The sequence below is a fragment of the Flavobacterium pectinovorum genome, from assembly GCF_900142715.1.
Classification (GTDB): Bacteria; Bacteroidota; Bacteroidia; order Flavobacteriales; family Flavobacteriaceae; genus Flavobacterium; species Flavobacterium pectinovorum.
Genome location: NZ_FRBX01000006.1, coordinates 173,015 through 403,700, shown reverse-complemented (window position 1 = coordinate 403,700; position 230,686 = coordinate 173,015). Strand labels below are relative to the sequence as shown.

Annotated in this window: 189 protein-coding genes, 2 tRNA genes and 1 pseudogene (2 of these 192 cut by a window edge); 87 read left to right on the top strand and 105 right to left on the bottom strand. The window is 33.1% G+C overall.

Annotation, left to right across the window (positions count from 1 at the left end):
- The 8 genes from BUE22_RS20410 to BUE22_RS20375 all read right to left on the bottom strand — a co-directional run.
- Nucleotides 1-333, bottom strand: the 5' portion of a protein-coding gene (locus tag BUE22_RS20410) for a 7-carboxy-7-deazaguanine synthase QueE (protein WP_042563696.1). It extends 300 nt beyond the left edge of the window; only the first 333 of its 633 coding nucleotides appear in the window; it begins with the start codon at nt 331-333; the stop codon falls past the left edge of the window.
- Between the two features lie 99 nt (nt 334-432).
- The gene (locus tag BUE22_RS20405) at nt 433-2,103 is read right to left on the bottom strand and encodes a tetratricopeptide repeat protein (RefSeq protein ID WP_073397822.1); all 1,671 of its coding nucleotides are present in this window, start codon (nt 2,101-2,103) and stop codon (nt 433-435) included.
- A 16-nt stretch (nt 2,104-2,119) separates the two neighbouring features.
- Nucleotides 2,120-3,040: a PstS family phosphate ABC transporter substrate-binding protein gene (locus tag BUE22_RS20400; protein ID WP_073397820.1), complete on the bottom strand. Its 921-nt coding sequence runs from the start codon at nt 3,038-3,040 to the stop codon at nt 2,120-2,122.
- Nucleotides 3,041-3,043: 3 nt separating this feature from the next.
- Nucleotides 3,044-3,274: a hypothetical protein gene (locus BUE22_RS23965; protein ID WP_026983456.1), complete on the bottom strand. Its 231-nt coding sequence runs from the start codon at nt 3,272-3,274 to the stop codon at nt 3,044-3,046.
- The gene (locus tag BUE22_RS20390) at nt 3,274-4,074 is read right to left on the bottom strand and encodes an energy transducer TonB (protein WP_042563693.1); all 801 of its coding nucleotides are present in this window, start codon (nt 4,072-4,074) and stop codon (nt 3,274-3,276) included. Before BUE22_RS20390 ends, BUE22_RS23965 begins: the two co-directional genes overlap by 1 nt.
- A 37-nt stretch (nt 4,075-4,111) precedes the next feature.
- On the bottom strand, nt 4,112-4,669 hold the full coding sequence (locus tag BUE22_RS20385; RefSeq protein ID WP_042563692.1) for an ExbD/TolR family protein: 558 nt from the start codon (nt 4,667-4,669) through the stop codon (nt 4,112-4,114).
- 19 nt (nt 4,670-4,688) lie between these two features.
- The gene (locus BUE22_RS20380; protein WP_042563691.1) at nt 4,689-5,315 is read right to left on the bottom strand and encodes an ExbD/TolR family protein; all 627 of its coding nucleotides are present in this window, start codon (nt 5,313-5,315) and stop codon (nt 4,689-4,691) included.
- Between the two features lie 51 nt (nt 5,316-5,366).
- On the bottom strand, nt 5,367-6,191 hold the full coding sequence (locus BUE22_RS20375; protein ID WP_042563690.1) for a MotA/TolQ/ExbB proton channel family protein: 825 nt from the start codon (nt 6,189-6,191) through the stop codon (nt 5,367-5,369).
- 381 nt (nt 6,192-6,572) lie between these two features.
- Between BUE22_RS20375 and BUE22_RS20370 the strand changes: the two genes are divergently transcribed.
- Nucleotides 6,573-8,090 (top strand): helicase HerA-like domain-containing protein, encoded by a 1,518-nt coding sequence (locus tag BUE22_RS20370; protein WP_073397818.1) that lies wholly within the window; start codon nt 6,573-6,575, stop codon nt 8,088-8,090.
- Nucleotides 8,091-8,178: 88 nt separating this feature from the next.
- On the opposite strand, the gene BUE22_RS20365 is transcribed toward BUE22_RS20370, so the two are convergent.
- The gene (locus BUE22_RS20365; protein ID WP_073397816.1) at nt 8,179-9,522 is read right to left on the bottom strand and encodes an FAD-dependent oxidoreductase; all 1,344 of its coding nucleotides are present in this window, start codon (nt 9,520-9,522) and stop codon (nt 8,179-8,181) included.
- A 290-nt stretch (nt 9,523-9,812) separates the two neighbouring features.
- Between BUE22_RS20365 and BUE22_RS20360 the strand changes: the two genes are divergently transcribed.
- The 8 genes from BUE22_RS20360 (at nt 9,813) to BUE22_RS20320 (ending at nt 17,533) form a co-directional block, all read left to right on the top strand.
- Nucleotides 9,813-10,406, top strand: a complete 594-nt coding sequence (locus BUE22_RS20360; protein WP_073397815.1) for a GNAT family N-acetyltransferase — start codon at nt 9,813-9,815, stop codon at nt 10,404-10,406.
- 553 nt (nt 10,407-10,959) lie between these two features.
- The gene (locus BUE22_RS20350) at nt 10,960-11,793 is read left to right on the top strand and encodes an alpha/beta fold hydrolase (protein ID WP_073397859.1); all 834 of its coding nucleotides are present in this window, start codon (nt 10,960-10,962) and stop codon (nt 11,791-11,793) included.
- A gap of 33 nt (nt 11,794-11,826) precedes the next feature.
- Nucleotides 11,827-12,636: a helix-turn-helix domain-containing protein gene (locus BUE22_RS20345; protein ID WP_073397811.1), complete on the top strand. Its 810-nt coding sequence runs from the start codon at nt 11,827-11,829 to the stop codon at nt 12,634-12,636.
- Nucleotides 12,637-12,711: 75 nt separating this feature from the next.
- The gene (locus BUE22_RS20340) at nt 12,712-14,241 is read left to right on the top strand and encodes a serine hydrolase domain-containing protein (RefSeq protein ID WP_073397809.1); all 1,530 of its coding nucleotides are present in this window, start codon (nt 12,712-12,714) and stop codon (nt 14,239-14,241) included.
- 10 nt (nt 14,242-14,251) lie between these two features.
- On the top strand, nt 14,252-14,728 hold the full coding sequence (locus BUE22_RS20335; RefSeq protein WP_073397807.1) for a nuclear transport factor 2 family protein: 477 nt from the start codon (nt 14,252-14,254) through the stop codon (nt 14,726-14,728).
- Nucleotides 14,729-14,888: 160 nt separating this feature from the next.
- Complete coding sequence (locus BUE22_RS20330; protein ID WP_073397805.1) at nt 14,889-16,340, top strand: serine hydrolase; 1,452 nt, start codon at nt 14,889-14,891, stop codon at nt 16,338-16,340.
- Nucleotides 16,341-16,458: 118 nt separating this feature from the next.
- Nucleotides 16,459-16,875: a DUF6157 family protein gene (locus BUE22_RS20325; RefSeq protein WP_073397803.1), complete on the top strand. Its 417-nt coding sequence runs from the start codon at nt 16,459-16,461 to the stop codon at nt 16,873-16,875.
- Nucleotides 16,876-17,089: 214 nt separating this feature from the next.
- The gene (locus BUE22_RS20320) at nt 17,090-17,533 is read left to right on the top strand and encodes a hypothetical protein (RefSeq protein WP_073397801.1); all 444 of its coding nucleotides are present in this window, start codon (nt 17,090-17,092) and stop codon (nt 17,531-17,533) included.
- Between the two features lie 79 nt (nt 17,534-17,612).
- Here BUE22_RS20320 and BUE22_RS20315 read toward each other — a convergent pair whose 3' ends face one another.
- A complete protein-coding gene (locus tag BUE22_RS20315) occupies nt 17,613-20,003 on the bottom strand; it encodes a penicillin acylase family protein (protein WP_073397858.1) in 2,391 nt (796 codons plus the stop codon).
- A 115-nt stretch (nt 20,004-20,118) separates the two neighbouring features.
- Between BUE22_RS20315 and BUE22_RS20310 the strand changes: the two genes are divergently transcribed.
- Together BUE22_RS20310 and BUE22_RS20305 are read left to right on the top strand one after the other, a co-directional pair.
- Nucleotides 20,119-21,675, top strand: coding sequence for a hypothetical protein (locus BUE22_RS20310; protein ID WP_073397799.1), 1,557 nt, complete (start codon nt 20,119-20,121; stop codon nt 21,673-21,675).
- A gap of 210 nt (nt 21,676-21,885) precedes the next feature.
- Nucleotides 21,886-23,697, top strand: a complete 1,812-nt coding sequence (locus tag BUE22_RS20305; protein WP_073397797.1) for a hypothetical protein — start codon at nt 21,886-21,888, stop codon at nt 23,695-23,697.
- Between the two features lie 57 nt (nt 23,698-23,754).
- Here the strand turns inward: BUE22_RS20305 and BUE22_RS20300 are convergent, their stop codons facing one another.
- From BUE22_RS20300 to BUE22_RS20215, 18 genes are all read right to left on the bottom strand, one after another.
- Nucleotides 23,755-24,183 carry a YMGG-like glycine zipper-containing protein gene (locus tag BUE22_RS20300; protein WP_073397795.1) on the bottom strand — a complete coding sequence of 143 codons (429 nt, stop codon included), beginning with the start codon at nt 24,181-24,183 and terminating at the stop codon, nt 23,755-23,757.
- A 277-nt stretch (nt 24,184-24,460) separates the two neighbouring features.
- On the bottom strand, nt 24,461-25,738 hold the full coding sequence (gene kynU, locus BUE22_RS20295; protein ID WP_073397793.1) for a kynureninase: 1,278 nt from the start codon (nt 25,736-25,738) through the stop codon (nt 24,461-24,463).
- A 183-nt stretch (nt 25,739-25,921) separates the two neighbouring features.
- Nucleotides 25,922-26,971: a tRNA preQ1(34) S-adenosylmethionine ribosyltransferase-isomerase QueA gene (gene queA, locus BUE22_RS20290; protein WP_073397792.1), complete on the bottom strand. Its 1,050-nt coding sequence runs from the start codon at nt 26,969-26,971 to the stop codon at nt 25,922-25,924.
- A 344-nt stretch (nt 26,972-27,315) separates the two neighbouring features.
- Nucleotides 27,316-28,545, bottom strand: coding sequence for a 3-phosphoshikimate 1-carboxyvinyltransferase (aroA, locus tag BUE22_RS20285; RefSeq protein ID WP_073397790.1), 1,230 nt, complete (start codon nt 28,543-28,545; stop codon nt 27,316-27,318).
- Between the two features lie 133 nt (nt 28,546-28,678).
- Nucleotides 28,679-29,005, bottom strand: a complete 327-nt coding sequence (locus BUE22_RS20280; RefSeq protein WP_012022600.1) for a nucleotide pyrophosphohydrolase — start codon at nt 29,003-29,005, stop codon at nt 28,679-28,681.
- Between the two features lie 43 nt (nt 29,006-29,048).
- Entirely contained in the window at nt 29,049-31,067 is a 2,019-nt protein-coding gene (locus BUE22_RS20275; RefSeq protein WP_073397788.1) for a DUF3857 domain-containing protein, read from the bottom strand.
- Between the two features lie 33 nt (nt 31,068-31,100).
- Nucleotides 31,101-33,008 carry a DUF3857 domain-containing protein gene (locus BUE22_RS20270; RefSeq protein WP_073397787.1) on the bottom strand — a complete coding sequence of 636 codons (1,908 nt, stop codon included), beginning with the start codon at nt 33,006-33,008 and terminating at the stop codon, nt 31,101-31,103.
- A gap of 63 nt (nt 33,009-33,071) precedes the next feature.
- Nucleotides 33,072-33,524 (bottom strand): D-aminoacyl-tRNA deacylase, encoded by a 453-nt coding sequence (gene dtd / locus BUE22_RS20265; protein ID WP_073397785.1) that lies wholly within the window; start codon nt 33,522-33,524, stop codon nt 33,072-33,074.
- Nucleotides 33,525-33,685: 161 nt separating this feature from the next.
- A complete protein-coding gene (rsgA, locus tag BUE22_RS20260) occupies nt 33,686-34,669 on the bottom strand; it encodes a ribosome small subunit-dependent GTPase A (RefSeq protein ID WP_073397783.1) in 984 nt (327 codons plus the stop codon).
- A 316-nt stretch (nt 34,670-34,985) separates the two neighbouring features.
- Entirely contained in the window at nt 34,986-36,068 is a 1,083-nt protein-coding gene (locus BUE22_RS20255) for a bifunctional 3-deoxy-7-phosphoheptulonate synthase/chorismate mutase type II (RefSeq protein WP_073397781.1), read from the bottom strand.
- A 12-nt stretch (nt 36,069-36,080) separates the two neighbouring features.
- Entirely contained in the window at nt 36,081-36,941 is an 861-nt protein-coding gene (locus BUE22_RS20250) for a prephenate dehydrogenase (protein ID WP_042563667.1), read from the bottom strand.
- A 149-nt stretch (nt 36,942-37,090) separates the two neighbouring features.
- Nucleotides 37,091-38,236, bottom strand: a complete 1,146-nt coding sequence (locus BUE22_RS20245; RefSeq protein ID WP_073397780.1) for a pyridoxal phosphate-dependent aminotransferase — start codon at nt 38,234-38,236, stop codon at nt 37,091-37,093.
- 69 nt (nt 38,237-38,305) lie between these two features.
- Complete coding sequence (locus tag BUE22_RS20240; protein WP_042563665.1) at nt 38,306-39,142, bottom strand: prephenate dehydratase; 837 nt, start codon at nt 39,140-39,142, stop codon at nt 38,306-38,308.
- 450 nt (nt 39,143-39,592) lie between these two features.
- Nucleotides 39,593-40,765: a DUF1501 domain-containing protein gene (locus BUE22_RS20235; RefSeq protein ID WP_073397778.1), complete on the bottom strand. Its 1,173-nt coding sequence runs from the start codon at nt 40,763-40,765 to the stop codon at nt 39,593-39,595.
- 11 nt (nt 40,766-40,776) lie between these two features.
- On the bottom strand, nt 40,777-42,171 hold the full coding sequence (locus tag BUE22_RS20230) for a DUF1800 family protein (RefSeq protein WP_073397776.1): 1,395 nt from the start codon (nt 42,169-42,171) through the stop codon (nt 40,777-40,779).
- A 382-nt stretch (nt 42,172-42,553) separates the two neighbouring features.
- The gene (locus BUE22_RS20225) at nt 42,554-44,944 is read right to left on the bottom strand and encodes a ribonucleoside-diphosphate reductase subunit alpha (RefSeq protein ID WP_073397774.1); all 2,391 of its coding nucleotides are present in this window, start codon (nt 44,942-44,944) and stop codon (nt 42,554-42,556) included.
- Nucleotides 44,945-45,209: 265 nt separating this feature from the next.
- Complete coding sequence (locus BUE22_RS20220) at nt 45,210-46,187, bottom strand: ribonucleotide-diphosphate reductase subunit beta (protein ID WP_042563659.1); 978 nt, start codon at nt 46,185-46,187, stop codon at nt 45,210-45,212.
- A 335-nt stretch (nt 46,188-46,522) separates the two neighbouring features.
- Nucleotides 46,523-47,092 carry a DUF3109 family protein gene (locus BUE22_RS20215; protein WP_042563658.1) on the bottom strand — a complete coding sequence of 190 codons (570 nt, stop codon included), beginning with the start codon at nt 47,090-47,092 and terminating at the stop codon, nt 46,523-46,525.
- A 461-nt stretch (nt 47,093-47,553) separates the two neighbouring features.
- Here BUE22_RS20215 and BUE22_RS20210 point away from each other — a divergent pair, with 461 nt between their 5' ends.
- The 3 genes from BUE22_RS20210 (at nt 47,554) to BUE22_RS20200 (ending at nt 49,046) form a co-directional block, all read left to right on the top strand.
- Nucleotides 47,554-48,132: a MarC family protein gene (locus tag BUE22_RS20210; protein WP_042563657.1), complete on the top strand. Its 579-nt coding sequence runs from the start codon at nt 47,554-47,556 to the stop codon at nt 48,130-48,132.
- Between the two features lie 106 nt (nt 48,133-48,238).
- Nucleotides 48,239-48,439, top strand: coding sequence for a hypothetical protein (locus BUE22_RS20205; protein ID WP_042563701.1), 201 nt, complete (start codon nt 48,239-48,241; stop codon nt 48,437-48,439).
- Nucleotide 48,440: 1 nt separating this feature from the next.
- The gene (locus BUE22_RS20200; protein WP_073397773.1) at nt 48,441-49,046 is read left to right on the top strand and encodes an FAD-dependent oxidoreductase; all 606 of its coding nucleotides are present in this window, start codon (nt 48,441-48,443) and stop codon (nt 49,044-49,046) included.
- Between the two features lie 196 nt (nt 49,047-49,242).
- Here the strand turns inward: BUE22_RS20200 and BUE22_RS20195 are convergent, their stop codons facing one another.
- The 5 genes from BUE22_RS20195 to BUE22_RS20175 all read right to left on the bottom strand — a co-directional run bounded on the left by BUE22_RS20195 (nt 49,243) and on the right by BUE22_RS20175 (nt 52,710).
- On the bottom strand, nt 49,243-49,557 hold the full coding sequence (locus tag BUE22_RS20195) for a hypothetical protein (RefSeq protein ID WP_042563655.1): 315 nt from the start codon (nt 49,555-49,557) through the stop codon (nt 49,243-49,245).
- Nucleotides 49,558-49,718: 161 nt separating this feature from the next.
- Nucleotides 49,719-50,084 (bottom strand): nuclear transport factor 2 family protein, encoded by a 366-nt coding sequence (locus tag BUE22_RS20190; RefSeq protein ID WP_073397771.1) that lies wholly within the window; start codon nt 50,082-50,084, stop codon nt 49,719-49,721.
- Nucleotides 50,085-50,100: 16 nt separating this feature from the next.
- Complete coding sequence (locus tag BUE22_RS20185) at nt 50,101-51,681, bottom strand: S41 family peptidase (protein WP_073397769.1); 1,581 nt, start codon at nt 51,679-51,681, stop codon at nt 50,101-50,103.
- Nucleotides 51,682-52,110 carry a deoxycytidylate deaminase gene (locus tag BUE22_RS20180; RefSeq protein WP_042563652.1) on the bottom strand — a complete coding sequence of 143 codons (429 nt, stop codon included), beginning with the start codon at nt 52,108-52,110 and terminating at the stop codon, nt 51,682-51,684.
- Between the two features lie 6 nt (nt 52,111-52,116).
- The gene (locus BUE22_RS20175; RefSeq protein ID WP_073397767.1) at nt 52,117-52,710 is read right to left on the bottom strand and encodes a HupE/UreJ family protein; all 594 of its coding nucleotides are present in this window, start codon (nt 52,708-52,710) and stop codon (nt 52,117-52,119) included.
- Nucleotides 52,711-52,882: 172 nt separating this feature from the next.
- On the opposite strand from BUE22_RS20175, the gene BUE22_RS20170 reads away from it, so the two are divergent.
- Nucleotides 52,883-53,314 (top strand): tellurite resistance TerB family protein, encoded by a 432-nt coding sequence (locus BUE22_RS20170; RefSeq protein ID WP_042563650.1) that lies wholly within the window; start codon nt 52,883-52,885, stop codon nt 53,312-53,314.
- Nucleotides 53,315-53,441: 127 nt separating this feature from the next.
- Here BUE22_RS20170 and fbp read toward each other — a convergent pair whose 3' ends face one another.
- Nucleotides 53,442-54,449 carry a class 1 fructose-bisphosphatase gene (gene fbp, locus BUE22_RS20165; protein ID WP_042563649.1) on the bottom strand — a complete coding sequence of 336 codons (1,008 nt, stop codon included), beginning with the start codon at nt 54,447-54,449 and terminating at the stop codon, nt 53,442-53,444.
- 170 nt (nt 54,450-54,619) lie between these two features.
- Between fbp and BUE22_RS20160 the strand changes: the two genes are divergently transcribed.
- Together BUE22_RS20160 and BUE22_RS20155 are read left to right on the top strand one after the other, a co-directional pair.
- Nucleotides 54,620-55,108: a GNAT family N-acetyltransferase gene (locus BUE22_RS20160; RefSeq protein WP_073397765.1), complete on the top strand. Its 489-nt coding sequence runs from the start codon at nt 54,620-54,622 to the stop codon at nt 55,106-55,108.
- 131 nt (nt 55,109-55,239) lie between these two features.
- Nucleotides 55,240-56,499: an aspartate kinase gene (locus BUE22_RS20155; RefSeq protein WP_073397763.1), complete on the top strand. Its 1,260-nt coding sequence runs from the start codon at nt 55,240-55,242 to the stop codon at nt 56,497-56,499.
- Nucleotides 56,500-56,657: 158 nt separating this feature from the next.
- On the opposite strand, the gene BUE22_RS20150 is transcribed toward BUE22_RS20155, so the two are convergent.
- From BUE22_RS20150 to BUE22_RS20140, 3 genes are all read right to left on the bottom strand, one after another.
- The gene (locus BUE22_RS20150; RefSeq protein WP_073397761.1) at nt 56,658-58,835 is read right to left on the bottom strand and encodes a TonB-dependent receptor domain-containing protein; all 2,178 of its coding nucleotides are present in this window, start codon (nt 58,833-58,835) and stop codon (nt 56,658-56,660) included.
- A gap of 115 nt (nt 58,836-58,950) precedes the next feature.
- On the bottom strand, nt 58,951-60,006 hold the full coding sequence (locus BUE22_RS20145; RefSeq protein WP_073397759.1) for a helix-turn-helix domain-containing protein: 1,056 nt from the start codon (nt 60,004-60,006) through the stop codon (nt 58,951-58,953).
- A gap of 3 nt (nt 60,007-60,009) precedes the next feature.
- Nucleotides 60,010-61,071, bottom strand: a complete 1,062-nt coding sequence (locus BUE22_RS20140; RefSeq protein ID WP_073397757.1) for a helix-turn-helix domain-containing protein — start codon at nt 61,069-61,071, stop codon at nt 60,010-60,012.
- Nucleotides 61,072-61,250: 179 nt separating this feature from the next.
- On the opposite strand from BUE22_RS20140, the gene BUE22_RS20135 reads away from it, so the two are divergent.
- The 4 genes from BUE22_RS20135 (at nt 61,251) to BUE22_RS20120 (ending at nt 66,881) form a co-directional block, all read left to right on the top strand.
- The gene (locus BUE22_RS20135) at nt 61,251-61,478 is read left to right on the top strand and encodes a hypothetical protein (protein WP_073397755.1); all 228 of its coding nucleotides are present in this window, start codon (nt 61,251-61,253) and stop codon (nt 61,476-61,478) included.
- Nucleotides 61,479-61,578: 100 nt separating this feature from the next.
- Nucleotides 61,579-65,013, top strand: a complete 3,435-nt coding sequence (locus BUE22_RS20130) for a hypothetical protein (protein ID WP_073397753.1) — start codon at nt 61,579-61,581, stop codon at nt 65,011-65,013.
- Nucleotides 65,014-65,076: 63 nt separating this feature from the next.
- The gene (locus BUE22_RS20125; protein ID WP_073397750.1) at nt 65,077-65,628 is read left to right on the top strand and encodes a hypothetical protein; all 552 of its coding nucleotides are present in this window, start codon (nt 65,077-65,079) and stop codon (nt 65,626-65,628) included.
- 176 nt (nt 65,629-65,804) lie between these two features.
- The gene (locus BUE22_RS20120; protein ID WP_073397749.1) at nt 65,805-66,881 is read left to right on the top strand and encodes a glycosyltransferase; all 1,077 of its coding nucleotides are present in this window, start codon (nt 65,805-65,807) and stop codon (nt 66,879-66,881) included.
- Here BUE22_RS20120 and BUE22_RS20115 read toward each other — a convergent pair.
- The 3 genes from BUE22_RS20115 to BUE22_RS20105 all read right to left on the bottom strand — a co-directional run bounded on the left by BUE22_RS20115 (nt 66,878) and on the right by BUE22_RS20105 (nt 70,328).
- Nucleotides 66,878-68,173 (bottom strand): porin, encoded by a 1,296-nt coding sequence (locus BUE22_RS20115; RefSeq protein WP_073397747.1) that lies wholly within the window; start codon nt 68,171-68,173, stop codon nt 66,878-66,880. The two genes, BUE22_RS20120 and BUE22_RS20115, sit on opposite strands and share 4 nt — an antisense overlap.
- A gap of 162 nt (nt 68,174-68,335) precedes the next feature.
- Nucleotides 68,336-69,421: a sensor histidine kinase gene (locus tag BUE22_RS20110; protein WP_042564702.1), complete on the bottom strand. Its 1,086-nt coding sequence runs from the start codon at nt 69,419-69,421 to the stop codon at nt 68,336-68,338.
- A gap of 223 nt (nt 69,422-69,644) precedes the next feature.
- Nucleotides 69,645-70,328: a response regulator transcription factor gene (locus BUE22_RS20105; protein ID WP_042564703.1), complete on the bottom strand. Its 684-nt coding sequence runs from the start codon at nt 70,326-70,328 to the stop codon at nt 69,645-69,647.
- Between the two features lie 230 nt (nt 70,329-70,558).
- Between BUE22_RS20105 and BUE22_RS20100 the strand changes: the two genes are divergently transcribed.
- From BUE22_RS20100 to BUE22_RS20085, 4 genes are all read left to right on the top strand, one after another.
- Nucleotides 70,559-73,336: a TonB-dependent receptor gene (locus tag BUE22_RS20100; RefSeq protein WP_073397744.1), complete on the top strand. Its 2,778-nt coding sequence runs from the start codon at nt 70,559-70,561 to the stop codon at nt 73,334-73,336.
- A gap of 204 nt (nt 73,337-73,540) precedes the next feature.
- Nucleotides 73,541-74,674 (top strand): hypothetical protein, encoded by a 1,134-nt coding sequence (locus tag BUE22_RS20095; protein ID WP_042564705.1) that lies wholly within the window; start codon nt 73,541-73,543, stop codon nt 74,672-74,674.
- Between the two features lie 129 nt (nt 74,675-74,803).
- Complete coding sequence (locus tag BUE22_RS20090) at nt 74,804-75,148, top strand: T9SS type A sorting domain-containing protein (protein ID WP_073397743.1); 345 nt, start codon at nt 74,804-74,806, stop codon at nt 75,146-75,148.
- Nucleotides 75,149-75,310: 162 nt separating this feature from the next.
- Entirely contained in the window at nt 75,311-76,291 is a 981-nt protein-coding gene (locus tag BUE22_RS20085; protein WP_073397741.1) for a LuxE/PaaK family acyltransferase, read from the top strand.
- 75 nt (nt 76,292-76,366) lie between these two features.
- Here the strand turns inward: BUE22_RS20085 and tyrS are convergent, their stop codons facing one another.
- Nucleotides 76,367-77,662 (bottom strand): tyrosine--tRNA ligase, encoded by a 1,296-nt coding sequence (gene tyrS / locus BUE22_RS20080; protein WP_073397739.1) that lies wholly within the window; start codon nt 77,660-77,662, stop codon nt 76,367-76,369.
- 152 nt (nt 77,663-77,814) lie between these two features.
- On the opposite strand from tyrS, the gene BUE22_RS20075 reads away from it, so the two are divergent.
- Nucleotides 77,815-78,816 (top strand): NAD-dependent epimerase/dehydratase family protein, encoded by a 1,002-nt coding sequence (locus BUE22_RS20075; protein ID WP_073397857.1) that lies wholly within the window; start codon nt 77,815-77,817, stop codon nt 78,814-78,816.
- Here BUE22_RS20075 and BUE22_RS20070 read toward each other — a convergent pair whose 3' ends face one another.
- Genes BUE22_RS20070 through BUE22_RS20060 form a run of 3 tightly spaced genes read right to left on the bottom strand, consistent with a single transcriptional unit; the run spans nt 78,817 to nt 81,388 of the window.
- The gene (locus BUE22_RS20070) at nt 78,817-79,302 is read right to left on the bottom strand and encodes a DUF4296 domain-containing protein (protein ID WP_073397737.1); all 486 of its coding nucleotides are present in this window, start codon (nt 79,300-79,302) and stop codon (nt 78,817-78,819) included.
- A 9-nt stretch (nt 79,303-79,311) separates the two neighbouring features.
- Nucleotides 79,312-80,652, bottom strand: coding sequence for a dihydroorotase (locus tag BUE22_RS20065; protein ID WP_073397735.1), 1,341 nt, complete (start codon nt 80,650-80,652; stop codon nt 79,312-79,314).
- A gap of 10 nt (nt 80,653-80,662) precedes the next feature.
- Nucleotides 80,663-81,388, bottom strand: a complete 726-nt coding sequence (locus tag BUE22_RS20060; protein WP_073397856.1) for a polyprenol monophosphomannose synthase — start codon at nt 81,386-81,388, stop codon at nt 80,663-80,665.
- A 105-nt stretch (nt 81,389-81,493) separates the two neighbouring features.
- Between BUE22_RS20060 and BUE22_RS20055 the strand changes: the two genes are divergently transcribed.
- The 3 genes from BUE22_RS20055 to BUE22_RS20045 all read left to right on the top strand — a co-directional run bounded on the left by BUE22_RS20055 (nt 81,494) and on the right by BUE22_RS20045 (nt 83,776).
- Nucleotides 81,494-82,162 (top strand): DUF4271 domain-containing protein, encoded by a 669-nt coding sequence (locus BUE22_RS20055; protein ID WP_073397733.1) that lies wholly within the window; start codon nt 81,494-81,496, stop codon nt 82,160-82,162.
- 14 nt (nt 82,163-82,176) lie between these two features.
- On the top strand, nt 82,177-82,926 hold the full coding sequence (locus BUE22_RS20050; protein WP_073397855.1) for a uroporphyrinogen-III synthase: 750 nt from the start codon (nt 82,177-82,179) through the stop codon (nt 82,924-82,926).
- Nucleotides 82,927-83,305: 379 nt separating this feature from the next.
- On the top strand, nt 83,306-83,776 hold the full coding sequence (locus tag BUE22_RS20045) for an Lrp/AsnC family transcriptional regulator (protein ID WP_035681816.1): 471 nt from the start codon (nt 83,306-83,308) through the stop codon (nt 83,774-83,776).
- Nucleotides 83,777-83,928: 152 nt separating this feature from the next.
- On the opposite strand, the gene BUE22_RS20040 is transcribed toward BUE22_RS20045, so the two are convergent.
- From BUE22_RS20040 to BUE22_RS20030, 3 genes are all read right to left on the bottom strand, one after another.
- Entirely contained in the window at nt 83,929-84,615 is a 687-nt protein-coding gene (locus tag BUE22_RS20040) for a zinc metallopeptidase (protein ID WP_042564714.1), read from the bottom strand.
- A 97-nt stretch (nt 84,616-84,712) separates the two neighbouring features.
- The gene (locus tag BUE22_RS20035; RefSeq protein ID WP_073397731.1) at nt 84,713-85,348 is read right to left on the bottom strand and encodes a response regulator; all 636 of its coding nucleotides are present in this window, start codon (nt 85,346-85,348) and stop codon (nt 84,713-84,715) included.
- Nucleotides 85,341-87,344: an ATP-binding protein gene (locus BUE22_RS20030; protein WP_073397854.1), complete on the bottom strand. Its 2,004-nt coding sequence runs from the start codon at nt 87,342-87,344 to the stop codon at nt 85,341-85,343. The genes BUE22_RS20035 and BUE22_RS20030 overlap by 8 nt, the downstream gene beginning before the upstream one ends.
- A gap of 167 nt (nt 87,345-87,511) precedes the next feature.
- Between BUE22_RS20030 and BUE22_RS20025 the strand changes: the two genes are divergently transcribed.
- Nucleotides 87,512-87,916, top strand: a complete 405-nt coding sequence (locus BUE22_RS20025) for a hypothetical protein (protein WP_073397729.1) — start codon at nt 87,512-87,514, stop codon at nt 87,914-87,916.
- Between the two features lie 73 nt (nt 87,917-87,989).
- Here BUE22_RS20025 and BUE22_RS20020 read toward each other — a convergent pair whose 3' ends face one another.
- The 3 genes from BUE22_RS20020 to BUE22_RS20005 all read right to left on the bottom strand — a co-directional run bounded on the left by BUE22_RS20020 (nt 87,990) and on the right by BUE22_RS20005 (nt 92,379).
- Nucleotides 87,990-88,583: a hypothetical protein gene (locus BUE22_RS20020; RefSeq protein WP_073397727.1), complete on the bottom strand. Its 594-nt coding sequence runs from the start codon at nt 88,581-88,583 to the stop codon at nt 87,990-87,992.
- A complete protein-coding gene (locus BUE22_RS20015) occupies nt 88,570-89,043 on the bottom strand; it encodes an RNA polymerase sigma factor (protein ID WP_073397725.1) in 474 nt (157 codons plus the stop codon). The genes BUE22_RS20020 and BUE22_RS20015 overlap by 14 nt, the downstream gene beginning before the upstream one ends.
- A gap of 351 nt (nt 89,044-89,394) precedes the next feature.
- Entirely contained in the window at nt 89,395-92,379 is a 2,985-nt protein-coding gene (locus BUE22_RS20005; RefSeq protein ID WP_073397707.1) for a leucine--tRNA ligase, read from the bottom strand.
- A 308-nt stretch (nt 92,380-92,687) separates the two neighbouring features.
- Between BUE22_RS20005 and BUE22_RS20000 the strand changes: the two genes are divergently transcribed.
- From BUE22_RS20000 to BUE22_RS19970, 7 genes are all read left to right on the top strand, one after another.
- Nucleotides 92,688-93,035 carry a winged helix-turn-helix domain-containing protein gene (locus BUE22_RS20000; protein ID WP_073397705.1) on the top strand — a complete coding sequence of 116 codons (348 nt, stop codon included), beginning with the start codon at nt 92,688-92,690 and terminating at the stop codon, nt 93,033-93,035.
- A 97-nt stretch (nt 93,036-93,132) separates the two neighbouring features.
- Nucleotides 93,133-95,688 carry a TonB-dependent receptor gene (locus BUE22_RS19995; RefSeq protein WP_073397704.1) on the top strand — a complete coding sequence of 852 codons (2,556 nt, stop codon included), beginning with the start codon at nt 93,133-93,135 and terminating at the stop codon, nt 95,686-95,688.
- A gap of 579 nt (nt 95,689-96,267) precedes the next feature.
- Entirely contained in the window at nt 96,268-97,143 is an 876-nt protein-coding gene (locus BUE22_RS19990; protein ID WP_042564723.1) for a cell division protein FtsX, read from the top strand.
- 92 nt (nt 97,144-97,235) lie between these two features.
- Complete coding sequence (locus BUE22_RS19985) at nt 97,236-97,490, top strand: DUF3098 domain-containing protein (protein ID WP_073397702.1); 255 nt, start codon at nt 97,236-97,238, stop codon at nt 97,488-97,490.
- A 94-nt stretch (nt 97,491-97,584) separates the two neighbouring features.
- The gene (locus BUE22_RS19980; RefSeq protein WP_073397700.1) at nt 97,585-98,382 is read left to right on the top strand and encodes an undecaprenyl-diphosphate phosphatase; all 798 of its coding nucleotides are present in this window, start codon (nt 97,585-97,587) and stop codon (nt 98,380-98,382) included.
- Complete coding sequence (truB, locus tag BUE22_RS19975; protein WP_073397698.1) at nt 98,382-99,077, top strand: tRNA pseudouridine(55) synthase TruB; 696 nt, start codon at nt 98,382-98,384, stop codon at nt 99,075-99,077. The genes BUE22_RS19980 and truB overlap by 1 nt, the downstream gene beginning before the upstream one ends.
- Nucleotides 99,078-99,088: 11 nt before the next feature.
- Nucleotides 99,089-99,628 (top strand): hypothetical protein, encoded by a 540-nt coding sequence (locus tag BUE22_RS19970; protein ID WP_243396808.1) that lies wholly within the window; start codon nt 99,089-99,091, stop codon nt 99,626-99,628.
- Between the two features lie 372 nt (nt 99,629-100,000).
- Here the strand turns inward: BUE22_RS19970 and BUE22_RS19965 are convergent, their stop codons facing one another.
- Entirely contained in the window at nt 100,001-100,618 is a 618-nt protein-coding gene (locus BUE22_RS19965; RefSeq protein WP_073397696.1) for a thioredoxin family protein, read from the bottom strand.
- A 183-nt stretch (nt 100,619-100,801) separates the two neighbouring features.
- On the opposite strand from BUE22_RS19965, the gene pyrH reads away from it, so the two are divergent.
- The 3 genes from pyrH to BUE22_RS19950 all read left to right on the top strand — a co-directional run bounded on the left by pyrH (nt 100,802) and on the right by BUE22_RS19950 (nt 104,836).
- The gene (pyrH, locus tag BUE22_RS19960; RefSeq protein WP_042564728.1) at nt 100,802-101,509 is read left to right on the top strand and encodes a UMP kinase; all 708 of its coding nucleotides are present in this window, start codon (nt 100,802-100,804) and stop codon (nt 101,507-101,509) included.
- 153 nt (nt 101,510-101,662) lie between these two features.
- A complete protein-coding gene (gene frr, locus BUE22_RS19955) occupies nt 101,663-102,226 on the top strand; it encodes a ribosome recycling factor (protein ID WP_042564729.1) in 564 nt (187 codons plus the stop codon).
- A gap of 117 nt (nt 102,227-102,343) precedes the next feature.
- Entirely contained in the window at nt 102,344-104,836 is a 2,493-nt protein-coding gene (locus BUE22_RS19950; RefSeq protein ID WP_073397694.1) for a DUF5686 family protein, read from the top strand.
- Nucleotides 104,837-105,003: 167 nt separating this feature from the next.
- Here BUE22_RS19950 and BUE22_RS19945 read toward each other — a convergent pair whose 3' ends face one another.
- The 4 genes from BUE22_RS19945 to BUE22_RS19930 form a co-directional block, all read right to left on the bottom strand.
- The gene (locus tag BUE22_RS19945; protein WP_042564732.1) at nt 105,004-107,274 is read right to left on the bottom strand and encodes a cation:proton antiporter; all 2,271 of its coding nucleotides are present in this window, start codon (nt 107,272-107,274) and stop codon (nt 105,004-105,006) included.
- A 113-nt stretch (nt 107,275-107,387) separates the two neighbouring features.
- Nucleotides 107,388-108,107, bottom strand: a complete 720-nt coding sequence (locus tag BUE22_RS19940; protein ID WP_073397692.1) for a LytR/AlgR family response regulator transcription factor — start codon at nt 108,105-108,107, stop codon at nt 107,388-107,390.
- Nucleotides 108,070-108,831 (bottom strand): sensor histidine kinase, encoded by a 762-nt coding sequence (locus BUE22_RS19935; RefSeq protein WP_073397690.1) that lies wholly within the window; start codon nt 108,829-108,831, stop codon nt 108,070-108,072. Before BUE22_RS19935 ends, BUE22_RS19940 begins: the two co-directional genes overlap by 38 nt.
- A 219-nt stretch (nt 108,832-109,050) precedes the next feature.
- Entirely contained in the window at nt 109,051-109,380 is a 330-nt protein-coding gene (locus tag BUE22_RS19930) for a DMT family transporter (RefSeq protein ID WP_042564735.1), read from the bottom strand.
- A gap of 179 nt (nt 109,381-109,559) precedes the next feature.
- Between BUE22_RS19930 and BUE22_RS19925 the strand changes: the two genes are divergently transcribed.
- The 3 genes from BUE22_RS19925 (at nt 109,560) to rpoN (ending at nt 115,288) form a co-directional block, all read left to right on the top strand.
- Entirely contained in the window at nt 109,560-111,944 is a 2,385-nt protein-coding gene (locus BUE22_RS19925) for an efflux RND transporter permease subunit (protein ID WP_073397688.1), read from the top strand.
- Between the two features lie 344 nt (nt 111,945-112,288).
- The gene (gene asnS, locus BUE22_RS19920; RefSeq protein WP_042564737.1) at nt 112,289-113,734 is read left to right on the top strand and encodes an asparagine--tRNA ligase; all 1,446 of its coding nucleotides are present in this window, start codon (nt 112,289-112,291) and stop codon (nt 113,732-113,734) included.
- Between the two features lie 93 nt (nt 113,735-113,827).
- Nucleotides 113,828-115,288, top strand: coding sequence for an RNA polymerase factor sigma-54 (gene rpoN / locus BUE22_RS19915; protein ID WP_042565607.1), 1,461 nt, complete (start codon nt 113,828-113,830; stop codon nt 115,286-115,288).
- A gap of 324 nt (nt 115,289-115,612) precedes the next feature.
- Here the strand turns inward: rpoN and BUE22_RS19910 are convergent, their stop codons facing one another.
- Nucleotides 115,613-116,059, bottom strand: a complete 447-nt coding sequence (locus tag BUE22_RS19910) for a hypothetical protein (RefSeq protein WP_073397686.1) — start codon at nt 116,057-116,059, stop codon at nt 115,613-115,615.
- 23 nt (nt 116,060-116,082) lie between these two features.
- Nucleotides 116,083-116,673: a thymidine kinase gene (locus tag BUE22_RS19905; RefSeq protein ID WP_042565610.1), complete on the bottom strand. Its 591-nt coding sequence runs from the start codon at nt 116,671-116,673 to the stop codon at nt 116,083-116,085.
- 239 nt (nt 116,674-116,912) lie between these two features.
- On the opposite strand from BUE22_RS19905, the gene BUE22_RS19900 reads away from it, so the two are divergent.
- From BUE22_RS19900 to BUE22_RS19865, 8 genes are all read left to right on the top strand, one after another.
- Nucleotides 116,913-117,932 carry a hypothetical protein gene (locus BUE22_RS19900; protein WP_073397684.1) on the top strand — a complete coding sequence of 340 codons (1,020 nt, stop codon included), beginning with the start codon at nt 116,913-116,915 and terminating at the stop codon, nt 117,930-117,932.
- A gap of 112 nt (nt 117,933-118,044) precedes the next feature.
- Nucleotides 118,045-118,764 carry a 16S rRNA (cytidine(1402)-2'-O)-methyltransferase gene (gene rsmI, locus BUE22_RS19895; protein ID WP_073397682.1) on the top strand — a complete coding sequence of 240 codons (720 nt, stop codon included), beginning with the start codon at nt 118,045-118,047 and terminating at the stop codon, nt 118,762-118,764.
- Between the two features lie 125 nt (nt 118,765-118,889).
- Nucleotides 118,890-119,234, top strand: a complete 345-nt coding sequence (locus tag BUE22_RS19890) for a HopJ type III effector protein (protein ID WP_073397680.1) — start codon at nt 118,890-118,892, stop codon at nt 119,232-119,234.
- 260 nt (nt 119,235-119,494) lie between these two features.
- The gene (gene recJ, locus BUE22_RS19885) at nt 119,495-121,195 is read left to right on the top strand and encodes a single-stranded-DNA-specific exonuclease RecJ (RefSeq protein ID WP_073397678.1); all 1,701 of its coding nucleotides are present in this window, start codon (nt 119,495-119,497) and stop codon (nt 121,193-121,195) included.
- Nucleotides 121,185-122,465, top strand: coding sequence for an MFS transporter (locus BUE22_RS19880; RefSeq protein ID WP_073397676.1), 1,281 nt, complete (start codon nt 121,185-121,187; stop codon nt 122,463-122,465). Before recJ ends, BUE22_RS19880 begins: the two co-directional genes overlap by 11 nt.
- On the top strand, nt 122,465-123,379 hold the full coding sequence (locus BUE22_RS19875) for an alpha/beta fold hydrolase (protein WP_073397674.1): 915 nt from the start codon (nt 122,465-122,467) through the stop codon (nt 123,377-123,379). Before BUE22_RS19880 ends, BUE22_RS19875 begins: the two co-directional genes overlap by 1 nt.
- Before the next feature lie 164 nt (nt 123,380-123,543).
- Entirely contained in the window at nt 123,544-123,900 is a 357-nt protein-coding gene (locus tag BUE22_RS19870) for a hypothetical protein (RefSeq protein ID WP_042565618.1), read from the top strand.
- Nucleotides 123,901-123,983: 83 nt separating this feature from the next.
- Nucleotides 123,984-125,195, top strand: a complete 1,212-nt coding sequence (locus BUE22_RS19865; protein ID WP_073397672.1) for a multiheme c-type cytochrome — start codon at nt 123,984-123,986, stop codon at nt 125,193-125,195.
- Here the strand turns inward: BUE22_RS19865 and BUE22_RS19860 are convergent, their stop codons facing one another.
- From BUE22_RS19860 to BUE22_RS19850, 3 genes are all read right to left on the bottom strand, one after another.
- Nucleotides 125,196-125,939, bottom strand: coding sequence for a UDP-2,3-diacylglucosamine diphosphatase (locus tag BUE22_RS19860; protein WP_042565620.1), 744 nt, complete (start codon nt 125,937-125,939; stop codon nt 125,196-125,198).
- 83 nt (nt 125,940-126,022) lie between these two features.
- On the bottom strand, nt 126,023-126,475 hold the full coding sequence (locus BUE22_RS19855; RefSeq protein WP_042565621.1) for a 6-pyruvoyl trahydropterin synthase family protein: 453 nt from the start codon (nt 126,473-126,475) through the stop codon (nt 126,023-126,025).
- Nucleotides 126,476-126,604: 129 nt separating this feature from the next.
- Complete coding sequence (locus BUE22_RS19850) at nt 126,605-127,369, bottom strand: enoyl-CoA hydratase/isomerase family protein (RefSeq protein ID WP_073397670.1); 765 nt, start codon at nt 127,367-127,369, stop codon at nt 126,605-126,607.
- Between the two features lie 276 nt (nt 127,370-127,645).
- Here BUE22_RS19850 and BUE22_RS19845 point away from each other — a divergent pair.
- The 11 genes from BUE22_RS19845 (at nt 127,646) to BUE22_RS19795 (ending at nt 160,645) form a co-directional block, all read left to right on the top strand.
- Nucleotides 127,646-127,719, top strand: a tRNA-Ala gene (locus BUE22_RS19845).
- A gap of 67 nt (nt 127,720-127,786) precedes the next feature.
- On the top strand, nt 127,787-128,035 hold the full coding sequence (locus BUE22_RS19840; RefSeq protein ID WP_073397668.1) for a GIY-YIG nuclease family protein: 249 nt from the start codon (nt 127,787-127,789) through the stop codon (nt 128,033-128,035).
- 541 nt (nt 128,036-128,576) lie between these two features.
- Nucleotides 128,577-129,083 (top strand): OmpH/Skp family outer membrane protein, encoded by a 507-nt coding sequence (locus BUE22_RS19835; protein ID WP_159438490.1) that lies wholly within the window; start codon nt 128,577-128,579, stop codon nt 129,081-129,083.
- A complete protein-coding gene (locus BUE22_RS19830) occupies nt 129,067-129,669 on the top strand; it encodes a hypothetical protein (RefSeq protein ID WP_073397666.1) in 603 nt (200 codons plus the stop codon). The genes BUE22_RS19835 and BUE22_RS19830 overlap by 17 nt, the downstream gene beginning before the upstream one ends.
- Nucleotides 129,666-135,293 carry a hypothetical protein gene (locus BUE22_RS19825; RefSeq protein WP_073397665.1) on the top strand — a complete coding sequence of 1,876 codons (5,628 nt, stop codon included), beginning with the start codon at nt 129,666-129,668 and terminating at the stop codon, nt 135,291-135,293. Before BUE22_RS19830 ends, BUE22_RS19825 begins: the two co-directional genes overlap by 4 nt.
- 11 nt (nt 135,294-135,304) lie before the next feature.
- On the top strand, nt 135,305-141,652 hold the full coding sequence (locus BUE22_RS19820) for a PKD domain-containing protein (protein ID WP_073397664.1): 6,348 nt from the start codon (nt 135,305-135,307) through the stop codon (nt 141,650-141,652).
- Nucleotides 141,653-141,751: 99 nt separating this feature from the next.
- Nucleotides 141,752-144,658 (top strand): hypothetical protein, encoded by a 2,907-nt coding sequence (locus BUE22_RS19815; protein ID WP_124020510.1) that lies wholly within the window; start codon nt 141,752-141,754, stop codon nt 144,656-144,658.
- A gap of 66 nt (nt 144,659-144,724) precedes the next feature.
- A complete protein-coding gene (locus BUE22_RS19810; protein ID WP_124020511.1) occupies nt 144,725-148,408 on the top strand; it encodes a PKD domain-containing protein in 3,684 nt (1,227 codons plus the stop codon).
- A gap of 4 nt (nt 148,409-148,412) precedes the next feature.
- Nucleotides 148,413-149,126: a LolA3 family protein gene (locus tag BUE22_RS19805; protein WP_124020512.1), complete on the top strand. Its 714-nt coding sequence runs from the start codon at nt 148,413-148,415 to the stop codon at nt 149,124-149,126.
- Between the two features lie 16 nt (nt 149,127-149,142).
- Nucleotides 149,143-160,194, top strand: a complete 11,052-nt coding sequence (locus BUE22_RS19800; protein WP_084540297.1) for a thrombospondin type 3 repeat-containing protein — start codon at nt 149,143-149,145, stop codon at nt 160,192-160,194.
- A complete protein-coding gene (locus tag BUE22_RS19795; RefSeq protein WP_073397659.1) occupies nt 160,160-160,645 on the top strand; it encodes a hypothetical protein in 486 nt (161 codons plus the stop codon). The genes BUE22_RS19800 and BUE22_RS19795 overlap by 35 nt, the downstream gene beginning before the upstream one ends.
- A gap of 131 nt (nt 160,646-160,776) precedes the next feature.
- Here the strand turns inward: BUE22_RS19795 and BUE22_RS19790 are convergent, their stop codons facing one another.
- The 4 genes and pseudogenes from BUE22_RS19790 to BUE22_RS24015 all read right to left on the bottom strand — a co-directional run.
- Nucleotides 160,777-161,823, bottom strand: coding sequence for a tyrosine-type recombinase/integrase (locus BUE22_RS19790; RefSeq protein WP_073397658.1), 1,047 nt, complete (start codon nt 161,821-161,823; stop codon nt 160,777-160,779).
- 182 nt (nt 161,824-162,005) lie between these two features.
- Nucleotides 162,006-162,554 (bottom strand): hypothetical protein, encoded by a 549-nt coding sequence (locus BUE22_RS19785; RefSeq protein ID WP_073397657.1) that lies wholly within the window; start codon nt 162,552-162,554, stop codon nt 162,006-162,008.
- A gap of 8 nt (nt 162,555-162,562) precedes the next feature.
- Entirely contained in the window at nt 162,563-163,366 is an 804-nt protein-coding gene (locus tag BUE22_RS23525; RefSeq protein ID WP_262489605.1) for a polymorphic toxin type 23 domain-containing protein, read from the bottom strand.
- A gap of 3 nt (nt 163,367-163,369) precedes the next feature.
- Nucleotides 163,370-163,597, bottom strand: a pseudogene (locus BUE22_RS24015) (RHS repeat-associated core domain-containing protein); the annotation flags it as partial.
- A gap of 269 nt (nt 163,598-163,866) precedes the next feature.
- On the opposite strand from BUE22_RS24015, the gene BUE22_RS19770 reads away from it, so the two are divergent.
- From BUE22_RS19770 to BUE22_RS19710, 13 genes are all read left to right on the top strand, one after another.
- A complete protein-coding gene (locus tag BUE22_RS19770) occupies nt 163,867-164,685 on the top strand; it encodes a toxin-antitoxin system YwqK family antitoxin (RefSeq protein WP_124020536.1) in 819 nt (272 codons plus the stop codon).
- A 4-nt stretch (nt 164,686-164,689) separates the two neighbouring features.
- Nucleotides 164,690-165,901, top strand: coding sequence for a hypothetical protein (locus tag BUE22_RS19765; RefSeq protein WP_073397655.1), 1,212 nt, complete (start codon nt 164,690-164,692; stop codon nt 165,899-165,901).
- Nucleotides 165,876-166,220: a hypothetical protein gene (locus tag BUE22_RS19760; RefSeq protein WP_073397654.1), complete on the top strand. Its 345-nt coding sequence runs from the start codon at nt 165,876-165,878 to the stop codon at nt 166,218-166,220. Before BUE22_RS19765 ends, BUE22_RS19760 begins: the two co-directional genes overlap by 26 nt.
- Entirely contained in the window at nt 166,201-166,701 is a 501-nt protein-coding gene (locus BUE22_RS19755; RefSeq protein ID WP_073397653.1) for a PulJ/GspJ family protein, read from the top strand. Before BUE22_RS19760 ends, BUE22_RS19755 begins: the two co-directional genes overlap by 20 nt.
- Nucleotides 166,701-167,828 (top strand): type II secretion system F family protein, encoded by a 1,128-nt coding sequence (locus BUE22_RS19750; protein ID WP_073397652.1) that lies wholly within the window; start codon nt 166,701-166,703, stop codon nt 167,826-167,828. Before BUE22_RS19755 ends, BUE22_RS19750 begins: the two co-directional genes overlap by 1 nt.
- 72 nt (nt 167,829-167,900) lie before the next feature.
- The gene (locus tag BUE22_RS19745; RefSeq protein WP_073397650.1) at nt 167,901-168,335 is read left to right on the top strand and encodes a type IV pilin protein; all 435 of its coding nucleotides are present in this window, start codon (nt 167,901-167,903) and stop codon (nt 168,333-168,335) included.
- A gap of 1 nt (nt 168,336) precedes the next feature.
- Nucleotides 168,337-168,816, top strand: coding sequence for a prepilin peptidase (locus BUE22_RS24080; RefSeq protein WP_124020535.1), 480 nt, complete (start codon nt 168,337-168,339; stop codon nt 168,814-168,816).
- 2 nt (nt 168,817-168,818) lie between these two features.
- Nucleotides 168,819-170,222: a GspE/PulE family protein gene (locus BUE22_RS19735; RefSeq protein WP_073397646.1), complete on the top strand. Its 1,404-nt coding sequence runs from the start codon at nt 168,819-168,821 to the stop codon at nt 170,220-170,222.
- A gap of 4 nt (nt 170,223-170,226) precedes the next feature.
- Nucleotides 170,227-172,131: a type II secretion system protein GspD gene (locus tag BUE22_RS19730; protein WP_073397644.1), complete on the top strand. Its 1,905-nt coding sequence runs from the start codon at nt 170,227-170,229 to the stop codon at nt 172,129-172,131.
- Entirely contained in the window at nt 172,131-173,318 is a 1,188-nt protein-coding gene (locus BUE22_RS19725; protein ID WP_073397642.1) for a PilN domain-containing protein, read from the top strand. Before BUE22_RS19730 ends, BUE22_RS19725 begins: the two co-directional genes overlap by 1 nt.
- A complete protein-coding gene (locus BUE22_RS19720) occupies nt 173,311-173,835 on the top strand; it encodes a hypothetical protein (protein ID WP_073397640.1) in 525 nt (174 codons plus the stop codon). Before BUE22_RS19725 ends, BUE22_RS19720 begins: the two co-directional genes overlap by 8 nt.
- Nucleotides 173,819-174,775, top strand: coding sequence for a hypothetical protein (locus BUE22_RS19715; RefSeq protein WP_073397638.1), 957 nt, complete (start codon nt 173,819-173,821; stop codon nt 174,773-174,775). The genes BUE22_RS19720 and BUE22_RS19715 overlap by 17 nt, the downstream gene beginning before the upstream one ends.
- A 6-nt stretch (nt 174,776-174,781) precedes the next feature.
- Nucleotides 174,782-175,285 carry a hypothetical protein gene (locus BUE22_RS19710; RefSeq protein ID WP_073397636.1) on the top strand — a complete coding sequence of 168 codons (504 nt, stop codon included), beginning with the start codon at nt 174,782-174,784 and terminating at the stop codon, nt 175,283-175,285.
- 31 nt (nt 175,286-175,316) lie between these two features.
- Here the strand turns inward: BUE22_RS19710 and BUE22_RS19705 are convergent, their stop codons facing one another.
- The 5 genes from BUE22_RS19705 to BUE22_RS19685 form a co-directional block, all read right to left on the bottom strand.
- Nucleotides 175,317-176,084, bottom strand: a complete 768-nt coding sequence (locus BUE22_RS19705; protein WP_243396853.1) for a toxin-antitoxin system YwqK family antitoxin — start codon at nt 176,082-176,084, stop codon at nt 175,317-175,319.
- Nucleotides 176,085-176,101: 17 nt separating this feature from the next.
- Entirely contained in the window at nt 176,102-176,779 is a 678-nt protein-coding gene (locus tag BUE22_RS19700) for a hypothetical protein (RefSeq protein WP_073397630.1), read from the bottom strand.
- Between the two features lie 207 nt (nt 176,780-176,986).
- Nucleotides 176,987-177,937: a lipid A deacylase LpxR family protein gene (locus tag BUE22_RS19695; RefSeq protein ID WP_073397628.1), complete on the bottom strand. Its 951-nt coding sequence runs from the start codon at nt 177,935-177,937 to the stop codon at nt 176,987-176,989.
- Nucleotides 177,924-178,697 (bottom strand): monofunctional biosynthetic peptidoglycan transglycosylase, encoded by a 774-nt coding sequence (gene mtgA / locus BUE22_RS19690; RefSeq protein WP_042565626.1) that lies wholly within the window; start codon nt 178,695-178,697, stop codon nt 177,924-177,926. The genes BUE22_RS19695 and mtgA overlap by 14 nt, the downstream gene beginning before the upstream one ends.
- The gene (locus tag BUE22_RS19685) at nt 178,697-179,809 is read right to left on the bottom strand and encodes an NAD(P)/FAD-dependent oxidoreductase (RefSeq protein ID WP_073397626.1); all 1,113 of its coding nucleotides are present in this window, start codon (nt 179,807-179,809) and stop codon (nt 178,697-178,699) included. Before BUE22_RS19685 ends, mtgA begins: the two co-directional genes overlap by 1 nt.
- Before the next feature lie 308 nt (nt 179,810-180,117).
- Between BUE22_RS19685 and BUE22_RS19680 the strand changes: the two genes are divergently transcribed.
- Nucleotides 180,118-182,019 carry a S9 family peptidase gene (locus BUE22_RS19680; RefSeq protein ID WP_073397624.1) on the top strand — a complete coding sequence of 634 codons (1,902 nt, stop codon included), beginning with the start codon at nt 180,118-180,120 and terminating at the stop codon, nt 182,017-182,019.
- A gap of 191 nt (nt 182,020-182,210) precedes the next feature.
- Nucleotides 182,211-184,649 (top strand): hybrid sensor histidine kinase/response regulator, encoded by a 2,439-nt coding sequence (locus BUE22_RS19675; protein WP_073397622.1) that lies wholly within the window; start codon nt 182,211-182,213, stop codon nt 184,647-184,649.
- On the opposite strand, the gene BUE22_RS19670 is transcribed toward BUE22_RS19675, so the two are convergent.
- The 13 genes from BUE22_RS19670 to pdxA form a co-directional block, all read right to left on the bottom strand.
- Nucleotides 184,646-185,995, bottom strand: coding sequence for a sigma-54-dependent transcriptional regulator (locus BUE22_RS19670; RefSeq protein ID WP_073397620.1), 1,350 nt, complete (start codon nt 185,993-185,995; stop codon nt 184,646-184,648). The genes BUE22_RS19675 and BUE22_RS19670 overlap by 4 nt on opposite strands.
- Before the next feature lie 128 nt (nt 185,996-186,123).
- A complete protein-coding gene (locus tag BUE22_RS19665) occupies nt 186,124-186,420 on the bottom strand; it encodes a PepSY-like domain-containing protein (RefSeq protein WP_073397618.1) in 297 nt (98 codons plus the stop codon).
- 5 nt (nt 186,421-186,425) lie between these two features.
- Nucleotides 186,426-186,725 (bottom strand): PepSY-like domain-containing protein, encoded by a 300-nt coding sequence (locus BUE22_RS19660; protein WP_042565568.1) that lies wholly within the window; start codon nt 186,723-186,725, stop codon nt 186,426-186,428.
- A 33-nt stretch (nt 186,726-186,758) separates the two neighbouring features.
- On the bottom strand, nt 186,759-187,049 hold the full coding sequence (locus BUE22_RS19655) for a hypothetical protein (protein WP_073397616.1): 291 nt from the start codon (nt 187,047-187,049) through the stop codon (nt 186,759-186,761).
- A 50-nt stretch (nt 187,050-187,099) separates the two neighbouring features.
- Entirely contained in the window at nt 187,100-187,396 is a 297-nt protein-coding gene (locus tag BUE22_RS19650; RefSeq protein WP_042565566.1) for a hypothetical protein, read from the bottom strand.
- Between the two features lie 61 nt (nt 187,397-187,457).
- Nucleotides 187,458-187,754, bottom strand: a complete 297-nt coding sequence (locus BUE22_RS19645; RefSeq protein ID WP_073397614.1) for a hypothetical protein — start codon at nt 187,752-187,754, stop codon at nt 187,458-187,460.
- Between the two features lie 72 nt (nt 187,755-187,826).
- Nucleotides 187,827-188,123, bottom strand: coding sequence for a hypothetical protein (locus tag BUE22_RS19640; RefSeq protein ID WP_042565565.1), 297 nt, complete (start codon nt 188,121-188,123; stop codon nt 187,827-187,829).
- A gap of 300 nt (nt 188,124-188,423) precedes the next feature.
- Complete coding sequence (accC, locus tag BUE22_RS19635; protein WP_042565563.1) at nt 188,424-189,773, bottom strand: acetyl-CoA carboxylase biotin carboxylase subunit; 1,350 nt, start codon at nt 189,771-189,773, stop codon at nt 188,424-188,426.
- Between the two features lie 110 nt (nt 189,774-189,883).
- Nucleotides 189,884-190,369, bottom strand: coding sequence for an acetyl-CoA carboxylase biotin carboxyl carrier protein (accB, locus tag BUE22_RS19630; protein WP_042565562.1), 486 nt, complete (start codon nt 190,367-190,369; stop codon nt 189,884-189,886).
- 23 nt (nt 190,370-190,392) lie between these two features.
- Nucleotides 190,393-191,391 (bottom strand): beta-ketoacyl-ACP synthase III, encoded by a 999-nt coding sequence (locus BUE22_RS19625; RefSeq protein ID WP_073397605.1) that lies wholly within the window; start codon nt 191,389-191,391, stop codon nt 190,393-190,395.
- A gap of 172 nt (nt 191,392-191,563) precedes the next feature.
- Nucleotides 191,564-191,758, bottom strand: a complete 195-nt coding sequence (rpmF, locus tag BUE22_RS19620) for a 50S ribosomal protein L32 (RefSeq protein WP_031455170.1) — start codon at nt 191,756-191,758, stop codon at nt 191,564-191,566.
- 9 nt (nt 191,759-191,767) lie between these two features.
- Nucleotides 191,768-192,310, bottom strand: a complete 543-nt coding sequence (locus tag BUE22_RS19615) for a YceD family protein (protein ID WP_042565560.1) — start codon at nt 192,308-192,310, stop codon at nt 191,768-191,770.
- Between the two features lie 104 nt (nt 192,311-192,414).
- On the bottom strand, nt 192,415-193,464 hold the full coding sequence (pdxA, locus tag BUE22_RS19610; protein ID WP_073397603.1) for a 4-hydroxythreonine-4-phosphate dehydrogenase PdxA: 1,050 nt from the start codon (nt 193,462-193,464) through the stop codon (nt 192,415-192,417).
- Between the two features lie 57 nt (nt 193,465-193,521).
- Between pdxA and BUE22_RS19605 the strand changes: the two genes are divergently transcribed.
- A complete protein-coding gene (locus BUE22_RS19605) occupies nt 193,522-194,112 on the top strand; it encodes a riboflavin synthase (RefSeq protein WP_073397602.1) in 591 nt (196 codons plus the stop codon).
- Nucleotides 194,113-194,147: 35 nt separating this feature from the next.
- Here BUE22_RS19605 and BUE22_RS19600 read toward each other — a convergent pair whose 3' ends face one another.
- The 21 genes from BUE22_RS19600 to BUE22_RS19505 all read right to left on the bottom strand — a co-directional run bounded on the left by BUE22_RS19600 (nt 194,148) and on the right by BUE22_RS19505 (nt 215,780).
- A complete protein-coding gene (locus BUE22_RS19600) occupies nt 194,148-194,378 on the bottom strand; it encodes a hypothetical protein (protein ID WP_073397600.1) in 231 nt (76 codons plus the stop codon).
- Nucleotides 194,379-194,858: 480 nt separating this feature from the next.
- Entirely contained in the window at nt 194,859-195,101 is a 243-nt protein-coding gene (locus BUE22_RS19595) for a hypothetical protein (RefSeq protein ID WP_073397598.1), read from the bottom strand.
- Entirely contained in the window at nt 195,101-196,369 is a 1,269-nt protein-coding gene (locus BUE22_RS23960) for an energy transducer TonB (RefSeq protein WP_073397596.1), read from the bottom strand. Before BUE22_RS23960 ends, BUE22_RS19595 begins: the two co-directional genes overlap by 1 nt.
- A gap of 170 nt (nt 196,370-196,539) precedes the next feature.
- The gene (locus BUE22_RS19585) at nt 196,540-196,731 is read right to left on the bottom strand and encodes a hypothetical protein (RefSeq protein WP_073397594.1); all 192 of its coding nucleotides are present in this window, start codon (nt 196,729-196,731) and stop codon (nt 196,540-196,542) included.
- 108 nt (nt 196,732-196,839) lie between these two features.
- Complete coding sequence (locus BUE22_RS19580; protein WP_073397592.1) at nt 196,840-197,589, bottom strand: hypothetical protein; 750 nt, start codon at nt 197,587-197,589, stop codon at nt 196,840-196,842.
- Nucleotides 197,590-197,591: 2 nt separating this feature from the next.
- Nucleotides 197,592-198,545, bottom strand: coding sequence for a hypothetical protein (locus BUE22_RS19575; protein ID WP_073397590.1), 954 nt, complete (start codon nt 198,543-198,545; stop codon nt 197,592-197,594).
- On the bottom strand, nt 198,542-201,391 hold the full coding sequence (locus BUE22_RS19570) for a hypothetical protein (RefSeq protein ID WP_073397588.1): 2,850 nt from the start codon (nt 201,389-201,391) through the stop codon (nt 198,542-198,544). Before BUE22_RS19570 ends, BUE22_RS19575 begins: the two co-directional genes overlap by 4 nt.
- 10 nt (nt 201,392-201,401) lie before the next feature.
- Nucleotides 201,402-201,890: a DUF4280 domain-containing protein gene (locus BUE22_RS19565; RefSeq protein ID WP_073397587.1), complete on the bottom strand. Its 489-nt coding sequence runs from the start codon at nt 201,888-201,890 to the stop codon at nt 201,402-201,404.
- Between the two features lie 30 nt (nt 201,891-201,920).
- Nucleotides 201,921-202,961: a hypothetical protein gene (locus BUE22_RS19560; RefSeq protein WP_073397585.1), complete on the bottom strand. Its 1,041-nt coding sequence runs from the start codon at nt 202,959-202,961 to the stop codon at nt 201,921-201,923.
- Between the two features lie 87 nt (nt 202,962-203,048).
- The gene (locus BUE22_RS19555; protein ID WP_073397583.1) at nt 203,049-203,351 is read right to left on the bottom strand and encodes a hypothetical protein; all 303 of its coding nucleotides are present in this window, start codon (nt 203,349-203,351) and stop codon (nt 203,049-203,051) included.
- 800 nt (nt 203,352-204,151) lie between these two features.
- Nucleotides 204,152-204,448, bottom strand: a complete 297-nt coding sequence (locus BUE22_RS19550; protein WP_073397582.1) for a hypothetical protein — start codon at nt 204,446-204,448, stop codon at nt 204,152-204,154.
- Between the two features lie 71 nt (nt 204,449-204,519).
- Nucleotides 204,520-205,539 carry a DUF2931 family protein gene (locus BUE22_RS19545; RefSeq protein WP_243396852.1) on the bottom strand — a complete coding sequence of 340 codons (1,020 nt, stop codon included), beginning with the start codon at nt 205,537-205,539 and terminating at the stop codon, nt 204,520-204,522.
- A 261-nt stretch (nt 205,540-205,800) separates the two neighbouring features.
- Nucleotides 205,801-207,183 carry a phospholipase effector Tle1 domain-containing protein gene (locus BUE22_RS19540; protein WP_073397578.1) on the bottom strand — a complete coding sequence of 461 codons (1,383 nt, stop codon included), beginning with the start codon at nt 207,181-207,183 and terminating at the stop codon, nt 205,801-205,803.
- Between the two features lie 7 nt (nt 207,184-207,190).
- Nucleotides 207,191-208,168, bottom strand: a complete 978-nt coding sequence (locus BUE22_RS19535) for a DUF2931 family protein (protein WP_243396851.1) — start codon at nt 208,166-208,168, stop codon at nt 207,191-207,193.
- A 136-nt stretch (nt 208,169-208,304) separates the two neighbouring features.
- Nucleotides 208,305-208,478 (bottom strand): hypothetical protein, encoded by a 174-nt coding sequence (locus tag BUE22_RS23770; protein WP_159438489.1) that lies wholly within the window; start codon nt 208,476-208,478, stop codon nt 208,305-208,307.
- A gap of 4 nt (nt 208,479-208,482) precedes the next feature.
- Nucleotides 208,483-210,348 (bottom strand): type VI secretion system Vgr family protein, encoded by a 1,866-nt coding sequence (locus BUE22_RS19530; RefSeq protein WP_084540294.1) that lies wholly within the window; start codon nt 210,346-210,348, stop codon nt 208,483-208,485.
- Between the two features lie 216 nt (nt 210,349-210,564).
- Nucleotides 210,565-210,960 (bottom strand): type VI secretion system tube protein TssD, encoded by a 396-nt coding sequence (gene tssD, locus BUE22_RS19525; RefSeq protein ID WP_042563897.1) that lies wholly within the window; start codon nt 210,958-210,960, stop codon nt 210,565-210,567.
- A gap of 867 nt (nt 210,961-211,827) precedes the next feature.
- A tRNA-Ile gene (locus tag BUE22_RS19520) sits at nt 211,828-211,901 on the bottom strand.
- 146 nt (nt 211,902-212,047) lie between these two features.
- Nucleotides 212,048-212,452: a methylmalonyl-CoA epimerase gene (gene mce / locus BUE22_RS19515; protein WP_073397574.1), complete on the bottom strand. Its 405-nt coding sequence runs from the start codon at nt 212,450-212,452 to the stop codon at nt 212,048-212,050.
- A 9-nt stretch (nt 212,453-212,461) separates the two neighbouring features.
- The gene (locus BUE22_RS19510) at nt 212,462-214,816 is read right to left on the bottom strand and encodes a hypothetical protein (protein WP_073397572.1); all 2,355 of its coding nucleotides are present in this window, start codon (nt 214,814-214,816) and stop codon (nt 212,462-212,464) included.
- Nucleotides 214,776-215,780, bottom strand: coding sequence for a hypothetical protein (locus tag BUE22_RS19505; RefSeq protein ID WP_243396850.1), 1,005 nt, complete (start codon nt 215,778-215,780; stop codon nt 214,776-214,778). The genes BUE22_RS19510 and BUE22_RS19505 overlap by 41 nt, the downstream gene beginning before the upstream one ends.
- Before the next feature lie 169 nt (nt 215,781-215,949).
- On the opposite strand from BUE22_RS19505, the gene BUE22_RS19500 reads away from it, so the two are divergent.
- A complete protein-coding gene (locus BUE22_RS19500) occupies nt 215,950-217,638 on the top strand; it encodes an Ig-like domain-containing domain (RefSeq protein ID WP_073397570.1) in 1,689 nt (562 codons plus the stop codon).
- 176 nt (nt 217,639-217,814) lie between these two features.
- On the opposite strand, the gene BUE22_RS19495 is transcribed toward BUE22_RS19500, so the two are convergent.
- Nucleotides 217,815-218,582, bottom strand: coding sequence for a nitrilase family protein (locus BUE22_RS19495; protein ID WP_073397568.1), 768 nt, complete (start codon nt 218,580-218,582; stop codon nt 217,815-217,817).
- Between the two features lie 235 nt (nt 218,583-218,817).
- Between BUE22_RS19495 and BUE22_RS19485 the strand changes: the two genes are divergently transcribed.
- The 8 genes from BUE22_RS19485 (at nt 218,818) to BUE22_RS19450 (ending at nt 229,772) form a co-directional block, all read left to right on the top strand.
- The gene (locus BUE22_RS19485) at nt 218,818-221,973 is read left to right on the top strand and encodes a SusC/RagA family TonB-linked outer membrane protein (RefSeq protein ID WP_073397564.1); all 3,156 of its coding nucleotides are present in this window, start codon (nt 218,818-218,820) and stop codon (nt 221,971-221,973) included.
- Between the two features lie 11 nt (nt 221,974-221,984).
- Nucleotides 221,985-223,514 (top strand): SusD/RagB family nutrient-binding outer membrane lipoprotein, encoded by a 1,530-nt coding sequence (locus BUE22_RS19480; protein WP_073397562.1) that lies wholly within the window; start codon nt 221,985-221,987, stop codon nt 223,512-223,514.
- Between the two features lie 283 nt (nt 223,515-223,797).
- The gene (locus BUE22_RS19475; RefSeq protein WP_073397561.1) at nt 223,798-225,117 is read left to right on the top strand and encodes a GntP family permease; all 1,320 of its coding nucleotides are present in this window, start codon (nt 223,798-223,800) and stop codon (nt 225,115-225,117) included.
- Nucleotides 225,118-225,121: 4 nt separating this feature from the next.
- Nucleotides 225,122-225,589: a RidA family protein gene (locus BUE22_RS19470; protein ID WP_042565550.1), complete on the top strand. Its 468-nt coding sequence runs from the start codon at nt 225,122-225,124 to the stop codon at nt 225,587-225,589.
- 169 nt (nt 225,590-225,758) lie between these two features.
- Entirely contained in the window at nt 225,759-226,790 is a 1,032-nt protein-coding gene (locus BUE22_RS19465) for a sugar kinase (RefSeq protein ID WP_073397559.1), read from the top strand.
- 16 nt (nt 226,791-226,806) lie between these two features.
- The gene (locus tag BUE22_RS19460) at nt 226,807-227,454 is read left to right on the top strand and encodes a beta/alpha barrel domain-containing protein (protein WP_073397557.1); all 648 of its coding nucleotides are present in this window, start codon (nt 226,807-226,809) and stop codon (nt 227,452-227,454) included.
- Between the two features lie 3 nt (nt 227,455-227,457).
- Entirely contained in the window at nt 227,458-228,573 is a 1,116-nt protein-coding gene (locus BUE22_RS19455) for a D-TA family PLP-dependent enzyme (RefSeq protein ID WP_084540293.1), read from the top strand.
- A 128-nt stretch (nt 228,574-228,701) separates the two neighbouring features.
- Nucleotides 228,702-229,772, top strand: coding sequence for a dipeptidase (locus BUE22_RS19450; protein WP_073397553.1), 1,071 nt, complete (start codon nt 228,702-228,704; stop codon nt 229,770-229,772).
- Between the two features lie 212 nt (nt 229,773-229,984).
- Here the strand turns inward: BUE22_RS19450 and BUE22_RS19445 are convergent, their stop codons facing one another.
- A protein-coding gene (locus BUE22_RS19445; protein ID WP_073397551.1) for a DeoR/GlpR family DNA-binding transcription regulator crosses the window boundary here: on the bottom strand, nt 229,985-230,686 show its 3' portion. The gene runs 75 nt beyond the window's last position; the window shows 702 of its 777 coding nt (coding positions 76-777); the start codon falls outside the window, past its right edge — the gene reads right to left on this strand; the stop codon is at nt 229,985-229,987.

Genomic DNA, 230,686 nt, shown 5'->3' with positions numbered 1-230,686 from the left:
GGTTTCTATATGAACTTTTAAATTTTTATTTTTTAATTCCTGAGTTAATAAAGTCATATCCCATGTTAATGGTTCTCCTCCTGTTATTACAACTGTATCAGCATAAGTTGCAGCGTTCTTTACAATTAAATCAACACTTGTTGGCGGATGTAATTCTGCATTCCAACTTTCTTTTACGTCACACCAATGGCAACCTACGTCACAACCTCCAATTCGTATAAAGTAAGCAGCTGTTCCTGTATGAAAACCTTCGCCCTGAATGGTATAAAATTCTTCCATCAAAGGCAACATCGCTCCTTTATTTACTTCTAATTGTATTTCTTTTGATAACATTATTTTATTTTAAAGTGCAAAGATAGTCAATTAAATACGGAACAAAAAAACCGATAGTCTTGCGAGCTATCGGTTTTGTATTTAATTAGAAAACTATAATTATTTTAAAGCTTTCACAGATTGTTGAGCATAAGTATTAGCCGGATCTAAAACTAAAGTTTTATTGAAATATTCAACCGCTTTAGCTTTATCTGTATTAGCATAACTAGCACCAATGCTATTGTAAGCTTCTACAATTTTCTTAACTGTCGCAGGTTTCGCTAATTCTTCAGCACCTTTTGCAGTTATTTTAGTAATATACTCTTCGTAGTTTTTGATAATTTGATCATCTTTCTCTAACAGGTTATTGATTCTGCCTTTGTATAAGTAAGCTTCATCATAAGTAGGAGAAGCAACCAAAACTCTGTCAAAAGCAGCATCAGCTTTACCTAAATCAGCAACAACTTCAGGAGCTGTAGCCGTTTTATTTACATTTGCATAATAAAGAGAGATTCCATAATACACATTATCAGTTAGGTAATTTTTTGATTCTGTATTACTAGAGCTCAATTCATAAAGAGCTGCAGCCTGAGCAAATTGTTTTTTACCAAATAATTCTTTACCAAAATCACCAAGCTCTTCAACAGCTAAAGGATCCATCGCAACTCCTTTTTTAATTTCGGCTAAACCAGCATTAAAAACTGCAGGATCAACAACACCTTCTGCATTAGTTCCTTTTTTAATCTTTGCGTAACCTAAATACAAATAATCTCTTCCGATAATTTTATTTGTTGGTACTTTAATATAATCTTCAATAGATTTAATAGCTACATCATAATTTCCATTTTCATAAGCAGCATATCCTAAATATCTAAAGATTCTTGGATTAACTTTATCTTCAGCAATCATTTTGTTTGCAACAACTTCAAGATTTTTATAATCTTTAACTAAGATTAGGAAATCTGCATGACGCATTTTTGAATCTAAAGAATAGTCTGTAAGGCTTAAATATTTCTCGTAATTCGTAATTGCTTTTTGCAAGTTAACAGTAGAAGTAGAAGGTTTATTTCTAGCCCATTTGTAATATGTTTCAGCTAATTCTCTGTAAACAGGTCCATAATTAGCATTTAAAGCAATAACTTCATTGAAAGATTTAATAGCTTCCTCATAAGATTTTGCTCCTTTTAACAAAACTCCCAATTGCATTTTAGCTCTCAAAAGTGTTGGATCTGCAGTAAATGCATCACGATATGCTTTGTAAGCGTCATTTTGATTATTTGCTCCATAATATGCATCACCAATTGCTAAAAGCGCCTGAGCATTTTGTGGTTCAATAGCTAAAGCTTTTTTCAAAGAGGCAACAGCATTTGTATAATCAGGATTTACTGAATTCATGTATGCTTTACCAATGTAAATAAATTCATCTACATCTTTACGTTTTATGTCTTTTGTTGCTAACCCAAAATTAGCAGTAGCTGAAGCAGTATTTTTATTATCAAGATCAATTTGAGCTAAACCTATATAGTTTAAGTGTTTCTTTTCAGATGCTTCTAATCCATTTAAGTAATAAATTTTAGCAGAATCAATAATAGATTGATTTAAGTAAACATTACCTAAAACAAAATTAGCTTCTCCATCAGATGGTTTTGCTTTAATGATTGATTTCAGCAATGATTTTGCTTTTTGAAATTGCTCTGCATCGATTGCTTTTTTAGCTTCTTTGATATCTTGCGCTTTTACTACAGAAGCTGAAGCAACTAAGGCAAGACTAAAAATTTTAAATTTATTCATCTTTATTGTAATTAATTTATTCTTTATCGTTTATAATTTGACTTCTAATTTGTAGTTTTCTTCCGGGAGTTCTAACAGGGAGCAATCCAGATTTTAAAACTATACGTTGTCCAATATCTCCGGCGATGAATGAAGCAAACCCCATTCCTAATCCAGAATATCCCTGACAATTTATAATAAACAAATCACGTGCCAAAGGATATTTTAATTCAGCAAGATCATTTTGTGTTGGATTATAATAGTTATTATCTTTTAATCCTTTTACGCTCAAAACATTAATTTTCTTTACAATGTCAACCATATTTGGAGAAGGCTGTGATAACCAATTTACGCCAACAACACCAATCATTCCATCATTCTCCGAAACAAATTTAATAACTTCATCATTTGTTTTGAAAGAAAAAACACCATTTGACGGAATTTCTTTAACCTTTGCCAAATCCTTCATATAGCGCACCGTACTTGAATTTGGATTATCAAAAACTAAACCTTTAATTCTTGTGTCTGATTTACCTTGCATAAAATCTATTACTGACTTCAACGCAATTAAAGTATCATTATTGCTTTTGTTTGAAATTAAAGCAATTGCATCAACTGCGAAAGGAGTTACTCTTGGATTAATTTTACTCTTTTCAAATTTTTGTAATTCCTCTTTAGTTAGATTACGAGCTGTCACTACTACTTTAGCTTTCTGACTTAACAAATCATTTATAAGCTCACCTTCTGACTTAGGTTTTACAGTAATTTTAGCATCGTAATACGTTCCTTCAAAAACAGCTACCTGGTCATCTACAATTGGTTTTATCGTTTCATCAGTAACAATATCAATTGATCCCTTTAAAATTGTTTCTTTCGATTCGTTTTTGCTTTTTTGGTTACACATGGCAAACAAAAAGACAAAAACTACTAAACCGAAAACTTTACCATATTTCAACATAATTTATTCTGCATTTGAATTAATTAACCTTAAAAAACGGATTGCCGAATAAACAATCAGTAAACCACCAAAAGCATATCTATACTTAGGTTCCATATCTAATGGAAGTTTCTTCCAGAACATAATCATTAAACCCAGTACAAGATATATTAAAAAAAAGAGTATTCCTAAAACAAGAAGAAATCGCTCTTTGAGCGATTTCTTCTGAATATTATTAAGCATATCTTTTAACATTATTCTGCAGATTGAATAGTAATAGGAAGAGAGTAAAGTACTCTGACTTTTTTACCATTTTGCTCGCCGGGAGTCCATTTTGGACATTTTTTAAGAACACGAATTGCTTCAGCTCCTGTACCGTAACCGATATCCCTTAAAACTTTAATGTCGGTTAATGAACCGTCTTTTTCAACTACAAAAGTAACATAAACTTTACCTTTTAAACCTTCTTCTTCTGGAGTCTTGTAATTATTTCCTACGAATTTGTAGAATTTTTCAATTCCTCCAGGGAAATCTGGTTTTACTTCGATACCAGCTGTGTTATACACATTGTTATCTTCTTCTACTACCTGAGAAACAGGACCTGTTCCTACTGGCTCATCTACAGTAAGTACTGCATTTGGATCTCCTTTGATAGTTTCAGAACCAACTTTCTTATCCTTAAGTTCCTCAATTTTTGGAGGATCTTCAGTAATTTCATTTGCTTTAGCCACAACCGGTTTCACAAACTTCACCTGATCCACTTTTGGTGGTGGTGGTGGTGGTGGTGGTTGGTTTGGCTTAATTTCCTCTTTTTTCGGAGGTAATTTTACAGTAGCAATCTTAATATCGTTATTTACATCTTCTTCTTGAGAGTCTGGTAAAAAACTTGCAATAAGAGGAGCTGCAACGGCAAAAGCAAAAATAACAGAACCTATGATAAGCGCTTTTATCGTAGTTTTACTGTTCGATTTTCTTAGCTCATATGCACCATATATCTTATTACGTCCTTCGAATACGATATCAAGCCACTGATTTTTTATAATATCTAATTTCATTTTTCTTGATTATTAGGAGGTTAAAACAAGATAACTCTTATTTTTTATCTATCAAATTTGTTTCCTCTGGTGTAAACTCAGGAACAATTGCATAAGTATCTACTCCCGCTATCGCCATCTCATCCAACATATCAACTAAGTTGCGATAAGTTGACTTTTTAGTTGGCTTAATAATAACGATGATACCATTTTTCGGTTTTCCTAGAGCAGCAGAATATTCTAAAACTGATTTTTTTCTTTTAAGAACTTCTCTACGTATACCATCTTTACCATATGTAATATCTTTAGGTCCAGCAATAGGAGACGCTAATAATCCCATATAATAAATCATTTTATTATTTTCCCCTAATATTACTGTCATCGTACGATTCTCATCTACCTTAATATCTTTATTTTTAGTAGGATCATCGTCTTTATCTGGCAATGACAAATCCATCGATTGAGGTTTTGACAACGATGTGGTTAACATAAAGAATGTGATCAATAAGAATGCCAAATCCACCATTGCCGTTAAATCGACTTTAGAATTTTGCTTTTTACTTCTTACTTTGCCACCTTTTCCGCCACCACCGTCGCCGGTATTTAATTCAGCCATTTTAGTGTATCTTTTTTAATTAAAAGTCTTTTCCTCTCATACCTGTAACTAAGTTAAAGGAATTGATTTTCTGATCTTGTAAAATATCCATAATCTTTTTGATTTGTGGATATTGTTCTTTAGCATCTCCTTTTATTGCAATCTGCAATTCTTTATCATCAATGTCAATTGAAGCTCTTCTTGCTACCAAAAGCCACTCTTTTAATTGATTATCTAAAGAATCGATTGGAATACCAGGTTGATTTGCTTTAACTCTATCAGACGCCTTCATATCAATGATTTGTTTCAAATTTGTTACCGGAACACCGAAGTCATCCATCAAAGCAAATTTAGTTTTATCATCTTCTGAAAAAGTCACACCGAATTTTGCACCCATTCCTTCAAGAGTTCTTTTACGAATCTCTCTCCCTTTAATGTCAAAAAACACTTTGCTTTTCCCGTCATCTCCTTTACCTATCGTAATAATTGCCAAATCAGAATCTGGTAATTTACTTTGAACAGTAGAAGAAGGCATATCTACAGGAAGTGCTTCTGGCACTTTAGCAGTAGCGGTCAAAATAAAGAACGTAAGCAAAAGGAACGCAACATCACACATGGCAGTCATATCTGTCGATGTTGACTTTTTTTTCATTTTTATTTTAGCCATTCTCTTTTATTTTTATTTTGATATAATTAATTGTAATTATTCAAAAATTAATTATTGTTTCAAACTTCCTCTGAATCTTCTGTAAGTATTCACGATTGTAGTACCAGCCTCATCGATAGAGTAAGTTAAATCGTCAATTTTAGCAGTAAAGAAGTTGTAAGAAACGATAGCCAAGATTGAAGTAGAGATACCTGTTGCAGTGTTGATAAGTGCTTCAGAGATACCTGTTGCAAGAGCAGCCTGATCTGGAGTTCCAGCAGAAGCTAACGCACCAAACGCTTTAATCATACCAGATACAGTTCCTAATAATCCTCCTAAAGTTCCTAATGATACTAAAGTAGAGATAATAGTCATATTTTTTTCTAACATTGGCATTTCTAATGAAGTTGCCTCTTCGATTTCTTTGTGGATTACTTCTGAAGCTTCTTCACTGTTGAAACCTTCTTTTTTAACGTCTTGATATTTAATCAAAGCAGATTTAATTGCATTTGCAACTGAACCTTGTTGTTTGTCACATGCAGCGATAGCAGCTTCGATGTTACCTTCTTTGATACTTCCCTGAACGCTTTTCATGAATTTGTCTAAGTTAGCTTTTCCAGCCGCTTTTCCAATAACGATAAATCTTTCAATAGAAAACACAACAACCATTAAAAACATACCTAATAATACAGGTACAATAAATCCTCCTTTATATACTTGACCTAATGTATTGATCGGGTGACCTGTTTCAGGATTACCTCCTTCGAAGTTAGCAGCATCTCCCATGATTACTTTCCAAATAAACACCCCAACCAAAATACACGCAACAATAATGATTCCAGTGATCATTCCTCCCCCATTCGAAGTGCTTTCTTTTTTAACTTTAACGTTTGCCATTTTTTTTAAATTTTAATAGTTTTAAATAATTTTTATTTTTTAGTTATATTTAACTTGTAGAGGAGCAAATTTATACGTTTAGTTTAAATAAAAAAACTTTTTTTAATTTTATTCAAGCAAATTTAACGTCAATTTAAAAAATATCTCATTAAATTGCGAACCTCAGGTTTTCGATAAAACAAAAAATAGCATGATTTCTGGGAAAATTACAACGTTTTAGTAAATATTCAAAGATTCCATTGATATCTTCTTAAAAAGTTGCGAAATAATTTTTTATTATATTTTTAACCCGAAAAAGCTTTTTCTTACTAAAAAAAAAGTAATCAAATTGTTAAAAAACAAAGCAATACTCTTATAATCATCTAAATTACAAACAAAAAAATGAATAAAAAAGACAATTTCATTCAAGATATAAACAATGGTTATTTATCTAAGGGTGACAGCATCATTCTTGGTGGTGCAATTCTTGACGGCGAGCCAATTGCGGAGGCACACGTAAAAATTCCGCTAAAAACTTTAAACCGTCACGGGTTAATTGCCGGAGCCACCGGAACGGGAAAAACTAAAACTATTCAGGTTTTTTCAGAGCAATTATCAAATGCCGGAATTCCCGTCCTGATGATGGACATAAAAGGTGATTTTAGTGGTATAGCCAAAGAAGGAAAAGAGGAAGGTTTTATTACAGAGCGTCATGCCAAAATAAACATACCTTATAATGTAACTGCATTTCCTGTTGAATTAATGTCTTTGTCTAAACAAAACGGAGTTCGCTTACGCGCCACGGTTTCTGAGTTTGGCCCTGTACTGTTTTCCAGAATTTTAGATTTAAATGATACGCAGGCCGGAGTTGTTGCGGTAATTTTTAAATATTGTGATGACAAACAAATGCCTTTACTGGATTTGAAAGACATTAAAAAGGTCATTAACTATATTACCGAAGAAGGAAAAGACGAAATCACACAAAGCTATGGCAAGATTTCGACTGCAACAACGGGAACAATTTTGAGAAAAATAATCGAATTAGAACAACAAGGCGGAGATTTGTTTTTTGGTGAATTATCTTTTGAAATTGATGATTTAATGCGAATTGATGAAAACGGAAAAGGATATGTAAACATTATCCGCTTGACCGATATTCAGGACAAACCCAAATTATTCTCGACTTTTATGTTGAGTTTATTGGCTGAAATTTACCAAAAGATGCCTGAAAAGGGAGATGCTGAACAACCGGAATTGGTTATTTTTATTGACGAAGCACATTTAATTTTTAACGAAGCCAGCAAAGCATTATTAGAACAAATTGAAACTATCGTAAAATTAATTCGTTCTAAAGGAATTGGCGTTTATTTCGTAACACAAAATCCAATGGATGTTCCGAGTGGTGTTTTGGCGCAATTAGGATTAAAGATTCAACATGCTCTTAGAGCTTTTACTGCAAATGACAGACAAGCAATTAAAAAAACAGCTGATAATTACCCAACATCCCAATATTACAAAACAGACGAATTGCTTACTAATTTAGGAATTGGGGAGGCTTTAGTAACAGCTTTGAATGAAAAAGGAGTTCCAACACCGCTTGTCGCTACTATGATGCGTGCACCAATGAGCCGAATGGATGTTTTGACTTCTGATGAAATCGAAGCTATCAACAGCAAATCTAAATTAGTAAAGAAATACAGTGAAGAAATTGACCGTGAGAGTGCTTACGAAATTCTAAATAAAAAAATTGAAGAAGCAACTCAGGCTGCGGCAGAGCAAGAAGAACAAGCCCCGACAAGATCTTCAAAATCTGAACCTAGTACAGCAAGTGTTGTTGGAAAATCTGTTTTGAAAGTCGTAACAAGTGCTACTTTTATCAGAGGGGTTTTTGGCGTTCTAACGAAAATCTTCAAAAAATAAAAATTTCCACCATATAAGTTATATAAGTTCACATAAAAACTTTGCGTAAAGATTAAATGAACTTATATAACTTATATGGTAGAAAAAATTATGCGTTTTGCAACAACTGCAAAATCTTGTTGTCAATTTCCGGAGTGTTCCAGATATTCTCGATGTTGTCTGTTTTTAGAATTTCTTCCATAATTCCGTTTTGGAAATCACCAATCGCCAAAGCCTCTGCGTATGGGCGATCGCTAAAAGTGACACGGCTGTACAGCGGAATCCATTTTTCAGGATATTTATCAGAAAAAGCTTTTTCGATTTTCTTTTGAAGCAAGAATTTCTCATCGGCTGTTTTTGTACTCATTTCCATAAAATTACGGTACGAAAGTTCTGCAATTGCATCGGCATTAGGTTTACGTGAAAGTTGATATTCAGAAAAAATCTTCTTCCAATCGTCACCGTATTCCTCAATCATTTCGTTTAAAACCGTAATGTCTTCAAAACCTGCATTCATTCCTTGTCCGTAAAACGGAACAATGGCATGACAGGCATCTCCAATTAATGCAATTTTATCTTCGTATGTCCATGGGAAACATTTCATGGTCACCAAAGTACTTGTTGGGTTTTTAAAGAAATCTTCGGCCAGTTTCGGAATCACTTCAATCGAATCGGGGAAATTTTTTGTAAAGAAATCTTCCACCATTTTTCGATCTGTAAGCGATGCAAATGAATTTTCTCCTTCAAAAGGCATGAATAAAGTACAAGTAAAACTTCCGTCCAGATTAGGTAGCGCAATCAACATATATTCGCCTCGAGGCCATATGTGAAAAGAATTTTTATCCAGTTTATGGGTAGCATCAGTATTTGCCGGAATATTCAATTCTTTATATCCCATATTTAAAAATTCCTGCGAATAATTAAACATACTTTGGCGCTGCATTCTGTGACGAATTCTTGAAAAAGCACCATCGGCACCAAAAACCATATCATATTTCTTCTCCTCCCACTCGCCTCTTTCGGTTTCACCAATGTGCAAAGTTGCATCGCTTAGTGTTACGTCCCATATTTTTTGGTCAAAAAGAAATTCAGCTCCAGCTTGTTCGGCAAGATCAATCATTTTCCGGTTTAAAGTTCCTCTCGAAATCGAATAGATCGACTCACCTTCCTGACCGTAATTCTGAAAATTGAGTTTATCCACCAGATGAATTGCCCTTTTGTCCATCGGAATCGCGATTTCACGAACCGAATCGCCAACGCCAACGCCATCAAGTGCTTTCCAGCCTCTATTTGACATCGCCAGATTGATGGAACGTCCAGAAAAATTTATTTTGCGAATATCAGGACTACGATCATAAACATGAACGGTGTGACCTGCTTTTTTAAGATAAATTGCCAATAATGATCCTACCAATCCAGAACCTACAACGGCAATTTTTAGTGAAGTTTGCATCAAGAAAAATCTAAATATAAGATCGTAAAAATAAGTAATAATTCTACAAGACCTTAAAAATAAAGGAAATATTTATGATTTATATAGTATGCAAATCCCGTTTTCATAACAAAATCCTGTTTTTATGGATTTATTAGAAATCCGAAAAGGATTATTTTCGCTGAAGAATAATCTCGCAAAGGCGCAAAGACGCAAAGTTTTTTCTCATTTATTGTCATTTCGAAATGACAAGATTGCGCAAAAACTTTGCGCCTTTGTGACTTCGTGGCAAACAATTAAAACAAAATCCTATGAAAAGCGAACTATTACAATCAAATATAATCTTAGAAAACGAACGCGTTTTATTACTTCCATTTGAAAATGAAAGAAACATCGAACTCAAAGAAATCATTTTTGATGACGAAATCTGGAAATATATGGGAATGTATGTTCGAACCGAAAATGACTTCGAAAACTACATCAAAAACACCTTAAAACAAAAAGCCGAAGGAATTTGTTATCCATTCTTAATTATAGACAAAGCAACCAACAAAGTCGCCGGAAGCACAAGATACGGTTATCTAAACCACGCTAGCCAAAAATGCGAAATTGGATGGACCTGGTATGGAAAACAATTTCAGGGAACCGGTTTAAACAAAGCCTGCAAATACGAATTACTGAATTTTGGTTTCGAAAACATTCAATTCAAAAGAATACAATTTAGTGCTGATTTGGAGAACACAAAATCTCAAAAAGCAATTGAGAAATTAGGTGCTGTAAAAGAAGGAATCTTTAGAAATAATTATGTGGATTCTGAAGGAAAAAGTAAAGATGATATTTATTATAGTATTATTTTGGAGGAATGGAAAAATACAAAACGAGAATATTTTTCTGAGTTCAAATAGAAATTTCCCTATTTTAGCTTCATAATAACACCAATTTAAAATGGAGATCGTAAGTTTGATAACAATTTCTATCGGGTTTGGATTTGTTTGGTTTGTAACTCTAGTACATCCTCCAACACACAGAATATTGCGAGAGAAAAAAACATATAATATACTTTTTTACTTTTCAATTTCATCTCCAATATTTTCTATTATTGCATATAATAATGAAATGTCACTAAAGAGAAAAGAAGCACTATTTATGTCTCTATACTTATTATTCTTTCTATTAATGTATAAATACTGTGATAATTACATCTTAAAAAAACATCAGCGTAATCTTTATTTTAAAAAAAAGTATAATTCTGTTTGGCATGATCAAGAATCTGATGAAGTTGAATCTATTGAAGAATGGTTTCAATTTGGATTAACTATTTTACCCCTAATATTATGTTACATTTTAAAATATTTAATAATTGATCTATTTCTCAATCAATATTGAAACAAAACCAAAATTATGACGTCTAATAAATTATTAGACGTCATAATCAATCAAAATCATCAATCAAATCAAATGAAAAAATCAATCATTCTATTTTCAATTCTCCTACTAACTTTTGGAACTCTTTCTGCGCAGACAGAAATCAAAATTCCATACGGAAACAATCCTGAAGCGGGACATTACAAACAAATTAACGGCATCAAAATGTATTATGAAGTTTACGGAAGCGGTCAGCCGCTGGTTTTACTTCATGGAAATGGCGGATCAATAAAAGGTCATACTCGCAGAATTGAATATTTTAAACAATACTTTCAGGTTATCGCAATTGACAGCAGAGGCCACGGAAAATCTGTAGATGATTCAAAAAAACAATTGAATTATGTGCAAATGGCAGATGATGTAAGCGTTTTATTAGATTCCCTTAAAATTAAAAATGCTAATATTTGGGGACAAAGCGATGGTGGAATTCTAGGTCTTTTGCTAGCTATAAATCATCCGGATAAAACTGCGAAAGTAGCCACTTTTGGTGCGAATATATTTCCGGGGAAAAAAGCCATTTTTAACGAAATTGATCAAATGGTTTTGGATACTTTAAAAGTAACCAAAGATCCTCGTACCAAAAATCTCTACACTTTATTAGCGCATCAGCCTAATATCACCGAGAAAGATTTGCAGAAAATTAAATGTCCCGTGCTAATTATGTCGGGCGATAGAGATGCTATACGATTAGAACATTCGATTAAAATTTTTGACAATATCGAAAACTCTAACTTTTTTGTAATGCCAGGCGCTACTCATTTTGGTGCTTACGAAAAACCGGAACTCTTTAATATGGTTTTATTGAGTTTCTTTAATGATCCGTTTAAAAAAACATCAAGTGTAGAATTATTTACAGGAAAAAAATAAATCTGAGACAATCAACAACATAATAATCTAAAAATGAACTTATATTCAGAATATTATGTGAGCGAAAATTGCGAAAGATTTGTCAATAAAATTTGGTGTCTCGATAACAGCATCGGCGAAAGCCTGATCGAAAACAAACTCGTTTTACCAAACGGCTGTTTTAATCTCGCCATTGTGAGTGGAAATTCTATCGAAGTTCATACAAGCAAACAAAAATATGAAATGCCAGAAGGTTTTTATTTTTGTTCGCAAATGACGAATAAAGTTTTGGTTCATATTCAGCCGAAAACAAAAGTCACCATAATTCAATTGCATACCTGGACACTTTCGATGTTTCCTAATTATGATTTAAGCAATTTTACCGATTCAATTATCAGGATTAATAAAAATGAATTACCATTTAAACACGAAATTAATTGTGGTTTAAATGGCAATATTTTAGTTTTACTCGATATAATCAATACGTATTTTGAAGGCTTAAATACTTCACATTCAAACAAAAATCTTGTCGAAAGAATCTGTGAAATCATTAAAATTCATAACGAAGAAATTACGGTTTCGGAAATTGGAAACATTTTAAATGTCTCTCAAAGATTATTGCAAATTAAATTTAAAACCGCAACCGGACTTACAATCAAAAAATACATTCAGATTCTGAAATTCAGGAAATCAATCGATCAAATGGTAAATATCGGTCTGGAAAAATTAAACCTGACAGAGATTGCCCTTTATAATAAATATTTTGACCAGTCACATTTTATAAAACAATTTAAAGATGTGATGAAAACAACTCCAAAAACATTTAATTCAAGTTCTTATTTTCTTTCTAAAAAAAGAGAATAATTCGCATTTGTACAATTTTAAAAATTTTCATTGTACTAATATTGCAAATCATCAATCAATCAAATCAATCATAAAATGAAAATCAATCCATCATTTTTCCCATTAAAAGCAATTTTAGTGGGGACATTCCTCTTTCAATTCCATTTTGGATATTCTCAGGAAGAAAAAACCTCAACATTATACAAAACCATCATGTCAAAAGACAGCCTTCTGTTTAATGTTGGCTTTAATACTTGCGATATTTCACAGTTTGAAAACCTTGTAAGTGATAATTTTGAATTTTATCACGACAAAGACAGTATTTCTGACAAGACTTTATTTCTGAAAAACCTTAAAAAAGGTCTTTGTGGTTCTATAAGTAAATTTCAATCCCGAAGATATCTAATCCCCAACAGTACCGAAATTTATCCTTTATACAAAAAAGGTGTTTTGTATGGCGCTATTCAAATAGGCATTCATCAATTTTATGAAAAGTTTGCAGAGAATAATGAATCTCTGGCGGCCGCTAAAGAAAATTTTGGCAGTACAGCCAAATTTACGCATCTGTGGATATTAGAAAACGGAATCTGGAAATTGCGCAGATCCCTCAGCTATGATCATCAGTCTTCTCAAATGGCCGAAACAAAGTCTGATATTTTTGATAATGATGAAGAAATTGAAAAATGGCTATCACAAAATAATGTTCCAACATTGGGAATTGGCGTAATTAACAACGGAAAACTGCAGCAAGTAAAAGTGTTTGGCGAACTTAAAAAAGGTATTTCAGCTCCTTATAATACCATTTGGAATGTCGCTTCATTGACAAAACCGGTAACGGCAATCGTAACGCTAAAACTCGTAAGTCAGGGAAAATGGAATCTTGACGAGCCACTGTATAAATATTGGACAGATCCGGATATCGCAAACGATCCAAATACAAAATTGCTGACGACAAGAATTATTCTGAGTCACCAAACCGGTTTTCCGAATTGGAGATTTATGAACGAATCCGGGAAATTAGATTTTAAGTTTAAACCGGGAACAAAATATCAATATTCCGGAGAAGGATTCGAATATTTGAGAAAAGCATTAGAAAAGAAATTTCATAAAACATTAGATCAACTAGCAAATGAATTGATTTTTGATCCGTTAAAAATGAGCGATACACAACTAATCTGGAATGATAAAATCGATCTTTCAAGATATGCTATTAATTATAGCAACAAAGGAGTTGCCTACGAACCAACCAAAAACAAAACCGTAAACGCTGCCGATGATTTATTAACTTCAATTGAAGATTACGGAACTTTTTTATGCAGCGTAATGAACAGCGATGATTTGAGCGAAAAAGTTTTTAACGACATGATTTCGCATCAAATTGAGACAAAGAAAAACAAATATTTCGGGTTGGGTTTTGAAATTTACGACTTAGGAAATAACAATTATGCACTTTCGCATGGTGGCGCAGACAAAGGCGTTCAGACGATTTTTTTATTGCTTCCAAAAACAAAACAGGGCTTACTTATTTTTACCAATGTTGATGACGGCTATAAGGTTTACGAAAAAATTGTCAACCATTATTTAGGCGAAAACGGAAGAAAAATAATTGAAATAGAAACCAAATAATATAGAAGCTATGACACGAATGATAAACACATTAGCCTTTTTTATATTGTTTTTAAACAGAGAAGCAAAGGCGCAAACCAACCATGAAGTTTCAAAAATGGATCTTCTGAAAACTGAAATCATCAAAATGGATAGTTTACTTTTTGATGTGGCATTTAATCAATGTGATGCCAGTCTTTTTAAAAAAATAATAGCCGAAGATGTCGAGTTTTACGACGATCGTTTCGGATTAAATACTTCTAAGGGAAACGAAATAAAATCGTTGGCCGAAAAATGCGCCGGAACTGAAAAACTGACCCGGAAATTAGATTCCACCACAATTGATAAGTTAGGCGATTTTGGCGCGGTACAATTGGGTGAACACACTTTTCTTGTGAATAATATTCCGGTTGGCACTGGGAAATTTATTCATATTTGGGAACGGAAAGATGAAAATTGGATATTGAAACGAATTGTTAGTTACGAGCATAAACCTATTAAAAAGTAATCCTGATTTTTGTGGTTTTTATAAGGTATTAAGACAAATACCAAAAAATTGATTGATATTTGAAACAAAATGAAAGAATAGTCGTCTAATAAATTAGAAGAGTTTCATTCATCATTTCATAATCAAAAACCACTCATTAACCCTAACTAATCAATCAAAAATGAAAAAACCAATCAAACTTATTGCAGTTTGTTTTCTTGTACTATCTGCTTTCAGCGTTTCTGCTCAGGACAAAGCAAAACAAATTGAACAATTATTAAACCAATACAATCAATACGGATTATTTAACGGCTCTGCACTTGTATCAGAAAACGGAAAAGTCATTCTGCAAAAAGGATACGGTTCTGCCAATATGGAATGGAATATTCCAAATCAGCCGGATACAAAATTTAGATTAGGTTCTATAAGTAAACAATTTACGGCTCTGTTAATTGTGAAATTGGCCGAAGAAGGCAAAATAAAATTAGATGTTCCAATCACAACTTATTTGTCGGATTATCCAAAAGAAACGGGTGACAAAATCACGATTCATCATTTATTGACCCATACATCCGGAATTCCAAATTATACCAGCGCACCCAACTTTATGAATGAAAAGGCCCGAAATGCATATTCGCCTGCAGATTTTGTGAAAACATTTTCGAATTTACCGCTTGAATTTAAGCCTGGTGAAAAATTCGCTTATAGTAACTCGGGTTATTTTTTATTGGGATATATTATTGAAAAAATTACTGGTAAAACTTATGAGCAATATTTACAGGAAACTATTTTTACTCCTTTAAAGATGGTCAATTCTGGTTACGATCACAGCGATGTTATATTAAAAAACAGAGCTGCTGGTTACGAAAAACAAGGTAAAAAAATCGTAAACTCTTCTTATATCGACATGAGTATTCCGTATGCTGCGGGTTCTTTATATTCTACTGTAGAAGATTTATATTTATGGGATCAGGCACTTTATACCAACAAATTGCTTTCAGAAAAATCAATGGAATCTTTGTTTAAGCCTTATATCGCACAAGGAGATGAGGCTTATGGTTACGGATGGTTTCTTAGAGATGTAACAAACGGAACTAAAGGAAAAGTAAAAATTATTGAACATGGCGGAGGAATTAATGGTTTTAATACCAATATCTCCCGCGTTCCATCTGACAAGATTCTTATTGTTTTATTAAATAATACAGGAAGAACTGTTTTGGGTGAAATGACAGAATCTATTAGAAATATTTTATACAATCAGCCTTTTAATCAGCCAAAAAAATCAATGGCATTTGAATTATTAGATGTATTAACAGAAAAAGGCGCAGCCACAGGAGCAGAAACTTATAAAAAACTAAAAGCAGATTCAACTTATGGCATTAAGGAAGATGATATGAATAATGTTGGATATCAATTATTAATGACCGGAAAAAAGAAAGAAGCTCTTGAAGTTTTTAAAATTAATGTAGAAGCTTTTCCTAAATCCGGAAATGCGTATGATAGTTTAGGCGAAGCTTATTTAGCCGATGGAGACACAAAATTAGCAATTGCGAATTACAAAAAATCGATAGAACTTGATCCTAAAAACGAACATGGAAAAGAAGTTTTAGCAGAAATTTTGAAAAAGAAATAATCAGAAACGAAGAATAAATTATTCAAATTAACTCTAATAATTCAGCTTAAAACTGGATTGTTGGAGTTTTTTTATTTGAAATGATTATTTTAGCTAAGCTATTTAATCAATAAATGACATGAAAATTCACACTACAAATTATCAAAATACTTTTATTGAAGTTGCAGAAGATTGTCCGGCAACTAATGGTGAAATCCCACAGCAAAAAGGCGACAAAAAAACCATTGCCAATATCGAGTTTGAAATCATCAGCAAAAATCCATACAAATATTCTTCTGATGATGTTTTGTTTCAGGTTTTTGCAGATAAAAATGATTTAACCAAATCAGAATATGAAAAATCCAGAGAACAGTTTTTCTCAAAAGGTCAGGCGTGTTTTCGCGCTTCGCCTTTAACCAAAAGATACGGTTGGGGAATTCATAATGATGAAAATGGGAAAATTGCCTTATACGGAATGGAAACTCCTGAATACCAAGAATTATCAAAAGATAAAAACCTAAAAGTCGTAAAAGCGATGCGAACTTCGAGAAAATAAAGGATTGAAAATGCTATTCTTCACTATTACTTTACAAATCTCCGACAGCAGAAATTTTAAAATTTGCTATCGGAGATTTTTTATTTAAAAGTCATTTTTTCCATTGAATATTCAGAACAAAAAAACTATTTTAGCCAAGCCCAAAAAATAATATTTAAAATCTAAATCAACCTGATCTACAGCTTAAAAACTGTAATCAATTTTAAGATAACCTATGAAAAAAAACTACTTTCTGTTTCTTGTATTATTGATGTTTGTTCCTGCTATTTGTATTTCTCAAACTTCGGTTGCTAAGGCTCCAATGCCAACCCAGCAAAATACTATTATTGTCAATAAAATTATTGATGTTACCAATTACAAAACCTATTTTGTTGATTATTGCTTAACCAAAATAAACGAAACGGCCTATAAAGAAAAATGGAACGAGCAAAAAACGGTTCAAATAACTGAAACCATCAACTTTAAAAACTTCAGAGATGCAGTTTATAATATGTTTGCCTTTTACAACGAAGTAGAATTAGAAACATTATTAAAAGAATATCAAAAAAATACGGCTTACCAAACTACAAACGCAATGACAACCAACAAAGTCCTGCTTAACAATCTGGATATTTATGCCAAAGATGTTGTTGAAGGGAAGTATTTATTGGCTAACTAAGGCACAAAGATTCAGAGTTGCAAAGGTTCAAAGGTTTTTTCTAACCTTTGAACTAACTTGAAACCTGAAACAAATCAAACTATTTTTTTTCTGGTTTGAAAACCAATTTTGTCGAAGTTTTTATAATTTCTTCTTTATTCAACTTCATTTTTCTGAATTTCCCGTGAACAAACATATCAGCCTGATCGTCGTAATGTTTGCTAAAAGGGTTTCCGGATTGTCCGGTTGGCAAAATGCTCCAGCTGTTTTCAATATCAGCAAAATCTACAATTCTTCTGGTCGAAGGTCCGCCTTTTACATAATATTTCCCTTCTTCATTATATCCAAAAAACTGATTGTTGATCACTTCATTGGATCCTGGATCTGCAAATGGACCAACATTAAATAATCCGCGTAAAGCAGCCACTTTTCCAAGCGGATGTTCGTGTTCTACCGTATGGACTTTCCCCCAATTCCAATCCGGAACATTATTTCCTAATTGTTTTTTCAGATCGGTAATAGCTTCGTGAAATGATTTTGATACGATTTCACTTCTGGTTTCTTTTACGTTTTTGGTTTTTATATTATCCCACCAAACCGAATTTTCATTTACAATCTGTCTGGCTATAATTTGTTTTCCTAAACTCACTCCAAGAAATAAATTAAAATTGTCAGATCCCATTTCGTCTTCAAAAGTATTTTTCAAATACAAATAAATCCATTTGTTGTAAATCGTTGGCGCAATATCTTCTAAATTATTAGTTCCTTTCCAGGCTTTTAAAACTCCAATTGCCTGTCTTTCTTCTATCGAAAGAGATTCCTTATTTAAACTCGAAATTAGATTTTGAGCAACGCCCGACGAAATATCAGAAGTATTATCATAAATCATTTTACTAATTTCTTCCTTATCCCAATTTGATTTTGCATCCATTAAGCCTGAAATTCTTTTTGCACGATCTTCAGGCAAATAATATCCCGGATATAAAAAGCCATCAATAGCTTCCGGCTGGTTATTGGCGGAATAAACATAACCCCATTTTGGATTTTCTGCCGATGGATTTTTGGAGAAATCCAGATATTCTGCAATATCATCTTTTCCGCTGGCACCGTCTAAAATAAAGTACGTACTCACGCCTTTATTATGTTTATATAATTTTCCCGTTGCCCACCAGGCTACATTTCCTTTAGCATCGCCGTACATTACGTTCAATCCCGGCCCGGCAACTAATTGTACTGCTTCTTTAAAATCATCTTTGCTTTTAGCGTGCGAAAGCCCATAAACAGCATCCAAAATCTGAATCGGCTGTTGGGTATAAGTCCACGTCATTGCAATTGGATTTTTACGATCTAAACGTTCCAGTAAATCATTCATAATAGGTCCGTGTCGACTTGATTTTACAGTTAAAACTACATCAGAACTATCTTTTACTTTAATTGTTTTTTTGATCAATTGATATTTTGCAAAACCATCAGGCGTTTGATATTGAGTTGAATCTCCGGCTTTATTTTTTTCCTGATAAAAATCAATGTCATCATTTTCAAACATTGTTAATCCGTAAGCATAATCGCGATTGTGCGCCAATAACGGAAACGGCGTTCCAGCTAAATAACAACCGTACAATTCATGATTTGGCGTTACCAAATGCGCTTCGTACCAGGTCCCTGGCTGCGAAAACCCAATATGCGGATCATTCGCAAAAATTACTTTCCCGCTTTTCGTTTTATTTGGTCCTGCAATCCAGCTGTTACTGCCCACAAATGGAGGAATGGGCGATTTATCCAGCAAAGCCGCAACCGACTTTGAAATTGCCGTATATTCTTCAATATTTTCTTTTGAACTTTTGATTTGTGTAGTATTAAATTCGCCTTCAATTCCTAAATCTTTCAAATAGGCAGAACCGTATTTATTTCTAATATCTGTCAATAGAGGATCTGTTTTTTGTGCCATTGCGAAACTAAAAGACATGTATCCAAAAATATTATAAACATCTTCTATCGTGAATTTTTTCTTTTTTACACCAACCAAAGTAAATTCAATTGGTGTTACGCCTTTCTCTAAATATTGATTAATTCCGTCTAAATACGCCATTGTTAATTGATAACTCTGGCTGTTTTTATCCAGTTTTGCTATGGCTTTCGCTGAAGCATCTTCGATACCAATTCCGGAGAAAAACATATCATTTTTAAGCGCAACAGATCCAAAAATCTCTGATAATTTCCCTGGAGCAATTCGGCGTAATAATTCCATTTGCCATAATCTTTCCTGCGCGTGTACATAACCTAAAGCTGTCATTGCATCTTTTTCAGAATTGGCATAAATATGGGGAACACCAAAATCATCAAAATAAACGATGGTTTCTTTTTGGATGTTTTTAAGTTCTAATTCACCTTCATATTTAGGCTTTAAATGAAAAATGTAAGCGCACAAACCTATTCCAATTACAACTATAAGTACGAATAAAACCAGCAGAAATTTTTTAAATCTTCTCATATTTTGAAATAAGTAAATAATAAGGTTTGTAAAATCATGTAACCAATAAAGAGAATAATGTAATAATCCTTTTTTTTTAAAGCCTAAATTTATGTATTTAAAACCAATCCTATAAATGTCAGTATATAAAAAAATAGCAATCGGTGTAATTTCCCTTTTTTTACTTGTGATTTTTGCCAATATTGGTCTGAATTACTGGATCAAAAAACAACTTCCGATTATTATTCACGAAAAAAACAATACGCCATATAACATTAATTACGAAAAAATTGAAGTATCGCTTTTTTCCAGAAATATCTACGCCGAGACATTATTAGTAAGCCCGAAAAATGAACCTAAAGACAGCAAAAACGGGCTTTTTTCGAAAATCGAATCTATTACCATTCAGCATTTTAATATTTGGGATTTGGCTTTTCGCGACGTTATTCAGGCCGAGAGCATTATCATCAATAAACCCAGAGTTATTTTATATAAAAAAGGCGAAAAACTTTTGAATAACAGCAAAAGCATTAAGAATGAAATTATCGCACCCTTTCGTAAAATAATTGCTGTTTCGAACATTTATTTAAATGACGCATCTGTGGATGTTGTTTCTTTAGATTCTCAAAAACCAATTTTCAGTATTAAAAAAATGATTTTAAAACTGGAAGGTATTTTAATTACCGATGCAACCTTAAACGAAAAAATTCCGCTTCGATATGAAAGTTACGCTTTAGTAATTGATAGCTTATTTTACAAACCAAGTGCTTTTTATCATATTAACATTGGCAAAATAAGTACCGAAAAAAACTTTATAAAAATCAATGATTTTTCTAATCTTCCTCAATTTAACCGACGAGATTTTATTAAGCATTTAGATAAGGAAAAGGATATTTATACGCTAAAATTCGATTCAGCCCAAGTAGCAAAAATGGATTGGGGTTTTAAAAATGATCGTTTTTTCTTTAAAGCAAATTCACTTGTAATCAATCATTTTGATGCCAATATTTATCGTGGCAAAATGCCAAAAGATGATTTAAGCAAAAAATATCTTTACAATCATTTATTACGAAATATTAAATTTCCGCTACAAATTGATACTTTGCAAGTCTTGAAATCAAAACTGGTTTACGAAGAAGAAATTGATTTTTCTAAAGGTCCGGGTGTTTTAAACTTTGATCATTTTAATCTTCAGGCAACAAATTTGAGAAGTGGTTTTGGGTTGAAAAAAATGGATGATGTAAAAATCAAAATTAACTGCGTGTTCATGAAAACTTCGCCATTAAATGTTAATTGGAATTTTAATGTTTTAGATAAAAAAGACAGTTTTCATATTCAGGGCGTTATTTCAAATTTTGATGTTGCTGCTATTGGCCGATTCAGCAAGCCTTATATGAATGCTTCGTTTACGGGAGTTTTTAACAAATACCGTTTTAATTTTTATGGAAATGATAATGTCTCCAAAGGAAATGCTTCTTTAGATTATGACGATCTGAAAGTGAAATTATTCAAAAAGAAAAACCCGGAAAAAGAAGCAAAATTAAAATCTGCAATCGTTAATTTATTAGTGAAAAACGACTCAAAAGACAAAGCAAAAACCGCCGAGGTTGAACTTGAAAGAATTCAGGAAAAATCATTCTACAATTTTTTATGGCGAAGCATTGCAGAATCTTTGAAGAAGATTTTGATTTAGTATTTTTTAGCCACGAATTACACGAATTTCCGCAAATTTTTTATTTGTTGACATAGCCAACGGTTTTAACCGTTGGAACACAATGTATTTTACGCCCCGTCTCCCACGGTTGAAACCGTGGGCTATGTAAAGAAACCTCGAACCTGATAATTATCAGGTTTTCAGTAATTATTTTTCTTCACATTTGTTTTTATTTTAATTTGAAAACAAATGACAAAAAGGCCTTTACATACCTTTCATATTCCGGTAATGGGACTCGCTTATACTATTGACAGCCCGATACGAGTGGCGCAATACGGGATTTCGTCTGTGATTTCTATAGCCGATGATGATTTAATTGAAAAGATGCGTGATTTTTACAGCACCAAATTCAATTTTCCATATGAAGAAATAAATCAGAAATTCCATGATTATCGCGCCGAAAGAATCACTTCGTATCTAAACTTAGTAGACAAAATCGTAAAACAGAAGTTTGAAAGTTTTAAAACAGAATTAGCTGAAAGTAAAACCGCTTTAGAGAATTTTATAGCAACATTACCCAATACCTCTGACATTAAAAAAGGTTTTCAAAATTTACTGGAAGATGGAATTTTATTCAAAGAAAACATTCAAAACTACATCGAATCCAATCTTTTTCCAGGTGAAATTGATGTAAATATCATGACGAAACTGGACAAAGATAATTTTGTCAAAAATGAACAGCTCCCTATTGAGTTTAATGACGCCCATGCTGCTTTAAGAGGTTTTGCAAACAGCAATCTTGAATCTTCAGTAGTACTTTCTGCGGGAATGAATCCAAGACTTTACAGCTATTTCGAGAATTTTTCAGACTTTTTTCCAAATCAAAAAAACGAACTCAAAAAGAAAATTATTCTAAAAGTTAGTGATTTTAGGTCTGCGATGATTCAGGGAAATTTTTTAGCTAAAAAAGGACTTTGGGTTTCTGAATATCGCATAGAATCAGGTTTAAACTGCGGCGGACACGCTTTTGCCACTGATGGGCTTTTATTAGGAACTATCTTGGAAGAATTTAAATTGAAAAAAGAACAATTAATTCAATCTGCTCATGAATTGATGGTAAAAGTGCTGCAACAAAAAAATGCACCTATTCCTGATCAGCCCCTGCCTTTAAAAATTACCGTTCAGGGCGGCGTTGGAACTACGGAAGAACATGAATTTTTATTAGAAAAATACGAGGTCGATTCTGTTGGCTGGGGCTCTCCTTTTTTATTAGTTCCCGAAGCAACATCTGTAGACCAGACAACCCGTAACTTATTGATAAATGCGAAAGAAAAAGATTTGTATTTGAGTCATATTTCACCTTTGGGAGTTCCTTTTAATACCGTGAGAGGCACATCAAATGAAATTTTAAAACAAAAACGAATCCACGAGAATAAAGCAGGAAGCTCTTGCCCTAAAAAATTTCTGGCGTTGAGTAAAGAATACGATCCTCACGGAATTTGTACAGCTTCAAAAAAATATCAGGACATAAAATTAGCCGAATTAGATAGTATCAAAAACACTCTTTCAATTAATGCTTTTGAGAATGCTAAAACTAAAATCACAGAAAAATCATGTTTGTGTGTTGGTTTAGCCAATTCCTCTTATTTAGAAAATGATATTAAAATAAAAGGACAGGCACAAGGTGTTGTTATTTGCCCTGGCCCTAATATGGCGTATTTTGATCAAGAAGTTTCACTTACTGATATGTTGCAGCATATTTATGGAAATAAATCTGTTTTAAGGGCTAAAAATCGTCCTAATTTATTTGTGAAAGAATTAAAGATGTATATCGATTATTTTAGAAACGAGATTGAAACTATTTCCGGCGAAGTTACTGCCAACCAACTTAAAAAATGGAACAGTTTTAAAGCTAATCTTCTGGAAGGTATTGATTATTATCAGAATTTATTTGAATCCGGTTTCTATTTTAGAAGCGATGCAGAAAAAATCAAATATCAGTTCGATTTTTATAAATTGGAATTAGCAGCAATAAAAATTCCAACACCAGAATTAGTATAAAAACAAAACCCCGATCTGGAAATCCAGATCGGGGTCTTATATATAGCGCTATTTAGCTTACTCTTTTTTATTTTTACTGTCAATAACAGCACCTGTTCCCGTTCCTAAAGCGGCGCCGGCCAGACCACCAATAATTGCACCCTCACCTTTTTTCTTACTTACAATTGCTCCGGTTGCAGCACCAACTCCGGCACCAATTACGGCACCTTTAGCAGTAGCACTCCAGCCTTTCTTTTTAGTTGTTGTAGTTGCAGTATTTCCGTTTGCTGCCTGTTGATGTACTACTACCACTTTTTGAGATTCTACTCGTTGCTCTTCTTTTATTTTTGCCATCTCCGTTTTCATCGAGTCCATTACTCTTTGTTGTTCAATTGCAACTTTCATGGAATCTATACTTGCCTGTTTCGCTTTTTTCATATCCGCATTTGATTGATTCTGACAAGAAACAATTGATAGGGCTACTAGTAATATATATACAGTTTTCATGATTGTAGTTTTAAGTTATTATACACTACAAATTAACGAAGATAGCTTTTGTTAAAGTTACAGGATTTTGTGGAAAGGTTATAGAATTTGAAGATTGCCCTGTAGATTAGAACGCGGATGACGCGGATTGCTAAAGCAAAACACTGATTAAAAACGGATTTTTTTATTTGTTAATTTTTTTTCACGCAGATTTGAAATGGATTTTAGCAGATTCTTTTTGAAAAATATTTTTAAATCTGCTTAAATCTGCGTGAAACAAAAACTTCGCAAGATTCTTTTATTTCTCTAAAATTCCCTTTTTCAGAATTTGTCCAAAATCATACATATCCTCATAAGAACAATACAGTGGAACTGGTGCGAGACGAATTACATTAGGTTCACGCCAATCTGTAATAACTCCGTTTTTCATTAAATAATCGAACAAACTTCTTCCTTCTCCGTGTAAAAAAACAGACAACTGAGAAGCTCTTTCTTCAGGGTTTGAAGGTGTAATGATTTCAAAATTACCTTTTACTTCCTTATCAATTTCATGCAGAATAAATTCTAAATAAGAAGTTATATGATCTCTTTTTACAATTAAAGCATCCATTCCAACCTCAGCAAACATTTCAACTGAAGCCAGGTAAGGCGCTAATGAAAGAACAGGTAAATTACTAATTTGCCATCCTCCTGCCCCATGAACGGGATCAAAAGTTGGTTCCATTTTAAAACGACGTTCTTTATTATGTCCCCACCAGCCTGCAAATCTTGGTAAATCAGCATCATTGTGATGTTTTTCATGTACAAAACATCCGGAAGCATTTCCCGGACCAGAGTTCATGTATTTGTAACTACACCATGCAGCAAAATCTACATTCCAATCGTGCAATTCAAGTTTGATATTTCCAGCAGCGTGTGCCAGATCCCAACCCACTTTTGCTCCAGCTTTGTGTCCTGCAGCGGTGATAGTTTTAATATCAAAAACTTGTCCTGTATAGTAATTTACTCCGCCAATTAAAACAAGAGCAAGTTCATCTCCAACTTCTTCAATTTTTGCCACAACATCTTCCAGACGAATATTATGTTCGCCCTCACGACGTTTGATTTCTACAATTGCATCTTCTGTTTTATATCCATGAAAATGAACCTGACTCTGAAACATATATTGATCTGATGGAAAAGCTTTTTCTTCGCAGATAATTTTATAACGTTTGCCTTTTGGCTGATAAAATGAAACCATCAACAAATGAAGATTTACTGTCAAAGTATTCATCACCGTAACTTCTGATGGCAAAGCGCCAACAATTTTACTCAATGGTTCTGCAAATCTTTCCTGATAATCCCACCATGGTTTTTGAGCATAAAAATGACCTTCAACGGCTAGTTCTGCCCAGTCATTCATTACTTCATCGATATAAGCTTTGGTGCGTTTTGGCTGTAAACCTAAAGAGTTTCCCGTAAAATAAATTACGCGTTTGTCATTTACTTTAGGAAATATAAATTGATCCTGATAATGATTTAAAGTATCTTGTGAGTCAAGTTGTTTCGCGAATTCGCGTGTATTTTGAAAAGTCATTGTGTAATTTTTGAAAGGTAAAAATAACAAAAAATGCTATAATAGTTAGTTAATTTTGTTTCAGGTTTCAAGTTTCAGGTTAGATCAACGATGCGTTCAGCTTGAAACCTGAAACCTGAAACTTTTAAACCATAAAAAAACCCGTCATTTCTGACAGGTTTTATATTTGATTTGACTTGCAAATTACAAAATCAACATTGCATCTCCGTAAGAATAAAATTTGTATCCTTCTTTAATTGCTTCTTCGTATGCTTTTTTCATTAAATCATGTCCACAGAAAGCAGAAATCATCATTAATAATGTTGATTTTGGTGTGTGGAAATTTGTAATCATACAGTTTGCAATACTAAAATCGTGAGGAGGAAAAATGAATTTATTTGTCCAACCTTCGTAAGGATTTAAAGTATTTTGAGATGAAACTGAACTTTCAATAGCACGCATTGAAGTTGTTCCAACAGCACAGATACGTTTTTTAGCCACTTTTGCAGCATTTACGATATCGCAAGCTTCTTGTTTAATGATCAATTCCTCAGAATCCATTTTGTGTTTTGATAAATCTTCAACCTCAACCGGATTAAAAGTTCCTAAACCTACGTGAAGTGTTACTTCTGCAAAGTTTACTCCTTTAATTTCCAGTTTTTTCAAAAGGTGTTTTGAGAAGTGTAAACCAGCAGTTGGTGCCGCTACAGCTCCTTCTTCTTTTGCATAGATTGTTTGGTATCTTTCAGCATCTTCAGCTGTTACTTCTCTGTTGATGTATTTAGGAATTGGAGTTTCTCCAAGTTCTGTCAATTTGTTTCTGAACTCTTCGTAAGAACCGTCATATAAAAAACGTAAAGTTCTACCACGAGAAGTCGTATTGTCAATTACCTCAGCAACTAACGAATCATCGTCACCAAAATAAAGTTTGTTACCGATACGGATTTTTCTAGCCGGATCTACCAAAACGTCCCAAAGACGTTGCTCTGAATTTAATTCTCTTAATAAGAAAACTTCAATTCTTGCTCCAGTTTTTTCTTTGTTTCCATACAAACGCGCAGGGAAAACTTTAGTATTGTTAAGAATTAAAACGTCTCCGTCATCAAAATAGTTGATAACATCTTTAAACATTTTATGTTCTATAGTTTGTTTTTGACGATCGATTACCATTAAACGAGACTCATCTCTGTTTTCTGCTGGAAATTCCGCTAAAAGTTCTTTTGGTAAGTTAAATTGAAAATGTGATAATTTCATATTGGCATTGTGATTTTTAGAGTGTAGATTTTAGATTTTTTATCTAAAATTATAAATCGTGTGCAAATATACGATTGTGAGATAGGCGTTGTCAAGTGTTTTGCTGTTTATTTTCAAAAGTCGTTGATTTAGTGGTGTTTCGAGTTGATTAAAAAAGATTTTTTTTAACATATAAGTCGTATAAGCTCATTTAATCCGGATTCTTGTAAAATGTCAATAATTTTATTTGGCTAAAGCCGAAAACAATAATCATAAAAAAAACCTCCAGTTAAAACTGGAGGCCATGTATTTTTTTGCCACGAATTCACGAATTATTATTTTAAATTCGTGGTGAATATTTTTATTTATAATTCTGATACTTCGAAATTTAATGCTTTAAGATCATTCCAGAAATCTGGATATGATTTTGAAACTACTTCGGCATCTTCGATAATAATTGGAACTTTTAGGGCTAAAGGAGCAAAAGCCATTGCCATACGGTGATCATTGTAAGTGCCGATTTTTACATTATGATTAATATTATGCGAAGGCACTAAAGTTAAAGAATCATTTGTAACAGAAATATTAGCTCCCAATTTTGTAAGTTCAATGTGAAGTGCTTCCAATCTGTCTGTTTCTTTAATTTTTAAAGTATGAAGACCTGTTAAATGACAGCCAATCCCCAGACCTAAACAAGTTACAACAATTGTTTGTGCGATATCCGGAGTATTATTTAATTCAAAATTTACATCTTCAAACTTAAAATTCTCTTGTTTTACCAAAGTCATTTTATTTTTTTCAAACGTAGTCTGAACACCCATTTTTTCATAAAGTGACACCAACTCTGAATCACCCTGCAAACTGTCTTTTTTATAACTGCTTAATGTAAGTGAAGCTGAATCAGACAAAGCAACCAGACTAAAAAAGTAAGATGCCGAACTCCAATCAGATTCTACAACCATTTCTTTAGCTGCAACTTCTGTTTTTGGATATACTTTAATAACATTTCCTTCAAAACTGGTTTGAATATCCAAATCATTTAGCAAAGCCAAAGTCATTTTGATGTACGGAATTGAAGTGATTTCTCCTTCTAATGTCAACTCTAAACCGTTGTCTAATTTTGAAGCAACTAGTAATAAAGCCGAAATATACTGACTGCTCACATTTGCAGCCAAAGTTACTTTTGAAGCTGTAACTTTTTTTCCTTTAATTCTTATTGGCGGATATCCTTCTTCTTTTTCATATGAGATCTCAACCCCTAATTGTGCCAAAGCCTCAACCAAAATTTTTATCGGACGTTCCTGCATTCTGCTTGAACCTGTCATTACTACTTCTCTGCCTTCGTTTACAGCAAAATAAGCTGTTAAAAAACGCATTGCAGTTCCTGCATGATGAATATCTACAATTTCGTCATTTCCAATTAAAGCTTTTTGCATTACTTCGCTATCATCAGAATTGGAGGTATTGGCTAATGTAATGTTTGGAAATAATGCTTTCAGTAATAATAAACGATTGGTTTCGCTTTTGGATCCGGTTATATTTAATTGAGAATTATCAATGGTGAATGGTGAATTCGTGCTTAATTTTAAATTCATTTTTTTTATTGTAAGTGGTGAATTTGAATTATGATGGATTAGAAACCTAATTCAGGCATGCAATTTACCACTCCCCATTCATAATTCAAAATTCAAAACTCATAATTCAAAGTTTATAACTGATATTTCACAATTATTTCAATTTATCGTTGTTTTTGTGACGATCTTTATCTCTAACCGATTTTAAATCCATTTTTTTGTCAAAAGCGGCCTGTAAATCTATTCCGGTTTGATTCGCTAAACATAAAACCACAAAAACAACATCGGCCAGTTCTTCGCCTAAATCTTTATTTTTATCGCTTTCTTTTTCTGACTGCTCGCCATATCTGCGGGCAATAATTCGGGCAACTTCACCAACTTCTTCGGTAAGCTGCGCCATATTTGTTAATTCATTAAAATAGCGAACTCCGTGTTCTTTTATCCAGGTATCAACGTCTAATTGTGCATTTTTCAAATCCATGATTATATTTTTAAAACAAAATTAACCTAATCTTTTGATGATGTTATATTCTTTTTAAAACTATTTTCTCTGTTTCTTTTGCAATCATTGCCTTGTAATATTCTTTTAGCATTTCATACTTGTCAGTTCCAACAATAGCTTCATTAATTTGATGCGCAACAACTAATTGTAAAGAATTTCCGCTCACTGCAATATTATATTTGAAAGTTCCTAAATTATCCTCCATTGTCATTACTGCAGGCGCCGGCAGACTCTCTACCGAAAAACCTTCCGGAATTTGAATGGTAATATTATACTTGTCTGCAAATGGAAAACCAAAATCAACCGGATATTCTCTAACTTCCTGCTTAAAAGGATTTTTTTCATTTGTAAAAAACAACATCGGATTAATATAGATTTTACCCCCAATTTGTTCGCATAAATTATTTCCTGTAAAAGAATAAGTTTCAACAATTGGCAATAAGATTTCCTTTTCGTTTGTTCTGGAATATTCGCTTATTTCTATTTTATTATTTTCATTCTCCAGTTTCTCCAGATATTCTTCTTCTTTCAAACCAGAAATATTATCCCTCGTTATCATTGCATTATAATCTGTACATTGTCTTCTGGTTTTTCCGGTAACTTTACCTTCGTTGTCAATAGTATAATTGATAAAAACATTATCACCTGATGGCTTTCTGGGCATTAAATCAACATCTTCTGATGTTCCGTCTTTTCTAATTAATCTTCCCTGCCAGTTTAGTGTTCTTAAAGGCAAGATATTGGGTGTCGAAAATTTATCGGTTGCATCCAGTAAAATATTTCCATTTGGAGTTTCAACTGCGGCAATAACATAATTAAAAGCTGTTCTGTTTGGGAACAAAGGAATTCCATTTGAACGTGTGCTCACCAAAACCGGATTTGCCGTTAAGCCCGCATAACGCAACATTGCGGTAAGCATTAAATTGATATCACCAATATTTCCTGATTTTTCTTTATATGATTTTCGTACTCCGTTATCGCAATCATAACCGTAATATCCATTCCATTTTACACTCGATTTTACATGATTTAAGATTGTCATAATTTTTTCTTCGTCAGAATTTTTATTGGCTAAAATCACTTTTAAATCATCTTCAAAATAACCGGTTCTATTTAATTCAGGTCCAAAAGTTTCATAATCGTAAATTGTTTTTACGACCGAATTCCAATCTGTTGAAAAAGGTTTTAAGGGCTCATTTGGAAATTTTACCATAGACAATTCATGCTGAATACTTGATGTGTAGTTATCAATGTTATTTACAAAAGCCTCATCTTTCATCGCTGGAAAATTTTCTCCAACATAAGTAGTTTTTGTTTCTATATAATCAAACTTGTCCTGAGAAAATTCTGTTCTTGTAGCTGTAAACCCTCCTGAATTAACCCTTTCTTTAGAAGATATAATTATCGACTTATTGTTTTTTTCAACAGTCATTTTAGGAAAAACATATCCTTTTTGCCTTGAATTAAAAGTATAATATTCTGGAACAAATGTTACAAATTCAGAATAATTTACAGGAATGCTGGTTTGAAAATCCCATTCTCTAATCATTCTGGCAGGACTTCTAATGGTATATTTAAATTCGACAATTGAGCCTTCTTTTACATTGGGCATTGTTATTTTTTTTTGGCCACTAAATTTATTGCGAACTTCATCAAATATTCCTTCGCTCTTTAACTTTGTTTTCTCGATTTTGCCATCTACTAAATTATAAGTAATCGCATCACTAAAAGAAACTTTCTCAGATATATTACTGTTGTTATAATACCAAACCTTATGAGTAACCCAGCTATAACCTTCTTTTTTATAGATTTTAATTCTGGTCTCAACATCAGTTACCGTAACAAATCCATCGTTTTGATTGTACTCGATTCTTGAACTTCCTTTTTTATATAATATCGCTGCTGCAGCTGCCGTATCTTTCGGATGCGCTTTCTCTTGCAATTCAGCAATAGACACTTTTCCTAATTTAAATTCCTGCGCATTTACATTTGAAATCAATAACAAAAGAATTGAAATACAAAAAGGTTTAATAAGTTTCATATTATGGTTGGTTTAGTTATTTCAGATATTTGGTTAGTTCTTGGCTAAAATAATTTTGGCATTATCGTTTTTGGACACTTGTTCCATAAAAAGCCTATATTCATCATATTCTTTATTCGAATATTTTCCCTTATTTAAAAACATCGAACGTTTGTAAACGAGTTTGTTATTTTCTTTTTTGATGATTTCGGTTTTGTATTCCCCAAATTTTCCTTTTAATTCATAGTTTGCAGGCAAAAATTCGATCGTAAAACCATTTGGTAAATTGATTTCTATTTCATCAGAATCTAAATATCCACGTTGAATTTGAAATGGATTTTTTCTGTTTCGAATTCGTTTAATTGTATTTGCATTTTGATTAAAAGCATCAACGGGAAAAATTAATTTGTTGGCAGCAATTACACCATAATTTATAGCACTTACCTGAATGTTTTCTGTAAACCGAATATTCTCTTTATCGTTAGTAAAAACTATTTTATCAAGTTTTAAATTATTGATATTGTCCCAATATTCTTTATAATATTTTTCTTTTTCTGTAGGCTGCAAATGTTCTATTCTTGATTTTGAACTGTATTGTGACCCTTCTGAAACAATTAAAAGTGATCCCGAAAAATTTCCATTTTCATCTATAGTGTAATTGCCTTTGTCTGTTTGCGTATTGCCTTTGTCATCATAGATTGTAGTACGAACGATTTCTCCTCCTTCGGGCTTAATGACCAAAACATCTCTGTCATCTGTAAAGGTTCCCTGATAACCAAAAGGATCATCCTGACTTGTGCATTCCAGCCATGTATAATGATTTCCGTTTGGGATACACAAAATCATGTGATTTCCCTGCATGGCAACAAAATCAGCTTCTATATTGGTTTTATAACTATCCCCATATAAAACTGTATTGTACGAAGGAACATCAACAGCTTGCAAAAGTGCTTTGGTATAATTTGTTAAAGCTTTACAATCACCGTAACCTAATCGATCGACATCTGTAGCCAACATAGGTTTCCAACCGCCAATTCCAACCTGAATACTAACATAGCGGGATTTTTTTTGTACAAAATCATAAACTAATTTTGCTTTTTTAATCGGATCTTTTTCATCTCCAACAAAAGCTTTAATTTTTGATTTTGTTTCTTCAGGTAAATCTGTTGTTCCGGATAATATTTTTTCAGAATACCACTTGCCAAAATCAACCCAATTTGTGGCTGTTCCATCAACACCTTCTAAGTGAAAATGCTCTAAACCCATCATTACTTTAGGAAATAAATCTCTGTACGACGGACTGTAATCTTCCTTTTTTTGAGCCAAAATATTGCTGGCATTATACGACAGTTGTGTATTGGTATCTGTTATTTTTTTTATATTAAATCCTAAAAACTGAATTTCTTTCTTTTTAAAGCCCAAATCTGCCGGGTAAATTACATTTAAAAAAGACTTTTCGATACTAACACCATAACTTCTCAAAGGCATCCATTTTGGAATAAAAGCTGTTGAAGAAGTTTGAACTTCACTATTAAACTCAATTGTAAAAGGATATGAAATCGGCGTATAATCCAGAAAAAGATAACGATTATCAGAAAAAAGCGTACCGCCGTCAGCAACACTTTGATCTTTGAAATCTTTTCTCCTGATTTTTTTTATTTCCTTGCCCGAAGCATCATAAATAATGGCTTCGATATTTTTGATTGAAGTTGATTTATCATAGAATTCGTAGGCACTAAGGCCATCAAAACCTTTTTTATTAAAAACCGTTACAACCCAATGGTTTTTGGTATTTAAACTACGTTGAGATAATATGATGATATCGGTCTGGTCTAATCGTACCACCGCATCGGCGTTTTCTTTAAGACTGTCAGAAATTGTAGTTATAGGATATTCACTCTTTTGAGCAGAAGAAATAAGTGTAAAAAGAAGAAAAAATAACGCAAAAACGGGGCTTTTCATCAGTAAGGAATTTCGCCAAATATATATTATTTTTAGAAATCCTTAACATTTGTTTATGATTTTTTACTCTCTGTTTTTACTATCTATCACAATAGTAACGGGACCATCATTTAACAAACTAACTTTCATATCTGCACCAAAAATTCCGGTTTGTACTTTTTTATTGAATTCTTTTTCTAAATATTTTACGAAATTCTCATACATTGGAATGGCAAACTCTGGTTTGGAAGCTTTTATGTACGAAGGTCGATTTCCTTTTTTTGTAGAAGCATGAAGTGTAAACTGACTAACCACAATAATCTCACCATCAATATCCTGAACAGAACAATTCATAACATCATTTTCATCACCAAAAATTCTCATTTTAATGATTTTGCCAACAAGCCAGTCAATATCTTCCTGAGTGTCGGAATCTTCAATTCCAACTAAAACCAATAATCCCTTTTGAATATCAGCAACAATTTTAGATTCGACAGTTACGGATGCTTGTGATACTCTCTGAAGAACTATTTTCATATTTTATCTAATGATGTGGTTTTTGCCACAGATTACACGGATTAAAAAGATTTAAATTCTAACGTTAGATGCACTGCAGTGCATCTCCACAATCAACCTTAATCTATATAATTTATTTAGGTTGGAATTTGGAATTTTCGATTTGGAATTTAAATTCACAATTACTTTTGATTTCTTGTTTCATCGCTAATTTTACGATCTTCATCATACGAATCTGTACGGTAATTTTCTTCATCACCTTCAAGGATCTTTAAGTAACTATTGTAGCGCGACCAAGCGATCTCGTCTCTTTCTAAAGCTGCTTTTATGGCGCAATGCGGTTCTTCTTTATGTAAACAATTGTTAAACTTACATTGATCTTTCAATTTGAAAAATTCAGGAAAATAACCACTGATTTCTTCTTTTTCCATATCAACGATTCCGAAACCTTTAATTCCCGGCGTATCGATGATTTTTGCATTAAAAGACAAATCATACATTTCGGCAAAAGTTGTTGTATGCTGACCTTGTTTACTAGCCTCAGAAATAGTCTTCGTTTTAAGATGTAAAGAAGGTTCCATAGCATTTACCAAAGTCGATTTTCCAACGCCTGAATGTCCGGAAAACATGCTTACTTTACCAATCATCATTTCTTTTAATTCATCAACACCTTTCATTTCGGTTGAAGAAACACGCAGGCATTTGTAACCAATTTGCTGATAAACATATTGCATATACAATTGATCTTCCAGCGTTGGCTCGTCAAAAGTGTCAATTTTATTAAAAACCAGAATTGTTTCAATATTATAAGCTTCGGCAGTTACCAAAAAACGATCTATAAAGTTGAATGTTGTTGGCGGATTATTAATCGTAATCAATAAAAAAACGCGATCAATATTCGACGCAATAATATGCATTTGATGCGAAAGGTTAACCGATTTACGAACGATGTAATTTTTTCTTTCGTGAATATTAAAAATCGTTCCCGTTACCGCATCCGAAGTTTCTTCGAGTTCATAATCGACAATATCGCCTACAGCAATAGGATTTGTACTTTTAATACCTTTCATCCTAAACTTCCCTTTCATACGGCATTCTATAAAATCGCCTTTTTCAGATTTTACGGTGTACCAACTTCCTGTAGATTTATATACGAGTCCTGTCATTCTTTAATTTTAGATTGTTGTCCCGAAACTTCGGGATTAGATTTCAGATTGAAAACCTAAATCTCTGCAAAGATAAATGAATAATTTTAAACATAGTCCACGGTTTCAATCCTGGCGATAAAGATTATGATTATCGATACGTTCCCACGGTTGAAACCGTGGGCTATGTAATAAAAAGCAAAAAATCTCCAAATCTTCTTTCGAAGAAATGGAGACTTAAAAAACAATTTAATCTTAATTATGATATAAGAAAATTTAAATTAATGAAAACAAAAAGCTTAAAAAACTTATATCACTTATATGGTTTAAAAAAATATTATGCGTTGAATATTTTTTCCTGGTGACCAATACTTTCCTGGTGAATTGCTTTGAACATTCTCAAAACAAACTCTTCAGTAAGACCTTTTTTCTCACCTTCTAAAATCATTTTCCCTAAGATTTCATTCCAACGATTGTTTTGAAGAATCGCAACGTTTGCATCTTTTTTCACCTGACCAATTTCGTCAGCTACTTTCATACGTTTACCTAACAACTCTAATAAGTTAGCATCAAGAACGTCGATGTTCGCTCTTAATTTTGTCATTTTTTGAGTGTACTGATCTGTAGTATCATCCGTTTTTCTGATAGTCAAATCTTTAATGATTTGTTTCAAAGTGTCTGGAGTAACTTGTTGAGCAGCATCAGACCAAGCGTTATCCGGATCGTAGTGCGTTTCGATAATCATACCATCGTAATTCAAATCTAAAGCCTCTTGTGTTACTTCGAAAATCATTTTACGATCTCCGGTAATGTGAGACGGATCGATGATTAAAGGTAAATCAGGGAATTTATTTTGCAATTCGATAGCAATTTGCCACTCCGGGATATTTCTGTATTTTGTTTTTTCGTAAGTCGAGAAACCTCTGTGAATAACTCCTAATTTCTCGATTCCGGCCATGTGTAAACGCTCAACACCACCTAACCATAAAGCTAAATCTGGGTTTACAGGGTTTTTAACCAAAACGATTTTATCAGTTCCTTTCAATGTATCAGCAATTTCCTGAACAGCAAAAGGGTTTGCAGTTGTACGAGCACCAACCCATAAAACGTCAATATCATGTTCTAAAGCAAGTTTACAATGTGCTGCAGTCGCAACTTCAGTACCCATTAATAAACCCGTTTCTTTTTTAGCTTTTTGCAACCATTTTAAACCAATTTCTCCAACACCTTCAAATCCTCCCGGACGCGTTCTTGGTTTCCAGATTCCTGCTCTGAATACACTAACTTTTGAATCTTTTAATTCGTGAGCAATTTTCAATACTTGATCTTCTGTTTCTGCACTACATGGTCCAGCTATCACAAGTGGGTGATTTAAATTGAAATCTTCTAACCACTTTCTCATTTCTTTCTTATTTTCCATCTTAATTCTAATTTACTTTTTAGTTGTTGTTAATCCGTTTAGTATTTCTTTTATTTTATTCGTGCTTTCCATTTCTTCAAAAATGGCATTGTAATTTTCTTCTTTTAACAAATCCCTAAACCGACTCAGGTTTGAGATATATTCTTCCAATGTTTCAATAACATGTTCTTTGTTTTGCTTAAAAATTGGTGTCCACATTGCGGGAGAACTTTTTGCTAAACGAACGGTACTTTCAAATCCACTTCCCGCCATGTCAAAAATATCCTGTTCGTCTTTTTCTTTGTTCATTACTGTTTTTCCGAGCATAAACGAACTAATGTGCGACAAATGCGAAACGTAAGCAATGTGTTTGTCGTGCGAAATCGGGTCCATATATCGAATTCTCATTCCTATTTCTGCAAAAAGCTTCAAAGCCTTTTCCTGCAATTTAAAAGTGGTTTTTTCCACCTCGCAAATAATATTCGTTTTTCCCTGAAACAAACCTTTTATTGCCGCCGAAGGTCCTGAAAACTCTGTTCCTGCAATAGGATGTGTTGCTATAAAGTTTCTTCTTTTCGGATGACTTGCTACTGCTTCACAAATTGGCTTTTTAGTCGATCCCACTTCAAAAACAATTGTTTTATCTCCAACCAAATCCAGTACTTTAGGTAAAACCGTCAGCGCGACATCAACAGGAACTGAAACAATTACAAAATCGGCTTCAGCCAAATCTTCAAAACTTCCTGCTTTCTCGATAACACCCAAATCAATTGCTTCCTGTAAATGTTTTTCGTTATTATCTATTCCAAAAATAGTTGCGTTTGGATGTTTTTCTTTGATGTCCAGCACCATCGAACCGCCAATTAGCCCTATTCCTATTACGTATACTTTCATAATTATTTTTATTTGAAGCAAAGGTTTCAAACTTCAATTTTTAAAATTCCAAATTCCAACTGCGATGGGCTTCTCCCGAAGCCTCGGGATCGCTCAGCCTGACAAACTATGTCAAAAAATCTTGCTTCTTGCTTCTAAAATCTTAATACTTAAAATCTATCTATCGCTTCTTGTACTTTTTCCTCTTTTACACACAATGAGAATCTAATATATCCTTCACCATTGCTTCCGAAGATCGTTCCCGGTGTTATGAAAATATGTTTCTCGTATAATATCTCGTCAATGAACTTTTCTGCTGATTCGATTCCTTCCGGCAATTTTGCCCAAACAAAAAGCCCAACTCCTTCTTTATAAACTTTGCAACCTAATTTTTCTGCTAGTTTTTCTGTTAATTCTCTGCGGCGTCTGTAAATTTTGTTTTGATCTTCGAACCAGGATTTATCACAATTTAAAGCTGCAATAGCTCCTTTCTGAATTCCGTAATACATTCCGCTGTCCATATTGCTTTTTACTTTTAAGACTGCGTCGATAATTTCAGGATTCCCTAAAACCATACCCACTCTCCAGCCTGCCATGTTGAATGTTTTGCTTAATGAATTTAATTCCAGAGCCACATCTTTCGCTCCTTCAATTTGCAATAAACTCATCGGATTATCATTCAAAACAAAACTATACGGATTATCATTAACCAATAATATGTTGTGTTTTTTAGCAAAAGCAACCAATTTTTCAAATAACGCTAAACTTCCTCTCGCTCCTGTTGGCATGTGCGGATATCCCAGCCACATAATTTTTACTTTCGAAAGATCTAATTTTTCCAAAGCTTCAAAATCCGGTTCCCACGCATTCGCTTCTTTCAAATCATAATAAACAGGAACAGCTCCTACCAAATTAGTTACCGAAGTATACGTTGGATAACCCGGATTTGGAATTAAAACATGATCGCCTTCATTTAAAAATGCTAACGAAATATGCATGATTCCTTCTTTCGAACCCATCAAAGGCAAAATCTCATTATTGGGATTTAATTCAACACCAAATTGATTCTGATAAAAATCTGCCATTCCTTTTCTCAATTCCGGTAATCCCTGATAGCTCTGATAACCATGCCCATTCTCATCTTGAATTGCTGCGGCAACCGCTTCAATTACTGCTTTCGACGGACTCAAATCAGGGCTTCCGATTCCCATATTGATGATAGATTTTCCTTCAGACTGCAGTTGTCGAACTTCTCTCAATTTTGATGAGAAGTAGTATTCTTCAACTGTATCTAATCTTTTTGCTGTTGTAATCATTTTTTTTTGCTTTACGCTTTAAGCTGTAAGCTTTAGGCTCTTTAACTAATAACTTTTAACTAATAACTTCTAACCTATAAAAGGTTTAGTGTTTTTATATTCTCCCAAAACCTTTAAATATTCTGCCATTATATTTAATAATGATTTGGCTTTTGCAAAATCTTCATATTTCTCAAATGTTACATCTACGAAAAACGAATATTTCCAGGGAGTTTCAATTTTTGGAAGTGACTGAATTTTCGTTAAATTCAATTTGCAATCGCTCATTACATTCAAAACCGCTGCAAGGCTTCCTCTTTTGTGATCTAATTCAAATTTAATTGAAGCTCTGTTAATTTCGCTTTCCGGCAAAAATGAATTCTGCTTTTTGATAATCACAAAACGAGTCATATTGTTTTTGATCGTTTGAATTTCCGGCGCGATGATTTCCAAATCATACATTTCAGAAGCTACTTTACTCCCTATAGCTGCAATTCCTGTTAATTGTTTTTCCTGAATTCTTCTTGCTGTTTCAGCTGTATCTTTATCTTCAACCAATTTGATATTTGGATATTGTTTCAGGAAATCCATGCATTGCAAAAGTGCCATTGGATGAGAATGAACTTCTTTTATATCTTCTATTTTCTGACCTTTTAAAGTCATTAAATTTTGATGAATGCTTAAATAATGCTCGCCAATAATGTGTAAATTATTCTTGTCAATCAAAGCATAATTCGGAATAATTGGCCCTGCGATCGAATTTTCAATTGCCATCACTGCCTGATCAGATTTTCCTGAAAGCAGGCTGTCAACTAATTCTTCAAAAGACAAACATTCATCAATAGCCACATTTTCAGAGAAATACTCCTTCACAACCTGATGATGAAAAGAACCTTTTATACCTTGTATTGCAATTTTAGTTGTCATATATTCAAAAAAAAATCCTGATTTGCATCAGGATTGTATATTAGTTTTATTTGTATTTTATATTTTTCAAATAACCATAGCACAATCCTCACTTCTACTAAAGAAGAAATAAAAAGAGTTGCTAAAATAAAAACGGTTATTAGACATTTTGTTTGTGTTTTTCAATAAATTCTCTGCGAATGTATAAATTATTTTCACTGCACCAAAAAAAATATTGCATTTTATGAAACAAAAGAGGATTTCTTAACAAATTTATCAAGTTTTGTATGATAATGTAAAAAAAGCAGCTTAAATGTAGTTTTAAAAAAGAGGTTTCTAAGATCTTCGTTACTAAGATGCTAAGATTTATCCGCCACGAATTCACGAATTAGTACAAAATAATTGCGTTGTAAAATTAAATTCCCCAAATTACAAATCAAAAATTCGTGAATTTGTGGCTATTTTTGAATCCTAAAACAACCCGGAAACCGGCATATTCTTAATCCCTATTTTAGAATAATCAAAATTCATTTTTTCCTTTAATAAAGAAGCATAAACACTTCTGAAATCAATTTCATATTTTAAATCACCACTATCTAAATCTGCCAAATTTGGATTTTTCCCTAAAATTGTTCCTTTATTATTTCCTCCAATGATAAACATTGGCGCTGCGGTTCCATGGTCCGTTCCGTTTCCGTTGTCTTTTACACGTCTTCCAAATTCTGAAAATACGACAATCGTTACATTTTGAAGCAATTGAGCCTGTTTTAAATCCTGATAAAAACTAAATAGTGCATCATTTAATTCGGTTAATTTTATTTTATGAAGAATCAGCTGGTTATCATGTGTATCGAAACCGTTAAGGGAAGTATAGTAGACTTTTGAATTTAGATTTCCTTTTATCAATCGGGAAATCCATTCTAAGTTTTTAGATAATTCGGTTTTTGGATAACTTATTTCTGATTTAGAATTAGTTAATGCTTTCTGAATTTTTTCTGAACCTTCGGTAACCGAATTAGCAACTTTTCTAACGAAATCCAATTGCGGATTGTTTGATAATTTTACATTTTCATCATTACCTGATTTTATCTTAAATCGATCCGGATCTTTTAATGTTATTGAATTTGGTTCAGCGCCTTTCAATGCCAGATTATCTATCGAATCCAAATTTATTCCCGCTGTTGGCTGATGACCAAGATCATGACATTGCAAATCCAAATAACGTCCTAGCCAGCCTTCATTATTATATTTATTAGAATCTACTGCCGTTTGCCAAATTTCCTGGCTTCTAAAATGAGACCGAATAGGTTCTGGATATCCTACATTTTGGATTACAGTTAAATCTCCGTTTTGCTGCATTTGAGCAAAATCTTTTAATGAAGGATGAAACGCCATTCCGTTATTTTGACCAATAACTACGTCTTTTTTTAAAGCAATTTTAGTCCTTAATTCATAATACAGCGGATTGTCATAAGGAATAAAAGTATTGAGTCCGTCATTTCCGCCATTCAGCTGTACAAAAACAATACACTGCTCTCCCACAACCAAATTGTTTTGCGAACCAAAAGCGTGTAGAAATTCAGGAAGTACTAGCAGTCCTCCGGTAAATGTCCCTGTCAGTGTTAAAAAATCTCTTCTGTTCATAACGCTATGTTTTAAATCAATTGATATTCTGGCAACTTGGTAATGTAATTAAACAATCGAATAACAGCAAAATTGGCATGTTCCTCTTTTGGATCAAAATCATATTTCAACAGACTCTCCATATCTTTCTGCATCGAATCGTTTACCTGGAATATTAATCTGTCAGTTAATTCGGCTATAATGGTTTTATTATTTCCATTAGTATTAAAATCTATTTTTACTTCAAATTTTTCATAATCAGATCTTGGCATATCGCCTTCTTTAATTGGTTTTATTGTTTTTTTCGTAAGACTCATACCACTGCAAAGCGAATTTGAAATATTATTTCTTTGCAAATAAATCTGTGGTGTCAGCCATAAATTTCCGCCATCCCAGCCTTTTACACTCTTCTGATTATACAAATCCATTCCTTGCTGTTTCAAGAAATCGGTAATCATTATATAATCAACGTTCGCAATTTGCAATTCATCTGCTAATTGCAAAATATAAACTAACGGATTTTTGATTTTAATTCCGGCCGTGTCTTTCTTATATTCTTCCGTAAAAATTTTGGTTAACAAAGATTCGATTTCAAAATCTACTTTTCTAAAATAATCTCCATAATGAACCACTAAATCTTCTGGCGGATTATCATATATAAACCATTTCAGAATTTTTCTTGTAATTAAATACGGAATACTTTTCTGTTCAAAAATAATATCTACTAAATCATCTGCTTTCCAATTTCCGGTTTTCCCGAAATAGGTTTTATTAGTATTGTCTTCTTCTAGTTTTCCATAAACTGCGCCATTATCACCTGCATTTAATCCGGCTAAAGCTTTTGCTCCGTTTTTAATATCATCTTCGGTATAATTTCCAATTCCGATAGTAAATAATTCCAATAATTCGCGGCTAAGATTCTCGTTGATTTTGCCTTTTTTATTATCCCCGTTGTCAAGATATTTCACCATGGCGTTAGACTTAAGAACCTGTTTCGTAAGTTCTTTGAAATTGCCAAAAGCATTTTCACGCAAAATCATATCATATTGATAAATCCAATAATTGACGTGTACTTTTTGAGAAATTGCTACGAAATGATTGTGCCAGAAACAAACCATACTTTCCCGAAGCGGGAACTCGCTGGTTCGCATTTTATCAATCCACCATTTTTTTTGTTCAACCCGACAGTTTGCTTGTTTACTGAGAATACTTTTCTTAGTTTCCGGATCGGCAATTTTTATAGATTGATTAAATTCTTTTTGCTCAGCAAGTGTTTTAGGTTCTTCGTTTAAAAAAGCAGGAAGTTCTTTGTCAAACTTTGATTCATAGGAATTCTTTAGAAAATTTTTTAATCCAAGTTTTTCGATTTTATCGGCTTGCTTACCGGAAAACCCCAATCGTAACGACCAAAGATTGCTTTTTTTCATAATTCAGGAATTATTACAATAAGACTTAATTTTTCTATAAAGGTTTAAAATAGAAGGTGCTAAGTTTTAAAATCTTTAACACTAATTTAAACGGAGATTTTTTGGGGATATTGTTTATTTTATATTTAGCAATCATAATCAAACATAGCCTGTGGTTTCAACCACGGGAAAGAATGCGTTAATCCAATTCGTTTCCCGTGGTTGAAACCACAGGCTATGTTTAAAGAGTTTCTCCTGGAATCTTTTATAAAATAACAAAATCACTAATAAACTTAAAAAAGAAACCACAAAAAAAGCAGCTATCATTACAATAACTGCTTTCTATTAATTAAAGAATAAAATCTTTCCTCTTTATTCTATCTTCTTTCTTCTTAAAAAAAAATTAAGACCCACACATTTCACAATCCTCAGGATCTGCGGCTTGAGCTTTCAAAAGCATTGCTTTATAATCTTCAACGCTGATTTCTTCTGTTTCTGCAACAAGAGTTGGAACTTCTTCTTTTTTATCGTTGTTTAATGTGAATTTAATCGCATCTACAGCTGATTTCGTTCTTAGGTAATACATTCCAGTTTTTAAACCTGATTGCCAAGCGTAAAAGTGCATTGACGTAAGTTTAGAATAGTTTGCATCTTGCATGAACAAGTTTAACGATTGAGATTGGTCAATGAAATAACCTCTTTGGCGAGACATATCTATAATATCTTTCATAGACATTTCCCAAACTGTTTTGTACAATTCTTTAAGGTCTTGCGGAATCACATCAATGTTTTGAACAGATCCGTTATGACGCATGATTTCTTGTTTCAATGTTTCGTTCCACAAACCTAATTTTACTAAATCTTCCAGCAAATGTTTGTTTACTACGATAAATTCTCCAGACAATACACGACGCGTGTAAATGTTTGATGTATACGGTTCAAAAGCTTCGTTGTTTCCTAAAATTTGCGAAGTCGAAGCTGTTGGCATTGGCGCAACCAATAATGAATTACGAACTCCATGCTCCATTACTTCTTTTCTTAATGAAGCCCAGTCCCAACGACCAGATAATTCTTCATCTTTCATTCCCCACATATTGTATTGAAATTCTCCCTTAGACATTGGAGATCCTTCAAATGTAGAATATGGACCTTCTTCTTTTGCCATTTCCATAGAAGCAGTTACGGCTGCAAAGTATAAAGTTTCGAAAATTTCCTGGTTCAAAGCTTTAGCTTCGTCACTTGTAAACGGCATACGCAACATGATAAAAGCATCTGCCAAACCTTGCACTCCCAATCCAACCGGACGGTGACGCATGTTTGAGTTTTCAGCTTCTTTTACTGGATAGTAGTTTCTGTCGATTACTTTGTTCAGGTTACGAGTTACGCGTTTTGTAACGTTGTAAAGCGCCTGGTGATCAAATTTTCCGTTTTCAATAAACATTGGCAACGAAATTGAAGCTAAGTTACAAACTGCAATTTCATCTTTAGAGGTGTACTCCATAATCTCTGTACACAAGTTTGATGAACGAATTGTTCCTAAATTCTTGTGGTTCGATTTACGGTTTGCCGCATCTTTATACAACATATAAGGCGTTCCTGTTTCGATTTGAGATTCAAGGATTTTCTCCCATAATTCACGTGCACGAATGGTTTTTCTACCTTTTCCTCTAAATTCATAATCCAAATACATGGCTTCGAATTCTTCTCCGTAAACATCATATAATCCAGGGCATTCGTTCGGGCACATTAAAGTCCATGATGCATCTTCCTGTACACGTTTCATAAACAAATCTGATGTCCACATGGCGAAGAATAAATCTCTTGCACGCATTTCTTCTTTTCCTGTATTTTTCTTTAAATCCAAAAATTCGAAGATATCAGCATGCCATGTTTCGATGTAAATCGCAAAACTTCCTTTACGTTTTCCACCACCCTGATCTACGTAACGAGCCGTATCGTTGAAAACTCTCAACATTGGCACAATCCCGTTTGATGTTCCGTTTGTACCACGAATGTAAGATCCCGTCGCACGAACGTTATGAATAGAAAGACCAATTCCTCCCGCTGATTGCGAGATTTTAGCCGTTTGTTTTAAAGTATCATAAATACCATCAATACTATCATCCTGCATAGCCAAAAGGAAACAAGAAGACATTTGTGGTTTTGGAGTTCCGGCATTAAACAACGTTGGCGTTGCATGCGTAAAGAACTTTTTAGACATTAAATCGTACGTTTCAATTACCGATTTTAAATCGTCTAAGTGAATACCAACAGAAACACGCATCAACATATGTTGTGGTCTTTCGACAATTTTTCCGTTGATTTTTAACAAATACGAACGCTCTAAAGTTTTAAATCCGAAGTAATCGTAATTAAAATCTCTTGTATAAATGATATGGGAATCAAGGAAAGCAGAGTTTTCCTGAATCACCTTAAATACTTCATCCGAAAGTAGCGGTGCTTCCTGACCGTTTCTTGGATTTACGTAGTTGTACATATCTTTCATCGTTTCTGAAAACGACTTTTTTGTATTCGAATGTAGGTTTGAAATCGCCACACGAGCTGCCAATTGTGCATAATCAGGATGCGCAATAGTCATAGATGCTGCCGTTTCTGCTGCAAGATTATCAAGTTCAGATGTAGAAACTCCGTCATACAATCCTTCGATAACTCTCATGGCTACCTTAACAGGATCTACAAGCTCATTTAGCCCGTAACACAATTTTTTAATTCTTTCTGTAATCTTATCAAACATTACGGGCTCTTTGTGGCCATCTCTTTTTACTACATACATAAGCTTACTTTTTTTAGTTTATTGAAAAAATGAAAGTCACTAGAAAACGAATTCCGGGACTTAAACATTGTGTGTTTTTAAATTATTTTTTGAGAATTACGGCATTCTCAATAGCCACCCTATTCCAATCTGAAATCAGACCGAAAATGCGTTGAAAATTATTGAATCTTCGATTTGGGAAAAGAGATTCTAAAAATGTTTTGTTATAAAATTTTAATCGTAATCAGTGTTTATTTGGGGAAAACACTAAAATATTTTTTGTTGTCTAAAAATCTGCATCGAATGAAATTTTCTGAGCATCACTATCTGTGTTCATCACACCAGATTTTTGATATTCTGCAACACGTTTTTCAAAGAAATTAGTTTTTCCCTGAAGAGAAATCATATCCATGAAATCAAACGGATTTGCTGATCCATAAACACGTTCGCAACCTAATTCTACTAAAAGCCTGTCAGCAACAAACTCTAGATATTGTGTCATTAAAGCTGCATTCATACCAATTAAACTTACCGGAAGAGATTCTGTAACGAACTCTCTTTCAATATCTAAAGCATCAACAATAATTTCTTTAATTCTGTCTTTTGGTACTTTATTAATCAAATGATGATTGTGAAGGTGAACTGCAAAATCACAATGTACGCCTTCGTCACGAGAAATCAACTCGTTAGAAAAAGTTAAGCCTGGCATTAAACCACGTTTTTTCAACCAGTAAATAGAACAAAAAGCTCCCGAAAAGAAAATACCTTCAACTGCTGCAAAAGCAATTAGTCTTTCAGCAAACGAATCAGATTCAATCCACTTTAAAGCCCAGTCTGCTTTTTTTCTGATAGCCGGAAAAACTTCCAAAGCATTAAATAATTCTGCTTTTTCTGCTTCATCTTTAACGTAAGTGTCAATCAATAAAGAATAAGTTTCACTGTGAATATTCTCCATCATGATTTGAAATCCGTAGAAAAACTTCGCTTCAGCATATTGCACTTCGTTTACAAAGTTCTCAGCAAGATTTTCATTTACAATTCCATCAGATGCGGCAAAAAACGCAAGAATGTGTTTAATGAAATATCTTTCTTCATCATTTAACTTATTATTCCAGTCAGTAAGATCCTGATGCAAATCGATTTCCTCTGCAGTCCAAAAACTAGCTTCCATTTTCTTATACCATTCCCAAATATCATGATGCTTGATAGGAAAAATAACGAAACGGTTCTTGTTTTCTTGTAAAATTGGTTCGACTTGCGACATGGCTTTTATGTTTAATTTTTTTACTGATTTTTTGCTTTTTCAGAGTAGTACAAAGATTGTCATTTATCGCTAAAAATGAAAGCCAAACTTATTCACAATTTGGCGTAGTTTTTAACAACGGCAAAAAAGTAGTCTATTTTTCAGACAATATTTAAATTATTGAAAATGAGTATTTTAAAACCGTCTATTTAACCTTAAGTGCCGTAAAATATAGACTTTTTACAATAAAAAGCAAGAAATTTTTAATTGTTTTTAAAAGTTTTTTTAGAGTTAAAACTTTAATTCATTGAGTTAAAAAATACCACATGAAAAGCGTATTTTTTACAATTCTTTTTTTAAGAATTTTTAAGTTCCTGAGCTACTTTTTCAAGCTCCATATACCAATCTTCGCCAAAGCGACGAATCAGGGCTTCTTTTACAAACTTATAAACCGGAACTTCTAATTCTTTACCTAAAGAACAGGCATCATCGCAAATATCCCATTTGTCATAATTTACAGCAGCGAACTCCGTGAAGTCTTTTACGCGAATTGGATACAAATGACAAGAAACTGGTTTTTTCCAGTCAACTATTCCTTGATTATACGCTTGCTCGATTCCGCAAAGTGCAGTTTTTCCATCAAAAATAACGTAGGCACAATCTTTCTCGTCGATTAATGGCGTTTCAAGATCTCCGTCGGTTCCTTTTACCCAGGTTCCTTGCGCTTCGATTGCAGCAATTCCTTCTTTTCTTAAAAAAGGTTTTACTTTAGGATAAATCTCTTCCATTATTTTGGTTTCAGCTTCGCTCAAAGGCGCACCCGCATCTCCGTCAACACAACAGGCTCCTTTACAAGCCGACAAGTTGCACACAAATTCTTTTTCAAGAATATCCTCTGAAATAATGGTTTTACCTAATTGAAACATGATATTGAAATACTGAAATTTATAAAGTGCAAAGATAGTCAAAGAAAGCAGATGAAATGAGATTAAATTTTACCGTACAAATCAGTGAGATTTTACCGCAGAGTTACACAAAGTTTTTTCGCAAAGATTCGCAGAGTTTTTTACTTTTTGGCTGTTTTTTTAAGTTCACAAAGCTTTGAAATTTAACTTTCGCAAAGCTTAATAAACCTTTGTGTAACTCTGTGAAAAACTTTGTGCATCTCTGCGTAAAACTCACAAGATTTATAAACTCTAAAAATTAAACTTTGCGAAACTCTGTGAAAATCTTTGTGAATCTCTGTGACAAAGTCATCAATTGTTACAAATATCACTTTTTTAACCAACAAAACGTGTTTTTATAACAAAAACACATCGTATAGAAAAAACACCTACCTTTATTATCTACCTTTGCAAAAATTTTAAACGCTTAAAATCAAAGTAATATGTTAGAAATCGACTTTAAAGAAATAATTACTGTTGGAATGGTACTTTTTGCTGTAATTGATATTGTGGGTTCTATTCCGATTATTGTGAATTTAAGAGCGAAAGTTGGTCATATTGAATCTGAGAAAGCTACTATTGTTGCAGGAACCATTATGATTGTTTTTCTTTTTGTTGGAGAAGGCTTTCTTAACCTAATAGGTATCGATGTTCATTCGTTTGCTGTTGCGGGTTCTTTTGTCTTATTTTTTCTTGCTTTAGAAATGATTTTAGGACTTAGAATTTTTCGCGATGAAGAACCTGGATCTGCCTCTATCGTTCCATTGGCTTTCCCACTAATTGCCGGAGCCGGAACAATGACTACTTTATTATCACTTAGGTCGCAATTTCATACCATAAATATTGTGATTGCTATTTTACTCAATATCATCCTTGTTTATATCGTTTTAAAATCTTCTAAAAAAATCGAAGATTTATTAGGAGAAAACGGACTTGGCGTGGTTCGCAAGACATTTGGAGTGATACTTTTAGCGATTGCTGTTAAATTATTCGCCGCTAATGTTAAAGGTTTGTTCGTCTAACGTTTATTTTTATAAATTTACCCCCATTAAAATTTCTAAATACAACTTTAAGACAATTTTACGTCAAAAGGTTTTACTTATTATTTTAGACAAACAAAATAGCCATATGAAAATTTTCACTTCCATATTAGTACTTTTAGCTTTAGCTTTAATCGTTTTTAACATTACATTGTTAGACTTTAAAAATCCTTTTCAGGGAGATAGTGCCGTTGCTTTTATTGGAATAGCCGCTTCTTTTTGTGCCGTTTTAATTCTTTTGATTTTTAGAATTTCAAAAAGAATTGAAGAAAAAATGAACGGTAGATAATATGTTTGATGTTTTAATTATCGGCGGAGGCGTTTCTGGCATGTCCTGTGCTCTCGTATTGGGGTCTGCCAAAAACAAAGCTTTTGTTACCGATAAAAAAATCGGGATTTTTACACATCAAAAAAATTCTTCTTTACAGGAAGCAATTTTCTACAATGCTTACGGAATTACACCAGGTAAATTAGGATCTGATTTACTTATAGAAAGCACACAGGATTTGGCACTGACTTATCCTCATATTACTCAGATTGCAAATGAAAAAGTAATTAAAGTTGAGGGATCTTTTCCTGAATTCACTGTAATTACGAATAAAAACTCATACAAAACTAAAAATATCGTAATCGGAATTGGTTCTGCCAATACTTTTGATATCGAAGGTTTAATGCAATATGTTGAACCTCACAAAAAAGCATTACCAGAAAAACAACGTATTCAGCTAAAAAACGACGATCATAAAGTCGCTGATGGCCTTTATGTTATTGGAACTCTTGCAGGCTGGAGAAGTCAACTGGCTATTGCCGCAGGAAGTGGTGCCGCTGTTGCAACCGATATTCTGACTTTATGGAATAACGGTATACAAACTCACGCCCACGATAGCATTCGATAAAATTTCAAACCATAAGTTTTTATATTTACCATTAAGATATTAAGTTTATTAAGCTCTAGTATCAATTATTATTGGCAAAACATATATTTCATTAAAAAATTAAACCACATAAGTTATATAAGTTCATATAAAATGCTTTGCGCATAGATTATATGAACTTATATAACTTATGTGGTTTAAAAATAAATTTATGTTGTTATTTCACTGAAACAATCTCTTGTACTTTCATGTGTTTTTCGTCGTCAGTTTTCCAGATTTCTCCTTTTAATGAAACCTGATCTCCTATTTTAACTTGTTTGTAGTTTTGAGGTCCGCCGACATTTACAATGCTGATTGTTGCAAAATAAACTTCTTTTGTATCAGTTATAACTTTTGCTGTGTAACCATCTTTTCCTGATTCTACCGATTCTACTTTTCCTGAGATGGCCTTATTGGTATCTTTCATAGCTGTACAAGAAATTACAAAAGCCATTAAAATTACTAATGCACTTATTCTTTTTAGATTTTTCATATTTGTATTGTGTGTATTAAAATTTAACCGCAAAGCTCGCAAAGTTTTACGAATCCCGAAGCTTTGGGACGCAAATTTTTTAAATTATTTATCTGGTAAAGTTCGCTAAGACTGCGACTTTAAATGTTATATTATACTTTAAAAAATTATTATTATTTGAATTATTGCAAAACGACACAGCTTCCGGCAATTACCTGAAGATCTTCATTAAACTGTTTCCAAACTCTAACATAACGATAAGCACCACCTAACGGATTACCATCATAAGTTCCCCTTAATGAAACGGTTACAGCAACAACTGCAACATCATCTATAATATTAATAAGTTGATCTGAAGCTTCCAGCGTTTCGACCTTCATTTTACCCAAACGATAAGATTCCAAATCAAATTCTTTGGTAATGGTATTTCCGTCAGGCAAATTGAATAACAAATCGTCATGAAGCATTCTTTCTAAAACTGGAACATCTGCTTTTTTGATTGCCGTTAAAAGTTCGATTTCTGCATTAACAACTTCTTCTGTTTTCATATCAAAAAAAATTAAATTATTTTTTCTTCGGATTTAAAACTGTTTTAATCATGGCATCTTCTTTCAAAATCACATCATAATAATACAGCTCTCCGTATAATTGTCGGGCAAATTCTGCTGTAATGTAGCGATTTACCAATGCTTTTGTTTTATCTAATTTTAAATCTAAACCAGTCATTAAAATATAGTTTTGAAACTTTTTGAAATAGGCATCAGAACCTTTCATTTTGTTTAGGAACTCATTAAAATGAAGTCCTGCAAATGCATTTCTGTTTTTATCTAATTCTTCAAAAACAAAATGCCCTACTATTCCCGTTTGCAATAAATAAGCGACATTTTCATTTCCGTGTTCAGCTTCCATCGGTACAAAAACATCCGGAACGATTCCGCCGCCGCCGTAAACAATTTTACCTTTTGGTGTTTTAAACTTTAAGGAATCGGCTACTTTTATACTGTCTTTTGCATAAAGTTCTCCAGATTTTATACGATCTTCAGATTCCTTATAATATTCTTCGTTTCCTTTTTTATACGGTTTTTGAATCGATCTTCCGGTTGGCGTGTAATATCTTGCCACGGTTAATCGAACTGCAGATCCGTCGTTGAAATCCATTTCACGTTGTACCAATCCTTTTCCGAAAGAACGTCGTCCAACAATAGTTCCGCGATCATTATCCTGAATCGCACCGGCTAAAATTTCACTTGCCGAGGCACTATTTTCATTAATTAAAATATATACTTTTCCAGTTTCGAAACTGCCGGCTTGTGTAGCATATGTGTTTTCGGTTGTTCCGTTTTTGTTTTTGGTAAAAACGATCATTTGTTTATCTTTCAAAAACTCATCGGCAATAGCCACAGCTTCTTCCATATAACCGCCTCCATTATCGCGAAGATCAATTACGAGTGACTGAATCCCGTTTTGCTTTAATCTTGTTAATCCGGTTTTGAATTCTTTATAAGTAGTTTCGGCAAAACGATTGATTTTAATGTAACCTGTTTTATTATCCAATAATAAAGAAGCGTCGACACTTTTTAGCGGAATAATATCTCTCTTAATTTTAAACTTGAGTTTCTTTTTTTCCGATTTTCTAAAAACGGTCAATTCAATCTCAGAACCTTTTATGCCTTTCAATTTCGAAAACAAACTGTCAGAAGGTAATTTTCGTCCAAATAATTTCGTTTTTCCGGCAAATAAAATTCGGTCTCCAGATTTTAGTCCGGCTTTCGCCGAAGGTCCATTTTCAACCGGCCTGATAATCGCTACAGAATCCCGATACATATAAAAATTGATTCCTATTCCCACAAAATCACCTTTCATACTTTCGGCAACTTCTGCTTGTTCGCTTGGCGGGATGTAAACAGAATGCGGATCCAATTTTGATAAAATATTATCTACAGTAAGATTTACAATAGAGTCTGTGTTCACTTTATCAACATATTCATTATTGATAAAATCAATCAGTTTATTTAGCTTGGTTTTTGAACTGGTTTTAGCCAAAAGCTGGTCATCGGCAGGAGCACTGGTCATGCTTCCGACAATTGTACCAAGAGCAAAAGTAGCTCCTATAACGATGGGTAAATATGTTGGATTAAATTTCATTTATTCTTCTAAAACAGGAATATGTTCAACTTCGATACCTGCTTTTATTAAAAACTGAATTCCTGAATCGTCACGATAACCATCCTGATAAACAACTCTTTTTATCCCTGACTGATGTATTAATTTACTGCATTCTTTGCAGGGCGAAAGTGTAATATACAATGTTGCTCCTTCACAGGATTGTGTTGATCGTGCTACTTTTAAAATCGCATTTGCTTCGGCATGCAGAACATCCCAGCGCGTTAATCCGTCTTCGTCTTCGCAGCAATTTTCAAATCCCGATGGTGTACCGTTGTAACCATCAGAGATAATCATTCGATCTTTTACGATAATCGCGCCTACTTGTTTACGCTTGCAATAAGATAGCAAACTCCATTCTTTGGCAATTCGAAGATACGCTTTATCGTATTTATTTAATTTTATTTCCATTTAATTTTATCTGTTCCAAATTGGGCTTTCTACAATCATCGGAATTACAACTCCGATAATAAAAGCCGACATTACAAGTGCCCAATCGCGTTTTGAAAAACGAAATACGGTTTGCACTATATATGATAATAACAAAACTACAAAAACAACAACTAGTTGTGCAGTTTCGATACCCAACGCAAATTCCCCTAAAGGTAGTAATTTTGATGTTGCGGAACCTCCTAAAATTGTTTTAAAATAATTGGAGAAACCAAGTCCGTGAATTATCCCAAAAAACAATGTTACAAAAAATATCAAGTTCAGTCCGTCATTTTTAGTTGCTTTTCCTGCTGTAAAAAGATGGAAAAAAGCGGTTATGAGAATTGTAGTAGGAATTAAAAACTCAACCAGGCTTACTTTTACGGCTATGATTCCAAAAACAGAAAGCACCAGAGCTAAGGTATGACCAACTGTGAAAACTGTAACCAAAAGTAAAATTCTTTTCCAGTCTTTAAAGGTATAAGGAACTGTTAATGCGATTAAAAAAAGAACGTGATCATAAGCGTGAATATCTAAAACGTGCTTCAATCCTATCTGAAAATAAATCCAAAATTCTGACATAGGTATAATGGTATTAATTGATTAAGGGGTGGTAAACTTACGATTTATTTTGAAAAAACTGAGAAACCCCGATATTAAATCAACGTAGAAAATAAAGTTAAATTTTATGAGAAAATTAAAATTATTAATTTAAAATAAGATTTATATTTGCGTGATATAAAACTCCATAATTATGTCATTTTCAGATTTATTCGATAGCGAATTCAAACAAAGAAATAAAGGTCACTTTTCAGCTATTGTTCGTGTAGCATTAGCAGATGGAATTGTTCATCCTGAAGAAAAAAATTTCTTAGATAAATTAGCTTCACGTTTAGAAATTTCAGAAACTGAATACGAAGAAATTCTAAACGACCCATTAAAATACCCAATCAATCCTCCTTATTTACATGTTCAGCGATTAGAGCGTTTATACGATTTAACAAGAATGGTGCATGTTGATCATCATCTTGAAGACCAACAAGAGGTAATGTTAAGAAAGTTAGGAATTGCTTTAGGTTTTACGCCAAGCAACGTAAATTATATCATTGCAAAAGCATTGTCCTTAGTAGACAAAAAAGTAGATGCTGACACTTTTGTTTACGAAATGCAGCACATGCATAAATAGTATTCAGTTTACAGTCTCAGTTTACAGTTTTAAATTGAGTCCAAAACTAAGATCGAAATTAAAGTATAAACCCGACAGATTTTTAAAATCTGTCGGGTTTGCTGTAACTGAAAACTGAGACTGTAAACTATTCAGCTTCTGCCATAAATTGCTCAGCTTTTTCTACCATATTTTGACTTCCGCAGAAAAAAGGAACTCTTTGATGCAATTCCGTTGGCTGGATTTCCATAATTCTTCCAAAACCGTCTGTTGCTTTTCCTCCAGCCTGTTCGGCAATAAATGCCATCGGATTACATTCATATAACAAACGTAGCTTTCCTTTTGGTGCTTTTGAACTTGTTGGATAAATATAAATCCCGCCTTTGATCATATTTCGATGAAAATCAGAAACCAGACTTCCAATATATCTTGAAGTATAAGGTCTGTCATCTTCTTCACGCTGGCAATATTTAATGTAGTTTTTTACGCCCTGCGGAAAATGCACATAGTTTCCTTCGTTTACAGAATAAATATGTCCGTCTTTTGGAAATTTCATATTTGGATGTGACAAATAAAACGTTCCGATTGCCGGATTCAGTGTAAAACCATTTACGCCAAAACCTGTTGTATAAACCAACATGGTCGATGTTCCGTAAATTACATATCCTGCCGCCACCTGATTTACTCCCGGTTGTAAAAAATCCTCGCTTGTAACCGGAGTACCAATTGGTGTGATTCTTCTAAAAACCGAAAAAATAGTTCCCAGAGAAACATTGACATCAATATTTGAAGATCCGTCAAGCGGATCCATTAAGATAACGTACTTATTATTATGACAGTTGTCGCTCCCCTGAACTGTTATAAAATCGTCATTTTCTTCTGAAGCAATTCCACAGACAATCTCACGGTTTATTAACGTCTGAATAAATACTTCGTTTGCATACACATCTAATTTTTGCTGCTCTTCTCCCTGAATATTTTGTTCGCCCACGGCGCCAATAATATCCACTAACCCGGCTTTGTTAACTTTATAGTTGACGACCTTTGCCGCCAAACGTATAGAGTTGAGTATTCGGGAAAGTTCTCCCGACGAATACTGAAATGCTTTTTGGTTCTCAATAATAAACTCTCCCAGTGTTTTATTGCGTTCTTCCATTGCTATATCGTTATAGTTTTAATTTTAAGTCACAAATATCGCTTATTTTGTGAGAATGATTTAAAAATTATTTTGTTAGTTTGCTACTATTGTATATTTGCTAATTAAAGGCAAAAAGAATACAGTAAAAGCATATTTTTTGGCTTTATAAATAATTAATAATAAGAATAATGAATATTAGAAAGGGAAATCCTGAAGACATGAAAGCGGTTTTGGAACTGATACAGGAGTTGGCAATATTCGAAAAAGAGCCTGAAGCTGTTGTTATAACCGAAGAAGATTTAATACGTGACGGTTTTGGCGAAAAACCATTATTTAATGTTTTTGTAGCCGAAATTGAAAGTGAGAAACAGCAAAAAGAAATTGTTGGAATCGCATTATACTACTACCGTTACTCTACCTGGAAAGGAAAAACAATTCACCTTGAAGACTTAATTGTAAAGGAAAAAATGCGTGGTACCGGTTTGGGATCTGCACTTTATGCCGAAATTATGAAACAGGGAAAAAAAGATAATGTGAGAAGAGTTGAATGGAATGTTTTGGACTGGAATACACCGGCTGTAAATTTCTACAAGAATTCTGGCGCAAGAATTCTTGACGGATGGCAAGTTGTTCAAATGGATCAGGACGGAATTAATTCTTTCTTAGAGAAAAATTAAAAAAATATTAGCCACGAATTTCACGAATCTACACGAATTTAATTTGTGTTAATTTGTGAAATTCGTGGCAACCATAAAAAATAGCAGATTTCATTCATTTGAAATCTAAAATTAAAAATCTAAAATTAATAATGAGAGTATTTAAATTTGGTGGTGCATCGGTAAAAGATGCTGCGGGAATTAAAAACGTATATGACGTTTTACAAAAAGTGGGTTATGAAGATGTGATTTTGGTAGTTTCGGCTATGGGAAAAACCACAAATGCTCTTGAAGTTGTTATCAAGAATTATTTTGATCAATCACCAGAGTTGAATTCATCTGTACAGGAAATTAAAAATTATCACAATCAAATAGTATTAGATTTATTTGAAAATGAAAAACATGAAGTTTTTGCTGCCGTAGATGCTCAGTTTACTGAACTGGAATATTTTTTGGCACATAATAAATCTCCAAATTACAATTTCGTTTATGATCAGATTGTGAGTTTTGGAGAATTGATTTCGACTACAATTTTAAGTCATTTCATGAATTTTATGGGTATCCAGACAAATTGGCTTGACGTTCGTAATTTCATCAAAACAAATGCAAACTATAGAGATGCCGAAGTAGACTGGGAAGCAACAGAAGAGCTTATCAGCAAAAATGTACCAAGAAAAACTTTAAATATTACACAAGGATTTTTAGGTGCTGATGAAAACAATTTCACTACAACTCTTGGTCGTGAAGGTTCTGATTACACTGCCGGAATTTTTGCTTATTGCCTTGGAGCCGAAAGCGTAACAATTTGGAAAGACGTTCCCGGAGTTATGAATGCAGATCCGCGTTATTTTGAAAATGCGAGTTTGCTAAACCAAATTTCGTATCGTGAAGCAATCGAATTGGCTTTTTACGGCGCGACGGTTATTCACCCAAAAACATTACAGCCTTTACAGAAAAAAGAGATTCCATTATATGTAAAATCTTTCATCAATCCATTACTCAAAGGAACCTGCGTTTCTAAAGGTGTTGATCTTGAGCCGCAATATCCATGTTTTATTGTAAAAAGAGAACAGCTTTTAATTTCTCTTTCATCAATAGATTTTTCTTTTATCATGGAAGAAAATATTAGCGAGATTTTTGGTTTATTCCACGAATTCAAAATCAAAGTAAACTTAATTCAGAACTCGGCGATTAGTTTTTCTGTTTGTGTAGAAGATAAATTTGGAAATTTTAATGATTTGAATGCCATTCTTTCGAAAAAATTCAAAGTAGATTATAGCGAAAATGTGACTTTATATACAATTCGTCACTTTACAGAAAACGCCGCACAAACAGTTGAAGAAAATAAAGCTGTTTTATTGAAACAAGTGAGTAGAGAAACAATGCAAATTGTGACTAAGGAACTTAATTAAGACTTTTAGAAGGTAAGTAACGCTAACATATTTCGCGCAAAGACGCGAAGACGCAAAGTTTTTCTCATTTTATGTCATTTCGAAGGAGAGATCACAAACAAAATAGGTTAATTTAAAATTCATAGTAAAAGGTTTCACTTTCGTGAAACCTTTTTGCATTACCTCGCTCTATTATTCTCCGTCTCCCCAATCTCAGATTTCTTATAATTTGTCTTTTTAGAATTCCCGAAACTATAAGTTGCGATCAATTTAAAGTAATTTGAGGTATAAGTTCTGTGATAATAAATTTCGGTTTGCCCGACTGTATAATTTCCTGAAACCATAAAATCGTGAAAAATATCATTTGCCGTGAAATTGAGTTTTAAGGCATCTTTAAAAAAGTTTCTTTCAATACCTAAGGTAACTGTTGATCTGCTATTATCGCTTCGTAAACCGTAACTTTTATCGCCCAAATACCAGGCAAGCAATTGAATTTTAAACCAATCCGGAATTGTAAACGTATTATTCGAATACAAATAGATTTGAGGTTTTACAGGTCCTAAAGCGTAGGCATATGCATTATCAACCGCTTTGGTTAAATTCATACTTACGGTATTGGTAGAAGTCCACCATTTTGAAGTAAACGATCTTGAAATTGAAGCAAAATAAGAATGCTCTTTCTCGAGATTTAAAGATCTCAAAATATAACTGTTTGGTGTATCGCCACGTAAAGCTGCGGCAGAAATAGGATCTGTTTTATAGGTATATCCCATTTTAAAATCAAACTTTTTGTACATCGCTCCAATTTCAAAAGCATGAATTTTTTCGGGCAATAAATTCGGATTTCCTTCAATTGTCGTAAACGGATCCTGATAAATAACATACGGATTTAATGCCTGATATCTTGGTCTTGTAATTCTGGAAACATACGAAGCGTGAGCTTTTAAATCATCCGAGAGATCGAAATTTAAAAGCAGGTTCGGAAAAATATTTCCGTAACTTTTACTGAATTTTCTGCTTCCGTTTGCGTTTGTAAATAATTCATAATTTGTGTACTCACCACGTGCACCAACCGAAAAATTAAACTTTTCGCCCCAGGAATTTCCATAATTAAAATACGCTGCACCAATTTTTTCTTTATAAGAGAAATCACTTGAGAGTTCACTATCCAACTCAAAAACTTCGTCTTCCGGATTTGCAATCAAAAAATCTGTGCCCGAATTTATAGTCGCATGACTAAACTTTGCTCCTGTTTCCAGCTTTGTGTTTTTATTGTTTTTTTTAGAATAATCTACCTGTGCCATTATTATATTTATACCATTAGCAACATTATTCTTTAAGTATTTTTCGGTATTAACCTCATTTTCAAGACTGTTCTCGTTAATGAAGTCATGTATGGTTCCATTATAATTTGAATATTGAGTTCCTATAAATAATGATGAACCTTTAGCATCCGTGATCATATTGTAATTTAAATTGATGAACTGATTTAGTAAAACATCATTTTTAGCAATATCCGTTGCATAAAAATTAGTTCCTGTATTATCTTCAATTGAATTTCGGCTTTCAACAACTCCGCCCAAATCTTCAATATTTCCGCTATAAGCCAGAGAAATATAATCCTTATCAGAAAAAGCATATTGCAATCCAAAACCAAAATTGGAGTAATTATTAAACTGACGTTTCCAATCTGTGGTTAGTTGAGATCGCATAAATTCATCAGGATTTGGCCGTGTTCTTGTTGTGTATAAAAGTTCTCTGCCTTTTCCTAATTGTAATCCGTAATTGGTTATAAACGAAAATTTTCCTTTTGTATAATTAAAATCTAAAAGTGTATTGGTGCTTGTTCCAGCAAATTCTGAAACTGTAACTTGCTGGCTTGCCGTTCCCATTATTCCGTTTTCGATATTTCTTTTGGTAATAATATTGATCACCGCTTTTCCTTCTGCATCATATTTTGAAGATGGATTGGAGATTACTTCTATTTTTAAAATTTGTGAAACCGGAATCGCGGCAAAACGTTCGTAATTAATCAAAATTCCGTTCAGGTAAATAATGGCTTCACCTTTTCCCAGAACACTAATTTGTCCTTCGGCAACGACAACGTTCGGAACTCTGCTTAATACTTCATTTACAGAACTGCTTGTGGCCAATAAGGTGTTGGCAACGTTTACATCAATATTGCCGTTTGCTCCGTACTTTATTAAGGAAGCCTGTCTTTTTATTACAACTTCGTTTAACTCATTATTTTGAGGTTCGACTTTCGGCTGAATCGTTGGTTTAGTTTGTGCATTTGCATTTGTCGAGGCAAAAACAAAACAATAAATAAGAATGAAAACTGAGATTAAAAACTTCATAAATTTTGCGATTGAGGATTTGACTTTTTGTAGTGACAAAAGTCAGCTCAAAACCGCGAAACGAGGTAATGGAAAGAGATTTCAGGAGTACGATTTTATAAATCAATACTCTGTTTTAGGCTTGAAATCCCTGAATTTGAAAGTTTAAAGGCGTTGTTCCGGTATGTTTTTTAAAGGCAGCAAAAAAGGTTGATTTCGAATTAAAACCAACATCATAGCCGATAGATTCTAATGTGAGCTTATCATTTGAAACTATGGTTTTGCAAGCCTCTTTTATTCTAAATTCATTTACAAAACTTGTAAAATTCTTGCCCAGATTATTGTTTAAAAATTGTGATAATTGATGGCTTGAAATATTTATTTCATTGGATAAATCCTGTAAACTCAAATTCGGGTTTTTGTATAAACTCTTTTCCAGCATTATTTTTTCTAATTTTTCTGCTAAAATTGATGCTTCTTTTGGATCTGATTTTTTGTCTTTTGAGATATTCAACAGAAACAAATCGTCCGTTTTTTTTCGGTATAAAAGAATCGAAAAAGCCAGATATAAAATAAATGTAAAGGATAAACAACCTGTAACGCACGAAATAAACGAAACTCTGGCAAAGCCCAGAAAATAAAAAAGAAAAATAATCGCGTTACCTAAGTAAATCATTCCGAACCATTTTTCTGCCGGAGTCGTATTATTATAGTGTTGAATCATTTTTTGAAGCAATATTCGACTTTCAAAACCTGATATAAAAAGGTAACTAAACCATTGCAGAAAAATTAATGCTACAAAATAGTCGTTCCATAAAACCGGATAATTTTGATATGGAAATAAAAATCCAATGCCAAAAATCGCAATGAACCAAATCATCAAATGATATTTCCATGTTTTAGGAATTTTATTAATAGAATGAATTCCCGCTTTTAAAAAATAATATAAAAAAGGGCCAATTAATAAACAAGACGAAAGTCCGATTTGAAGATACGTTTTTAGCAACGCATTATTAAAATAAACAAAAACCGTGACAGTAACCCTGATACTTAAAGCTAAAAGCAACGAGCCTAGAAAAAGATTAGTCAGATATTTTTTTCTGGTAAAAAAGAAAAAGTACGCACTCAGAATAAATCCGTTGAATGCGCCCAAAGCACCAAAAAAGAATAATATTTCTTTACCAATATTCATAACCTAAGTTTGTAAAGCCTGAAGCTGATAATTTAATGGCGTTGTTCCAGTATGTTTTTTAAAAGCTGCAAAAAATGTCGATTTTGAATTAAAACCTACGTCGTAACCAATCGATTCCAAAGTCAGTTTATCATTCGAAGCAATAATTGAGCAGGCTTCTTTTATTCTGAATTCGTTTATAAAACTGGTAAAGTTCTTTCCTAAATTATTATTTAAAAACTGTGATAATTGATGACTCGAAATAGTAAGTTCCTGTGATAAATCTTGTAAACTTAGGTTCGGGTTTTTGTATAAACTTTTGTCGCTCATTATCTTTTCTAATTTTTCAGATAAAATTTTGGCTTCAGCCGAATCTATTTTTTTACCTGAATACTTTTGATTGTTCAGCAGAAACAAATCGTCTGCTTTTTTTCGGTATAAAAGAATAGAAATAATCAGATATAAAATAAAAGAAAACACAACTGCGCCGCTAATATAAGTTGCTCCCGGAGCACCCATAATTGAAAGGAAATAAAAGAGAAATAAAAGAAAATTACCCAGAAAAAGCATTCCAAACCACACTTCGGCAGGATTTGTTTTTTGTCTTGGATCTATTATTTTCTTCAGAATTGTTCGAATGGTATATCCTGAAAAAACAATATAAACGAACCATTGAAAATAAATAAACCTAATTAAATAGCGTCCCCAAAGTTTTGGATAATCTTCATATGAATATAAAACGCCAACAACGACAATCAAAATTCCCCAAAATAGTAATGCAAATTTCCATGATTTTGGCATCACATTTATTTCTTCAACCGCCGATCTTAAAAAGTAATACAAACACGGCCCAATAAAAAAACAAGCCGTTAACCCAAATTGCAAATACATTTTAGGCAAGGTGGGATCAAAATATACAAATACTGATTTGCCTATTCGAATACTTAATGCAAACAATAGTGCGCCCAAGAAATAATTAGTCAGGTATTTTTTCTTTGTAAAGAAGAAAAAGTAAACCCCAAGAATAATTCCGTTGAAAGCTCCCAAAGCACTAAAAAAGAATAAAAGTTCTTTACCAGTATCCATAATTTAAGTTGGTTAGATGCAGACAAAGCTAAAAAAAAGATTGATTTATGATACTACTACTATTTCAAAATATTAAAACAAAGATTTTATTAACAAACAAAAAACTAAGATTATTCTTAAATCATAATTTTTAACTAACTTTAATTTTTATAAAAAAGTCAACAACATAACTATAAATTATGAAAGACTATAACGAACCTAGCCAAGAAACTAAAAATGAATGGGAAAACGATCCGGATAACTGGATATGGGGAATGTTTTATTATAACCCAAAAGACAAGAGATCTTATTTTCCAAAAAGAATAAAAGAATTTGGCTGGCATGCTAATTATGCAGATCCTAATTACATTATTATTCTCTTATTGTTGGTTGCAGTAATAGTTGTTTTTATAAAATATACCAGATAATCAGCATTAATCCATCATAATTACTGCTAAAACTAAAATATCCTCCACAACATTTCCCAATTATAAATACTACTTTTGGCTTTTTAGAGTTAAAGTGTTTATGTTGAAAAAATTACTGTTTTTTACGGTGCTTATTTGGTTTTCTGGTCTTCGGGCGCAGGAAACGGAATCTTCGTACCAGACAAAAAAAGTAACTGTTACACGAGACACAATTCACTTAGAAAAATTCAGCATTAATTCGAGCTTTTTCGAACTTTTAAATACTAAAAATGAACCTATTGATTCGACATTTTACAAAATCGATTTTCAAAAAGGAACTTTACTTTTAAACGAAAAATTCACTTCAGATTCAGATACACTAGTTGTCAATTATTTAAAATATCCTGACTTTTTAACCAAAGAATATTCGCTTTACAAAGACAGTCAGGTTGTGAGTAACGATGTTGGCTCAGAGAAATTATACAAACTTGAAAATACTAATGCCAAAAAAGTTACTCCGTTTGACGGATTGAATACTTCCGGAAGTATAACGCGTGGCGTAACAATTGGAAACAATCAAAATACGGTTTTGAATTCGAATCTGGATCTTCAGATTACCGGAAAAATATCCGATAAAGTTAGTTTGAGAGCTTCACTTCAGGATAGCAATATTCCGCTGCAGGATGGCGGATATTCTCAAAAACTGGATCAATTTGATAATATTTTCATGGAACTTTTTAGCGATGACTGGAATATTCGCGCAGGCGATGTTTTCTTAGAAAATAGAAAAACACAATTTCTTAGTTTTAATAAAAAAGTTCAGGGACTTGCAACCAGTTTTGATTTTGGCGACGAGGATAATAAAACCAATGTTTTTGCATCGGTTGCTTTTGTAAAAGGGCAATATGCCAAAAGTACTTTTACCGGACAGGAAGGTAATCAGGGACCTTATAAATTAAAGGGACAAAATGGAGAATTGTACGTTTTGGTTATTTCGGGTTCTGAACGTGTTTATGTAAATGGTGTTTTGCTGAAACGTGGCGAAAACAATGATTATACTATTGATTATAATGCAGGCGAAATTGTTTTTACGTCGCTTTTTACGATTACCTCAGAAATGCGTATTAGTATTGAATACCAATATTCTGAACGAAATTATAACCGACTTGTTACGTATGCGGGCGCGACACATCAAAATAAAAGCTGGAGTTTTGGCGGTTATTTGTATTCTGAAAATGATATGAAAAATCAGCCTTTACAGCAAAACCTTTCTCCGGAACAAGTTCAGATTTTGAGCCAGGCGGGAGATGATCAAAACCTAATGGTGGCGCCATCTGCTTACGAAGATGCTTATGCTGATAATAAAATTTTGTACAAAAAAACGATTGTTAATTCTATAGAGGTTTACGAATATTCGAATAATTCGAGTGATGTTTTGTATAATGTAAAATTTAGCCTTGTTGGCAATAATCTTGGAAATTATATTATTCAAAACAATAACTCTGTTGAGCGTATTTACGAATATGTTGCGCCTGTAAATGGTGTTTTACAGGGAAATTATGAGCCAATTGTAAAGTTGGTTGCTCCTATGAAAATTCAGGTTGCGACTTTTTTAGGAAAATATAATCCTGACGAAAAAACGCTGGCTGATTTTGAAATTGCTGTGAGTAATAATGATCAAAATTTATTTTCGAATATTGATGATGCCAACGATGACGGAATTGCTTTTAAAGCTAATATTAAAAAACGTCTTTTTACCAGAGACTGGACTTTGGATGCTTTTGCCAATTATCAATTTGTTCAGGAAGATTTTAGATCTGTAGAACGTTTGTATAATATTGAGTTTAACAGAGACTGGAATTTAAGTACAACAACACTTTTGGGCAATCAAAGTTTGCTGGTTACGGGATTAAATTTTGATTTATTTTCGAAAAAAGAAACTACAAACATTGGCTTATTTATGTATCAATTTGAAAAACTGGATTATACCGAAAGTTATTCGGGAGCACGACATACGGCAACAGCATTTTTTAAATTAAATAAATGGACAATTGAAAACCAGGGAAGTTTCCTGAATTCTGATGCCACTACTTCTACTTCAAAATTCATTCGAAATCTTACTAAAACCAAATATCATTTCGGTAAAAACTGGGTTGGAGGAAGTGTTCAGATTGAAGATAATCAGGAGAAAGATAAAGTTACTAATGAATTTTCGACACTGAGCCAAAGGTTTTCAGAATATGGTGTTTTTGTTGGGCGCGGCGACAGTACAAAAGTTTTTGTTGAAGTGGGATATTTGCAACGTCGCAACGATAGTTTACAAAATGGTTTATTACAACATGTTAACGATTCTAGAATGTATGTTTTGAAATCGAAATTGATTCAGAACAAAAAAACAGATTTAGCCGTTTATGCCAGTTATCGAACGTTGAATTTTACGGATGTTTCCCGAAAAAATGAACCTTCATTAAATTCGAGAATTCTATACAACGATCGTTTTTTTAATCAGTTTATGCAAATTGGTACGGCTTATGAAACGAGTTCGGGAACTATTGCACAACAGGAATTTACGTATGTCGAAGTTCCTACGGGTCAGGGCGTTTATACCTGGAATGATTATAATGGCAACGGAATTCAGGAACTGGAAGAGTTTGAAATTGCCCCTTTTCCGGATCAGGCCAAGTTTGTGCGCATCTTTTTACCCAATCAGGTTTATATAAAAACAAATCAAAATAAGTTTTCGCAATCTGTAACTTTAAATCCGTTGCAGTGGCAAAACGAAACGGGTTTCAAAAAACTGGCTTCTTATTTTTACAATCAGACATCTTTTATTATGGACCGCAAGGTAAAAAGTGATGGCGATCGTTTAGAGCTGAATCCATTTAGTTCGTCAGATGAAAATATGCTGGGATTAAATTCGAGTTTTAGAAACAGTTTTTATTATAACAGGGGCAAACAAAAACATTCTGTAACGTATTCTTATCTTATTAATAAAGGAAAAAACTTGCTTTCGATTGGTTCTCAAAACGTAACCAATAATTCGCATCAATTGCAATACACACATTTGCTGCAAAAAAGCTGGCTGTTTAATTTCTTTACTAAAACCATAAAAACCAATTTAGTTTCTGAAGATTTTACTGAGAAAAATTATGATTTGGATGGTTATCAAATTGCTCCAAAAATCAGTTATTTATTCTCGAAAAACACAAGCCTGGATTTCTTTTATGAGTTGCAAAACAAGGAAAATAAAATGGGGAATTTTGAAACACTGCGTCAAAATAGACTGGGAACTTCTTTTTCTTATGCCGGCGAGAAAAAGATAACAGTAAATGGCGAGTTTTCTTTTTATGAAAATAAATTTGAAGGAAATGAATTCTCATCTGTAGGATTTCAGATGCTTGAAGGGCTTCAGGCGGGTCAAAACCTGGTTTGGAAGCTTCTTTTACAAAAAAACATTACACAGTTTTTAGATATCAACTTAAATTATCAAGGCAGAAAAAGTGAAACCGGAAAAACAATTCACACCGGAAATGTACAGCTTCGCGCTTATTTTTAACACTTTGAGAACAACATTATCATAAATTGATTATTTTTAATCGAAATTTTAATCTCTCAACTTATGAAAAAATTCTTATTAATCTGTTTTGTACTTATGCTTTCCGGCAATTTCTACGCTCAGGAAACTACAACAACTACGAAGTCTAAAACTGAAACTAAAGCAAAAAAAGCAAAGTCAGATGCAGACAAAGCTGCTGCAGACGCTAAAAAGGAATCTGCGAAAGCCAAAAAAACAGCTGATGCAAAATCGGATGCTGACAAAGCTGCTGCCGCTGCCAAAAAGGAATCGGCAAAAGCTAAAAAAGACGCAACTAAAGCAAAATCTGATTCTGAGAAAGCAACTGCAGATGCCAAAAAAGCAAAATCTGACGCTGCCAAAGCAAAAAGCGATGCCACCAAAGCAAAAGTTGAAGGCATAAAATCGGACACAAAAGCTAAAACAACGGCAACTAAAAAAACCGGTACCAAAACTGTAAAAGAAACAACTGAAAAAGCACCAAAAGTTGCAGACAAAGTGACCGGAGAATACAATGGTAAAAAAGTATATACCGGGCCTAAAGGTGGTAAATACTACATAAACTCAAACGGTAACAAAACGTATATTCAGGATTAAGAAATAATTTGATAACTAATAATCAAGAGGCTAAATTTTTTTAGTCTCTTTTTTTATACATTAACTTTTATGTTAATATATAAACAAAGCCTTACAATAGAGTTAATAATTTAGTAATATGCGCTAAATAACAGAAATCACTTATTTATATATCTTCGTCAAAAAGCAAACTTAATATGAGTATTGAATATTCGGCAAACAAAACTATTTTAGTCGCACCGTTAAACTGGGGCTTGGGCCACGCCACAAGATGTATCCCGATTATAAAAGCATTACAGGAAAATAATTTTATTCCGATAATCGCTTCTGACGGAATTGCACTGGCTTTGTTAAGAAAAGAATTTCCATATGTGCAAACTCTTGAATTGCCATCTTATCATATTGAATATGCCAAAAATGGTAAAAACTTTAAATGGAAACTGATTAAAAATCTTCCTAAAATGATTACAGCCATTCGTGATGAGAAAAAAATGGTAAAATCGTGGGTTAAAAAACACGGCATTGATGGTATTATTTCAGATAACAGGTTAGGTGTTTTTAGCAAAAAAATTCCATCGGTATTTATTACGCATCAATTAAATGTGATGACTGGAAATACAACATGGTTTACGAGTAAATGTCATCAGCATGTTATAAAAAAATATACGGAATGCTGGGTTCCTGATACGGATGAAAAAGTAAATCTTACCGGTGATTTAGGACATCTTGAAACTAATGAACTAAACTTAAAATATATTGGACCTTTGAGCAGAATGCGCAAAAAAGAAACTCCAAAGGTTTATGATTTGATGATTATTCTTTCGGGACCAGAACCTCAACGTACTTATCTAGAAGAAAAATTAAAGAAAGAGGTTGTTAATTATGAAGGAAAAGTTGTGTTTGTAAAAGGTGTAGTCGAAAAAGATCAAACCAAACTAGAATCCGGAAATGTTACTTATTACAATTTCATGAATTCAAAACAGTTGGAACAAACCTTCAATGAAAGTGATTTGGTTTTGTGCCGTTCCGGTTATACTACCGTTATGGATTTGGCAAAATTGGGCAAAAAAGCTTTTTTTATTCCAACTCCGGGGCAATATGAACAGGAATATTTAGCGATAAAACTTCAGGATGAAAATCTGGTGCCGTATGCATTGCAAGACGACTTTACCATTGAAGATTTATCAAGAGTAAAGTCGTTTACAGGTTTTTCTCAATTTCAGGATAATATCGACTGGGATTCTCTATTTTCTATATTTGAAGATAAAGCTTAGAAGTTAAACTGCGCTTGCAATCGCAATAAGTTTCCTTGTTGCCTATTGATTGGGAGCGCACTGTCTTCAAAAGTTCTGTCGGCAATAACATATTCTGCCGTAAGTTCGAATGCTTTAAATGGCTGCCATTCTACACCAATTTCGTAATCACGTACAACATAACTTCTGGCATCTTTCTCATATTTTTTTCCTCCATCATAATACTGAAATTTGGCGAAAGGGTAAATATGCTGTTTTTTTATGTCTAATTTATAATTCAATATTACATAACCACCATTTAAATCTGTTTCATCAACAGTGTTTGTAAGTGTGTTATAGCGAGGTCCGGTTCCAATATTATATTCCGTCTGAATTCCGAATGGCTTTGGATACAAAACAAAAGTCGCTCCAACTCTCTGGTCTTTTACATATTGAGGATCATTAACTGTAACGCCATTTGAAATTTCGCCTGTGAAAGCCCATTTTCCAGTATATGCCTGAATTCCGGGTTCGATAATCTGATTTCCGATAACAAATGGATAAGTAACTCTGGCCACTACATTTAAATCTCTGTTTCCGTCAAGTTTATTGGCAATTTGCCCGTTGTAAACTCCAAAAGCAAAAACTCCAAAATCGCCTGAACCTTTATAACCATCTTTTACCAACATCGAGAAACGCTCTCTGATTTCGGCCGGAGCCCAATAAAAGAATAACCCTAAATCACGTTCGTTTAATATAGCACTGTTCATGGCGTCGTTTCTGTCTAAAGCCAATCGCTGCGAGCTGGATTGCATGTTTTCAAAACCATACGGAATTTTACTTTGTCCGACACGCACACGGTATTCCTTTTTCTTATCGAAAGAAAGATCAAAATACAGGTCACGTATTTGAACAAAATTTTGAATTCCGGTACTTGGTGAACTGGCAAAATCTGGCTGGAAGTAAAAAAACACATTTGGATGCACTTGTCCTGAAAACACTAAACGTGCTCGTCTGATAAAAAGTCCATTGTTTGCTTTTGCGTCCGGAGCTGTAGAAGTTGTTCCCCATGATTTATCGCATTGGTCACAGGAAACTTTATCGTTTGTAGAAAACAAACCATTGTATCGTATTTGCGCATAACCTCTTAGGGAGATTCTGTCGTACCAGTGCTCATCATTACTAACACCCGATTTGGTATCCGGAAGTTTGGCTTTATTGATAGAATCAAGAAGACGAACTACTTCTTTTTTTACATCTTCTTTGGTTAACTCTTGCGCATTTGCAACACAAGTAATTAGCAATAAAATTGCAATTATTTTTCTTTTTATCATTTTCTTCTAATGCACTAAAATTCAAGGTGCAAAGATGTATCACCAATGTTAAGAAATCATTAACACCGTGTTATCATAATAAGAAGATTTGTTTATAAATAGTTACGCAAATATTATTGGCCTTGCCAAACCTTATTCTTCGGCACTTAATAGCTTTGAAGCTTACAATTTTTTAACCTCAACTTTCTGCGCTTTATATGCTTTTTCGAGTGTAAAAGAGAATTCAGAACCAATTCCGAATTCACTTTCTACATATACTTTCTCTTTATGTGCCTCAATAATATGTTTTACGATGGCCAATCCTAAACCAGAACCACCTTCAGATCGGGTTCCGCTTTTATCGACACGGTAAAAACGTTCAAAAAGTCTTGGGATATTTTGTTTTTCCACCCCTTCTCCATTATCACTAATTCTGATTAAGACTTTTTTCTTGGTTAAATTAACTACTCCAACTTCGGTTAAACCACCTTCTTTTCCGTATTTAATTGAGTTTACAATTAAATTCTCCAAAACCTGCTGAATTCTGTCCTGATCTCCACGAACAATAACCGATTTTACATTTCTGCTTTCAAAAGCCAATTTGATTTTTTTCTTTTCGGCTTTCATTTCCAATAAATCAAACACATTCTGGATCAACTCAACGATATCAAAATCAGTCATATTCAAATCCAGATCACCAGACTCAAGTTTGGTAATCATGTCGAGATCTTCCACTATATATATAAGTCGCTCTACTCCTTTTTCAGCACGTTTTAAATATTTTTTTCTGATGTGTTTATCATCCATCGCACCATCAAGCAAAGTCGAAACATAGCCCTGAACCGTAAACAAAGGTGTTTTAAGTTCGTGTGAAACGTTTCCTAAAAACTCCCTGCGGTATTCTTCACGAATTTCGAGCATTTCGATTTCGAGTTTTTTATCTGTAGCAAACTTTTTTACTTCGCGCGAAAGCGTTTCCATATCTGTCGTTATGGGCTGATTGATAAGTGTTGTCGATTCTAATAACGAAACCTCATCGTATATTTTTTTTACTCTTCTGTATATAAAACGTTCTACACGATATTGCAAAACCAGGAAAGAGAAAATGTAAATCGATAAGAGAAAAACTAATCCAAACCCTATTTGATGTTTCAGTTGATTTTTATAAAACAACGACATCAAAATCAGTACAAATCCTGTTGCAAAAAGACTTATATATAATGCCGACTTTACAGCAAATTTGTATGTTTTCTTAAAATTAATTTTCATTGAATATTTTTAACCATTAAGGGATTTTTTCACCATATAAGTGATATAAGTTCATTTAAAAGTAAAACTTATTTTCTATGTATTGAGAAAAATTTGAAAAAGTCAATCTTTGTCAAAGTTTAATTTGACAAAGATTGACTTTGATTTCAAAAGTATGGACTATAATTGAATGTTAGATCACAATCAAATACTTAGTATCTTAGAAACTTAGCAGCTTAAAAAATTAAACTTCAAATTTATAACCTACTCCTTTTATTGTTTTAAAAAGATCTTCTCCAATCTTTTCACGTAATTTCCTGATGTGAACATCGATTGTTCTTCCGCCAACTACTACTTCGTTACCCCAAACTTTATCAAGTATTTCATCTCTTTTGAAAACTTTTCCAGGTTTTGAAGCCAGTAGGTAAAACAATTCAAATTCTTTTCTTGGTAATGCAATTTCTACATTCCCTTTTATGATCTTATATTCTTCGCGGTTAATTTCGATTCCGCCAACATTTAAGGTATCGCTAACAACTTCTTGTTCTTTTAACCTTCTTAACAAAGCCTTTACTTTACTTACCAGTAATTTTGGCTTTATCGGTTTTGTGATATAATCATCAGCACCTGCATCGAAACCAGCTACTTGCGAATAATCTTCGCTTCTTGCTGTTAAAAATGTTATGATAACATTATTTAATTCTGGTATTTTTCTGATGTTTTCACAAGCTTCCATACCGTCCATTTCTGCCATCATCACATCCATAATAATCAGGTCTGGTAATTCTTTCTGAGCTTTTGCAATTGCATCTTTTCCGTTTGAAGCTGTTACAATTTGATAGCCTTCCTGAGCAAGGTTATAGCCTACGATTTCTAAGATATCCGGTTCATCGTCGACCAATAAAATCTTGGTTTGAGTTTTTTTCATAAAATAGCAAAAATTGAGTTTTCTCATCAAATTTGATTCTAATAAATCTGATGGTTTTTAATTGCGATGGTAAATATAATAATAAATCGACGGTTAAAAATCGCAGTTAACGGTAATTTAATCTCGTAACAATTTGATAATCTACAGAACACAAAAACATAACAAGTGCGTAACATGAACTTTACAGGGCGGTTCTTTCTTTGCAAAAAAATAAATTAAACACAACTAAAATGAAATTCAATCTAAAATTTCTATTATTTACATTATTTATCTGTACGATTTCGGTCGCTCAAAACAAAGGTACAATTTCTGGTGTATTAACCGACAAAGAAATGAACAATCAATCGCTTCCTTTTGCGAATGTCTTAATAAAAGGAACAAACATTAGTGCAAACACTGACATTGACGGAAAATATTCAATATCTGTAAATCCGGGAAGCTATACTTTAATTTTCAGCTTTTTAGGATACCAAACTATAGAAGCTCCGGTTACAGTTAAAGCAAATGAAACTGTAACAATTAATCAAACACTTACTTCTGGAGAAGGTTATGCTTTGAAGGATGTTGTTGTGCAATCATCTGCCGGAAACAAACAAAAAGAATCAGCTCTATTATTAGACCAAAAAAATGCAGTTTCTTTTAAAGCTGCAATTGGTGCCGAAGAAATAGCTCGAAAAGGAGTTAACGATGTAGCAAATGCTGTATCTAAAGTTAGTGGGGTTTCTAAAAACGACGATTCAGGAAATGTTTTCGTAAGAGGATTAGGAGATCGTTATAATGTTACAACATTAAACGGACTTCCATTACCATCAAACAACCCTGCAAATAAAAATATACTTTTAGATATTTTCACGACAAATATTGTAGATAATATTGGAGTAAGCAAAACATTTGAAGCTCAAAACTATGCCGATTTTGGTGGAGCAAACATAGATATTGCTGCAAAAAAATTCAGCGGTAAACCTTTTGTAAGTTTTTCAATTGGAACAGGGGCTAACACAAATGTTTTAGGCCAAGATCATTTTTATCTACAAGATGGCCCTACTTATACTGGATTTAAAAAAGTTGGAGTTCCAGACTCTCCATTACAACCATATAGCTATGCAACAAGCTGGGACAGACAGGAAAACAAAAACATATTAAATGCTTTCTATACTTTATCTGCTGGTAAAAGATTCAATATAAATGATGAAAGTTCAATTGGTACTTTTGTTACTGGTTCATTTAGTGCAAAAAATAAATACACAGAAGGATACAGTAGAGGGGGAATTACTTCTGACGGAGATATCTTTTCTGATTTTTACAGAACGGCGTACAAACATAGTACTACTACAACTGTGATGGGTACAGCTGATTATAAAATCAACAACAAAAACTCGATCTTCTTCACTTCTTTATTCTTGAATTCAAGTGAGCAAGATTACAGCGAGTATGAAGGAACAAACCAGAATTTTGACGGTGGTGGAGATGCTCTTCAACAAATATCTGGATTTATTAAACGTGGAACTTTTGAAAGAACTCAATTAATTGTAAATCAATTAACAGGGAAAAATAAGTTCAACGATCAGTTGAATTTAAATTGGGGTGTAGGATACAGCATGTCTAACAGCGCAACTCCAGATCGTATGCAAAACTCTTTTGTGTATGCTCCAAATGCTATAGACTATACATTTTTTACCAATTCAAACATCAATAATCACAGGTTTTTTCAGGACTTAAAAGAAAATGAAATCGCTGCAAATGTTGCTCTTTCTTATAACTTCAAAAAAGGCAGTGATGATACTTACAAAGGAAAAGTAACTGTTGGTTATTCAGGAAAGTTCAAGAGTGTAGATTACAACATGGAACAATATTCATTTTTTCCGAACAGAACTACAATTTCTTTTCCTAAAGAAGACATACACCATGTAGATAATTATTTAGATCCTGCACACTGGGGTTCATCTTACTCAAACAGAATTAACCAATTGTATAATGGAAATTTAGATATTAATGCTGCATTCGTTAATGTTCAATACTCTTTAACGGATAGATTGAGTGTGATATTAGGGGCTAGACTGGAACAATTGAATCAAAGTGTTTTCTATATCACAACAACCGTTCCGGGTGGCGGCAATTCTGATGATTCAAAGTTTAACATTTTACCAAGTTTAATTTCAAAATATACTTTAACAGACAAACAGAACTTAAAGTTTTCTGCGAGCAAAACATATACACTTCCTCAGTTTAAAGAAAAAGTGCCAATTATTTATGAAGATGTCGCACAAGCATACGAAGGAAACCCTAATTTATATGCTTCAACAAATTACAACTTCGATTTAGGATGGGAATTTTTCCCGAAAGCAGGGGAATTAATTTCTGTAACTGCATTCGGAAAAATTATTCAAAACCCAATCAACGAAATGTTCCTTAACTCTTCTTCAAATGACATCTCTTACGCAAATACAGGAGATAAGGGAACAGTAGCAGGAGTTGAAGTAGAATTCAGAAAAGATATTTTTGAAATTGAAAATAATGACAACCTAAAGACAAAACTTTCTTTTGACGCAAACGGATCATATTTATACACAAACCAAGATCTAAGCAACGATAAAGTAAACAACGAAAATGATTTTGGAGCAAACTTTACTTTTTCAGAAAGTAAATTAACAGGAGCTTCTAATTTCCTTGCCAATGCTAACTTATCATTTTTAAATGAATTCAGAGAAGGACAGGATTTCAGTGCAACGGTATCTTACTCTTATTTTTCAGATAAATTAGCTGTTATTGGAACCTCAAGAGTAGGAAACCTGGTTGATAAAGCTGTAAATAAATTAGACTTTATCGCTAATACAAGTTTAACTAAAAACTTGAAATTAGGTTTTATTTACAATAACATCCTGAATCCAACTTTTAAACGTGTACAAGAGCAAGGAAAAGTACCAGGAAAAGAATCTGTTGGTGATATTACCGCAGTTTCATACAAAGCAGGTTCAGATTTCAGACTTACTTTAAATTATACATTCTAAGAAACTGTTCTAAATAAATACAAAAGGTGATTAGGTAACTCTAATCACCTTTTGTAATTTAAAAACGGCAATGTAAATTTTATATTAAGTCGAGTCTTATTTATACCACTATACTTAATACATTGTTAATACGGTCTTAACTCAACAAAAACATATGTTCATTTACTTTGCCTTGAATAAATAAAACAATAAAACACAACAAAAATGAAAAAAAGTTTATTTGCAATGGCTGCAATATTAGGACTTGCTTTAACAAGCTGTAGTTCTGATGACAATAACAACAACAATACGAACAACAGTTCTTTTGTTTTAAAAGTTGACGATTTAAAGGGAGAGATTAAAGATGGTACTGTAACTTTGGACCCAACTCAAACTTATACTTTAACAGGTGGTCTTGTTGTTAAAGGTGGAGCTACTTTAGTTATTCCTGCTGGAACAGTAATTAAAAGTTCTGCTACTGCAGAAGCTACTTCTTTATATATCGCTGTAGAGAGAAATGCTAAAATTAACATCAATGGTACTGCTGCTAAGCCAGTTATTATGACTTCTGGAAAAGCAACTCCAGCTCAAAGTGACTGGGGTGGATTAATTATCGCTGGTAATGGTAAAGTGAACACAGGAGACAATGGTACTTCTGAAGTAGGTTCTTTAAGCTATGGTGGTAATGACAATGCAGATTCTTCTGGAAATATCAACTTTTTAAGAATTTCTTACACAGGTTCTAAATATACTGCTGAAAAAGAATACAATGGAGTTTCTTTCTTCGGAGTAGGTTCAGGAACTGTAGTATCTGACATATACACTTTCGAAAGTGGTGATGATGGAATTGAATTCTTCGGAGGAGCTGTAAACGCTTCTAACTTAGTAATTGTAAACTCTTATGATGATTCTTTAGATTTTGCTGACGGATGGCAAGGTACTGCTACAAACGTATACATTAAAGGTGTTACTAAAGCAGGTGTTGAAGGATCTACAAACGCAAAAGATCCAAGTGGAGCTGTTCCAATGACAAACGCTAAAATCACTAACATCTCTATCGTTAAAGGTGATGCTGCTTTCTTAGCTGACGAAAAAGCAATCAATTACAAAGAAGGTGGAGGAAAACAAGCTTACACAAACTTATATGTTGCTGACGGAATGCCTAAAGATCTTGCTAAATTATCTACAGATGCTGGTGCAGTTGCAAATATCGCTGCTGGTAACTTTACTATCACAAACTATACTTTTGGAGCTTCTGTTACTGCATTTGATGGTCCTAAATTATCTGGAACAACTACTGGTGCTTTAGGTGCTGGTGCTGGTGCTGACTTACCAACTTGGGCTAACTGGACTAAGTAATTAAACTAAGTTGATTTTCTAATCACTTAACACATAAAATGTTAAAAACATCCTAATTTTTTAGGATGTTTTTTTTTGGCGTAGTTTTTGTATTTTTTTTTGTATATTTACAATAATCAAAAAATAGCGATGGCAAAAAACTACTTTTATATTACATTTTTATTGGCTTTTTTCTTTACTACTATAACGGCATCAGCGCAGGATAATAGTAAGCAATTACCAAAACCTCAGGACGGAAGTACCATTGAGGGCCTGAGCTTGTACCCTAACCCTGTTACAAACGGCAAAGTCTATATAACATCAAAAAACGATTTAGAAAAAGAAATAGTTGTTTTTGATTTGTTAGGAAAAAAAGTAATTCAGGCACATTTAACGACCAGAGAATTAAATGTTAGTGATTTAACTCCCGGAGTTTATATTATTAAAATAAGCGAAGAGAACGCTTCAGCTACCAGAAAGCTTATCATTCGGTAAAACATAAAATCTATCAAAAAGCTCCAAATAATATTGGGGCTTTTTTATTGCCGTTTTTTTAGTTTCCAGTCACAGTCTGGGTTTTGAGACTCTGTACAGGAAAACTGTGACCAAAAACTGAAAACTATTTACATTTATACTTACCTTTGCACAAAAAAAGTTTTGATTACAGCCAGCGATATATTTACCATTTCGAGTCAGAAACAATTTGAAAAAATAGCATTGAAAGTGTTTCGTTTTCAGCATGAAAACAATCAGGTATATCGTGACTTTTGCGACTTTCTAAAAGTAAATCCGCAACAGGTAAAATCACTGGAGCAAATTCCGTTTTTACCAATACAATTTTTCAAGAGTCATAATGTAGTTTCCAATTCAAATCCTGTTCAGGTTACCTTTACCAGCAGCGGAACAACGGGCATGATTACGAGCAAACATTTAGTGACCGATATTTCCCTATATGAGGAAAGTTACCGCAAGGGATTTTCTCAGTTTTATGGCAATATCGAAGATTACGTTGTTTTAGCTCTTTTGCCGTCTTATCTCGAAAGAGATGGGTCTTCGCTTATTTATATGGTCGAAGACTTAATAAAACTATCCAATCAGCCCGAAAGCGGCTTTTATTTACACAATCACGACGACTTAATTAAAAAACTGACGGCTTTAGACGAATCAGGACAAAATGTTATTTTAATTGGTGTTACTTATGCTTTATTAGATTTGATAGAAAAACATCAATTCAACCTTCAAAATACCATTATTATGGAAACCGGAGGAATGAAAGGCAAACGTAAAGAAATGATTCGCGAAGAACTTCATGAACAGCTTTGCAAAGGCTTTGGTGTTTCGGCAATTCATTCAGAATACGGAATGACCGAACTTCTGGCGCAAGCCTATTCTTTAGGCGAAGGCGTTTTCGAATGTCCGTCATGGATGCATATTTTAGTTCGCGATCCCGAAGATGCGCTTACTTACGTAAATAATGGAAAAACAGGCGGAATTAACGTTATTGATTTGGCCAATATCAATTCATGCTCTTTTATTGCCACTCAGGATTTAGGCAAAAAAAATCCCAACAACTCTTTTGAGGTATTGGGACGTTTTGATAATTCTGATATTCGTGGATGTAATTTAATGGTTTTGTAAAAAAGGTTAATCGTTGATTTGTTAAATCGTTTATTCGCTTTACAACCGATTAAACAATTACACGATTAAACAATTTTAAACCACTCTAATCACAAAATAATTCTTCTTTCCGCTTTGTAATAACACAAACTGATTATTAATCAAATCATTTGCAGTCAAAACAAAATCTTCTTTGATTTTTTCTCTGTTTACAGAAATTGAATTCGCTGTTAAGGCTCTTCTCGCTTCTCCGTTTGATTTAAAGAAACCTGTTTTTTCGTTTAAAACAGAAACAATGTCCAATCCGTTTTCAAGATCTGCTTTTGCAATTTCAGCTTGAGGAACTCCGTCAAAAACTTCTAAGAAAGTCGTTTCATCCAATTGTTTCAAATCCTCTGAAGTAGAATTTCCAAATAAAATATTCGAAGCCTGAATTGCTTTTTCTAATTCTTCTTTACTATGAACAAAAATCGTAATTTCTTCAGCCAGTTTCTTTTGTAAAACTCTTAAATGCGGAGCTGCTTTATGCTCTTCGATTAAAGCATCAATAGTTTCTTTATCTAAAAAAGTAAAGATTTTAATATATTTTTCAGCATCAGCATCAGTAGCATTTACCCAAAATTGGTAAAATTTATATACTGAAGTTTTATCAGCATCCAACCAAACATTTCCTCCTTCAGATTTTCCAAATTTAGATCCATCTGCTTTTGTGATTAAAGGAGTTGTTAAAGCAAACGCTTTAGCATTTTCTCCTCCCATTCTGCGAACTAATTCTGTACCTGTGGTAATATTACCCCATTGGTCAGAACCTCCCATTTGCAAAAGGCAGTTGTTGTTTTTATATAAATGATAAAAATCGTATCCCTGAATTAATTGATATGTAAATTCTGTGAAAGACATCCCTTCCCCTTCTCCGTTAATTCTCTTTTTAACAGAATCCTTCGCCATCATATAGTTTACCGTAATACGTTTTCCAACTTCACGGGCAAAATCAATAAACGAGAATTCTTTCATCCAATCATAGTTATTTACCATAATTGGAGCGTTTGGTTCTTTTGAATTAAAGTCTAAGAAACGAGACAGAACACTTTTGATTCCGGCAACGTTTTTAGCCAAAGTTTCTTCGTTCAACAAATTTCTTTCGTCAGATTTTCCGGAAGGATCACCAATCATTCCGGTTGCACCACCAACCAAAGCAACAGGCTGATGACCAAAATTCTTTAAATGAACCAATAAAATAATCTGAACCATACTGCCAATATGCAGTGAATCTGCCGTTGGATCAAAACCAATATATGCCGCCGTTACCTCTTTTAGCAATTGTTCTTCCGTTCCTGGCATGCTATCATGGTATAAACCGCGCCATTTTAATTCTTCAACTAGATTCTTCATTTTTAAAATATTTTGCGCAAATATAATCAATGGTAATGGCAATGGCAAAAACTTATGCCACTAAGGCACAAAGGCGCAAATATTATTAAAAACAAAAAAACTTTGTGGCTTTGAGCCTTTGTGGCAAAAAAGCAAAAACTTATCTTTACAAAATGGTATTAGTAACTGGAGGAACAGGTTTAGTTGGCGCGCATTTATTGCTTCATTTAATCGAAAATGGAGAAAATGTCCGGGCTATTTACAGAAACCAGAACAACATTCAAAAAACAAAATCGGTTTTTGAATTGTATAAAAAAGGAGATTTATTCGAAAAAATCAATTGGCTTGAAGCCGATATTTTAGATGTTCCTTCTCTAGAAATTGCTTTTATCGACATTGAATACGTTTACCATTGTGCCGCTTTAATTTCTTTTGATCCTAAAGACGAAGATGCACTTCGAAAAACCAATATCGAAGGAACTGCCAATATGGTTAATTTTTCGTTGGCCAAAGGAATCAAAAAATTCTGCTTTGTAAGCTCAATTGCCTCTTTGGGAGATTTACCACCACATGAAACCTATATTACAGAAGAAACCGACTGGAATCCTGAAAAACCTCACAGCGATTACGCTATTTCAAAATATGGCGCCGAAATGGAAGTCTGGAGAGGCGTTCAGGAAGGACTGGATATTATCATTATTAATCCGGGCGTAATTTTAGGACCAATCCCAAAAACAAAAAAATGTGAACAGGGAAGCGCTGAGCTATACGTAAAAGTGGCAAACGGTCTTTCGTTTTATACTCTTGGAAATACAGGATTTGTTGCTATAAATGATGTAGTGAGAATTGCTTACGAACTAATGAAAAGCACAATCAAAAATGAACGTTTTACCTTAATTGCAGACAATATTGTTTTTAGGGATATTCTAAACACAATTGCAGAAGTCTTAAAAGTAAAAAAACCAAGTATTCATGCAACTCCGTTTTTCATGAATTTTCTTTGGATTGCAGGCAAAATATTCTCGACTTTATTTTTCCAAAAAAGACGTTTAACAAAAGCAACAGCGAAAGCCTCTTATTCGAAAAATTTGTATTCAAATGAAAAAATAAAAACCGCTCTGGGAACGGTTTTTTTAGATGTACATCAATACATTAAAGAAGTATCGAAGTTATAATTATCTTTTTGTCTGTCTTATTGCTCTTCGTATAGAATCAACATTAATTTTTCGGGCAGGTTGAGTTTCATTAAGTTTAGGAGCTGGTCCTGTTGTTTTGCCTTTCTTATTTTTGTTTGCTTTTGCTGCTTTCTTCTCTTCGATCTTAAACAGTGAATCTGCTTTTTTCTGATTCTTTTCTAATCGTTTCGCAATTTGATCAAACATATCTTTATAGCTCTCATAATCTGACGCATAGTACATATTACTTTGCGCAAATTGTAGACTGTCTACTTTATATTTTTGAAGAATAAATCGCTTCGGACTAGCATCAAGTGAATCTAAGGATAATGGATTGTGATATTTTATGGCATCCAAAACAGATAAATCATACATAATATCAATCATTTTTCCTTTCTCAATAAGTCGTTTAGGCTCTTTTACAAGCTCTTTTTTACAACTTACAGCAAAAAATAAAACCAATATTATAATTACAAAATTCTTCATCTTCCTATTTTATCTGTCAAACAATAATCTTTTTCCGTTGCGAACGTCTTTCACTTTAAAATTGTTATAAACCAATTCGCCGTTTACAAACGTATGGGTAATCCTCGATTTAAAAGTAAAGTTTTCAAAAGGAGACCAGCCACATTTTGATAAGATATTTTCTGATTTTACACTCCACGGCAAACTCGGGTTTACAATTACCAAATCAGCAAAATAACCTTCTTTTACAAAACCTCTTTTTTCGATTTTGAAAATTTTAGCCGGATTGTGGCACATTTTCTCTACGATTTTTTCAACAGAAATTTTTCCTTGGTGATGCGCTTCAAACATTGCCACAACAGCATGCTGCACTAATGGTCCGCCTGAAGGAGCATTTAAATAGGATTGACTTTTTTCTTCTTTTGTATGCGGAGCGTGATCTGTTGCAATAACATCAATTCGACCGTCATTCAAAGCTTTCCAAAGTTCTTTTCTGTCTTCGGCAGTTTTTACAGCAGGATTCCATTTAATGAAATTTCCTTTTGTTTTATAATCTTCATCGGTAAACCAAAGGTGATGTACACAAACCTCAGCTGTGATTTTTTTATCTTCTAATGCAATTTTATTCGTAAACAATTCCATTTCCTTCGCTGTAGAAAGATGGAAAATATGCAAACGCGCTCCGGTTTTTTTCGCCAAAGCCACTGCTTTTGAAGACGAAATATAACAGGCTTCTGCACTACGAATTAAGTGGTGCGCCGTTACCGGAACATCATCACCGTATTGTTCTTTAAAAAGGGCAAGATTATTTTTAATTGTCGCTTCATCTTCACAATGAACCGCAATCAACATCGGCGTGCTGGAAAATATTTTTTCTAAAGTTGCTTCGTTATCTACAAGCATATTTCCCGTTGAAGAACCTAAAAAGATTTTGATTCCGGCAACGTTTCTTGGATTGGTCTTTAAAACTTCTTCCAGATTATCATTGGTTGCACCCATCATAAACGAATAATTCGCAAATGATTTTACGGCAGCAATTTGATATTTTTCTTCTAAAATTTCCTGAGTAACTGCATTAGGAACCGTGTTTGGCTGTTCGATAAAAGAAGTGATTCCGCCCGCAACTGCAGCTCTTGATTCTGATTCTATATCTCCTTTATGTGTTAATCCCGGTTCTCTAAAATGTACCTGATCATCAATTGCACCCGGCATTAAATAATTTCCTTCGGCATCTATCACAATACAATCTGAAGTTTTTAGGCTGATACTATCTGCAACTTCAACAATTAAGTCGTTCTCGATCAAGACATCACCTTCAAAAATAGACCCTTCGTTTACAATTTTAGCATTCTTTATTAAAATCCTATTCATGACCGTGGTATTATAATGTATTGATTAATTTTTTTAATCGAAGTGAAATTACCCCAAGAATAGCTTCTTTAATAATGGCATTGCTCATTTTTGAAACTCCTTTTGTTCTGTCTGTAAAAATAATAGGAACTTCGGTAATTTCAAATTTAGCACAATAGGTTCTGTACTTCATTTCAATCTGAAACGCATAACCAACAAATTTTATTTTATTGAGATTTATTTTCTCTAAAACTTCTCTTTTATAACAAACAAAACCAGCTGTGGCATCATGAATTTTCATTCCGGTAATAAATTTCACATATACCGAAGCAAAGTAAGACATTAATACACGACTTAAAGGCCAGTTTACCACATTTACACCTGTTACATAACGAGAACCAATTGATAAATCGGCACCACCAAAATGGCAGGCATCATACAATTTTTCAAGATCATTCGGGTTATGCGAAAAATCGGCATCCATCTCAAAAATGTAATCATATTTGCGTTCCAAAGCCCATTTAAAACCATGAACATAAGCTGTTCCTAAACCTGATTTTTTGGCTCTTTGTTCTAAAAATAATCTGCCCGGAAATTCTTCCTGCAATGCAATCACCTTGTTTGCAGTATGATCGGGAGAATTATCATCAATAATTAAAAGATGAAAAGGTTTATGTTGTGAAAGTACGGCTCTTATTATACTTTCTATGTTTTCAATTTCGTTATAAGTGGGAATTATGACAATACTATCATTCATTTTTCTTGGCAATTTCATGGCAAAAGTAAACTTTTTATGCCATTTCATTCATAATAAATTTATAATAAAAGTATTGATACAAAAAATTACTAATTTTGTAACGCTATGATTGAACATCTTCAACCCAGAATTCTAGAGAACAAAGATTGGGCAACACTTTTATTTGTGGTGGCCTTTGCTCTCGTTGCTATAACTAAATCGACTTACGAAACAAGATTTAGTGAGTTTAGCAAACTTATTTTTTCTGATAAATATGCAAAAATTTATCGCGACACCAGCAACCTGAAAGGCAGCTTTATTGTTGGGCTGTTTTTTGTTCAAATTCTGTCGTTTTCATTTTTCATTTTGCTTACGCTGCATATTTTTGGATATGCTTCAAAAACAGATTGGATCTTGTACATTCAGATCGCTACATTTTTACTTTATTTTATTCTGGGGAAATTTTTAATCGAAAAAATCGTTGCAACTTCTTTCAATATTGATGAATTTGTAAGCCTTTTCAATCTACAAAAAGCGACTTACAGGACTTACATTGGTGTTTTAATACTGCCTTTTAACGCAGTTTTGTTCTATTATGACAATATTCCGAAGATTGTCCCGCTAGTAATAATAGGCGTTTCGCTATGTATAAGTCTATTTTCCTACTTTATTTCAATTAAAACGTATCAAAATATAATAATCGGTAAGTTATTTTATTTTATTTTATATCTTTGCGCTCTTGAAATAGCCCCTTATTATTTCATGTATTATTGGATAACAAAAGAGGTGGCTTAGTAAATGTTTATAATATGAAAGTGAAAACAATTTTGGTGTCACAGCCTGAACCTAAAGTGGAAAATTCTCCTTACTTTGAGCTCCAACAAAAACACAAAATAAAAATTGATTTCAGACCATTTATTCATGTGGAAGGGGTTAACGCAAAAGAGATTCGATTACAAAAAATCGACCTTAATCATTACACTGCGATTATTTTGACAAGCAGAAATGCTGTAGATCATTTTTTCAGAGTAGCAGACGAAATGCGCTACAAAGTTCCTGAAGGATTGAAATATTTTTGTCAATCTGAAGCAGTTGCGTTTTACCTGCAGAAATATGTAGTGTACAGAAAGCGAAAAATTTATGTAGGTGCTAAAGATTTTGCTGATTTATCTCCATTAATTAAAAAATACAAAGACGAAAAATTCCTGCTTCCGGCATCAGATCAGTTAAATGCTGACGCGCCTATTACCTTAAATGGTTTAAAAGTAGACTGGACGCAAGCTGTTTTTTACAAAACAGTAATGAGTGATTTGTCTGATTTAGCAGATGTTTATTATGATGTTTTAGCATTTTTTAGTCCAACCGGAATTAAATCATTGTTCAAAAACTTCCCTGATTTTAAACAAAACAATACCAGAATTGCTGTTTTTGGAAGCACAACTCAAAAAGAAGCTTTAGATTATGGTTTAAGAATCGATATTCTTGCTCCAACTCCTGAAACGCCTTCTATGACAATGGCTTTAGAAAAATACATTAGCGAAGCAAACAAAGGAAAATAATCCTTTTTAAATAAAAATTCCAAATTATAAATTCCAAATTCCAACCTTCTTGTTGGGATTTGGAATTTTTTGTTTTTAGACTATTTTGAGTGTTTCGGACTAAGATTTAAACACAATTTTGTCATCCCGAGGAACGAGGGATCTCCACAAGAAACTCCGTAAAGTAAGTTGCCAATCTTTGTCGAGCTACTCGTGGAGATCCCTCGTTCCTCGGGATGACAAAAAATGTGGATATACACTTTGCGCGCATCTTTGTCAAAGTTTAAAACTTTGACAAAGATTTAAAACAACAATTTTCTATTCAATTAAAACTTTAATCCTTAAATTTGATTTCTATTTAAAACCAAAAAACCAATATTAGTTTCAAACCACAACTCTCATGAAAATCAATTCTCTTTTAATCGAAATTGACGGCATCGACAAAGAAATACTTCGCTATTTAATGGATGATGCCCGAAAACCTATTTTACAAATTGCTAATAAAATTGGGATTTCTGGAGCGGCGATTCATCAGCGTTTAAAAAAACTGGAACAATCGGGTGTAATTTCAGGATCGAAATTTACTGTTAACCCAAAAGTTTTAGGTTACAACACAATGGCATTTGTTGGCGTTTATCTGGACAAAGCTTCCCGAAACTCAGAAGCTGTAAAAGATTTAAAAAAAATTCCCGAAGTTTTAGAATGTCATTATACCACCGGAAACTGGTCGGTTTTGATCAAAATAATTTGTCGTGACAACGAACATTTGATGCAGCTTTTAAACACAAAAATCCAGGCTATTGAAGGAGTTTCAAGAACAGAAACATTTATTTCACTCGATCAGCAGATTGATAGACAGATTCAACTTTAAATGTGCCAATTAGATAATTAGTTAATTAGATAATTCTTAAAATGCTTAATAAACAATTGTCTATTGTTTCAAAATAACAAAAACCCGATTAGTTTAAACTAATCGGGTTTTTGTTATTAATTATCTAATTGACTAATTATCTCATTACCACATTAATTCCTCCTGCTTCCGGAATAAATAGAGATATAGTACAACAACGTTGCGATTGATCCGATTGCTGCTACTACATAAGTTCTTGCAGCCCATTTTAAGGCATCTTTTGCTCCAGCCTGCTCTTCTTGTGTCAGCATGTGTTTATTTTCTAACCAGGCAAGCGCTCTGTTACTTGCATCGTACTCTACAGGCAAAGTAATAATCGAAAACAAGGTTGTTGCCGCAAAAATGATTATTCCTATCAATAACAATTGAGGAAAAGTTCTAATCATCAGGATTCCTGCAATCAAAATCCATTGTACATAATTTGAGGCGACGCTTACAATTGGCACTAATTTCGAACGCATGGTTAACCATTCGTATCCAATAGAGTGCTGCACGGCATGACCACATTCGTGTGCCGCAACAGCCGCTGCCGCCGCATTACGATGATTATAAACTGCTTCGCTTAGATTAACAGTTTTATCACTCGGATTATAATGATCTGTTAACTGCCCCGGAGTCGAGATAACGCGAACGTCTCTAATACCATTATCTGCCAACATTTTCTCGGCAATTTCTGCACCGCTCATTCCATTTCGAAGTTGCAGTTTAGAGTATAATTCGAACTTGCTTTTTAATTTTGAACTAACCAACCAGCTGAATAACATAATTGCACCAGCAATAATTAAATATCCACTTCCCATTTTTTTTGATTTTTTGATTGAAATTTAAAGTTACAAAACAAACAGCAATTTACGAACCAATTTCAAAAAATGTCATTTTGGCATTCAGAAGATTTTGTTAATTTAAAAGATTGTTCTTCAGAAGGAAAGTAATTAATTCGGCCACATTTTTTACTTTATATTTTTGAAGAATATTGCGTCGGTGCGTTTGTACGGTCAAAAAACTCAAGAACAATTCATCGGCAATTTCCTGAGTTGATTTGCCTTTTGAGAGCAATAAAGTAATGTCTTTTTCCCGACGGCTAAGACTCGGGATTCGATCTAAATCTTCAGATTGTGGCTGACTTATAACTGCCCGAACCTCATCGCTAAAGACAATTTCGCCATCAATTGCTTTATGAATGCAATTTTTAAATTCATCAAAAGAAGCACTTTTTAAAATATAACCATTTCCTCCATTTTGAACAAATTGCATAACCAGACTTCTCTCTGACTGGCTACTCATCCCGATAATAATTATTTTAGGATATTTTTGTTTGATGGTTTTACAAAGATCAATTCCGTTTATCACTGGCAAAAAAATATCCATTAAAACCAGGTCTACTTCATTTGTTTCGATATAATCTAAAAGCGCAACGCCTGACTGCAATTTCTCCACGACCTCAACAATCTGAAAATCTGACAGTAAACCCGAAATTCCGGAAATCACAATCGGATGGTCATCTACAATTACTGTTTTATATTTTCTAGTCATTTAGCATTTCGTTTTTTACCTTCAGCTCAATATAGGCCGAAGTTCCTTTATTAATTATGCTTTCAATTTCTAATTTCCCGTTTAAAAACTCTACACGGTTTTTTATATTTCTTAAGCCCATTCCGGTATTACTTCTTTCCGAAACGTTAAATCCAACTCCGTTATCTTCGACCGTTATAAAAAAAGTTTCCTTATTTTGAGAACATGAAACCAGAATCTCTGATGCATTTGCATACTTTAAAGCATTATTCAATAATTCCTGAATAATGCGATAAATAAAAATTTGATGGTTTTTAGACAAGTTCGATTTGTTAATCAAATACTGAAATTCAACATTTGTTATTGTGTTTGAATTTGCCATGCACAAATCACGCAAAGCATGTTCTAAACTTAGTTTCAGCAAACTTTCGGGCATTAAGTTTTGAGAAATATTGCGGAGTTCTTTGATCGAATTATCCAGTAAAGTCGTTACTTCTGTCGTACTTACATTATCTTTTTCTGCCAATTTTAAATGAATTTTCAATCCCGAAAGCATACTTCCAAGTCCGTCATGCAAATCTCGCGCAATTCGTTTTCTCTCTACTTCTTCACCTTCGATTAAGGCATTTGAAACTGATAATTTCTGCTGATTTTCAAGTGCCGTCAATTCCTGCTGGTGATTAATCTCTTTTTGAAAACTCAGCTTCTTTTGGTTTTTATTCAAAATCCACAAAAACAAAACAATCAGAAATAATAAAACTGACAATACAGCAAACAGAAAAGAATTCAACCGATTGTTATAAACCAATAATGCCGCTTTTTCATTTTGCGATTGAAGAGCCGTTATCTTTTTCTCATTTTCGGCTTTTTTGTACTTTGCTTCGAGTTCTACAATTTCTTTTTGAAATTTTGTATTGTTTAAACTGTCGTTTACAACATTATATTTATTGGCATAAAAATAAGCTTTATCATAATTTTTAACAGCACTGTAAACTTTAGACAATTCGTTGTAATAGTTCTTTTTATCTACAATAAACGGCGTATTCTCTAAAAGATATTCCAAGTTGTTTTTAGCTTTTTCATATTCCTTTAGCTTAAAAAGCATTTCATATTCCGCAAATTTCAACCTGTTTAAGGCAATTGCATTTTGATGATTGTTGGCAGATTTTATTCCTTTTTCATAACTCGCCAGAGCTTGTGTGTATTTGTTCTGTTTGGCATAATATATTCCTTCAGAATAAAAATAAGAATCGTTTAGATTGGATTCAGGAAATTTTTTGAGTGTAAAAAAGGCTTTATCAAGTACTTTTTTAGCATCATAAAAATGTTTTAATTCTACTAAATTTTCGGCATTGATAATATAAGTCTCCATTTTAGATTCTGCCAATGTAGGAGATCGTTTGGTTGCTTTTTCGATATAATTCTGTGCTTCATCCAAATATTCACTTGCTTTTTGGCGTTCGTTATTATTCATAAAAATAATAGCAACCGCTTTATACAAGCCGCTTATCAGTTCATAATCGCCGCTCTTCTTTGCAAGGGGAATGGCTTCATTGACCAATAATTTCATATACCCCTTTTCGTTATTTTTTCGCTGTTGCATAATGCCATAATTCTGCAACAGGATCGCGCGAAGTCTAAAAGCTTCTGTATTATTGTATTGTTTTAATTTGGCATTGGCTTCTAATAATGTTTTTTCGAAACCTATGATATCGCCTTTTTCAATAAAACTATAGGAATTATAATAAATCGAAGCATCCTTCAAAAAGGGAAATCCTGATTTTAGTCTATTGGCCTGATTTAAATATTCTTTGGATTTTTCAACATTCTGAACCATCAAAAACAATCTTGATAATTTAAAACTGTAAAGACATTTTATACTATCAGATTTTGTGTTTCTGGTCACTTTTGCAATACTGTCTATGTAAACGGTATCATCATCTAAAGAAAGAATAACTTGTGAATGTGCAAAGGCAGATAAAAATAAAAAAAGCGTCAAAAAGCAGATTTTCTTCATAAAGTGGTATTTATTCAAATTTATTAAATTAAAAAGTGTTTCAAAAAACATTCAGTTGCTTTTACCTGATATCAGGTAATAAAAAATACATTTTATCAGGTATTGCCAACTGTTTTTCAAGCCTGTAATTTTGTTTTAAATGAATATTAATTATTAAAGAATTTATTATGAAATCAATTTTTAAAACAGCAGTGCTTGTATTAACACTTGCTTTTACAGCAGTTTCATGCAGCAGCGACGATGATAACAACTCTGGACCAGTAACAGCATCAAGAGATGTAAAATATGAAATAACAGGAAATTTTACGGGTGAACTTGATGTAACTTATATGGAAAAAAGTGGTGCTCCGCTTATTGAAGATGTTCCTGCATTGCCATGGACAAAAGAATTTACTGCTGACGCGGGTTCAGACGGAGCTTTAGTACACACAAGCGGTCTTGGCGGTGTTGCAGGACAAACGGTAACGGCTAAAATTTATGTGGGAGGAAAAGTGGTTTCTGAATTAACCGGAACGGCAAATTCAGACGGAATTATTGTAGTACATCCAAACACTTATGTATTTCCGAGATAAGAATCAGAGGTTAGAAATTTAATTTGATAAAAAAATCGGTTTGTAAAATTTACAAACCGATTTTTTTATCAAATTAAATTTCTAATTGCTTATTGACTTCTTCAAATTTTTCTATCAGACTATTTAATTTGGTTTCTTGTTTTTTGATTTCCTTTGGCCTCAAATAAAACCAGGCAAATCCTATCCATAAAAACAACATCACATACGTTAAAACACTAAAAAACGAACTCATTTTTGATGCGTATTCATACATATACAAACTTATTCCTATACTTAATAGAATAAAGTATAAGCTTAAAATTCGGGATTGCAAAAATTGTTGTTTTCTTTTAATTAAAATGAGTTTCTGCAAATATTGCTGATTGGTTTGGGTTGCGTCTATATTTTTATAAGTGGATAATAACCTGTTATAAACAATCAGATAAATAAGCATTGCTAAAACCGTTAGAACAATTCCAATTTTAGTCGAGATCAAATCAGGCTGATAAAAATACCAGATAAAAATAATAAAAGTACATGTTGCAAAAAGCAGGATATTAGTGATCCATAAACTGCGCAAAGCTGTTTTTTTAAACTGTTTTAATCTTGCCAGTAAATCTTCTATGTTCGGTTGATTTACGGTTTGTTTTTTCCATAAATCTTTAAAATCTATATTATTGCTGTCCATTTTCTTTGAATTTTTCAGTCAGTTTTTCTTTAATTCTATGAATTTTCACTCTTGTATTGGTTTCCGAAAGCCCTACGATTTTAGCTATTTCTGATTGTTTTACATCTTCAAGTTCAAGTGAAATAATAATACGGTCGGTTTCGGGCAATTCAGCAATGCATTTATATAAAAACTGAATTTGTGGTTCTAATGAATATTGCTTTTCCTCAGTAAGATGAAGTGGTAATGCCGATTTCGGAAAACGTTTCTGCCTCTCAATCTGCCTCAAACAATTATTAGAAGCGATCCTGAAAATCCAGGTTCCTATGCCCGATTCGTTTCTAAAAGTTTCGAGTTTTTGCCAGACAATAATAAAGGTTTCCTGAGCCAGATCCTGCGCAATATCATAATCGTTAACAAACCCCATACAAAGCCTGAATATTCGATCCCAATATGCTTTATAGATATCTTCGAATTTCATTTTATGCTTTTATAAAATTGCTTAATTGGTTTAAATACCATTTCGAAAATAAAAGGGCGATAATTAAAATATAATTTTTCATTTTAAATAATTTTAAGTTGATAAATAATCGGATCCGTCCTTTTGATACGAGAACTATTAAAATGTTACAACTGAAATGAAAATTTCAATAAAAAATTCCAAATTCCAATTGAAGCATGGTGAAGTTTTGCCACGAATTACACGAATTAACACAAATAAAATTCGCGAAAATTCGTGTAATTCGTGGCAGAAAAAATTACTACAAAAAAAAATCCCAAACCCCAATCGTAAAATTGGAATTTGGAATTTTATATTGGAATTTAAATCTGGTTAACCAACCAAATTGATGATCTTTCCAGGAACAATAATCACTTTATTTGGGATTCTTCCATCAAGTTGTTTTAATGTTCTTTCATCTTTCATGATGATTTCTTCGATTTGCGCCGCGGTTAAATCCAAAGGCAATTCGATTGTGAAACGCATTTTTCCGTTGAAAGAAACCGGATATTCTTTATTCGTTTCAACTAAGTGCTTCGCATCAAAAACAGGAAAAGCAACTGTCGAAATAGAATCTTTATTTCCTAATTGCGACCATAATTCTTCAGCAATATGCGGTGCGTAAGGCGAAACCAAAATCGCTAATGGTTCTAAAATCGCTCTTGAATGACAATTTTGAGTTGACAATTCATTCACACAAATCATAAATTGAGAAACCGAAGTATTGAAAGAAAAACTCTCGATATCTTCTGCTACTTTTTTGATCGTTTTGTGCAACGATTTTAAGTTGTGTTTTGTAGGTTCGTCGTTGTTTACGATTAAACCGTTATTTTCATCAAAATACAATCTCCATAATTTTTTAAGGAAACCAAAAACTCCCGAAATTCCTGCAGTATTCCAAGGTTTTGCCTGCTCTAACGGGCCTAAAAACATTTCGTATAAACGTAATGTATCAGCTCCGTATTCTGCACAAATATCATCCGGAGTTACCACATTGTATTTTGATTTCGACATTTTTTCGACTTCACGACCAACAATGTATTTTCCGTTATCATCTGTGATAAATTCAGCTTTTGCATAATCAGAATACAAAGGATGATTTTTGAAGCTATCGATATTTAATTCATTAGACGAATTCACTAAAGACACGTCAACGTGAATTCGCTGTACAATTGCAAAAGGAATTTGTCCACTTAATAATCCTTCCGAAAAATCTTCTAAATCTCCTTCATCAAATTTACCGATTTCCTCATCTGTAAATTTCGATTTAGATTCTTCTAAACTTCTATTATATTCAGATTGGGAAATCATACGAATTTTGTCGTTTTCTCTAGACACATAAACAAACGCACTAGTTCCCAAAATCATTCCCTGATTAATCAGTTTCTTGAATGGTTCTTCCGTTGGAGCGAAACCTTTGTCTTTTAAGAATTTATTCCAAAAACGAGAATATAGTAAGTGTCCGGTTGCGTGTTCGCTTCCGCCAATGTATAAATCGACACTTTCCCAATAGGCTAACGCTTCTTTGCTTGCAAATCTATCCTCGCTGTGTGCATCCATGTAACGCATCCAATACCATGAACTTCCCGCCCAACCCGGCATGGTGTTTAGTTCAAGAGGGAAAATTTCGAAATTATCGACCAAATCAGTATTAACAACTTCGTTGTTTTTTGTATCCCAAGCCCAAATTGTTGCGTTTCCTAATGGAGGCAAACCATCTTCGGTTGGTAAATATTTCTCTACTTCCGGCAAAATAATCGGCAAATGTTCTGTAGCGATCATTTTTGGAAGTCCGTTTACATAATAAACCGGGAAAGGTTCTCCCCAATAACGCTGACGAGAGAAAACTGCATCACGCAAACGGTAATTTGTTTTTCCGCTTCCTTGATTTATCGCTTCTAATTCGGCAATTACTTTTTGAGTTCCTGTTTTATAATTTAATCCGTTTAGGAAATCAGAATCTATTAATTCAAATCCTTCTTTGGCTCCAAAAGCAGCTTCTGAAATATCTTTATTAAAAATATTCTTAATTTCCGGCATTCCGTTTTGACCTTTAAAGAAATTTGCAAAAGCATAATCTCTTTCGTCTCCACAAGGAACCGCCATTACTGCGCCAGTTCCGTAACCTGCCAAAACATAATCTCCAATCCAAACTGGAATTGGTTCTTTCGTAAAAGGATGTTCTGCATAAGCTCCGGTAAATACTCCCGAAATGGTTTTTACATCGGCCATACGCTCACGCTCAGAACGTTTTGCTGTTTTTTCGATATACGCATCAACAGCATTTTTTTGATCTGCGGTTACAATTTTAGCCACCAAATCGTGTTCTGGTGCCAAAGTCATAAAAGTTACGCCAAAAATAGTATCAGGACGAGTTGTAAATACGTCGATTACTTCATCATGATTTTTCACGTTGAAAGAAACCATTGCACCAACCGATTTTCCGATCCAGTTTCTTTGTGATTCTTTTATAGATTCACTCCAGTCGATATCATTTAAACCTTGCAACAAACGTTCTGCATAAGCAGAAATTCGCATGCTCCATTGGGTCATTTTTTTACGAATTACAGGATATCCACCACGCTCAGAAACTCCGTTTACGATTTCGTCATTTGCTAAAACAGTTCCTAAACCAGGACACCAGTTTACTTCGGTTTCTGCCAAATACGTTAATCTGTATTGCAACAATATTTTTTCCTGCTCATCTGCTGAAAACGCTTTCCATTCGCTTGACGAAAAACTTTGAATATTATCATCAGATACGGCATTTACTTCTGCATTTCCTTCTTTTTCGAAAATAGCTGTCAAAGTCGAAATATCTTCGGCTCTGTTTGTTTCTTTATTGTACCATGAATTAAATAACTGAATAAAAATCCATTGTGTATGTTTGTAATAATCAGGATTTGAGGTACGTACTTCACGCGCCCAGTCAAATGAAAACCCGATTTTATCTAATTGTTTTCTGTATCCGGCAATTTGTTTTCCTTCTTTATCCACTCCACCGTCAATATTTACGCGTGTTGTATCTTCGGGACGCTGTCCTGTCTGAATCGCATATTGCTCTGCCGGCAAACCAAAACTGTCATAACCCATTGGGTGCAAAACATTGAAACCCTGATGTCTTTTGAAACGAGAATATACATCTGAAGCAATGTAACCCAGCGGATGCCCAACGTGTAATCCCGCTCCAGATGGATAAGGAAACATGTCTAACACGTAATGCTTCGGTTTTTCAGAATTGTTTGATGCAGCAAAAGTTTGGTTTTTAGCCCAATATTTTTGCCATTTTTCTTCGATTTCGTTTGGATTGTATTTCATTCTCTTTTAAGGTTCAAAGGTTCAGAGTGACAAAGATTCAAAGGTTTGTCACCGAATTAAGATCGCAAATTTACATTTATTGTAGATTGTACCAAAGCTATTTCGTTGACAAACAAATAAAAAAACACATTACTTATTTTTAATTACGTAAATATACTTATATTCGTGTTTTTATACTTAGATAAATTGCGTTTTCTGAATCATGAAGAAAAGTTCCGGAGGAACGACCAATATTGTAGGGCTGGATTTCAATCCAGCACAAATAAAGAATAATAGTGCTATTTTTGTAAGATCACTAAAAGAATAAAATGAGTAATAGCAAAAAATATTCTGTTGAAGTTCGCCTTTGGATTGAAGAAACTGAAGGTCCATTTCTGGGAATTGGGAAAATCTGGCTTTTAGAGAATATTCGAAAAACAGGATCTATTACCAATGCGGCAAAAGAAATGAAAATGTCCTATCGTCAGGCGTGGCAATTGGTTGAAGAAATGAATCAGCGTGCCGAAAATCCGCTGGTAGAGAAACTTCTTGGAGGAAAAGGCGGCGGCGGAGCAAAATTAACCGAAGCAGGTGAAAAAGCTATTGTTGTTTTTTATGAAATTGAAAAACGTATTAAGGATTTTGCCCTAAAAGAAACCCAAAATTTAAAATTTTAAAACACATTATTCATTTAAAAAAAAATCAAACAACCAAAATCATTTTTTATAACCATCAGTGTTCATTTTAAAACATACTGAAATTTTTTATTCTCTTATGAAACTAAACCTTTACACATTTCTGCTTTTGATAAGTTTAAAAAGCTTTTCTCAAACTCAAAATTCAAAAAAAGATCAGGACAGCATCAAAAAAGAAGATTTAAACGAAGTTGTAATTACCGCTTCCCGTCGATCTGAAAATATTATGCGTTCGCCGATAAGTATCGAGCAGTTAAAATCGGCGGAAGCCAAAAAAATGGGTTCTCTAAGTATTTATGAAGCATTAGAAAATGTAAAAGGAGTTCAGATTATTACGCCAAGTTTGGGTTTTAAAGTAATAAACACAAGAGGTTTTGCGAATTCGACCAACGTAAGATTTGCGCAATTGGTTGACGGAATAGACAATCAGGCACCCCATTTGGGCGCGCCAATTGCAAATGCACTCGGCGCAAATGATTTGGATATTGATAAAATCGAAATTATTCCGGGAACGGCTGCGGCTTTGTACGGAATGAACGCTATTAACGGTTTAGCAAATATTCAAACCAAAAATCCTTTTGAATATCAGGGCGTAAGTATTCAGCAATTAACGGGCGTCAATCATGTTGGCAATGTTGATCGGTTTTCACCGAAAATTTATTCTCAGTTTAATTTAAGATTTGCAAAAGCTTTCAATGAAAAAATTGCCTTCAAAATAAATGCTTCAACTACGGGCGGAACAGATTGGGTTGCCGATGACAGAACCGATTTGGCGCCAAATGCCAATGCTTCGACCAATTTATCCGGCGCAGATAATCCGGCTTATGATGAAGTAAACGGTTACGGAAATGAATCGGCAAACAGAAAAACTTTAAACTTAAACGGTAAAAATTATGTTGTTGCCAGAACCGGATATCGCGAAACGGATATTACCGATTATGACATTAAAAATTATAAAGCTGATGTTGGTTTTTACTTTCGTCCGAAAAAAGGAAACGAACTTTCTGTTACTTATAAAACAGCATTGATTAATACTATCTATCAGCGTTCGAACAGATTTCGATTAGACGATTACACATTGAATCAATTTGCGGTTGATTATCACACGCCTATTTTTCAGGTAAAAGCATACGCCACAACCGAAAATACCGGAAACTCATATAACCTTCGTTCTTTGGCAGAAAACATGGATCGCGCTTATAAATCAGATGATAAATGGTTTGCAGATTATTCAACCTCTTATAAAAATGCTATTACAGGCGGAGCAAGTATTGCCGACGCTCATAAAATGGCCAGATCACAATCTGATCAGGGACGTTTTGAACCGGGAACTCCGGCGTATGAAGCAAAAGAAAAAGAATTAATCGATATCAATAATTGGGATATTGGTGCGGCTTTGCGCGTAAAATCGACTTTAGTTCATGGCGAAGGGCTTATTAATTGGGATAAGGCTTTTGTTTCTTTCTTCGAAAAAATCGATACTAAATTATTAAGCGGTTTCGATTATAGAAACTACATTATTGTTCCTGACGGAAATTATTTTATCAACCCAAAAAGTACTACTGAAAATTTAACGTATCAAAAAACTGGGGCTTTTACACAGTTAACGAAAGACTTTTTCAATAGCAAATTACGTTTGGGCGCCACAATAAGAATGGACAAATCTGATTATTTTGATGCAAAATTCACCCCTCAGTTTACAGCGGTTTATTCTCCAAAAGAAACGATTAATTTCAGGGCATCGTACCAAAACGGATATCGTTTTCCGAGTATTTTTGAAGGATTTTCGAATGTAAATTCGGGAGGTGTAAAACGTGTTGGCGGTTTGAGGATTATGTCTGATGGTGTTTTTGAGAATTCGTATACAAAAGCATCGATTGATAAATTTCAGGCGCAGGTTAACACCGATGTAAACACAAATGGTTTAACTCAGGCACAAGCTATTGAAAAGAACAAAAACATGATTCAGAAAAACCCGTACACTTATCTGGAACCTGAATTTGTAAAATCTTTTGAATTTGGTTTTAGGGGAATGGCATTAAACAAAGATCTTTTTATTGATGCCGATTTTTATTACAACTCTTATAAAAACTTTATTGCTCAGGTGGAAGCCAGCACTGTTAATACAACAGATCAAACACAAATTCCAACGCTTTTATATTCGAGAACAACCCAAAATCGTTACCGTTTATGGACAAATTCTAAAAGTAAAATTTACAATTACGGCGGAAGTTTAGGTTTGAAATATAGAATTGATGAAACTTTTACGGCTTTAACAAATCTAACCTACACAAAATTGGACAGAACAGACGATAAAGACGGTCTTGAAGATGGTTTTAATACTCCTGAATTTAACGTAAACGGAACTTTAATTGCCAATAATATCTGGCGAAATCTTGGTGCGAGCGCGACGGCACGTTATCAAAACAATTTTGATTATGTTTCTTTTTTAGTTTCCGGAACTGTACCCGCTTATTGGTCTATGGATGCGCAAATCAATTATTATTTTCAAAAATCCGGAATTACTGCAAAATTAGGAGCCACCAATCTTTTAAATCAACCTTATACTTCTATTCTGGGCGGGCCGTCCATTGGGGGATTATATTATTTGTCTCTGGTTTGGGAAACTTTTTAAGGTTCTTTCTAAGGTTCTAAGACGCTAAGATTCTAAGTTGCTAAGTTTTTTATCTGTTGACTTTCAAAATACGTCTCCCGAGGTTAAAACCTCGGACTATATTGATAAAAAATACAACATTAAAACATAGCCTGCGGTTTCAACCGCCGGAACACAACGCAAAATTCATCAAAATACGTCTCCCGAGGTTAAAACCTCGGGCTATATTGAATAAAAAAATACAACACTAAAACATAGCCTGCGGTTTCAACCGCTGAAACACAACGCAAAATTCATCAAAATACGTCTCCCAAGATTAAAACCTCGGGCTGTTCTGAATAGATAGATAAAAATTATAACATTAAAACATAGCCAACGGTTTCAACCGTTGGAGACGTACAAACAATCAAACTAAACTTTACGATTTTGCCGAGATTAAACAGAAACAACTTTACGGTTAAATCGGCTTGCAAGATTTTTAATTCTTGATTTATTAAATCCTGAATCGTATCTTTATTGTACAAAAGTCAAAACTTTGGTCGTTATTAACTTTAAATAAAGAAATACTTTATTATTTTTACCACATAATTTAAGCATACTATGAGTTCTAACTTTGATAAATTTCAAAAGCGCAGGTTAATTTCCTCTTATTTTTCGGTTGTATTAAGTGTATTTCTGGTTTTATTCCTTTTGGGAGTACTGGGATTATTCATTATCAATTCTAAAAAACTGGCTGATGACTTTAAGGAAAAAATCGCGATGACGGTTTTCTTAAAAAACGAGGCCAATGATAGTGTAATAAAAGCTTTTAATACTGAATTGAAAAGAGCTCCTTTTGCAAGATCATATGTTTATGTAACCAAAGAAAAAGCTGCAAAAGAACATACTGATATTATCGGAGAAGATTTCCTTACTTTCTTAGGAGAAAATCCATTATTGAATTCTTTTGATATTCATTTAAAAGCAGATTATGTTGAAAGAGACAGTATCTTAAAAATTGAAAGTAAATTACGTCAAAACACTATGATTGAAGATATTGTTTATGACAAACAATTGGTAAATCTGGTAAACGATAATATCAAAAAAGTAAGTATGTGGATTTTGATTATCAGCGGTTTCCTTACCGTAATTGCTGTTTTATTAATCAATAGTTCATTACGTTTATCGATTCACTCTAATCGTTTTATTATTAAAACGATGCAAATGGTGGGCGCTACAAAATCGTTTATTCGTAAGCCATTTGTTATGCGAAGCGTAAAATTAGGAATCCTTGGCGCTGGATTAGCCATTGTTGCCTTGATTGCACTTTTACTTTATGTAGAAACAAATTTCCCTGGATTAGGAATTTTAGAAGACAAAATCTTAATAGGATTGGTGTTATTGGCCGTTTTCGGTTTAGGAATCCTGATTACATGGGTAAGCACGCACTTTGCAACACAACGTTTTCTAAATTTAAGAACAGACGATCTTTATTAATTTTAGATTTCTGACTTTAGATTTTAGATTTTTTAAAATAAAAACGCCTTCTCCCGAAGCTTCGGGACGCTCAGGCTGACAAAAAAATAGCAATGAAAAACAACAATAATACAGAACAACAACCACAAAAACAGGAATTCCTTTTTGACGGTATCAATTATAAAATTCTATTGATCGGAATTGGCGTTATCGCATTAGGATTTATTTTAATGTCTGGAGGAGGAAGTGATAATCCGAATGTTTTTAATGAAGATGTTTTTAGTTTTAGACGTATCCGTTTAGCTCCAACAACTGTTTTAATTGGTTTTGGAATCACGATTTATTCTATTTTCAAAAAATCTAAATAGACTTTCTTAGACTGCTTAGACAACTTAGATTTTTAGATCTTCTCTTTAAAAATCTGACATCTAAGAAGTCTAATAATCTAACAATCTAAATTAAATGAATACATTACAAGCTATCGTTCTTGCCATTATTGAAGGAATTACAGAATTTTTACCTGTTTCTTCAACTGGACACATGATTATTGCCTCTTCTTTTTTCGGAATTGCACACGACGACTTTACCAAACTTTTTACGATTGTTATTCAGCTTGGCGCGATACTTTCGGTAGTTGTTTTATACTTCAAACGTTTTTTTCAAACACTTGATTTTTATTTTAAACTTTTGGTTGCGTTTATTCCTGCCGTTGTTTTAGGTTTATTATTGAGTGATTTTATTGATGGTTTATTAGAAAATCCGGTTACTGTTGCTGTTTCACTTTTAATTGGAGGTTTAATTTTATTAAAAGTAGACGAATGGTTTAACAACCCAAATACAGCAGAAACATCTCAGGAAATTACTTATTTACAAGCACTAAAAATTGGATTATTTCAATGTATTGCCATGATTCCCGGAGTTTCAAGAAGTGGTGCAAGTATTGTGGGCGGAATGTCGCAAAAATTATCAAGAACTACAGCAGCTGAATTTTCATTCTTTTTAGCGGTTCCTACAATGTTAGGAGCAACAGTAAAAAAATGCTACGACTATTATAAAGACGGATTCGAATTATCGCACGATCAGGTTAATCTGTTGATTATAGGAAATGTGGTTGCTTTTATTGTAGCACTTTTGGCAATTAAAACCTTTATTGGTTTTTTAACTAAAAACGGTTTTAAAGTTTTTGGTTATTACCGAATTATCGCCGGAATCATTTTGTTATTGATTCACTTTTTCATTCACCCACTTACGATTATATAATGACAACTGAAGAATATTTAGACGGACAAGTTTTATTGATTGACAAACCTTTAAAATGGAGTTCGTTTCAAGCTGTCAATAAATTAAAATACCTTTTAATCAATAAAGTCGGGCTTCCTAAAAAGTTCAAAATTGGTCATGCGGGAACACTTGATCCTTTGGCAACTGGTTTATTATTGATTTGTACCGGAAAATTTACTAAAAGAATTTCTGAACTTCAGGGTCAGGCCAAAGAATATACCGGAACTTTTTACATCGGAGCCACTACTCCATCGTATGATTTAGAAACCGAAATCGACCAGACTTTTCCAACTTCGCATATCGACGAAGCTTTGATTCACGAAACGGTAAAACAATTTTTGGGTGAAATTGACCAGAAACCACCCATTTTTTCAGCTATTAAAAAAGATGGCGTTCGTTTATACGAACACGCACGAGCAGGAGAAACGATAGAAATTGAAAGCAGAAAAACCACAATTCACGAATTTGAAATTATAAGAATTGCACTTCCTGAAATAGATTTTAGGGTTGTTTGCAGCAAAGGTACTTATATTCGTTCACTAGCTTTTGATTTTGGAAAAGCCATGAATTCAGGATCACACTTAACTGTTTTACGCCGAACTAAAATTGGTGATTACGACGTTAAAAATGCGATTGATATTACTTTATTCGAAGAAAGCCTACAGCAAAACTAATCGTAAATCGTATGAAGAGATTTTTATTTGTGTTTATCATGATTTTACTAGCTAGTTTATCTGTTAATGCACAAAATAAAAAATTTACTTATCTTCAATTTGATATTTCTGCATCTTTGGCCGGAAATAATGAAAGATATGAATCAGAAGATTATCCGGATCAAAAAAATAAGGATTGGTTTGTTCCTGATGGTTTAGGATCAAAAATTGGATATGGAATTCATTACAAAAAATGGATTACTTTAGGAATTCACAGTGGTATAGACTGGAAATGGGAAGATAAATTTGTAGCAGTTCCTGTATATTTAAATTTTGGTTTAAGTCCGAAAGTAGGCGAAAACACCATAATTACAGCGCAAGCCGGTTACGGAAAAGGATTTGCATTAGGGCGTGGAAATCTAAATGGAGAATATAGAAAGTTTAGAATTGGAATAGGTTCTGATGACTTTATTATTTTCATTGAAACTGCCCAATACGATATTATACTCAATAATCAAAAAAGCATAAACAGCATCAACTTAGGAATATCTGTCGTGAATTTTGATTTGTAAGTTTTCTTAAATGGAATTGAAATTTATTTAGAGAAACTCCAATAAATTAGAAACACATTACAAAAGGTAGTGCTATTGTAATGTGCCAACTCCTAAATTAATTGTTTTGGAAATTAATAGTGTGGTACATTTTTTCCGTCAAACAATAATCTCGAAAAAAAATCGTAAAATTTTTCGAATAACTTTTTCATAATAGTGGATTTTTAATAGTTCAACATTAAATAAACACCAATAAGAGTAAATCAAAAAATAATAATAGAAGTGGGTTTTCTTATTACTAAGATACAAAACTTTATATTAAAACCAAATATTTTAATAAATTTTATGATGGTACGACATTAATTATCAATATATTACCTAAAATAGACAGTTTTACAGCCTATTGTATTTTATATTTTCCATAATCTGAACCAGTTCTTCCTGAACAGAAATTCCTTTATCTGCCAAATACCACAATTGCAAATCGGTTTTTATTTTTTCATCAATTACGCCAAATTCCTTTTTATAGTTAATCATTAATTCGGAGGCGCCTTTTGGTCTTGGTCCCCAATCAGCACGAACAATTCCGGCTTCTTTACAAATTACAATTACTTTCGGGATTGCTTTTCCTCCATTTGTTAAATACTGGCTCATTAATTCGTCATTTTCATCTCTTAAAACAATCTTGAGATCTATTTTTTTATCAGATGCCAAAGCCATTTTATTAAGTATCGGAAGTATTTGTGCCGCATCGCCACACCAGCCTTCAGAAATTACAAGCCAGATATAATGATTGTTTAAGTTTTGCAGCTTCGAAATAACGTCTTCAGAAATTTTAATGGTTTTTTCCAGTCGGTTCATTCTCGCTTCATTTAAACTGGTATAATGAGTGAGACTTTCTGATTGATCATTACCGGTTGATTTCCCTTGTGATAATAAATCTGTGACTAATTTTCGGTACTCAGGATAAGAATGACTGTTGAATAATCCTTTGGCTACAATACTTTTCATATTTCTTTCGTTTTGATACGATAAAAATACAAATTTTAAAAAGATGCAAGAATGACTTTTATCAGATTGAAGAGAAATAAATGTTCTTAAACTTAAAACTCAAAAGAACAAATTAATTTTTTAAAAACATTATTTTTAAAAATCAGAATATGTCTATATTTGCACAAATTAACGCAACAACACATGAAATATAAAAGAATTCTTCTAAAACTAAGTGGCGAAGCCTTAATGGGTGATTTACAATACGGAATCGACCCAAAAAGATTAGCCGAATATGCTGAAGAGATTAAGCAAATTCACAATAAAGGAGTAGAGATTGCTATTGTTATAGGAGGAGGAAATATTTTTAGAGGCGTTGCAGGTGCAAGTGCCGGTATGGATAGAGTACAAGGCGATTATATGGGTATGCTGGCTACTGTTATTAACGGAATGGCTTTGCAGGGTGCTCTTGAAGACAAAGGAATGAAAACACGTTTGCAGACTGCTTTAAAAATGGAATCTATTGCAGAACCATACATTAAAAGAAGAGCAGATCGTCACCTTGAAAAAGGAAGAATCGTAATTTTTGGTGCCGGAACCGGAAATCCATATTTTACAACTGATACCGCTGCCGTTTTAAGAGGAATCGAAATTAATGCAGATGTTATCTTAAAAGGAACACGTGTTGATGGTGTTTATGATTCTGATCCCGAAAAAAATGCATCGGCAGTGAAATTTGATACTATTTCGTTTGATGATGTTTTGAAAAAAGGATTAAACGTAATGGATACAACTGCTTTTACATTAAGCCAGGAAAACAAATTGCCAATCGTTGTTTTTGACATGAACAAAATTGGAAACCTTTTGAAAATCTGCGACGGTGAAAATATCGGAACTGTAGTGAATGTTTAGACTACTTAGATATTAGATTATTAGAATTTTTAATTCTGGTAATCTTTTTAAGAAAAATTAAAAAACAAAAACATATTAGTTAGTAAATTAGACGAAGCCTTTTTTAGAAACCTAAAAATCTAATCGTCTAGAAATCTAAAAAATCTAAAAAAAATGAGTGAAGAAATAGATTTTATTTTAGAAAGTACTGAAGAATCAATGAATGGTTCGATTGCGCATTTAGAAAAAGAATTCTTAAACATTCGTGCTGGAAAAGCTTCTCCGGCAATGTTGGGAAGCGTTTTCGTAGATTATTACGGATCTGCAACACCGCTTTCGCAAGTATCTAAAATTAGTGTTCCTGATGCCAGAACAATCACTTTACAGCCTTTTGAAAAAAATATGCTGCAGGTTATTGAAAAAGCAATTATGGTTGCCAATATTGGCTTTAATCCAATGAATAATGGTGACGTAATTATTATCAGCGTACCGCCTTTGACAGAAGAACGCCGTAGAGATTTGGCTAAACAAGCAAAAGCTGAAGCTGAAGATGCTAAAATTGGTATTCGTAACTCTCGTAAAGATGCTAATACTGATATCAAAAAATTAGAAAAAGAAGGAACTTCAGAAGATGTTTGCAAATCTGCAGAAGAAGAAGTTCAGACCTTAACAAATAGTTTTATCAAAAAAATTGACGAGTTATTGGCTGCTAAAGAAGCAGAAATCATGAAAGTTTAATTTTATTTGAAACAAATTAAAATCCGTTTAGTTAAAATTGTACTAGACGGATTTTTTTATTGCTATTTTTGCATACCAAAATTTAATTGTTTTCGTTTTGCAACTATAATTCTCTGTATGAAGCTATTCTGTTTACTGACTTTGTTTTTCACGCTTACTATTCAGGCGCAATTTCAAATAAACGGAATTGTAAATGACTCGAAAAACAAACCTCTTCCTTTCGCTACAATTACTACTTCGGACAATAACAATACTATTACAGACGTCGACGGGAAATTCGTTCTTCATTCCCTTACAAATATTCCTTCTTTTACTGTTTCTTATGTTGGTTTTACTACCAAAACGATTACGGTATTAAACAATAAAAAGTTCTATTCGGTTTTACTTTCTGAAAAAACAGATAATTTAAAAGAAGTTGTAATTGCCAACGAAAATCCTGCTTTGGCTATTTTAAGGAAAGTAATTGCAAATAAAAACAATAACAATCCGCAAAAAAAGCTGAATAACTTTGAATATAAAACCTATAATAAACTTATTGTAACGGCAAATCCGGATTCTATTGACGGTAGAATCGATTCTTCTGCAGCTTATAAAGATTTCAATAAAAAAGAAATTAACATAGATTCCTCTGATTATAAGTTTAAGGAAATAATAACCAAACAGCACTTGTTTCAAACCGAAAAAGTATCACAATATCAGTTTGCAAATAATAAACTGAAAGAAACGATTCTGGGTTCTAAAATGGCAGGTTTTAAACAGCCAATTTATGAAATCATCGCTTTCAATTTGCAGTCTATTTCTATTTACGACACTAAATATGAATTGTTTGAAACTAAGCATGAAAGCCCGATTTCAAACAATGCGCTTGCCGATTACAGCTACAAACTCCTTGATACTGTAGCTATCAAAGGAAGAAATACCTATATGATTTACTTTAAAAACAAAAAAAGAAGATCAAACAGACTTGAAGGTGTTTTGTATATCGATCAGGAAAATTTTGCTGTAGCAAAAGCAGTAATGCGAATAAAAGGCGTTTTGGATATTAGCGGAATTCATGAATTTGAATATGTTCCAAGTGAAAAATTATGGTTTCAAAGCAATACAACTTTTAAAATCGTAAAAGGAAAAAACGATGAGGATATAAAAATCTTAGGCGGAACTATTCAGTTTGATGCAGATGCCGAAGAAGATTATGAACCGAGAAAAAAAGTAGCTTCAGACTTCACTTATGTCCTTTCTGAAAGCAACAATTTTGACATTCACTACAACAATAATCCATCAGTAAAAAATCCAGCGCTTTATATTGAAATTAAGGATGATGCCAGCAAACAGCCCGAAACTTTCTGGAACAAATACCGAAAAGACAGTCTCGATTTAAAGGGTCAAAAAACATATCAATTATTAGACAGTCTTTCTATCAGTAAAAGAATAGAAAAACGACTGGGATCGGGAAGAAAAATCATCAATGGTTATTTTCCAATTGGCCCTGTTGATCTTGATTTAAAGAAAATAATAAGCTACAATAATTACGAAGGTTTTAGATTGGGTATTGGCGGAATCACTAATGATCGTTTTTCTAAAGGTTTTAGAATTGAAGGTTACACGGCTTACGGAACAAAAGATGGCGTTGTAAAATACAGTCTAGGCGGAGGAGCTTTATTAGACAAAAACACAAATACCTGGATAAACGGTTATTATACTGATGACATTAGAGAAATTGCAAGTACTGTTTTTGCCGTTGATAAACGTGTTTTTAAAATTTATGATCCACGGCCAATTAACATTAGTACGTTTTATCACTACACGACCTGGAAAACCAATCTTCAAACCAAAATAATTCCTAAAACTGAAGCTGTTCTGGAATTATCAAGAAATTATGTTGAGCCAAAGTTTGATTATCTTTTTAATTTAAACGGAAAATTATACTCAAGTTATATTATGACAACTGCGATGTTGTCTATTGTTTGGGCGCCTTTTAGTGATTTTATGCAAACTCCAACAGGCAGAAACGAATCTGATAAAAGATTTCCGAGGTTTACTTTTCAGTACACACAATCATTGCCAAATGTATTAGGAAACGATTTTACCTTTGGAAAAATAGATTTTAAAACAGAATACGAAAAGAATTACCTAAACGGCCAAAAAACAAGCTTGTTACTGCAGGGAGGTTATGCAATGGGCGACGTTCCAATAACACATTTATACAATACTGCTCCAAACAACTTAACAAAAGAAACGGTTATACAGCGTATTACTTTTGCCGGAAGAAACAGTTTTGAAACCATGTATTTTAATGAGTTCTTCTCTAGTCAATATATTATGTTTCAGGTAAAACATGGCTTTGATAGAATTAGATTATTAAGAAAAGTTCGTCCGTCATTGGTATTAGTAACCAGAATGGCATGGGGAAATATGGATCATCCGGAACAACAGGTTGGGCCAACTTATAAAACACTTAACAAAGGTTTTTTTGAATCCGGAATTGAATTAAACAAAATTTACAAAGGGATTGGTTTAGGCGGATTTTACCGCTACGGACCAAATCAATTAATGAGATTTGAGGATAATATAGCAGTTAAGATTTCTTATGTTCTTGATTTGGGACTTTAGGTTTTAAATTTCAATCTTTTTTAAATTCCAAATACCAATCTTTTTAAACTATATCCATAAAATCTTTGTCAAAGTTTTAAACTTTGACAAAGATGAAAAAGAAAAATCCCAAACCCCAATCGTAAAATTGGAATTTGGGATTTTTTTATTTAAAATTTCCTCTCGTATTATGGTCTCAAAATCAAAACCGAAGGTGTATTATTTAGCCATGTACTTTGAGATTCTATTAATTTTTTCCAGCTGTCTAAACTAATAATCATTAAGTTTTGGCTTTCTAAAAACTCTTTCTTAATTGTTCTGTCGTGCATAATCATAATATGATTTGGTGCAATTTGTTCGATCGAGCGAATACTTTCCTGAATGTCGCGGGTATTTTTTACTTCACCACTGGCATCCAGAACCGTAATTTGCGAGCCATTATTATTGATTAACTTCTTGGCATAATCTATCAAAAATGAATCTTCTTTGCTAAAAATCGGCATAAAAATCTGATTCACATCTTCGAGATCTTTATCAATAAAAATTCCAACCGGCATTTTTGTTTTAGCAATAATATGACGTGTTCTTTCATCAAAAGGAGAATTTTCGAACAAACCTTCTTTTCCGGTAAACTTATCAATTAAACGATCCGGATTTACAATTCTGGTTGTAAAGCCAAGAATCTTACCCAGTAAGGTTCCATCAAAAATAGATTGTCCTAAACCAACCAGTAATAAATCATATTCTCCCTGATTTGCCGTATCGATAATTTCTGTATCAATATCATTTGTTACTTTAAAAACACTAACCATATTTTGATTCAAACGTTCAGATTCTGCTATAACCGGAAGCAGCATTTTGCGTTCATGATCTTTTACGTCAAACGAGTGAACTTCTGTACTTAAAGACAAATGCATTGCCGCAACAATAGAATTATCAGGTTGTTTTTTAACCAAACTATTTGCAATTTTCAACAGCTTTTTTCCTCTTTCCGGAGTTGCAAATGAAAGCAGAATCTTGTACTTACTCTTATTTCCAATTTCTTCAGGAATTGCCGTTACTTTATCTTTAAAAATATAACCAATAAAATCTAACGCAGGTCCTGTCATAAAAGTAGTGACCAAAGCCATAATTACCATCATGGTAAAAATTTCTGTAGAAAGAACACCTAAATCATAACCGATATTTAAAACTACCAATTCCATTAAACCACGGGTGTTCATTAAAGCGCCAATTGCCAGACTGTCTTTCCAGTTTTGACCAACGAATTTGGCCGCCAAAGCACTTCCAAAGAATTTCCCCGCCACAGCCACAGCAATGATTACTGCAGTAACTTTCCATAAATAAGGATCGTTTAACAACCCAATTTGTGTACGCAACCCTGTAAATACAAAAAACAATGGCAGTAAAACAATTATGGCAACGTCTTCAACTTTTTCAATAAAAATATTTCTGAATTTATTGTTTTCCGGCATGATTGCTCCTGCTAAAAATGCTCCGAACAAAGCATGAATTCCAATTAATTCAGATACATAAGAAGAGAACAAAAGTGTTATAAAAAAGATAGCAACTACGGGTTTATTCAAACTTTCGCGAGTCGAATTTAAATCTCCGACACGTTTCAGGAACGGACGAACTATTTTCAACATTACGATTACGTATAAAATTGCCAAACCAATTACGTATAAAGCACTTGTAAATGAACCTGCTTTTACAATGGCAATTACTACTGCCAGAATACACCAGGCAGTAATATCATCTGCAGCGGCACAGGTTATGGCAATGGTTCCGAGTTTTGTTTTTTGCATTCCGCGTTCCTGAACAATTCTGGCCAAAACCGGAAAAGCAGTAATACTCATGGCAATTCCCATAAATAATCCGAAAGATGCAAACTCTACCCCAACCGGAGCAAAAGTATGATAGATAAAATAAGCCAAAGTCAATCCCAATGCAAATGGAATAACAATACTTGCGTGGCTAATTACAACAGCATCGTGAGCCTTGTTTTTAAGCACTTTTAAATCCAGTTCCATACCAATAACAAACATGAAGAGTATTAAACCAATTTGGCTTAAAAACTGTAAGTTTCCTAATGATTCTTTTGGAAATAAAAGAGCTGAAAATTCAGGAAAATACATCCCGACCAAAGATGGTCCTAAAACAATTCCGGCAATCATCTCACCAATTACGGATGGCTGCCCTATTTTTCTAAAAATCCATCCAAACAAACGTGCTACCAAAATAATAGTGACAATTTGTGCCAGTAAAATAGCCAGCGGATGCTGCAGGTTTTCAATCATAGAATGCAGGAAATCATTCCAATGATTACTTTCTATTTTTTTCTGAACTATTCCCCGCCCTACTTCAAGCGAAGCTCCTTTTGAAATTACCCAATATATTAAAGCTGTGAAACCACCAATAACAGTAACGTAAAATAAAGAGTTTTTAATATTATTCATAACTCGTTTTTTTAATTTATTGGTGCAAATATCAGAAGTGAAAGTTACCTGAAAAAGTAAATTTAAGGCTAATTTTCAATGTATGTAATAAGTCTGAAAAACTTTGTAATAAGTTAGATTTTGACCTTTTTCAAAAAGTCAGATCGATAGGTTTCGCTCAAAATTAAAGTACTGTTTTTATCATTTTTATCTAAATGATGCAAAACAATTTCGTTATGATTGAAGAATTTTATGGCTTTTACAGCAACAATTTCCTTTTTGTTTACGCGACAGAAATCAGCATCGGGCAATTCATTCAAAAGGGTATCAAATTTAACGTTTTTCAGATTCATAAAACTGCCATCTGTTAAAAGAACCGTTTTATCACGGCTATCACTAGCCGCAGTTTTGACATATTGAATTTGATTAAAATATAACAAAGTTTTCCCCTTGTCTGTATTGAGCTGCATAAATTTCTTTGCTGTCTCGGGTTTATGAAAACGTTCAAAAGCTTTGGAGATTGCTTTTTGCAAACGTTCTAATTTTACGGGTTTAGTAATATAATCTACAGCATCAATATTAAATGCCTCGGCAGCATACTCTTTATATGCCGTGCAAAAAATAACCAATTTATCCTGAATCATTTCCGCCAAATGCAAGCCATCAATTCCAGGCATTTCGATATCTGAAATTAACAAATCAAAATCGAGATCCGGAATTTCCGCCAATAGTTTCTCGGGATTATTAAATGTTTTTACGATTTCTATTTCATGAATTTGTTCGCAAAGCATTTTGAGATACGTTAAACCCGGCAACTCATCGTCCAGTAGCAAGCATTTCAGTTTTGTATTCAAGTAAATCTATTTTTAGATGAGCAATATAAATATCGTTTTCAACAAATCTTTCAAGTTTAAAATTATTCTTATAAATAATTCTCAAACGATGTTCTAAAGCAACATTTCCTAAACCGCCCCGTTCTTTTTTTAGTACTTTTTTATCTGATATTTTATTCGAAACTGTCATAAAAAAAGCATTGTCTTTGAACTCAAAAACTACCGAAATAAAAGCATCGGCACTTTGCAGATCAGCATGTTTAAAAGCATTTTCAATTAAATCAATTGAAATTAGCGGCGCGAGTAAAGGCTGTTCATATAATTTATCTTCTTTATTGATGTTGGTTTTTATCTTCAACTCAAAAAGCGGACTGATTTTAATTTTATTGATTTCGATAAGATTCAACGCAAAATCAATTTCTTCTTTTGCCGTGACAAATTTCTTTTTGCTTTCGTATAAAATATAATCCAAAACATTGGCCAATTTATCCAGGGCAAAATAAGTTTGATAAGCATGAGATTGAATCGAGTTTAAAATATTCTTAAACAAATGCGGATTCAGTTTCGACTCTAATGTTTCTAACTGCAAATCATTTACCTTCATTTCGAGTGCATAAAAACTTTTTTCAGCATCCTCTTTTGCTTTTTTAGACTGCATTAATTGATACACCATAAAACAAATGATGATAATTAGCAGTAAAATAATCGCTAAAAAAATAAAAGTGGTGGTATTGTTTTCCTGCATTAAAACCTATTTTTTATAATATCTTGTAAAAGTAGCTAAATATTTTTTGCCCACAGATTTTACGGATGAAACGGATTTACGCCGATTTCTTTTTTATAGTATTTTTCTATTTTCAATAAATAAAATCATCTGCTTAAATCTGCGTGTTTTTTTGCCACGAATTCACGAATTAATTAATCTGCGTAAATCCGTTTCATCCGCGTCATCCGCGTTCCAAAATTAATGACTAGAAACAAATTTCAACCCAATAATTGAAGCAATTAATGTTGAAAGAAAGAAAATTCTCCAGAAAGTCGCAGGTTCTTTAAAGATAAAAATTCCAACCAAAACAGTTCCAACAGCGCCTATTCCCGTCCAAACAGCATAAGCAGTTCCTATTGGCAAAACCTGCGTTGCTTTGTACAATAAAACCATGCTGATAGTAAGGCAAACAAAAAAACCAGCCATCCAATACGTTGACAAAATTCCGGTTGTTTCTTTGGCTTTACCCAAACAAGATGCAAATCCAACTTCAAAAAGTCCGGCAATAATTAATAAAATCCAGTTCATTTTCTTTTCATTTTTAAATTAATTGCAAATATGAGAAAAGCTAACGAGGAAATCATCAATTGTAAGTAAATTATCATAAAAATTACGCTGTTAATTTGTGTTAACATTACGTAAATTACAAGTGATTATTTATGATTTTGAGGTCTTTTCACTACATTTGCATCCATTTTAAATAATTTATGAAAAACGCTATTCAAGTTGGATTTTGGGAAAAAGTTGCCCGAATTATACTTAAAAACAGAATAACAATTTTGGTTTTGGTTGCCGCCCTGACAATTTTCCTTGGTTTTCAATGGAGAAACCTTTCCATGACTTATACCGAAGCTAATTTACTTCCTAAAGATCATATTGCAAATAAAGATTATCAAAAATTCCTGGACAAGTTTGGAGAAGAAGGAAACCTTATTGTAATTGGTTTTCAGGACAAAAGTTTCTTTACACCCAAAAATTACGCTGCATGGAATGAATTAATGACCGGTCTGAAAAACTCAAAAGAAGTGGATTTGGTTGTTTCGCTAAATGATTTAAAAAAATTAGAAAAAGACACTGTCAACGAGAAATTTGTTCTGTCTCCGTTTATCGACCAAAGCAAAACAGTTGATCCTGAATACTTAAAAAAAGTACAATTTGATTTATTTCACAATTTGCCTTTTTATGAAGGATTATTGTTTAACAAAGAAAGCGGCAGTGTACGCTCGGCCATTTACATGAAAAAAGCGCTTGTAAATACTGCTGAAAGAAAGACTTTTATTCTTGAAAATTTAGTTCCGAAGATCGATAAATTCGAAAAAACAACCGGAATCGATTTGAAAGTTTCGGGAATGCCATACATCAGAACGATCAATGCAGACAATATGAAAGGCGAAATTGGTCTTTTTATTGGTGCGGCTTTATTGACGGTTTCTTTGATTTTCTTTTTCTTTTTCCGTTCTTTCAGAGCAACATTTATTTCGATTTGTATTTTAATTGTTGGTGTAATCTGGTCGTTTGGAACACTTGGATTATTTCATTATAAAATCACGATTTTAACGGCTATTATTCCGCCATTGATTATCGTAATTGGGATCACGAATTGTATTTTCCTGATTAATAAATACCAGCAGGAAATTAAATTACATAATAATCAGGCAAAAGCTTTACAGCGTATTATTTCTAAAATTGGAGTTTCGACTTTAATGACAAATTTAACAACTGCCATAGGTTTTGCAACCTTTATGATTACTGGAAACGACCTCCTTTTTGAATTTGGTTTAGTAACTTCTATCAACGTGATTTCTGTTTATTTATTGACGCTTTTAATTGTGCCAATTGTTTACAGTTTTATGCCGGTTCCGGGAGAAAAACACTTGTATCATTTAACAAAAACTTACATTTCGACTTTATTGAATTTTGTAGAAAATGTGGTAAGAAACAAACGAAAAGTAATTTATACAATTTACGGTTTGCTTTTGGTATTTAGTATTATTGGGGTTTCGCAAATGAAAGTTTCCGGAAGTTTGATTGGAGAAATGCCAAAAAGCGCTTCCTTCTTTAAAGATATTTTATTCTACGAAAAAGAATTTAACGGTGTAATGCCGCTTGAGATTATGATTGATACCAAAAAGAAAAAAGGTGTCATGAAAGCGTCTACAATTCGTAAAATGGACGAATTGCAAAACACAATTGCCGAAATGCCGGAATTGGCAAAACCGGTTTCTGTGGTGAATTTGGTTAAATATTCGAAACAGGCTTTTTACAACGGAAATCCTGAATATTACCAATTACCAACTTCGCAAGAGCAGACGTTTATTTTGGCATACGCCAAAAACGCAACCAAAAACAGCAAAGAAAACTTAATGAAAAGTTATGTTGATTCTACTGGGCAATATGCCAGAATCACAACTTTTATGAAAGATATTGGTACCGATGAAATGGCGAAAGTCGAGAAAAAATTACATTCTAAAATAGATGAAATTTTCCCGAAAGATCGTTTTGAAGTTACCGTTACCGGAAAAGCATTGGTTTTCCAGAAAGGAACATCATATTTGGTTGACAACTTAATTGAATCGTTGATTTTCGCAATTTTGGTGATCGCAATTTTGATGTTGTATTTATTCCGTTCGTTCAAAATGGTTTTTGCATCGGTAATTACGAATGTTTTACCACTTTGCATTACATCTGGATTGATGGGTTATTTCGGAATTCCGTTAAAACCTTCAACTATTTTGGTATTCAGTATCGCGTTTGGAATTTCGGTTGATAATGCAATTCAGTTCATGGCGAAGTACAAACATGATTTAATACAAAGTAACGGAAAAGTCAAAAAATCTGTTTTTAGTGCTTTAAGAGAAACCGGAATCAGTACTTTCTATACATCAGTAGTTTTAATTTTAGGATTTGCTACTTTCACGCTTTCTAGTTTCAGCGGAACAATTGCACTTGGTGGATTAATTTCATGTACATTGGCGTTTGCGATGTTTGCAAATTTATTAGTTTTACCGGCTTTGGTTTTAACTTTTGAGAAGAAGAAAGCTAAGAAAGAGGATTTGGAGGGATTGGAAGGAAACACGAATTTCACAAATTAGCACGGATTAAATATCACGAATCTTTGTCAAAGTTTTAAACTTTGACAAAGATAAATACGCAAACTTGTCATTTCGACGGAGGAGAAATCACACACGTAATTCTACAAAGATTGGCGATTTTGTTTACGGAATTCCTTGTGTGATTTCTCCTCCGTCGAAATGACAAACGGCTCTTTTGAAAACGATTGTCCTAGCCCTGATAGAAGCGGTATCCTTTTTCTGGCTTCTTTAGACAGAAAAAGATACAAGCGGATAGCAGGAAATAGCTTCTAATTTTAATAATTATCGTTTATATTTGCAGTTATTACACAACAAATAATTTAATTTCAACATTATATACAAAAATGAGACACACAAAAGTTAAAGACTTATTAAACAGTACGACGACGCTTCAGGAGGTTAATGCAAAAGGATGGGTGAGAACTTTTAGAAATAATCAGTTCATCGCGCTTAATGACGGTTCTACCATTAATAATATACAATGTGTTGTTGATTTTGAAAATACACCAGAAGAAACTTTAAAAAGAATCACAACCGGAGCTGCGGTTTCTGTAATTGGAACTTTGGTTGAAAGCAAAGGTGCTGGTCAGAAATATGAAATTCAGGTTAACAAACTTGAAATCCTTGGAGATTCTGATGCGGAGAAATTCCCAATGCAGCCGAAAAAACACTCATTAGAATTTTTACGTGAAAATGCACATTTACGTGTTCGTACTAATGCTTTTGGAGCAATTATGCGTGTGCGTTCGGTATTGTCGTTTGCGGTTCACAACTATTTTCAACAAAAAGGGTTTGTGTATGTAAACACGCCAATTATTACCGGAGCTGATGCTGAAGGTGCAGGAGAAATGTTTCAGGTAACTTCATTGCCATTGGATAATCTTCCAAAAAATGAAGAAGGAAATATTGATTTCAAAAAAGATTTCTTCGGAAAACATACCAACTTAACGGTTTCGGGACAATTAGAAGGTGAAACTTTCGCTATGGCTTTGGGTCAGATTTATACATTTGGACCAACGTTTAGAGCAGAAAATTCAAATACTTCCCGTCACCTTGCAGAATTTTGGATGATTGAACCTGAAGTTGCTTTCAACGACCTTGATGACAACATGGATTTGGCTGAGGATTTTATTCAGTATGTTATAAAATATGCTTTAGACAATTGTAAGGATGATTTGAAATTTTTAGAAGGAAGACTTCTTGAAGAAGAAAAATCAAAACCTCAGGCAGAAAGAAGCGAAATGGCTTTGTTAGAGAAACTGAATTTCGTTTTGGAAAACAACTTCAAACGTGTTTCTTATACCGAAGCAATTGATATTTTAAGAGATTCAACTCCAAATAAAAAGAAAAAATTCAGCTATATTATCGAAGAATGGGGAGCTGATTTACAATCAGAACACGAACGTTATTTAGTAGAAAAACACTTTAAATGTCCGGTAATTTTATATGATTATCCTGCAAACATTAAAGCGTTTTACATGCGTTTGAACGACAACACAGAACCTGGAAGAGAAACTGTTCGTGCAATGGACATCCTTTTCCCAGGAATTGGAGAAATTGTTGGTGGTTCTGAAAGAGAAGAGCGTTACGATGTTTTGGTGGAGAAAATGAAAGCTTTAAACATCGACGAAGAAGAATTATACTGGTATTTAGACACCAGAAGATTTGGTTCTGCAACTCACGCAGGTTTTGGTTTAGGATTTGAGCGTTTGGTATTGTTTGTAACCGGAATGACAAACATTAGAGACGTAATTCCTTTCCCAAGAACTCCTGGAAGTGCGGAATTTTAGAAATAGTTTAATCGGTTAATCGTTCATTCGGTTAACCGATTTTCACGAAGAAACGAATTGACGATTAAACAAATAAACGATTAAACATTATAAATGCTAAAGCAATTTTTAAATTTAAAATTATCACAAAAATTATCTCCACAGCAAATTCAGCTGATGAAGTTAATTCAATTGCCTACGCAAGCTTTTGAACAACGTTTATTAGAAGAAATGAACGAAAATCCGGCTCTGGAAGCTGGAAAAGAAGACGAATACGAAGCAGATGAATTCGCCAATGAAGACTACGACGATTATGATGATGCAGAATCTGACAGAATCGAAGCAGACGACATTAACATTGACGAATATCTAAGTGACGATGATACTCCGGATTATAAAACCCAGGTTAACAATTATAGTGAAGACGAAGAACGCGAAACGCCTTTTGCCTCGCCTATTAGTTTTCATCAGGACTTAATCAATCAGTTGAATACTTTTATTTTGAATGATGAAGAGCGTGAAATCGCTGAATTTCTTGTTGGAAGTATCGATGATATGGGTTACATCCGCAGAAGCGTTTCTGACATGGTTGATGACATGGCTTTTACCCAAGGTATTTATACCGATGAAGTTATGGTCGAAAAAATGCTGCATGTTATTCATGAACTCGAGCCTTCGGGCGTTGGAGCGCGAGATTTGCAGGAATGTTTATTATTGCAGTTGAAGCATAAAACACCAACCGAATATGTTGATTTAGCAATTGATATTATCGAAAATCAGTTTGATGCTTTTACCAAAAAACATTACGATAAATTATTGCAAAAATACGGCGTTTCAAACGAACAGCTGAAAAAAGCCATTCACGAAATCGAAAGACTAAACCCAAAACCGGGTGGATCTTTTACCGGAAATAATAAAGTTACGGAAAATGTGGTTCCGGATTTCGCTATCAGAATTGTTGACGGCGAACTTGAACTAACCTTAAACGGACGAAATGCCCCTTCCCTGCACGTTTCTAAAGATTATCAGGAAATGATGCAGACATACAAGGATTCTCGTGATAAATCATCAGCTCAAAAAGACGCAGTTCAGTTTATTAAACAAAAACTGGATTCGGCAAAATGGTTTATTGATGCGATCAGACAGCGTCAGGAAACGCTTTTTGTAACGATGAATGCCATTATGCATTATCAGGAAGAATTTTTCTTAGACGGCGACGAAACCAAACTAAAACCAATGATCTTAAAAGACATTGCCGATATGGTTGGTTTGGATATTTCGACAATTTCGCGTGTTGCTAACAGCAAATATGTAGAAACACCCTACGGAACAAAATTGATTAAGGAGTTTTTCTCTGAAGCGATGAAAAATGATCAGGGCGAAGATGTTTCGACTTTAGAAATCAAAAAAATTCTAAAAAATACAATTGAAGAAGAGGATAAAAAGAAACCTTTACCAGACGATCAATTGGCAGAAATCTTAAAAGAAAAAGGATATCCAATTGCGAGAAGAACTATTGCAAAATACCGCGAGCAGCTTGATATTCCCGTAGCGAGAATGAGAAAGAAGATTTAGGTTTTTTAAATTTAATATATTCGTAATTCATATTAACCGGATTAAAATCCGGCCCTACAATACGGTTCGAGGCGAAGGCTCTTTCAAGTTCCGGAGGAACATACTATATTGTAGAGCTGGACTTCAGTCCAATAACCCATATTAAACCGGATTAAAATCCGGCCCTACAATATGATTCGAGCCGAAGGCTCTTTAAAGTTCCGGAGGAACATATTATATTGTAGAGCTGGACTTCAGTCCAGTTTAAACAAAGGAACATACAAAATAACAAAACCCGACAAATTCAAAATCTGTCGGGTTTTATTTTATATCCGAATTTCTAAATTATTTATACTGATCCGGTAATATTTTCACATCAAACAAAAACACTTTCTTCTTGTCATAGTAGCTATAAATCAACGTATAATCATTATCTCTAAAAACCTGAAGACCCGGATTTGCTTTCGCTGTACTCAAGAGGCTTTTTTCAATTTCAGTATGTATTACATTAATTTCTGCAGTTTCTTTTTCCACATTCATGAATGTCAAATTATACTGAACGGCTCTTTCGTCAGACAGTTTAGGCAAACTGACACTGTCCAGACGAATTCCCTGCTGAATTGTTAACGGGCAATTCTTATTATATTTTGTAACCAGCTCTGTAATTTCAGTCTTTACTTCATCTGCACTTTCAGAAAGAAAAAACTGAAAATAAACAGCTAAAGCCAGTGCAGTTCCAATTACGAGTAATAATAAAATATTCTGCTTTCTTTTATTTTTCTTGTCTTGCATTGTTGCTTAAATAGAATTAAAACCTATTTCTCCTGATTTTTTTTCATTGCATTATAATATGCTGCACGGCTTAATGGCTCATATTCTTCGGTTTCGCCAAGCATTACCAATTTATCGTTATCTGTTTTACGAAAACTGTAGTTGGCAAGATTTCCTGTTCTGGTGCAAACCGCGTGAACTTTGGTCACATATTCTGCTGTTGCCATAAGTGCCGGCATTGGTCCGAAGGGATTCCCTTTAAAGTCCATATCAAGTCCTGCAACTATTACACGAATTCCCTGATTGGCAAGATCATTACAAACAGTAACAATTTCATCATCAAAAAACTGGGCTTCATCAATTCCGATAACATCGCAGCCTTGTGCTAAAATGGCAATATTGGCAGCAGCAGGAACCGGAGTAGAGCGAATTTCGTTGGCATCGTGCGATACCACCATTTCGTCATGATAGCGGGTATCAATAGCAGGTTTAAAAATTTCGACTTTTTGTTTGGCAAATTGGGCGCGTTTTAATCTGCGGATTAACTCCTCGGTTTTACCCGAAAACATTGATCCACAAATAACTTCAATCCAACCAAATTGTTCTTTGTGATTTACTGTATTTTCGAGAAACATTTTGTATTTTTCTACCTTTTAAAATGAATAGTTTTTATTACTTTGTACTGGTAATAATTTGACGCAAAATTTTGATGATTTTACATTTTTTCAAAAGTAGAAAATTTTTATCAAATCGAAGATTCGCAAATGCTTATTAACAGAAATAAAAAATAGTTCTGCGTATTTTCCTTCACAAATAAAGACATTCAAAAGACAGAATATATTAAAATATCCTATTCACTATAATTTCAACAGTTATGAAAAAAAAATTGGAAGCCGATTTAATCAGCATTGCACATCGAATTTTAAAGCTTAAAAATAAATCCGATATCAATCAATTATATCTTGAGACTCAGAAATTATATGAGAAGTTAGCTGTTTTAAAATTTGTAGATGAAAATTTTGACGATGTAAAACCTACTATCGGACGAGGTGAAATAGAATCTAAGCTAGAAACCATTTTTGATCAGGAAGAAACACTTCCTGCAGAAATTAAAGTTGAAGAAACACTTCCCGTTGCTGTTGAAGAAACTGTAATTGAAGCCGAAGTGACTCCTGAAGCTGAAATTATTGAAGAAACTCCACAAGAAATAATTGCTGAAATTCCTGAAGAAATAATCCCGGAAACTATTGTTGAAACTATTCCTGAAAAAGTCGAGGAACCTGTAATTGAAAAAACAGAAGAACCAGTTGCTGAGGAGAAAAAAGAAACTGAAACAGAATTATATTTCAGAACCATTAACGAATCAAAACCGATTCCTGATTTTAAACCTTCTTTTGAATTGGATAAGGAAGAAATAAAAGAGGAATTAAAAGAAGAACCAAAAACTGAAACTTCAACAAAGTCAAATCCCGTTCACATTTCGTTTGAGGATATTTTGGGCGTTAATTATGCAGATGCACAATTTGTAAAAGTAGATAGTTTTGATAATGTTCCTCCTACTCCAACCCCGTCAATAAACGAATTTAAAGAAACCAAAACTGTTACAGAAACAGCAACTATAGAATCTGCAAAACCAAAAGCCGTTCCTTTAAACGAAAAACTGGCAAAAGGTTTTCATATTGATTTGAATGACAGAATTGCTTTTACTAAAAACCTTTTTGGAAACAGCACCGAAGATTACAGTCGTGTTTTAAATCAACTATTGACTTTTGATACTTTTAGTGAAGCAAAAGATTTTATCGAAAACATGGTAAAACCAGATTACAATAACTGGGAAGGAAAAGACGATTATGCAGAACGTTTTCTGGGAATTGTAGAAAAGAAATTCTCGTAAAAAAGTAAAAACACAGATTTCACGAATTAACACGAATTTTTTCTTTGTGAAATTTTTAAAAGCAACTGTAATCTGTGTCAATTCGTGAAATTCGTGTTATAATATAAAAACTATGTCTAAATTATATATCGTTCCTACGCCTATTGGCAATCTTGAAGACATGACTTTTCGTGCCATTCGCATTCTAAAAGAAGTCGATTTGATTTTGGCCGAAGACACCAGAACGAGTGGAAAACTGCTGAAGCATTTTGAAATTGGCACGCACATGCACAGCCATCACATGCACAACGAACACAAAACAACTGAAAACTTAATTGCACGTTTGAAAGCCGGCGAAACTATTGCCTTAATTTCAGATGCTGGAACTCCGGCAATTTCAGATCCCGGATTTTTATTGACACGCGCTTGTGTGGAAAATAAAATTGAAGTAGAATGTTTACCTGGTGCAACCGCTTTTGTTCCGGCTTTGGTAAATAGCGGACTGCCAAATGATAAATTTGTTTTTGAAGGTTTCCTTCCTGACAAAAAAGGCCGTCAGACTCGATTTTTGGCTTTAGCCGAAGAAACAAGAACGATGATTTTGTACGTTTCACCACATAAACTCGTTAAAACTTTAGCTGAGTTTATACAGTATTTTGGAGAAGACAGACAAGTTTGTGTATCGCGTGAATTATCAAAAATGCACGAAGAAAACGTACGCGGAACCGCAAAAGAAGTTTTAACTCATTTTGAAAAAACAGCACCGCGCGGTGAGATTGTCGTAGTCGTTGCCGGAAAAACAATAATAAAAGAACCTAAGAAAAGTAAGTTTTCTAAGGATGATGAAGAATAATATTTGCCACGAATTCACAAATTAAAATACATTAAAAAATGGTAGCCACGAATCACACAAATTATCACGAATTTAATTAGAGGAAATTCGTGAAATTCGTGGCAAAAAAAACTAACAACAATATCATGAGCATTCAAGCCTTTTTAGAAAAAGTAAAACAAACTCCAACAGAAATAAAATTCCCTGAAACTATCGCAGTAATTGAGGAAAATTACAACTTTACACCAACTGCTTTTCAAAACGGAACACAGCATAATGCAGCCGGAGAAAACTCTGGTTCCTGCAAATTATTTTCTTTTGCCAAATTGCAAAACTTAACTAAAGAAGAAACTTTAGCCTGTTTTGGTGCTTTTTATTTTGAAGAAGTTTTAGGAGATCCAAACGGAACAAATCACCAAAACATTAGAAATTTCATCAACTTAGGTTGGGACGGAATTAAGTTTGAAGGAAATGCATTAGAATTAAAATAAAAAAATTTTAAATCTACAATGTCAGGCTGAGCGAAGTCGAAGTCCCGCAAAGAATCTCGACTTCGCTCGATTTGACAGCCACACATAAAACTTTGTCAAAGTTTGAAACTTTGACAAAGTTAAAAACCGAATATTTCTGCCACAGATTTAACGATTAACACAAATCTAAATCACATTTAATCTGAGGCGAAAAAAATTACATACCAGATTAAACGATTTCAAAAATCTGAAATCTAAGATCTAAAATCTACAATTAAAAAATGCGTTGGACATTAAAACCAAAACCTTCTGAAGATAAAATCAAACATTTGGCGCAAGCCCTCAATGTAGAAGATTTTGTAGCAACACTTTTGATTCAGCGTGGCATTGAAACTTTTGACGATGCCAAAAATTTCTTTCGCCCTTCTTTAGAACATCTTCACGATCCGTTCCTGATGAAAGATATGGACAAAGCAGTTGCCCGAATTGAACTGGCGATTGAAAATCAGGAAAACATTCTGGTTTTTGGTGATTATGATGTCGATGGAACAACGGCGGTTTCTTTGGTTTCAGCGTATTTAAAATCTCATTATCCAAATATTGCCACTTATATTCCGGATCGTTATGACGAAGGTTACGGAATTTCTTTTAAAGGAATTGACTTTGCCGATGATAACGGATTCTCTCTAATTATCGCGCTCGATTGTGGCATAAAATCCATAGATCATATCGCCTACGCGAAAGAAAAAAACATCGATTTTATTATTTGCGATCACCACAGACCTGGAAATATTCTTCCGGATGCTGTTGCGATTTTAGATCCAAAAAGAGAAGATTGCGATTATCCGTATGATGAGTTGTGCGGTTGCGGAGTTGGTTTTAAACTGATTCAGGCTTTAGGAAAAAACCGAAATGAAACTATTGAAGATCTGGTTCCGTATCTGGATTTGGTTGCTACGGCGATCGCTGCAGACATTGTCCCGATTACAGGTGAAAATCGCGTTTTGGCTTACTTCGGATTACAGGTTATTAACTCAGATCCAAGACCGGGAATTAAAGCTTTGGTTCATCAGGTAAAAAAGAAAACTTTAGATATTACTGATGTTGTTTTTATCATTTCGCCAAGAATAAATGCTGCCGGAAGAATTAAACACGGTAATCATGCGGTTGAATTGCTAACTGAATTTAATTTTGAACAAGCGCAGCAATTTGCTTCAGAAATTGAACAATACAATTCTGACCGAAAAGATTTAGATAAAAGAATTACCAAAGAAGCGTTTCAGCAAATTCTGGAAAATCAGGAAGAAGAACGATTCTCTACTGTTGTTTTTCAGGAAGATTGGCATAAAGGCGTGATCGGAATCGTGGCTTCACGATTAATAGAAACCTATTATCGCCCGACATTGGTTTTTACCAAAAGCGGTGATAAATATGCAGCTTCGGCACGATCTGTAAAAGGCTTTGATGTTTACAATGCCTTAGATGCGTGCGCTGAACATTTGGAACAATTTGGAGGCCATATGTATGCTGCCGGAATGACTTTGAAAGCCGAGAATTATAAAATTTTTAAAGAGGCTTTTGAAAAACAGGTTTCGGCAACTATTTTACCTGAAATGCGAACTCCGGAAATCGAAATTGATGCAGAGATTAACTTCTCTGACATAACACCAAAACTCATTCGGATTTTAAAACAATTTGAACCTTTTGGACCGCAAAACATGACGCCTGTTTTTATGACAACAAATATAAAAGACACAGGTTATGCCAAAACTCTGGGAGCAGACGAAGAACATTTAAGGCTTTTTGTTAAGCAGAATAATTCGGAAGGAATTGCAGCAATCGGTTTTGGCCTTGGAAAAAAAATAGACATCACAAAAAATCAAAATACATTTCAGTTAGCTTATTCTCTGGCCGAAAATGAATGGAACGGGAACGTTTCGACTCAACTAATGCTTAAAGATATTAGAACAAATGACAAATAAAGAAAAGAAAAACGACCCGTATGAGGCGCTGCGTTACAGAGAATTCAATGTTTTTTTAATATTGCGTTTTGCTATGGTTTTTGCCTGGTCGATGCAATTTATCGTTATTGAATGGGAAGTTTATAGTTTAACCAAAAATCCGCTTTCTTTGGGAATTATCGGTTTAATGGAAGTTATTCCTGCCGTTTCAATGGCATTATTTGCCGGACATATTGTAGATCAAAGAGAGAAAAAAGGATTATTGGTAAAATGTATCCTGGGGTTTTCGGTAATTAGCTTTGGGTTATTTTTATTGACCTGGCCAAAAATTGTTAATGGCTGGTCTTCAACTCTAATTTTATACTCAATCTATACTTTAGTCTTTTTTGGCGGTTTGGTTCGTGCATTTCTGGGACCAACTATTTTCTCTCTCCTATCCTTGATTATTCCTAAAAAAGCATACCCAAATGCTGCAACCTGGAGTAGTTCGGTTTGGCAAATCGGGGCCGTTATGGGACCAGCACTTGCAGGATTTTCAATTAACTGGGTTGGCGTTCACTGGTCAATGTGTTTGGTATTTGCATTCTCAATTCTTTCCTTAATCGCTTTATCTCAAATCAGTAAAAAACCAATACTAAATCCGAAGATTGGAGAATCAATAAAGGAGAGTCTTACAGAGGGTTTAACTTTTGTATTTAAAAACCAAATTGTTTTGGGCGCCTTATCGCTTGACATGATCGCTGTACTTTTTGGCGGCGCGGTAGCATTATTGCCAATTTTTGCTCAGGATATCTTAAAAGTTGGTGCCGAAGGTTTTGGCATATTAAGAGCCGCTCCTGCGGTGGGAGCTTTTATTACGATGCTCGTTTCTGCTTATGTGCCTTTATATAAAAATGCCGGAAAGAAACTTTTAGTCGCCATATTTGTTTTTGGATTATCTATCATCTTATTTGGGTTTTCTACGTCATTCTGGCTTTCTGTTTTTGCTCTGTTTCTAAGCGGACTTGCTGACGGAATTTCTGTAGTAATTCGCCAGACTATTTTACAGCTTAAAACACCCGATCATATGCGCGGACGTGTTGGTGCTGTAAATTCAATTTTTGTTGGATCTTCTAATGAATTAGGCGCCTTTGAAAGTGGCGCAACCGCCAAATTGATGGGAACTGTAACCTCTGTTATTTTTGGAGGAAGCGTAACACTTTTAACCGTAATCGTTACTGCATTAAAATCGCCTACATTTAGAAATTTAGATCTTCATAAAGATATGCAAGATCACCAAAATATGGAGTAATGAAACAATCGATAATGGTTTTCTTTTTGATGTTGTCTTTTTTAATAAACGGACAAAATCTCTACATTAAAACATACGGAAACAAAGAAAATAAAGCCATTATTTTTATTCATGGCGGTCCAAGCGGAAACTCGACTTTATTTGAAGGTACAACAGCACAAAAATTAGCTAACAAAGGATTCTATGTACTTGTTTACGACCGAAGAGGCGAAGGAAGATCATTAGATCCTCATGCAAAATTTACTTATCAGGAAGCTTTTCAGGATTTAAATTCAATTTTAAAAAAATATAATTTAAAGAAAGTTACTCTTATTGGTCATAGTTTTGGCGGTTTGGTTGCGACGCTTTACACAGCAAAATATCCTCAGAATGTTAGTAATCTCATTTTGGCCGGAGCTCTATTTTCGCAGCAGGAAACTTACGATCATATTTTAAATTCTTTAAAGAAAAGTCACAAAGGCGATTCTAAAACACTCAATAAAATATCTTACGTAGAGAAACTTGATAAAAATTCTGCCGAATACCGCAAACATTGTTTTGATCTCGCAAGTGATAATGATTATTTTAAAATGCCAAATCCTACTAAAGCATCAAAAAAATTATACAGCGATTACGAAGCAGGCAAGTTTTACAAAACCAATATCCGAAACAAAAATGCTCCATTACTTTTTTATAAAAATGAAAAGCAAAATAATATCGATAGCCGACCTTTTTTAAAGGAAATAAAAGCAAAAGGAATTCCTGTTTATGCGATTTACGGACAAGATGATAGAATTTTTTCTGCGTCTCAAATTAAATCCATTAAAAATATAGCCGGAGAAAATCATTTTGTATTATTAGAAAACTGTTCTCACTATCTATTTGTAGATCAGCAAAATAAATTCCTTTCAAAAATAAAAATGTGGCTTAAATAACAATATAAACCAATAAAATACTATAAGATAAATTAAGTTTTATTTCAGGTTCTTCTAAACAAAATTTATATCATCGTTATATTTTTAAAAACATCTTTTTTATGATTTTTTATTTAGAACTAATATAAATAATATTTATATTTGTTGAAACAAAAGGATTCATAATGAGAGAAATTGAACAATTATACCACAACAATTTTGGAATTGCTTTTTACTGGAAAAAGGAAAACGAAACCATAACCGACAAAGTTCAATTGGTTTTTAAAGAAACCGGTTTTTATTTTACAATTCAGGAGCTAAATCATTTCTGTGATTTGATAGAAGACAGCATGATTGAAAATGCATGTTGCGAAGCTTGTGAATTAAAATATTCCTGTCATAAATTTTTATTAAAAACTCCTTGTACTGCAATTGATTTGGCTGTTTCTATGACCGAATTAAAATCAATTAAAGATTTAGTTGAAGGTTCTTTGTTTAGAATTGACCTTGACGAATATGTTTATGGAGCAGGAATGAATTAAGAATTAATCTAAACAATTTAACAGCATTTTTTCATATTTGAAATATATTTTGAATTTATTCAGAAAAAAGTATATTTACAATAATGAAAAAAACAGCTATTCTTTTTTCCATTTTTGCTTTGGTCTTGTTATTAATGGGCTGCAAAAATGAATCTGATAATTACATAGACCCACGCGGAACCGATTATGCCGGTTCTGAAAGCTGTATTCAATGTCATCAGGCACAATATGAAACAGCTTTTCACAGTTCGCATTTTAAAGCAAGCTCTCCTCCTACCAAAGAAAATATTTTAGGACATTTTACAAATGGCCGCAATACTTTTGTTTATGATAAAGATACTAAACTTGTTATGGAAGAACGTAACGATAGTCTTTATCAGGTACTTTATAAAAATGGAAAAGAAGTAGAAGCCCATTCTTTTGATGTTCTTTTTGGAACGAAACACGCACAAACAAGTGCATATTGGAAAAACCACTATACATTTGAGTTACCTCTTTCTTATTACAAATCCTTAAACAGTTGGGCCACCAGTCCGGGTTATTCTGCCACTAAAGTAAATTTTGAAAGACAAATTGATAAGGAATGTTATGGCTGTCACAGCTCTAATATTGCCAGCAGATATGTTGAAACCAGCTCTGACAGTATTACTTTTATGACTATTGAAGTAGAGGATTTCATGAACAAAAATACTTTACTATACGGTATTGATTGTGAGCGCTGTCATGGACCGGCCAAACAGCACGTTCAGAAGCATTTAAAATTTCCCGATTTAAAAATTGCTCAAAATATTGTTTCATTCAAAAAACTAACAAGACAGCAGAAAATAGATGCGTGTGCACTTTGCCATTCAGGAAATGATAAAGCAAAGATAAAATCACGTTTTCAATTTAAACCCGGAGATAAACTTTCTGATTATTTTAGAGCAATACCGGGATCGAATGACAGTATTCATTATGATGTTCACGGAAATCAATTAGGGCTGCTTGCCCAAAGTAAATGTTTCAAGAAAAGTGAAAGAATGGATTGCATGACGTGTCATAATCCACATGAAAATTCGTCGCAAAACATGGTTGTTTATTCTAAAATCTGCATGAGTTGTCATCAGCAAACAAAACACACCGAAATGACTTTGACGACAATATCAAAAAAGTCATTACAAAATAATTGTGTAGAATGTCATATGCCAAAACAAATGTCGAATGCGATTACTTTTCAGGCGTCAAACAGCAAAAAGAAATCTAATTATATGCTGCGAACACACAAAATTGCGGTTTATCCAACTAATAAAAAGTAACTATTGTTCGAATTTTTGAAGCTCAAAGGTTTCACCGTCAAAAACTCCATAAGTAAAATAACCAATCCAGTCACCAAGATTTACATAATTGGATTCTTCTCCAACAGGAATAATCATTGGCAAATGACGGTGTCCGAAAATGAAGTAATTATAATGTTTGGTTTCGAGTTTACGTTTGGCATACAAAACCAGCCATTCGTTTTCTTCGCCTAAAAATTTGACATCTTCATCGCCGGAAATCAATTTATTTTTAACCGATAAATATTGTGCTAAACTTACGCCAACATCCGGATGCAACCAACGAAAAAGCCATTTTGAAAACGGATTTGTAAATACCTTTTTCATTCGTTTATAACCTTTATCGCCAGGACCTTTTCCGTCTCCGTGACCAATTAAAAACGTTTTTCCATTAAAAGTAAATTCCTTATTATCATGATATACCGGAATATTCAATTCGGTTTCAAAATAATCATTCATCCATAAGTCATGGTTTCCAACAAAAAAATAAATCGGAATTCCGCTGTCGCGAATTTCTGCCAGTTTACCTAAAACCCGTACGAAACCTTTTGGTACAACAGTTTTATATTCAAACCAAAAATCGAATAAATCACCTAATAAAAAAATAGCTTCTGCATCTTGTTTAACAACATCCAGCCAGGCAACAAATTTTTGTTCGCGCGGCAAACTCAACTCAGGAGTTGGAGCGCCAAAATGCTGATCAGAAGCAAAATATACTTTTTTCATTCCGTGAAAGTTATGAGTTATGGATTATGAGTTATGAGTTAGACTCACAATTGGGATTTGGAATTTTAAAAAATTGGGATTTCTTATTGATTATCACTTGCATACCATTCTGCAAACGAAGATTCTGTTTCCTGAAGTTTAAGCGAATGGAGTGAAATTCCTGCAGGCAAACGAGAAATAATTCTTTTCGAAAAATCAACTACCATGTTTTCACTTGTTGGCTGATAGTCAACTAAAATTACGTGATGACCACGATTTTTCAATTCATTTGCCAATTCGATATGCGGCGTAGTTTCGTTAAAAACAGTTGCATGATCAAATTGGTCGACGATTTCTTCTTTTACAATTTTCTTTAGATCCGAAAAGTCAATCACCATTCCGAATTTCACATTCGATCGATCTGTAATTGGCGAACCAATAACTGTTACCGATAATTTATAACTGTGTCCGTGAACGTTTTTGCATTTTCCGTCGTAACCATATAAAGCATGCCCGGTTTCGAAATTAAATTGCTTTGTAATTCTGATATTACTCATCGATTTGAATTTTAGGTTGCAAATTTACAAATTAATAACCGTTTAAATAATAAATTCCAAATAAAGAAAAATTCCAAATTCCAAGTTCTATTGGGATTTGGAATTTAAATATTGGAATTTCCCTTTTATTTATTTTTTAAATTGTGTCAAAGCATTTTTTGTAAAATCAGACAAAACCAATTTTCCTGTAATAGCGGCACGTTCAAAAAGTATAGATTCCCATTGTTCTGTTCCTTCCCAAATAATTCTCTTCATTTCAAACAAAGCTTCAGGATTATAGGAACTTAATTTTTGGGCAAAATTTTCTACTTCGATATCTAACTGATCTGAATTATGAATCTCCGAAAAAAGTCCTTTTTCCAGAGCCCATTCAGCCGATTTCCAGTTTTGCGCCGCCAAGGTCATTTCGGTCATCGCTGTTTTACCAATTTTTCTGGAAACGGCTGGCTCAATCACAAAAGGTCCAATTCCGATTGCCAACTCCGAAAGTTTTACAGCGCTTTCCGGTGTAGCCAAAACATAATCACAAGTGGCAATAATTCCAACACCACCACCAACGGCTTTTCCCTGAACGCGGCCAATGATAATTTTAGAACAGTTGCGCATTGCGTTTAACAAATGAGCAAAGCCAGAGAAAAATTCTGTCCCCTGTTCTTCATTTTCTACTGCCAAAAGTTCATCAAACGAAGCTCCGGAACAAAAAGTTTTCGAACCTTCGCTTTGTAAAACAATAACTGAAACGGTTTCATTTCGGCTCAACGAATTAATTTCGGCAGTTAAACGATTTAATAATTCACGGGGAAAAGAATTACTCGCCGGATGGCCAAATTGCACAATTGCAACTGCGTTTTGAAAAGTAGTTTGTAATGTACCGTTTTGATTTTCTGAACTCATAAAAATAGTTTTGAACGTAAAGTTACGGTTTTGGTAATTATTTTTGCTCTAAGCGATTTGAAATTTGTTTTTTGAAAATTAATTGACTTTATTTGCTATCGCTTTGGGGGATTAGCTCATTTGGCTAGAGTATCCCGATCTGATCGGGAGGGCTGCCGATTCGATTTTCAAAAGCAAACAAAACAAAAAAGGGGGATTAGCTCATTTGGCTAGAGTATCCCGATCTGATCGGGAGGGCTACCGATTCTATTTTCAAAAGCAAACAAAACAAAAAAAGGGGGATTAGCTCATTTGGCTAGAGTACTTGCCTGGCAGGCAAGGGGTGACCGGTTCGAATCCGGTATTCTCCACAAATATTTTTACAAAAATACCCAAATAGTTAAAACAACTGTTTGGGTATTTTTATTTATAATACCTATGTTTTACACTTATATTCTATACTCTAATACAATTAACAAATACTATGTTGGTTCATGTCAAGATATTGAACAGCGTTTACAAGATCATTTGAATAGCAGAAGTAAATACACAAAAGTGGCTAAAGATTGGGAATTAAAATATTTTGAAACTTTCCTTACCCGAAGTGAAGCATGTCAAAGGGAATTAGAAATCAAAAAAATGAAAAGCAGAAAATATATCGAAAACCTAATTAAAACAAAAGGCTAGAGTATCCCGATGCATCGGGAAGGTCACCGGTTCTCCCGATGTCTCGGGACGGTATTCTCCACAAAAAAACCGTATTACTTTATTGTGATACGGTTTTTTTTATTTTTTTAGAAGCAGAAGATTTCGTTTTTTCATTATTTTTTGTTCTTTTTTTTCTTTCAAGCTTTGCAATTCTACAGGAGCTAAATTAGTCGTTTTTAATTTTGAAAAAATTATATTCAAACTTCTATCTTCTAATATTTTAGCAATTCTCAAAATCCTGTCCTTTCACTTCAAAACAAACTTAATAAGATAAGAAATCTTAATTTTGTAAGATCTAATTTAACAAAATCTTAACCAATTTAAGATCAAATAGATAGAAATCAAATTGTAAGTAAAAGAATACATTTAAATTCGATTTTTTCTTAATTTATTAAATTAAACACAATAAATCTCACAACAATTTACAATTTTTTCACGATTTAACAGAAAAAAAATGAGAATTTTCTTTGTTAAGAAAAATAAAAACTTACATTTACGAAAATTTTTAACAAGTCTTTCCATGGTAAAAAAACCGAGCAGTTTGTTGCTCATTATCAATTCCTTACTAATTTTCGCATTAATTTTATATGTAATTCTTACGGGACTTTCATCTAGAACTAAAATTGTATATGTAGATAATTCAGAATTATTTGACGGATTTTCTATGACGAAAGAATTAAAAAGTACTGGTGAAAAGGAATTTATTAATCGAAAAACAGCTCTTGATAATTTATACACACAAATACAATCAAAATCTATTAATGCTTCTGAAAAAGAAATATTAATGAAACAATTTATTCAGGGAAAGGAAGAATTAGAACAATTTAATCAAATCTTCGCTACAACTGAATCTTCAAAAATCTGGTCACGAATCCACAGTTACACAGAAGACTTTTCTAAAGAAAATAATTACCAACTTATAATTGGCTCCGAAAACAAAACAAACGTTTTGTATGCCGATGAAAAAATCACAGTAACAAAAGAATTACTTACGTACATAAACAAAAGATATGAAGGACTTAAATAAGTTGTTTTGTGTTTTTTGTGTTTTTCTATGTATCTCCTGTAAAAAAGAAACAAAAGATGATTTCAAAAATTCTGAAATCAAAGACCGCTATTTTAATCTTGAAAAAATAGGGTGGAAATCTCGTGCTTACACTCAAAAAGCCGACGATATAGATTTTACTGCAATTGAAGTTCCTATTCAATATTACTTATTAAAAGATTTAGGAAATGAAAATCTAATATCAGTTGATTCTCTTTATGAAGAAAACAAAAGAGAACGTATTATAGAATTTACCTTTCAACAAGACGAAGAGAAAGATTTACTTGGCAATGACTTTACAGGAATGGAATATACCGATGCTGTAAAATATATGTCTTTTGGATTAGAAAAAGATTTCTACGTTGTTACTTCAAAAAAAGATACCATTGCCTGTTCAGGAGTTACTTACGAACGCAATTATAAAATAGCACCCTACCAAAAAGTTTTATTGTTTTTTTCAGGAATTGATCCTAACGAAAAAATACAATTAGTCTATACTGATTTCCTTTTTAGAAAAGGAACATTAAAATTTCAATTTAAAGACACCTATACTCAAATAGCCTTATGATTCAGCCAAAAATTAATAAGTTTAAAAAAACTCTTGCTATTTATTTAGCTATGATGATTCTTTTGGAAACATTTCAACCCATGCAAATTTATGCATTAACCGGTGGACCATCACAACCGGAATTTGAGTCCTTTACTCCTATTGGAACTTCTGATATGGTTGACTTGGCAAGTGGTGATTTTAATTACAACATTCCAATTATGGATGTAGGTGGTTATCCGATAAACTTAGCTTACAATTCTGGCGTAACCATGGATCAGGAAGCATCTTGGGTGGGACTAGGCTGGGATCTTAACGTTGGACAAATTACGAGACAAATGCGAGGTTTGCCGGATGATTTTAATGGGGATGAAATGACCTATGAAAATAACATGAAACCTAATGTAACTATTGGGTCAAGTGCAAGTCTTTTTCTGGCTGGTTTTGGTACAAATGAACCTGATGGCACAAAAACAGAAGCAAAAGGAAAGCCTAAAGTAGATTTTGGAATGGCAATTAAATACAATAATTATGATGGTTTTGGAGCCGCAGCAACGGGAGGCGTAAGTTTTGAAATTGCAGATAACTTAAGGGTAGGAATGAACATGGAATCTTCTGCATCTGAAGGCGTTACTATTGCTCCATATGCTTCTTATAGTCTAAAATCTTCAAGTGAATCTATGAAAAATTATTCTCTTGGAATGAATACAGGAGTTAGTTATAATAGTCGAAAAGGTATTGAAAGTACCTCAATGTCTTTTGCACCAACCAAACAATATAAAAATGAAGCATGGAAAGGTCAAGAAAGAAAAGATGGTACTGCAACTGGTACAATTGGAGGGTCACTTAGTCAAATTAATGCATCTTATACACCAACAAAACGCCTTGGAATGGTTTCCACAAATTTCATGTTTGGTTTAAATATAGAACTTGAATTTTGGGGGCTTGAACCAGGAATGAAATTTAAAGGATATAGAACTAGCCAAGGAATTAAAGACTCTGAAAAATATAAAATTGAAAAAGCATATGGTTTTGAAAACACATATAACGCTGATAAATCTTCTATTTTAGATTATAACAGAGAAAAAGACAGAAGTTTCAATAAAAACACAACTTCTTTACCTCTTACTAATAACACCTATGATATTTATAATATTTTAGGACAAGGTGTTTCAGGAACATTCAGACCGTACAAATCACAAGTAGGCTATGTTTATGATAATGAGATAAATGACGATAGCTACGGCGGTAGTTTAGGAATTGAAACTGGAGCAGGTGGTGGCTTTCACTGGGGTTATGATGCAAGTGTAACTCTAGGTAAAAGTTATACAAAATTATGGGAAAACTCAAATCCGGCTTTAGGAAGATTTAAAGAAAAAAAAGGAAAAAGGCCTGATTATGAAAAAGTCTTTTTTAAAAATATTGGAGGTACACATGTTGATAAAGAGCTTGACTTATTCAACAACAAACTGGGAGGTTACAATCCTATAAAATTAGGTATTAGTGGCGGTAAATTTTCCAGAAGTACTAACTTAAATTACTCTAAGAATACTGGAACCATAGCAAACACAGGAAGTATCCAGAGAGAATCATCTCGTTTATCAAGAAATCAATCTATACAAAAACTTACTAAAGTTGAAGCTAAAAGATTTGGTTCGAAAAATCAGCCCAGTGCTTTTTCCAGAGACCATCATACTACTGAGATTAGAATTACTAAGGAAGGTGGTGAACGTTATATTTATGGCAGAGCGGCATACAATGTTACAAAGAGAGAAGTTACATTTGATGTGAGCGATAAAAGCAATCCAAACGGTGAGGTCAACTTTCAAACTGGATTAGTAAATTACAATCCTAATGTTGACAATTCAGCAAGAAACAAGAAAGACGGAGACCAATATTTTAATAGGGTAACAACTCCCGCTTATGCTCACTCTTACTTGTTAACATCTGTATTATCATCTGACTATCAAGATTTAAAAAATGATGGTCCAACTGATGACGATTTAGGTTCATACACCAAATTTGAGTATGAGAACAAAACGGCTGACCATTTGTATAAATGGAGAATTCCTTTTTTACAAAACAAAGCAAATTATGATGAAGGGTTACGTTCTAGTAAAAAGGACAACAAAGGAAATTACATCTATGGCGAAAAAGAGCTTCTTTATATTAAAAAAATTGTAACTAAAACTCATATTGCTATTTTTCATTTATCAGAACGAAATGATGCATACGGCGTTAAAGATGAGAATGGAGGTCGTGGAGACGAATCCAAAATGTTCAAATTAGACAAGATTTCACTTTACTCAAAACCAGAATATTTGGCTGAAGGCGATAAAGCTACGCCCATAAAAGAAGCTAATTTTGAATATAATTATAGTCTCTGCAAAGGCATTGATAACAGTATAACAAGTGAAGGAAAGTTAACGCTTAGTAAAGTCTATTTTACCTATAAAAATTCTAATATGGGTAAATATACTCCGTATGTCTTTAATTATGGTTTTAATCCAGATTATGACATGAAGGCATATGATGTATGGGGAAATTACAAACCTGCAAATGATCAATTGGGTCCGGCAACAACATCAAAATTATCTAATCCAGAATTTCCTTTTGTTGACCAAAGCAATAAAACCAATGCTGATCAATATACAAGTGCATGGCTGTTAAAATCGATTCGCTTGCCTTCTGGAGGTCAAATGCAATTAAACTATGAATCAGATGATTATGGTTCGGTTCAAAATAAAGACGTAATGCAAATGTTTAAAATAGTAGGAAGCGGATCAAAAGCCGGACTAACTGCAGCAAACATTTCTAATGGAATAGAGAAGAAAGGAATTGGAGAATATATCTACGTCGAATTAGATAAGAAAATAGATGAACAACTATCTATTAATGATTCAAAAATTCCGGATATTTTTTATGATAAATATTTAAAATCAGTAGGAGACGCAAGCAATCCACTGTATTTTAGATTCTTATTAAATATGGTGAATCCTAATCCTTTACCTGGAATTGATGGAACCGACAAATACGATTATGTAACAGGATATCTTAATACTGCTAAAAATCAAGAAGGAAAAGTAGACTGTGGTTTTCTTGAATCAAATGGAAAACAATATGTCGCTATACCTGTTGATTATGTTGAGAAGGGAGATGGATTTAACCCTAATAGCCATGAAGTAAATCCTATTACTAAAGCTGGGTGGAATTTTGGAAGACATAATCTTCACAGACTTGTTTACAGCATGACGAACGAAGAGGACACTACTGACTTAAAAAGTATTGTCATGGAGCTTGTCGGTTGGATGCCAACACTTCTTGACATTTTTAAAAGTCCCAATGCTAAATTAGAGCAAACTGGTATAGCAAGCAGATTTATTACTAATAAATCTTGGATTAGACTTCTACAACCGGATGCAAAAAAACTTGGAGGTGGCTGCAGAGTTAAGGATATTAAAATCAATGATCAATGGGATGTTATGACAGATCATGCCGACAACAAGGTATACCAACAATCTTACGGTCAAAGATATTCATACCAAACAGAAAACGGAAAATCATCTGGCGTAGCTACTTACGAGCCATTAGGCTGTAAAGAAAATCCATTTGTAAAACCTTTTTATGATGAAAAAAGAAGAGAGCTATTGTTAGGTCCAGACGATGATAATTATGTTGAAGAACCATTTGGAGAGTCTTTTTTCCCTGCTCCTAAAGTTACCTACAGCAGAGTTACCGTTACGAACTTACCACGAGATAAATATAATGAGTCGAATGAAATTACAAGTTCCGTCAAAAAACATGCAACCGGATCTGTCATTACAGAATTTTACACCAGTAAGGATTATCCAACAATTGTAGATCGAACTACTTTATCGTCAAATTATGATACATCAAATATATTAGCGAGTATTCTTAGTTTAAATGTAAAGGATCACATTACATTATCACAAGGCTATTCTATTCATACTAATGATATGGATGGGAAAATGAAAAATCAACGTGTATATGGTGAAGGGCAAAAAGATTTTATTTCGGGAGTCGATTACAAGTACAATACAATAAGCGAAACACATAGTAAAGATCAAGGAAAGCTTAATAATACTGTTCAAACAATTGATTCAAAAGGAGCTATTGCTTCTAAATTGGTTGGTGTCGATTATGATGTAATAAATGATTTTAGAGAAACCAAGACGACAACTACAACTGCTGGTATTAATTTGAACTTTGCTACAATAATTTACGGAATTTATGTAGTAATGATTCCTGTTCCCTTACCTAGTTATTCTAAACATGAAAGTCAGATTAGAATGGCTGTAACAACTAAGGTGATTCATACTACAGCTATCCTTTCAGAAAAAATAGCATACGATCTTGGTTCTAAAGTATCTACAAAAAATCTTGCGTATGATGCCGAAAACGGAGATGTTTTATTAACGGAAACAGTTAATGAATATAACGATAAATATTTTAATTTTAATTTTCCTGCATACTGGAGTTATGACGGAATGAGTCAGGCTGCCAAAAATCTTGGTTTGGAATGGGATATTGAAAAAACAGGAAATAATCAATATCAATTTACAGGAAATCACAGTGAATCTGATTATTTAATTGATGGTGATGAATTATGGCTTAATGGTTTGGCTACTGATGGAAAAACGAAGACAATGATGAAAGCCTGGGCCGTTCATGTAACCAATTCTACTTTTAAACTTATTGACGAAAAAGGATTACTTGTTAAACAGGATGTCATTAATACAGCAAAAATAAAAGTAATTCGTTCGGGACACAGAAACATGCAAATGGCTTCTATGGCGAGTGTAACTTCTATGACGAATCCGTTATATAATTATGGCAGCAATAATAACATTACAACTATAAAAGACAGTATAGGAAAAAACCCTTTTATGTCGACCACAGCTATTAACAGAATTGTTAATGCTTCTGCTGTACAATACAACAATGTTTGGCCCTCTCAATGTGAATGTAATTTACCTAAAATGGTATTCGAAAATGGTAATCTGGCATTTGAATATGAAAAAGAAAACAATACAGCCGAAGAAGACGATATTATCAAAAGATCATACAATCCGTATCTGTATAATATTTTAGGAAACTGGAGAGCTAATAAATCATATGCTTACTTAACAGGTAGAAATTACACCGTAGATCCTACGCCTCGTAAAACAGGTTTCTTTAATGACTTTTTCCCTTTTTATGTGTATGATAACGACAAAAAAGTATGGGGAATGACTGCTGCAAATTATGATCGCTGGACTTTTGCTTCTGAAGTTACGCAATACAACCCTACCGGTCAGGAAGTAGAAAATAAGGATGCTTTAAAACGTTATTCTTCGGCTTTATATGGTTATAACAATCGTTTTCCGGTTGCAGTGGCTTCAAATACAAAATATACAGAGCTTGCTTCTGATGGTTTTGAAGATTATGATTTATCGAACTGTGGAAATGCTTCTCACTTTGACTTTCAGGCTCAGCTAAAAATAAATGATGTTTCTGTTTCTAATAAACAATCTCATACTGGAACAAAAAGTTTGAAAATCTCGCCAAATAAAAAAGCTACTCTAAAAAAACAGGTTGTTTCATGTAGTACTGCTACTACTCCTGCTGTAACCGCTAAAAAATAATTAAGATCCAGATGAAATTAAAATATACATTAGTTTTTACTATAATTAGTTTTTTTATTACTACTGTTGGGTTTACTCAGACATATAGTGATCAGGAGATTGGGTTTGATGCAGCTCGATTTACTACTTCTTTGAAAGAGCACGGAGTAAGTGATCAGGACATTCCTTTTGAGATTACCAGGCTCCGAAATATGAAATTAATTCGGTACACACAAATTAAAAAAGAAGAACAAGCTAGTTTAATACAAAAGCTAAAAACACAGCAATCTTCAAAATCCAGCACAAGTAAACTTGCAGCTGACGAAGTTACTGACATTTCTGCAGCTGAAAAAGCGGTACTAAAAACATTGTATGATAATCACGGTGGTACGAATTGGAGCAATCGATCAGGATGGGATTTTAGCACTCCTGTTACTTCCTGGAATTCTCAAACACAAACCGGCTGGTATGGAATAACCGTAGTTAATGGACATGTCGAAGGAATTAACATGGTAAGACAAAATATAACTGGAATATTACCAGATTTAACACCTTTAAGTTATTTAAAACAACTGCATTTAGGTTATAATAACCTAAATCCCCAAAATTTTCCTTCTTGGATAACAAACCTTAATAACTTAGAACAATTAAGTCTTGGGGGATGTAATTTAAATGGAGCATTTCCAAATCTTTCTTCCTTACAAAAATTAACTCATCTGACATTATCTCAAAATCCTTTTGATGTTTCAGTAATGCCTTCGTGGTTTACTCAACTTCCTAATTTATTTTCACTTGAGGTTTATGATTGCAAATTTAAAGGACCAATTCCTGATTTATCCAGTTTAAACAAGCTTAGATATTTAAGTATCGGTTTTTCTGACTTTAGTAATGAAACGATTCCTCTATGGCTAAATAATATGCCCCAATTATTTGATTTGGATATTTCAGTTAGTAAGTTAAAGGGCGAAATTCCTGATCTCTCGAACCTAACTAGCTTACTATATTTTGATTTTTCATATAATCAATTAACTGGACCAATCCCTAATTATTTTAATAATTTTCCAAATCTAAATTATATAAGTTTATATAACAACAATCTAACCGGACCTATACCTGAAGTTTCAAATTTAAAAAATCTTAGACAATTATCATTTGCCAATAATCAAATAGCAGGAAATATTCCTGATTTGTCAGGCGCAACTAATTTACGGTCTATAGATTTCTCTAACAATAAGTTAACCGGAACTATACCAGATTTATCAAATTTGGACTTAACTTATTTGCGTTTAAATTCAAACCAACTAAGTGGTCCTATACCAAACTTAAAACCAACTCCTTCTCTGGGTTATTTAGAAATGGGAAATAATCAGCTAACTGGTACATTACCTGACTTGTCACTATTTACCGGATTATATGGCATTGACTTTAGTTTCAACAAGTTGACTGGCTCAGTACCAAGCTATTCTTCTATAACTAACTTAAATACTTTACGTTTAGATAATAATCAATTAAGTGGCAATATTCCGAGTTTAACCTCTAATACAGCATTAACTTTTGTTTCTATTAATCATAATAAATTTAGATTTGTTGATTTTGTAGACCAATTTACGTTTTTAAATGCTCGCTCTTTTGGCCATTCTCCTCAAGCACCAATAGATATCCCTCAAACATTTGACAAAAAAACTGGGGAAAGTGTTACTTTTAAAATGTGTATGGATGATATCTTACATCCTGGAGACACTTTTCAATGGTTTCGTAATGGACAAAAAATAATTGAAGCTACCGGCCAAACCTACACAATAGACAACCTATCTATAGGTCTTTCAGGAACTTATACTTGTTTATCATATCACGATCTTCCCGGTATGAAATTAGCTTTATCACGAGAGCCTATTACTTTGAACGTTACATGTGCTGATATTGTTGGAAATATTAAAATGGATAAGGAAGAAAATGAAGTGGACACAACTATTAATTTCTCTTTTGAAACTACGTCAACTAATCTAATTTATTACTGGAATTTTTACAATTCGAATGATATCAATGTATTCCATGCTGAAACAATTAATGCAACACCATCATTTAGTGTGCCTGGAATGTATAAGTTAGAATTAACAATAATGGACCCGGGCAATTCTAGTTGTAGAATAGACTTAGAAAAATTTTTTACAATCACTCCTAAACCTTGCGTTCCTCTTTCAGGAGCAATAACAACTTCTACTCAGAATATTTTTCCTAATACATCAGTTTTATTTTCTTTTGATCGTACACTTGAAAATTCAACATACGAATGGACATTTTATAATTTAGACAAAACTAGTTCTACTACTTACACAAGCAGTTCATATAGATATGTATATACTGCAATAGGTAATTATGAAGTGAATCTAAAAATAACTGACAAATATGGCTGTTCCACTAATTTTGTAAAACCTATAGCGGTAACGCAAAAACCACCATGCGTATCTATTGTTGGAACAATGTTACCCGCAGAAGATAAATTTCTAACCAATTCAAATATAACCTTTTCTTTAAATACATCTTCAAGTAATTTTGGGTACAATTGGTCATTCTCTAAACCCGATGGTTCATACGATTCAAGCAATGACGCTTCTGTAACAAAATCTTTCAGTGAAACTGGTAATTATACAATTGTTTTACTTGCTGTGGATATATACGGCTGTATTACAAGATTTGAAAGAACAATAACAATCAGTAAGGCGGGCTGTGTCCCTATTGCTGGTAATATAACAACATCCACACCAGATGTTTTTGTTGGCACAAGCACTAATTTTTCTCTTGAAACAACTGCAACAAACTTATCATATAAATGGACATTTACTCAAGATAGTGAATCTACTATTTTTACAACTAAAACCGTAGATTATACTTACATTCGACCTGGCACTAATAATGTCACATTAGAAGTTACTGATTCAAATGGATGTAAAACTACATTCCAAAAATTAGTAAGCCTTAAAACAGGATCTTCTCTGTGCGACAACGTAACACAATTTGGGCGTGCATATGTTCAGGTTGGAAGTAATACTGATTTATTTAAAGCTGCAACAATTACTGTAAATCAAACTACAAACGTAACTTTCCCAATTCAGAGTTATGGTCCAGCATTTGATTTCGAATATAAATGGAGTTTATTAAACGAAAATGATCAATTAGTCGATTCCGGTACCAGCCTTAATTTTCCGATTATGCCTACTAGTGGAGGATTTTACAGAGTAGTTTTAGATCTTAAAGAAAATACAAGTGGTTGTGTTCATCAATTTACCAGAGCAATTATTTGTACTATACCTAACAGTTGCGCCCAAACAAATCCGCAATCTACAACTGTAAAAGGATTAGTAGTTAATTTATTAAAAAATCTAATGTCACGAGCTATCATGGGCGAAAGTGATGTCCAAATAAATTCAAGTGCTGTTACAGCAGAATTTAATGCTCTAAAACCTTACATAACATCAGGTCCAAAAGATAAAATATACAATTTTACATCAACCCGAAGTCTTAATGGTGAGTTTACCAGTGTAGATTTTTCTTTTTCACCTGATAGAGTATCTGATGTACATATTTCGGTTCCTCATGGTTTAATATATAGCCAGGGTATGCCTTTAGAATATTTACAATCTTCAATGATAGAACCAAGATTGTACATTGATTTAAGTCAGTATACTTCGGCAAATCAATATTTAATTTCCTGTCTATCGGATGGTACTGGCAAGAGTTTATTAAAACCAAACGATTGTCAATACGGATCTGAGATCAGATATATTGATTTTTGTCCTAATGAATGTGATCCATTATTAGGAGTAGTTAAAGTAAGCACTGAAAAACCAACTTTAAACACAGCTATTAATTTCTCCCTTGAAACTGCTGCAACTGGTTTAACTTATAATTGGACGTTTTACAATGCTGATAATACAGTAAAAGGAAATCAAACATCAGCTATTGGTTCTCAAACTTATACAGCTCCAGGAAATTACAAAATTGTTTTAATTGCTACTGATTCTAATAATTGCAACACTACTATTACAAAAAATATAAATATTGCTGCTCCTTCATGTGTTGCTGCTACAGGAACAATAAAAACAGTATCTCCTAACATATTTGCAGGAACGACTACTAATTTCTTTTTTGATACTACAGCAACAAACTTAACATATCAATGGACTTTATACCGAAATGTTAATTACAGTGTAGAAACTTCTACCACCAATAATGCAAACATGTATTATGATGTACCTGGGAGTTACAATGTTAAACTAGTTGTCACGGACACAAATGGATGTACCAATACTTTCCGTACTACTGCTGTAGTTACGGTAAAACCACCTTGTGTTACTGTTGCAGGAGATATAAAAACAGCAAGTCCAATTATTTATACTAATGAAAATACTACGTATTCATTTGATACAACAGCGACAAATCTAACTTATAATTGGACATTTCATAGTTTAAACAACACCCCACTTGGTACTGCAACGACGAGTACAGCATCGGTGGTTTATCCTTATGCCGGTAATTATGTAGTTACTTTAGTCATTGTTGATGAAAACAATTGCGCTACTACAATTAATAAGAATGTTACAGTACAAGTAAAACATATATGTACTGAAATTGCAGGATCAATTAAAGCTTCAACAGAAAAAATAAAAACCAACAACAATACTGTTTTTTCTTTACAAACAACAGCAACTAATATTACTTATAAATGGATTTTTTATAACACAAACTCTGTTGAAATTGGCACCGCTACAACAAGTACGGCAGAATGGGTATATACCACTCCTGGCGATTATTTAGTTGCCTTAGAAATTACAGATCAATACGCATGCAAAACTAAATTATATAAAACTGTAAAAGTTACTGAACCAGTACCATGTACGCCTTTAGTTGGTACAATAAAAATGGATACTGATACTCCTTTCTTATATACATATGCTACTTTTACATTCGAAACTACAGCTACCGATCTTACTTACACATGGAATGTCAAGATTCCTGAAGATGGAGGATATTATAATAATCCACTAGGAGGTAATCCATTTCAACTTTATCTTCAATATGGAGAAGGAGAATATACAATACTGTTAGATGTTAAGGATTCTAATGATTGTGTAACTCATTTTGAAAAAAAAATTACACCTATATATGACTGTAGGACGAATTCATTAACTGGTATTATATTCAATCGTACCCATCCAAACTATTACAGTCCTAAGGTTTTAATAAATAAACCAAATGAATTTACATTTTGGCCATACAGTGTGTGGAACTTAGATGATCTGACACTCAATTGGGAATTAACCAAGATGGACGATACACTTATAACCTCTTTTACAGGAGAAATATTTGTTTTTACACCAACAACATCAGATAATTTAAAATTGAAACTAACAATTACAGACCGTAATAACTGTCCTCATTATTTTGACAGAGAGTTAGAAGTTACGGAGGCTTGTGAATTTAGTGAAGAGACAATAGATGGTTTCATTGGTTTTCAGAGTGAGGATAATACCGAAATATTGACCACAAAAATCAATGAGGCAAAAATGCTTTTGTTTAATGCCACTAAGGAAATTGAGAGAAATTATTCTTACAAATGGCAAGTTTACAACTCTAGTGAGCAATTGTTAAGTTCTGGAACTGAGAATAATCATCAGTTAACGTTAACAAATCCAGGATTTTATAAAGTCACTTTAGACCTTGAAAATGAATACGGCTGTATTAAGAAATTTTCTAAAACAATTAACTGCCTGATCGAAAATTCATGTACATATGAAAATCCAAAGTCAGAAATTGTAAAAAAAGTATTTGTAAATTTTGTAAAAAATCTAATTGTAAGATCACTAAAAGGTGAAACTGATGCTCAAATTAACTCATTTGGCACTAGAACCGGATTTACAGCTTTAAGAGCTTATATTACCAATGGCACTAAAAACAACATATATAATTACTCAACTTCTCGAGATGAAAAAGGTAAATTAACCACTATTATGTTTTCATTTTCACCTGAAACAGAATATGATGTAAAAATATATGTAAAAAAAGGAATTTGGGATTATGAACAAATTGCTGATGGAACTACTAATGAATTTGCTTCAAAAATTGAATCTGAAATTTATCTCAACTTAGAACAATTTATATCTCCTGATGATTATTTAGTTTCTTGTTTTAATCAAAAACCACAAAACTCAACCGTCACTAAATTTGTTCCAGAGCCAAATGATTGTCTTTTGTCATCAGAAATACGACACATTGATTTTTGTCCGGCAGAGGCCTGCCTTCCAACTATTGGTATCATTAGAACTGGGACAAGTATCACGTATCCACCACAATTTGATAAAAGTTCTAAACAAACTAAGTAAGATTAATAAATCAATTAGACAAAATAGATGCTATTTCAATTAAATAGTTAAAAAACATATAACTCGATTATGGTAAATGATCTTAAAATAAAAAAATACTTGATAATCGCATTCTGTCTGGTGTTTTGTACGTTAGCCTCTTTTGCACAAGAATGCGGGCAATATTCTTACAGTCGATATGGTGAAATATATTTTTCAGATAATTCAGCAGGAGACAATAATGGTGCGCTTATCAATACTGCGACTGATATAACTTTTGGAAGATATAATTCACCTTTACCAGGTTTAACATACGATTGGAAACTTTACGATGCTAATGGTTCTTTAATAAAATCCGGGAATACTATTAATTTTTCTATTACACTGACAAAACTTGAAAAACACAAGATTACACTTCGTGTTTCAGATTCTGACGGATGTACTGATTATGAAAAAACAATAACAGGCAGAGACTCGAACAATTGTATTATTCCAAGTAAAGACCGTTTTGATGATCAGGTAGCAATCTATTTATCTGATTATCGAGGAGTAGAAGTAAATACAGAAACTACTCTGAGTATTGGTTATGTTTCTGGATATTCACCATCAAACTTTACTTTTGATTGGAAAATATATGATTCAAACGGAGTTCTAATAAGTTCTGGAACCCAGCCTTCTATTTCTATAATATTTCCAAAAATTGAAGAATATAAGGTAGAATTTGTGTTAAAAGACCTCAATGGCTGTATAACTAATTATACCAAATTAGTTACACCTTTAAGTACTTGCGATTTTAATACAGATGATCGCATGGGATATATAACTAATGACAATACTAATTACAATGAGCTAAGTGTAAATAGAGGTGAAACTACAAATATGTATTTTATCCCTTATAATTCAGCTGAAAATTTCACTTACGAATGGGAGGTATTTAATTCAAGAGGTATTTCGGTAGCCTCTTCAAATCTTGATCTTTTTCCTTTAACTCTGGATAAAGGAGGAAAATATGAAATTCATTTAATAGTTAAAGATACAGTGAAGGGATGTGAAAGAAAATTTATAAACGAACTTCAATGTATCATTGATAATTCTTGTACAACAACGAATCCGAAATCTCAGAAAGTAAAAGAATTATATGAAGAGTTATTAGTAAGTCTTCTTGCAAGATCAATTCAGGGGGAAACAGATGAACAGATAAATACAAGCCCTCCTTCACCCGAGTTTATTGCTTTAAAACCTTACATCACGAATGGTCCTAAAGATAAGATATATAATTATGTATCAACATCACGAAATTATACAGAAGTAAATGGCAGGGAAAAAATTTTCGGAGCCCGTTTCTCATTTTCACCCAACAGAGAATATGACGTAAATGCTATTATAGGATGGGGAATTGGATATGACCCTAAAAAAACTACTTTAACAAATCTAAAGACAACAATAAGAGATTCTATATATACCGATTTAAGTCAATATATATCTTCTGAGCAATTTATAAAATCTTGTAAAAGCAGATATAGTGGCGGAGGACGAATGAGTAAAAAGATGGATCTTGCCTCTTTAGATTATTGTGACTTTGGCGCAGAAATCAGACACATTGATTTTTGCCCTGGACAAGTTAATACTTGTGACCCTGCAATAATTGGACATATTAGAAATCCTGATCACACAATTTTTACAAATCAGGATGCTTCATTCTATTTTTACACTGATGTACAAAACCTCACGTATACCTGGACAGTCACATCAGAAGAAGGCGAACTAATAAACACCAGCGATCCTGATATAACAGTTCCCTATATATATAATTTCAAATATGAAGGCAATTATGTCGTAAAAGTAGTAGCTAAAGATCAAACAGGCTGTACGGCAACTTTCATAAGTTTAATAATGGTCACTGATACTCATTGCGCAAATAATCCATATGGTTTTAAATTTGAAACAGATGAACCTAATTTAATTTATACATGGACAGCTGCAAAGGAAAATGGGGATATTATTATTACAGAGACAAATACAACAGGTCTGTTTATTTTTACACCAACTGCATTTGGGCATTATGTAATAAATTTATCTACTTCTGGTACAGAAAACTGTGATACAGTATTTACTAAAGATATATTTATTACAAGTTGCGGCGGAACTGTTTCTTGTACAAAAGATAATCCCCTAGCCCCAAGAGTACACACCCTGTTTATGGATCTAATCACTAAACTTGTTAGCACACCAAATGATGCAGATGTAAATTCTTATGCTCAAAGTGAGATTGCTGCTTTTATACCTTATACTATGGGTAAGGGCGGTAAAATATACAAGTTTGTTAATACAAGTACATATATATCCTTCTCTTTCTCTGACGACACATTTAAAAGTGATGTAACCTTGCCTAAATCAGCAACGGGTACAATTACCAGTATCGACTTAAGTAGATTTTATGGCCCACAAGCAACAACAGCAGTTACTACTAATTATAGTGATGGGACTTATAATATGGCAAGTGGAAATGTTGAAAACATTAATTTCTGCCCTTCACAAGAATGTATTCCAATCGTAGGAACCATTAGTATCGTTAAGAGAAACGGTAATCCTGGCACCCCTCCTCCAACGCCATTGCAAACATCAGTTTACAAATATGAAGGAATATGGCAAACCAACGATGCTGCTCAACCTGCAACAAATGCGTGGGTAGATTATAAAGATGCTTTTGGAGTTCAGAAAAGAATTATAGTAGGTGCAATAACCAACGGATGCAAAGAAATTACAGCCTCAAGCATTGTAAATACAAATGGTGTTGATGTTTGCTCTGATTGTCAGGAACTTCATGTTGAAAGTAGAGACACTGAGTTATGTTATAACGTAACCTACCTTGATTGCTCCGGAGAGATAAAAACACTGGTTACAGATGCAACAACGGTATTTCCGGGCAAAAGGATTATCAGTGCCGTGCAACAAGGATGTAACTCGACAGATCCTCCTCCAACAGATTCAAGTAAAATGTCAACAAGCAATCGTACAAAAATATAACGCACTTAGATAAAACACACTAATTGTTTTAACAAACAAGTAGTTATAAAAAAAGATAATTAGATTATGGTAAACAATCTTAAAATAAAAAAATACTGGATAACCACTCTTTGCATGGTGTTTTGTTCATTGTCTTCTTTTGCTCAGGACTTAAGTGATGCAACTATAGGTTTTAATGCAGACAGAACAACTGTCTCTTTGAAAAAGTATGGTGTTAAAGATCAAGATATAGTTCGTGAAATTTCTATTCTGCGTGACTTACAATTAAATCGATATTTAGAAGCAAAAAAAACAGAAGATATCTACTTTCAACAAACTAAATCTGGACAAAGTAATAAAGCTACGGCAGAAATACCTCAAAGCGAAAAAGACGCTTTAAAATTGCTATATGACAGTACGGATGGTGATCACTGGAAAAATAAAACTGGTTGGGATTTTTCTACACCTGTAACAAATAGTTGGCGTGGTATTAACGTCTATAATGGTCATGTAACTAGTATAAATTTACAAAGTAACAATTTAAATAACGGTACTAATCCGTTTCCGGATTTAAGTGCCTTAACAGCGTTATATGGACTCTTTTTGAGTGACAATCCCCTTAACGGAAGTATGGAAGCATTTAGCACTTTAACAACTCTAAATACGCTTTGGCTTGGTTATAGTAATTTTTCAGACACAACTATTCCTACTGGTTTTCAAAACTTTACAAATTTACAAGACCTAAGTTTAACTGGTTCAGGTTTAAGTAATATGACAGATTTAAAATTTATTGCAAATCATCTTACTGGTTTGAAATATTTAAATTTAGATCAAAATAATTATTCGGGTTCATTGCCAACTGAATTACAAAATTTGTCATTTCTTAACACAATCACTATTTCTCAAAATAAAATTTCTGATATTTCTGCATTAAGCAATATACCAACTTTAAAAACCATAGGCTTCCCTTACAATAACATTACATTTATTCCGTCAGGTTTTACTAATTTAAACTTAGAGCAACTTCTTTTAACAAACAATAAAATTATAGGCTCAATTCCTACTTTTATTAAAAATTATCCAAATCTTAGAACATTGTGGCTAAGTGAAAATCTTTTAGAAGGGAACATACCTGATTTTACAAATTTAACTTTATTAAAAAGTTTTATTATTAATACCAATAAATTCCGTTTTATTGATTTTAGTAATCAATTTCAAATCTATAAAACAAACATAACTACTCAATTTAATTACTCACCACAATTTAAAATCAATCAACCAGAGACCATCACCAAGGGTATCGGACAGTCTGTAACATTCAAAATGTATCCGGATGGCGATGAACGTTATCTTCAAAATGACACGTATAAATGGTTTAAAAATGGAGTTGAAATTAATGGGGCAACTGGTCTTACTTACACAATATCAAATCTAGCTGCAACAAATGCTGCTACATATTTTTGTAGGTCTTATCATGCTGCTAATCCAGATATGTCTCCACTTGTATTAGAAAGAGAACCAATAATATTAAAAGTATCTAATTGCACTCCAACCGAAGGAACAATAACATCCAGCACAGATAAATTCCACACCAATGCAGAAAGCAGTTTCGCGTTCGAATCTACGGCAACTGGTTTAACTTACGAATGGTCTGTAACTCCTGCAAACGGAACCGCAACATCAAACATATTAAACTCCTATACACATACTTTTACAGAAGCAGGAGATTATGAAGTAAAAGTTGTAGCTACGGATGCAAACGGATGTTCTACTACTTTTACAAAACCTGTTAAAGTAGAGGAAAGATATTGTGACAAAGAACCTATTGACTTCGCTTTTAATACAACCGAAACTAATTTAACATACAACTGGACAAGTACAGACTCCCTTGGAAACATTGTGCACAGAGAAACAAATGCTACAGGGCTATATACTTTTACACCTCAAGTTGGTGGAGAATATGTAATTGAATTGGTGGCAAGCAGTGCAACAAGCTGTAAAACGTTGTTTAGTAAAAATGTCATTGTTGATCAATGTACACCTTATATTTCTTGTACAAAAGACAATCCTCTTTCTCCGGAAATACACAGTTTGTTTATCAATTTAATTGGTAAATTGGCAAGTACTCCAACCGGAGCAAATGTAAACGTATACTCACATAAAGAGATTGCTGCCGTTGCTCCTTATACAGCAGATAAAAAGGCAACAATCTATAATTTCACAAATACAACTGAAGCGATTAGTTTCTCATTCTCAGCAACTGCTGCCGAAAATGAAGTTTATATTCCTAAATCAGCTTCGGGGTCAGTTACTGCTATTAATTTAGACAAATATAAAGATGCGCTAACGTCAACTATTGTTGCCACTAGTTATAACAGCGGAGCTACTAATAATTCAGACGGACACGTTCGTAATATCGATTTTTGTCCTAAGGAATTATCGTGCGTATCTCATATCGCTCTTGTTGTAGATGAATCTGGTTCTCTTGATTTTACTGAAATTAATAAAATCAAAAAACAATTGAAATTATTTGTTGCACGACAAGCGTATACAAATGATGATATAGGATCTAATATTTACGTTTCGATAACGGGAATGTCAGACAGTGATAATGACGCCAAAAGAAGAACTGATTTTATTGAACCAACTAAAATGACTGCGAGCAATGTATACAGGTTCAATGCCTGGATCGACAATTTAGGAAAAAGATATGGTAATGAGACAGGAATTAGCCAGGCCTCTGATTACTGGAGAAGTGGTTTAGAAGGCGCTTTGGCCTTCACCATGAAACCAACTTTTGTTTTAATGATCACTGACGGTTCTCAAACAGACGATGTAGCCAAATTAAAAGAGACTTTTACAAAATTTGATAATAACAATAAAACGGTTACTGTTCCTAAACTTCCTCACTTATATGTAGTGGGAATCGAAAACGGAAATTATGTTGACAGGGATTCATATACTAGTAAATTATCCAGAGATTTAGATCCTAATTATAATCCATCATTGGGATCAAATAATAGTCTGACAGCTAAAACAACGCCGTTACTTACTAAATCATTACAGTATTTACTAGGTCTTTCTGCAACTCAATTCCCTGTTTCTGATATCAATCAATTTAATGTCGGTACTTATTTCGGACATTCAAATTTTGATTTATTGGCTTCTGATGAAACATATTTTGCCGATAAAGTTGTCACAGGAAACTTTGCCTGCGGAACTCCAGCAATAAAAGATTTTTGTGATGACTGTTTTTCTTTCAAACCAGAACCTGGAAAAGAATATATCCTGAGCGCATGGGTAAAAGAGGAATCAATTGAACAACTTAAAACCTACACTAACCCAGTAATTCAATTAGTATTTTATAATGATAAAGAGGCACTTGACATAGATGCACAAAAAATTGATTCTTTATCTATAAAAGCAAGTGGAGACATTATTGACGGATGGCAGCGAGTGGTTCAAAAATTCAAAATTCCAACTAATACAATCACAATAGGTATTGAGTTAGAAAACTTAAGCCCAAGTATTCCGGTTTATTTTGATGATATCAGAATTCATCCGCTTCAGGGAAGTGTAAAATCATTTGTTTATGATCCTGAAACATTCAAATTAATGTCTGAACTGGATGAAAACAACTACAGTACTTTCTATGAATATGATAATGAAGGAGGTTTGGTTCGTGTTAAGAAAGAAACTGCCAAAGGAGTTAAAACCATTCAGGAAACACGTTCGGGAAGTGTAATCAATGCAACAACAACAAATCCTTAAAAGTATGTTTAAAAAATTACTATACGTATGGGTTTTATTCAGTAGTTGTTTAGCACATACACAGACCGTAAGTCAGGTTTTTCAAAAATTAGCCAAACAATATAGTGAAGCTAAGCCTTTACAATACAAATCAAGTTATTCTTTATATAAAGATTTTGATGCTAAAAAAGTGGAAGAAACTTACAAAGGCATTTATTATAAAAATGCCAGTAATGAGATTTACACCAAAATTGGAGATACTGAAATGCTGAATTCAAAAACAGTATTTCTTAAAATCAGCAACGCCGAGAAAGCAATTGAGATTTCAAATCCGGTTCCTAATTATGCAGGAGATTTTGATATGAAACCGCTCCTTGATGTCTGTAAAATTGAAAAATTTGTTGATTATAAGTCGTATTGGGAAATAACTATGGTGGCAAAGCCCTACTCTAGCCTTCCTTATTCAAAAATTGTGGTTCAGGTAACAAAAAGTTATTTCTTGCAAAAGCAAACTTTTTATTATAACACGGCGGTCAATTTTTCTAAAGATTATCGAAGTCCCGATCCACATTATCCAAGACTAGAAATAATCAATACAAATTTTAACAGAAATCCGGTTAATGCTTCGGTTTTTAATACCAAAACCTACTTTACAACATCGGCTAAAAAGCAAATTCTTTTAGTAGAAAGATTAAAAAAGTACGAGCTTAACGATCAAAGAGTTATTTCCAATAAATAAAATAAAAAATAGATATATGTATATCAACAAGCATCTAATAGCATTTATATTTACACTGTTTTCATTGTTTGCATTTAGTCAGCAAGAGGAGACTTTGGGCGGCAGAAAACAAGGAAATGACCTAAACGTACAACCAAAATTAACGGTTGAAGACTCTAAATTTGCAAGTTTAGGCCAGAAAAATCTTTTTACTTCAGTTAAACCTGTAGTGTCTATTCACTTTGGTTTTAACGATAATCTGGCAGATTTGGCAGCTTATGCCGCTGTATATTATAGTGAAATTGAATTACTAATTAAGCCTATTGATAAGGCTGGTAATCAAATTATGACTTATGTGGATAGTGCTAATAAAATAGTAACATATCCAAATCCTTTTAAGATTACGTTAAAAATAAAACATGATAATGTAACAAAAGGAAAATCGTTTAATGATTACGCTGTATATCAATTACCCGGAGTTCATAAAGCTGAAGTAACAGTTCAATCTATCAAATATACAGATATAGATAATCATGATTTAACAATATCTAACTCTCCCGCATATCTGGAGTTAAAATTTAAAACAGATCGTTACTACAATTTGCATTTTAGTGCCACTGAAAACACATCGGTATTTCCGATGTCTCATAGTCTTATAAAATACAATGGATTAACCGAAGAAACTGTTAGTAGCGGTGCCGAAGAGTTAATCATCAACTGGACAAAAGATGCTGTTGCTCCGGCTGTTGAATATGAACTCGAATGGACATGGATAGATAACTATGGAAAAGAAAACAATAAATTAACTCCTGAAGAAATTGCGTTAACAGAACAGGATTTTAAACGTAATAGCACCCGAATTCAAACAAAAGAAGTTAGTTATAGAATTCCACTTGTATATTCTAAAGGTTATTTAGTTTATCGTGTAAGACCTGTAGGGCGTTTTCTTGACAATATTTCTAAAAACTACTATGGTCTTTGGTCAAGTGGTTTAACAGATACATTTACCAAATTAAGTCACTGGCGTCAAACTCAAATAGTCGAAATTAATCAGGCACACGAATCGGGTAAAAAGAACTGGCAATATCAGGCTTCTTTTGCCGAAGACGGAAAAAAGAAAGAAGTTGTAAGTTATTTTGATGGTAGTTTGCGTAATCGTCAAACTGTAACAAAAACTAATACTCCGGGACAGGAAATTTCAGGATCACAAACCATAACTACGCAAGGAAAAGCTATAGTTGGTGAGGTTATTTATGATACTCAGGGAAGACCTGCTATTGAAGTTTTACCAGCTCCTGTAAATTCATCGGGAATTCATTTTTATGATGCTTTAAATAAAAATGCCAGCAATTCAATCTATTCTCATAATGATTTTGATTGGGATAATCCTTCAGTTACAGACTGTACTCCAATTCCTGTTTCGATTATGTCTAATGATGATGGTGCCGGTAAATATTATTCAGAAAACAATGCTACTTACAAAAACTATAAAGATTTAGTTCCTAATGCAGCAGGATATCCATTTTCTCAGGTAGAATATACTCCTGATAATACCGGAAGAATCAAAAGAAAAGGTGGTGTTGGAAAAGACCACCAAATTGGTACCGGTCATGAAATGCAATATTTTTACGGGCAGCCAAAACAAGAAGAACTAAACCGTCTTTTTGGTTACAAAGTGGGAGATTTTTCACGTTATAAAAAGAATATTGTTATCGACCCAAATAAGCAAGTCAGCGTAAGCTATCTTGATCCTCAGGGAAGAACAGTTGCAACGGCACTTGTAGGAGATAATCTTAAAGATGCACAAGGCAATTCAACTCTTGTTTCTTTGTATGATGAAACAGACAATACTCTTCATCTGGAAACAACAACCAATTTATTATCAAATAATGATAAATATGCATCTGGTAATAATGGTATTCAGGAAGATGGTATTCGATTGAATACTCCGGTTTCTGTAGTAAAAGAAGGAGAAATTAAATTTGCTTATACATTAACCAAAACAGCTGGTTCATTTACTGATGTTTGTCTTAGTGCAAAACAATATCCATTTGTTTACGACTGGTCAATAGCTTTAAAAAATGACTGTGCAAATGAATTGCTTATCCCTTCAGATTCTTTGTCATTAAAAATTGGCAAGTTCAGTGTAACCTCTTCTACTCCTGCTTCTTTAAGTTTCAAAAGAGATTATACAGCATTAGACGCAGGTAAAGCTCTAAAAGTAGGAACTTATCCTTTAAGCAAAGACCTTCGTGTAGACTATGATATCTTAAACAAATATGCTGATGATTATATTGCACAATTAAAGTTAGACCAAAAATGTTTGCCTGACTATGCCGGCTTAGAACCTGATATTACAGAAGAAGATTGTAATGTAACTTGTAAAAGCTGCGAAGAATCGTTAATATGCGACAATCTAACTCCTGAAGAATGTACCGCTTTTAAACTAAAACTTTCTGCCGATCCTGCTGATCTTGGTAAGGTTGCCGATAGAGAAGCCCAGGTTTTAGCTGCAGAAAAGCAATATGTGATTAAAAACCTAAATGCGAATTTCACAACGAATACATTCGCTTACAACGGATCACAATTTACCGGAACTGATACTGATCAAAAAGTTATTGCTCAAAAAGATATTCTTCCAAAAGTAACTTCTTACAAACTTGAGTTTAGAGGTTTATTAACCGGATGTCGTGAATTGTGTAAACAGCCAATTAATGTTTGTAATCTTAATTTAGAAAACCTATTGGGTGATGTTAGCCCTCACGGACAATATGGATCTGTAGAAGGATTAGAATCTGAAGATGATGAAATCAACGATCCTGCATCAAGCAAAATAACAGATCCGTTAAGTGTTTTTAACGACCACAACCAACTTTTATACGGTGGTTATACAACAGTTATGGATACCGTTCCGGATACTACTGAACTTGTAGAAATAAAAGTTTCAAACTACAACTGGAGAAGACCTTTTGGAGGATCTTATAAAAACGAAGACGGATCAATAGCTAAAATTAGAGTACAACTAACCGGAGAAGGCCAATACAGACCTGCTTTGGTTGATACAGTAGTTTTAACTCCGGAAAATGATGATGATCCGGATAGTGATGATCCAAGTGTATTTTTGGTAGAGCCTAAATATATAAAGTATATAGCCGATTTTGTTCCGTTATGGAAACCAAATTGGGCAAATGCTTTGTTACCATATCACCCGGAATATCAATATTATGTTTACAATTCTGCAATATGCGAAAAATTAAACACAGTTGGAGATAACTCTGATGGCTTTGATGAAAAAATAAGAGAAATTGAGTACGCTGACGGTGAAACCGGAGCGATCAAAGACACAGAAAATAAAATATTTGCACCAAACGGTTTAATTACAAAATTATTAACCATTGGCGCTCAGGATGCAGACAGCGATCCTTATTATACTTCTAAGAATAATCTGGAATCTGATACCGATTTCAGAATCCGAAAAGATTTAATGAGAGAAGCGACAACTATCAATTATGATGGTATTAAGATGGCCAATGGCAAAAGAATGAACATGCTACAGGCATCTTATTATTTTGCTATTTATAATAACGGAATTGCACCAGAGTCAGTATATGAAGATTTTATAAATCTGTCTACAGCAGCCTTATTGGATAATATTGATAAAATGCAGGATCCAATTTTAAAACAAAGAATCTGGACAAATTTCAAAACCAATTATATTTCGTTTAAACAAAAGACAAGAACAGTCTTTTCTCATGTTTACGCCGCTACAAAAAACAACTATAATGATTGTATTGGTAATGTAGAGAGTACTGACACTTTTGTCACTTTATTCAAAAAATATGATGCAATTAAATATGTTGGTAATAAAACTAATTACCAATGGGTTACAGAGGCAATAGATACTATTCCGGATAATCCTGCTACACCAAGCACAACTCCTGCAAGTTTAGGAATTGAATGGGCATGCTCAGAAGAAACTTCTTCTTTATATTTAAACAAAGAAAGACGTTTTGTACCTGCTGATTACGGATTTGATTCTTCTATTGAAGATGCTCAGGCTCTTGCTGATATAAAAAACAGTACAGAATCTGCCATGTATATGGAAACCGGAAAATGTCCGATGGCTTTTGAAATGGAATATTTCTTAAAAGGATTGGTTGATAAAACAATACAACCGGATGGTTTATTAATTAATGGTTTCAAAACCACTAGTATGCCATATCTGACTAAAAGTTTATTTAATGCACAGATTAATCCAACATTTAATTTAGCAACAGCTTCAGAGACTCCAAAAATTAAAACTTTTGAAGATGCTTCGGGAGCCTTGAATATTGGTTTTACTTATTTGGGTAATACTAATATTGCTACACCTATTGTGTTAAATTTTGTAAATAATAATTCTTATCAGGATGCGTGTGGTAACAGTCCTGATGCACCAAATTGGGAAGATATTATTGGTTTCAAAAGCTTTTATTACATACCAGGATCTTATGACAGAGAAAACCAAACTTATCAATTTCAGATTTTAGGAATTGTAAAAAGAAAAACTGCATCAGGATCAAATTGTACTGCTCCCGAAGAAGTACTTATTGAAGGAATAACAAAAGCAAACATTGGTGAATGTGGTTATTTAACAGAAGCTCCATGTGATAAAAAAGAAAGATTTGATGAATCATTTAGAAAATTAGTACTTAATCTGCAATCTGCCGGAACGCTTAGAAATGCTGACTTAAATATTACGGCAAATCCTGTTTTTACAGATGGATATCTTTATACTTATTTAGGTATTAAACAAAATGATGTTGTAAAATGGAAAAATACTACAGAAGGTGTTTCAATTTCTGTAAATGATGAAAAACGTGTCAACTTAAATCTGGGAACCTATACTTTAGGATCTGACCGTATTTCTAATATCGTAATTGGAAATCAGCAAGGAAACTATAATCTTGTAAGAGTAACAACAAGAAGACTATTATTTTCTACCAGACAGATATCTGCAAAAATTACATCAGGAAATACAAACACGCCACTTTACTTCACATGTTGTTCTACTTGTGGCGAATGGGATTTAAATGGTGATGGTGTAGGAGATGCATGCGGTGGCGGCGGAATCTGTGGTACAGTTGATAGTGATGGTGATGGATTTTTTGACAATTGCGACAATTGTCCTAATATACCGAACCCGGATCAAAAACCTTGTAACACCTACACTCCTATTACATCTTGTTCTGTAGCAGCTAATGATGAGCTTACTTATGAAAACAATGTAAAAAACATATTGAACGATTTCTTAATTACAAGAAACCATGAAGTTAATGCAGATGGTGATTTCTACAAATCAGGATCTGTATCTGGTTACAGTCCGATTAGTGCTTTTGTCAGAGATTCTAAATTAGTGTCTCACTTCCAGAAAGCAAGAACCAGATATACTGAAAATAATTTAAAAGCAGTTGTAATAGACAAATATTCTATTGTTGCAGAAAACAATTTAGTAAGCATCAACTTTGACGAAAATTCAGGATCAGTTTATAACAGGAATTTCATCAATTTCTATGATATTAATATCAAAAATGCAAGACGCATTAACTACATTGATGTTACAAGTGACTTAACGTTCAAAATTAACTTTGTTGATAGTCAAGGGCGCACAGTAACACAAAACGGTAGTAAAATTTCTCACTACACGTTTACAAAAATTACAAGCTCAGAAGCCAAAGCTCCTGCCGTACCTTTCTGTCCGTTTATGTCAGAAGTTTATCCGCCTAAAACAACAAGCAAACAATCAATTAACAGTGGTGATGATTTATATGTTTCTGTTTCTGAGGACGGACAAATCATAGCTCAAAATAAAATGGCATTGTCTGCTAAATCAGCCAAAGCCAGTGTTGTAACATCTATAGAAGCAGAAACTTCAACTTTTAGCTGTTCAGACCTATGTATTCCTAGTGCAGTGGCACCAGTTGTTTGTGGTCCTAAATGGCTTACTTTTAGACAAGTTGTTGCTATGCAGGTTCCGGATTACAAAATTCCGGAAAACATGGATAAAGATGCTACTTATTTCTGTGAAGCTAATTTTGCATATATCAGTACAGATTATTTACAATATTTAGCAAAACTGGAGATAACAACTATTCAGAATCCATTATTTTTAACAATTAGTGAATTTGGGTCAACTAAATTAAGATACGGAAATACAGTAACAAGTACTGTTATTAATGAATACTACAATTATATTCAATCACAAATTGCAAACCCGACAGAAGAATTATTAGTTTGGTATCAATTTGCAGATAAATACGCTATTGATAATAAAATTTGTCCACCAGCGATCATGGTTCCTTCATTTAGTTTAGAAATTCCTGTTATACCAGGAACTAAAACACCTTGTGAACTATATGCAAACACCGTAAAATCGGCAAACAAACAAGAAATAGAAAATGCTTTTTATGCGACTAAAAAAGAAGAGTTTAGACAAAACTATTTAAAAGCTGCTTTTGAGGGATTAACAGAAACCTTAACTCAGACTTCTTTCGACAAGGAGTATCAATATACATTATACTATTATGATCAGGCTGGAAATTTAATACAGACAGTTCCACCAGAAGGAGTTGACAGATTGAAACCTAACTCTGATGCAGCAATAAAAGATGTTAGAGAAAATAATCCGGAAAAAATAGATACTACAGCTGTAAATGGTGTAGCTGTTGCTCCGGGTCATAAAATGCAGACACAATACCGTTACAATTCATTAAACCAATTGGTGTGGCAAAAAACACCGGATGGTGGTGAAACTAAATTTGCATATGATGCGTTAGGAAGGATTGTGGCTTCACAAAATGCAAAACAGTCAAAAACTACACCTTTGTTTAGTTATACAAGATATGATGGTCTTGGCCGAATTACAGAAGCAGGACAGTTTGAAGTTAAATCTGGTGTAACCATAAACATCAATGAAAACGGAAGATTAGTTTTTGGAGCTGCTACATCAAATGATTTAGTTCCTGTTGATGCTGTAGAAGATAAATTCCCTTACAGCCAGGGATCACATTTTGATCAGGTTACTAAAACTTTATATGATATTCCGGTTCAGAACACTACAGATTGGTTTACTTCTTATGCTGCTGATAACACTCATAAAAGGGTAACTGCTGTAATGTATTACAATCAGTTAACTGCAGAAGTAACAGAAATCAAAGCATTTGATAAATATGATAATGCCATATTATATGATTATGATGTTCACGGAAACGTAAAAGAATTAATTCATCATACAAATAATAATAGCAAACTAACTGAAATGAAGTTAGACCGCAAAAAAGTGGTTTATGATTATGATTTAATTAGTGGAAACGTAAATCAGGTAACCTATCAGCCTAACAGTACTCAGGACAAATTTATACACCGTTATGAGTATGATGCTGATAATAGAATTAAACAAGTTTACACAAGTAAAGACAACGTAATTTGGGAGAAAGAAGCCAATTATTTGTATTACGAACATGGACCGCTGGCTCGTGTAGAAATTGGAGATAAAAACGTTCAGGGATTAGACTATATTTATACTTTACAAGGCTGGCTGAAGGCAGTTAACTCAGAAGAACTTGGTTCTCAATATGACGCCGGTAAAGATGGATTAGTAGTTGCCAAGGATGCATTTGGTTTTGCATTAAATTATTACAGAGGAGATTATAAATCAAGATTTAATACAACTCCACAAAGTACTGTAGACAATAATTTATTTAATTTTAGCAAAGGAGCTAATTTTGAAGGTGATTCTAACTTATACAATGGTAACATCAAAGAGATGGTAACATCATTGTTGGGTACAGATCAACAGCCAATCCCTACACAGTTTAATTATTATACATACGATCAGCTGAATCGTATCAGTAGTATGCACTCAAAAGCTGTTTCTTATACAAATGGTGTAGCTAATCCTTTTGTTGAAGGATTCAAAAGTGATTACAAATATGACAGAAACGGTAACATTACATACCTTAACAGTTGGGCACCATTAGCAAATGGTGCATTAAACACAACTCAAATGGATCAGCTTACTTATAATTATTTAGCTGGTACAAATAAATTAACACATGTTAATGATGCTGTTCCTAATAACGCTTTTACTAACGATCCTGCTAAACCAGATGATACTTCATTGGATATTGACAACCAAAGTGCCAATAACTACGAATATGACGAAATTGGTCAATTAGTAAAAGATGCCAAAGAAAATTTAGATGAAATCAAATGGCGCGTAGATGGTAAAGTAGAATCGGTTACAAAAAGTAAAGGCAAAACGGAACAAGTTGTTATTAGTTTTGAGTATGATGGTTTAGGAAACAGAATTGCTAAAACAGTAAAAACTGCTTCTACAACCAATACAACTTATTACCAACGTGATGCTCAGGGCAATGTACTGAGTACTTACAAAATGGTTAACAATGGTGGAACTACAAAATACTACCTTATTGAACAGGATATTTACGGAAGCAGCCGTTTAGGTGTTGAAAGAGGAGAAAAAGAAATCACAGCAGATGTTTCTTCAGCACTTAAAAACTCAAAATTTGTAACAGCAAGCGAAAAAAATGCTATTGTTGCAAAAGTAGCAGAAACAATATCAGGAAAATGGGGATTAGGATTTACGTCAAGTATGGGGACTGCCTTGTGGTCCGTAAACGAGAAAAATTCTATCAACTTATTTGACAATAAAACACCAAAAACAGAAGCCGTATCAATAGTTTCTCATTTTAAAATTGGTGACGATACCAGTGATGTAGTCGCATTTAATTTAGCTGCATTACACGGATCTTCTACAGAAGGCAGTTTTCCCGGAGACAATTCTATCTCGTATAGAAGTTCAATCTTAGTTGGAATTAAAAAACAAGGAAATGGCTACACACCAACAATTTCATTGGTAAAATACCGTCGTAACCATAATAAATATACCGTAAGAATAAAACTTAAAAAACGTACCCGCTACTCTTATAGAAGTTATGCAAGTGCTATTGATTATACTGTAAAGCCTTCAGAAAGACCTGATATGCCTATTATTTCTATACCCGAAAAAGAATGGGATTTTAAAGCTGACATCAAGCTAAATCAGGCTACATCAAATTATGATATAACGATTATACTTAATGGAAACGTTTATACTGCTGTTGCTTCACAATCTTATAATATTTTAAATGGAGAAGAGAACAAAGGAATGGATAGTGGAAGTAAAGATCTAAAAATTGTAATTCCATTTAATTCACTTGGTTCGGCAACCGTTCCATTTAGACCAGGAAAAGACGATAAAAACATTAATTCTCCTGCTCATAAATCAGAGGTATGTGATTTTACTTATAGTATAAATAACGGAGAAGAACCCGAAGATCTTAAGGTTAATACATTTGAGCTCGACGAAGGAGGAACTAAAACCGTTGCAACATCTAATACAAACATCCCAATGGTATTGGCAAATGATGGCGTTAAATTTGCAAATACCTTCTGTAGTAATCCTGATGAAGATACAGATGGTGATGGTGTTATAAACACCAAAGACAACTGTCCGTTTATATTTAATCCTTTACAGGAAGACGGAGATAAAGATGGTGTTGGTGATGTTTGTGATAATTGTATTGCTATAGCAAATGGAAAAGAACAAAAAGACGTTGCCGGTGTGGGTAATCAATTAGACACAGACGGAGATGGTCGCGGAGATGCATGTGATAATTGCAAAAAAACACCTAACTTTGATCAAATTGATTCTGATGGAGATCTTGTTGGTGATGTTTGTGATAATTGTAGAGGAAAAGCCAATCCAGATCAAACAGATGCAAACGCAAACGGAATTGGAGATGATTGCGAAGGCGAAGACCAAGGTGAAGGAAACGAGGGAGTGGCTTCAAACCCATTAACTTCTTACCGTTTTGTTGGAGATAAAAACTATGAGTTATCAAACCATTTAGGTAACGTACTTTCTGTAATTACAGATCGTCCTTTATTCGCTTATAGTGATCAAACTTATAGCTTCAGTCCAGACGTTCTTACGTTCTCAGATTACTATCCTTTTGGAATGCTGGTGCCAAATCGTCATCAAGACAGCAAAGAATACCGTTATGGGTTCCAGGGGCAGGAGAAAGATGATGAGCTGAAAGGGGAAGGAAATTCGATGAACTATACTTTCAGGATGCATGACCCTAGAATTGGTAGGTTCTTTGCCTTAGATCCGTTGGCTAATAAATTTTCATGGAATTCACCATTTGCCTTTAGTGAAAACAGAATAATGGATGGTGTAGAATTGGAGGGACTTGAATTTGTTAACTTAGACAAAAAAGCTTTTGTTAAGAGAGTAAATGATCTTAAACAAAATCCACTTTTAATAGATCAAGATAAATCTGGAACATGTGTTCTCGCTGCAGTAACATATTTATGGATTAAACATGATAAAGAGGGATTTGTTGATACAATGATGAAGCTTTATGACACAGGAAAAGCCAAATACAATCAATTTGTATTTCATCCTGGAGATTTACAAGATTTTGATCCAAAAGAAGATGCGTCATCACATGAAAAAAAATATAGTGCAGATTGGTTAATTTTAAGTAGTATACAGCAAACCATTAATTCTCAAACTGATCAACCTGATTACCATGGAAAACCTAATGAGTATACGGCTAATACTAGTATTACTACAAATTATTTAATGAGGAGATTGTTAAACTTTAGCGATGTTAAAACAATTAAACCAAATGAAAAAAATACGGGTGAATTTACTATGAGCCAAATCGATAAAAAATATAAAAGTGGGTTTGAAATTATATTATCATTTAGAGCTACAGCTATGAATAAATATAATAATGGTAGTCCTGGTTTTACGGAAACTGATGGTAACCATGCCATTTCATATCTAGGTGGTCTAAAACCTGCTGGCACTGATAAATTTGGAGGTAAAATGTTTACATTTAATATACAGACTTGGGGGGATAAAACTGCTACATTAACTTTGTCTGAAAATAGCATAAGATATTTACTTAATAGTTATACACAAGGTAAGCCAAAAGATAAAAATGAAAATAATAAAAAAGATGAAGATTGTCCATAATAAATTTATAACCAAAAAAATCTTATTTATATTTTTTTTGTTTATGATAAATTGTAGCAATAGAGAAAAAAAAGATTTATTTGAGTTTAATCCAGAAATGACAACAAACCTGGATCTAAATAAAACCGATAGTATAATTTTAGAAGAATATAGTAATAACAAAAGAGTTTACTCAGAATGGGTTAAATTTGAATATAAATTTAATGTAGATACTGCATTTACAGAATTTAAATTAGCGAGATATCAATTCGCATTGAAAAAAAAATTTATTATTGGCAACAGTTATAGACTTATTTTTAATGTAAAAAACAAAAAGTATAAATATATTTTTCAAAATTTTGGTTATGATACTTTATATGTGAGTAATGGTATGAGCTATGCAATTAGATCGTATATATTAAATGGAAAAAAACGTTATTATAGTAAGTCGAAATATTATTTAGATTATTAACTCCGTTCATGAAGTGCTCTCGCTATAGAAAGAATAAATTGTCGGAGCTGTTAGTCTTTAAAAGTTTTATATTCAAAGATAAAATCATAAATAATAAAAGCTACAACCCTAAAAAAGTTGTAGCTTTTATTTTAATAACTCTCCAATTTACTATGCACCTTCTCAATCTCTTTATCCATATAAGCTTGCGCATAATGAACATATCGATTAAAAGAACTACTCGCATTGCTATGACCACTAATTTTGCGAACCAGATGTTCCGGCATTCCTAAAATAAGAAGTGTCGTAATTGCAGTTCGCCGCATCATGTGTGAGCTCATTTTGTCACAAAAACGGTTTTTTGAAGTATCAGTTTTCCTGGTTAATTTTTGTGTTTTTCCTTGTTTTTCGCGGGAGACTTCAATAGGCATTGTAAAACCTGCCTGTTCCCCAATTTGTTTTAAACTTTTATTAAAATTGAATAAACTGATACTTCCAAAAAGTGTTGTTTTATCATTTGTAGTTTTATAACGCTGAAAAATAGTAACGGCATAAGCCGAAATTTTGATAAAACTAAACGTTTTGGTCTTTTGAGATTTGAGTTTCAAATACCAATCACCTTCCATTTGTTCGAAGTTTTTATTCGTCAATAAAAAAATGTCTGAATATCGTAATCCCGTAGTACAGCCAAAAACAAAAATATCCTTAATGCGTTTATGGCTAGGAATAAGTGTTTGCTCGAATTCTTTATCATGGATTAAAAACTTTAGTTGCTCCGGAGAAAGGACAAAAATTTCAATCTCTTCTTTTCGAACATAAAATAGCCTTTGAAAATCACCGGTAATGATATCTTTATCATTTTTCAGATAATTAAAAAATACCCTTATAACTTTAATATTCGCCCCGACATAATTATCATGACATCCCTTTTTGTATAAAAACTCTGTAAACTTTTGATAGAATTTTTTCCAGTAACTTTTCTCTGATGTCAGTTCGCGTTTGTCAAGTTTAGATGCATCACAAATACGTAATTCAAATTTGGTATCGCTCGAAAACTGAATAAGATTGTTTAGTACATAATAATAATTTTGTATTGAACCGGGTTTTATTTTTTCACCATTTTTTTTGAGTCGCTTTCCACTTTCCGTTTCTTTTATGAATTGTTTGAATAGAGGAATAATTGGACTCGTTTTTTTCATTGTTGTGGTTTTGTCAAAAATACAATTTTAGCGAAGAGGGGAATGAAATTATTAATAAAACTACAACCCTAAAAAGTTGTAGTTTTTTATTATGCCGCATCGTCGCGAGTGCAAAGTTTGGGAAATATTCTCATAGCATACACGATAAATTTATTATTTGAAGAACTCTTGGAAAGCCATGGTCACCAATTAGCTCTAAAATCCAGTAGTTCATTTGAAACTTTTCTTTTAATAAAGATTTCTGCCTCTCTGTATTTACTAGTAATCAAATAGATTGTATCTCCTTGAACATTTATAATTCCCGATAATTTGCCGATTTCCTTTGTTTGCGTAATTGGAGCGAAGATATCAAATCTAATATCACTATCTTTTTTATTATAATAGCCTCTATACCCAGAATAAGAAGGATTAAAATTATTTTTAATTAATAATTGATTCCTTTCCCTGTTTAAATAAAATTGATTAAAACGACCATTGCCATAAAATCTTAAAACTCCATAAATATTGGTCTCAACATGTTTGTCTAATCTCGATAAAATCTTATATTCTATATTAAACTGTTCGTAGATACAACTTGTATCAATAACTTTATTCAATTTTAAATCAAATTTTTCAATCTCTAAATAATTCGTAGCGTTAACAGGAACTTTTGTGAATCCGTTTTCTAGCATATAAGTTTTGACTCCACAAGAAATAAATAATAAGAGCAAAATAAAAATATTTTTTTTCATCGTTTCTATTAATAATCATAAAGAGTAAACTTAGGAGAAGTACTATCTCCGTTATCTTTAAATTGAAAAAATGGCTTAATATCATCTGTTAAAGATCTAAATCCTGGTTGACGAGTATTAGGTGTAGACATATCATGTGCCCAGTTATCTTGAATAGCATGCCTTATGTATCGATCAGACTCAATTCCTATTTTTGTGCTTCCATAGCTTAAAAAAGCAGCTCCAAATCTATAAGGTTTACCAGTTTCAATCACATATCCATAAGGCATTTTTTCTCCAAATTTACCAATTGTTGGTCCAAAATTTAATCCATCTGAAACCTTTTCTTCATCTCCTTTATAATTATCTCTATAACCCGTAAATAAATTAAATCCTCCAGAAAATTGCCCCCAATTAATTTTAACTGCAGCACTTCTATGACTATCATGACCATCACTCAATCCAATTTTTTGGAAAGGAAACCCATCGTTTTCATAAGAGAAGTTGAATTTACCAATTCCAAAATTCAATATTCCAGTTCTTTGACCAAACTCAGCCATTCCCCCTGCTCCTCTAAAATAATTTGTTCCTAAGGTAACATTTAATCTGCCATCATTAAATCCACCTAAAACGGATGCCTTGAATTCAAAACCGCCCTTTCCTGTATTATAAAATTGTTCATATAAAGTAACGCTTCCTCCAACAGAACCTTGCCAATTACCAATATTTCCGGTAGTATGTCCAGTTAGACTAATGGATTTATTATTACTTCCCCAATTTAAAGATACACCAACATATGGTTTAATTTCTGCAGCACTTTCGCATCCTTCCAATTCTTTAGCATGGATAGGTTGATTAGAGCTAAATTGGTAAGGAGTTAAATATGGATATTTTTTAGTCAAAGGATCCATTGCAAAAAACCTACCAATCCTAGCATCATGCATCCTGAAGGTATAGTTAAGCGAATTTCCATCACCACCTCTAATTTCATCATCTTTTTCCTGTCCCTGGAACCCATAACGATACTCTTTGCTGTCTTGATGACGATTTGGCACCAGCATTCCAAAAGGATAGTAATCTAAACTTCTTTAAAGTCAATAAAAACAATAACTCAGGCAATAATAAATATCCTGAAAAATGCACCAAAAGGTCATTTTCAGCATTTCAAAGATAGAAAATTTAGGCTATTTTGAGCTTAATTAATAGTCACAAAAACAGTAATTTGAATTGCAATTTCATAACATTTCTTTATCATTAAAAAACCTACAGAATTTATTTGTAAAAGAATTTTAAAAGTTTATCTTGCCCCAGTTTTATTAAAAAAAATACCACATTGAAAACAAAAGTATTATCCGGTTTTTTACTGCTTTTTTTTAGTCTTTTTTTGGTTTCTTTTTCAGATCCATATGCCATCAAACGCATATCTGATGCCAACTTCAGATACGAGTTTTATACTACCGATAAAAAGATAAAGGTAAAAGACCATAAAATGTACTATTGGTTTAAAGGCGGTGCAATTCATAGTGCCGAATCTGGTATTGCCGGAACTTTGCTTGATGATAAATTTGTAAAAATGTATCACAGCAATCAATTGGCCGAGCAAGGTCAGTTTAAAGAAGGCCTTAAAGTAGGAACCTGGAAAACCTGGCATTCAAACGGAACTATTGAATCTGTTCAAAATTGGAAAAAAGGCTTAAAATGTGGCGACTATTTACGTTACGACCAAAATGGCGCTCTTGCCGAAAGCGGAAAATACAGTAAAGACCTAAAAACGGGTAAATGGGTAAACTTCGAAAAGAACGATACACTTGTTTACAAAAAAGGAACTCTTGTTCCTAAAAAACAAAAACTGTCTAAATCTCAGGAATACAGACTGAAAGAAGAACAGGCTAAAATTGAAAAATCTCAAAAAGAAGCACAACAACTTGAAATTACGCAGGATGCTAATACGTTAACTTCATACAAAGAAGCAACCAAAGAAAAAGAAAAAGCTGAGAAAGAAAGAATAGCAAAAGAAAAAGCAGCCGAAAAAGAAAAAACAGCAAAAGAGAAAGCAGCCGAACAAGAAAAGAAAAAAGCAGCTGATAAAGCTCCCAAAAAAGATTCTAAAACAAAATCTTTCTTTAAAAACATATTTACAAAAAAGCAATAAACTAATGATCAAAGCTCATAGTTTATTATATGCCATTTACATCTGCTTAATCGTATCCATAATATGCGGAGCATTGTTGTATTTTGCTAATTTGTACAATCAGCTTAACTTATATTACAATTTACAGGAAGAATTATATATTCAGAACCAATCAGTTGTCAATTTTGCTTTAGGAAACAAAATTCTTCCGCAAGAAATAGAAAAAGATGAAAATTCAGGAATAGAAGGAAGATACAAAACCAAATCTTACGGTTTGCTTACCCTTTTACTGGCTGAATCTTCCGTAGGAAATGATACCGTAACCTCAGCCCATTTTGTTGGAAATTATGTTACCGATAAAACTGCTGTTTATTTAACCAATATTTCCAAATCGCTTAGTTATTCGGGAACGGTTACTTTAACAGGAAACAGCGAATTGCCTTCGGATTTTATTGATGCTGCATACATCAACAACAGCCCAAACAAGTTTACCAATAACGGAAAAATCACAGTTTCGGATATTAGATTACCTGAAATAAATCCTGATTTCGAAAAAATATTTGAGGAAACAGAAGGTGTAAAAACGGCATTGAAAGACGTAGAAAAACCAAAAGATTCACTTTACTACAATTCCTTTTTTAACGAAACCAAAGATATTTACATAAACTCCTCACTTTCGAATATCATTTTTAAAGGCAATTTTATTCTGAGATCACAAGATTCTATCCGGATTAAAAAAAGTACAGTTCTGGAAGATGTAATTTTGATTGCACCAAAAATAACTTTCGAATCCGGATTTAAAGGAACCGTTCAGGCATTTGCTACAAAAGGTATTGAACTTGAAGAAAAAGTGACTTTAAATTATCCTTCTGTAATATGTGTTTACAATAAAAACGAAGAAGAAAGCAAAATCGTTATAAAAAAAGAAAGTACAATAAGTGGCGCTGTAGTGCTTTTTGGCAATTCGCCAGACGACTTTGATAAAAGCAGCATAGAGATTGCCGAAGAAGGTTTAATCTTTGGAGATATTTATTGTACCGGAAAACTGGCCTTAAGAAGCAATGTTTACGGTTCTGTTTACACCAATCGTTTTTTTGTAAAAACAATGGCTTCAACTTACGACAATACGATTAGCGATGTCGAAATAAATGCCAGTAAACGACCGGCTTATTTTATTTCAATTCCTTTGTTTAACAATCAAAAATCTGCCTATGGTATTCTTAAAAAAGTATTATAGTGTAAAAGCAAACTCCATTCTGGAGTCAGTAATCGCGTTAACCATTATCTCGATTTGCCTGTATTTTGCTATTTTGATTTTTGCTTCTGTTTTTACACCCAGAACATCAGCTAAGTTTTATAACACTCAAAACAAAGTAAATGAACTGTTTTTTTTATCACAATTAAAAAATGATTCACTGCAATACGAAAGTGCAAACGAAAATCTTTTGATAGAAGAAGAAATTGTAAATGATCATTTAAAAAAGATTTCGGTACAATATAAAGATAGCACGCAGTTTAAATTCGAAAAAAGTTTTTATGTCGAAAATAATCCTTAATCAGAAAAACTCTGTATCGGCATTTTCGATTATAGAAACAATTGTTGGCATGGCGATTACGGCAATTATTATGAGCATTTTATTTGTCATCTTTAATATCGTCACAGAGCGAATGCTGGATTTCAAAAATCAAAATCAGCTCGTTAACGATTTAAACCGACTGACTTACAGCATAAACAAAGACATTTTTGAAAAGGAAAAAATGACCCGAATTGATAATGAATTATTTTTTAAAGGATATGCAGGAGAAAAAGTAACCTATAATTTTCAGGAAGATTTTACAATAAGAACTCACGAAACATTTATAGACACTTTTAAAATTAAACTAAAACAAATCGTTATCGATACCGTCAGGAATAAATCGCAGCAATTACTATTTCAAAAACTAAAATTAAATGTAGAAATTAATGAAAACGAATCCTCTTTAAATTTCTACAAAAGAGTTTATGCTAATGAATTATTACAAAAAATACCAAAATAATGAGCCTCGATTTAAGCACATATAAAGCACCAAAAGCGGAGAAAACTGATTTTAAATTACCATCAGCAGGTACGTCATTTCAATTTTCGAAGAAACTATCTGATAAGAAAAAAGAAATTTTTTACAGAGAATTGGGCATGCTCTTAAAATCTGGTGTTGATTTTAAAAAAGCTTTGGAGATTCTTAGTAATCAGTCAACAAATAAGTTTGAAAAAGAAATCATAATTCAAATTAAGGATAAAGTTATTTCGGGAAGAAGCATTTACGAATCAATGCGCGAAACCAATCAATTTTCGGCATACGAGTATTACAGCATTCAGATTGGTGAAGAAACCAGAAAACTGGAAGAAGTTTTAGGCGAACTGCAAAAATACTTCAACCGAAAAATTCAAATGAAAAGACAGATTATTTCTGTTTTAACATACCCGACAATCGTAATGCTTGTCACTATTTTGGTATTGTATTTTATGTTGAATAAAGTAGTTCCGATGTTTAGTGGTGTCTTTAAACAATTTGGAAGCGAATTACCAAAAAGCACGCAGATTATTATAAAAATCTCCAATCATTCCGGGACCATTTTTGCCGTTGTTTTTGCTTTCATAATTGGTCTTGTAATTATGCATACTTTACTTAAAGAAAAAGATTTTTACCGGGCTTTTACCACAAATATGGTTTTGAAGATTCCGTATTTTGGAAACCTCATCAGAAAAATTTACATCTCACGTTTTTGTCAGGCGATGAATTTATTGATTACATCAAAAACGACTTTAATAAACTCATTATCCCTTACGGCAAAAATGATTGGTTTCTATCCAATCGAAGTCGCGATTCAGGAAATAAAAGAAGATATAACCCGTGGAGCTTCTTTAAATGAAAGTTTAAAAAAACACAGCGTATTCGAAAACAAAATGGTTTCCATGGTTGAAGTTGCCGAACAAGTCAATCAGCTTGAAACTATGTTTGAGCGACTTACAGAACAATATAATGAAGAAATTAGTCATCAGACAAAAATGATTGGAGTTATTCTCGAACCCATGATAATCATCGTTATCGGAGTGATTGTAGGAGTAATTATGGTGTCTATGTACGCCCCAATGTTTGATTTAAGTAAAATTATAAATAAATAGTAATAGTTTCGTTACAATTTGTATTTTTGCCGCCAAAGATATTAACATATTTTAATAAATAAATGCATACAAATGTCAAATAAGATAAAAAAATTATTAAAAAATAGTAAAAAAGCTACAATTAAAGCATATTCGTTAACAGAAATTTTAATTGTATTATGCATTATTGGAATATTATTGTTAATGGTTTTACCTAATCAAACTTCTGTAATTGGACAAGCAAAAGCTATTGAAGCCCAAGCTATGCTTAATCAGGTTTATGGTTTAGAAAAAAGTCATTTTTACAGACATTCAAAATATTCAGGCAGTCTTGAAGAATTAGGTTTTGAACAGGAACAAACTGTAGACGAAGGCGGACAGGCCGTATATAAAATTGAAATTCTTGAAGCATCAAATGATTCATTTCTTGCCAGAGCTACCGCAACCTCAGATCTTGATGGGGATGGTAATTTTAATACCTGGGAAATTGACAGTAAAAAAATGCTAACCGAAGTAACAAAAGAATAATTTGGAAATAACTTTACTTTGTTTATCATTTACTTTATTGTTTGTGTTTTTTCAGGATTGGAAATACAGGCGCATTCATGTATTGCTGCCAGTCGCTATCTTTCTTTTATCATTATATATAACACATTTACAACCTTTAGTTTTTAAAAACACTCTTTTAAACGGAGCTTTTTTTCTTATTACACTGGTTGTACTTGTACTTTATATGAGCATTAAAAACAGACAATTTCTAAATCCATTTCAACATTATTTTGGACTGGGTGATTTACTATTTTATATAGCAGTCACTCCCCTGTTTTTATTGCCGAATTTTATTTTGTTTTTTATACTTTCTATGATTTTTGCTCTTGCTTTACAAATTATATTCAAGAAAATTATTCATGAAAATACAGTTCCTTTAGCAGGGTTTTCGGCATTATTTTTATTTATTATTCTGATAAAAGATTATCTGTCTTTTTATCAAAAATTTACTTTGATATAATTATGCAGGATATCACCATTCTTTCAGAAAACCAGCATATTGTGTCAAGCGATCTCGCAAACCAATATCGAATATTACCAAAATCAGTTTCAGAAAACACTTTAGAATTATATGTTGATGATTCCTATAATAATGCTGATGCAAAAGAAGAGCTGGAACTTTTTTTAGGCAAAAACATTATATTTAGCCCAATTGATTCTTACGAAATAGAAAAAGCACTTTCTATTTATTACCGTAAAGAACGATTGGCAAATTCTAATAAATCATTAAATTTTGACAGAGGTGATTTTCTTGAAAATTTACTGAAAGAAGCAAAATCATTAAAATGTAGTGATATTCATTTTGAGGTCTATGAAAATTCTGCCCGAATCAGGTTTAGGATTGACGGACAACTTATTGAACGTTACAAAGTTGAACGCGAAAATTATCTTGAATTAGTAAATAAAATCAAGATTAAAGCAAAACTTAATATTACCGAAAAACGTTTACCGCAAGACGGAAGGATAACTAATGATTCGTTTGATATAAGGGTTTCTATTTTACCAACCTTATTTGGTGAAAAAATAGTAATGCGTTTATTAGGACAAGATGCATCTAATATCGATTTGAGCACACTCGGGCTTCAAAAAGAAGAATTAGAACATTATCTTGAAGCTGTAAAAAAACCAAACGGAATTATTTTAATAAGCGGTCCTACAGGTTCGGGAAAAACAACTACACTTTACGCAACGTTACGATTACTAAATGATAGCCGTAGAAATATAGTTACTGTTGAAGATCCTATCGAATATACTCTAAAGGGAATTAATCAGGTTCAATTAAAAGAAGATATTGGACTAACTTTTTCATCGGCCTTAAAATCATTTTTAAGACAAGATCCGGACGTTATAATGCTAGGGGAAATTAGAGATTCTGAAACTGCATTAATGGCCATCAGAGCTTCATTAACCGGTCACTTGGTATTATCTACCATACACACCAACTCAGCAATAGGAACAATTTCCAGATTGATTGATATGGGCGTGCCTTCCTACCTAATTGCTGAAACCTTAAACCTTTCTGTAGCTCAGCGATTAATTCGAAAACTGTGTCCGAATTGCAAAAAAGAAACACCTTTTATCAGGAAGGATTTCCCTATGAATTATAAATTGCCTTATGAAATAACATCGTATTACAAACCTGTTGGCTGCAACCAGTGTTTTCATACCGGATATAAGGGAAGAACCGCAATTTATGAAGTCCTGACAATAGACTCCATAATTGCAGAAGCTATAAAAAACAACACCGTTACTAAATTATTCAGTAATGATGAAAATTATAAATCATTATCAGAAAAAGCTTTTGATATTTTGGCCGAAGGAGAAACGGCCTTAGAAGAAATATATTCTATTTTAATTAACTTATAAATAAATGTTTAAAAAATTAGGTTACGTAATTATTGTACTATTCTTTACCAATAGTATTGTTGCACAACAAGATATAAACGAATTGAGCAAACAGTTTGATGCCCTTTCGGCACAAAAAAAAGGACTTAATGAAACTATTAAAATAGATGTTTCAGGCTTAACACTTCATGATTTTATTTCTTCAATCGCCGAAGAACATCAGTTAAATATTGATGTCGATACCGAATTGAATCAGCCTGTATCAAATAACTTTTTTGATGTTACAGTCAAAGATGTATTTATACATCTCGTACAGAAATACGATCTTGAAGTTACTTTCATGAACAATATTATTCTATTCAAGAAAAGAAAGGCAGTAAAAGTTGTCGAGAAAAAGCTCCCAAAAGTTATTGATGTAAGCTATAATTCGCAAAATGATTTTTTATCCTTAAAATTAGAAAATGACACTTTATCAGCAGTTGCAAAAGCAATTATTGACAAATCGGGTAAAAACCTAATTTTGGCTACAGAAGTTAAAAATATCCGCGTATCATCTTACATTTTAAATCGTCCGTTTGATCAAGTAATAGAAATGATGTCAAAATCAAATGACCTTATTGCAACAAAAGATGAAAATGGTTTTTACTATATCGAAAAAAATAAAGATGGAACCCTTTCATTAAACAGTACTTCTCAAAAATCAAAACAGCCAAAAGCCAGTAGCGGAGTACCTGGTTATTATGAAGTTACTTTAAATAAAAATGGTCTTTTAAATGTAAAAGCATATATCGCAGATGCATCTGATTTATTGACAGAAGCAGCCGAAAAATTACACGTTAATTATTTTTTATATAATAAACCTGAAAACGAAAAAACAACCCTTTCTGCAGAAAATATTACTTTTGATGAGTTATTATTTCACATTTTTAAAGGAAAAAAATATACATTTAAAAGACAAGGCAACCTGTATTTAATTGGAGATGAAGGAGCAGAAGGATTACGTGCTACAGAAATACTTCAATTAGAAAACAGATCAATTGAACTTGTTTTGGCTTCACTGCCTAAAGTCTTTACAGAGAAACTGGAAATCAAAGAATTTGTAGAACTAAACGGATTAGTAGCCTCCGGATCTAAATCGATATTGGAGGAATTAAAACTATATATCAAGCAAATTGATAAAGTAGTGCCAATGGTTCAGATTGAAGTAATCATTGTACAATACAATAAATCGCACGATGTACAAACGGGAATGAAAGCCGGTCTTGATAAAATCAACAAACAGGTTACCGGCGGAACATTGTTTCCAACAACAGATGTTACCGTAAACTCAACCTCTGTTAACAGTTTAATCGATGCCTTTAATGGTTTTGGAATTTTCAAACTGGGAAAAGTCACTGAAGCTTTTTATCTTAATTTAAAATTATTAGAAAACAATTCTATAGTTAAAGTAGAATCAACTCCCAAAATCGCAACTATCAGCGGCCACGAAGCTAAATTATCTATTGGAGAAACAAGCTACTATTTTGAACAAAGTAACCGTTTGATTAATAGTAATATTGGAAACGACATCTTAAATTCAGGAACATGGAAATCTACAGATGCTAACTTAAGCCTTTCTATAAAACCGTTTGTTTCAATTGATGAAAATGTAACACTTACCATAGTAGTTGAAAAAAGTTCTTTCCTGGCAAGAGCCGGCGAAAATGCTCCTCCGGGAAAAGCAACCCAAAAATTTGAATCTCTTGTTCGTGTTAAAAATGGCGAAATGATATTATTAGGCGGTTTGGATGAATTGAAAAAAGAAGACAGCGGTTCAGGAACTCCTCTATTATCAAGAATACCTATTATAAAATGGTTTTTTAGCAGTAGAAAAAAAGGAAAAACCAACTCAAAATTGCACATTTTTATTAAACCAACAGTGGTATATTAATGATTACATTTTTATCTAAAATAATAAAACTAAACAATTTACACGTAATTGGAATCATTAAGAAAGATAATGAGGAGAGTTATCATGTTCTGACGGTTAAGAAAAAAGGAAGTAAGATTGATATTGTCAATGCCGTTTCATTTGATTCTTTCGAAAAAATTGCCCAGAATATTGACCTTAAAATCCCTGTTCTTTTGGCTATTGATGGAAAAGGAATTTTGAATAAAGAAATCAATTTCAACAACGAGAGTGATGTAACCTGGTATAAAAATATAGATTTTGAATCGATTTATTATACCAGCCTGATGGGTTCAAGCAGTAATTTTATTAGTTTCTGCAGAAAAAACATCGTACAGGAAATTACCGAAAAATTTCTCAAAAAAGGTTTTCAGGTTGCCGATATTTATGTAGGTTCTTTTTTATCAGGCTTAATGCACAATGCAATAAAAAAAGATTCTATTACGTCAAACGATATCATTTTACAATTTGAAAACGGAAAACTTGCAGGTTTCACCAAACAAAGTGACCCTGTAAAAACAGAAGAATACACTATTGGCAAAGACAGTATTTCAAGCAATTTCATGCCTCTTTATGGAATTATTGTTCACTTTTTTATTCAGCCTAAGGAAGTTTCAAAAACAAAAAATGATAGCTTAAATACAGAAGAAATTGTATACAAAAAAGCCTTTAATGTTTTAGGAATTACGATGCTCGTGGGTTTTTTAATTAGTTTATTGACAAGCTATTTCCTTATACAATACTATGGAGCAAAAAATGCAGAATTAAATCTCCAGAGTGTTTATTCGAATCAATCGTATCAATTAATACTGGATCTTGAAAAACAAAAAGAAAACAAACAACAACTTTTACAAGAGTCCGGGTTTCTGTCGGCAAAATTTCTTTCTTTTTACAGTTATGAAATAATTAAAGGAATTCCACAAGATATTTCTTTAACTAATCTGAATATCATTCCGGTAAACAAAGAAATTAAAGCCACTAAAAAAATAAGTTTTGATGCAAAAACAATCATCATTAAAGGAGAAACTTTCAACGAATCTTCATTTAATAATTGGATGGAAAAAATAAAAAAAATGGACTGGCTTAAAAATTTTGAAATTATAAGCTTTAAAAAAGACAAGAAAAATAAATCGCAGTTTGAAATAAAAATCACGATAAAAGATGTTTGAAAACTATTCCTATAAAAAGAAATTCATGGTTTTGCTTCTGGTTTTTGTTATGCTTTTAATAACAGCATATAAAAGATCTTTTCACAACTTGTTTCAGGTAATACATGAATATAAAACATTATCTGAGAAAACAAACGACATCAATAAAAAAGCTAATAATACAGAGAAACTAACAAAAGAAATTAATTATCTGGATCGTGTTATTGGCAAAGAAGGTATTACAAAAGAAATGGTACAACAAGGAATAATAAGTTTTGCCTCTACTGAAGATCCTAAAATTTCTATTAATGACTTGCAATCTTCTCATGTTTTTTCTGATGAAAATTACCGAATAATTAGTAATCAGCTTGATGTAACCGGAAACTGCAATCAATTATTAGCCTTAGGATATGGTTTTGAAAAAAAGTTTGATTATTCGAGAATTGTCAGCATGAATTTTTATACCACCAAAAAAAACAATACCTCTGAAGTTTTACATTTAAAAATGATTTTTCAAAATTATGAAAACAATAAATAAAATTATATTCGCACTTTTAGCCCTATCGATTATATCTTGTGATGATGTTTTTGAAGAAGACATTTCAAATGATACCATAGAAACGATATCCCCAAAAGATGATGCAACAATTGAAAGTAATGTAGTCAACTTTAAATGGAACGAACTTGATGGAGCAAAAAAATATCGCTTACAAGTATTAGATTTAGAAGAAACAATAGTGTTTGACTCATTAGTTAGCCAAACAAGTTTCATTTGTCCATTAGAGCCGGGATCTTACTTATGGAAAGTAAGAGGCGAAAATTTTGCTTATGAATCTGAATATTCAGAAACTTCAACTTTCTCTATAATAACTACTGAAGACCTCGCCAATCAGCAAGTTATATTATCCAGTCCAGACAATAACATTTACAAAAATACAACAAGCGTTACGCTTAAATGGCAAAAACTGGCGGCAGCAACGAGTTATAATGTAGAAGTAGTAAATACTACAACCGGTGAATCTGTTTATACCGCAGAAAGTATATCCGAAACAACTGTCGCGTTAAGCAGCACAGATTTAGAGCAGGACGCTGTTTATCAATGGAAAATAAGAGGTATAAACAGTACGAGCCAAACCACACAAGTATCTACAAGAAATTTTATGATAGATACCGTTGTTCCAAATGTACCGCAAAATAGTGTCCCGGCAACTAATGCTACCATTACAAATAACGTATCAACTGCTTTCACCTGGATTTCTCCAACCGACAGTGGAACAGTGCAGTCGCCATTGTTGTACACTATAGAATTTTCGACCACCAATACTTTTACCACCCTCCTTTTTACTACAAACAATTCAAGTACATCCTATCAATATACATTTACGGCTATTGGAGATTATTACTGGAGAATTAAAACTAGTGATTCTGCAGGTAATATCAGTGCTTATAGTAGTCCGTTTAAGGTGACAGTAATCTAAGAAAAAATGGTTAAAAAGAAAATTAATATTGTTTTAATAATTGTAGTTTTAGGACTATGGGGGTCTGTATTTTATAAAACGATCAGTCAATATTTCTTTACTAAAGAAATAGCTGCCAATACCGTATATTCAGAAAAAATACAGTTCAATCAAATCAACAAAGATACTTTTGCATTAGAAAAAGTATCGAGAGATCCTTTTCTAAACAAGCAAACGCAGGAAGCAGTCTCCTTCCCTAAAAGACAATATACAAATAACACTTCTACAGCACCAAAAAGAGCAAAACCCGCAATTCAGCCTCGCCAACTAACAGTGTGGCCGGCAATTTCGTATCATGGTTATATAAAAGATTCACGCGGAGAATTGGTCATCATTAAAATCAACCAAAAAATGTTTCGTTTAAGAAAAGATGCGCTTGCAGATGGAATTATCGTAAAAAAAATATCCAGCGATTCTTTAGAATTAGATTTCAATAAAGAAAGAAAAATAATTAAGCGTTTTAAAATTTAATTGAATCATTATCTTATTCCAGCATTTTAGACTAATCAACCATAACTTTAAAAGAAATTGTATCATTTATAACGGTCTTTTCTTTATCATTAAATTCATATTTAACTATCGCTCTTATAGTATTTATTCCTTTTTTTGTTAAAATCTCTTTTACATCAATACCTGTTTGAGAAGTTTTTTTGAATGTTCGTTTAACTTTTTTATTATCAACATCTAAATTTTCTATCTTAAAATTGCGCTTGGCATTAGGTATATTTGCTATAAAATATTGATGTTTTAAGGTATCTCCAACTTTTAAATATTGATTAATTTTTATTTTGAATTGTTCTTTATTTGCTATTTTATATTGATAAATTTCTATTAATGGCAAACCTTCGTAGCTTTTTACATTAGTTGATTCATCATATCTAATTAAAAAATCAAGTATTCCAAAATCATCATACATAAGATATTTCATGACCTTGCCACTTGGATAATTATAGGTACTTTCTTCTGTAACTTTACTATTTTTTATATAATCTATTGATTCTATATTTCCATTGTCGTAATAGTGAATGGTTTTTCCTTTAATATGCCCATTTACAAAAACACCTTCATATGTTTTGTTCCCTTTTTCATTATAGCAAATAAACTTACCCTGAAAAATAGTATCTTTATCTTTTATGATATATTCTAAGGTTGTGGTTTGTTTAGTTTTAACATCATATTTCTTTAAAATATGAACCTCCTCATTTTTAAAGAAAAATAATAATACTACCAAAACCAATATTACTACTATGAATATTAGTACCAAAATCATTTTATTCTTTTTATTCATCATTTTACTTTACGTTCTTCATTAATTAATTTACCTTTTTCATACGTAAGAACTGTTACAGAATCTGACACATGTTTTTTTTCTCCATCACTTTTACTCTCTTTAATTTCTTTTATCGCCTTTGTAGCATTTCCAGCATTATCAACAGCATTTATTCCATCGTCAATTTTATTCTCATATGTTGGTTTTCCTCCATTTGTACCTTTTCCTTTTGAAGTACTACCTTTCACGTCAAACCCCAATATAATAATAAGCGCTTCAAATGCACCGCCAAAATCAATCCATGTCACATCTCTCGATCCTTTGCGTAATGAGCCAGGGTCTTGATTGTTTCCTCCGTCAGAAAATGCATATCCTCCACTAAAAAATGATGATTTTTTATTAAAATTGTGAATAACTTCTCCGTTATAGGTAACTTGTTTAGTATCTCCATCCAATAATAATCTGTCACCATTTGCAAAAGTTTTCCCCCAAGTATGCCCTAGATTAGAATAGTGGTCAATTCTCGCATGCCCGTCAAGCCAAATTATTTCCCCTGTTTTTTTATTTCTGTACCAATCAAATGGAGTTCGTCCATAAAAATCAACCAATCTCAATAAATCGTTGTTGTAGGATGCGTATGAGGAATATTGCCCAAGATCTTCATCTTTCTTAAAATCATTAAAATTTTCAAACATTGTAAATAATGTATTATTGTAAGTTATTACTTATTTTAAATACAATAATACATATAAATTATTTACAAAGTACTGATAACCAAATTTAAAATCAGTACTTACAATAAATTCAACATTAATAACCATAAAGAAGCTTTGCGTCTCCGCAATTTTTCAAGCAAAAAACTCAGAACCTAAGAATCTCAGTCCCTTAGCAACTTAAAAAATCTACTTCAACAAATACCCCAATCGAATACTCCCGTAAAAAGATCCCGTCATATCATGACTTTCCAATTCTTTGCCATGATAAATAAAAGAGTAAGACATGTTGAAGCTATTATGACGAAATTTTAAACCAAATTCAGCATTAAATCGCCACGGAATCAATTCGAAAGTTACCGGACTTGTATTGCTAAACATGCTTCCTTCGATTGTAGCATCATAAAATTGGTAATTGATACTTGGAATAGCGTAAAAGTAAAATTCACGAACATTGTATTGTGCTTGTGAACTTACAGAAGCATCGTGCAAATTAGAATCGTAAATTGGGAGTAATTTTTTGAAACCTAGTCGGGTTAAAAATCCTGCGGAAACTCCGGTGAAAATTGTTCCCACATTTGCTTCTGTCTGAAAGTGAAGATCGGCAAATTCGTTGGGTTCATTTTTAAGCAATTTCTTCGAATACAAAGCATGCGCCTGAATGCCTAATGCATTGTGAACCTGATTTTCCCAACCAAAAACTTCTTTGTATCCAATAGTATGATGAAAAGCTTCCTGCATTTGTCTTCCAAAAGCATTTGGCCCCATATAACCCAACTGAAAATCGGTTTTTAAAACTGACTCAGATTGGTAAAAAAAGCTTCTGCCCGCTTCGGCAAAAAGATAACCGGCAAACGGACGGTTGTTACGGTTACGAGCTTCGATATTAATATACCTCGGATTATAAATATATTGACCCACACGAAACTCAGTTATTTTCTTGTTGATTTTTTCATTTTCATTTTTCGATAAAAATCGGTAAAAAAGCTCCAAACCATTTGTATAATACATGTCATTTTTAGACGATGTATATAAATCATTATCAGTAATAAAACCTATTTCTTTAGTTTTTCCTTGTCCAAAAGTCAACGTAGTAGTTAATATCAGGAATGCAAAAACAATTTTTTTACTTCCCATCATAATTTATTTTTCCTACGGCGCGCATTTCACGAACAATTCTTTCTTTACGTCTGTTTATATAACTGGAAGATCCTGTAGCCTTGAATTTTCTTGGATTTGGTAATATTGCAGCAATTCCGGCAGCCTGCATTGGCGTTAAACTCGAAGCATCGCGACGATACCAATGTTCTGTTGCGGCATAAGCTCCGTAAACACCATCACCCATTTCGATACTGTTCAGGTACACTTCCATAATGCGTTCTTTGCCCCAGATAATTTCTATTAAAACGGTAAAATAAGCTTCTAAGCCTTTACGGAAATAACTTTTTCCCTGCCATAAAAACACATTTTTGGCCGTTTGTTGTGAGATCGTACTTCCGCCACGAATTCGGCGTCCGCGTTCGTTGCTTTTATATGCTTTTTGAAGTGCCTTGAAATCGAAACCATTGTGTGATAAAAAAGTTCCGTCTTCACTTGCGATAACGGCTTTTTGCAAATTCATCGAAATTTTATCAATTGGTTCCCAATCGTGATCAAAATAAACCTCTTTTCCTCCGAGTTTATTTTCTATAGCCCTTATTAACATTAATGGCGTAAAAGGAACGGGTATATATTTAAAAAATATCACGGATCCAATTGAGAGTCCGAAAAACCATAACATCAGTTTAATAAAAAACCATTTTACTTTTTCGCCAAAAGAACGATTTCCCTTTTTCTTAGCTGTTGGTTTTGGTTTACTTGCGGTTGTTGTTTTTTTTGGTGCGGGTTTTTTAACTGCCATTATATTAAATCTGCTAATTCTGTTCCTATTAAACTTCCTATTGCAACGCCCATCCCGCCCAAACGTACTCCACAAAACACGTTTTCAGACAGTTGCGAAACAACAGGTTTTTTACTGTTTCCGATTCCCATAATACCACTCCAACGATGCGCAATTTGAAAATCCTGATTTGGTAAAATTACATTTTTAAGTAAATCTTCCAACTTATTTTGTACAATTTTGGTCTGCCCAAATTCAGTTGTGTTTTCTGCTTCAAAATCGAGGTTTCTTCCTCCGCCAAGTAAAATTCTGTCACCAATATTTCTGAAATAATAATAACCGCGATCCAAATGAAAAGTTCCTTTTATATCCAGATTTTTAATCGGCTCTGTTATTAAAACCTGTGCTCTGGCTGGTTGCACTTCTCCTTTTGTCAAAGCATTGGCAAAACCATTTGTGGCAAAAAATATTTTTTGAGATTTAAAACTAAAATCGCCAAGTGCAATTTCAACCTGATTTCCTAAATCGGCATAACCGGTTACGTTTTGTTGATTCAAAATTAGAATATCTGCAGCAACGGCTTGTTTCAGCAATTCCTGCATCATATTTCCAGTATCAATTTGGGCTTCAAACGGATTAAAAATCAAATATTCGTGAATATTTTCAAATCCAAATCGGTCGACTTCTTTGGCAAAAACATCACTCTTAAAAATGGGTTTTAAAATTTCGTTGATAAATGGCAAACGCATTACAGCTTCATTAAAAACTCTTTCATCTTCTTTTAGAAACAATTCATATCCGCCATGAGGTTTAAAATCTATTGCAGTGTCCCCAAGTCTTTTTCGAAGTAATTGCAAACCCTGCCAGCGTTTTTCAATCAATTGCACAACATCTTCTTCTGAGTGCGTGTTTAAATCTTCTAAAATTTCAGAAAGACTACCAAAACAGGCAAAACCGGCATTTTTCGTACTCGCTCCTTGTGGTAATGCTCCTTTTTCTAAAACGAGAATTTTAGCTGCCGGAAATCTTTCGCGTAAGCGTAAAGCTGCATGCAATCCTACAATTCCACTTCCAACAATTGTATAATCAACGTTGGTGAACCAATTTTTCAGTTCCCAGTAACTTAAATCCATTTTGGCAATTTTTTATAAAAATAATGATTTTTTGTACCAAAAAATAAATTTCAATTTTAAAAATTCCAAATTCCAATTATGGGAGTCAAACTCGATTTAAGGTTTATTTCTGACTATGTCAGGCTGAGCGTCCCGAGACTTCGGGAGAAGCCTTTTTTCACACTTAAGCCTTCTCCCGAAGTCTCGGGACGCTCAGGGTGTCAATAAGGTGTGCAAGATGGTAAGTTTAACATTAAATTGGAATTTGGAATTTAAAAGTTGGAATTTAAAATCCGTACTTTTAGCCCCACAAAAATTAGAATTTTATTATGAAAAAAGTATTATTTACAACCTTAATAATGATGAGTTTAAATGCTATCGGACAGAATGTAATGTCACCGGAATTGTTATGGAAGTTAGGAAGAGTCTCTGCACTTGGGCTTTCGAAAGATGAAAAAAATGTTGTTTTTAAGGTTTCAACTCCTTCTGTTGAAGAAAACAAATCGCATTCTAAATTTTACACGATTCCTGTAAATGGTGGAAATGCAACTGAAATTAAAGATACTAAAGAAGTGTTGAAAGACAAAAATATTTCGCCTGACGGAAAATTTTTAGTATATAATGAAGAAGTAAAAATTGATAAAGTTTTAGGAAAAGACTATTATCCTAACCTGACAAAATCAGATGTTCAAATTTATAATGGTTTAGATTATCGTCATTGGGATACGTGGAATGAAGGAAAATTTAACCACGTTTTTTATAAAGAAAATAAAGAAGGCGCAAAAGGTATTGACATTTTAAAAGGTGAAACTTTTGATTCTCCGCAAAAACCTTTTGGCGGTGATGAAGATTATATCTGGTCTCCTGACGGAAAAAGTATTTTGTATGTGTGCAAGAAAAAAGCAGGAACTGAATATGCTGTTTCTACAAACACGAATATTTATGAGTATAATTTAGAGACTCAAAAAACTACTAACAGAACCGAAGATAATTTGGGTTACGATACGGCTCCGCAATTTTCTCCAACAGGAAATTTAACGTGGTTACAAATGAAACGTGACGGTTACGAGGCTGACAAAAATGATATTATTGTTGAGTTTAAAGGAATCAAAACTAACTTAACAGCAAACTGGGACGGAACTGTAGATAATTTTATCTGGAGCAAAGATGGAAAAAATGTTTATTTTGTTGCTCCGGTTGATGGTACAAAACAACTTTTTGTTGTCAATTTTCCGGGTTTAACAAGAATTGCAATTCAGGTTCGTCAAATTACAAATGGTGATTTTGATGTAAATGATTTAGTAGGATTTTCTGGCGATGATATCATCGTAACAAGAAATGATATGAATCACGCTCCTGAAATTTTCTCTTATAATTTGAAGAAAAATACCTGGAAACAACTTTCAAATGTAAATACCGAAACGTATAAAACATTGGCGTTAAGCAAAACTGAAAGACGTTATGTTACAACAACTGATGGCAAAAAAATGTTGGTTTGGGTAATTTTACCTCCAAATTTTGATGCTTCAAAAAAATATCCGACTTTATTATTCTGTCAGGGCGGACCACAAAGTGCGTTGACACAATCGTATTCTTTCCGTTGGAATTTCTCTTTAATGGCGGCAAAAGGGTATATTGTTGTAGCGCCAAATCGTCGCGGAATGCCAGGTCACGGTGTTGAATGGAACGAACAAATTAGTAAAGATTGGGGCGGACAGGTTATGGATGATTACCTTTCTGCGATTGATGATGTTGCCAAAGAAAATTATGTAGACAAAAGTCGTTTAGGTTGTGTTGGTGCAAGTTATGGAGGATATTCGGTATTTTATTTAGCCGGAATTCATAACAACCGTTTTAAAACTTTTATAGCTCACGATGGCGTTTTCAATACGGTAAGTATGTTAGGAACTACTGAAGAAGTTTTCTTTAACAATTGGGATTTTGGAGGTGCATATTGGGAAAAAGACAATGCTGTGGCTCAAAAAGCTTACACTACTTTTAATCCGGCAACTTTGGTACAAAACTGGAATAAACCGATTTTAATTTTTCAGGGAGGAAAAGATTTCCGTGTACCAATTGGGCAAGGACAAGAAGCTTTTCAGGCTGCACAGCTTCGCGGAATTAAAAGCAGATTGGTTTATTTTCCAGAAGAAAACCATTGGGTTTTACAGCCACAAAATGCTCAGGTTTGGCAGGGAGAATTTTTTAAATGGCTGAGCGAAACGCTTTAATATATTAAATAGATAAAATTAGCCATCTAATTTTGCAGATTCAACTTTGTTAGTCGGCAAAAATAGATGGCTTTTTTGTAAATTCATATTACAATTATATAACATATTGATATGATTTTATACTTGAAAATCAGAAAATTTTAAATAAATTGCAATACTTTCAATTTTAAAAATACCAGCAATTACAGCCTATGGAGAGCAAAAGAAGTTACACTGCAATAAAAGTCCTCTTCAGTTATATTGCCTTATTGGGATTAGTTGTTACTGTTGGATGGTTTTTGTATTCAGAGAATGTGGTGTACAATAAACTTGAAGGCAAGATTGCTTTCGAAAAAACAAAAATTCTGAGAGTCAGCAAACTTTTTTCGAATGTTTACAAAACCGAAAGTCTCGCCAGAAAAACAATTCAGACCAATTCAGAAAGTGATTTTAAAAGTTATCTTACTGAAACAGATTCGTTACGATGCAGGATTGATACTTTAAAACAAATTGTTACTACAGAGTATCAAAAGGTTTTATTGGATAGTGTAAATTATTTACTATCTGAAAAAACAGAAAACATCAGACAATTAAAAACGATAAAAAATAAAGCTGAAGACGAAGTTTCGGTAAATACGGCGATTGACGAGATTACCAAAATGGAGTTTAAACTGCGCAAATTAGAACTTCAGGATTTTACCAAAAACCCAAATGATCTTGGTAATTATCAGCGAAATGTATTGCAGAAATATGTAGATTATCTCAATCAAAATATTCCCGATGACAGCACCAATACGTTGAGCAAACAAGCCTCGGATTCTATTTTGGCCAATTCAAAAAAACTGCTTAGTAATGTAAAACTAAAAGCAGAAAAGAAAAAAGAGTCTCTGAATTTTGAAGAAAACAAACTCTTGAAAAATGAGATTGCAATTTCGGAACAACTTCGAAAAGTGCTTCGAATTATCGAGAGAGAAATCATCATTAACTCTATTAAAAATAATTCACTAAAAGAAAAATCACTAAAAAAGGTCAATGAGATTGTTACGGCTTCGGCCATAATTGGTTTGATTTTAACGCTGTTTTTCTCGGTTTTAATTGTTAGTGATTATTCAAAATCGCAATTGTATAAAAAACAGCTTGAGATTGCGAATTTTAAAACCAAAAATCTGCTGAAAAGCCGTGAACAATTGATTTCGACAGTAAGTCACGATTTAAAAACGCCATTAAGTACAATTGTTGGCTACACGGAACTTTTAGGGAATTCTGATGTAAACTCGAAGCAATCCTATTTTGTAAAAAACATTAAAAACTCATCTGAATATATTTCGCAATTGGTTCAGGATTTATTGGATTTCTCTCAAATTGAAGCAGGAAAAATTACAATCGAAAAAGTACCGTTTTACTTACCTGAAATTGTTGAAGATGTTGCTAAAAATATCCAGACGGTTTATAAACAAAAAGATATTGAACTGATTATTAATGTTGATGAAAAGCTGAACACTAAAGTAGTGGGAGATCCTTTCCGCTTAAAACAAATTCTGACCAACATTATTGGAAATGCTTATAAATTTACGGAGGAAGGTTTTATAAAAATAAGTGCTTTTGCCGATATTGAAGATCCTTTTTTTATTATAACAATTGAAGATTCAGGAATAGGAATTGAGAAATCGAATCAGAAACTGGTTTTTGAAGAATTTGCTCAGGCGAATGAAAACATCGAAAAGAAATATGGCGGAACTGGCTTGGGTCTGGCAATTTGCCAAAAAATAATATCGATTTTAGGTGGAACTTTAAATCTTGAAAGCACTTTTGGAAAAGGAAGTACTTTTGAAATTAAACTGCCATTATTGTTTGACACCAGTGAAAATACAATACCTGAAATTAAAAAACCTATTTTTCTCAACAATAAAAAATTTACTTTTATTGTTATCGACGACGACATCAATTTATTGAATTTAACGAGCGGCGTTTTAAAACAGGAAAAACATAAAGTTCTGTCTTTTGACAGGGCAACAAAAGCATTAGAAGCTGTTTCAAACACGAATTTCGATTTTATTATTACTGATATTCAAATGCCGGAAATGGATGGCTTTACGTTTATTAAAAAATTGAGAAACTACAATTTTTCAACCTATAAAAACCAGCCGATAATTGCACTTACAGGGCGAACTGATTTGGATTTATCCGTTTACACCGAGGCAGGATTTACGACAGTAATTAAAAAACCCTATTCGCCAAAAGTATTACTACAGACTATTCAACATATTTTAGAAAACAAAGATATTCTAACTACTGAAGTTAATGAAGTGGAACCAAATTCAGCTCAATTCTATTCATTAGAAACTTTAAAAGAATTTTTAGGAAATGACGATGATGCGCTAAAAGATGTCATTGTATCATTTGTTGAAAGTACTGATGAAAATATGGTCTTTTTAGAAAAAGCAATAGCCCAACAAAATATAACAGAAATCAATACAATTGCTCACAGAATTGCTCCAATGTTCAGGCAAATTCAGGCAAATGAAATTGGAAATATTCTTAAAAACCTGGAAAGAAAAGATTTAGAAAGTGAAGGTTTAGAAAATATTCTCGAAAGCTTAAAAATCAAGACCGAAACTCTTTTCACATCTTTAAAACAAGAAATTGTTTAATCGATGTTGTATTGCTTCAATTTATTGTAAAGTGTTTTTCTGGTAATTTTAAGCAATTTTGCTGCTTCCGATTTGTTATTTTGCGCTTTTGATAAGGCATAGATAATGGCTTCTTTTTCATTTTCAGACAATGAAAAATTACCTGTATTTGAACTTTGTTTTTGAATTTGAAAAAACTCTGCAGGCAAAACATCGCTTTCTATAAAATCACCACGAGATAATAATGTGGCGCGTTTTACACAGTTTTGTAATTCGCGTAAATTTCCGGGCCAGCTGTATTTTTGAAAAATATCGACCACTTCCGGCGAAAATCCGATAATTTCTTTGTTCAGTTGTTGATTGGCTTTCTCCAAAAAATAATCGGCAAAAACCATTAGATCTTCTCCCCTGTCTGTTAATGATGGAGACTGAATTGAAAATTCGTTTATTCTATGGTATAAATCTTCACGGAAATCTCCGTTTTTAACGGCTTCGCGTAAATCTTCATTTGTTGCAGTAATGATTCGAATATCAACATTAATTTCTTTATTGCTACCAACAGGTTTGATTTTACGTTCCTGAAGCGCTCTTAAAAGCTGTATTTGATTTTCGTAGGACAGATTCCCTATTTCATCTAAAAAAAGAGTTCCTCCGTTAGCAGCCTCAAAATAGCCCATTTTATCGCTAATAGCTCCGGTGAAAGATCCTTTCAAATGCCCGAAGAATTCACTTGCGGCTAATTCCTTTGGAATTGCTCCACAATCGACTGCAATGAAATTATTATTTTTTCTATTGCTTTGCTGATGAATGCTTTTGGCAATGATTTCTTTTCCTGTTCCGCTTTCGCCGATGATTAAAACAGACATGTCTGTTGGGCTTACCAATTGAATGTGATCGAGCAATTTTTTTGAAGCAACAGAAATTCCTTTTACGAATTCATTTTCAGACGAAGTTGTTTGTTTTCTTGGTGCTTTTTTTTCTTTTGAGGGAGTTTCTTCTGTTGTTGTTTCGCTTTGCAGGGCATTTGTAATAACTAATAAAACCTCATCAGGATTAAAAGGTTTTGAGATATAATCGGCTGCACCATTTTTGATTGCTTTTACCGCTGTATTAACATCTGAATATCCGGTCATTAAAATTACAGGAATATCGGGGTAAGAATCTTTAAATTCTTTCATAAGTCCAATACCGTCAGAATCAGGCAAACGAAGATCTGTCAAAATCAAATCGAAAGATTCTTTTTTGATCGCTAATCGTGCTTCTTCTGCTGAGAATGCAATAGTTACATCATATGCTTTTTTTAATAGAAATCGTTCTAATAATTTGCAAAATGAAATGTCATCTTCTATTAATAATATCTTTGGCATCTGTTTTTAGGGACTTTTCTGCTAAAATAACACTATTAAACTTGTATTTTCATAAAATTTTGCAAAAAAAAAGAGATTGTTTCCCAACAATCTCTTTTTCACCAAAAACATAAATCTAATTCACCTAATTATATTTTTAACCAGTTACCATTGACATCTGAAAAAACAGTAGCCTTTTGGTCTTTTACCGATATTTCTAGTTTGTATTCTTTTTTATCGTTTACATATGCTTTTACCAATTTCGCTCCCGGATAAGCAGTTTCCAAGGCTGTTTTAACAGCCGTAGGAACCGCATCGGCACTGATTTCTGTATATTCGGCTTGTATAGCAACTTCACTTTTCACTATTTCAGATTGTAAAGTTGTGGTTGCGTAAATAGATAAACTTGCTAAAACGATCGCTACTGAAAGGACAATCTTTTTCATGATAATTATTTTTTAATGATGTTTCCTTCAGCATCTGCAAATACAGTATACTTTTGATCTCCTTTTGAGATTTCAAGTTTATATTCTTTCTTTTCGTTTACATACGCTTTTTCAAGTTTTGTTCCCGGAAAAGATTTTTCAACCGTAGACTTTACTGCGGCAGGCACAGCATCAGCACTAACTTCAGTAAATTCATCCTGAATAGTTACTGATTGATTCATTGAATTTGTTATTAACGGAACGGTAGCTGCATTTACAGTTAAACTTCCTAAAACGATTGCTGTGGATAATAGTAACTTTTTCATAGTGATTGTTGTTTGGGTTGATGTTAATTTATATTATTTTTTAAGGATTGTTCCTTTTTCGTCTGTATAAACAATAGACTTAACATCTCTAACGCTAATTTCGATTTTATACTCTTTTTTTGCGTTTACGTATGCTTTTTCAAGCTTTACGCCTGGATAAGCATTATCCAAAGATGTTTTAACTGCTGCCGGAACAGCGTCGATTTCTTTATATTCGTCTTGAAAATTTACTGTTTTAATATTTGAATTTAAAACGACATTATTTCCTGCTTGCATCGACAATGTTCCCAGAACAATTGCCGCTGATAATATTAACTTTTTCATAATAATAGTTTTTTAGTGTAATTTATAACCTAAGTCGTTGGTTAGTCGACTTATTTTTTAATCCAAGATCCGTCTGCATTAGCATAAAGAGAACCTACTTTGTCTCCCACAGTGACATCTAATTTGTACTCAGATTTTGTGTTTTTATATGCTTTCGAAAGCACTGCATCCGGATAAGCTTTTTTCAGAGCTTCTGTTATAGGAGCTGGCACTTCTTCAAGTTTGATTTCAGTGTAATCATCCTGAATAGAAATTGTTTTTACGATTGTATTTGAAATTGGAGAAGTTGAAGCAAATGATGTTAAACCTCCCAAAACGATTGCAGCTGATAAAAATAAATTTTTCATAATAATATATTTTAAGTAATAACGTTAATTTTAGTAATCTGTTGTAAATCAGATATTATTTTTATTTTTTAATCCAAGTTCCGTCTGCATTAGCATAAAGAGAACCTACTTTATCTCCTACGGTAACTTCTAATTTGTATTCAGATTTTGTATTTTTGTATGCTTTTGTAAGTACTGCATCCGGGTATGCTTTTTTAAGTGCATCCGTAACTGCAACTGGTACTTCTACTACTTTAATCTCAGTATAATCATCCTGAATAGTTACTGTTTTTACGATTGTATTTGAAATTGGAGAAGTTGAAGCAAATGATGTTAAACCTCCCAAAACGATTGCGGCTGATAAAAATAGATTTTTCATAATAGTCATATTTTAATATTTGTAATTTTATTTTAGTATTCTTAATTTGAATAAACATAAAAGTCTATTAAATTATTTTTTAATCCATGTTCCGTCTGCATTAGCATAAAGAGAACCAACTTTGTCACCTACTGTAACATCTAATTTATATTCTGATTTTGCATTTTTGTATGCTTTTGAAAGTACTGCGTCCGGATAAGCTTTTTTCAAAGCATCTGTAATTGCAGCAGGAACTTCTTCTACCTTAATTTCTGTGTATTCATCCTGAATAGAAATTGTTTTTACGATTGTATTTGAAATTGGTGAAGTTGAAGCGAATGATGTTAAACTTCCCAAAACGATTGCGGCTGATAAAAATAAATTTTTCATAATGTGTATATATTTAAATAGTTAATAGTTGTTTACGCTTTAGATAATGAAATAACTATGCCGTAACAAAATGATAATCGCTTAATCTCTGCAAAAGCCTGTTTTTAAAGACATTTAGGCGAATGTGCCAAAAATCAGTAAATTAAAAAAGTGTGTAATTCACTGATATTGTGTGTAAAAAGTATACACAAAATGTGTTTACCATATAAAAAGTAACCCCGACAGGTTTTAAAAACCTGTCGGGTTTGCGACAATGATGTAAAATAAAAAAAGGCTGCCAAATCTGACAGCCTTTTTATATTATTCTTCTATGGGTTTCATTTTAAAAGTATCCATAAATGCAGTTGTATAATCTCCTGCAATATATCTCGGATCATCCATTAATTGTCTGTGGAAAGGTATTGTAGTTTTAACACCTTCGATAACAAACTCATCCAAAGCTCTGCGCATTTTGCTGATAGCCTCTTCACGAGATTGTGCCGTAGTAATTAATTTAGCGATCATCGAATCGTAATTTGGCGGAATAGTATAACCAGAATATACGTGAGTATCTAAACGAACTCCGTGACCTCCCGGCATATGAAGCGTAGTAATTTTTCCTGGTGAAGGACGAAAATCATTATAAGGATCTTCAGCATTAATACGACATTCGATAGCATGCAATTCCGGTAAGTAGTTTCTACCTGAAATCGGAATTCCGGCAGCCACCATAATTTGCTCACGAATCAAATCATAATCAATAACTTGTTCTGTGATTGGGTGCTCTACCTGGATACGCGTATTCATTTCCATGAAGTAGAAGTTTCTGTGTTTATCAACCAAAAATTCTACAGTTCCTGCACCTTCGTATTTAATGAACTCAGCGGCTTTTACAGCAGCCTCACCCATTGCAGTACGCAATTCATCTGTCATGAATGGCGAAGGAGTTTCTTCAGTTAGTTTTTGGTGACGACGTTGTACTGAACAGTCTCTTTCAGAAAGATGACATGCTTTTCCGTATGAATCTCCAACCACCTGAATTTCGATATGACGTGGTTCTTCAATAAGTTTCTCCATGTACATACCATCATTTCCAAATGCTGCAGCAGCTTCCTGACGTGCACTTTCCCAAGCTTTCAATAGCTCTTCTTCTTTCCAGACAGCACGCATTCCTTTTCCACCACCACCGGCAGTTGCTTTAAGCATAACCGGGTAACCAAATTCTTTAGCTAATTTTTGTGTTTGTTCGAAAGATTCTAACAATCCTTCAGAACCTGGTACACATGGAACTCCTGCAGCTTTCATTGTTGCTTTTGCAGAAGCCTTATCTCCCATTCTGTCAATCATTTCAGGAGCAGCACCAATAAATTTGATTCCGTGTTCCTGACAAATTTTTGAGAATTTAGCATTCTCAGAAAGAAATCCATATCCTGGATGTATTGCATCTGCGTTTGTAATTTCGGCAGCGGCAATGATATTTGACATTTTCAAATACGATAAGTTACTTGGAGGAGGACCAATACAAACCGCTTCATCAGCAAACTTAACATGTAGACTTTCTGCATCGGCTGTAGAGTAAACTGCTACAGTTTTGATTCCCATTTCTTTACATGTACGAATTACACGAAGTGCAATTTCTCCTCTATTCGCAATTAATATTTTTTTAAACATCTTACTTTAATTAGATAATTAGACAATTCGATCATTAGATAATTTTAGATGATTAACAAAATTTCTAATGCGAACCAGTCTAAAATCTAAAATCTAAAATCTAAATTTATTTATGATGGATCAACTAAGAATAAAGGTTGGTCAAATTCTACAGGAGACATATCATCTACAAGAATTTTTACAATTTTACCTGAAACTTCTGATTCGATTTCGTTGAATAATTTCATTGCTTCAATTACACAAAGAACATCACCTTTTGCAATAGTGCTTCCTACTTCAGTGAAAACTGGTTTGTCCGGAGATGGTTTTCTATAAAAAGTACCAATGATTGGTGATTTTATAGTAATATATTTCGAATCTTCAGCCGGAGCAGATACTTCGCTAGTTACATTTACAACAGCTGGAGCTTGTTGAGGAGCAACTGCTTGTGGTAATTGCGCTTGAGCAGGCAATTGTTGTACATAAGTAGTTTCAGTAACATTTCCTTCTAAAGTTGTTCTAATAGTGATTTTCACATCATCCATTTCCAACTTTACTTCTGCAACTCCCGAATTTGCTACAAATTTGATTAGGTTTTGAATTTCTTTTAAATCCATAATGATTCGTTTTTAGTTTTAATTTATTTTTTATCGTAAGCCCATTTCAAATAGATAGATCCCCAAGTGAATCCTCCACCAAAAGCGGCAAAAATAATATTATCTCCTTTTTTCAATAAGTGTTCAAAGTCGTGTAGTACTAATGGCAAAGTAGCTGAAGTTGTATTACCATATCTTTCGATATTCATTAACACTTTAGAATCATCAAGATTCATTCTTCCTGCAGTTGCATCAATAATACGTTTGTTTGCCTGATGAGGCACTAACCAATTTACATCTTCATTAGTCAAATTGTTTCTTTTTACGATCAATTCGCTTGCATCAGCCATATTAGTAACAGCAAATTTAAAAACGGTTTTCCCGTCCTGAATAATATTGTGCTGCCTGTTTTTTACGGTTTCTTCTGTAGTAGGTATTAAAGAACCACCGGCAGGGATTTTAAGATAGTCGCGTCCTTGCCCATCGCTTCGTAGGTATTCATCTTGCAAGCCTAAGCCTTCATAATTTGGTTCGAATAAAACAGCTCCTGCTCCATCTCCAAAAATAATACAAGTTGATCTGTCTGTATAATCTACAATTGATGACATTTTATCGGCACCAATTAATAGTACTTTTTTGTATCGACCTGACTGCACATATGCTGCAGCAGTTGACATTCCGTATAAGAAACTTGAGCATGCGGCTTGCAAATCATATGCAAATGCATTTGTAGCTCCAATTTGTGTAGCAACATAAACTCCTGTAGAGGCTACCGGCATATCTGCTGTAGCTGTTGCCATGATTATCATATCTATCTCTAGCGGATCGATATTAGCTTTCGCTATTAAATCTTGTGCTGCTTTTATAGCAAGAAACGATGTTCCTTTATCAGCATCTTTAAGAATTCTTCTTTCTTTAATTCCGGTACGAGTGGTAATCCATTCGTCATTGGTATCTACCATTGTTTCTAACACTTTGTTCGAAAGAACAAAGTCTGGAACATAGCCTCCAACAGCGGTAATTGCGGCTGTGATTGTATTCATTATATTCTATTATTTCCTTCCAAATATTATTATTTGAAAAATTTTTAAAAGACTTGAAAATTACAAAAAAAAACGAAGCGAATTTGTATCTGTTTTCTTAAAAACCGAAAATTATATCCAACAAAAAAAACTCTCACTATGTGAGAGTTCTAGTATAATTTACAAAAACGTATTAAGCAACCGCTTCAGATTTATCGATAACAACTTGCCCTCTGTAATACATTTTACCTTCATGCCAGTAAGCTCTGTGGTATAAATGTGCTTCTCCAGTAATAGGACATGTAGCGATTTGAGCTACAGTAGCTTTATAATGTGTTCTTCTCTTATCTCTTCTTGTTTTCGAGATTTTTCTCTTAGGATGTGCCATTTTACTATATTATTTATCCGTTAATAGTTTCTTTAGTTTGTCCCAACGCGGGTCAATATCTTCTTCTTGTTTACTCTCTTCTTTTTGTTCTTTTACTTTTAATTCATTCAGTTTGGTTAAAGCTTCACTTTGTAAAGTTCCGTCTTTAACTCCAGGATGAACTCGTTTTAGCGGTACCGAAAGCGCAATCATTTCATAAATGTATTGTTCAACATCTATTTCATGCTCACCATGAGGCAGAATTAACAGCTCTTCGTTATCATTATTGAATTCATCTCCAAAGCGAACAATCAATTTCATTTTTCCTTTTATAGGAAGATCAAAATCTTCGCCTGTTAGATCACAAGGTACATTTACAGTTCCTTTGTGTTTGAATTCCAACTCTAACATGTTGCTTTTCTTATCTAAAACTAAACTCACTTTGATATCCGAACTTTGAAATTCGTCGTAATCAAAGTTCTCAAAGAACGCATTACTTATTTGATACTCAAAATGGTGTTTTCCCAGCTTTAATCCAATAAATGGAATTAAAAATTCTTTTGTTTTGCTCATTTCAACATCAATTTGTCCTCTTCATATCTAAACTAGATATCCGAATTGGGGTGCAAAGATATAAAATTATTGTAAAACTAATAATCTTATTCACCTTTTTTTGTTTATAACTGTTTTTCTTTTATTTTAAGAGGTTTTTCGCTAATCTCCTCATACTGATTACGCGAGCGAAAAATATCAATCGCGAGATAAACTGCTTCCTTAAACGAATTGTAATCTGCCATATCTTTTCCTGCAATATCATAGGCTGTGCCATGATCTGGCGAGGTTCTTACCTTATTTAATCCCGCAGTATAATTAACTCCTTTTCCAAATGACAATGTCTTAAAAGGTATCAATCCCTGATCGTGATATGTTGCCACAATAGCATCATATTTCTCATATTGACCGCTTCCAAAAAAACCATCTGCAGGAAAAGGACCAAAAACCATTGTTCCCGAATCAAATATTTTCTTTAAGGTCGGCTTTAAAACCAAATCATCTTCTTTCCCAATCACTCCGCCATCACCTGCATGTGGATTTAATCCTAAAACAGCAATCTTTGGCTTTACAATACTAAAATCCTGAATTAACGATTTTCTTACTGTTTCGATTTTTCTTGTAATTAATTCTTCTGTTAAATGCGAAGAAACTTCGCTTAAAGGAACATGATCTGTTAACAACCCTACTCTAAGATTATCCTGAACCATCATCATCAAGGCATTTCCTTCTAGTTCCTGACCTAAATAATCTGTATGTCCCGGAAATTTAAATTCTTCCGACTGAATATTGTATTTGTTGATGGGAGCTGTAACTAAAACATCAATTAAATCTTCTTTTAACGCTTTGGTAGCCGCAACAAATGACTTTATGGCATAGGTTCCTATTTTCTCATCATTTGACCCTAAATTAATATCAACTCCTTCTTTCCATAAATTATACACATTTACTTTTCCCGGCAAGACCTGATCTAATTTATCTACACCGTGAAACTGAACCGTTGAAGTAAAACTTTTTTTAACGAAAGAAAGGATTTTGGCATTTGCAAAAATAACCGGCGTACACAGTTCTAACATACGAGAATCTTCGAATGTTTTTAATATAACTTCGCTTCCAATACCGTTTAAATCTCCTATTGAAATTCCAACAATTATATTTTCTGCTTTTTTATTCATGAGCTCAGATTATTTATTACTAATTTTGATGTGCAAATTTAGTAAAATAAAACAACAATGTTTACAGGAATTATAGAAACCCTAGGAAGGATTCACGAAATACAAAAAGACCAAAACAATCTTCACATAACAGTCGACTCTTCAATTACACATGAATTGAAAATCGACCAAAGCGTTTCGCACAACGGAATTTGCCTGACGGTCGTTGCCAAAAAAGACTCTTTTTATACCGTAACCGCTATAGATGAAACGATTTTAAAAACAAATATTGGAGAATGGAAGGTAAACGATATTGTAAATCTTGAAAGAGGCATGAAACTCGGAGATCGCCTTGACGGACATATTGTTCAGGGCCACGTCGACCAAACAGGAACATGCGTTAAAATTGAAGAAGCAAACGGAAGTTGGAATTATACTTTTGAATACGATAAAAACCTCAACAACATTACGATCGAAAAAGGCTCGATCACTGTAAACGGAGTTAGTTTAACAGTTGTAAATTCTAAAACCAACGAATTTAGTGTCTCGATTATACCTTATACTTTTGAAAATACAAATTTCAAAAACTTTAAGGTTGGGACAAAAATAAATCTGGAATTCGACGTCGTAGGAAAATATATTTCAAGGCTTTACGCGATAAACAAATAAAATTTCAAATGTGTCATAAATAAAAAAGCTTCAATTTATATTGAAGCTTTTTTATTTAAATTATATCTGTATATCGTATGTATTCCAAAAGAAAAACCACATATTAACAAAACTATTAAATATTCATCAATAGGCCCATCTGCCGGCGGCGGCGGAATCGCTGAGGCTCTATTACCAGGTGAAGGCGGAGTTCCATCCGCGAGAACACTTGATACATTTATCAAGGTTATTAAAAATGCTAATAAAACAGTCTTTGTTATTTTCATAAATCTTAACGTATTGAAAAACAATAGTATATATTATTAAATTCAACTTTATTTATTATAATTCGCACAAAAACAATCTTTTACGCTTTATTACAGCGGCAAATGTAGAAGATTTTGTCTTAAATCCAAGGTTTTTAAGCAAAAAAACTTTGTGATTTTTTGTGTTCTTTTTTCAAATCTCAACAGATCATCCATTACAGCATATCATATTGCTGTTTTTACATTTACGAATATTTTTCACTTTTGGTTTTACAATAATCTATTTATAAATATAATAAGACAATAATTTATTCGTTCAGGCTTTAAAATTCATAAATACTGTTTATTCCATAAAATAAATTTCAAATTTCATTGACAGCTCTTTTCAAAGATCCAATTCAAAGTTAAATATTTTCTCTCTTTTGTATATTGAAAAACGTCTTGAAATAATGTTTTAAAATCTTCGTCAGAAAGTTCTCGAAACTTCTAGCTCAAATACTATTACCATAATTTCCAATTTCTTCTAGTAAAAAAACGTGCATATTCCAATTGTTCATTATTACAAACAGCTTTTATAATAATATTTACTATCTCAAAATATGTAATTGTTATCACTTCATTTTCTTTTACTTTTTTATAATCCTCTTCACTTATATAAATTCCTTTTTTTTGACCATCTTTATTTATTAGATACAATTTAAAATAATTACTATCTGAAGAGGAATCTGAAGTATATATTGCCATTATTTTGATTGCAATGGTATCTTAATCGGTAGGGTATAGAGACACCTTACCTTTTTTCCTTTCTGTTCTCCGGGAATCCATTTTTCAGATTTATGCAAAACCCGAACCGCTTCTTGTCCTGTACTGTATCCAATGTCTCTGAGAATCTTAATATGTGATAGTGAACCGTCTTTTTCGACGATGAAAGAAAGATAAACAGTTCCTTTAAGCCCTTCCTCCTCTGGCGTTATAAAATTATCATGAAAAAATTTATACAAAGCATCAATACCGTTTGGGTATTCTGGCTTTATTTCTAATGCTCCTGATTGGTATACGTTATTCTCTAAATCTTCATCAGCAGTAGGCTCGGTTTCATTATCCATTTCGGGATCCCCTTTTACCGTTTGACTATATATCACTTCCTTTCCATCTTCTGTATATTCTTTAGATTCCCCATTTTTCTTATATCGATAAATTTTTCCGCTTGGATAATATTCTGTTTCTATTATATAACTTTTACTGATATGGTTTGGCTTTTGAGTTTTTTTGCTCTTGGTAATTGTTCCGTCTGGATTCCAAATTTGATCTTCATCAAATTCCACCTTTTTTATTGCAAGTTTCCTATTTTCATAACCTAAAGTTTGGATTTCTTTTGTTTCCCAATTATAGTCGATTTGTTGTGTCAACACTCCCAAACTATCATATTCTTTGCGATAATAGAAACAGGTTTCATCTGTCTCCAATGCACCGTTTTCATAATAATCATATATTTTTAAATCGTGTTTAAGGCCTTGATAAGTTTCTTTATAAATCTTGCCTTTTTCTTTAAATATCTGACCTTTTTCATCAAAGTAGTAATGTACAGAAACTAGCTGAGATTTAGTTTCCCATTTTTTTAGCATATCATTGTAAGTTTCAATATTCTTGTTTTTTATATGTAAGCTATCCATTGTTTTTCCTGCGGAATCAAAATAAACGTCACTTTGCCATGCCCCTTCCTTCAAGATCGTTTTGCAAAATGACTTATTGTAATAATATATTATGAAAAGCCCATCAACATTCCCTTTTGAGCTAATGTAAAACTGGATTGGAACTTTTTCTTTCTCTATTTTCGTTTCGTAAAAACCCATTGGTAGTTTTGACCCATCCTTGTTCGTAATAGAAATGGAATTTTTTGCAAAGAATCCATTCCTTTTATAAATAAGTTTTGAAGAATTTATCTTTTTATATTCCTGAGCATTACCAATCTGACTTATTATTGATAATAGAATGATTATATATTTTTTCATTTGATTTTTTTTTAAATTGTTTGATTTTTGAGATGTTTAATTTTTTAATTAGTTTGCTTGTGTTACCCTTGCAGAAGTTGGGAGACTTTACAGAGTAGAATTGATTCCAATTGCTAACTAGTGAACATCCATATAAGAAGGCAAAATCTTCAAAGATTTTTTAACATTTTTTAGTGTTGCACTTTAACATTAAATCCAAAAATAAGACTCCATTTTATGTCTGGATAAATAGAAATATTTACATTTTGCTGAAAAGCACAAGTGCTCGCAAGTGCTTTTATTTTTGAAAGTTTGCCTCTTTTTTCGAGATTACCAAGCCAAAAATATTTTGCAACTTCAATATATCTAGCAGGGCTATCCATAGAAATATTATAATTATAAAACGCATCAAACTCTATTTGATTTTGTTTTACAGTTATTATTCCTTTTTCTTTGTTTATCTTTTCTTTTTGTGTTATTTTTCTATTTGGTCATTTTTCTATGTTTAAATATCCTTTTTCGACTAAATAACTATTTGCTACAAATGCTATATTAAAAAACATTGCATATGCAATTTTTGCTTTATCTGTAAATATGTCATTATTTATATCGTTTCCTGAAAAATAAAAAATTATGTTAAATAAAATAAAAAATGCACATAAACAAAATGCTATAATTCCAGAGTTGACATAAACTTTGAATTTTAATAAATATGATTCTACAGATTTTTGTGGATTGTAAAGAATATAACCTATGTTTAAAAATAAAAAACTATAAACACCATAATACAATTCAGATTGATTTACATTCCGCGCAAATCTAAATGGAAATTTTAGTACTTCTAAAAATGGAAGCCCCAAATAGTTAATAATTAATACAAATCCAATTAGAATTAAGGAGAAGAAAAAAATAAATAAAATGGTAATTAAATATGGTGTTAACGCATTGTCTAATGATATAATGTTATAGCTCATAATATCAAAATATTTTTTATTTTGTTTTTTTCTATTATCTATTCCCCTTTTTGCACTAATAAATATTTTTAAAGGATTCAATATTGAAAAAAAAATAAGTAAAATAATAGATGATACTTGAAAAAATAATAAATTTATAATATCAGCCCCTTCATTTATATAAAAATCTTTAGAATAAAATTTAAATAGATAAAGAATGGAATAACTTAAGTTAAAAATGACTGTCGTAATGAAAAAAAAGCTGAATTTGTTTTTAATTGAATTCATGGTTATCTAATCACTTCTAATGGAGCTCCAGCTTTGGGGCGGTACAAGTACATTATGTAAGTTTGAACATTCCCTTCAGCATCTTCCCGTATTAAATTTGAAAAATTAAAATAGTATTTATCTGTTCTTACTAAAGCAACCATTTTTCCATTTCCATAAAATCGCATGGCGTAATCCTCAAATACAAAGGGCTTAACATCATTTACATCTTTTATCCATTCTTCTATTAGCATTTGAGAATCTTCAGGCTTATTTCTGTATCCCATTTTATCTAATTCTAATTGTCTTTTGTAATATTTTCCAGCAATAGCATTTACATCCTTGGCATCATAATACCCTATTATTTCTTTGTAGAAGTCCTCTACTTCTTTCAACAGTTTATCTTTATCTTCTTTAGTTAAATCTACACCGTTTTTCCATCCTTGTATATCATTCTCATAAGGTAGTACTGGAACATCAAATTCTAAATGTACTTCATAATAAGGTAATTCTCCTTTTTGCTTGGGTAATTCATATCTTAGAGCTTCTTTAAAATCTTTTACTTTTTCTTTTCCGTATTCTCCATAATTAATACTAAGCTTCAATGCTATATTTTCCATGTCAATTTCCTTTGCCATAATAAAATTATCATCTTTTAAAGGAGTCATTCGGATTGTTAATCTTTGTTTTCCAGAATGTAGCAATGCTTCATTAATTGGCATAGAACCTGTAAAATTCTTAGAATTATAGTTTTTTATCAATTGTTCATCATTTACCAAGGCTTCGAAAGTAAAATTGGAAACCTTTTCAATATGCAGTGTATAACTAGGATTATAATCATACTTTTTTACTTCTTTATAAATATTTGCTACTTTTTTTATATTTTCCTGATTCATTATGTCTTCTTTTTTTATTTCTTTTTGTGCACAACCTGCAATACTGTAATTAATTAATAATAGAATAATTATTTTTTTCATGATATTAAATATATTTTATCTGTTTCAAATTTGTAATTCAAAAAAGTTACCTCTCCTTCTATAGATCCTCCTATTTCAAATAAAGGTTTCTTATTCTTTAAATTTACACTATCCCCTTTTTTAAACTGGGCTATTCCCGTTGCCGAAAACGAAAGTTTAATTCCTTCAAATTCTAATTCTTTCTTGGCGAAAAAACCTTTATTATCAATTCCGTAAAAATCAGTTACGCCAATTCCCGCTTCTGCTCCGGCTCCAAATCCTAATTGCAAAATAGCTTCGTATCCAAGTGTTTTGTATGTATTTGCAATGTTTATTTTAAATTCCAGAGCTGTTTTAATGCTGGTTTTTCCCTTAGCTTTAATTTCTTTAAACCCTGCCAGCCTATTGTATTTAAAATCTACAGTGGTATCTATTTGTCCTGATACCGAAAATTCGCAGGTTATAGCGCTTGGATCATCTGCTAATAGGTACAATAAGGCATCAACAGCTTTTAATACTGCGTATGCAATGGGGTGTCTTCTGCATAAAAGCTCAAATATATCCCATTTTATGGAGACTCCTAAAAGTGGTGCCGCTTTTAATATTACATCTACTCCCAATCCTTGCCTTCCTGCTAATGTAGGATATTGTTTAGCATCTATTTGTTCATAATACCATGAACCTACACCTGATAATTTAGGGTATAATATTTCATATTCAACCGTTTTCCTTTTGAGTTTATCCATTAAGCCATCAATATTTTTGTCTTCTTGAGGTGAAAAATCCTTTTTATCATAGTCACCGTCAATTAACCCGACTCCTCTTCCTGCTAAAATAATCACAGGTGCTAATTGTCGATAAAGTTGCTTTACAAAATCCTCAGTTAGTTCGTTTTTTATATCTCCACCATAATGCTCTTCCTCTAAAGAAACCGTAATTCTTTTTAGTATCTCCAGAAGCTGCTTAAAACTTGTTCCTTTGTCTACAGGTGATACTTCTGTTACTTTGGGTTTTAAGTTGTATTTTTCAGTAAAATATTTTTCAGCATTATCTAATGTTTCTTTGCGTCGAATATTTGCCTCATTAACTTTATCACTATTTTTTTCATTAGCTCTAAAGTTAGCTTCATCCTTCTCTTTGGCATTATCCTCAAAGGTTTTTAAAGGTGCAAAAGTTCCTCCTTTTTTATTTAATTTTTCAATATCTTCTTTTTTTACATTAAACCCAAATTTTAATGTCCATTTAATGTCGGGATATATTGCAATATTTATATTTTGTTGAAAAGCACAACTCTTTGCAATTGCTGTGATATTATTTATTTTATCTGCGCCTAAATTAGGAAGCCAGAAATACTTCATTGCCTTATAAAAAGTAGTTACAGCATTAGCATCCTGCGGAATATCATAATTATAAAATGTATCAAACTCTATTTGTTTTTGTCTAACTGTTACAATACCTTTTTCGGAAACAACACTTTCTTTTTGCGTTGTCTTCATACCCATCGTCGAAGTTTTATTACTCGATTCAGATTGTATTAATTTTTTTTCTTCTTTATCAACTTTATGCTCAGCTTTAGAACTGGAATCAATTTTTAATTCATAATCTTTTGGAATGCTAAGTACTATAAGTTCTTTGTTAATGTGTTTTACAGGTTTATTTTCGCATTCTACAGTTTGAAAATCAAAATCCAGAAAGCGAGTTTTTTTCTTTCCTGCAATAACTTCTACATCGATTGTCGTTTTTATTCGTTGATAAATATTGTTAGAATCAAAAACAGAGGTACCATCGAGCTTAATGCTATCATACCTGCAATGCTGAAAATGCGCCACATTAGTCTCAACATCCCCTACAATCAAAGGCATATTGGTAGCCGGAATTGGCTCCTGATCTAGTGTTATACTTTTTTTCTCGTCACTAACGTGTATACAACTCCTGCTAAACTCCTTAAAAAAAATTCCTGTTTTTATAGATTTTACGACAGCATATATTTGTAAATTGGCTCCTGCCGTTTTTATCCACGCATTATCAAGGACTACTTCTATTTCTATTTTTTGTGCATAATCTACCTGGGCGTTATCTACTGTTAGAATACCAGAGACGCCTTTTTTATTAATATCGTTAGGTTTTAGTTTATGAACTTTTACCTCACGGGTAAAAAAATCTTCTCCGGCAATTTTTAGTTTATCATTAGGCGTAAATATATCACTATCTGCCAAATGCACCTCAACTTCCTGACCATACAGTCCGGCAGTATAAATATGTAATATAACCTTAGACCCAAAAGCTACTGTTGTACCCTGATTAATTGTGTTGTATCTTAAATCAGTCCATTCTGCACGAACAATTTGGGCAGCACCTTCTGCCTGCACATACATCCCGAAGGGAGATATTCCTTTTGGTTTTTCATTTTCATGCCAGGCCTCGAGCCAAGCAATACCTCCTCCTTCTAATAATTTAGGAAATGAGATACGATCATGAATGCCTTTTTTAAAAGCAGCATAATGTGTTATTTTATTGGGATCTAATCCATTATTGACTAATTGCCATGTCCAGTTTAAGTCGTCAAATTTTTTTAAACTTTCATTATATAGCTTTAATTTTTCACTGTATTTTTTTACATCAATATTATATTGCTTTACATTAACAGTATAATTCCATTTTCCTGTTTCGCTTAGTAAATTATAATTCTCCTTAGATAATTCGGTTAAGAGTTTTGGAGGTACAGGCTTTTGTTTTTTTAAATCCTCTATCTCTTTTATTGTTATATTAAAAGATTCTGCTTTTTTTAATACTAAACTGTTTAGTTTAGGATCGTATTTTTGTCCTGCCTCTACCTTTTTGGGTATGATGTGTACTTGTTTTTCCATCTAATTTGTATTATAAATTATTAGGTATTTTTAAAATATCATTTTCTGAATCATCCAAATCGAAGCCGGGAAATAGCTCGGTTGCAACTTCAGGACTGGTATTTTTTATATTTTGCTTGCTTAGTTCTGCAACTTGTCCGTGATTTTTTATAATTATGCAATCCGGTCCTCCTATTGGACAGGTGGCTTTACTGTCTTCAAGCAAAATTTTACCCTGGTTTGAGAGGGTAACTTCCTGATAAAAACCACTCCACTCTGTAATTACGGCCTGGCAAGGTTTGTAACTAGAACCCATGGGCTGCTTTTTGCATTTGCCAAAGGTGTTTGCCTCCAGGGTCTGCCCAATTTCTTTAGTAGTAGCAATAAGTTTTTTAGACCCATCTTTGTCATTGCCATAATGTTTGGAGTGGGTTTTGACCTGTAAAATATCGGTTTTAGGAGTTTCGCTAAACTTGCATTCGCAAGTAGCTCCATGAACAACTACGTGTTTTTCTGCCATAATTTTTTATTTTTCAATTCAAACAAAAATCTATTGTTGATATATTTCTATCTGAACTTTGTTTATTTTATCGTTGCTCATTTTGGTATTGAAAGTTCCTATTATAGAAAACATGCTATTATCAGAACTATTGAGTTTATACTGTACATTTCCCTCAGATTGTATATATTGAATATTAGGGCGTTCTTTTTCTAATACCGTTTTGTTTTGCAAAACTTCATCAATAGTCCGGTGATCTGTTATTTTTCCTATATGATTGATAATTACTTTACCGCTCTTGGTATAAACATCTTCCAGGGTTTGTTTTATTTCATATTCTACTAATCTCTTCGACAAGAAGGGTAGTTTGGTTGTATATTGAATTTCAGGAGAATTACGATATATAGGTTTAAAAAACAGATTAAAAAACCAATTATTTGACAGCATTCCCCGCAATTGTTTTTCGTTATTAAAGTACAAGTCTGCTTTGTTTATGATGGTATCTGACTGTTCTTTTTTATAATACTGCATTAGTTCCTCTTTGCTAGCAAGCCAGCGTTTTTTTATTTCTTTATGGTTCGCAATTGCTATTATTACTCCGCTATCATTAATTTCCAGCGCGATAGGAAACATGTTTTGGGCAATTTTATCTAAGAGTTGTTCTATTGCAACGTCAGGCATTTTATGGTTTATATAAACTTGTTTGCGATTTATTTCTATAATTTTTAAATTATAGTCATTTTCTTTATAAACCGTATCTATCTCATAATGAATCTTATTTTTTAAACGATCTCCCTCATAATTTTCCAGCGTATAGCCATACGTTTTTGGGGTATAAAAAGGAATAGGAATCAGGTTTATCCCTATTTCTTTTTTTCTCTTTTTTTCAGGCGATTGTTCTGTAAATACATCCGAATAAACATAAATCTCAGTCAGGTGTTTAGGAAACCTGCTTCTTATTTTATCCCAGAATCCAGCCTTAGCATTGTGTACCTCTTTTAAATATTCAGTCTCAATATTTAATTTTTCGGCAACACTCTCTAGTGTGTCTCCTTCTTTTATTGGATATTTTGTTAGATAAATTATGCTCATTCTTTATTGTATTTATGGCTTCTTATTGTCGTAATTTTTATGTTCACGAGCGATACGTTCACGCAGCAGATGATTTCTAAATTTTTATTAATTTAATAAATGATTTAAGTATAGTTCTATAATATATAAAGCTGTAATAAGTAATATTATTCCAATATTAGAAACTGCGTGTTTTATTTTGGAATTATAAAATAATTTAAACATTTCAAACAATAGAAAAGCTCCAAATAGTATCAATAAAGTAAATGCGAAAAAGAGAGATACATTTATCCCAATTCCACTATTCCCACTTTGTTTTTTAGGTAAAAAAATTAAATTAGCAAGAATCCCAATTGGAATAAGTCCAAATACAATTCTAAATAAAATGTGTTTCTTTAAATCTCGTTTCATTTTTGACGACTTTATTTATACCGATCATGAAATTATCACTAACGGAGTTCTCTTGCGACAAGAGGTTTAGGATTAAATCACGACTCATTTCGGATTTGCCCAAACATTCTGAATACAAAACCAACTTCCTCATTAAGTATATTGCCCAAATATGCTGTAGTAGCTAAGTTAATATGTCCGGTAAATCATTTTCTTAATATTTTTTTATCTTCTTATTAAAACACTGGCTTAAAATTTTATAACTAGGCAAATTAGCTACTACAATACCTCAAAAAATAGAATTCTAGCGTAGGATCTTTATCTTAATTTTTGTGCTACCACATATTCTTGAAATCAATTTTCCTGATAGGATTTTATTGTTTTGCAGATTAAAAATTAGGCTACAATTCTGAAAAAAAAATAAACATTCTATAAAATAAGAACAATAAAAGTATAGTCCCAATGATATAGATCTCAATTCTGTTAATTTTCCTTACTCCAAATATCCTCACACAAATTCTGTCTATTATCGCTACTGCTATTATAAATGGACTGAATAACAGGCCAAATCGAGCTACGTAGTCAACTAGGAGACTACAGTTGCTAAATAGAAGTTTTATAATTATTGAAGGAACAATTATTCCTAACAAAGCAATTAGACTTATTCCAAAAAATAGTGTTAATGTTTTTAAATATCGTGTCATAAAATTTTTAGTTTTATATATTCTATTTAATTACACTGTATAAAATTCCTATTAACAGCACAAAGGCTATTATTATAAGTGCTTTATTGATAAAATTAAATTTCATTTTTCAGGTTTTTAAGGACGAAATGATTTCGAAGAAATCCATAGTACACTATAGCACAACACATTAAATATTGAAAGTAAAATAAAAAACACTTTCCCAAGTTGGTATTTTTTTCCATGATAACTAAATGCATAAAAACCCAATAAAACATTCACGCTCATACTAAGCCAGAGAAATTTTCCCTCTGATGTTAGCTCATCTTTTAAATTACCTACATTCATATAAATAATAAGCAATGTTATATTAGCTATAATAAGCAGAATACTCCAATCGCTATTTCTTTCTTTGAGAAATTCTTTTTGATTCATACATACATTTTTTTCATACTTACCCTGCTATTATTTTTTGCATTATTTTCTCTCTTGTCAAAATATTACAACTAATATGGAATAGACTTTGTAAATGTCTCTTGCGAAACAACCGCATCTTTCATATCAATTTCTGAAGTCGCTATTTTTAGTTTTATCTTTATCCCTGTTGTTTCCCTTGGCTTCGTATTTCGATCAATTTCAATGACAAATTGTATGCCTTCGTTAGGTTTTGTTTTCTCAAAAAGAGCCATTGCTTTTTTCTCATCAAAAAACACATCGCTTTCCATACGCCTGTCGTTTATATCGTGCCAAACCACATTTAACTTTCTAGGAATGGCACGCGAATTTACAGGCATCACATTTTTGTTTAAACTCAAAAAAATAGATTCAAATTCGCCATTGATATAATTAATCCCCAGTGTTTCTACTTTATCTTCGGTTTTCACTACAGGCATTAAATGATATTTCCTGAAAAGTTTTTCCCAGTACCCAAATGGTATCGTTCCATTTTTAATTTGATCTTTTATTTCTTCGGGTAAATCTTTAGTCATAACTCCCACTACTTTATCAATTCCTGCCTTATCTTTCATTATTTCATGTGCGATACCCCAATCTACATTTTTATCCTCATGCGCCTGATAACGACCTACAATAGTCATGTTTGAAGGACTAAAAACATATAAAACGACCATACCACCCGGAAATAATCCTGCATTAATCGTAAAATCATAATCTTTTACAATTCCTATTTTTTTAGTTTCCTGATCCCAATATGGCCTTTCACTCCCATTGATCATTAAAGATTCTATTTTTTCTGAATCGAGTTTAAAAATACCCGAGTAACTTTTGTTCTCCGTAAAAGACATCCAGGTAATGTCTAATGTTTTTGGAGATATTCCTGTAGCTTCACCTGAGGATGAACCATCATTATCACCTAAATAACGACTATTAATTACTCTATTAAATGGCATATATACGTAGCCGCTTTCAGGATTATTACCCACTATTAAATGACCAGAAAAAATTTCAGCTGGATAGTTTTTGGGTGTGCATACGGATGCATCCCAAAAATATTTTTTTTGTTTCATATTATTTTGGCAAGAAATGAGAGTTATAATTAACAGGGCAATTATTATTTTAAATGATTTGTTCATAGCTATCCGGATATTATTTTTCGATTCCAATCAATGTCTATTAAATTATGCTTCTTATTTGGTTCCATACCAATACCATTCATACTAGCAGAACAGTGAAGATATTTATAAGGCCGAGCATTAATAAATTAAAAGGCTCGTAACACAAAAAACTTTTGATTGAGATAGCTAATATTTATTATCATATTTAATATTTTAATGTACTTCCCTTACTCCATTTGATCTAGGATCCATTCCTGTGCCATCGTAATCTGCCGACCAATGCAGGTATTCATTTCTTAGTGTTCTGAGGTTTTTCTGTTCTTCCAACTCTTTTTTATATTCAAGATAACGTTGATCTGATACTTTTACGCCTTTATATATTTCATGTATCTTAGTAAACCACTTAAAATCGTAAGGTTTTCCATCTTCAAGAATGTAGTCTTTTAAGCGCTCTTTAACACTTATTAGCAGCTTGTCATCTGATATTGAATACTTTTTTGTAATTTTTTCTATACTAAATGGCAAGTCATCTTTTATCCCATAATCTGCCATAAAATGCAGCGGAATATAGCTATATGTTTTTTTTACAAATCGATCACTAGAGAGCTTATCACTAACTGTATAATTATGAATGACAAATAATTGTTTGTCTTTAAACCAGCCCTGGGCAATAAGCTCTTCTTTTCTCTTTAATAATATTTCTTTATCACCATTTAAAATTTCATCTTTTTTTTCTGTTCCATTCTCGTAACTGCCGCCAATATCACAATGCACTCCTGGAAATTTTTTCTCAATACCATAATATATAGGCTTTTGTTTTACTCCGTTAATTTTTTTGTCGACAGCTACATTAGTAAGATCAAAGTTCACCCGATGCTCGTTTTCTGCAACAAAATGAACTATTTTTTTTGCTTTTGTAATATTATCTAAATTCAATTGTTCAATATCATTAGAAAAATTAGGACTTGATGTCCAAGTATCCTCAGAGTAAGAAGATACAGTATCGAAAAGCCCCAAAAAGCGAATTTTCACTATTTCTATCGTAAGCCCAGCTTTTCTCAATTCTGAGCCTAGATTGCCATAAGGGGCTATATATGGTACTTTTTGTCCGCTTTTAGAAACTTCATATACAAAATGTCTTGCAGCTGCCGCACCTCGGCTAAAACCAAAAACATCTATAGTAAGAGTTTTTATGGATTCAGCCTTTTTCGTTTTCTTAGTAATCATTACTTTTTTAGCAATTTCTACGCACCCCTTTGTCACTTTAGCAACAATTCCTGTCTCTTCTGCTCCAAAAGCCTTACCGTCTATCTCGTCACCTTTTCTATCTTCTGTCCCAATGCCTTCTATATATACACCAATGTCTTTATCGTAATTATCCCACAACCGTGCTACATTACTCCAATCGTTATTATAGCTAGTGCTATCCTCAAGGCCTCCTCCATGTTTTTTATAAGTTTCGGTTTTTGCCAAACGCTCTTGAGTATTGGTTTTATTATTCAATGTACCATCAAAAAAAACACCGATTACTACATCAATCGTTCCATTTGGAAGTGGTGGAGGCGTATAATTACCAAAACTAATGTTTGTTGCCATTCTTTAATTATTTTAACTGTTCGCGGGTTATAACTTCCTTTTTTAGTTCTATTTCTTCTGTTTTGTTTTTTACAAAAACTCTACAGCTTTCATTGTTTGGGGCAACTTTAAAAAATAATTCAATATTTTCTTTGTTCCCTAGTTTTTTAAAAGCATTTAGTATCTCTTGTTCATCAAAAGGATCTGCCCAAAAACCATATCTATTATTTGTTTTATTATTATAAAAAAAAGCTAAACCATTAGGAACTGTTCTTAATGAAAAAGTATCATTCAATAATTCATTACCCCCTAATATTTCTATTTCTCCATTAAAGAAACTTGTATTTGTTTCATCTAAAACCCCTCCCTCAGGAAGCAAGATTATCGATTTCCAATTGTATCGCTCTCTGTAAAGATCATACACAGCAGGGTCTGGCCTGCCATATTTTGCTATTTTTTCCAGAATTTCGGGTTTAAATGTTTTGTAAATAGGGTCATTTACCATATCTTCTGCATAATCTTTTTCTAACATATACCGTGCATTTTCGTAAGCCTTTTCTTTGGTAATAATAGTATCATGCGCCTGAAAAACACCTACTTCTTTCGTGATGCCGGCAGCACTTGCCCAAAGCACCACACGCCCTTTGGGAGCTAAGCCTATGATAAAAGTGTCGTAGGTAGCTCTTTTATGAGTGTCATAATTCATAAAACCTTCTTCAAACAAAGCAGTGATTTTTTCTTTGTCCAACTGCCATTTGCCTGTATAAAACTTTTTTTCTACCAATGAAAGCCAAGTGAACTCTAAAGTGTGCGGAATTTCCATTTGCTCAGTACTCACACTCATTGTACCTCCCTGATTACCCCAACCTGTATTCTGTGTTCCCCATATTGCATCAAAGCCATAAGAGAAATCATCAGCAATTAGATTGCCTAGGTAAACTTCAGCAGGGTATTCCTTTGGTGCAGATACTGTTGCCAGCCAGTGATATTTTTTTTCTTTTTCCATACTTTTACAAGAAATTAGAGTCAAAATGAATAAAAATTGAATTATTCTATTTATTTCTTTCATTTGTTTATTTTTCTAGAATTTTATTAGACAATAGGAAATTTTTAACTTTTGATGATGATGTATGCTACAAAAACTAACGTTTGTTGCCATCTGATATTATCTTTTTATTTGAAATTAAAATCAGGTTCTCCTGAGTAGCTTCCATATTAAATTGATTGGCGATTTTTGTTAATTCACCACCAACCACCAAATTATACTCCTGATTTACAGTCACTTTTCTGTTTTTAGAAATTTTGTTGATTCCCATAATTTTAAAACATTTTAGATTTCTCTGCACTATTAACCTCAACCGTTTTACCACTTTGCAGGGTTAAATTCTCTTTATTGCTAAAAATACTAACTCCGGAAGCTATTACATTTGAGGTATCTGCCTGACGTAGAAAATCCTTATCAACAAGTTCTCTTCTATTGTCTGAGCTTTCAGTAATATCTCCAGTTGCTCTTTGGGTTAAATCATTACCGGCAGTTTGAGAGATATTGTTTCCTGCATCACAATCCATATTTTCTCCCGCACCAATTTTTACATTTTTACCTGCGTTGATAGTAAAATCCTCGCCTGCCTGCATTGTAATATTCTTTGGTGCAGTAACATTAATATTTCCTTTACCATCCATAAACCAGGTATTGCCTGATGGGTCTTTTACCAGAATACTCGAATTCCCTTCGTCAAAAGTAATTGTACTTCCTGTACGAGTATAAATACTTTTGATGTTGTTTTTTAAGTCTCCGCCAGTACCTGTTTTACCGTTAAATAAACTACCAATTACAAATGGTCTGTTGGGATCGTTATAGCGAAACCCCAGCATAACCTGATCGCCCACTTCGGGAATAAAAACCATACCGCGGTTGGTATTAACCTCACCACTACTTCCTGCATCGGGAGTCATTACGCGTAACCATGGTGTAGATTGTTGTTTGGTGGATTGCCATAGCATCTTTACACGTATCCTGCCTTGTCCTCTTGGGTCTTCGTTATCTACTACTTCAGCTTGTTGCATTTGTGCTACAGGAAAAGCGATATTTGGTTCAGGCAACTTGCGTATTTTGGCCGGCAAAGCTTTAAAACTATTTTCGTACTCGCCTATGTCGCTGGCTTTGTGAGTTATTTCTGTAATGATATAAATCCCTACTTCGTTGGTTTCGTAGTTGATTTTATTAATATCTTGTCCGCTGGTATATGCAGCCAATTTGTCTTTTACCTGCATGGCATCTATGCTAATGCTCATCCCTATTCGTAAGCTTCTGTTTCGACTTGTTGCGGTTATAAAATTAGATTCTGCTGCGGCACTTTGCTGTCTGTTTTGCAGTATGGTTTGCAAATACATATCGTCACCAGCGGCAATCCTGCCATATTCTAATGATGATGTAGCATATAGTTTTTGAGAAGCAGTTATGGCATCAGTACCCAATTTTGGAAATCCTTCTATCTGGTCTCTGGTTTTGGCCTGATACAGTTTGTCTGCATCTTCGTTATAAGTAAAGGCTCCAAACTGGTTAGGAATCGCCTGAACAGAAATGTTTAGGTTATAAAGATCTTTGTTATAAATCAGTTTTGTAAACTCTGTAGCTGTATTTGGCTTGCCAAAAAAAAGTTTTTCTCCATCATAATACAACCATTCGTTGTATTGTTTGGCTAAGCGTTGTATAAATTGAAAATCAGTTTCGAGGTATTGGGTTTGGTATTCCAAATTGTTGCCAAACTCAGGTTTGATATCGTTTTGTAATTGTTCACCTGCAGCTGTTTTTATCACTCCCTCAATGATATCCTGCAAGTTGGTATCTTCCCAGGAATTGAGTTTTGGTCCTGATTCAAGAAGTATGGTTTTAGAATAACCCGAAATAATAATTTGGCTTCCCACATGTCCTAATTCCTGGGCATATTGAATATTGGTTACTATTCCCAAAAAATTATTATTGTTTTCAAAAACAATGTGCACAACGCCTCCCAACCATTTTTGTGCACTCTGCATCGTATATGCTCTTGGTTGTTCTATCACAGAATGCGGAACACTAATTTTAAAATGATGGTGGTTATTTATGGTTTGGTGTAGTTCGATAGTGGTGAAATGTGAGATTTCTTTTCTATCAATACCAAATATTATTTTAGGAATGACCATAATATGTTTAGTTATAAGTTTGATTTTTAATTTTTAACTTAAATAGATTATAGTCTAAAATTCTTATTTCTAAAGTTCTTATACCGAATTCGATTCTAAGCTAAAAATATCATGTTCTGAAAATATAGAAGTGATACTAATCAATGTTTTGTTCAATAAATTGCATAAAAAAACAAGAAGCGACATAACCGCTTCTTGTTTGTCAATAGGGAAAAATTAAATTTTAGCCCAATTGTTATCTAATGTTGCATTTCCTAATGTGATTTTTTCTGCAGAGAAAGTAATCTCAGTAGTCATTGGAGTTTCTGCCATAGCATCAAGCTGCTCGCTGAAGAATACAATAAATGCATTTTCAAAAGAAAGCTCTTTCATTACTTGTTCAGAATCTGCCTTGAAAAATTTTACTTTTCCGCTTACAGGTTTGTGCTGACTGTTTACTGCCTGCTCAATTACAGTAGTATTGTCTGTAGATTTTAATTTTAGGTTTAATCTACCTCCTTTAATTTCAGATGAAACTGCTCCTTTACCATCAGTATGTCTTAACATATCAACTTTTGAGAATAATACTTGGTACTCGTTTCCTTCGAATTCTAAAATTGCTTTAAATGCCATAATAAAAATAATTAATTTGTGAAATTGTTAAAAATTGTTTTTAGAACCCTCTCTCTGTTGTCTGACTAGTATAAACAAAAAAAGAGGTATTCTATATGATTTTAGAATACCTCTTTTTTGTACTTAAAGTACTTTTTTGATTTGCTTCTTGTAGGAAGATGAAGAGGATTCGCAATCAATTTGTTTGTACGAATATACAACTACAAATAACATAAGCAAGCCAATTTGTAAATTTTTTCATCAAAAAAATAAAAAAAGGATTAATAGAATAATTCTAATATGTAAGAATCCGGTATTTACTTGGTGTGGCAGAGAATTTGTCTGTTTTTTATATTTAAAAAAAATACTGAATTTCAAAAAAAATACAAATTTCTATTATTGAAAAATTATTATTGCTTCATGTCTCCTCTTTCATTTACCTTCTATTATTCATGCGTAAAATATACTTGTGATAGTCAAAATATTTTTTTCATGATTAATTTTGTTATGAGTTATTTAGTGACATTTAAAATACAACTCCATAAACAACTAACAATCAACAGCTATCAGTTACAAAAGATGACCATGATAGGATCATCATTTATATTTTTTAAATTGTAATTAGCCAAAAAGTCTTTGCAGATTAAACCAATGATTCGTTGAAATTATTCAATTATTCAATAGTTATGAAAAATATCTAAAGCAGATATATACGGGAACAAGATTCTCGCAAAATCAGAAGAAATGACAAGATTTAGAATAAATGGTCATATTATAATAAATTATATTATATAAAGTAAACAAACCTAATTAATTATAAAACAATTGATGCTTGTCATAAGAAAACAAAAAAAGCCTTTACATTGCTGTAAAGGCTTTCTATTTCTGTGGTCCCACCTGGGCTCGAACCAGGGACCACCTGATTATGAGTCAGGTGCTCTAACCAGCTGAGCTATAGGACCGGTTTGAGGATGCAATATTACTACTATTTTTCGTTCACTCCAAATATTTTAAGGCTTGATTTGCATTTAATTTAAAATCATATCCACTCATGTTAAAAACACAATTGATTTTCAATATCTTATTTAAAAACCAAAACCAAGTTTTTTTATTTAATTTCCTGACAAAGCTCTACCAAAACGCCATTTGTATTCTTCGGATGCAAAAAAACAACCCATTTATTATCGGCACCTTTTTTAGGAACCTCATTAATCAGCACAAAACCTTCGCTTTTTAACCGTTCTATTTCTGCAGAAATATCATCAACATCAAAAGCAATATGATGAATTCCTTCTCCTTTTTTTTCCAAAAACTTCGCAATCGGACTTTCTGGATTTGTCGCCATCAAAAGTTCAATTTTATTGGTTCCCGTTTGAAAAAAAGAAGTTAAAACGCCTTCACTTTGTACTTCTTCTGATTTATAAGAAGGAACACCTAATAATTTTTCGAACAAAATATTTGACTCCTCAATGTTTTTGACTGCAATTCCTATATGTTCAATTTTATTTACCATTTGCTTTTATTATTGATTAATATAAGTATTAAAATAACCGCATTCCGAAATCACATCCTGATAATATTTAGTATCAGAATAATCCTTTTTCAAGGTTTTAAACCCATTCCAGGCGATAAAATTAACTTTGTCATCCTGAATTTCCCACCAGCTGTTTACGCTATTGTATTTAGTGTTGTAATATTCGTTGCGCTCGCATTTTGCCAGCATGTAAATACATTTTGCTTTTTGTTCTTTTGTCGTTGCCGCTTCTAATGCTTTTTGATAATACATTTTCGGCACATCACAATTTGTAATCATTTTTTTCATCGAATCTCTAAATGAATACGGACTTGAACCGTAACCTACAATGCTTATTTCATAGAAAGTTCTTCCATTTCCAAAATGTGTGATATTATAAAAAGCATTTCCTAACAATAAACTATTTGTATAAACATCTTCTTTTTGAGCCAGTTTATCCTGCATTTCTTTTATTGTAGTTAGAAAATCCAATTGAGAATATTTCTTTTTTTGATAAGCCGAATGATCACAATCGTGGCAATCTTTTATATTTCCGTTAAACGGATTTCCTAAAAATTGATAATACTGAACAGAATCCGTTTGCTGAATAAAACCAATTGCTTCTGGGATTTTATTTTTAAAAGTTGCCTGAACTGCCTGAAAATTGCTAATATCTTTTACTTTCAAACTATAAATTCCTGCGGCTATTTTTTCGATTTCTGTTTTATCTGTTTTAGTCAAAAACGCTTTCATATCCAGTAAATTCTTTTCATTGTCATAAAAAGAATTTCCGCGACCCCAATAATTATCGGGAGTATCACCAAATAATTCTGCCATAACCGGATTTGATTTTGCTCTGTAAAGTGATGCTAAATAATTTTTACTCCACTGCGCAGCATTTTGATAACGAAACTCCTGCCCTTTATATGTTTTTGGCAGCTCCTGATAAAGCCAGTTCAAATCTGTTAAAATTGTTTTTTCGTTTTTATCTGTAAGTTTATCGATCTTGCTCATATTGTTTACAAAACGAAGTAATCTTAACTGAAGTTTTGCCAACTCTGTATTAGGCATTGTTTTTTCCGCTTTGTCAAAGTTAGTTTCTGCTGTTGCATAATCACCTTTTAACGTTTGCAAATATCCTAACGAAATATCCCATAAATAAGGCTTATTGCTGTTTCCTGCCGCAGCAATTTTAGCTACTACATCAAAGGCAGTTTTATCAATTTTACTTTTATTCAGCTCTTTATTTTCGGCAACGGTTTGCTTTTTTGCCGGAAGATTATCTTTGGCACTTTCTTCAAACGAATTATTAATGCTTTGCTCCTGCCCGTTTACCAATCGGGTTAACAAATAATTCAAATGCTCACTTTTTGGATCAAGTTCATAAATTTTAGCGATCGCTTTCTTTTCATCTTTATAAAATCCATGAATTGCCCAAAGTGCTGCTTTTTCACTATTATTTTTAGCCAAAAACAACGATTTATTCCAATCGGCATCATTTTGTGGGTGAAAACTGTAAGCCGTAACAATTCTCAATTCCGGACATTTATCAAACACTTGTGCATATAAACAATTAGATTCTGAATATTTTTTCTGTTTATGTTTTATTCCCGCAACGTATGAAAGCCCACGATAATACAATACATTTTTAGGAACTGATTTTTCTGTTTTATTAAAAAAATCAATCGCTTTTTGTTTGTTGCTGCTATAGAAATAGGCTTTCATGGCAAGAAACCAATACCTGTTTTGCAAAAACATATCTTTACTTGTATTGTAAACATTTTCAATAGACTGAATCATTTTAAAATCATTGAAAGTTTTAGCCACAACCGGATCATAACTCCAATAATCTTCTCCAATAGAAACGGTTTCTATTTTTTGCGCCAAATACAAAAATTCGATAAAGCTCTTCACTTTATCATCTTTCAAATTGATTTTCTTTCCCCATTTTAAAGAAGTCGGATTGTCTTTTTTAGTTTTCAAAAAAACATGAAGCTGCGTGATATCGGTTTTATTCTGAGGCGTTTTTTTCTCAGATGAATACATTGGCGTTTCTTCCCCAATCAAAAAATAGCTTACTGTTGAAGCATCTACTTTTCCCTTTAAATAATTTTCCCAGTCTGATTTTATATCTTCATTAAATCTCGAATTATGCTGTGTATCAAAACCAATTCCGTAAAAAATATCTCCCGATAAAAAAAGTGGCGTATATGATTTATCCGTAAAAGTTTCAGGCGTAAAATTGGAGTTGTAACTAAAAAAATCCCAGTCGTCTCCACCAGCGCAGGCATAAATTATTCCGTAAACAAAAAGGAAAGAAGCACTAGAAATAAGAAACAACTTGTTTAAAAATATTCTTTTCATAGGTTTTTATATTGAATTCATCTAAATCGTAAAAAATAATTTCGTTTGGTCTCTGAGCTAAATTTCCATCCAACTCTTGTGCCATTTCTTTTAAATCTTCTGCAGAAATGGCTTCTATTTTGAGTTTATCGTTTTCTTCGTAAAAAATGCCATTTTTATAATTTGATTTTTTCACTTTAAAGAATATCGCATCAATCTGCTCGAAGTTTTTATCTTTTTTAAGTTCGCTTACATTTAATTTGGAACGTAAACCTATCACTTTTTCATCGCGAATATGAACTCCCCAGGAATATATTGGTAAAGCAAAATCAAGATGCAACGGATACTTTTTTAAACTTTTAAGATACTTTTCGGCAATTTTAGAACTGTAAATAGAATTTTCCGCATCGGGCGCAATTGAACCCATATTATAGTACATTAAAACTCCGGAATCTACATTTGGAATTTTGGTCTTTTTGAAATATTTAACCTGATGCAATCGTATTGTTGCGGAGAGTTTTTTATGCGAAAGTTTTTTAAATCGCTCAATAAACTTCAAGTAATTACCTTTACTTTCAAGCGTCCAGTCGCAATCTATTTGAATTTCCTGAGATGCAATTTTGTTTTTTGCATTTATTTCTTCAACCAAACTAAAAGTTTTTTGAGCTAAATCTTCAATATCAAGATTGGTTTGCAGCATGACTTTATTTTTGATAAAAACAACCGGAACAACTTCAAAGCCGTCCATATTTTCCTGAAAATGTATCGGACTTATCGGAATTGGCTCTTTGGATTCGGGATGTAAACCAATATCAAAATAGCGAATATAAAGCTTCGTGACGTTATTTTCTCTTAAAACCTCTTTCTCGGTTTCAGACAATTTGAAGATAGTTTTCCAATAATAAAAAGATACAATTGGCTCTTTTGTTTTGCTACAGGAAACAAGCAGTAAAAACACAAAACCAATTAAAATATTATTTTTCAAACCAATTAAATTAAATGCAGATTCAAAAGTAAGAAATTATAATCCGGTTTCTGAATCGAACTTCAAAAAAACAAGAAAAACTGAAAGGTGGAATTCCTAATAAATAGATAAAAAATTTCGATTAAAGCAAATATAATCGTTATTTTGTGCAATCAAATTTAAAACAGTTATGTTGAAAAACAACTTCAAATATATTCCATTTCTATTCGTATTGTTAATGATGAGCTGCGCCAAAAGAGGCAGCATTACCGGTGGATTAAAAGACACTTTGGCGCCTGTGCTAAGCTCAAGTTCACCTAAAAACTTCAATACTAATTTTAAAGGAGATCAAATCGTCTTAAATTTTGATGAATATGTTAAGCTTAAAAACCTTAACAAACAGCTTGTTATTTCGCCACCAATGAAACACGAGCCTCTTATTACGCCAACAAATGTCAGCAAAGTTTTAACGATAAAAATCAAAGACACTTTAGAACCTAATACAACATACAGTTTTAATTTCGGGCAAAGTATTACAGACAATAATGAAGGTAATGCGATGAACCAATTTAAATACATTTTTTCGACAGGACCTTACATCGATTCGCTTTCTATTGGCGGTATTGTTAAAGATGCTTACGAAAAAAATGTCGATAATTTTGTTTCGGTAATGCTATATGAAGTAAATGACAAATACAAAGATTCTGTAGTTTATAAAGATCTTCCAAGATATATTACAAATACTTTAGATAGTTTGAGAACCTTTAAACTTGAAAATTTAAAAGCAGGAAAATATCTTTTGGTAGCCATGAAAGATAAAGGCAGCAACAATAAATTTAATCCTAAAGATGATAAAATTGGGTTTATAAAACATTTTATTACTGTACCAAATGACACGCTGTTTGAATTAGAATTATTTAAAGAAACATTACCTCTAAAAACTTTAAAACCAATACAAGCTTCTGGAAACAGGTTGTTTTTACCGTATGAAGGAAAACAGAATTTCAAACTTTCCCAGCCAAAAATTGTTCTTAAAAACAATGATGAAATACTGGAAACTATTGTAACACAATTTCCTAAAAAAGATTCTTTGCAGGTTTGGTATAAACCTCTAAAAGCAGATTCGTTACAGCTGGAAGTAACAAAAGAGAATTACAATAAAAAATTTACTTTTAAAATTAAGGATCAAAAGAAAGACACTTTAAATATAACAGCAGTACAAAACGGGGTTATTAATTTTAGAGACAGATTTACTTTAGAAACTGCAACGCCATTAGTAAAATTTGATAAGTCGAAAATTAAACTAATCAATAAAGATTCGCTTGACTTAGATTTTACGACAGAATACAATGAACTCGAGCAAAAATTATATGTTGATTTTAAGAAAGAACCATTAGAAAAATACAAGTTTACTTTTCTACCGGGTGCTCTGACTGATTTTTACGATAACGTAAACGACACTTTATCGTATAAACTAACAACCAAGGAATATGCTGACTATGGAAATTTGGTTTTGAATTTGAAAAATGTAAAAAGGTTTCCAATTATTGCTGAAATAACTAATAAAAAAGGAGATGTTGTATTGGCCAGCGACTATTCTGAAGGCAATACAAAAATTCAATTTGACTTATTGCAGCCGGAATCATTTACGTTGCGAATAACGTATGATGATAATAAAAACAAAATATACGATTCAGGTAATTTCTTAAATAAAACCTATGCTGAGGAAGTATTTTATTATCAAAAAGAAATCGATGTTCGAACCAATTGGGACGTTGATGAAACTATCGATTTAAGTATTCCGTATAATCCTGAAGTCGATAAAAAAGAAACCGACAAGAAGAAAAAAGAAGAACAGAAAAAGAAAAAAGCGTTCTAAATTAAACTATTCAGCCTAGCAGAAATTTGACACGGATTTCACGAATTAGCACGAATACAAAATAAACTGATTTTAATTTCACCAAAAACATTCACAATGTAATTTGTGCAAATTTGTGTAATTCGTGTTTATTTTTATTTAAATCCTGTATTAATTTACTTAAGCTAAATAGTTAGCTAAATTTTAATTTCGAAAGTATCTTTATCACTTAGAAAATCTAGTTTTTTTCTAGTTTCCACCATAACATTTTTATCCAATTCGACCACAAAAACACCTTCAGTTTCTTGTGGTTCGAGGATATAATTTCCTAAAAAATCAACTACTTGAGAATGTCCGATATGTTCATAATTATTGGCATCGAAACCTATTCTGTTTACGCCAACAACATAACTCAGGTTTTCTACAGCGCGCGCTTTTAGCAAAATATCCCAGGCATTTGTGCGCACTTTTGGCCAGTTGGCCACATATATAAGCAAATCGTAGTTTTCTACATTTCGTGCAAAAACCGGAAATCTTAAGTCGTAACAAACCTGCAGGCAAATTTTCCAGCCCAAATAATCAACAATCACTTTTTCGGTTCCGGCAGTATAGGTTTTGTCTTCTCCGGCGAGTGTAAACAAATGTCTTTTATTGTAATATTGAATTTCTCCGGAAGGAAAAACAAAGAACATTCTGTTATAAAACTGTTCATTTTCGGTGATTACCAAACTTCCTGTAATCGCGCAATTTTTCTGTTTTGCCATTGTCTGCATCCACAAAATAGTTTCTCCCTGCATTGTTTCGGCTACAGCCAAAGCATTCATGGTGAATCCGGTAGAAAACATTTCGGGCAAAACGATCAAATTAACTTCTGAATCAATTTGATTTATTTTCGATTCGAAAGCATTTCTATTTTTAGAAACATCTTCCCAATAAAGATCTGATTGTATAAGTGCGATTTTCATAATTCAAAAATACGAATTTTAATATGAAAATTATTTTTTGCAGAAAAAGCATATTCTGCAAAATTTTCTCAAAACACCGCTAAAAATCACACTTCTTTTCGAAATTAAAAATAGTACGGTAAAAAATATTGCAAAAAAAATGCATTTTATGCAAAAAAAATGCAAGTGTGAAAAATATTTATATATATTTGAACCTCAATACAAAACCAAAAAAAACAACTAACCAAAAAAAATTATGAAAACAAGGCTAATTTCATTAGTGTTTATCGGAGGAATCATCTTCTCCGCAAACGCCAAAGAGATTGCAATAAAAAAGCATCTTTTTGAACAACAAAGCAATCAGGTTGAAATCTCGGGTCAGATTTTAGGCCAGGATGACGGTCTGCCAATTGCGGGAGCTACTATTTATGCAGAAAGCAATAATAAAATTGCAACAATATCAGACGAAAACGGAAAATTTAAATTAACTGTTCCGGAAAACGAAGCCCATATTATTGTAACGTACATGGGTTATGAAACTTTATCATTTGCTTTAATTAAAACTACAAGTTTAGTAATCAGACTAAAACCAGCAGAAAATGTTCTGGAACAAGTTTTGGTAACCGCACTTGGAGTTAAAAAAAGCAGTAAATCTGTCGCATATGCTGTAACAGAACTTAAAGGAACTGAGTTTACAAAAGCAAAAGAAACAAATATAGCCAATGCATTAGTTGGAAAAATTGCCGGTGTAAACGTAAGCAGCACTGCAACAGGACCAAACGGATCGAGCAGAGTTGTGATTCGTGGAAACGGATCTTTAAACGGAAATAACCAACCGATGTATGTGGTAAATGATTTGCCTATTGATAATACGCAATTGAATTTACCGGGAATTGGAAACGGAGCCGGATCAACAAGAATAAATGTGGACCGAGGCGACGGAACTTCGGTTATAAATCCCGATGATATTAAAACTATTACTGTTCTTAAAGGTGGAACGGCTGCAGCTCTTTACGGCGCAAATGCTGCAAATGGTGTAATTTTGATCCAGACGAAAAGAGGTGCTGCACAACAAGGAATTGGTGTTGAGTACAATAGTTCTTTTACTTTTGAAACGCCATCTATTACTCCGGATTGGCAATATGAATATGGTTCCGGAGCAAATGGTCTAAAGCCAACAACTCAAGCCGAAGCCATTGCTGCCGGACGCTGGTCATGGGGTGCAAAAATGGACGGAAGTAATGTTATTCAATTTGATGGTGTTGCGAGACCTTATGTAGCACAAAAAGATAATATCAAAAATTTCTATAAAACAGGAACAACTTTTATCAATTCGATTGCTTTATCTGGTGGAAATGAAAAAGCTACAGGACGTCTTTCGTTTTCGAATATGGATAATGAAAGTGTTTTACCAAACTCAGGATTTAACCGCAAAACGCTGAACATTGCCGGGAATGTTAACTTAACAGACTGGTTAAAGTTTGATGTTGTAACACAATATAATTTAGAAAAATCAGAAAACAGACCTACCGTTTCTGATGCTGAAGCAAATGCCAACTGGGGAACTTACATGATTGCAAACACTGTCGACATTAGAAATCTTGCCCCGGGCTATGATGCAAATGGTGTTGAAGAAGCATGGAACCCGGTTGCCGTTGCTACAAACCCTTATTTTGTGGTAAATAAAATTAAAAACCGCGATACTAAAAACCGTTTCATCGGAATGGTAAACGTGAAATTGAATTTTACCCGTGATTTATTCCTTCAAGGGCGAATTGGTCAGGATTATACCGATTATGATTTCTTCGGATACATCCCAAAAACAACTTTAAACAATCCGGTTGGATATGCGCAGGGTTCACGAATGAAATTATCCAACTTAAACTCAGAAGCAATTCTTAATTACACTAAGAAAAACATTTACAAAGAATTCTCATTAAACGCATTAGTTGGGGTTAATTCAAGAACAACGCTTAGGGACGAAACTAAAGTAGAAGGATCAAATTTTGTACTGGATGATTTTTATGCTTTGAGCAATTTATCGACTTTGGCTTATAGTTATCCTTACGGGAAAACAAAAACTAACTCTGTTTATGGCGCTGTCGATTTAGATTATAAAAACATTGTTTTCTTAAACTTTACAGGTCGTCAGGATTGGTTTTCGACTTTATCCGCAGAAAACAATACGGTGTTTTATCCGTCTGTGGGAACAAGTATCATTGTTTCGGATATTATTACAATGCCTGAATTTGTTTCATTTGCAAAACTTAGAACTTCCTGGGCCGAGGTTGGTGGCGCAACTCCTGATCCGTACGCATTAAATCAATCATACTCCATGATTCAGGGAGGACACAACGGTCAGCAATTGCAAGGCCCTACAAGTTCAAGAGTTCCAAACTCAACTTTAAGTCCGTTAACTTCTACAACATTTGAAATTGGAACTGATTTAGGTTTTTTTAATAATCGCTTAAATGTAGATTTTGCATGGTACAATCGTGCCACTACAAATGATATTGTCGAAACTACAATTTCAACAGCTTCAGGAGCAAATACAGCTTTGTTGAACCTTGGAAAAATGAGAAACAAAGGTGTTGAACTTTTGCTTACCGGAAAAATCATCAACAATAAAAACTTTTCGTGGGATGCTACTTTCAACGGATCATACAATAAAAATACTGTTGAAGCACTTACAGATCAGCTAAACTCGATTACAATGGCAACTTCTGTAAACGGTTACGTAACAATTGCAAGTGATGTTGGTCGCCCATACAGTATCATAAAAGGATACAAACCTCGTGTTGATGCAGATGGAAATACAGTTTATAACGTAAGTGGCGGTTCTGCAACTATAGCACAAGGTCCACTTGAAGAATTAGGTCAGGGAGTTCATCCTTGGGGAGCAGGAATTAGCAATGAATTCAAATATAAAAATATCTCATTCAGCTTTTTAATTGATGGAAAATTCGGCGGAAGCTTATACTCCGGAACTGATTTGTACGGAACTCGTATGGGTTTAACCAAACTAACGCTTGAGGGTCGTGAAAGCGGTTTGCCAATTTCCGGAGTTGACACAAACGGAAACCCGGTAAATATGGTTATTGCTCCTGAAAATTTGAGAACCTATTATGACGGTTTAAGAAACATTTCATCCACTTTTGTTTATGATGCAAGTTTTATCAAACTGAGACAAATTATTTTGGGTTATTCGTTGCCAATTGAAAAAATAAAAGGTTTGTCTAAACTTCAGGGCGCTTCTCTTTCATTCGTAGCAAGAAACTTATTCATTCTTTACAAGAAAACACCAAACGTAGATCCGGAATCTGTATTTAGTGCCGGAAATGCTCAGGGTGTTGAACAATTTGGAGTGCCAAAAACAAGAAGTTTCGGTTTAAGTTTAAACGTTAAATTCTAAAATTAAAAGACATGAAAAAGATAACCATTTTATATATCACAGGCGTACTTTTAGCTAGTATGACAAGCTGTACCAAAGATTTTGAGGAAATAAATACGAACCCGAATGTTGTCGAAAAACCAAACCCGAATTTTATTTTCAGTAAATCTATTTTAGACGGCTTAAACAATAATTATTTTGCTACCAATATTTTGGAATGCGGCGGAATGTTGCAGCATTATGCGACTTACAAAGAAGCATCCGGAGTTGGAGATAAATATTTGAGCAATGAAGTTTATTTTTCGGCTTATTTCAATCAGGTTTATCCAACGGCTTTAAATGAAACCGAAATTGTAATTGATGCCGTAAAAGACAATGCAAACGACAGCAATAAACTGAGTGTTGCCAGAATCTGGAAAGCATATTTGTATCACAGAATTACAGATTTATACGGAGATATTCCGTACACGGAAGCTGCAAAAGCAAACAGCACGCAAATATTTCTGCCAAAATACGATACACAGGAATTCATTTATAAAGATTTATTGAAAGAATTAGACGAAGCTGCTTTGGCATTAGATCCGGCAAAACCAACTTTTGGAAATGCCGATTTTATCTACAACGGCGATGTGGCAAAATGGAAAAAATTCTCGTATTCGCTAATGCTTCGTTTGGCAATGCGATTAACAAAAGTTGATCCGGCATTGGCACAAACCTGGGCAAATAAAGCAATCGCCGGCGGTGTAATTTTGAATACTGCCGACAATGCCATTATGAAATATACAGACGGTCCAAATGATATCAACAGAAATCCGGTTGGTTTTGATTCGAGAAAACAAGATTTTACCGCAGGATCTTTTGGACAGAAAAATGTGGAAGGCGGAAAATTATCCAAAACATTTATAGATTTACTTCAGGCGACTGCAGATCCAAGAATTAGTGTTTATGCAGGCGTTTGGGAAGGAACGGTACAAAACACAAGTCTTGCGGTACAAAAAGGTTTTCCGAACGGAACAAAAATAGCACCAACACCAATAGAACAAGCGACTTATTCTGAACCAAATCAAAGTACGGTTTTTAAATATGATGCGCCAATTATGATTTTAAGCAATGCCGAAACTAATTTTCTGTTAGCCGAAGCTGCTGCAAGAGGCTGGTACACCGGAGAAACCGATCAGGCTTTATATGAAAAAGGTGTAAAAGCTTCATTTTTAAACATGGGAATTTACGGAACAGCGTACACAATTGCAGATGCAACGCCTTATTTAACATCAAATCCATTCAACGCCGCCGGGTCTTTTGAAGATAAAATGAATCAAATTCATACTCAAATCTGGATTGCCCTTTTTGTAGACGAGCAGGAAGTTTATGCCAATTGGAGAAGAACTGGATATCCGGTTTTAGTTCCGGTAAACTTTCCCGGAAATGTTACAAACGGCACAATTCCAAGACGTTTCAGATATCCAACCAGCGAATATTCAGTCAATTCAGCTAACTTAGCAGAAGCGGTTAAACGCCAAGGCGAAGATAATTTCACGACAAGAATTTGGTGGGATAAATAATAGTAAATGTTTTTTGCAAATAATTCAACAAATAAGTTGGCTGCTAAAAAAGTATAATCCCTACGGGATATTTCCAGGGTATGCCTTTCGTTATTCTACCAATATTTAACTCCTAACGGAGTAATAAAAAATATCTCGGAGAGATTACATATTGGTAGAAATTAATTTATTTGTGCCATTTTTTTGTCCAGTAGGGACTACAAACTTGAATTAATTTAAAGACATAAAACATAGTTTCAAAGATTTTTAATTTTTAATTCTCAATTTTTAATTAAAAGAATAAATGAGCATATTAATTCTTACGGCATGCATTGCATTTTTGATCCTTCAAATTGCCTGGTTTAAAATCAATCCGTTTATTGCCTTTATCATAACAGCTTTACTGGCAGGTCTTTTTTTAGGTCTGCCAATAAACGCCTTATCGCAAACGGTACAAAAAGGTTTGGGCGAAATGTTGGGTTCGATTACACTGATTATCGTTTTCGGAACCTGCATTGGTAAACTTACCGTTTCATCGGGCGCAGCCAATGTTATTGCAAAAACAGTTATGGGATGGACAGGCGAAAAATATGTCCGCTTAGGCTTAATGATTACCGGATTTATTGTTGGGATACCACTGTTTTATAGTGTTGGATTTGTTTTGTTAGTACCTTTAATCTTTTCAGTAGCCCGCCAATTTAAACTATCAAAAGTATATCTGGGAATCCCTATGCTTGCGTCACTTTCAGTTGCGCACGGTTTTTTGCCTCCACATCCGTCTCCAATGGCGTTAAGCAGTATTTTAAATGCTGATATTGGTCTCGTTTTAGTTTACGGAATCATCATCGCCGTTCCAACAATATTTATTGCGGGATTATTATTTTCGAATTTGCTCAAAAACATCAAAACAGAATCAGATCATGAAATTTTAAATGTTGAAGAAGTCGTAAACGCAGGAAAACAACCGAGCTTTTCTGTTAGTTTATTTTCTGCCTTATTTCCCGTTTTCGGATTAACGATAACTTCGATATTGCCTTTACTTTCAGATAATGAAACGTTAGTAAACATTTGCAAAACAGTTGGCGAACCCAGTATAATCATGCTGATTTCCTTGCTTATTTGTACTTATACTTTAGGAATCAGAATGAACCGAAGCTTAGCATCTGTAATGGATGATTATGCCGTTGCCATAAAAGATGTTGCGCTAATTGTTTTAATTGTTGGCGGCGCCGGAAGTCTGAAAGAAGTAATGATCGTAAGCGGTGTCAACGAAACTATTGTTTCAACATTAACCCAAATCAATATTCATCCCTATTTACTGGCCTGGATTATGGCGGCAATTATCAGGGTTTGTGTAGGTTCTGCAACCGCAGCGGGATTAATGACTGCCAGCGTTTTATTACCTTTATTACAAACTAATAATCTCGACCCCAACTTATTAGTTTTATCGGTTGGAGCAGGAAGTTTGATGTGCTCGCATGTAAACGATCCGGGTTTCTGGATGTTCAAAGAATATTTTAATATCAGCCTGAAAGATACTTTTAAATCATGGACCGTAATGGAATCCTTGGTATCTGTTTTGGGAATTGTTTTCGTTTTTATTTTAAACTCTATAATACATTAATATCATGAATTTATTGCCTCAGGAAAAATTTGAAACCCTTGGCTTATCATTACCGCCAGCGCCTCAACCTCTTGGTATATATAAACCTTATTTAGTCGACGGAAAGTATTTGTACCTTTCTGGTCATGGTCCGGTGCGCGACGACAAATCCCTGATTATCGGAAGAATTGGCGACGATATGGATATCGAAGAAGGAAAACTGGCCGCAAGACAAGTCGGCTTAACCATGCTTTCGACAATTGTAACCAATTTTGGAAGTCTGAACAAAGTAAAAAGAGTTATAAAAGTATTGGGAATGGTGAATTGCAACGGCGATTTCCTTAGACATCCCTACGTTATAAACGGCTGCAGCGAATTATTCGCCGAAGTTTGGGGACAAGAAAACGGAATCGGCGTAAGAAGCGCCGTAGGAATGGGATCTTTACCGGACAACATTCCTGTTGAAGTTGAAGCTGTTTTCGAATTATATTAGATTTAAAGAATTTAGCCCACAGATTTTACGGATTAAACAGATTCGCACAGATTCAATATTTTCGCCACGAATTCACTAATTTTTACTAATTATTGCCTTAAACTAATTCGTGAATTCGTGGCGAAAAAAATCATTTTAATCAATACAATCTGTGGCAAAAACAAAAAATATGAATACAAATACATCACAAACAAGAATTGCAACTTTCGGAGAATTATTACTTCGGATGAATGTTGCAGATGGAAATCGTTTTACGCAGGCCAGTGATATTAAAGTTCATGTTGGCGGAGCCGAAGCTAATGTTTGTGTATTACTTTCTCAACTCGGCATTCAAACCGATTATATTACGAGATTACCGGAGAATGATTTGGCACAACTGGCCTTAAACGAATTGCAGAAATACAAAGTAAACACTTCAAAATGTGTTTATGGCGGAGAACGTTTGGGATTGTATTTTGTCGAAGCCGGAAACCAAATCAGACAGTCGCAGGTTATTTACGACCGAAGCAATTCGTCTTTTGCAACCATTCAGAAAGATCAGATTAACTGGGATTTGGCTTTCGCCGATGTAACTCATTTTCACTGGTCTGGAATAAGTCCGGGCGTTTCAAACGAAGCTGGTTTGGTTTGTAAAGAAGCCATTCTTTCGGCACATAAAAAAGGATTGCCCATTTCTTCCGATTTTAATTATCGTTCGAAATTATGGCAATACGGAAAACATCCTTCAGAAATTATGCCCGATTTACTTCAATACAGTACCATAACCGTTGCAGATTTAGACGCGATAGAAATTTACTTCGGAATAAAAACCGATAAAAATGAATCGGATGCAAATCGTTTCAGGAAAACATTTGAGTTATTAAAAGAAAAAATGCCTTATCTGAAAACCCTCGCCATGAGTTTTAGAAAATCAGACGGACTGGCGCATTTATACAAAGGAATGTTGTTTCACGAAGACAATTTTTACGAAACAAAAGAATACAAAATACATCTGGTAACCGATCAAATTGGTTCTGGAGATGCGTTCAACGCAGGATTATTATACGGATTATCAAACAAATTATCTGCACAGGAATGTATCGACTGGGCAACGGCCTGCGGCGTAATCAAACAAAGTATTCACGGAGATTTTGCCATGAGCAATCCAACAGAAATAAGTCATTTTATTGCAAATGGCGCGAGTAACAGAATCAATAGATAAAATTATATTTAAGCATATGTACAGCATTTTAAAAGCACAAGGCGTACTTCCGTTAGTAACACAAATCAACATCGAAACAGCCAAAATTGTGCTGCAGTCCGCCGCAGATGCCGGTATAAAAATTATCGAATTTGCTGCTCGTGCAGATAATGCTAAAGAGGTTTTCACTCAAATGGTTGCCTTTAAAAAAGCAAATAATTTAGAGGTAAAAATTGCCGTTGGTTCTATTTTAAGCGTTGACGATGCTGAAACATTTCATCAATTGGGCGCAGATTGTATCGTTTGTCCGCATACCGATCCTGAAATTGGCAATTATTGTTTAAAAAATAATATTTACTGGATTCCCGGCGCAGCAACTTTAAACGAAATATTGCATGCCAATAAATTAGGTGCCGATGTTGTCAAACTTTTTCCTGCAGATAAAATTGGCGGACCCGGTTATGTGAAAGCAATTCGAGCCCCGTTTCCGAATTTAAGAATAATGCCAACCGGAGGCGTAACATTAGAAGAAAGCAATTTGAAATCATGGTTCAAATCCGGCGTTGTTTGTGTTGGAATTGGTTCTAATTTATTTTCGAAAGAAATGCTTTTGAATTTAACTTATGAAGAATCGCTTCAGGCTTTTCAAAATTTAATTGAAGTGGTAGAAAAAACAAGAAACTAGATTATGCAAAAAAATTGGTGGAAAATTAATTCCGAAACTCGTCCCGACACTCCATTTTTGGCCGTTTACGAAGATCGTATCCGGTTTAATCTCGAACGCCTAATTGGGGCAGTAAACGGCGACACTCAAAAATTAAGGCCTCACATCAAAACACATAAAATAGGCGAAATTCTGGAGTTGTTTAAAATTTACAACATCAAAAAAGTAAAATGCGCCACGATTGCCGAAGCCGAACTTTCTGCCATACATGAAATTCCGGACGTGCTTCTCGCCTATCAGCCTGTTGGTGCAAAAAAAGAAAGATGGGTTTCGTTACTTCAAAAATATCCAAATATTCAATTTTCGACTATTGTCGACAATTTAGAATCGGCGAAAGCCTTAAATCAAATTGCTGAAAAAAATAACCTGATTCTAAATATTTTTCTCGATCTAAATACGGGAATGAACAGAACGGGAATTTCAATTTCTGATAAATGGATTGATTTAGCTTCTGAAATTATTACATTAAAAAACATTCATTTTGAAGGTTTTCATATTTACGACGGTCACATAAAAGGAACTGTTGATGAACGAAATATTCAAGCTTCAAACTCCTTTTCAATTATTAAAAAAGAGATTGAAATACTTCAGCAAAAAACAGATTACGAATTAAAAATCGTTGCCGGAGGATCGAATACATTTCCGTTTTATGCCACTCAGGAAAATGCAGAATCCAGTCCGGGAACTTTTGTTTTTTGGGATTCTAATTATCAGACCAATTTACCCGAACAGGAATTTAAACCCGCTTTGGTTATTGTAGGAACGGTGATTTCAAAACCAACAAATACAACGCTTTGTGTTGATATTGGATACAAAGCCGTTTCATCAGAAAACCCGATCGATAAAAGATTAGTGATTTTAAATGATGAAAATTTAATTCCGATTTCGCATTCAGAAGAACATTTGATTGTAGAAAATCGGGGAAAAAATCAATATAAAATTGGCGATACCGTTTATGCCCAGCCGTATCATGTTTGCCCAACCTGCGCACTTTACGATTCGGTTCAGGTCATCAACAAAGAACATCAAATTTGCGATCAATGGCTGGTTGTCGCGCGAAGCAGAAAAATTAATATCTAGCAGCAGAAAAAGGAGAATAAAGATAAAAAGAATAGAAAATAGAGCAAAGAAGAAAGAGAATAGACCTCATAATAACACTTGTAGAGAACCTCTGAGCCTTTGGACCTTTGTGCCTTAAAAAAAATACTATGTTTATAATAGACGCCCATTTAGACCTGAGCATGAATGCGATGGAATGGAATCGAGATTTAAGAAATGACGTTCCCACCTTGCGCCATCTCGAAAAAGGAATGACGGATAAACCAGATCGCGAACGTGCCACGGTTTCGTTTCCGGATTTGCGACGCGGCAATATCGGAATTGTAGTCGCCACGCAAATTGCAAGATTTGTAAAACCCGACAGTATTATTCCGGGTTGGAATTCTCCTGAACAAGCCTGGGCGCAAACGCAAGGCCAACTTTCGTGGTATAAAGCAATGGAAGAAGCTGGAGAAATTACAGCGATTACCGATAAAAAATCACTCCAAAAACAAATTGATTTATGGAATGACGGAACTCCAAACGATAAAAAACCTATTGGTTATATTTTGAGTTTGGAAGGCGCGGATTCTATTATTGATATTTCGTATTTAGAAAAAGCATACCATTACGGATTACGCGCCATTGGTCCGGCACATTACGGACCGGGACGCTACGCAAACGGAACAGATGCAACGGGAAAAATGAATCAAAACGGTCTTGATTTATTGAAGGAAATGGAACGTTTGAATATTATTCTGGATGCAACACATTTGTGCGACGATGCTTTCTGGCAGGCTTTAGACCATTATAACGGACCAGTTTGGGCAAGTCATAACAATTGCAGAAGTCTGGTTGATCACAACCGTCAATATAGCGACGAAATGATCAAAGCTTTGATTTCGAGAGGAGCCGTTATTGGTGGAGCTTTAGATGCCTGGATGTTGGTTCCGAATTGGGAAAGAGGCGTTTCTACACCTTTGGGAATGAAGTGCGATCTTGAAACTGTTTTCAAACACATGGATCACATTTGTCAACTGGCCGGAAATGCAAATCATATTGGCGTAGGTTCAGATTTGGATGGCGCTTTTGGAACAGAACAGTCTCCGTATGATTTAAATACGATAGCCGATTTGCAAAAATTGGTTTTAATTTTTAAAGACAACGGATATTCTGATGAAGATTTAAATAAAATCTTTCACCAGAACTGGATTAATTTTTTAATGAAAAACTGGGATTAAGTAATAGACAGTCTACGAGGAATATCAAACTTATTTTTTACCACGAATTTCTCTAATTTTTATTTTGAAACTGCTTAAAAAACTAACCGCAAATTTCACAGATTTACACAAATTTTTTAATCTGTACAATAAAAATAATTCGCGGTAATTCGAGAAATTCGTGGCAAACTTTTTATATTATTTTGGCTTGTTATTCACAATGGATAGTAATATTAAATAAAAACTAAACTTGGAACTGCCTTTTTATAAGCTTGTAATTTTGCGTCGTTAGGATCAACTTCCGTGACAACGTAATCAACTTCAGATAAATTGGCAATTTTCATTTTTAGAACCGTGTCGAGTTTTTCAGAAATAGTCAAAATCGCTGTTTTTTCAGAAGCCTGAATCATTGCTTTTTTTACCTGAACGGTTTCCCAGTCAGAATCTGAGAATCCGCCTTCGATATCCAAAGCATTGGTTCCTAAGATTAATAAATCGACTTTAATATTTGCCAATTGATTATAAACATCGCCACTCACACACATTTGACTGTAAGATGAAATGCTGCCGCCAATCATGATGATTTTCACATTGGGTTTGTCCAGAAGTTCAACCGCAGATAAAACAGTAACAGTAAAAATAGTAAGATTTAAATCATTAGGAATTAAGCGAATGAATTCACGAATTGTAGTTCCGCCGCCAATTAATAAAACCATGCCGTCATGAAGTAAACCTAGCGTTTTTTGTGCAATAATTTGTTTTGATTCGCCTGCATACGTTTGATTGGATGAAGAATGATGGTACGCTTTTGTCATCGCACCGCCTTTTACCTTAATCAATAAAGATTCTGATTCAAGTTCATTAATATCACGTCTGACAGTATCTTCTGAAACAAATAATTTAGCCGAAAGTGTTTCAAAACTTACGCGGGTATG

What these genes read in the sequence shown, in the direction of transcription:
- BUE22_RS20405 (WP_073397822.1), bottom strand. Translation starts at nt 2,103, where the DNA reads ATGAATAAATTTAAAATTTTTAGTCTTGCCTTAGTTGCTTCAGCTTCT.
- BUE22_RS20400 (WP_073397820.1), bottom strand. Translation starts at nt 3,040, where the DNA reads ATGTTGAAATATGGTAAAGTTTTCGGTTTAGTAGTTTTTGTCTTTTTG.
- BUE22_RS23965 (WP_026983456.1), bottom strand. Translation starts at nt 3,274, where the DNA reads ATGTTAAAAGATATGCTTAATAATATTCAGAAGAAATCGCTCAAAGAG.
- BUE22_RS20390 (WP_042563693.1), bottom strand. Translation starts at nt 4,074, where the DNA reads ATGAAATTAGATATTATAAAAAATCAGTGGCTTGATATCGTATTCGAA.
- BUE22_RS20385 (WP_042563692.1), bottom strand. Translation starts at nt 4,669, where the DNA reads ATGGCTGAATTAAATACCGGCGACGGTGGTGGCGGAAAAGGTGGCAAA.
- BUE22_RS20380 (WP_042563691.1), bottom strand. Translation starts at nt 5,315, where the DNA reads ATGGCTAAAATAAAAATGAAAAAAAAGTCAACATCGACAGATATGACT.
- BUE22_RS20375 (WP_042563690.1), bottom strand. Translation starts at nt 6,191, where the DNA reads ATGGCAAACGTTAAAGTTAAAAAAGAAAGCACTTCGAATGGGGGAGGA.
- BUE22_RS20370 (WP_073397818.1), top strand. Translation starts at nt 6,573, where the DNA reads ATGAATAAAAAAGACAATTTCATTCAAGATATAAACAATGGTTATTTA.
- BUE22_RS20365 (WP_073397816.1), bottom strand. Translation starts at nt 9,522, where the DNA reads ATGCAAACTTCACTAAAAATTGCCGTTGTAGGTTCTGGATTGGTAGGA.
- BUE22_RS20360 (WP_073397815.1), top strand. Translation starts at nt 9,813, where the DNA reads ATGAAAAGCGAACTATTACAATCAAATATAATCTTAGAAAACGAACGC.
- BUE22_RS20350 (WP_073397859.1), top strand. Translation starts at nt 10,960, where the DNA reads ATGAAAAAATCAATCATTCTATTTTCAATTCTCCTACTAACTTTTGGA.
- BUE22_RS20345 (WP_073397811.1), top strand. Translation starts at nt 11,827, where the DNA reads ATGAACTTATATTCAGAATATTATGTGAGCGAAAATTGCGAAAGATTT.
- BUE22_RS20340 (WP_073397809.1), top strand. Translation starts at nt 12,712, where the DNA reads ATGAAAATCAATCCATCATTTTTCCCATTAAAAGCAATTTTAGTGGGG.
- BUE22_RS20335 (WP_073397807.1), top strand. Translation starts at nt 14,252, where the DNA reads ATGACACGAATGATAAACACATTAGCCTTTTTTATATTGTTTTTAAAC.
- BUE22_RS20330 (WP_073397805.1), top strand. Translation starts at nt 14,889, where the DNA reads ATGAAAAAACCAATCAAACTTATTGCAGTTTGTTTTCTTGTACTATCT.
- BUE22_RS20325 (WP_073397803.1), top strand. Translation starts at nt 16,459, where the DNA reads ATGAAAATTCACACTACAAATTATCAAAATACTTTTATTGAAGTTGCA.
- BUE22_RS20320 (WP_073397801.1), top strand. Translation starts at nt 17,090, where the DNA reads ATGAAAAAAAACTACTTTCTGTTTCTTGTATTATTGATGTTTGTTCCT.
- BUE22_RS20315 (WP_073397858.1), bottom strand. Translation starts at nt 20,003, where the DNA reads ATGAGAAGATTTAAAAAATTTCTGCTGGTTTTATTCGTACTTATAGTT.
- BUE22_RS20310 (WP_073397799.1), top strand. Translation starts at nt 20,119, where the DNA reads ATGTCAGTATATAAAAAAATAGCAATCGGTGTAATTTCCCTTTTTTTA.
- BUE22_RS20305 (WP_073397797.1), top strand. Translation starts at nt 21,886, where the DNA reads ATGACAAAAAGGCCTTTACATACCTTTCATATTCCGGTAATGGGACTC.
- BUE22_RS20300 (WP_073397795.1), bottom strand. Translation starts at nt 24,183, where the DNA reads ATGAAAACTGTATATATATTACTAGTAGCCCTATCAATTGTTTCTTGT.
- kynU (WP_073397793.1), bottom strand. Translation starts at nt 25,738, where the DNA reads ATGACTTTTCAAAATACACGCGAATTCGCGAAACAACTTGACTCACAA.
- queA (WP_073397792.1), bottom strand. Translation starts at nt 26,971, where the DNA reads ATGAAATTATCACATTTTCAATTTAACTTACCAAAAGAACTTTTAGCG.
- aroA (WP_073397790.1), bottom strand. Translation starts at nt 28,545, where the DNA reads ATGAATTTAAAATTAAGCACGAATTCACCATTCACCATTGATAATTCT.
- BUE22_RS20280 (WP_012022600.1), bottom strand. Translation starts at nt 29,005, where the DNA reads ATGGATTTGAAAAATGCACAATTAGACGTTGATACCTGGATAAAAGAA.
- BUE22_RS20275 (WP_073397788.1), bottom strand. Translation starts at nt 31,067, where the DNA reads ATGAAACTTATTAAACCTTTTTGTATTTCAATTCTTTTGTTATTGATT.
- BUE22_RS20270 (WP_073397787.1), bottom strand. Translation starts at nt 33,008, where the DNA reads ATGAAAAGCCCCGTTTTTGCGTTATTTTTTCTTCTTTTTACACTTATT.
- dtd (WP_073397785.1), bottom strand. Translation starts at nt 33,524, where the DNA reads ATGAAAATAGTTCTTCAGAGAGTATCACAAGCATCCGTAACTGTCGAA.
- rsgA (WP_073397783.1), bottom strand. Translation starts at nt 34,669, where the DNA reads ATGACAGGACTCGTATATAAATCTACAGGAAGTTGGTACACCGTAAAA.
- BUE22_RS20255 (WP_073397781.1), bottom strand. Translation starts at nt 36,068, where the DNA reads ATGGAAAATAAGAAAGAAATGAGAAAGTGGTTAGAAGATTTCAATTTA.
- BUE22_RS20250 (WP_042563667.1), bottom strand. Translation starts at nt 36,941, where the DNA reads ATGAAAGTATACGTAATAGGAATAGGGCTAATTGGCGGTTCGATGGTG.
- BUE22_RS20245 (WP_073397780.1), bottom strand. Translation starts at nt 38,236, where the DNA reads ATGATTACAACAGCAAAAAGATTAGATACAGTTGAAGAATACTACTTC.
- BUE22_RS20240 (WP_042563665.1), bottom strand. Translation starts at nt 39,142, where the DNA reads ATGACAACTAAAATTGCAATACAAGGTATAAAAGGTTCTTTTCATCAT.
- BUE22_RS20235 (WP_073397778.1), bottom strand. Translation starts at nt 40,765, where the DNA reads ATGAACAGAAGAGATTTTTTAACACTGACAGGGACATTTACCGGAGGA.
- BUE22_RS20230 (WP_073397776.1), bottom strand. Translation starts at nt 42,171, where the DNA reads ATGAAAAAAAGCAATCTTTGGTCGTTACGATTGGGGTTTTCCGGTAAG.
- BUE22_RS20225 (WP_073397774.1), bottom strand. Translation starts at nt 44,944, where the DNA reads ATGTATGTAGTAAAAAGAGATGGCCACAAAGAGCCCGTAATGTTTGAT.
- BUE22_RS20220 (WP_042563659.1), bottom strand. Translation starts at nt 46,187, where the DNA reads ATGTCGCAAGTCGAACCAATTTTACAAGAAAACAAGAACCGTTTCGTT.
- BUE22_RS20215 (WP_042563658.1), bottom strand. Translation starts at nt 47,092, where the DNA reads ATGTTTCAATTAGGTAAAACCATTATTTCAGAGGATATTCTTGAAAAA.
- BUE22_RS20210 (WP_042563657.1), top strand. Translation starts at nt 47,554, where the DNA reads ATGTTAGAAATCGACTTTAAAGAAATAATTACTGTTGGAATGGTACTT.
- BUE22_RS20205 (WP_042563701.1), top strand. Translation starts at nt 48,239, where the DNA reads ATGAAAATTTTCACTTCCATATTAGTACTTTTAGCTTTAGCTTTAATC.
- BUE22_RS20200 (WP_073397773.1), top strand. Translation starts at nt 48,441, where the DNA reads ATGTTTGATGTTTTAATTATCGGCGGAGGCGTTTCTGGCATGTCCTGT.
- BUE22_RS20195 (WP_042563655.1), bottom strand. Translation starts at nt 49,557, where the DNA reads ATGAAAAATCTAAAAAGAATAAGTGCATTAGTAATTTTAATGGCTTTT.
- BUE22_RS20190 (WP_073397771.1), bottom strand. Translation starts at nt 50,084, where the DNA reads ATGAAAACAGAAGAAGTTGTTAATGCAGAAATCGAACTTTTAACGGCA.
- BUE22_RS20185 (WP_073397769.1), bottom strand. Translation starts at nt 51,681, where the DNA reads ATGAAATTTAATCCAACATATTTACCCATCGTTATAGGAGCTACTTTT.
- BUE22_RS20180 (WP_042563652.1), bottom strand. Translation starts at nt 52,110, where the DNA reads ATGGAAATAAAATTAAATAAATACGATAAAGCGTATCTTCGAATTGCC.
- BUE22_RS20175 (WP_073397767.1), bottom strand. Translation starts at nt 52,710, where the DNA reads ATGTCAGAATTTTGGATTTATTTTCAGATAGGATTGAAGCACGTTTTA.
- BUE22_RS20170 (WP_042563650.1), top strand. Translation starts at nt 52,883, where the DNA reads ATGTCATTTTCAGATTTATTCGATAGCGAATTCAAACAAAGAAATAAA.
- fbp (WP_042563649.1), bottom strand. Translation starts at nt 54,449, where the DNA reads ATGGAAGAACGCAATAAAACACTGGGAGAGTTTATTATTGAGAACCAA.
- BUE22_RS20160 (WP_073397765.1), top strand. Translation starts at nt 54,620, where the DNA reads ATGAATATTAGAAAGGGAAATCCTGAAGACATGAAAGCGGTTTTGGAA.
- BUE22_RS20155 (WP_073397763.1), top strand. Translation starts at nt 55,240, where the DNA reads ATGAGAGTATTTAAATTTGGTGGTGCATCGGTAAAAGATGCTGCGGGA.
- BUE22_RS20150 (WP_073397761.1), bottom strand. Translation starts at nt 58,835, where the DNA reads ATGAAGTTTTTAATCTCAGTTTTCATTCTTATTTATTGTTTTGTTTTT.
- BUE22_RS20145 (WP_073397759.1), bottom strand. Translation starts at nt 60,006, where the DNA reads ATGAATATTGGTAAAGAAATATTATTCTTTTTTGGTGCTTTGGGCGCA.
- BUE22_RS20140 (WP_073397757.1), bottom strand. Translation starts at nt 61,071, where the DNA reads ATGGATACTGGTAAAGAACTTTTATTCTTTTTTAGTGCTTTGGGAGCT.
- BUE22_RS20135 (WP_073397755.1), top strand. Translation starts at nt 61,251, where the DNA reads ATGAAAGACTATAACGAACCTAGCCAAGAAACTAAAAATGAATGGGAA.
- BUE22_RS20130 (WP_073397753.1), top strand. Translation starts at nt 61,579, where the DNA reads ATGTTGAAAAAATTACTGTTTTTTACGGTGCTTATTTGGTTTTCTGGT.
- BUE22_RS20125 (WP_073397750.1), top strand. Translation starts at nt 65,077, where the DNA reads ATGAAAAAATTCTTATTAATCTGTTTTGTACTTATGCTTTCCGGCAAT.
- BUE22_RS20120 (WP_073397749.1), top strand. Translation starts at nt 65,805, where the DNA reads ATGAGTATTGAATATTCGGCAAACAAAACTATTTTAGTCGCACCGTTA.
- BUE22_RS20115 (WP_073397747.1), bottom strand. Translation starts at nt 68,173, where the DNA reads ATGATAAAAAGAAAAATAATTGCAATTTTATTGCTAATTACTTGTGTT.
- BUE22_RS20110 (WP_042564702.1), bottom strand. Translation starts at nt 69,421, where the DNA reads ATGAAAATTAATTTTAAGAAAACATACAAATTTGCTGTAAAGTCGGCA.
- BUE22_RS20105 (WP_042564703.1), bottom strand. Translation starts at nt 70,328, where the DNA reads ATGAAAAAAACTCAAACCAAGATTTTATTGGTCGACGATGAACCGGAT.
- BUE22_RS20100 (WP_073397744.1), top strand. Translation starts at nt 70,559, where the DNA reads ATGAAATTCAATCTAAAATTTCTATTATTTACATTATTTATCTGTACG.
- BUE22_RS20095 (WP_042564705.1), top strand. Translation starts at nt 73,541, where the DNA reads ATGAAAAAAAGTTTATTTGCAATGGCTGCAATATTAGGACTTGCTTTA.
- BUE22_RS20090 (WP_073397743.1), top strand. Translation starts at nt 74,804, where the DNA reads ATGGCAAAAAACTACTTTTATATTACATTTTTATTGGCTTTTTTCTTT.
- tyrS (WP_073397739.1), bottom strand. Translation starts at nt 77,662, where the DNA reads ATGAAGAATCTAGTTGAAGAATTAAAATGGCGCGGTTTATACCATGAT.
- BUE22_RS20075 (WP_073397857.1), top strand. Translation starts at nt 77,815, where the DNA reads ATGGTATTAGTAACTGGAGGAACAGGTTTAGTTGGCGCGCATTTATTG.
- BUE22_RS20070 (WP_073397737.1), bottom strand. Translation starts at nt 79,302, where the DNA reads ATGAAGAATTTTGTAATTATAATATTGGTTTTATTTTTTGCTGTAAGT.
- BUE22_RS20065 (WP_073397735.1), bottom strand. Translation starts at nt 80,652, where the DNA reads ATGAATAGGATTTTAATAAAGAATGCTAAAATTGTAAACGAAGGGTCT.
- BUE22_RS20060 (WP_073397856.1), bottom strand. Translation starts at nt 81,388, where the DNA reads ATGAATGATAGTATTGTCATAATTCCCACTTATAACGAAATTGAAAAC.
- BUE22_RS20055 (WP_073397733.1), top strand. Translation starts at nt 81,494, where the DNA reads ATGATTGAACATCTTCAACCCAGAATTCTAGAGAACAAAGATTGGGCA.
- BUE22_RS20050 (WP_073397855.1), top strand. Translation starts at nt 82,177, where the DNA reads ATGAAAGTGAAAACAATTTTGGTGTCACAGCCTGAACCTAAAGTGGAA.
- BUE22_RS20045 (WP_035681816.1), top strand. Translation starts at nt 83,306, where the DNA reads ATGAAAATCAATTCTCTTTTAATCGAAATTGACGGCATCGACAAAGAA.
- BUE22_RS20040 (WP_042564714.1), bottom strand. Translation starts at nt 84,615, where the DNA reads ATGGGAAGTGGATATTTAATTATTGCTGGTGCAATTATGTTATTCAGC.
- BUE22_RS20035 (WP_073397731.1), bottom strand. Translation starts at nt 85,348, where the DNA reads ATGACTAGAAAATATAAAACAGTAATTGTAGATGACCATCCGATTGTG.
- BUE22_RS20030 (WP_073397854.1), bottom strand. Translation starts at nt 87,344, where the DNA reads ATGAAGAAAATCTGCTTTTTGACGCTTTTTTTATTTTTATCTGCCTTT.
- BUE22_RS20025 (WP_073397729.1), top strand. Translation starts at nt 87,512, where the DNA reads ATGAAATCAATTTTTAAAACAGCAGTGCTTGTATTAACACTTGCTTTT.
- BUE22_RS20020 (WP_073397727.1), bottom strand. Translation starts at nt 88,583, where the DNA reads ATGGACAGCAATAATATAGATTTTAAAGATTTATGGAAAAAACAAACC.
- BUE22_RS20015 (WP_073397725.1), bottom strand. Translation starts at nt 89,043, where the DNA reads ATGAAATTCGAAGATATCTATAAAGCATATTGGGATCGAATATTCAGG.
- BUE22_RS20005 (WP_073397707.1), bottom strand. Translation starts at nt 92,379, where the DNA reads ATGAAATACAATCCAAACGAAATCGAAGAAAAATGGCAAAAATATTGG.
- BUE22_RS20000 (WP_073397705.1), top strand. Translation starts at nt 92,688, where the DNA reads ATGAGTAATAGCAAAAAATATTCTGTTGAAGTTCGCCTTTGGATTGAA.
- BUE22_RS19995 (WP_073397704.1), top strand. Translation starts at nt 93,133, where the DNA reads ATGAAACTAAACCTTTACACATTTCTGCTTTTGATAAGTTTAAAAAGC.
- BUE22_RS19990 (WP_042564723.1), top strand. Translation starts at nt 96,268, where the DNA reads ATGAGTTCTAACTTTGATAAATTTCAAAAGCGCAGGTTAATTTCCTCT.
- BUE22_RS19985 (WP_073397702.1), top strand. Translation starts at nt 97,236, where the DNA reads ATGAAAAACAACAATAATACAGAACAACAACCACAAAAACAGGAATTC.
- BUE22_RS19980 (WP_073397700.1), top strand. Translation starts at nt 97,585, where the DNA reads ATGAATACATTACAAGCTATCGTTCTTGCCATTATTGAAGGAATTACA.
- truB (WP_073397698.1), top strand. Translation starts at nt 98,382, where the DNA reads ATGACAACTGAAGAATATTTAGACGGACAAGTTTTATTGATTGACAAA.
- BUE22_RS19970 (WP_243396808.1), top strand. Translation starts at nt 99,089, where the DNA reads ATGAAGAGATTTTTATTTGTGTTTATCATGATTTTACTAGCTAGTTTA.
- BUE22_RS19965 (WP_073397696.1), bottom strand. Translation starts at nt 100,618, where the DNA reads ATGAAAAGTATTGTAGCCAAAGGATTATTCAACAGTCATTCTTATCCT.
- pyrH (WP_042564728.1), top strand. Translation starts at nt 100,802, where the DNA reads ATGAAATATAAAAGAATTCTTCTAAAACTAAGTGGCGAAGCCTTAATG.
- frr (WP_042564729.1), top strand. Translation starts at nt 101,663, where the DNA reads ATGAGTGAAGAAATAGATTTTATTTTAGAAAGTACTGAAGAATCAATG.
- BUE22_RS19950 (WP_073397694.1), top strand. Translation starts at nt 102,344, where the DNA reads ATGAAGCTATTCTGTTTACTGACTTTGTTTTTCACGCTTACTATTCAG.
- BUE22_RS19945 (WP_042564732.1), bottom strand. Translation starts at nt 107,274, where the DNA reads ATGAATAATATTAAAAACTCTTTATTTTACGTTACTGTTATTGGTGGT.
- BUE22_RS19935 (WP_073397690.1), bottom strand. Translation starts at nt 108,831, where the DNA reads ATGCAGGAAAACAATACCACCACTTTTATTTTTTTAGCGATTATTTTA.
- BUE22_RS19930 (WP_042564735.1), bottom strand. Translation starts at nt 109,380, where the DNA reads ATGAACTGGATTTTATTAATTATTGCCGGACTTTTTGAAGTTGGATTT.
- BUE22_RS19925 (WP_073397688.1), top strand. Translation starts at nt 109,560, where the DNA reads ATGAAAAACGCTATTCAAGTTGGATTTTGGGAAAAAGTTGCCCGAATT.
- asnS (WP_042564737.1), top strand. Translation starts at nt 112,289, where the DNA reads ATGAGACACACAAAAGTTAAAGACTTATTAAACAGTACGACGACGCTT.
- rpoN (WP_042565607.1), top strand. Translation starts at nt 113,828, where the DNA reads ATGCTAAAGCAATTTTTAAATTTAAAATTATCACAAAAATTATCTCCA.
- BUE22_RS19910 (WP_073397686.1), bottom strand. Translation starts at nt 116,059, where the DNA reads ATGCAAGACAAGAAAAATAAAAGAAAGCAGAATATTTTATTATTACTC.
- BUE22_RS19905 (WP_042565610.1), bottom strand. Translation starts at nt 116,673, where the DNA reads ATGTTTCTCGAAAATACAGTAAATCACAAAGAACAATTTGGTTGGATT.
- BUE22_RS19900 (WP_073397684.1), top strand. Translation starts at nt 116,913, where the DNA reads ATGAAAAAAAAATTGGAAGCCGATTTAATCAGCATTGCACATCGAATT.
- rsmI (WP_073397682.1), top strand. Translation starts at nt 118,045, where the DNA reads ATGTCTAAATTATATATCGTTCCTACGCCTATTGGCAATCTTGAAGAC.
- BUE22_RS19890 (WP_073397680.1), top strand. Translation starts at nt 118,890, where the DNA reads ATGAGCATTCAAGCCTTTTTAGAAAAAGTAAAACAAACTCCAACAGAA.
- recJ (WP_073397678.1), top strand. Translation starts at nt 119,495, where the DNA reads ATGCGTTGGACATTAAAACCAAAACCTTCTGAAGATAAAATCAAACAT.
- BUE22_RS19880 (WP_073397676.1), top strand. Translation starts at nt 121,185, where the DNA reads ATGACAAATAAAGAAAAGAAAAACGACCCGTATGAGGCGCTGCGTTAC.
- BUE22_RS19875 (WP_073397674.1), top strand. Translation starts at nt 122,465, where the DNA reads ATGAAACAATCGATAATGGTTTTCTTTTTGATGTTGTCTTTTTTAATA.
- BUE22_RS19870 (WP_042565618.1), top strand. Translation starts at nt 123,544, where the DNA reads ATGAGAGAAATTGAACAATTATACCACAACAATTTTGGAATTGCTTTT.
- BUE22_RS19865 (WP_073397672.1), top strand. Translation starts at nt 123,984, where the DNA reads ATGAAAAAAACAGCTATTCTTTTTTCCATTTTTGCTTTGGTCTTGTTA.
- BUE22_RS19860 (WP_042565620.1), bottom strand. Translation starts at nt 125,939, where the DNA reads ATGAAAAAAGTATATTTTGCTTCTGATCAGCATTTTGGCGCTCCAACT.
- BUE22_RS19855 (WP_042565621.1), bottom strand. Translation starts at nt 126,475, where the DNA reads ATGAGTAATATCAGAATTACAAAGCAATTTAATTTCGAAACCGGGCAT.
- BUE22_RS19850 (WP_073397670.1), bottom strand. Translation starts at nt 127,369, where the DNA reads ATGAGTTCAGAAAATCAAAACGGTACATTACAAACTACTTTTCAAAAC.
- BUE22_RS19840 (WP_073397668.1), top strand. Translation starts at nt 127,787, where the DNA reads ATGTTTTACACTTATATTCTATACTCTAATACAATTAACAAATACTAT.
- BUE22_RS19835 (WP_159438490.1), top strand. Translation starts at nt 128,577, where the DNA reads ATGGTAAAAAAACCGAGCAGTTTGTTGCTCATTATCAATTCCTTACTA.
- BUE22_RS19830 (WP_073397666.1), top strand. Translation starts at nt 129,067, where the DNA reads ATGAAGGACTTAAATAAGTTGTTTTGTGTTTTTTGTGTTTTTCTATGT.
- BUE22_RS19825 (WP_073397665.1), top strand. Translation starts at nt 129,666, where the DNA reads ATGATTCAGCCAAAAATTAATAAGTTTAAAAAAACTCTTGCTATTTAT.
- BUE22_RS19820 (WP_073397664.1), top strand. Translation starts at nt 135,305, where the DNA reads ATGAAATTAAAATATACATTAGTTTTTACTATAATTAGTTTTTTTATT.
- BUE22_RS19810 (WP_124020511.1), top strand. Translation starts at nt 144,725, where the DNA reads ATGGTAAACAATCTTAAAATAAAAAAATACTGGATAACCACTCTTTGC.
- BUE22_RS19805 (WP_124020512.1), top strand. Translation starts at nt 148,413, where the DNA reads ATGTTTAAAAAATTACTATACGTATGGGTTTTATTCAGTAGTTGTTTA.
- BUE22_RS19800 (WP_084540297.1), top strand. Translation starts at nt 149,143, where the DNA reads ATGTATATCAACAAGCATCTAATAGCATTTATATTTACACTGTTTTCA.
- BUE22_RS19795 (WP_073397659.1), top strand. Translation starts at nt 160,160, where the DNA reads ATGAAAATAATAAAAAAGATGAAGATTGTCCATAATAAATTTATAACC.
- BUE22_RS19790 (WP_073397658.1), bottom strand. Translation starts at nt 161,823, where the DNA reads ATGAAAAAAACGAGTCCAATTATTCCTCTATTCAAACAATTCATAAAA.
- BUE22_RS19785 (WP_073397657.1), bottom strand. Translation starts at nt 162,554, where the DNA reads ATGAAAAAAAATATTTTTATTTTGCTCTTATTATTTATTTCTTGTGGA.
- BUE22_RS19765 (WP_073397655.1), top strand. Translation starts at nt 164,690, where the DNA reads ATGATCAAAGCTCATAGTTTATTATATGCCATTTACATCTGCTTAATC.
- BUE22_RS19760 (WP_073397654.1), top strand. Translation starts at nt 165,876, where the DNA reads ATGGTATTCTTAAAAAAGTATTATAGTGTAAAAGCAAACTCCATTCTG.
- BUE22_RS19755 (WP_073397653.1), top strand. Translation starts at nt 166,201, where the DNA reads ATGTCGAAAATAATCCTTAATCAGAAAAACTCTGTATCGGCATTTTCG.
- BUE22_RS19750 (WP_073397652.1), top strand. Translation starts at nt 166,701, where the DNA reads ATGAGCCTCGATTTAAGCACATATAAAGCACCAAAAGCGGAGAAAACT.
- BUE22_RS19745 (WP_073397650.1), top strand. Translation starts at nt 167,901, where the DNA reads ATGTCAAATAAGATAAAAAAATTATTAAAAAATAGTAAAAAAGCTACA.
- BUE22_RS19735 (WP_073397646.1), top strand. Translation starts at nt 168,819, where the DNA reads ATGCAGGATATCACCATTCTTTCAGAAAACCAGCATATTGTGTCAAGC.
- BUE22_RS19730 (WP_073397644.1), top strand. Translation starts at nt 170,227, where the DNA reads ATGTTTAAAAAATTAGGTTACGTAATTATTGTACTATTCTTTACCAAT.
- BUE22_RS19725 (WP_073397642.1), top strand. Translation starts at nt 172,131, where the DNA reads ATGATTACATTTTTATCTAAAATAATAAAACTAAACAATTTACACGTA.
- BUE22_RS19720 (WP_073397640.1), top strand. Translation starts at nt 173,311, where the DNA reads ATGTTTGAAAACTATTCCTATAAAAAGAAATTCATGGTTTTGCTTCTG.
- BUE22_RS19715 (WP_073397638.1), top strand. Translation starts at nt 173,819, where the DNA reads ATGAAAACAATAAATAAAATTATATTCGCACTTTTAGCCCTATCGATT.
- BUE22_RS19710 (WP_073397636.1), top strand. Translation starts at nt 174,782, where the DNA reads ATGGTTAAAAAGAAAATTAATATTGTTTTAATAATTGTAGTTTTAGGA.
- BUE22_RS19705 (WP_243396853.1), bottom strand. Translation starts at nt 176,084, where the DNA reads ATGATTTTGGTACTAATATTCATAGTAGTAATATTGGTTTTGGTAGTA.
- BUE22_RS19700 (WP_073397630.1), bottom strand. Translation starts at nt 176,779, where the DNA reads ATGTTTGAAAATTTTAATGATTTTAAGAAAGATGAAGATCTTGGGCAA.
- BUE22_RS19695 (WP_073397628.1), bottom strand. Translation starts at nt 177,937, where the DNA reads ATGATGGGAAGTAAAAAAATTGTTTTTGCATTCCTGATATTAACTACT.
- mtgA (WP_042565626.1), bottom strand. Translation starts at nt 178,697, where the DNA reads ATGGCAGTTAAAAAACCCGCACCAAAAAAAACAACAACCGCAAGTAAA.
- BUE22_RS19685 (WP_073397626.1), bottom strand. Translation starts at nt 179,809, where the DNA reads ATGGATTTAAGTTACTGGGAACTGAAAAATTGGTTCACCAACGTTGAT.
- BUE22_RS19680 (WP_073397624.1), top strand. Translation starts at nt 180,118, where the DNA reads ATGAAAAAAGTATTATTTACAACCTTAATAATGATGAGTTTAAATGCT.
- BUE22_RS19675 (WP_073397622.1), top strand. Translation starts at nt 182,211, where the DNA reads ATGGAGAGCAAAAGAAGTTACACTGCAATAAAAGTCCTCTTCAGTTAT.
- BUE22_RS19670 (WP_073397620.1), bottom strand. Translation starts at nt 185,995, where the DNA reads ATGCCAAAGATATTATTAATAGAAGATGACATTTCATTTTGCAAATTA.
- BUE22_RS19665 (WP_073397618.1), bottom strand. Translation starts at nt 186,420, where the DNA reads ATGAAAAAGATTGTCCTTTCAGTAGCGATCGTTTTAGCAAGTTTATCT.
- BUE22_RS19660 (WP_042565568.1), bottom strand. Translation starts at nt 186,725, where the DNA reads ATGAAAAAGTTACTATTATCCACAGCAATCGTTTTAGGAAGTTTAACT.
- BUE22_RS19655 (WP_073397616.1), bottom strand. Translation starts at nt 187,049, where the DNA reads ATGAAAAAGTTAATATTATCAGCGGCAATTGTTCTGGGAACATTGTCG.
- BUE22_RS19650 (WP_042565566.1), bottom strand. Translation starts at nt 187,396, where the DNA reads ATGAAAAATTTATTTTTATCAGCTGCAATCGTTTTGGGAGGTTTAACA.
- BUE22_RS19645 (WP_073397614.1), bottom strand. Translation starts at nt 187,754, where the DNA reads ATGAAAAATCTATTTTTATCAGCCGCAATCGTTTTGGGAGGTTTAACA.
- BUE22_RS19640 (WP_042565565.1), bottom strand. Translation starts at nt 188,123, where the DNA reads ATGAAAAATTTATTTTTATCAGCCGCAATCGTTTTGGGAAGTTTAACA.
- accC (WP_042565563.1), bottom strand. Translation starts at nt 189,773, where the DNA reads ATGTTTAAAAAAATATTAATTGCGAATAGAGGAGAAATTGCACTTCGT.
- accB (WP_042565562.1), bottom strand. Translation starts at nt 190,369, where the DNA reads ATGGATTTAAAAGAAATTCAAAACCTAATCAAATTTGTAGCAAATTCG.
- BUE22_RS19625 (WP_073397605.1), bottom strand. Translation starts at nt 191,391, where the DNA reads ATGAATACAATCACAGCCGCAATTACCGCTGTTGGAGGCTATGTTCCA.
- rpmF (WP_031455170.1), bottom strand. Translation starts at nt 191,758, where the DNA reads ATGGCACATCCTAAGAGAAAAATCTCGAAAACAAGAAGAGATAAGAGA.
- BUE22_RS19615 (WP_042565560.1), bottom strand. Translation starts at nt 192,310, where the DNA reads ATGAGCAAAACAAAAGAATTTTTAATTCCATTTATTGGATTAAAGCTG.
- pdxA (WP_073397603.1), bottom strand. Translation starts at nt 193,464, where the DNA reads ATGAATAAAAAAGCAGAAAATATAATTGTTGGAATTTCAATAGGAGAT.
- BUE22_RS19605 (WP_073397602.1), top strand. Translation starts at nt 193,522, where the DNA reads ATGTTTACAGGAATTATAGAAACCCTAGGAAGGATTCACGAAATACAA.
- BUE22_RS19600 (WP_073397600.1), bottom strand. Translation starts at nt 194,378, where the DNA reads ATGAAAATAACAAAGACTGTTTTATTAGCATTTTTAATAACCTTGATA.
- BUE22_RS19595 (WP_073397598.1), bottom strand. Translation starts at nt 195,101, where the DNA reads ATGGCAATATATACTTCAGATTCCTCTTCAGATAGTAATTATTTTAAA.
- BUE22_RS23960 (WP_073397596.1), bottom strand. Translation starts at nt 196,369, where the DNA reads ATGAAAAAATATATAATCATTCTATTATCAATAATAAGTCAGATTGGT.
- BUE22_RS19585 (WP_073397594.1), bottom strand. Translation starts at nt 196,731, where the DNA reads ATGGATAGCCCTGCTAGATATATTGAAGTTGCAAAATATTTTTGGCTT.
- BUE22_RS19580 (WP_073397592.1), bottom strand. Translation starts at nt 197,589, where the DNA reads ATGAATTCAATTAAAAACAAATTCAGCTTTTTTTTCATTACGACAGTC.
- BUE22_RS19575 (WP_073397590.1), bottom strand. Translation starts at nt 198,545, where the DNA reads ATGAAAAAAATAATTATTCTATTATTAATTAATTACAGTATTGCAGGT.
- BUE22_RS19570 (WP_073397588.1), bottom strand. Translation starts at nt 201,391, where the DNA reads ATGGAAAAACAAGTACACATCATACCCAAAAAGGTAGAGGCAGGACAA.
- BUE22_RS19565 (WP_073397587.1), bottom strand. Translation starts at nt 201,890, where the DNA reads ATGGCAGAAAAACACGTAGTTGTTCATGGAGCTACTTGCGAATGCAAG.
- BUE22_RS19560 (WP_073397585.1), bottom strand. Translation starts at nt 202,961, where the DNA reads ATGAGCATAATTTATCTAACAAAATATCCAATAAAAGAAGGAGACACA.
- BUE22_RS19555 (WP_073397583.1), bottom strand. Translation starts at nt 203,351, where the DNA reads ATGAAACGAGATTTAAAGAAACACATTTTATTTAGAATTGTATTTGGA.
- BUE22_RS19550 (WP_073397582.1), bottom strand. Translation starts at nt 204,448, where the DNA reads ATGAATCAAAAAGAATTTCTCAAAGAAAGAAATAGCGATTGGAGTATT.
- BUE22_RS19545 (WP_243396852.1), bottom strand. Translation starts at nt 205,539, where the DNA reads ATGAAACAAAAAAAATATTTTTGGGATGCATCCGTATGCACACCCAAA.
- BUE22_RS19540 (WP_073397578.1), bottom strand. Translation starts at nt 207,183, where the DNA reads ATGGCAACAAACATTAGTTTTGGTAATTATACGCCTCCACCACTTCCA.
- BUE22_RS19535 (WP_243396851.1), bottom strand. Translation starts at nt 208,168, where the DNA reads ATGGAAAAAGAAAAAAAATATCACTGGCTGGCAACAGTATCTGCACCA.
- BUE22_RS23770 (WP_159438489.1), bottom strand. Translation starts at nt 208,478, where the DNA reads ATGGGAATCAACAAAATTTCTAAAAACAGAAAAGTGACTGTAAATCAG.
- BUE22_RS19530 (WP_084540294.1), bottom strand. Translation starts at nt 210,348, where the DNA reads ATGGTCATTCCTAAAATAATATTTGGTATTGATAGAAAAGAAATCTCA.
- tssD (WP_042563897.1), bottom strand. Translation starts at nt 210,960, where the DNA reads ATGGCATTTAAAGCAATTTTAGAATTCGAAGGAAACGAGTACCAAGTA.
- mce (WP_073397574.1), bottom strand. Translation starts at nt 212,452, where the DNA reads ATGGTAAATAAAATTGAACATATAGGAATTGCAGTCAAAAACATTGAG.
- BUE22_RS19510 (WP_073397572.1), bottom strand. Translation starts at nt 214,816, where the DNA reads ATGAAAAGAATATTTTTAAACAAGTTGTTTCTTATTTCTAGTGCTTCT.
- BUE22_RS19500 (WP_073397570.1), top strand. Translation starts at nt 215,950, where the DNA reads ATGTTGAAAAACAACTTCAAATATATTCCATTTCTATTCGTATTGTTA.
- BUE22_RS19495 (WP_073397568.1), bottom strand. Translation starts at nt 218,582, where the DNA reads ATGAAAATCGCACTTATACAATCAGATCTTTATTGGGAAGATGTTTCT.
- BUE22_RS19485 (WP_073397564.1), top strand. Translation starts at nt 218,818, where the DNA reads ATGAAAACAAGGCTAATTTCATTAGTGTTTATCGGAGGAATCATCTTC.
- BUE22_RS19480 (WP_073397562.1), top strand. Translation starts at nt 221,985, where the DNA reads ATGAAAAAGATAACCATTTTATATATCACAGGCGTACTTTTAGCTAGT.
- BUE22_RS19475 (WP_073397561.1), top strand. Translation starts at nt 223,798, where the DNA reads ATGAGCATATTAATTCTTACGGCATGCATTGCATTTTTGATCCTTCAA.
- BUE22_RS19470 (WP_042565550.1), top strand. Translation starts at nt 225,122, where the DNA reads ATGAATTTATTGCCTCAGGAAAAATTTGAAACCCTTGGCTTATCATTA.
- BUE22_RS19465 (WP_073397559.1), top strand. Translation starts at nt 225,759, where the DNA reads ATGAATACAAATACATCACAAACAAGAATTGCAACTTTCGGAGAATTA.
- BUE22_RS19460 (WP_073397557.1), top strand. Translation starts at nt 226,807, where the DNA reads ATGTACAGCATTTTAAAAGCACAAGGCGTACTTCCGTTAGTAACACAA.
- BUE22_RS19455 (WP_084540293.1), top strand. Translation starts at nt 227,458, where the DNA reads ATGCAAAAAAATTGGTGGAAAATTAATTCCGAAACTCGTCCCGACACT.
- BUE22_RS19450 (WP_073397553.1), top strand. Translation starts at nt 228,702, where the DNA reads ATGTTTATAATAGACGCCCATTTAGACCTGAGCATGAATGCGATGGAA.